Consider the following 229,031-nt stretch of genomic DNA (forward strand, 5'->3'; position numbering starts at 1 on the left):
CGGCTGGCAGCGGCCAACGGCGCGCAGTCGACCGGGTGCGAGGTCGAGCCGGGCGGCCGGGTGCGGGTGACGGTCAGCGTGCCGGTCGCCCTCGGACGGCTCGGTATCTTCCCCGCCACCGGTCGTGCGCGGGCCGGTCCGGTCCCGGTGGGGGCCGACCCGTGAGACAGGGCGGGTCGGAGGACGACAGGTCAGAAGACCAGGTCGTCCACGGCCTCGTCGATCTGCTCGTCGGCCGGGTCGTCCACCGGTTCGTCGGCGGGAGCGGCCGCCCGGTCCCGCAGCGGGTGCCTGCGCCGACCAGCGGGCGTCGGCTCGTCGTGACCGGCGGCGGCCAGCTCGTCGAGGACGACGTCGAGGACGCGGACGGCGCCGGCCTTGTCGAGCGGGTCGTTGCCGTTGCCGCACTTGGGCGACTGGACGCACGAGGGGCAGCCGTTCTCGCACTCGCAGCTGGCCACGGTCGCCCGGGTCGCCTGCAGCCATCGGCGGAGGACGCCGAAGCCGCGCTCGGTGAAGCCGGCCCCGCCGGGATGGCCGTCGTAGACGAAGATCGTGGCCGTCCCGGTGTCGGGGTGCAGCGCGGTCGAGAGCCCGCCGAGGTCCCAGCGGTCGCAGGTGGCCAGCAGCGGCAGGATGCCGATCGCCGCGTGCTCGGCAGCGTGCAGCGAGCCCGGCAGCGCGACGTCGTCGACCTCGGCCCGCTCGACCGCCCGGTCGCTGAGCGTCCACCACACCGCGCGGGTGCGCAGCTGCCGGGCAGGCAGGTCCAGGGGGAACTCCGCGAGCACCTCGCCGCTCCCCAGCCGCCGCCGCTGGTAGGCGACCACCTGGTTCGTCACGTCGACGACGCCGGTGTACGCGGTGACCGTCCCCAGCCGGCGGGTCTGCTCGACCGACACCACGGACAGGTCGGTGACGTCGCGGGCCACCGTCGTCCACTCGGGGTTGTCGGCGTGCACCACCGCGCAGGCGTCGTCCACGTCGAACTCGTCCACGACGAAGGTGTCGCCCCGGTGCACGTACAGGGCACCCTCGTGGACGGTGGCGTGCGCGGCCCCGCCGTCGACGGTGCCGAGGAGCCGGCCGGTGCCCGCTTCGATGATCGACACCGGCTCGCCGCCGCTGCCCCGGATGTCCACGTCCGGCCGCCCGCGCCCGGCCCAGTACCAACCCGCCGGCCGGCGCCGCAGCTGGCCGGCGGCCACGAGCTCCTCGAGCTGGGCCTCCGCCACCGGGCCGCCGAAGTCGGGCAGGTCGTCGGCCGTGAGCGGGAGCTCGGCGGCGGCGCAGCACAGCTGCGGTCCGAGGACGTAGGGGTTGCCGGGATCGGTGACCGTCGCCTCGATGGGCCGGCCGAAGACCGCCCGCGGGTGGTGGGCGAGGTAGTGGTCGAGCGGGTCGTCGCGGGCGACGAAGACGACCAGCGACTCCTTCTGCGCCCGGCCCGCCCGGCCTGCCTGCTGCCACAGCGAGGCCAGCGTGCCGGGATAGCCGGCCAGCACCACCGCGTCGAGGCCGGCGATGTCGATGCCGAGCTCGAGCGCGTTCGTCGTCGCCACACCCAGGAGGTCCCCGCTCGAGAGCGACCGCTCCAGCTCGCGCCGCTCCTCGGGCAGGTAGCCGCCGCGATAGGAGTCCACCCGGCGGACCAGGTCGTCGCGGCCCCGGTCGTGCAGCAGCCGCCGGGCCTGCTCCGCGACGGACTCCGCGCTCCGCCGGGACCGGACGAACGCCAGCGTGCGGGCGCCCCGCTCCACCAGGTCGGCCAGGAGACCCGCGGCGTCCGCGGCTGCCGACCGGCGCAGGGGCGCGCCGTGCTCGCCCAGGCGCTCGGTGAGCGGCGGCTCCCACAGCGCGAACGTGGCTCCGGGGCGCGGCGAGCCGTCGGTGGTGATCGCCTCGACGGGCGCGCCGACCAGCCGGGTCGCGGCAGCGGCCGGATCGGCCACGGTGGCCGAGGCCAGCACGAACACCGGCTCGGCGCCGTAGCGGCGGCAGATGCGCCGCAGCCTGCGCAGCACGTGCCCGACGTGCGAGCCGAAGACGCCCCGGTAGGCGTGGCACTCGTCGATGACGACGTAGGCCACCCGCCGCAGCGTGCTCGACCACTTCTGGTGCGCGGGCAGGATCCCGCGGTGCAGCATGTCGGGGTTCGTGACGATCCACCGCGAGTGGCGGCGCACCCAGTCGCGCTCCTCGCCGGGGGTGTCCCCGTCGTAGGCGGCCGGTCGCACGGACGCGTCGGCGAGGGCCGCCACCGACGCCAGCTGGTCGCGCGCCAGCGCCTTCGTCGGTGCCAGGTAGAGCACGCAGGCGCGGGGGTCCTCGGCCAGGCGCGTCAGGGCGGGCAGCTGGTAGGCCAGCGACTTGCCCGACGCCGTCCCGGTGGCCACCACGACGTGCCTGCCCTCGCGGGCGAGCTGTGCCGCCTCCACCTGGTGCCGCCACGGGGCGTCGACCCCGCGCTCCTCCAGCCGGGACCGCAGGTCCTGGCCGACCCACCCGGGCCACGGCAGGGTGCTGCTCTCCCGCACCGGCACGTGGTGGACGTGGGTGACCGGCTGCTCGTCGTCCTCCGTCCCGGCGAGGACCGACGCGAGGAGGTCGGCGCCCGGGAGCACGGCCACGGTGTGGTCGACCCGCCGGACCGGGTGGAGCGTCGTCACCGGTCCACTGTCACACCTTCTGCCGACGAGCGTCGGCGACGAATGCCATCGCTGTGATGCGGCTTACACAACGTCCACGTTCTCTTCACTCCATGTGATCTCGCTTACACTCCGGCAGCGTTCGGCGCTCCGGGGTCCCCGGTGTGCCGGGCGGAACCTCCGCCGACCCGGGGAGCACCCACGCCTCCCGGCGGCTGCCGACCGCTTTGGAGGAACACATGCCCGACAGTTCGCTGTCCGGCGGGGACCTGGCGCTGGTCGCCATCGTCCTCGTCGTCTCCCTGGCCGCCCTCGGGTTCGCCGCCTACCTGGTTCGTGCCGTCCTGGCCGCGGACCAGGGCACGGTGAAGATGCGCGAGATCGCGGTGGCGGTGCAGGAAGGCGCGGCGGCCTATCTGAGGCGGCAGTTCCGCACGCTCGGCGTCTTCGCCGTCATCGTCTTCCTCCTCCTCCTGGTGCTCCCGGTGGCCGACGGCGGCTGGGAGACCCGCATCGGACGGGCGATCTTCTTCCTGGTCGGTGCCCTCTTCTCCGCGTCGGTCGGCTTCATCGGCATGACGCTGGCGACGCGCGGCAACGTCCGGGTCGCGGCCGCGGCCAACGCCGGGGGCTACCTGCCGTCCTTCCGCATCGCCTACCGCACCGGCGGTGTGGTCGGCATGATCACCGTCGGTCTGGGCCTGTTCGGCGCCGCACTGGCCCTGCTGCTGTTCGACCAGACCGCCCCGATCGTCCTCGAGGGCTTCGGCTTCGGCGGCGCCCTGCTCGCCATGTTCATGCGCGTCGGCGGCGGCATCTTCACCAAGGCCGCCGACGTGGGCGCCGACCTCGTGGGCAAGGTCGAGGCGGGCATCCCCGAGGACGACCCCCGCAACGCGGCGACCATCGCCGACAACGTGGGCGACAACGTCGGCGACTGCGCCGGCATGGCGGCCGACCTCTTCGAGTCCTATGCCGTCACCCTGGTCGCGGCCCTGATCCTGGGGCAGGTCTTCTTCGGCAACGTCGGCATGGTCTTCCCGCTGCTGGTCGCCGGCATCGGCATCATCGCCTCGGTCGTGGGCGTCCTGGCGACCCGGCCGGCCAAGACGGACTCGAGCGGGATGTCTCCGATCAACCGCGGGTTCTTCACCTCGGCCGCAGCCTCCCTCGTGCTCGTCGCCGCGGCGTCGTTCATCTACCTGCCGAGCATCTCCGACGGCGTCGACATGGCCGTCAGCCCGCAGGTCCTCGGCTTCGTCTCGGTGCTCATCGGCGTCGTCCTCGCCGCGACCATCCAGCAGCTCACCGGCTACTTCACCGAGACCAGCCGCAAGCCGGTCAAGGACATCGGGCGCAGCTCGCTCACCGGCCCGGCGACGGTGATCCTGTCCGGCATCTCGCTGGGCCTGGAGTCCGCGGTGTACGCCGCGGTCCTCATCGGCGGCGCCGTCTACGGGGCCTTCCTCATCGGTGGCGGTGCCGCGCTGTACGCGGTCGCGCTGGCCGGCTGCGGCCTGCTCACGACGGCCGGCGTCATCGTCGCGATGGACACCTTCGGACCGGTCAGCGACAACGCGCAGGGGATCGCCGAGATGTCCGGCGACATCGACGAGGAGGGCGCTCGCGTCCTGACCGACCTCGACGCCGTCGGAAACACCACCAAGGCCATCACCAAGGGGATCGCGATCGCGACGGCGGTGCTGGCCGCCACGGCGCTCTTCGGTTCCTACAACGCGCAGATCGCCGTCGCCCTCGACGAGGCCGGCGACACCCTCGGCGACGCCTTCAGCCTGGTGAACCCGAACAACGTCGTCGGCGCGGTCCTCGGTGCGGCCGTGGTGTTCTTCTTCTCCGGTCTGGCCATCAGCGCCGTGTCGCGTGCCGCCGGGCGCGTGGTCTTCGAGGTCCGGGAGCAGTTCCGCACCCGGCCCGGGATCATGGACTACAGCGAGCGGCCCGACTACAGCGCCGTCGTCGACATCTGCACGAAGGACTCGCTGCGCGAGCTCGCCACCCCCGGGCTGCTCGCCGTCCTCGCGCCGGTCGCCGTAGGCTTCGGGCTCGGCTTCGGCCCGCTCGCGGCCTACCTCGTGGGTGCGATCGCGGCGGGCACGCTGATGGCGGTCTTCCTCTCCAACTCCGGTGGCGCGTGGGACAACGCCAAGAAGATGGTCGAGGACGGCGCCTACGGCGGGAAGGGCAGCGAGGCGCACGCGGCGACCGTCATCGGGGACACCGTGGGCGACCCGTTCAAGGACACCGCCGGGCCGGCGATCAACCCGCTGATCAAGGTGATGAACCTGGTCGCGCTGATCATCGCCCCCGCCGTCGTGGGCCTGTCGGTCGGCGAGGACGCCAACACCACCCTCCGGGTGCTCATCGCGCTGGCGGCAGTCGTCGTCATCGTCGTGTCCGTGGTGATCTCCAAGCGCCGGTCGGTCGTCGTCGGTGGCGCGCCGTCCGCGACGTCCGACAGGGGCCTCACCGCCTCGGCTCCCTGATCACCGCCTGATCACAGCGCCCGAGCACACCGCACGGGTCCTCCGGCCGGCGACCGTCGGCCGGAGGACCCGTGCGCCGGGTGTGGAGGGCGCAGGTGGCTGTGGACGACGGCGCACGCGGCGGCTCTCCGGCTCCTACCGTCCGTGCCCTACCGCCCGGACCCACCAGGAGCCGCCATGTCCTCGCCCAGCCCCGCCGACGCCTTGCTCCTCAGACCGGACGCGGTGGTGGCCCTCGCCGACGAGCTGACCGTTCTCGCCGCGGAACTGTCCGACGACGCCGACAGCTGCCGCGGTGCGGCCGGTTCCGTCGCCCGGGCCCTCGACGGCGACGACGGGTGGACGGCCGGTGCGGCGGCGACCGCGTGGGCGGGCCTCGGGGAGGTCCTCGCCGAGCGGGCCGCGGCGCTGGCCCGGACGATGACCGGCGCGGTCCAGGCATCGCTCGACCACGACGCGGGGCTCGCCGGGGGCATGGGTGCGGAGCCGCGGGGTCCCCGGTGACGGCGCCCCTCGTGGAGGTGCCCGTCCGGGTGCGGGAGGCCGCGAGCTATGACCTGCCGCTGCTCCGCGGCGCGGTCGGCACGCTGACGGGGGTCGCCGAGCGCCTGCCCTCATGGCGGGCGCGTCTGGAGGGCGTGGCCCGTTCCGTGGACGCGGGGGACGCCTGGGCGGGCCCGGCGGCGGTCAGTGCAGCCGCCGCGCTCCGGGAGCTCTCCGCCGCCGGCTGGGCGGTGGAGGGTGCCCTCGCGGACTCGTCCGCCGCCTTCGAACGGCTGTCCACCGAGGCGGACCGGGCGCAGGACCTCGCCCGCGAGGCGCTGCTCCGGCTGGAGGCCGCGACGTCGTCGACGACGGAGGTCGCCCTGCCGCTCGCCACGCTCGAGGCCGCGCTCGACCGCGCGGCGGCCGTCGCCGCGGCTACGGAGGAGGCGGGGCAGACCCTGGCCGGCGTCGGGGTCCGCGACGCCTTCGCCCCCGCCGACTTCTCCGGGCTCACGCGGTGGGTGCCGGTGGCCGCGCCGGTCTGCGCGCCACCCGGTCCCGCGGGGCCGCCCGATGCCGTCGCGGCGTGGTGGGCGGCCCTCCCGCTGACGGCACAGCTGTCCGCGCTCCAGGCCGACCCGGCCGGGCTCGGGGGACGCGACGGGCTCCCGGCCTGGGCGCGGGACAGGGCCAACCGTCTCCTCCTGGACGAGGCCCTCGCGGATCCGGGGACCGATCCCTACACGGCATTCACCGCGGGTGTCGTGGCACGCCGCATCCAGGCGGAGGAAACGGCGGGACGGCACGTCCAGCTCCACCTCCTCGACCTGGCCGGTGACCGGGTGGCCCTCGGCCTCGGCGACCTCGACACCGCCGACGCGGTGGCGCTGGTGGTGCCGGGCATCCACAACACCCCCGGCGACGACCTGGGCGGGCTGGTCGGCAGTGCGCGGGCCGTCGCCGGAGCCGCGCAGGACGCGGCTCCGGCCATGACCCTCGCCACGATGGTGTGGCTCGGCTACGACAGCCCCAGTGGTGCCGGTCAGATCCTCGGTCGCCGGAACGCGATCGAAGGTGGCGCCGCCCTCGCCACGACCCTGTCCGGGCTCCTGGCGGGCAGGGCGGCCGTCGCCTCCCCGGACGCGCGCACGTCGGTGCTCGCGCACAGCTACGGCACCGTCGTCGTCGACGAGGCCGCCGACGTCCCGGGGCGGCTGGCTGCCGACGCCGTGGTCCTCCTGGGCAGCCCCGGCATGGAGGAGGACGCCGACAGCCTCGAGGTCCCGGAGGTGTACGACGCCGCCTCCCCGGACGATTTCGTGGTCGCCTCCCGGTGGTTCGGCCGGTCGACGGCGTCCGAGCGGTTCGACTCGGCCGGGCTGCCGGTCGACCCGGACACCGGACACTCCGACTACTACGACCCCGACCTGCCCACGCTGGCCGCGATCGGGCGGGTGGTGGCGGGGGTGCCGGACCCCCGCTGACCGGGACGCGAGCCCGCGGCACGGGTGACGGGGAACACGTGGGCGCCGGCGACGTTGACGAGGGTGACGGCACGCCCACGGTGGGTCGCCCCCGGCGCCTGGTCCGGTGCGTGGCTTACCGTGGCCCGCCGGAGGGGATTTCCGCGGCGACGCCCGCCGGAGCTCGGGGAGGCCGCCCGTTCGCACGGGCGACGCGCCCCGGCACCGGTCAGCCGTCCGCACCCGTCCTCGACACGAAGCACCACGGAAGCACCACCGCAGCACCACCGCAGCACCACCGACAGGAGCACCGTGCCCACGAAGACCAGCCAGACCGGGAGCGAGAGCGTCCCCGCGACCGACGGCGGGAAGAAGACGCCCGCCCGCCGGCGTGCGGCCGCGCCCGCAGGGAAGCCGCTGGTCATCGTGGAGTCGCCGACCAAGGCGAACAAGATCGCCGGGTACCTGGGCAGCGGTTACGTCGTCGAGGCGAGCGTCGGGCACATCCGCGACCTGCCGCGCAACGCCGCCGACGTCCCCGCCGAGCACAAGGGGGCCTCGTGGGCCCGGCTCGGCGTCGACGTCGACAACTCCTTCGAGCCGCTCTACGTCGTCAGCCCCGACCGCAAGCAGCAGGTCAGCCGGCTCAAGCAGCTGATGAAGGACGCCAGCGAGGTCTACCTCGCGACGGACGAGGACCGCGAGGGCGAGGCGATCGCCTGGCACCTGGTCGACACGCTCAAGCCCCGCGTCCCCGTGCACCGGATGGTCTTCCACGAGATCACCCCCGAGGCCATCGCGCGCGCCGTCGCCAACCCGCGCGAACTCGACACCGCGCTGGTCGACGCCCAGGAGACCCGCCGCATCCTCGACCGCCTCTACGGCTACGAGGTCTCCCCGGTGCTGTGGAAGAAGGTGCTGCCCAAGCTCTCGGCCGGCCGGGTGCAGTCCGTCGCCACCCGCATCGTCGTCGAGCGCGAGCGGGAGCGGATGGCCTTCCACGCCGCCGACTACTGGTCCCTGGAGGGCACCTTCGCCGTGCCGCGCGCCGCCACGGCGACCGACGAGGGCGAGCCCACCACCGTCCGGGCCAAGCTGGTCAGCGTCGACGGCAGCCGCGTCGCCACGGGCAAGGACTTCGACCCGGCGACGGGCCGGGTGAGCGGCGACGTCGTCCACCTCGACGAGGCCGGCGCCCGCGGGCTCGCCGCCCGCCTCGAGGGGCGCCAGGTGGGCGTCACCCGGGTCGACGAGAAGCCCTACCGGCGCCGTCCCTACGCGCCGTTCACCACCTCCACGCTCCAGATGGACGCCGGTCGCAAGCTCGGCTGGTCGTCGGCGCAGACGATGCGGGTCGCGCAGCGGCTGTACGAGAACGGCCACATCACCTACATGCGCACCGACTCGACGAACCTGTCGCAGGAGGCGATCAACGCCGCCCGCTCGCAGGCCCGCGAGCTCTACGGCGACGCCTACGTGCCCGCCGAGGCGCGCCGCTACAAGAGCAAGGCCAAGGGCGCGCAGGAGGCCCACGAGGCGATCCGCCCCGCCGGTGACAACTTCCGGACGCCCGGACAGCTCGCCCCGCAGCTGGCCCGTGACGAGTTCCGGCTCTACGAGCTGATCTGGCAGCGCACGGTCGCGTCCCAGATGGCCGACGCCGTCGGGCAGACCGTGAGCATCCGGCTGGCCGGGCGCAGCGCCACCGACGAGGCGGTCGAGTTCACCGCGAGCGGCCGCACCATCACCTTCCCGGGCTTCCTCAAGGCGTACGTGGAGTCCCGCGAGGAGACCACCACGACCGGCGACGACGACAGCGCCAGCGACGACGCCGAGCGCCGGCTGCCCCGCCTCGAGCGCGGTCAGCAGCTGGACACCCGCCAGCTCGACGCCAAGGGCCACACGACGAGCCCGCCGGCCCGCTACACCGAGCCGAGCCTGGTCGCCCGTCTCGAGGAGCTGGGCATCGGCCGCCCGTCCACCTTCGCCTCGATCATGCAGACGATCCAGGACCGCGGGTACGTGTGGAAGAAGGGCAACTCGCTGGTCCCCTCGTTCATCGCCTTCGCGGTGGTGAACCTGCTGGAGCAGCACTTCGCGCAGCTGGTCGACTACGACTTCACCGCCTCCCTGGAGGAGGAGCTCGACGAGATCGCGGGCGGCACGCTGCAGCGGGTCGACTGGCTCACCGAGTTCTACTTCGGCGGCGAGGGCCGGCACACCGGCGGCATCGCGGAGTCCGGGGGGCTCAAGCAGATCGTCGGCCAGCGCCTGGAGGAGATCGACGCCCGCGGGGTGAACTCGATCCCGCTCCAGGCCACCAGCCCCGAGGGCAAGCCGGTCATCGCCCGCGTCGGCCGCTACGGCCCCTACCTGCAGGCCGGCGGTGACGACGGCGCCCGCGTCAGCATCCCCGAGGACCTCGCGCCCGACGAGCTCACCACGGAGAAGGTGCGGGAGCTCCTGGAGGCGCCGTCCAGCGACCGCGAGCTCGGCACCGACCCCGTTTCCGGGCACCCCGTGGTCGTCAAGGCCGGCCGGTACGGCCCGTACGTGACCACCGTCGTGCCGGAAGGCAGCAAGGACGCCCCGCGGACGGCGAGCCTGTTCGCGTCGATGACGCCGGAGACGCTGACGCTGGAGCAGGCGCTGACGCTCCTGACGCTGCCGCGCACCGTGGGGGCGGCGCCCGACGGCGAGGAGATCCAGGCGCTCAACGGCCGCTACGGGCCCTACATCAAGAAGGGCACCGACTCCCGGTCGCTGGACAGCGAGGACAAGCTGTTCAGCATCACCCTCGAGGAGGCGCTGGCGATCTTCGCCCAGCCCAAGCAGCGCGGTCGCGCCGCCGCGAAGGCACCGCTGAAGGAGCTCGGCGCCGACCCGGTCACCGAGGGGCAGGTCACCGTCCGCGAGGGCCGGTTCGGCCCCTACGTCACCGACGGCGAGACCAACGCGAGCCTGCGCAAGGGCGACGACGTCGAGACCATCACCATCGAGCGCGCGGCGGAACTGCTGGCCGACCGCCGGGCCGCGGGCCCGTCGAAGAAGAAGAAGGCAGCCAAGAAGGCGCCGGCGAAGAAGACGGCCGCCAAGAAAGCGCCGGCCAAGAAGGCAGCAGCGAAGAAGGCCGCCGACCCGGTCACCGCGGGCTGACCCCGGTGGCCGGCCCGGGCGGGAGCCGACCGCCGTCGCGCGGGCGGTCGTTCGGGACGGTCGCCGCCGGCTACGCGACCCTGCGCCCGAGCTACCCGGACGACGCCGTCGCCCACCTCCTCGGCCGCGGCGGGCGGCAGCAGGTGCTCGACGTGGGCGCGGGGACCGGGCTGCTGACCGAGGTCGTCCTGGGCGGCGGGCACGACGTGGTGGCGGTCGACCCGTCGCCGGAGATGCTGGCCGAGTTGACCGCCCGGCTGCCCGGCGTGCGCACCGCCGCGGGGACCGCCGAGGCGCTCCCGCTCGGCGACGCCGCGGTCGACGCCGTCGTCGCCGGTCAGGCGGCCCACTGGTTCGACGTCGGACCGGCCGCCCGAGAGTTCCGTCGCGTGCTGCGCCCCGGCGGGGCCCTCGGGCTGGTCTGGAACACCCGCGACGAACGCGTCCCGTGGGTCGCCGCGCTCGGGAGGGCCCTCGCCGACGAGGCCCGGGGGCACGACGCCGACCAGGGGGTGGTGGACGGTTTCGCGGCCGAGCTCGGTGCCGACGTGGCCGTTGCCGAGTCCGGCACCGTGCAGCGCCTGACCCCCGACGAGGTGGTGAGCGGCATCGCCACGCGCAGCTACGTGGCCGTCATGGACGAGGCGGGCCGGGCGTCGTTCCTCGGCGGCCTGCGCGACCTGCTGGCCACCCACCCCGACACGCGGGGTCGCGCGGTCCTCGACCTGCCCTACGTGACCCGCGCGTTCCGGCTCAGTCCTCGCTGATCGGTTCCAGCAGCTCCAGGCGGTTGCCGACCGGATCGGCGACGTACAGCCGCCGGTGCCCGGGGAAGTGTGGATCCCACTCGACGGGGTGGCCGGCGCTCTCCGGATCAGGCAGGGCGGTTGCCGACGGCGAACACGCGGCGGAACGGCAGCAGGGTCGAGCCGTCGGGACGCGGGGGATAGGCCGCGCGCAGGGCGGCGGCGTACTCGGCCGTGAAGCGCGCGCCGTCGTCCTCGGGGAGCAGGGCCAGGACCGGCCGGAGGACGGTGCTGCGCACCCACGCCAGCACGGGGTCCGGTCCGGTCAGCACGTGCACGTAGGTGGTCTCCCACACGTCGGCCGCCAACCCCGCGGCCGTCAGCACGTCGAAGTACCCCGACGGGTCCAGCACCGTGTCCGGCCGTGGTGCCGCGGCGGCGACCCGGTCGGCCCACCGGGGGGACCGGCAGAGCTCGGCCAGCAGCGCGTGGGTGGGGGCACGGAAGTTGCCGGGCACCTGCACCGCCAGCCAGCCGCCGGGCGCGAGCCGGCCGGCCCATCGGGTGAGCAGGCGGTCGTGCCCCGGCACCCAGTGCAGGACGGCGTTGCTGACGAGGACGTCCACCGGGCCCGGAGGCTCCCACTCGCGGACGTCGCCGAGGGCGAACTCGACGCGTTCCGCGCTCGCGGACGCGGACGCTGCGGCGAGCATCTCGGGGGAGGAGTCCACCCCGGTCACCCGGGCCCCCGGCCAGCGCCGGGCCAGGCCCGCCGTCAGGCTGCCCTCACCGCACCCGAGGTCCACGACGGTCGTGGGGGCGTCGGTGGCGATCCGGGCCACCAGCTCGGCGAAGGGCCGGGCCCGTTCCCCGGCGAAGCGCAGGTAGCCGACCGGGTCCCAGGTGCCCTCGCGCATCGCGTCTCCGGTCGTCCGCCTCGTGTCCGTTCCCCGTTCCGACCGTAGTCACCTCGTGGACGCCTCGCGTCGCGTCGGGCCCGGATCCGTTCCCTCCTCCGGGCGGAAACCTGCCGATTCCGTCCCTCCGCCCCGGTAACGTGAGCCTCCCCAGGGAAAGCTCGCCGCCCCTCCTCCGACCCCGGGAGCCCCCATTCCGTCCGACCCGACGTCCCCGGTACCGCCGCCCGACGAGGCGACACCGGCCGAGCGGACGACCCCCGCGGCCGACGGCCTGCCCTCCGCGGGCACGCCGGTGCCGCCGGATGCCGCCGCGCCGCTGACGGAGCTGGATCCGGGCGCGCCGGCGGGCAGCGACCGGGAGCCGGCGGACCAGGGGCACGCGGACGAGGGCGCGCACCCCGACGTGCTCGGCTCCGTGGGCCTGGTGGCCAAGCTCCGGGCGGTGCTGCGGGTGCGGGACTTCCGCAAGCTGTGGCTGTCGATGTCCCTGTCGAGCTTCGGCGACTGGCTCGGCCTGCTGGCGATCACGGCGATGGCCACGACGCTGGTCGACGGGTTCGCCGCCAGCAACTTCGCGCTGGGCGGCGTGCTGCTGTTCCGCCTGCTGCCCGCGATCGTCCTCGGCCCGCTGGCCGGCGCCTTCGCCGACCGGTTCGACCGGCGCAAGACGATGGTGATCACCGACGTCATCCGGTTCGGGCTGTTCGCGTCCATCCCGATCGTCGACAACCTCGTCTGGCTGTTCATCGCCCAGTTCCTCATCGAGGCCTTCAGCCTGTTCTGGATCCCGGCGAAGGACGCCGCCGTCCCGAACATGCTCCGCAAGGACCAGCTGGAGCCGGCCAACCAGCTGTCCCTGGTCACCACCTACGGGCTGACCCCGGTGCTCGCGGCCATCGTCTTCGCCGTCCTCGCCACGATCGGCGGCCAGGCGCAGAAGGTGTGGCCGTCGGTCGACGAGGTCGACCTGGCGCTGTACCTCAACGCTCTGACCTTCCTGGTCGCCGCGTTCGTCATCTGGAACCTGCCGTCGATCAGCGGGCGCCGCTCGGGCGGCGCGGTGACCACGCAGGAGAGCTTCCTCCGCTCGCTCGTCCACGGGTTCTCGTTCGCCGGGCACACGCCCCTGGTGCGGGGCCTCGTGGTCGGCATCACCGGTGCGATGGCGGCGGCGGGCGTGATCATCGCGACCGGGCAGGCCTTCGCGAACGCGCTCGGCGGCGGTCAGGCGGCCTACGGGCTGCTGTTCGGCGCCGTCTTCATCGGTCTCGGCCTCGGCATCGCGCTGGGCCCGAGCATCGCCCGTGACCTGGCCCGCGAGCGCATCTTCGGGCTCGCGGTGGCCGTGGCGGGCGTGATGGTGCTGCTGATGGCCTGGACGTTCACCCTGTGGATCGCCCTGCTGCTGGTGGTCCTCATGGGCTTCTTCGCGGGCATCGCCTACCTCGCCGGCTTCACCCTGCTCGGCACGGAGGTGGAGGACGAGATCCGGGGCCGCACGTTCGCCATCGTGCAGTCGCTGGTCCGGGCGGCCCTGATCCTGTCCCTCGCGGTCGTGCCCTTCGGCGTCGGGCTCATCGGCCGGCACTCGCTCGACCTCGGCCTGCTGACCGTCCCGGTGACGGGGGAGCGGATCATGCTCTTCGTGGCCGGCCTGCTCGCGCTGGGCGTCGGCATCATCGCCTACCGGCAGATGGACGACGGCCGTCCGGTACCCCTGCTCGCCGACGTCGTCACCGCGCTGCGCCGGGACACCACCGCCCGGCGTCGTCTCGCCGGCGGTGGCGTCCTCATCGCCTTCGAGGGCGGGGAGGGCGCGGGGAAGTCCACCCAGGTCCGCAAGCTGCAGGAGTGGCTGACCAACGAGGGCCTGGTCGCGCGGGCCACCTTCGAGCCCGGGGCGACGCCGTCCGGGGCGGGCATCCGGGCGATCGTCCTGGACAAGGCGCACGCCGGGATCTCCTCCCGCTCCGAGGCGCTGCTCTACGCCGCCGACCGCGCCCAGCACGTGCACGACGTGCTGCGCCCCGCCCTCGACGCGGGCGAGGTCGTGATCACCGACCGGTTCGTCGACAGCTCGCTGGCCTACCAGGGCGCCGGCCGGACGATCCCGCTGGACGACGTCCGCATGCTGTCGCGCTGGGCGACGGAGGGCGTCCAGCCCGACCTCACGATCCTGCTCGACCTGCCGCCGGAGGTCGGGCTGGCCCGCGCCCGCGGCCGCGCCGCCGCCGACCGGCTGGAGTCCGAGTCGCTGGACTTCCACCAGCGCGTCCGGCGCACGTTCCGGGCACTCGCGGAGGCGGAGCCCGACCGCTACCTGGTCCTCGACGCCCGCGAGTCACCCGACCAGATCGCGGCGGCCATCCGGGTCCGCATCGCCGAACTGCTGTCCGGCCTGCCGCTCCAGCAGCTGACCCCTGCCGTGCCCGCGCAGTCGAACGGCACCCGGGTCCAGGACGGGGAGCTGGCCGCGTCCGGCCCGCACCGGCCGCACGTCCAGACCGGCACGACCCCCCAGCTGCACCCGTGACCGAGGGCGTCTGGTCGCAGGTCATCGGCCAGGAGGCGGTCGTCGCGGAGCTGCGCGCGGCGGTGGCCGACCCCGCCGCCATGACCCATGCCTGGCTGTTCACGGGTCCGCCCGGCTCGGGGCGGTCGGTGGCCGCCCGGGCGTTCGCAGCCGCGCTGCAGTGCCCGGACGGCGGCGACGGCACCTGCCATGCGTGCCGGACGGTCCTGGCCGGGACGCACGCCGACGTGCAGACCGTCGTCCCGGAGGGGCTGTCGATCGGCGTGGCCGAGGTCCGCCAGATCGTGCGGATCGCGGGGCGCGCCCCCTCGCAGGGCCGGTGGCAGGTCGTCCTGGTCGAGGACGCCGACCGGATGACGGAGCAGGCGTCCAACACCGTCCTCAAGATGCTGGAGGAGCCGCCGTCGCGGACGGTGTTCCTGCTGTGCGCCCCGAGCCTGCACCCCGACGACGTGCCGGTGACGATCCGCTCCCGGTGCCGCGTGGTCGGCCTCCGGACGCCTCCGGTCGAGGCCGTCGCCGAGGAGCTCGTCCGCCGGGACGGCGTGGACCCGGCCCTGGCCGCGTGGTCGGCCGCTGCGGCAGCCGGTCACGTCGGCCGGGCCCGCCGGCTCGCGCGCGACGAGTCGGCCCGGATGGCGCGCAAGGCCGTCCTCGACGTCCCGCTCAAGCTGGTGTCGCTGGCCGCCTGCCTCGACGCCGCCGACGATCTCGTCGGTGCCGCGCAGGAGGAGGCCGACGAGGCCTCGGCCGCGCTCGACGGTGCCGAGACCGAGGCGGTCAAGGCCAGCCTGGGGGTGGGCGCCCGCGGGCCGGGGGTGGCGGCCGCCAGCCGGGGTGCCGGGCAGCTCAAGGAGCTGGAGAAGCGGCAGAAGTCGCGGGCCACCCGCCTGGGCCGCGACTCCCTGGACCGGGCACTCGTCGACCTCGCCGGGCTGTACCGCGACGCCCTCGTCCTCGACGCCCTGTCCGCGGCCCCGCCCGAGCCTGATCCGCCTCAGCTGCTGCACCCCGACCGTCGCGCCGACGCCGCAGAACTGGGTCGCCGGATCGGGGCCGAGGGTGCGCTCCGCCGCATCGACGCCGTCCTGGCCTGCCGGCTCGCGCTGGAGCAGAACGTGAAACCGCGGATCGCCCTGGAGGCGCTCACCGTCGCCCTGCGACTGCCCGCCTGAGGGCGGGCGACCCTGCGCAGGAGCGAGGCGGCGGTGTCGTAGGCTGTCCGGGCAGTCCGCCGCCTTAGCTCAGTCGGTAGAGCATCTCACTCGTAATGAGAAGGTCGTCGGTTCGATTCCGACAGGCGGCTCCGCTCCACAGCAGAGCCACCATCAGCGGGTTCGTCCAGCCGGACGGGCCCGCTGACCCGTTTCCCGAGCAGGCACCCCTCCGCTGCCTGCCCGTCGCGGTCCCGTCGTCACCGGTTGTTACGGTCCGTCGGTGCGCATCCGACTCGCCCTCGCCCTGGCCCTCGCCGCCCCCCTGCTCGGCGCCTGCGGCGCCTCGGAGGACGAGCAGCGGAAGGCCGCCTTCTGCGACGACGTCCCCACGCTGATGCAGGAGGTCACCGCCGACCTGAACGAGGTCCCGTCGGACCCGATGTCGGCGAACGAGGCGCTCGACGACGCCGTCGCCCAGCTGGAAGAGGTCGAGCCGCCCGAGGACGTCGCCGACGAGTGGAGCCGCCTCGAGACGGCGTGGAGCGACATGCGCGACCTCATCGGCCGGGCCGACCTGAGCGACCCGGCGGCCAACGCCGAGCTCGCACCGGAGCTGCAGCGGCTCCAGCCCGAGCTGGTCGAGGCCGGCACCGCCATCGACGACTGGGGCAAGGAGAACTGCTGAGGCCGGTCAGCCGGACCGTTCGGCGTCGCTGCGCTCGACGCAGAACTCGTTGCCCTCGGGGTCGCGCAGGGGTGACCCAGCCGGGCCCCTCGGGCGTGCGGTGGTCCTCGTGCAGCACGGCGCCGAGGGCGAGCAGCCGCTCGACCTCGGCGTCGCGGGTCCGGTCGGTGGGTGCCCAGTCGAGGTGCACCCGGTTCTTGACCGTCCTCGGCTCGGGCACCCGGATGAAGAGCAGCCCGGGGAGGGGTGGCGGCGCCTCGACCAGCACCTCGTCGTCGCCCGGCTGGTCCTCCGCGGAAACCGGCCACCCGGTGACGGCGCTCCAGAACCTCCCCAGCTCGTAGGGATCGGCGCAGTCGACGGTCACGTGGCGCGGCATCATCGGCGGGACGCTAGCGCCGGTGCCTCCGTGCGGCACGTGGGTTCCGACCGGAACGGCAGACGGCGGCACACCTCACAGGAGGTGTGCCGCCGTCGATGCGTTCGGCGACCCGGAGGGCCGGGCGGATGGGTTAGTGGTGCGGCGTCTCGGTCTTGGCGCGCTCGATCGAAGCGAGGATCTCCGCCTCGGCCTCTTCGCGACCGACCCAGTTGGCGCCCTCGACCGACTTTCCCGGCTCGAGGTCCTTGTAGGTCTCGAAGAAGTGCTGGATCTCCAGGCGGTCGAACTCCGACACGTCGGTGAGGTCCCGCAGGTGCGACTGGCGCGGGTCCGTCGCCGGCACGGTGAGGACCTTGTCGTCGCCGCCGGCTTCGTCGGTCATCCGGAACATGCCGATGGCCCGGACGGTGATCAGGCACCCGGGGAACGTCGGCTCCTCGAGGAGGACCAGGGCGTCGAGCGGGTCGCCGTCCTGTCCCAGGGTGTTCTCGATGTAGCCGTAGTCGGCCGGATATCGGGTGGAGGTGAAGAGCATCCGGTCCAAACGGATGCGGCCGGTGGCGTGGTCCAGCTCGTACTTGTTCCGCTGGCCCTTCGGGATTTCTACCGTCACGTCGAACTGCACCCGCCTAGTCTGGCCCACGGTGGCCCCGCGCGTTTCGCGGAGGTCACCTTTTGGGGGGTGGGCGACATCGCGTCGAACGGTTCGACGATGGTCACAGCGAAGACCGGACGCTTCCGTCGGCGCCTCGCGATGGGGGTCATCGGGCTCGTCCTGCTCCTCATCGGCGGCGTCGTTGGTGTCGGCGTGCTCCTCACCCGCGGGGGAGGGGACGACCCGACCGAGGCCGTCGCCGTCCCGGATGCCGAGCTCCCCGACCTGGGCGATGCCGCGCCGGTCCTCGCCTCGCTGGGCAGCGACGCCCCGGCCCCCGACCCGGGCGTCCTCAGCAGCCGGCTGACCCCGCTGCTCGCCACCGCCGGCCTCGGCACCGGTGTCTCCGCGGAAGTGGTCGACGTCGCCACCGGCGACGTGCTGCTGGACCTGGACGCCGAGGACCCCGCCGTCCCGGCATCGACGACGAAGCTCCTGACCGCCGCGGCCGCCCTGGTCACGCTCGATCCCGCCGACACGCTGACCACGACCGTGGTCGCCGGGTCCACCCCGGGCGAGGTCGTCCTGGTCGGCGGCGGCGACCCGACCCTGTCGCGCACCGCGCCGTCGCAGACCTACCCCGGTGCCCCGACGGTGGCCGACCTCGCCACCCAGGTGGTCGCGGCCCTGCCGGCCGGCACCCCGGTCACCCGGATCGTCGTCGACAACTCGCTGTTCAGCGGCGCCCTGACCGCGCCGGGCTGGGGCGCGGGCGACGCCCCGTCCACGTACGCGGCGCCGGTCACGGCGACCGCCGTCGACGGCGCCCGCGTCAGCCCCGGCTCGCTCGCCCGCAGCGGTCAGCCCGGCATCGACGCCGGATCCGCGCTCGCCGACGCGCTGGGCGCGCCCGGCGCGGCGGTCGTCCTCGGCGAGGCGCCTCCCGGTGCGGAGACGCTCGCCACTGTCGAGTCCGCGCCGATCGCCCGGTTGGTCGAGCAGGCGCTCTCGATGTCGGACAACATGCTCGCCGAGGCCCTGCTCCGGCAGGTCGCGATCGCGCGGGACCGGCCGGCCACCTTCGAGGGCGGGGCCCAGGCGGTCATCGAGTCGCTGAGCGAGGCGGGCATCGACATGACCGGTGTGGTGCTCTCGGACGGCAGCGGCCTGTCGCAGGCCGACCGCATCCCCGCCGGCGTGCTCACCGCCGTCGTCGCCGGTGCCGCCGACGGCAGCCTGCCCGGTGCCTCGGCGCTGCTGTCCGGACTCCCGGTCGCCGGCTACGACGGCACGCTCTTCGACCGGGGCGACGCGGGCGCCGCACCCGGCACGGTCCGCGCCAAGACCGGCACGCTGCTCGGGGTCCACGCCCTCGCGGGAACGGTGGTCACCAGCGACGGACGGCTGCTGGCCTTCGCGGTCGTCGCCGACGGCTCGGGCAACGAGGCCGCCGCGGAGAACGCCCTGGACGACGTCGCCGCGGCGCTCGCCGGCTGCGGCTGCCGCTAGCGCTGCCGACCGGGCGGCGCGCCCTCGCCGCCGCGTACGGTGAGGCGATGAGCAGCGCCTCCTCGATGGTCGACTGGGAGCTCGCCGGACGCACGGCCCGCCGGCTGATCAGCGCGGGACCCGCGACGACGCGGGAGGAGGCCGCCGGCGTCGTCCGGGACCTGCACGAGGCCGCCGCCGTCGCCGTCGCGCACGTCGAGAAGCTGACCGGCCTCTCGCCGGTTCCCGGGGGGCCGGTTCCCGAGGTCGCGGTCGTCGACCGCCCGGGCTGGGTGGACGCCAACACCCACGGCATGGCGGCCCTCCTCGACCCGCTGGTCGAGGCGCTGGCCGCCAAGCAGGACAGCCGCCCCGGCGCCATCGCCACGGCGATCGGCTCGCGGGTCACCGGCGCGCAGGCCGGCGGCATCCTCGCCTTCCTGTCCTCCCGCGTCCTCGGCCAGTACGAGATCTTCGGGACCGGCGGCCGGCTGCTGCTCGTCGCCCCCAACATCGTGGCCACCGAGCGGAAGCTCGGTGTCGACCCGGCCGACTTCCGGCTCTGGGTCTGCCTGCACGAGGCCACCCACCAGCTGCAGTTCACCGCGGTGCCCTGGCTGAAGGGGCACCTCGAGGGCGAGATGGCGAAGTTCATCGAGGCCACCGACCTCACCACCGACGTCCTCCGCGAGCGGCTGCAGGACGTCCTGCGCAGCCTCACCGACGCCGTCCGCGGCGGCGAGGGGGAGTCGGAGGGCCTGATGGCGCTCGTGCGCGACCCCGAGCAGCGGGCCGTGCTCGACCGGGTCACCGCCGTGATGAGCCTCGTCGAGGGGCACGCCGAGTACGTCATGGACGGTGTGGGCCCGGACGTCGTCCCGACCGTGACGACGCTGCGCAAGCGCTTCGCCCAGCGGCGCAAGGGCCGCGGGCCGCTGGACCGCGTCCTCCGCCGCCTGCTCGGGCTGGAGCAGAAGATGAAGCAGTACGCGGAGGGCCGGGTCTTCGTGGGCGGCGTCATCGACCTGGTGGGCATGGAGGGCTTCAACCGCGTCTGGGAGGGCCCGGAGAACCTGCCGCGCATCGACGAGCTGACCGCTCCGGAGCGCTGGGTCGAGCGGGTGCACGGCCGCCCGGCCATCCCCGCCTGACCCGGGGCCGCACGACATGGCCGGCCCTCCCCGGGCGGTGGCGGTCCTCCGGCACGCCGTCCGGAACGGCCTGCGCAGCTCGGGCCGGCCGGTCCTGGTGGCCTGCAGCGGCGGTGCCGACTCGCTGGCGATGGCGGCCGCGCTCGCCTTCGAGGCACGGGACGCCGGGGTGCGGGTCGGCGGCGTGACCGTCGACCACGGGCTGCAGCAGGGGTCGGCCGAGCGGGCGGCCCGCACGGCGGAGCTGCTGCGCACCCTCGGCCTGGATCCCGTCCTGGTCCGGACGGCCGACGTCGGTGTCGACGGCGGACCCGAGGCGGCCGCCCGGATCGCGCGGTACGCCGTCCTCACGCGCGCGGCGCAGGAGCACGGTGCCCGCATCGCCCTCGGGCACACGCTCGACGACCAGGCGGAGACCGTGCTGCTGGGCCTCGGTCGGGGCTCCGGTCCCCGCTCGGTGGCCGGGATGGCGGAGGTCCGCGAGACGGGTGGCGTGTGCTGGTGGCGGCCGCTCCTGGGCGTCCGCCGCGCGACGGCTCGCCAGGCATGCGCCGACCAGGAGCTCCCGGTCTGGGACGACCCGTGGAACGTGGACCCGGCCTACACGCGGGTCCGGCTGCGGACCGAGGTCCTGCCCATCCTCGAGGAGGTGCTGGGCGGCGGCGTCGCCCCCGCGCTGGCCCGCACGGCAACGATGCTCCGCGAGGACCTCGAGGCGCTCGACGCGCTGGCCGCCGCGCAGCTCGAGCGCCTGAGCGGTGCGCACGACCTCCCCGCGGCCGGGACCGCAGCCCTGCCGACGGCGCTCCGCACCCGGGTGCTGCGCGGCTGGCTGCGGGCCGCGGGCGTCCCCGACCTGCAGGCGGTGCACCTGGCCGCCGTCGACGCCTTGCTGGTCCGCTGGCGGGGGCAGGGGAGGGTCGACCTACCGGGCGGCGCGGGCGTCGTCCGGACGTCTGGCAGGCTGGTCATGCAGCGCCCGGAGGACCGGGTCGCGCCACCCCCGCACTCCGAGGAGCCCTCAGCGTGAGCGAGTCTGCGACCACTCCCGGGGCCCTCGGCCCCGACCACGGGTACGGCCCGGACATCGACCACGTCCTCCTGAGCGAGGAGCAGATCCAGGAGAAGATCGGCGAGCTCGCGGCGCAGATCGCCGCCGACTACGCCGGCAAGGAGGTCCTGCTCGTCGGCGTCCTCAAGGGCGCGGTGCTGTTCATGAGCGATTTCGCGCGGGCGCTCCAGCTGCCCACGCAGATGGAGTTCATGGCCGTCTCGTCCTACGGTTCGGCCACCAGCTCCTCCGGCGTGGTGCGCATCCTCAAGGACCTCGACCGGGACATCACCGACAAGCACGTGCTGGTGCTCGAGGACATCATCGACTCCGGCCTGACCCTGTCCTGGCTGCTCAAGAACCTCGGCGGCCGCCAGCCCGCCTCGCTCGAGGTGTGCGCCCTGCTGCGCAAGCCGGACGCGGTGAAGGTCGAGGTGCCGGTGAAGTACATCGGGTTCGACATCCCCAACGAGTTCGTCATCGGCTACGGCCTGGACTACGCCGAGCGCTACCGCGACCTGCCCTACATCGCCACGCTGAAGCCCGAGGTCTATGCCTAGTTGTTGTCCTGTCGTGGCGAGTGGGGCCCGGAGGGTCCCGCGCAGCCGCGACGCAGCGGCTCAACCGTGGTGGGGGACGGCACCTGGCCGCGGTGTCGGCCGGTAGGCCGACGATGGACATGGTCCCCACTCCTCCGGGCCAACCCTGCTCGTGGCCAGGGATTCCACAGGTGCCCCGGTGTACCGTCGATTCCGACGACGCTGCTCCCGGCGCCGGGGTCCCCGCCCGGATCGCACGTGGCGTCCCCGGACGATCAGGAGGGTCGACGGGCAGTCCGGTTCTCCCGGCGCCCGGCATCGGTGTATGGAACGTAAGAAGATCTTCCGCTCGGTGTGGTTCTGGGTCGTCCTCGTCGTCCTGGTGGCCCTGACGTTCTCGTCCTTCTTCAGTGGGAACGGGGGCTTCAAAGAGGTCTCGACCTCCGTGGCGCTCGCCCAGTTCCAGGACGGCAACGTCGAGTCCGCGACGATCAACGACAAGGAGCAGACGCTCGACCTCGAGGTCGGCGACGAGGTCCAGGGCAGCGACAAGATCACCGCGTCCTACCCCCTCGGCGCCTCCGAGGACGTCTACGACCTGGTCACCGGCCAGGGTGACGTCGACGCCGTCGACTTCGACACCAACGTCACCCAGCAGAGCCTCCTGGTCAGCCTGCTGGTCAGCTTCCTGCCGTTCCTGATCCTCCTGCTCCTGCTGTTCTGGCTCTTCAACTCCATGCAGGGCGGCGGCCGCGGCGTCATGCAGTTCGGCAAGTCCAAGGCCAAGCAGGTCACCAAGGACACCCCGAAGACGACGTTCTCCGACGTCGCCGGCGCCGACGAGGCCATCGAGGAACTCCACGAGATCAAGGAGTTCCTGCAGAACCCGGTCAAGTTCCAGGCCGTGGGCGCGAAGATCCCCAAGGGCGTGCTGCTCTTCGGTCCTCCCGGGACCGGCAAGACGCTGCTGGCCCGGGCCGTGGCCGGCGAGGCCGGGGTGCCGTTCTTCTCGATCTCGGGCTCGGACTTCGTCGAGATGTTCGTCGGCGTCGGCGCCAGCCGCGTCCGCGACCTGTTCGAGCAGGCCAAGACCAACGCCCCCGCGATCATCTTCGTCGACGAGATCGACGCCGTCGGCCGCCACCGCGGCGCCGGCATGGGCGGCGGCCACGACGAGCGCGAGCAGACCCTCAACCAGATGCTCGTCGAGATGGACGGCTTCGACGTCAAGGGCGGCGTGATCATGATCGCCGCCACGAACCGCCCGGACATCCTCGACCCCGCGCTGCTTCGTCCCGGCCGCTTCGACCGGCAGATCGCCGTCGACCGGCCCGACCTGCTCGGCCGCAAGGCAATCCTCTCGGTGCACGCCAAGGGCAAGCCGCTCGCGCCGGACGTCGACCTGGAGACCGTGGCCCGCCGGACCCCGGGCTTCACCGGGGCCGACCTGGCCAACGTCCTCAACGAGGCCGCGCTGCTCACCGCCCGGAACAACGGGTCGCTGATCACGGACGAGTACCTCGAGGAGGCGATCGACCGGGTCATCGCCGGCCCCGAGCGCAAGACGCGGGCGATGAGCGAGAAGGAGAAGAAGGTGACCGCCTACCACGAGGGCGGGCACGCTCTCGTGGCGCACGCGCTGCCGAACCTCGACCCGGTGCACAAGGTCACGATCCTGCCGCGCGGCCGCTCGCTCGGGCACACCCTGGTGCTGCCGACCGAGGACAAGTACACGCAGACCCGCTCGGAGATGATCGACACCCTGGCCTACGCCCTGGGCGGGCGGGCGGCCGAGGAGCTGGTCTTCCACGAGCCGACGACCGGTGCGGGCAACGACATCGAGAAGGCCACCTCGATGGCCCGCGCGATGGTCACCCAGTACGGGATGAGCGCCAAGCTCGGCGCGGTCAAGTACGGCAGCACCGACGCCGAGCCCTTCCTCGGCCGCGACATGGGCTCCCGGCCCGACTACTCCGAGGCCGTGGCCGCCGACATCGACGCGGAGATCCGCGCGCTGATCGAGGCCGCGCACGACGAGGCCTGGGAGATCCTGGTGGAGCACCGGCACGTGCTCGACCAGCTCGTCCTCGAGCTCATGGAGAAGGAGACGCTCTCCAAGGAGGACATGGACCGCATCTGCGCCCCGGTCACCAAGCGTCCCTCCCTCGCGCCCTACAACGGGTTCGGCAAGCGGACGCCGTCCGACCAGCCGCCGGTGCTCACCCCCGCCGAGGTGGCCGCGCAGAACGGCGGCGCGGTCAACGGCCACACGAGCGGGGCCACCCCCGTGGGCGACGTCGGGGCGCCCGCTCAGAGATGAGCGACCCGAGTCCGTCCGGTCAGGTGGACCAGGAACGGGCGGCCGCTGCCGTCCGCGAGCTGCTCCTGGCGATCGGGGAGGATCCCGACCGGCCCGGCCTGGCGGAGACGCCCGCCCGGGTGGCCCGGGCGTACGCCGAGACGTTCTCGGGCCTCTGGCAGGACCCGTACGAGATCCTCGGGACGACGTTCGACGAGGACCACGACGAGATGGTTTTGGTCAAGGACATCCCGATGTACTCGACCTGCGAGCACCACCTGGTCCCGTTCCACGGCCGCGCGCACGTCGGGTACATCCCGGCCGAGGACGGCCGGGTGACCGGCCTGTCCAAGCTGGCCCGGCTGGTCGAGGTGTTCGCGCGCCGCCCGCAGGTGCAGGAACGGATGACCCGCCAGATCGCGGACGCGCTGAACGACGTCCTCAAGCCGCGAGGCGTCATCGTCGTCATCGAGGCCGAGCACCTGTGCATGGCGATGCGGGGCATCCGCAAGCCCGGGTCGACGACGGTCACCTCCGCGGTGCGGGGCCTGTTCCGGGACAACCCGGCCACCCGGAGCGAGGCGATGAGCCTGGTGATGCGCGGGTGACGGTCGAGTGAGCCGGGACTACGGCCGGTGATCGCCCTCCCGCGACCCGGGCGGTGCGTCGTGATGGGCGTCCTGAACGTCACGCCGGACTCCTTCTCCGACGGCGGGTGCTTCGCCGACACCGCCTCGGCGGTAGCGCACGGTCTGGACATGCACGCCGCGGGGGCGGACTACGTGGACGTCGGCGGGGAGTCCACCCGGCCCGGCGCCGACCGCGTGGACGCCGACGAGGAGCGTGCCCGGGTGCTGCCGGTCATCCGCGAGCTGACGGCGGCGGGCGTGCGGACCAGCGTCGACACGACCCGGGCCGAGGTGGCCGAGGCGGCGATCGGGGCCGGCGCGAGCCTGGTCAACGACGTCAGCGGCGGCCTCGCCGACAAGAACATGGCCGAGCTGGTCGCCGAAGCGGGAGTGCCCTGGGTGCTCATGCACTGGCGCGGGCACAGCCGCGAGATGTACGCCGCCGCCCAGTACGGCGACGTGGTCACCGAGGTCTGCGCCGAGCTGACCGCGCGCGTCGAGGACGTCGTCGCTGCCGGTGTCGCGCCCGAGCAGCTGGTCCTCGACCCGGGGCTCGGCTTCGCCAAGCGCGCCGAGCACAACTGGTCCCTCCTGGCCGGGCTCGACCGGCTCGTCGGTCTCGGACTGCCCGTCCTGGTCGGGTCGTCCCGCAAGACGTTCCTCGGCCGGCTGCTCGCCGCACCGGACGGCGCGGTGCGGCCGGCCGAGCTGCGCGACGACGCCACGCTGGCCACAACCGTGCTGGCGGCCGAAGCCGGCGTGTGGGGCGTCCGCGTCCACGACGCGGCCGCCTCCGCCGACGCCGTGCGCACCGTGGCGGCCGTCCGTGCGGCACGGGGTACCGGTCGTGGCTGAGTCCTCCACCCGCCCCGACACCTCGGGCCCAGCTCCGGACCGGATCGCGCTGCGGGGCGTCCGCGGCCATGCGCACCACGGTGTCTACGCCTTCGAGCGCGAGCGCGGTCAGATGTTCCGCGTCGACGCCGTCCTGGAGCTGGACACGCGGGCCGCGGCGGCAGGCGACGACCTCGACAAGACCGTCAACTACGCCGAGCTCGCCCAGCAGCTGTACGCGGTGCTCACCGGTGAGCCGGTCAGCCTGCTGGAGACGCTGGCCGAGCGCCTCGCGCGGGTCTGCCTGGCCAACGCGCTCGTCGACGCCGTCGAGATCACCGTGCACAAGCCGCAGGCCGAGCTCGGTGTCCCCTTCGACGACGTCTCGGTCACGATCCGCCGGGCGCGCGCATGACCCGCGCGGTGCTCTCCCTCGGCGCGAACCTCGGTGACCGGGCCGGCGCGATCCGGGCCGCCATCACGGCGCTGAAGGACGACGGCCTCGTGGCCCGGTCGACGCTGTACGAGACCCCGCCCTGGGGCCCGGTCGAGCAGCCGCCGTACCTGAACGCCGTCGTCGTGGTCCGGGGCCCGCGGGACGCCGCGGGATGGCTCGCCCGCGCGCAGGAACTGGAGCAGGCCGCCGGTCGCACCCGCGAGGTGCGCTGGGGGCCCCGCACCCTCGACGTCGACGTCGTCACGGTGACCGAGGACGACGGCACGCCCGTGACCTCCGACGATCCACAGCTCACCCTGCCGCACCCGCGGGCCCACGAGCGCGCGTTCGTCCTGCTGCCGTGGTCGAGCCTGGACCCGGGGGCGGTGCTGCCGGGCAAGGGGCGGGTCGCCGACCTGCTGGCCGCCCTGCCGGCCGACGAGAAGCTGGCCGTCACGCGCTGGGACCACCTGCATTGACACCCGTCCGCCGCCGTGACCTGCTGGTCCTCGCTGCCGGCCTCGCCGTCGCCACCTGGCTGCTCGTCCGCACCTGGTACGGCGAGCTCCCTGCGCTGCAGTGGTGGCAGCCGCTGCCGCTGGCCGTGCTGGCGCTGGCGGAGGCGCTCGGGGCGCGCACCCTCAAGGCACGGCTCACCGCCCTCCGCGAGGCGCGCACCCGGTCGGGGACACCCGCCGCTGTGTCGCGCGACGTCCCCGTCCGGCCGGTCGAGCCGATGCTCGTCGCCCGCCTGGCCGTCCTCGCCCAGGCCAGCGCCTACGTGGGTGCGGTCTTCCTCGGCGTCTGGGCGGGTGTGCTGCTGCACGTCGGCCCCGCGGTGGGACGGCTGCAGGCGGCGTCGGGGGACACCGTCGCAGCGCTGATCGGCATCGTCGGGTCAGGGGCCCTCGTCGCCGCGGCGCTGTGGCTGGAATCGGTCTGCCGGGTCCCACCCCAGGAACAGGACCCCTCGGAGGGCGTCAGCGCCTAGCGCTACAGCTGGGCGGCCCCGGCGGTCTCGGGGACGCGTCCCTCCACCGACCGGCGCAGGGCGGCGTGCAGCGACTCGGGGGTCAGCACCCCGAGGAAGCGGTCCCCGTCGAGCACCGCCACCCAGCCGGCCTCGTGCTGCAGCATCGTGCTGAACGCCGCCTTGAGCGAGGCGTCCTGGGACACCCAGGCCTCCATGCGGCGGGCCGTCGTCGCCACCGTCCCCGCGCCCCGCGACCGCTCCGCCGACAGCCATCCGTGCAGGCGTCCGGCGTCGTCGAGGACGACGGCCCACCGCGCGCCGGTCCGCTCCATCGCGGCGCGCGCGTCGGCGAGACCGTCGGCGACGTGCACGACGGGCGGCTGCTCCAGATCCGCGGCGTCGATCCCGGTGACGGCGAGGCGCTTGAGCCCGCGGTCGGCGCCGACGAAATCGGCCACGAACGCGTTCGCCGGCCGGCCGAGCAGCTCGGCCGGGGTGGCGTACTGCTCCACGTGCCCACCCTGGCTCATCACGGCGATCCGGTCACCGATCCGCACGGCCTCCTCGATGTCGTGGGTGACGAACACGATCGTCTTGCGGACGGTCTGCTGGAGCCTCAGGAACTCCGACTGGAGCCGCTCGCGGACGACCGGGTCGACGGCGGAGAAGGGCTCGTCCACCAGCAGCACCGGAGGGTCGGCCGCCAGTGCCCGGGCCACCCCGGCTCGTTGGCGCTGGCCACCGGAGAGCTGCGCGGGATAGCGGTCGCCGTGCACGGCCGGGTCCAGACCGACGGTGGACAGCAGCTCGTCGACGCGCGCCCGGGTGCGGGCCCGGTCCCAGCCGAGCAGGCGGCAGACCGTGCCGACGTTGGTGCGCACCGTCTGGTGCGGGAACAGCCCGATGCTCTGGACGACGTAGCCGATCCGCCGCCGCAGTTCGTCGGGCCGGGCCCGGGTCACGTCCTCGCCGGCGATGAGGATGCGGCCGGTCGTCGGCTCGATCAGGCGGTTGATCATCTTCATCGTCGTCGTCTTGCCGCACCCCGACGGTCCGACGAGGACGGTGAGCTCGCCGGCGGCGAAGGTGAGGTCGAGCTCGGCCACCCCCACCGTGCCGTCGGCGAAGACCTTGCTGACGCCCTCCAGCCGGATCTCGGCGGCGCGGGTGCTCCCGTCCGGAGTCCTCGCGGAGTCCAGGGCCTGGGCAGTAGCGTCCACGACGTGGCCTTCCTGGACGGCGCCCGGTGAGCGCGGCTGGGGGCTCGGTGCTCGCACTCGACGAGGCGCCCAACCCGTGGTTCGACGGTGGCTACGTGACCGACAACTGGGACACCATCATGGGGTACCTGGGCGAGCACGTGCGGCTGACCGTCGGCGCGGTCCTGATCGGCGCCGCGATCGCGCTCCCGCTGGCGGTGGTGGCGCGCCGCAGCCGGTTCCTGGCCGGACCGGTGCTGGCGCTGTCCACGATCGTCTACACGATCCCGTCGCTGGCGATGTTCGCCTTCGTCTTCCCGTTCACGGGGCTGTCGGCGGAAACCGTGCTGATCGGCCTGGCCGCGTACTCCCTGGTCATCCTCGTCCGGAACTTCCTGACCGGCCTGCAGGGCGTCCCGGACGACGTCCGGGAGGCGGCGCGGGGCATGGGCTACGGGCCGCTGGGCCTGTTCTGGCGGATCGAGCTGCCGCTCGCCCTGCCGGCGTTCATGGCCGGGCTGCGGATCGCCACCGTGTCCACGGTCGCGCTGACCACCGTCGGGGTGCTGGTCGGGCACGGCGGGCTCGGCCAGCTCATCACCGGCGGCTTCAACGCCAACTTCTACCGGGCGGAGATCGTCACCGGGGCGGTGGGCTGCGTGCTGCTGGCGCTCGTCGCCGACGTGCTGCTGGCCGGCGTGGAGCGCCTGGTCACGCCGTGGGCCCGGGCGCGGACGTGAACGGCCTCGGCGACGCGGTCGTCTACCTCAACGACCCGTTCAACTGGACGCGGCCGAACGGCATCCTCGAACTGCTCGGCGAGCACCTGCGGATCTCGGTCATCGCCGTCCTGGCCGGGATCGTCGTCGCCGTCCCCGTGGGGATCGCCCTGGGCAGCGCCGGTCGCGGCCGCGGCGCGGTCGTGGTGCTGTCCAACGTCAGCCGGGCGGTCCCGACCCTCGCGCTGCTCACGTTGTTCGCGGTGAGCCCCATCGGCTTCGGGGCGACGGCGACCACGATCGCCCTCGCGGTCTTCGCGGTGCCGCCGATCCTGACCAACACGTACGTCGGCTTCCGCGGCGTCGACGCCGACGTCCGCGAGGCCGCCCGCGGCATGGGCATGAGCCGTGGGCAGATCGTGCGGCGGGTGGAGCTCCCGCTGGCGCTCCCGCTGGTGATGACGGGCGTGCGGACGGCGGCGGTGCAGGTCGTCGCCACCGCGTCCCTGGCGGCGCTGGTCGCGGGCGGCGGGCTCGGCCGCATCGTGGCGCTCGGCTTCGGCCAGCAGGACTACGGGCAGATCATCGCGGGGGCGTTCCTCATCGCAGTCCTCGCACTGCTCACCGAACTGCTGCTGGTCCTCCTCTCCCGGGCGGTCACCCCGGGCCGCCGCACGTCGCCGTTCTCGTCCGGCCGCCGGCACCCCGCTGCCGGACCGGAACCCACCGCGGCCGGTATGCCGCTCTGAGCGGTCCGCCGGGTCACCGTGCAGCAATGATGCGCGAACTCGATTGCGTTGTGCGCAATCGACGGTGTTCGATGGAGCCGCGGGAATCCTCTCGCCAGACACGCGTGACGGCCGGTCCGTCACGGGACACAGAAGGCGGGGCGTCCAACCATGCGCGCACGCACTCGGATCATCGCTCCTCTCGCTCTCGCGGTCGCCCTGACCGCGGCGTGCGGGGAGTCCGGTTCCTCCGGCAACGGGGGAGATGAGGACACCGGGGGCAGCGCGGCCGCCGGTGAGACCTGCGCTCCCGTCCCGGGCGACCAGCTCGTCGCACTCGAGGACGACAAGAACCTCCAGCTGGCCGACAACGTCCTCCCCGCGGTCAACGCGCAGACGGCGCAGTCGCAGCCGGCGCTGCTGCCGGCCCTGAACGCCGTCTCGGCGGCGCTGACCACCGAGGACCTGGTGGAGATGAACGCTGCCGTCGACGTCGAGCGGCAGAGCGCGGAGGAGGTCGCCGCGGCCTGGGTCGAGGAGAACGGCGTCACCGAGGGGCTGGAGCAGGGGAGCGGGGCGGTCGCGGTCGGCGGCGCCGGCTTCACCGAGTCCACGATCCTGGCCAACATCTACGCCGAGGTCCTCGGGGCCGCCGGCTTCGACGCCTCCGTCCGCGAGGTGGGCAGCCGGGAGCTGTACCTGCAGGCCCTGATCGACGGCGCCGAGATCCAGGTCTTCCCCGAGTACCTCGCCACCGTCACGGAGTTCCTGGAGGGCGACGAGGCGAACCAGGTGGCCAGCCCCGACGCCGACGAGACCCTGGCGGCCCTCCAGCCGCTGGCCGAGACGAACGGCCTGGCCTTCGGCACGCCGTCCGAGGCGGTCGACCAGAACGCGTTCGCCGTGACCCAGGCGTTCGCCGACGAGCTGGGTGTCACCACCCTGTCCGAGCTGGCCGAGGCCTGCGGTGACGGTTCCCTGATCCTCGGCGGCCCGGCCGAGTGCCCGGAGCGCCCGTTCTGCCAGCTGGGTCTCGAGGAGACCTACGGCCTGGAGTTCGCCGAGTTCCAGGAGTACGGCGACACCGGCGGTCCGCTGACCAAGGCCGCCATCCAGCAGGGCGAGGTCTCGATCGGACTGATCTTCAGCTCCGACGGCGCCCTCGCCCAGGGCTAGTACCAGCCGCCGGGGGGCAACTGCTCCCCGGCGGCGACCGGGGTCGGCACCCGGTTGCCCTCGGGGGCCAGGGGGCACGACCAGCCCGGGTCGTAGGTGCAGGACGGGTGGTAGGCGAAGTTGAGGTCGACCACCAGCCGGGAGCCGTCGCCGCCCAGGTCGGCACCCTTGATCGTGTCGAGCAGGTAGCGGCCGCCGCCGTACGTGGTGGTCCCGGCGGTGCCGTCGCGAAGGGGCAGGAAGACCCCGCCGCCGTACCCGCCCAGCCACCACACGTCCAGCCGGCCCACGTGGTCGTGTCCCTGCCCGCCCAGCGTCACGGTGCCGATCCGGTCGAGGGGCACCGTCCCGTCGTCGGCGGTGGGCACCTCCAGCCGACGGGGCCCGGCGGGCTCGAGGACCGCCTCGAACCGGAGCGCGGGGTCGTAGCCGGCGTAGGGCAGCCCGGTGAACGCGGCGCGCGCCGACTCCCCGAGCGGGGAGTCGGGATGACCGGCGAACAGCTCGTCCCGGCCGTCGCGCCACGTCCGCCAGCCCGTCTCCGGATCGCCCGCGGCGCGGGCCGCGGCGTACAGGGCGGCCACGTCCCGGCGCCACCCGAGCAGGGTGAGGGTCACAGCGCCACTCTGGCAGCAGCGTCCGGCGACAGCTCGGTCACGACCGAAAAGTCCTCCCGGAGGACGGTCGCTTCCGCCGCTACGCTGGGCCCATGCCCCTGCGCGAGGACGACGTCGCTCCTCGCAGTGGTGCCCTCGACCGCCGCACGATGGTCCAGGCCGGCGGTTTCGCGCTCGCCATCGCGGCCACGCTCGCGGTCTTCCTCACCGACAACGCGCAGGTCCTCCGGCTCGCCGTCGTGGGTGTGGCCTGGGCGTTCGTCCTGGCCACGTTCGCGGCCGGCGCCCGGTCCACCGACCGGGCGGCCGCGCGGGCCCGCGAGACCGAGCTGCGCCGGGCCTACCAGGCCGAGCTGGAGCGCGAGGTCGCCGCGCGCCGCGAGTACGAACTGGAGCTCGAGGCCGACCTGCGCCGCGAGGCCGAGGACTCGATGCGCGCCGAGCTCGACGCGCTGCGCGAGGACCTGGCGGGGTTGAGCGACCTGCGCGACGAGGTCGCCCGTGTCGCCGAGCTGCGGACCGACCTCGCGGCCCTCCCCGCACTGCGCGAGGAGGTGGCGCGTGTCGCCGCCCTCCGCGACGACGTCGCGGCGCTGACCGGCCTGCGGCAGGACCTGGGCCAGCTGGCGGAGCTGCGGGCCGACATGGGCAGGTTCCGGCAGGAGCTGACCGAACAGCTGTCGAGCGAGATGCTCATCGAGCGCATCGTAATGCGCACCCAGGCCGGCCGGCCGGGCGCCGACCTGCACGACGCGCCGGGACGGACGATCGACGCGGCGATGCGGTGGGCCGACGACGCCCCGCCGCGGGAGCTGACCGGCGGCTGGCCGGCCGTCCGGCTCGACGAGCCGCGGGAGACCCGCCACGCCGAGCAGGTGCGGACCGAGCGGGCCGCCCGGCCGCCGGTGCCTCCGCCGCCCACACCGCAGTCCCGGCCCGTGCCGTCGCCGTCCTGGCGGCCCAGCTGGGAGTCCGACCCGGAGCCCCGGCGATCCCGGCAGGCACCGGCGACGGCGTCGTGGGAGAGCCTCGCGCCGTCCTCCTGGGAGACCCCGTCGACCGCCTCGTGGGAATCCGTGGGCCCGGAGCCGTGGGCCCATCCCGCGCCGCCCCGGGAGCAGGACCGGTGGTCGCCGATGCCGGAGGACCGGCGGGCACCGGTGAGCCGGGGCCGCGACGCCCTCGACGACGACACCCCGCTGTGGTCGCTCACCGGGCACGCCGACGCGGGCGCCTCCGCCCGCCACGACGCCGCACCGCTCCCACCGACCACCTCGTTCCCGATGACGCCCCGGTCGGACGACGTCCCGCGGACGACGTCGTCGCCCGCCGTCGCACCGCCGGTGGCTGCCCCTGAGCCGTTGCCGTCGCCGATGGAGTGGCTGGCCGCGCGCTCGCTGCTCGACGCGGAGCCGACGTCCTTCCGTCCGGAGGTGCCTCCGCATCGGCGCCGTGGGGACGACGTGCCGGCAGATCCGATGGTGGCCACGACCATGCAGCGCCCGGCCGTCCCGGCGAACCCGGGAGTGCGCGTCGACGACCGCGGTGGCTACCGCGTCCGCGTTCCGGAGCCGCCGGCCGAACCGTCCCGACCGCCGTCCCAGGAGAAGCGGCTGTCCGACATCCTGGCCGAGAACGGGGTGACCCCCAGTTCCGGCGGGCGGCGCCGTCGTCGCTACCGGGACGAGGACGAGCCGGACGACGTGCTCGCCCGGGTGCTCCGCACCGACTGACTCTCAGCGGCCGCGCGAGAGCCGGCCGCCGTCCAGCACGAGCGTCTGCCCGGTCACCCAGCCGGCCCCGTCGCCGAGCAGGTAGGCGGCGGCCTCGCCGACGTCCTCCGGCACACCGAGCCGCCCGACCGGGTACTCGGCGGCCACCGCCTCCTCCCGCCCCTCGTACAGGGCGCCGGCGAACCGGGTCTTCACCACGGCCGGGGCCACGGCGTTGACCCGGACCGTCGGCCCCAGTTCGACGGCGAGCTGCGTCGTCAGGTTGATGACGGCGGCCTTGCTCACGCCGTAGGCCCCGATGTTCTCCGACGACCGGAGGCCGGCCACCGAGGCGACGAAGAGGACCGAGCCGCCGTGCTCGGACATCCAGGCCTGCCACGCCTCCTGCACCAGACCGAGGGAGGACACCACGTTGGTGTCGAGGATCTTGCGGAAGGCGTCGAGATCCAGGTCGGTCAGGGGCCCGTAGACCGGGTTCACCCCGACGTTGCCGACCAGCATGTCGAGACTGCCGAAGGTCTCCACCGCCGTGCGCACCGCCTGTGCGCGGTGCGCGGCATCGCCGGCGTGGCCGGCCACCGCCACGGCGACCTCCGGCCCGCCCAGGCTCTCCACCGCCTCGGCGAGGGCGTCGGGCTTGCGCGCGGTGACGACGACGCGCGCCCCCCGGTCCACCAGGCTCCGCGCGATCGCCAGCCCGATCCCCCGGCTGCCACCCGTCACCAGCGCCGTCCGGCCGTCCATCTCGCCCACGTGGTGCTCCCGTCGTCCGTCTCCCGAGTCGCCCCACGCTAGGGCCGGTCCGTCCCACCCGTCCGGGTGGGCCCGAGCGTTGCGTGAGGCACGACACAGTCGCCAGACGTTGCGGCCCGCCGGAACCGGTCACACACTCGCCATCGGCGGTCGACCTGCGCGACACATCCGGTTGCAGCGGGACGGCGCCACCAGCACGGCCGCACCACCGCACGACCCAGGCGGTCCCCGACGACGAGGGCCGCGACCGACGTCCGGTACCCGCGAGGGACTGGAACGAGAGGTGCACCGATGCCTGCACGCCGCAGGAACGTTCGTGCTGCCGGCCTGGAACCGGCCGCTCACGCGCCCGCCCGCCTCCGCGTGGGCGTCATCGGCGCCGGCCGGGTGGGTGCCGTGCTCGGCGCCGCTCTCGCCGCCGCCGGCCACGAGGTGGTCGCCGCCTCCGGGCTCTCCGCCGCCTCCGCCGAGCGCGCTGCCCGGCTGCTCCCCGGCACGCCGCTGGTCCCCGCCGACGAGGTCGTCGCCGCCTCCGACCTGGTGGTCCTCGCCGTTCCCGACGACACGCTCGCCGGCCTGGTCTCCGGGCTCGCCGGGACCGGCGCCTGGCGGGCCGGCCAGCTCGCGTTCCACACGTCCGGCGCCCACGGCCTGGCCGTCCTGGCCCCGGCCGAGCAGGCCGGTGTCCTGCCCCTGGCGCTCCACCCGGCGATGACCTTCTCCGGCGCCCCGGAGGACGCCGACCGGCTCACCGGCGCCCCGTTCGGCGTCACCAGCCGCCCCGAGTTCCGCCCGGTGGCCGAGACACTCGTCCTCGAGATGGGCGGCGAGCCGTTCTTCGTCGCCGAGGAGGACCGGCGGCTCTACCACGCGGCCCTGGTCACCGGCGCCAACCACCTCGTCACCCTCGTCGCCGAGGCGGCCGACCTGCTCCGCGCGGCCGGCGTTCCCGACCCGGCCCAGGTACTGGCGCCGCTGCTCACCGCCGCCCTGGACAACGGCCTGCGCCGCGGCGACCGCGGGCTGACCGGCCCGGTCAGCCGGGGGGACGTCGGCACGGTGCGGGACCACCTGGAGACCCTCGCCGACCGTGCGCCCGACTCCGTGGCGTCCTACGTCGCCATGGCGAGGCGGACGACCGAGCGGGCGCTCGCTGCCGGCCGGCTCAAGCGGCACGAGGGCGCGCCCCTGCTCGACCTCCTGGCGCGCGACGAGACCCCCCTCCGGTGACCGCCGTGGTCACCACGCCCGCTGTCGCCGAGACCGTCGACGAGCTGCGCGCCCTGCTGGCCGGGCTCCCCGGGCCGGTCGCGCTGGTGCCGACGATGGGCGCGCTGCACGAGGGGCACCGGACACTGGTCCGCGCCGCTCGCGAGCAGGCGGCCACCGTCGTCGTCTCGGTGTTCGTCAACCCGACGCAGTTCGGTCCCGGCGAGGACTTCGACCGCTACCCGCGCACCTGGGACGCCGACCTCGCCGCGCTGGCCGAGGAGCGCGCCGACGTGGTGTTCCACCCGCCGGTCGACGAGGTCTACCCGCCCGGTGCGGTCGGGGTGACCGTCGATCCGGGGCCGCTGGCGGCGGTGCTCGAGGGCGCTGTGCGGCCGGGCCACTTCGCCGGCGTGCTCACCGTCGTCGCCAAGCTGTTCGGCCTCGTCCGCCCCGACCTCGCCCTCTTCGGCGAGAAGGACTACCAGCAGCTCACGCTCATCCGGGCGATGGCCCGCGAGCTGGCGCTCCCGGTCGGGGTCGTGGGCGTCCCCACCGTCCGCGAGGAGGACGGGCTGGCCCTGTCCAGTCGCAACCGCTACCTCGATCCGGCCCAGCGGTCGGCCGCCGCGACGATCTCCGCCGCCCTGCGCGCGGGTGCCGCCGCGGGTCCCGGCGGTGCCGACGCCGTCCTGGCCGCCGCCCGTGCAGTCCTCGACGCAGAGCCGGCGCTGCTCCAGGACTACCTCGAACTCACCGATACCGATCTGGGACCGGCTCCGGCCGCCGGCCCCGCCCGCCTGCTGGTCGCCGTCCGCGCCGGCAGCACCCGACTCCTCGACAACGCAGCCGTAGACCTGGGAGAGCCCCGATGATGCGCACGATGCTCAAGTCCAAGATCCACCGGGCGACGGTCACCCAGGCCGATCTGCACTACGTGGGCTCGGTGACGATCGACGAGGACCTCCTGGACGCCGCCGACCTGCTCCCCGGTGAGCAGGTCGCGATCGTCGACATCACCAACGGCGCCCGCCTGGAGACCTACGTGATCCCCGGCGAGCGCGGCAGCGGCGTCATCGGGATCAACGGGGCCGCCGCCCACCTGGTCCACCCGGGCGACATGGTGATCATGATCAGCTACGGCGTCATGGACGAGACCGAGGCGAAGAGCTACATCCCCAAGGTCGTGCACGTCGACGGCGCCAACCGCATCGTCGAGCTCGGGGGCGACCCGTCGGCTCCGGTACCGGGAGCGGCCGACCAGCAGCGCAGCGACCTCGGCGTCCCCGTCCGGTGACCCGCAGGGCCACAATGGCCATTTCGGCCCTCCGAACGGTGGACTGAGCCGTGCTGCTCACCGTTGACGTCGGCAACAGCCAGACTGTCCTCGCCACGTTCGACGGCGAGGAGCGGGTCGACTGCTGGCGGGTGACCACCGCGCCGCGGGCCACCGCGGACGAGCTGCGGATGCTGTGGCGCGGGCTCATGCGCGACAGCGAGATCACCGGCGTCGCCGCCTGCTCCACCGTGCCCGCGCTGCTGCCGTCACTGCGCCAGCTGCTGGACTCGCTGGAGGTGCCGGTCGTCCTGATCGGGCCGGGCGTGCGGACCGGCGTCCCGCTGCACGTGGACAACCCGCGTGAGGTCGGATCGGACCGGGTCGTGACGGCGCTGGCCGCCCACGAGCTGTTCGGCCGCTGGCCCGACGGCCGCGGCCGGCCGGTCGTCGTCGTGGACTTCGGCACCTCCACCAACGTCGACGCCATCGGCCCGGACGGACAGTTCCTGGGCGGGGCGCTCGCGCCGGGCGTGGAGGTCAGCCTGGATGCGCTGGCCACCCGGGCCGCGCAGCTGCGATCGGTGGAGCTCACCGTCCCGGCCCAGGCCATCGGGAAGAACACCGTCGCGGCCCTCCAGTCGGGTCTCGTGCTCGGTTTCGCCGGCCTGGTCGACGGGCTGGTCGCCCGGATCGCGGCGGAGATCGTCGCCCAGTTCGGAGCGGCGCCGGTCGTCGTGGCCACGGGCGGGCTCGCGCCGCTCGTCGTCGACAGCTGCCGCTCCATAGGCGAGCGGGAGCCCGACCTGACCGTCCACGGCCTGCGACTGGCCTTCCAGCGCCACCAGGCCAGGTAGTTCCGCGCGGAGCGGGGCGATCCGCTGCCCGTAGGCTCTGCCCCCGTGAGTGAAGGCCCCGCCGTACCGGACACCGACGAGTCAGCTCCTGAAGAGCTTCCCGAGCAGATGCGGGTCCGGCGGGCGAAGCTGGACCGCCTCCGCTCGAGCGGCACCGACCCCTACCCGGTGGCCGTCGCCCGCACGACGACCCTCGCCGCCGTCCGGGCCGCGCACCCCGACCTCGAGCCGGACACGATGACGGGTGAGACGGCCGGTGTCACGGGCCGGGTCATCTTCTTCCGGAACACCGGCAAGCTCTGCTTCGCCACGCTCCGGGAGGGCGACGCCGAACTGCAGGTCATGCTCTCGCGAGACCGCGTGGGGGAGGAGTCCCTGGCCGCGTGGAAGGCCGACATCGACCTCGGTGACCACGTCCTGGTCACCGGCGAGGTCGGGACGTCGCGCCGCGGCGAGCTCTCGGTGTTCGCCGACTCCTGGCAGCTGACCTCGAAGTCGCTGCGGCCGCTCCCGGTGGCACACAAGCCGATGAGCGAGGAGTTGCGGGTCCGCCGTCGCTACGTGGACCTCATCGTCCGCGACGAGGCCCGCCGCACGGTCCGTCAGCGGGCCACGGTCATGTCGACGCTTCGGGCGGGGCTCTCCTCGCGCGGCTTCCTCGAGGTCGAGACCCCCATGCTGCAGACGGTGCACGGCGGGGCGGCGGCCCGGCCGTTCCGCACGCACATGAATGCATTCGACCTCGACCTGTTCCTGCGCATCGCGCCCGAGCTGTTCCTCAAGCGCTGCATCGTGGGCGGGCTGGACCGGGTCTTCGAGATCAACCGGAACTTCCGCAACGAGGGCGCCGACAGCTCGCACTCCCCGGAGTTCGCGATGCTCGAGACCTACCAGGCGTACGCGGACTACCAGGTGATGGCGACCCTCACTCGCGAGCTCATCCAGGAGTGCTGTCTGGCCCTCTTCGGTGACCACGTGGCCCGGCACCACGACGGCACGGAGGTCGACCTGTCGGGGGAGTGGCCGCAGGTGCCGCTGTACTCCGTCGTGTCCGACGCCGTCGGCGAACCGGTGACCCCCGAGACGCCGATCGAGCAGCTCCGCGCGATCGCCGAGGCGCACGACGTCGGTGTCGACCCGGCGTGGTTGCCGGGCAAGGTCGTGGAGGAGCTCTTCGAGGCCCTGGTCCAGGACACCCTGCAGGCGCCGACCTTCGTCATCGACTACCCGGTGGACACCTCGCCTTTGACGCGGGCGCACCGCTCGACGCCCGGGGTGGCGGAGAAGTGGGATCTCTACATCGGCGGGATCGAGCGGGCCACCGCCTACTCGGAGCTGGTCGACCCGGTCGTGCAGCGGGAACGGTTCACCGCGCAGGCGGCGCTCGCCGCGGCCGGCGATCCCGAGGCCATGGCACTGGACGAGGACTTCCTCGAGGCATTGGAGTACGGAATGCCGCCGACCGGCGGTATGGGTATGGGTATGGACCGGTTGATGATGACCCTCACCGGTCTCGGAATTCGGGAGACCATCCTCTTCCCACTGGTACGCCCTATCGCCCAGCAGTGACGAAAAACAGTGGAACCGGGATGAGTCGTTTCACACCAAGGAGCAGCATCGCGCACAGTGCGCCCTGAATGGCGCCGCACTGTGATGTAATGGCTTCTGTCGCCCGCCGGGCGTCACTTTGAGTTCGACTCCCGGGTCGCTGTGAAATGAGGAATGGCATATGGCACGCAAGGTTCAGGTCATCTTGAGCGACGACCTCGACGAGAACCTCCCGGCCGACGAGACGGTGAGCTTCTCCCTCGACGGCACCTCGTACGAGATCGACCTGGCGGACAAGAATGCCAAGGAGATGCGCGACGCGTTCTCCCGCTATGTCTCCGCCGCCCGCAAGGTGGGTCGCGGTACCCGCGCGTCCGGTGGCGGACGCAGCCGGGCCACCGGTGGCCGCATGGACCGCGAGCAGGCCGGTGCCATCCGGGACTGGGCCCGCAAGAACGGCCACAACGTGAGCGACCGCGGTCGCATCCCGGCCAGCGTCGTCGACGCCTACGAGGCCGCGCACTAAGGCTTCGTGCGGAGGCCTGGCCCGAGCTGCGAGGGCTGAGAGGCACGAGGTCCTTCCGGTCACCACTGTGACGTCTGGGGTGCCCGCGCGTGTCTGCGCGCCGATCGGCCCGGTTCCCTGTATGGGGGGACCGGGCCGTCGTCGTTCCCGGTGGTCGGTGGTCGCCGCAGCCACCCCACCTGCACGGATCAGGGCGTCCGCTGACGGCGTAACCGCACCGGAACAGGCGTCGGCCACCATCAGTTGGACCGGACAGCCACCCACCGTCCCGTGCACTCACGACAGGACGGCGTGGTCCGCGACTACAGTGGAATGACCGGTGCCCCCAGCGCCGACGGATGTCGGGTGCGCCTTCCCCAGCACAGGGAAGGACAGTGCCGGACCAGCCGGTCGAAGGAGAAGCAGCAGATGTTCGAACGGTTCACCGACCGAGCCCGCCGCGTTGTTGTCCTGGCCCAAGAAGAGGCCCGGATGCTCAACCACAACTACATCGGCACCGAGCACATCCTCCTGGGCCTGATCCACGAGGGTGAAGGCGTCGCTGCCAAGGCACTGGAGTCCCTGGGCATCTCGCTCGAGGGCGTCCGCCAGCAGGTCGAGGAGATCATCGGCCAGGGCCAGCAGGCCCCGTCCGGCCACATCCCCTTCACCCCGCGGGCGAAGAAGGTGCTGGAGCTCTCGCTGCGCGAGGCTCTGCAGCTGGGCCACAACTACATCGGCACCGAGCACATCCTGCTCGGCCTGATCCGCGAGGGCGAGGGCGTCGCCGCCCAGGTCCTCGTGAAGCTCGGCGCCGACCTCAACCGCGTCCGCCAGCAGGTCATCCAGCTGCTCTCGGGTTACCAGGGCAAGGAGCCGGCCGCGGCCGGCGGCCCCGCCGAGGGCACGCCGTCGACCTCGCTGGTCCTCGACCAGTTCGGCCGCAACCTGACCCAGGCCGCGCGCGACTCCAAGCTCGACCCGGTCATCGGGCGGGCCAAGGAGATCGAGCGGGTCATGCAGGTCCTGTCGCGGCGGACCAAGAACAACCCGGTCCTCATCGGCGAGCCCGGCGTCGGCAAGACCGCCGTCGTCGAGGGTCTCGCGCAGGCGATCGTCAAGGGCGAGGTGCCCGAGACGCTGAAGGACAAGCAGCTCTACACGCTGGACCTCGGCGCGCTCGTCGCCGGTTCCCGCTACCGCGGTGACTTCGAGGAGCGCCTCAAGAAGGTCCTCAAGGAGATCCGCACCCGCGGCGACATCATCCTGTTCATCGACGAGATCCACACCCTCGTCGGTGCGGGTGCCGCCGAGGGCGCGATCGACGCCGCCAGCATCCTCAAGCCGATGCTGGCCCGCGGTGAGCTGCAGACCATCGGCGCCACGACGCTCGACGAGTACCGCAAGCACCTGGAGAAGGACGCCGCTCTCGAGCGCCGCTTCCAGCCCATCCAGGTGGGCGAGCCGACGCTGCAGCACACCATCGAGATCCTCAAGGGTCTGCGCGACCGCTACGAGGCGCACCACCGGATCAGCATCACCGACGCCGCCCTGGTGGCCGCCGCGACGCTGGCCGACCGGTACATCTCCGACCGCTTCCTGCCCGACAAGGCGATCGACCTGATCGACGAGGCCGGCGCCCGGATGCGGATCAAGCGGATGACCGCCCCGCCGGACCTGCGCGAGTTCGACGACCGGATCGCCGGCATCCGCCGCGAGAAGGAGTCGGCGATCGACGCCCAGGACTTCGAGAAGGCCGCGTCCCTCCGCGACAAGGAGAAGACGCTGCTGTCGGAGAAGGCCGAGCGCGAGAAGCAGTGGAAGGCCGGCGACATGGATGTCGTCGCCGAGGTCGACGACGAGCAGATCGCCGAGGTCCTCGCCAACTGGACGGGCATCCCGGTCTTCAAGCTGACCGAGGAGGAGACCACGCGTCTGCTCCGCATGGAGGACGAGCTCCACAAGCGGATCATCGGCCAGGAAGAGGCCATCAAGAGCGTCAGCCAGGCGATCCGGCGCACGCGTGCAGGTCTCAAGGACCCGCGCCGTCCCGGTGGTTCCTTCATCTTCGCCGGCCCCTCGGGTGTCGGTAAGACGGAGCTGGCGAAGGCTCTGGCGCAGTTCCTGTTCGGCGAGGACGACGCGCTCATCCAGATCGACATGGGTGAGTTCCACGACCGATTCACCGTCTCGCGACTGGTCGGTGCCCCTCCCGGTTACGTCGGTTACGACGAGGGTGGGCAGCTGACCGAGAAGGTGCGGCGCAAGCCGTTCTCGGTGGTCCTCTTCGACGAGATCGAGAAGGCGCACGCAGATGTGTTCAACACGCTGCTGCAGGTTCTCGAGGACGGCCGGCTCACGGATGGTCAGGGCCGGATCGTGGACTTCAAGAACACGATCCTGATCCTCACGACCAACCTCGGTACCCGCGACATCTCGAAGGCCGTGGGTCTCGGATTCCAGGTCGGGAATGACACCCAGAGCAACTACGAGCGGATGAAGCTCAAGGTCAACGAAGAGCTCAAGCAGCACTTCCGGCCGGAGTTCCTCAACCGCATCGACGACATCGTCGTGTTCCACCAGCTGACCGAGAACGAGATCATCGAGATCGTCGACCTCATGGTCGCTCGCGTCGAGGGCCAGCTGGCGAACAAGGACATGGCGCTGGAGATCACCCCGGCCGCGAAGAAGCTGCTGGCGCACCGGGGCTTCGACCCGGTCCTGGGTGCCCGGCCGCTGCGCCGGACCATCCAGCGGGAGATCGAGGACGCGCTGTCGGAGAAGATCCTCTACGGCGAGCTGACCGCTGGTCAGATCATCGTGGTGGACGTCGACGACGCCGAGGGTGCCGCGCAGAAGTTCACCTTCCGCGGCGAGCCCAAGCCGATCGCCGTCCCCGACACCCCGCCGGTGGCCCTCACGGGCGCCGAGGGTGACGAGGAAGGCCCGGCGGCAGCCGCCGAGTAACTCCCCGGCACGACCGACGAGGGCCGTCCCCACCGCGAGGTGGGGGCGGCCCTCCGTCGTCCCCGGGGCCCCTCCGCCTCCGAGGGTCAGGGGCCGAAGTGGCCACTATGGCCCCTAGGCCGGCAGGCGGAAGAGGCCGTCGGCGGTCTGCTCGACCAGGCCGTCGGTGAGCAACGAGTCCAGGCAGCGGCTCCGCTGGATCGCGTCGTCCCACGCCGGCTCGAGGGTTGCCGCGTCCACCGGCTCGTGCGCGGCCCGGAGGACGTCGAGCAGCCGCCCCCGCACCTGGCGGTCGGTGCCAGCGAATTTTTGCACCCGCTTGGCCGGGCCGTCGTGTACCGGGGAGCCGGCGAGCCGCCAGGCGCACCGGTCCCGCACCGGACAGGCACCGCAGCGCGGCGTGCGGGCGACGCACACCAGTGCCCCGAGCTCCATGACGGCGACCGAGAACCGGGTCGCCCGCGCGGTGTCCGTGGGTGCCAGCGCTCCGATGTCGGTGAGATCCGCAGCGCGGGCGTTCCCTGCCTCCGCCCAGCCGTGCACGAGGCGGGCCACCACCCGGCGGACGTTGGTGTCCACCACCGGCTGGGGCTGCCCGTAGCCGAAGCACGCCACCGCCCGGGCGGTGTAGGTCCCGATGCCCGGCAGGGCCTCCAGCGCCGCTACGTCGTCCGGGACGACCCCTCCGTGCCGCTCCACCACGGCGACCGCCGTCTCGCGCAGCCGCAGGGCCCGGCGGGGATAGCCGAGCTTGCCCCAGGCCCGGATGACGTCCGCCGGCGCGACAGCCGCGAGATGGCCCGGCGTCGGCCACCGGTCCATCCACTCCCGCCAGACCGGTTCGACGCGGGCGACGGGGGTCTGCTGCAGCATCACCTCGCTGACCAGGACGGCCCACGCGTCGACGCCGGGCCGGCGCCAGGGCAGGTCGCGGGCGGCGCCGGCGTACCAGTCGACGATCGTGTCGCCGACCATCGCACCCCGGGGCGGGAGGCTGGTCACGGAGGACCAGTCTGCCGTCCGGGGGGAGCGGCGTGCCGACCCGACCCCGCCCGGCGGTGCCCACTACGGTTCCTCGCGTGTGGCACCCGGTCGGCGAGCTCCCGGCGCGCGTCTACTGGCGACGGCGGCTGGTCGTCCTGATCGTGCTGCTGGGCGTGCTCGGCGGTGCAGGATGGTTGGGGTTCACGCTCCTGGCGGGTCGGGACGACGACGCGGCGGCCTCGGATGCCTCCCGGCCGCTGCCCGAGCCGGCGCTGGCGCGCGTGGTGCCCTCGCTGAGCGCCGTCGCCACCCCGGACCCACCGCCGGTGACGCCGGCCGCTGCCGCGGCGCAGGCGGCCGCCCCGGCCCCGACCGCCGGCGGGTCGTGCACCGACGCCATGCTCGCCCTCGAGGTGCGCACGCCGCGCACGGCCGCCGTCGGCAGCAAGCCGACGTTCGAGCTGGCGGTCGGGAACGTCTCGGCGGTGCCCTGCGTCCGCCCGCTGGACAAGAACCTGCAGGAGATCGTCATGTTCGACGCCGCCGGCACGCGCGTCTGGGGGAGCAACGACTGCTTCCCCGAGGCCACGGTCGACGCCCGAACCCTCGCACCCGGTGAGGTGGTGACCGTCCCGCTCGTGTGGAGCGGACTCACCAGCGAGCCGACCTGCACCGCCGAGCGGGTCGCGCCGGCCCCCGGGACCTACGTGCTGCGCGCCCGGCTGGACACGAAGGTCTCCCCGGACGCCACCCTCGCCCTCGAATGACGCCCCCCGTCAGGAGACCGCTCCGAGCGCGCGGGGAGTGGAGCGACGGAGGACGTCAGCTGTAGCGGTCGAGGATCGAGGTCTCGGCCAGGCGCGACAGGCCCTCGCGGATGCCGCGGGCGCGCGCCTCGCCGACGCCCTCGACGGCCAGCAGGTCCTCGATGGTGGCGGCCAGCAGCTTCTGGAGGCCGCCGAAGTGGTCGACCAGCCGGTCGATGATCCCCGAGGGCAGTCGGGGCACCCGGTTGAGCAGGCGGTAGCCCCGTGGGCTGACGGGGGAGTCGAGCGCGTCCGGCGACGTCGGGAGGCCGTAGCAGCGCGCCACGGCCGAGAGGTCGAGCAGCTCGGTCGCGGTGAGCGCCCGCAGGTCGACGAGCACCTGGTCGATGGTCCGGGGACGTCGGCCACCGTTGGGCAGGTAGTCGCGGACGAGCAGCCCGCGGTCCTCCTCCACGCCGGCCAGCATCTCGTCGAGCTGCAGCGCCAGCAGGCGGCCGTCGGTGCCGAGCTCGACGACGAAGCCCTCGATCTCGTCGGCGATCCGCCGCACCATCTCCAGCCGCTGGCTCACGCTCATCGCGTCCCTGACGGTGACGAGATCCTCGATCTCCAGCGCCGACAGGGTGCTGGCCACCTCGTCCAGGCGGAGCTTGTAGCGCTCCAGGGCAGCGAGGGCCTGGTTGGCCCGCGCCAGGATCGTCGTCGGGTGCTCGAGCGTGTACCGCCGGCCCGCGACGTAGACGCTGATGATGTGCATCGACTGGCTGACCGAGATGACCGGGAAGCCGGTCTGCAGGGCCACCCGCTCCGCCGTCCGGTGCCGGGTGCCCGACTCCTCGGTGGGGATCGTCGGGTCGGGCATGAGGTGGACGCCGGCGCGGACGATCCGGGTGCCGTCGTAGGAGACGATCACCGCGCCGTCCATCTTGGCCAGCTCCCGCAGCCGGGTCGCCGACAGGGCCACGTCGAGGGCGAACCCACCGGTGCAGAGCGACTCGACGACGCGGTCGTAGCCGAGGACGATGAGAGCGCCGGTGCGGCCGGCCAGGATGCGCTCCAGCCCGTCGCGGAGCGCGGTCCCCGGGGCGATGCGGCCGAGGAGCTCGCGCAACGCGACCTCGGGATCCACCTCGGTGGGCACGAGCGCTCCTGACGGTCGAGTGGTGCGGTGGCCGAGTCTACGTGTCCCGCCTCACCAGGGCTTCGGGTCGGGTCCCGCTCGCCGGCGGGCCTAACGAGACTCTAGAGAGCTAGAACAAGCGGTGGAAGGCCGCGCCGAGGTCGGGCACCTCGATCAACCGCATCCCGGGGGGTGCAGCCCCGGCGTCCACCGGGACCAGCGCGGCCGTGTAGCCCTGCCGGGCCGCCTCCGCCAGCCGGCGTCCGGCGCCCCCCACCCGCCGGATCTCCCCGGAGAGGCCGACCTCGCCGAGCGCGACCATGCCCTCCGGCAGGGCGCGGTCCTTCGCGGCCGAGGCGATCGCGAGCGCGAGTGCGAGGTCGGCCGCCGGCTCCGCGATGCGCACACCGCCCACCGAGGCGGCGAAGACGTCGGCGTCGGCGAGCTTCACCCCGCCACGGCGCTCGACCACCGCATTCACCATGGCCACCCGCTGCGCGTCCAGTCCGCTCACGGCCCGCCGGGGGGAGCCGCCCCCGCCGGTACCCGCCACGAGCGCCTGCACCTCGGCCAGCAGCGGCCTGCTGCCCTCCATGGTCACCGTGACGCAGCTGCCGGGGACGGGCGCCGTCCGCCGGGAGACGAACAGCGCCGACGGGTCGGGGACCCCGACGACGCCGGCATCGCCGATCTCGAAGCAGCCGATCTCGTCGGCCGGGCCGAACCGGTTCTTGACCGCACGGACCAGGCGCAGGGTGGAGTGCCGCTCGCCGTCGAAGGAGATGACGACGTCGACCAGGTGCTCCAGTGTGCGCGGGCCGGCGATCGCGCCGTCCTTGGTGACGTGGCCGACGAGGATCGTCGTCATCCCTCGGCTCTTCGACATGGCGGTGAGCGCGCTCGCGACCGCGCGTACCTGCGTCGCCCCGCCGTCGGTGCCGTCGCCCGGCGACCGGACGGTCTGGACGCTGTCGAGGATCAGGAGCGTGGGGTTCACCTGCTCGATGTGGCTCATGACGGCGGACAGCTCGGTCTCCGCGGCGAGGTACAGCCGCTCGTGCAGGGCACCGATCCGCTCGGCCCGCAGCCGCACCTGACCGGCGGACTCCTCACCCGACACCACCAGCGCCGGACCGTTGCGCTCGGCGACCCGGTGGGCGACCTCGAGCAGGAGGGTGGACTTCCCGACGCCGGGCTCACCGGCGACCAGCAGGACGGCGCCGGGCACCAGGCCGCCGCCGAGGACGCGGTCGAACTCCGCGATCCCGGTGGGGACCGCTCGGGCGCCGGCGAGCTCGACCTCGGCGATCGGGCGGGCCGGTGCCGTGACCGGCCCCGCGGTCACGGCGCGCAGAGGGGCGGTGGCGGAGCCGAACTCCTGGATGGTGCCCCAGGCCTGGCACTCGGGACAGCGGCCGACCCACTTCGCCGAGGCGTAGCCGCACTCGGTGCAGCGGTGGGCAGGGCGGGCGGACTTCACTCCAGCGGGCGGCACGCGGCGACGCTAACCCCGGGGGGCGACAGTTCCGGGGAGGGCGGGACGGGCGGGACCGCTACTCGTTGTCGGTCTCGTCCGTGCCGCCGGAGTCCTCGGCGGACTGACGGCCGGACTCGCGCTCGCGGGCGGTGTCCTCGGTGCCCTCTTCCTCGCCGCCCTCCTCGTGGTGGAAGTCGAACGCCTCACCGCGCTCGACCTCCTCGTCGGGGTTGGCGACGCTGACCGGCAGGGTCAGCTCCCCGGCGCTCTCGAAGGTGAGGGTGATGTCCAGGTACTGCCCGACGGTGAGCGGCTCGTCGAGGTCGGTCAGCGTGACGGTGATCTCGTCGCCGTCGATGAAGACGATCGTGTCGACGGGGATCTCGATCTCGTCGGAGCCCCGGGCGGCACCACTGGCGGTCCCCACGGTCGTGGCCGCGCCGGCGTTCCGGATCTCGGCGTCGCCGAAGCCGTCGCCGTCGATCGACACCAGGGTGTCGACCTCCTCGCCCCCGTTGACGATGGCCATGCGCAGCTCGGCGTCGTCGCCGGCCTCGTAGCTGCCCTGGCGGGGGCTCGCGAACTCGGCCGCGCGCACGGTGATGTCACCGACCTGCGCCATCGCGCCGACCTTGTCGCGCTCCTGCGTGGCGGTCTGGGTGACCTGCCCCGCGCTGCACGCGGACAGCACGGCGGGGGACAGGAGCAGCACGCCCACAGAGGCGGCGCGCAGCGCGCGGTTCACAGCCGTCGACCTCCACACAACTACCGGCCGGCCACCGGGATCGGTGGCGCGGGTCGACCGGAGCCTAACGGGCACCCGGGGGTCCCCGCCCGGAGGGAAGGCGCGACGCCCGCGCGTCGCCCCTCCGGGGGAGGCACGTCGCGTCCGGTCGCCCGGCTGCCGATCAGGGAGGGAGGAGCGGACGGCGACGGGAAGGGGCGACGATGAGCACGGGCCTGCCCTTCGACGACGTGCTGGCCGCCGCGCAGGCAGGGGCGGCGTGGGCCTTCGAGACCCTCTACCGGGACCTGTCGCCATCCGTGACCGGCTACCTCCGTCTGCACGGCGCCGCCGAACCCGACGACGTCGCCAGCGAGACCTTCCTCGGGGTGTTCACCGGGCTGGCCGGCTTCCGCGGGGACGAGGGCGCCCTTCGTGCCTGGGTGTTCACCATCGCCCATCGACGCCTGGTCGACGACTGGCGGCGTCGGAGCCGTCGCCCCCTGGTCGCCGACGACGAGGTGGACCTGGCCGGGCACCTGGGGGGCGACGTCGAGGACGACGCCTTCACCCGGCTGGGTGCCCAGGACGTGCACCGGCTCTGCGCACTGCTGCCGGACGACCAGCGGGCCGTGGTGCTGCTCCGGGTGCTGGGCGACCTCACCGTGGAGCAGGTCGCCCAGGTCATGGGCCGGTCGACGGCCTCCGTGAAGGCCCTGCAGCGCCGCGGGCTGCGCGCCCTCCGCGACGAGCTCGAGAACGTCCCCGGGCCGATGGGATCGGGGGCGAACCCTTTTGCGGTCGCCCGGCGATGACGGAGGTGAGATGACCACAGCAGCCGACGACCGTGCCGTCGAGGACGCCTTCGAGGCGTACCTCGCCGGCCGGCCCGTCCCCGCCGGGGGAACCGTCCTGGCGTCCTTCGGCGAGGCGGTACGGACGACGGCGACCCCGCAGGGCCGCCCGAGCGCCGCTCTCGCCGAGCTGCTGGCCACCGGTTGTCTCGCCGACCAGTCCAGCCCGTCCGCCCGGACGGCACGATCGGCCGGGGGTCAGCCGTCGCGGCGGACCTCCCGGACCCGGAACCGGAGACGCTCCGCCATGATCTTCCCCGCTCTGCTCGCCAAGTTCCTGTCCGCCGGTGCGATCGCGCAGGCCGCCGCGGGCGCCGGCGTCGCGCTGGTCGCCGTGACCGGCGCCGGCGCCGCCGGCGTCCTCCCCGACCCCATGCAGGACACGGTGGCCGCCGCGGTCGAGACCGTGACCCCGTTCGAGCTGTCCGAGGACGAGGAGACGGCGCCCGTCGAGGAGCCCACCCCCGGGGAGCCCGTCGACGACGACCCCACCGCGGACGAGGAGGTCCCGGCGACCGTCCCGGCCGAGGAGGCCGTCTTCGACGCGCTCGTCTGGCAGGCGGGGCCGGACGCCTACCCGTCCTTCGGCGCGTGGGTCAGCGAGGGGGCGCACAACAAGGCCGCGCTCGAGGCCGCGGCCGCGCTGAGAGGCGACGAGGAGTTCCGGTTCGGGCAGCTGGTCCGGACCTGGGCGCAGAGCAAGCACGTCGCCATCGAGGACGTCGAGGTCGACGGCGTCGCCATCGAGGAGCTGATCGGCACCACCCCGACGACGGCGCCGGAGGTCGCCACCGAGAGCCCGGCTCCCGCTCCGGCGACCGCCACCCAGCCGGGCGGTGGCCGCGGCAACAGCGGCACGACCGGGGGCGGCTCGCCCTACGGCAGCGCCGGCAACGGCAACGGCAACGGGAACGGGAACGGGAACGTCGCGAAGGGCAACGGCCGGAACTGACGGGACGGCGGGGGCGGCCGCTTCCGGCCCCGCCCGGCCGAGTCGCGCGCGACGCATCGGTCACCGCACGATGTCCGCCGGGAGGTGGGTCCGGTGACCGAGCGCGCGAACGGTGGGACGGACGGCGACGCTGCCGACCCGGCCCTCGCCGACTTCCCCGAGCGCGCCCCGGAGACGCGGCGCTGGTGCTTCGCCGACCAGCTCGGCCCCCACTTCCTCGACGGGGCGCAGCAGCCGGTGCTGCTGATCGAGTCGCGGGCGGTGTTCGCCCGCCGCCGGTTCCATCGGCAGAAGGCGCACCTGATCCTCTCGGCCCTCCGCCACCGTGCGGCCGAGCTGGGCGAGCAGGCGGAGTTCCACCGGGTCGGCACCTACGGGGAGGCGCTGGACCGGGTGCGCGAGCCGTTGAGCGTCTGCGCGCCCACGTCGTGGGGCAGCCGCGACCTCGTCCTCCGCCGTCCGGGCGTGCTGGTGCTCGGGGCGCGCGGCTTCGTGAGCAGCCGGGGCGACTTCACCGCCTGGGCAGCCGGTCGCGGGCGGCAGCGGCTGCTCATGGAGGACTTCTACCGGGACGCCCGTCGGCGGCACGGCGTCCTCCTCGACGGCGGTGGCCCGGTCGGTGGGCGGTGGAATTTCGACGAGGAGAACCGGCAGCCCCCGCCTGCCGACGGCCGCTCGCCCGCCCCGGCCCCGTGGTGGCCGGAGGAGGACGAGATCGACCAGGAGGTGCGGGCGGACCTCGACCGCTGGGCGGCCGACGGCGACGTCTCGTTCGTGGGCGACGACGGTCCGAGGCTGTTCCCGGTGACCCGGCAGGAGGCGCTGCACCGGCTGCGCGACTTCCTGGACTCCCGCCTCGGGGTCTTCGGTCCGTACGAGGACGCGATGCTGCGCGACGAGCGGTGGCTGGCCCACTCGCTGCTGTCGCCGTCGCTCAACCTCGGCCTGCTCGACCCGCTCGAGGTCGTCAACCGGGCCGAGGAGCGGTACCGCGACTCCGCCGCCCAGGGGGACCCGCTGCCGCTGAACAGCGTCGAGGGCTTCGTCCGGCAGGTCATGGGCTGGCGCGACTACATCTGGCACATGTACTGGCACCTGGGCCGCGACTTCCGGCACCGGAACCACCTGGCGGCTCACGCCGGGGTGCCGGGGTGGATGGCCGGCCTGGAGGACACCGCGGTGGACGCCGCCTGCCTCTCCGACGTGCTCGGCGACCTGCGCCGCGACGGCTGGGTGCACCACATCCCGCGGCTCATGGTGCTCGGCAACTACGCGCTGCAGCGCGGCATCGACCCCTCGGCGATGACCGACTGGTTCCACGAGAGCTTCGTCGACGGCTACGAGTGGGTGATGGTCGCCAACGTCGTCGGGATGAGCCAGCACGCCGACGGCGGCGTGCTCGCGACCAAGCCCTACGCGTCGGGCGGTGCCTACATCGACCGGATGAGCGACTACTGCGGTGGCTGCCGGTACGACCCGAGGAAGCGGCTGGGGGAGGACGCCTGCCCGTTCACCGCGGGCTACTGGGCCTTCCTCGACCGCACGCGGGAGCGGCTGGCCGGCAACCACCGCATGCGGCGGCCGCTGCAGGGCCTCGACCGGCTGGCCGACCTGCCCGCGGTGGTGCAGCAGGAGCGGCTGCGGGGCACCGAACCGCCGTAGTCAGCCAACCGGGTGGTCAGGTGACACCGGCGCCGCCGGCGAGCAGCAGGGCGACGTCCAGCACGGTCAGCAGCATCACGGCCGGGAAGGCCAGCCGCCGGAAGCGCGGGGTGCCCGCGAGGGCGGCGACGGCCACGGCGGGGACGGCGAGGACGAGGCAGGCCCAGCCGGCCGCGGTCGGAGCACTCTCGGGCCCGAGCACGAGCACCAGGGAGGCGCCGCCGAGCACGAGCGCGCCGGTGGCGGCCGAGACGCGCGCCCCGAGGCGGTGGGGGAGGCCGCGCACCCCGGTGGCGAGGTCGTCCTCCAGGTCGGGCGCGACGTTGGCCAGGTGGGCGGTGGCCCCGAGCGCCGCTCCGGCGGTAACCAGCCACCAGGGCGCGGCAGGCGTTCCCGGGGCCGCGGCCACCACGCCGGCCGGGAGGGCGCCGAACCCGGTCATGTACGGGACGACGGACAGCGCGGTGCGCTTCAGCCCCGCGTTGTAGGCCCACCCGCTGGCGACGAGGACGAGGAGCAGGAGCCCCGGCACGATCCCCAGGAGGAGGGACAGCACGACGGCCAGGACGACTGCCACGAGCGCCGCGGAGCGCAGCCGCGACGGCGCCACGGCACCCTGGACGACGGGTTTGTCGGCCCGTGCGACGGCGCGGTCCCGGTCCGCGTCGAGCCAGTCGTTGCTCCACCCGATGGACGCCTGACCTGCGAGGACGGCCGTGCACACCAGCACCACCCGCCCCGCCGGCATGCCCGTCGCGACCGCCAGGAGGGTGGCGACGGTGGTCACGGCGACGGCCGGCCCGGGGTGGGTGGCGAGCACCAGCGCCCGCACCGCGGACGCCGTTCCGGGGTGCCCCAGAGGCACATCGGCCACGCTCTGTCAACCCCTCCCGCACACCTGACCAGGCCCCTGACCTGCAGATTTACTCTCCGACTCCGATCCGCCGGTCAGTCTGCCGTGGTAACCTGGGGACAGCGAAAGGGGTCACATCCACATGGGCTTCACTGTCGGCGAGACCGTCGTCTATCCGCATCACGGTGCCGCGCTGATCGAGGCGATCGAGCAGCGGACCATCAAGGGCGTCGAGAAGGCCTACCTCGTGCTGAAGGTCGCCCAGGGCGACCTGACCGTGCGTGTGCCGGCTGACAACGCAGAGATCGTCGGCGTGCGCGACGTCGTCGGCCAGGAGGGCCTGGACAAGGTCTTCGAGGTCCTGCGCGCGCCGCACACCGAGGAGCCGACCAACTGGTCGCGCCGCTACAAGGCCAACCTCGAGAAGCTGGCCTCGGGTGACGTGAACAAGGTGGCCGAGGTCGTCCGCGACCTCTGGCGTCGTGACAAGGACCGTGGACTGTCCGCCGGCGAGAAGCGCATGCTCTCGAAGGCCCGCCAGATCCTGGTCAGCGAGCTCGCGCTCGCCGAGGGCACCAACGAGGACAAGGCCGAGATCCTCCTCGACGAGGTCCTCGCCAGCTGAGCTCGGTTCCTGAGCTCCTGCTCCACAGAGACACCCGGACCACTCCCGTGCACGCTGTCGGCATCGTCGCAGCGGCCGGGAGTGGTCTGCGTCTGGGGGCCGATCTGCCGAAGGCCCTGGTGCCGCTGGCCGGCCGTCCGCTGGTCGCCTGGTCGGTCGACGCCCTCCTCGCAGGCGGGGTGGCCGAGGTGGTCGTCGCCGTCCCGGCCGAGCAGCGGGCCGCCTTCGAGACCGCGCTGCCCGGCGTCCGGCTCGTCGACGGCGGGGCCACGCGCACCGCCTCGGTCCGGGCCGCCCTCTCCGCCGCGCACGACCTCGGGGACGCCGTCCTCGTGCACGACGCCGCCCGCCCGCTCACCCCGCCCGAGGTGGTCGCCCGCGTGCTGGCCGCGCTCGACGGTGGTGCCCGCGCCGTCGTCCCGGTCCTGCCGGTCGTGGACACCACCGTCGCCGTGGACGCCGACGGCGTCATCACCGGCGCCCTGCCCCGTGAGCAGCTGCGCCGCGTGCAGACCCCGCAGGGCTTCGACCGGGCGACGCTGGTCGAGGCCTACGGCCGGCTGCCCGCCGGCGCGGAGCTCACCGACGACGCCGCGGTCGTGCACTCCATCGGCGTCCCGGTGCGGACGGTGGCGGGCGACGAGCGGGCCGCCAAGATCACCGTCGCGCACGACCTCGCGCTGGCCGAGAAGCAGGTGCGCGGGTGACCGCTCTGCCCCGCGTCGGCGTCGGCACCGACGTGCACCCCGTCGAACCGGGCCGGGTTTGCCGGCTGGCCGGGCTCGACTGGCCGGACACCGACGGCTGCGCCGGCCACTCCGACGGCGACGTCGTCGCGCACGCGCTCACCGACGCGGTGCTGTCCGCCGCCGGCCTCGGCGACATCGGCGGCCTGCTCGGCACCGACGACCCACGCTGGGCCGGGGCCGCGGGGGTCGCCGTCCTGGAGCACGTGCGCGAGGTGCTCGCGGCGGAGGGCTGGACCATCGGCAACGCGTCCGTGCAGCTGGTCGCGAACACCCCCCGGATGGGTGCGCGCCGGGCGGAGGCGGAGGCCGCGCTGTCGGCCGCCCTCGGTGCGCCGGTGAGCGTGTCGGCCACCACCACCGACGGCCTGGGGCTGACCGGCCGCGGCGAGGGCAGGGCGGCGGTCGCCACCGCGCTGGTCGTCCGGACGGGGGAGGGCGGCTCTCCGCGGGCGGAGGCGCCGGCCGGCACTCCGTAGACTCCCGTCAGTGAGCCTCCGCCTGTACGACACGGCCGCCCGTGCGGTCCGCGACTTCACGCCCCTGCGTGCCGGTCAGGCGTCGCTCTACGTCTGCGGCCTCACCGTGCAGGGCCCGCCGCACATCGGACACGTCCGCGCGGCCCTCGTCTTCGACGTGCTGCGCCGCTGGCTGGCCGCCGGCGGGTCCGAGGTCACCTTCGTCCGCAACGTGACCGACATCGACGACAAGATCCTGGCCAAGGCCGCGGCCCACGGGGTCCCGTGGTGGGCCTGGGCCTACGAGAACGAGCTCGCCTGCACCCGCGCCTACGACGTCCTCGGGGTCCTGCCGCCGACCTACGAGCCGCGCGCCACCGGGCACGTCCCCGACATGGTCGCGCTCATCGAGCGGCTGATCGAGCGCGGGCACGCGTACGCCGTCGACGGCGACGTGTACTTCGACGTCCGGTCGTTCCCGGACTACGGCGCGCTGACCGGGCAGAAGCTGGACGCCCTCGAGCCGGCCGCCGACACCGACACCGACGAGCGCAAGAAGGACCCGCGCGACTTCGCCCTCTGGAAGGGCGCCAAGGACGACGAGCCGGAGACGGCGTCCTGGTCGACGCCGTGGGGCCGCGGGCGCCCGGGCTGGCACCTCGAGTGCTCGGCCATGGCCGAGCGCTACCTGGGGCCGGAGTTCGACATCCACGGCGGCGGTCTGGACCTGCGTTTCCCCCACCACGAGAACGAGCAGGCGCAGTCGCGGGCGGCCGGCGACGGCTTCGCGCAGTACTGGATGCACAACGGCTGGGTCACCCTCGGCGGCGAGAAGATGAGCAAGTCGCTGGGCAACACGGCGCTGGTCGACGAGGTCGTCCAGCGGGTCCGCCCGGTCGAGCTCCGCTACTACCTCGTCGCGCCGCACTACCGCTCGACGATCGAGTTCACCGACGAGGCACTGGCCGAGGCGGGGGTGGCCTACCGGCGGATCGAGTCGTTCGTGAAGCGGGCCGCCGAGCGGGTCGGTGCCGATGCGGGTGCCGCCGTGCTCTGCGCGGACTTCACCAACGCCATGGACGACGACCTGGGCACTCCCGCCGCCGTCGCCGCGATCCACGAGACGGTGCGCGAAGGCAACACCGCGCTGGCGGACGGGCACGACCGCGCCGTCGCCGGCACGCTCGGCTCGGTGCGCGCCATGCTCGGCGTGCTCGGCCTCGACCCGCTGGATCCCCGGTGGTCGACCGCGGGCGGCGACGAGCGACTCACCCAGGTCACCGACGGTCTCGTCTCGCTGGCGCTGGAGCAGCGGCAGGCCGCGCGGTCCCGCAAGGACTTCGCCGCCGCCGACGCGATCCGCGACCAGCTCACCACCCTCGGCGTCTCCGTCGAGGACACCCCCGATGGACCCCGATGGGAGCTGAGCCGCTGATGGCCGGCAACAGCCAACGCCGAGGCCGCAGCGACGGCGCCGGCAAGAAGCGGGCGACCGCCGGCACCGGCGGCAAGAACCGCCGGTCGCTCGCCGGTCGCGGCGCGACTCCGCCGGCCGAGGCGCGGCCCGGCCACCCGGCACAGCGCCGGGCGGCGGCCGACCAGCGGCAGCGGGCCGACCGCGCCCGGGCGCGCGCGAAGTCCGAGGAGCAGCCGGAGCTGCTGCTCGGGCGCAACCCGGTCGTCGAGGCGCTGCGGGCGAGGATCCCGGCCACCTCGCTGTACGTCGTCACCGGCGACAACCTCCGCAGCACCGACGAGCGGATCGCCGAGGCGCTGGCGCTGGCCGCCGACCGCGGCCTGCCGCTGCTCGAGGTCGGCAAGGCCGAGTTCGACCGGATGTCGCAGGGTGCGCTGCACCAGGGCATCGGCCTGCAGGTGCCGCCGTACGACTACGCGCACCCGGAGGACCTGCTCGACCTGGCCCGCAACTCCGGTCGCCCGCCCCTGATCGTCGCCCTCGACGGGGTCACCGACCCGCGCAACCTCGGCGCCGTCGTCCGGTCCGCCGCCGCCTTCGACGCGCACGGCGTCGTCGTCCCGCAGCGTCGCGCCGTGGGCATGACCGCGTCCGCCTGGCGGACGAGTGCCGGTGCCGCCGCCCGCATCCCGGTGGCCCGGGCGGTCAACCTGGCCCGCGCCCTCGGGACGTACCAGGACGAGGGCCTGGTGACCGTGGGCCTGGCCGGTGACGGCGACGTCGACCTGCACGAGTTCGACGGTTTCGCCGACCCCGCGTGCCTGGTGGTCGGCGCCGAGGGCACCGGGCTCTCCCGCCTCGTGCGGGAGCGCTGCGAGGTCGTCGTCCGGATCCCGATCGACCGGGACACCGAGTCGCTCAACGTCAGCGTCGCCGCCGGCATCGCCCTCTACGCCGCGGCGGCCGCTCGCCGGTGAGCCGGCCGCCGACCGCTGAGCGCCTGGACCTCCGGCCGCACCCCGAGGGCGGCTGGTTCCGGCGCACCTGGACGTCGTCGGCCGTCGTGGACGGTGGGCGCCCGGCCGCGTCGGCGATCCACTTCCTGCTGACGCCGGGCGAGCGGTCGGCTCCGCACGTCGTCGACGCCGACGAGCTCTGGTTCTGGCACGGCCCGGGGGAGCTCACCCTGCTCGTCGGGGAGGAGCGGAACCTCCTGGGGCCCGGACGCCCGCAGGTGCTGGTCCCGGCCGGCGTCCGGCAGGCCACCGAGCCGGTGACCGCGGAGGTGCTGGTCAGCTGCGTGGTCTCACCGGGCTTCGAGTGGAGCGGCTTCCGGCTCGACTGAGCGGACGCGCGGCTCAGCCGAGGAGCTGGGCGACGGTGTAGATGACCAGACCGGCGAGGCCGCCGACGACGGTGCCGTTGACCCGGATCCACTGCAGGTCCCGGCCCACCTGCAGCTCGATCCGCCGGCTGGTCTCCTCGGTGTCCCAGCGGGCGACCGTGCTGCTGACCAGGTCCGCCAGGTCCCCGGCGAAGCGCTCGACCACGGAGCCGGCGATCCGGTGGGTGTGCCGCTGCACCAGCTCCCGGACCGTGGGGTCGGTCTGCAGCAGCCGCGCCCCGTCGGAGATCAGCCCGGCGACGCGGGAGCGCAGCTCGGAGTCCGGATCGGCCGCGGCGGCGAGGACGGCGTTCTTGGCGTTGGACCACAGCGAGCCCGACCAGGCGCGGACGGCGGGGTGCTCCAGCAGTTCCTTCTTCAGGTCCTCGACGCGCGCGGCGGTGTCGGGGTCGGTCCGCAGCGCGTGCACGTAGACCCGCAGCCGGGCGTCGTAGGAGCGGCGCAGCTCGTGCCGCGGGTCGTTGCCCACCTCGTCGAAGAAGCCCTGCAGGCCGGCGAACACCTTGTCGAACACCCGGTCGTCGACCCAGTCGGGCACCCAGGACGGCGAGGCGTCGCCCAGCTGCGCCCGGAAGACCAGGCGGTTCTCCTGGAGGAAGCGGGCCATGAGCCGCAGCGCGGCCGACAGCACCTCCTGGTGCCGGTCGCCCTCGACGACGAGCTCCAGGACCCGGGCGAGCACCGGTGCGGCCGGCGTCTCGTGCAGCTTGCGGTCGACGAGCGCGGCGACGGCCGGCTCGAGGTCCTCGTCGCGCAGCAGCGACGTGAGGGAGGTGAGCACCGCGGAGGCGTCGCCGGCCAGGCGCTCGGCCCGGCCGGGGGCGGCCAGGAACCCGCCCAGGCGGCCGGGGACGTCGATCGTGGTGAGCTTCTCCTCGACCACGGCGCGGGTCAGGAAGTTCTCCTGGACGAAGGCGCCGAGGCTCTCGCCGATCTGGTCCTTCTTGCGCGGGATGATCGCGGTGTGCGGGATGGGCAGCCGCAGGGGGTGCCGGAACAGCGCGGTGACGGCGAACCAGTCGGCCAGCGCACCGACCATCGAGGCCTCGGCGGTGGCCCGGACGTACCCCACCCATGCGCCGGTCTCCTCGCCCAGCAGGACGCAGGCGAGGAAGACGACGGCGGCGGCCAGGAACAACCCGGTCGCCAGCCGCTTCATCCGCGCGAGGTCGCGGGCCCGCGCCGGATCGTCCAGCGAGCTGGCGAGCGGAGCGATCGGGGAGGCCGGCACGGTCCGAGCCTAGAGAAAGGACCCCCCTGCCCCCCGCGCCGCTCGCGAGCTCGCGGCGCGGGCCCTGCAGGGGGGCCGTCCGGCTCAGCTGGTGGAGCCGAGGGTGACCTCGGCCGTGCGGGTCTGGTCGCCCCGGCGGACGGTCAGCTCGACGGTCTCGCCCGGAGCCTGGCTGCGCACCGCCGCCGTCAGCTCGGTCGACGTGGTCACCGGCCGGTCCCCGACGGCCGTGACGACGTCGCCCTCCTGCAGCCCGGCGCCGGCGGCGGCGCTGTCGGGCTCGACGGAGACGATCTCCGCTCCGGTGCCGACCTCGCTGTTCGCGTCGTCGGCCGCGGTCTGCGCGGTGACGCCCAGGAAGGCGCGGGTGGCCGAGCCGGTCTCGACGATCTCCTGCGCGATCCGCTGCGCCGTGTTGGACGGGATGGCGAAGCCGACGCCGATGTTGCCGCTCTGCGACTGCGAGCCCGGGACGCCGGAGGCGACGGTGGCGATGGCGGTGTTGATGCCGATCACCTCGCCGGCGCCGTTCACCAGCGCTCCGCCGGAGTTGCCGGGGTTGATCGCGGCATCGGTCTGGAGCGCGTCGATGACGGTCGCGTCGTCCTGGGTCGAACCGGTCTGCACGGCCCGGTCGGTGGCGCTGATGATCCCGTCGGTGACGGTGTTGGACAGGCCGAGCGGCGCACCGATGGCGACCGCGACATCCCCGACCTGCACGTCCTCGGAGTCGGCGAAGGTCGCGGGGGTGAGGTCCTCGGCGCCCTCGAGGCGCAGGACGGCCAGGTCGGACGCGGGGTCGGTACCGACGACGGTGGCGCCGTACAGCGTGCCGTCGGAGGTCCGCACCTGCACGGAGCCGCCGCTGCCGCCCCCGGCGACGACGTGGTTGTTGGTGAGCACGTAGCCGTCGTCGGTGAGGACGACGCCCGAGCCGCTGCCGGAGCTGGACGCGCTGGACACGTAGATGGTCACCACGCTGGGCGCCGCCTTCGCGGCGGCCGCGGTGGCGGTGGTGGCGGACTCCGGGTTCTGGATGACGACGCTCTGGGCGGCGGCGGGCGTGCCCGAGGTGCCGGCCGGGTCGTCGACGAGCGCCACGACGCCGGCGCCGGCTCCACCGCCGATGAGCGCACCGGCCACCAGACCGGCCAGGCCGATCCGCAGCCGCCCGGCCCTGCGGGACTCCGGTGCGGCCGCCGGCGCGGGGCCGGCCGGCGGTGTCGGATGGCCGCCGTAGCCGGGGTAGCTGGTGGGCTGCGGCGCCGTGGCGAAGGGCGGTGACCAGGGGGAGGATCCGCCGGGGGCCGCGTACGACGGTGTGCCGTCGGGGGTGCGCAGCGGTTCGGGGCCCTGGCCGCCGGGGGTGGTCCCGGGGACCGTGGGCTGTCCGGATTCAGTCACGTCGGTTCCTCCTTGCGTGCAGCCCTGCCGGCCGCGGATGACTCCACTGTCGGGCCGCGCTCTCGTACAGCGCTGTGGGGGCCCTGTGAGATTCCTGGACGTGAGATTCCTGGACGCGTCACTCCGGGACGTCGTCGAGCACCGCTCCCCGGGCGATCAGCTCGGTGACCGCCCAGACGGCCAGCATCTCCGCCGCGAGGAGGCCGAGGAGGACGAGCAGTTGGGCCGCGCCCGCCTCGAGGGGGTCGCCGCCGCCGAGCAGCACGCCGACGAAGGCGCCGGGCAGGGTCACGAGGCCCACCGTCCGCGTCTGGTCCAGTGGTGGCACCAGGGCCGTCGCCCCCACCGGCCGGGCGATCAGGAGTACGGCGTCGCGCCGGAGGAGGCCGAGGGCCAGGGCGGCCTCCACCTCGCCGCGGCGATCGGTGAGCTCGTCGCGCAGCCGCCGTCCGGCCAGGGACGTCGCGGTCATCGCGCCGCCGATCAGGATCCCGGCCACGGGGATGACGGCCACGCCGCGCAGCGGAACGGTGCCGCTGGCGAGGACGAGCCCCACGACCGGGACGCTGCCCGCGAGGATCGGCAGGGCCACCGGCAGGAGCCGGGCAGCGCGCCGTCCGTCGCGGAGCCCCCTGCCGGTGACGCGGGCGCTCGCCGTCACCGTCGCCACGCCGACCATCAGGAGGACGAACGCCGTCGACAGCCACAGCGAGCGGACGACGGCGAGCAGCAGCGCGGAGACGACGGCCAGCTGCACGGTCGCCCGGACGGCGGCGACGACGACGGGCCGGTCCTGCCCCAGCCCCGACAGGCGACCGGCGAGGGCGGCCAGCGCGGTGAGCACCACCAGGACGATCGCCAGGCGGGGTCCCACGTCGACGACCGAGGCACCCACGAGGAGCCATCCTGCCGGTCGGCCCCCACGGAGTACGTCGGCCCCCGCGGAGTACTCAGCCGAGCGCGATGATCTCCTCCCGCGGCTCCTGGTCCCGCCGGTGGACGGGCGGCACCAGGGCCATGGGTGACGTGCAGTGCCGGAGGAGCCACCGGTGCGGGCCGTCGAGGTGGCGGTGCAGCAGCGTGCCACTGCCGGCGCTGATCACCAGCAGGGGCGCCGGACAGGACGCCCCGAGCAGCTGGTCGGCCCGGGCGGCCGGCAGTTCAGTGCGCGTGGCCGAGAGGCCCGGGTGACGGCGGGCCCACTCATCGGCGTCGTCCACCCAGCTGTCGGGCACGCTGCGCCGAGGCGGCCGGGTCTGCAGCACCGTCAGGCCGGTTCCCGTCCGCTCGGCGGCGTCCGCGGCGAAGGAGGCCACCGCCTCGTCGTCCGACCGGTCGCCCACCCCCAGCACGGCGACGACGGGCCGGTCCGGGGCCTCGCCGGACCGGCGTCGGGGGACCACGACGACGGGCTGGGGGGAGCGGGCGGGGACCCGGACGGCGACGGAGGCGAGGACGAGCTCGTCGGCCGCACCGGTGGCCGAGCTGCCGAGGACGACCAGCTGGCCGGTCGTCGCGGCATGCAGCAGCACCCCCGTGGGATGCCCCGGCACGACCTGCGTCGTCGTCGGGACGCGAGGGTCGGTGTGGCGGGCCACGGTGTACGCCTGCGCGGTGATGTGCCGGGCGCGGACCAGCCCGGGCGGGGATGCGCCGGCACCGCCGTGGGAGCCGAGGTAGGGGGCCGCGTGGACGATCCGCAACGGGGCGTCTCGTCGAGCGGCCTCGCGGGCCGCCCAGCGCACGGCTCCCAGGCCGCACTCGGAGCCGTCCACCCCGACCAGGACCTCGCGCCCGGGCCGGTCCTCGGCGGACTCCGGTCCGGGGCGGCCGAGGGGAGCGGTGGGGGTCGAGGTCGTCACGGGACACCTCCGGGCGTCGGCTGCTTCCGTCCCGAGGTCGAGGGTCCTCGCGTCCGTCGCCGGAGGGAAGAGTTCGGCGCGCCGTGTGCATCGCGGCGGCGTCCGGGGTAGGGGATGGCTCCGTCCGGTGTCGCCCCTGGAGGCCGCTCGTGCCCGTCCGCGGACCTCTGTTCCGCCTGCTGTCGTGGGTCGGCGCGCTGGGCGCCGGTGCCCTGGCCGTCGTCGGTGGCCTCGGACTCCAGGGCCCCGGCCTGGTGGCCGTGGGTATCGCGGGGACGCTCGCGGCCTGCACCGCCGCTGGCATCGCCCGCGACCTCCCGCGGCACGACCGCCGCACGGTGGCGGAGTCGGCCGTCCAGGCAGGCGGGTGGACCATCGGGCTCCTGCTGGTGCTGGCCGGACTGGCGACCGTTGCCGGCGGATTCGTGGCGCTGCTGGCGCTCGTCGTCGGGGTCACCGTCTGGCTCGGGCTGCGGGCGATGCGTTCCGCGGCCGGAACGGCCGGGCCCGCCCCCGCTCCGGGCAGCCGGCCGGGACCCGCCGCAGGCGCCGAGGTGTTCCGCCTGCCGGTCCCGCCGTCCGGAACCAGTCCGGCGCCCGGCTCCTCGCCGATCGCGGAACTCTCGACGCCGGCGCTGGGCCGTGAGTGGCTGCGGTCCACGAGGGCGCTCTCCGGCCGGCTGGCGCCGGTCGAGCGGCAGGCGCTGGTCCGGCGACGCCAGGAGACCCTCGACGAGCTCGAGCGCCGGGACCCGGCGGGCTTCGCCCGCTGGCTGGCCGAGGGACCGGTACCGGGGAGCGACCCGGCCGCGTACGTGCACGCACGGTCGGTCCACGGCGACCCGGCGGCGGACACCGACGCCGCCTGACCGGCCGACCTGGCATCCTCCCCGGCCGTGACGGGCGACGAGGTGCTGCTCCGGCCCGCCGTCGCCTCCGACTCCGGAGGTGTCGCGGACGTGTGGCTGCGCTCCTTCGGGGCCGCGCTGCCGACCGTCAGCCGGGCCCACTCCGACGACGAGGTCCGCAGCTGGGTCCGTGACGTGCTCGTGCCCCGGCACGACACCTGGGTGGCAGAGGTGGGCGGTGCGGTCGTGGGCGTGCTGGCGCTGTCGGAGGGATGGCTGGACCAGCTGTACCTCGACCCCGCCTGGCGGGGGCGGGGGATCGGCGACCGGTTCATGGCGCTGGCCCGTCGTCGTCAGCCGGCCGGGCTCCAGCTGTGGACGTTCCAGGTCAACGAATCCGCGCAGCGCTTCTACGAGCGGCACGGTTTCGTCGCCGTCGAACGGACCGACGGGGCCGGCAACGAGGAACGCGAACCGGACGTCCGCTACGTCTGGCGGCCCTGACGCGAGGTTCAGCGTCCACCGGCCGGAGACGGAACCGGGCAGTCGTCGCCTCGGGAGGTCCCTATCCTTGTCCCGGGACTGGTTCCCGTGTTCCGCCGACGTGGCGCAATTGGTAGCGCACCCGACTTGTAATCGGGCGGTTAGGGGTTCAAGTCCCCTCGTCGGCTCCAGATCGATGTGTTGTTCCGCCCGATCCGTCGCCGTCCCGGTCATTGGCCGGGTGGATATCGGGACGTAGGGTCTCCGCAGCGTCGCGTGCCGATGACGGGCTGCGTCAGGCATGGAGGCGCCGGAGCACGAAGGGTGGCTTCCGCCATCTCCGCACGTCCGACGTCCCCTGCGCTACCCGATCGGCGGTCCCGCCCCGCTCAGATGAGCGCCCGATGAGCGCAGAGCGCCTGCGGGCCTGGGGCGAGGAGATGCGCGAGGTCCACCGGCGGCTGCGCGACGCGCTCGTTCTCGCCCGGGAGTCGGTGGACGACGCCGACCCGCTCGTCGGGAACCCGCTGCTGTACTGCTGGGGGTTCTGCGCCGCGCTCAGCGGCCACCACCGCAGCGAGGACACGGTCCTCTTCCCGCGGCTGGCCGAGGACCCCGAGCTCGCTCCGGTGATCGCCCGGCTGGTCCAGGACCACTCCATGATCGAGCACCTGATCGGCGGCCTGCAGCGCGCTCTCGACCGCGGGCTCCCGGTCGAGGAGAAGCTCCGCCACCTCGACGGGATCGAGGCGGTGATGGAGAGCCACTTCCGCTACGAGGAACGCGCACTGCTCGACGTCCTCGACGGGATCCGCGACGAGACGGTCACGCCGAGCGAGCTCTTCGGCCCGCTCGCCTGACCGGCCGTCGTCACGGTCGTAAGAGCCTGGACGCCACCGGAGCGCGAAGGCAGGATGACCCGGTGATCGGGGTGGAGGTCCCCTACATCGGGCGGGCGCACCATCGGGCGACCGTCGCCGAGGCGTTCGCCGAGCCCGGGCACATCGTGGTGATCTGCGGCGAGGCCGGCGTCGGCAAGTCCTCCCTCGTCGCCGCGGAGCGGGCCGGCGCGGTCACCGAGGTCGTCGAGGGCGCCTGCCTGCAGCTGGCCGGGCAGCCGCTGCCACTGGCGGCGCTGGAGATGATCTTCGATGCCCGCGGCGGGTGGCCCGGGTCGCCCGACGACGCCGAGCAGTCGGCGGAGGAGCGCCTGCGCGCGATCCGCCGCTGGGCCGACGCGCTGGCCCCGGCCGGTGCCGCGACCGCCACGACCCTGGTGATCGACGACCTGCAGTGGGCCGACGAGACGACCTGCGACTTCCTCGTCTACCTGGCCTCCACGGCACGGCGCCGCAGGCTGAGCCTGGTCCTGACGCTGCGCGACGACGAGAGCCCGCGCGAGGGCCGGGTGCAGGACGCGGTCGCCGAGCTCACCCGCCTCCCCGGCGCCAGCTGCATGGAGCTCCAGCGGCTCGACCGCGAGGAGACCCGGCAGCTGGTCGCGGCGCTGACCGGCAGCGACGACGTCGACGTCGACACCTGGTACGAGCAGACGCAGGGACACCCCTACCTGCTCGGCGAGCTGGTCAAGGATCCCGGTTCCCGCCGGGTCACCGACATGCTGCTCGCGCGGGTGCGCCGGCTCGGCCCGGACGCGGCGGTCCTCGTCCGCGAGGCCGCCGTCTTCGGTCTCTGGGTCTCCGACGACCACCTGTTCCGCGCGTCGGGGTTCGCCCCGGAGCGCTACGCGGCGGCGGTCCGGGAAGCCGTCGGTACCGGCGTCCTGGTCGTCCAGGGGGCCGACTACGCGTTCCGGCACAGCCTGATGTGCGAGGCGGTCCTCTCGCAGCTGCTGCCCTTCGAGCGGCGCGAGCTGCACGAGCGGGCGGCCCGGTCGCTGACGGCGGGACGGGCGGACGACGTCGTCTCGGCCGCGGCGGTCAGCGTCCACTGGGAAGCCGCCGGTTCCCTCGGGGAGGCGGCGGTGTGGAGCCTGCGTGCCGCCCGCGCGACCCGGGCGCTCAACGCGTACGCCGAGTCGTGGGCGCACTACCGGCGCGCACTGGAGTTCGGGGACGCACCGGGGGACCCGTCCGCCGGACTGGACCTGGCCCTCGAGGCCGCAGGTGTCGCCCGGCTGGCCGGGGACCCTGCGGCCGCCGTCGCGCTGCTGGAGAAGGCGCTCGAGGAGCGGGACATCCCGGCGTCCGACCGCGCCGTCGCCCTGGAGCGGCTGGGTTGCTTCCTCTGGGAGGCCGGTCAGACCGGACGCAGCCAGGCCGCCTACGCCGAGGCCGCGGCGACGCTCGGCCCCGAGGAGAACGCCTGCCACGCGCAGGTCTGGGGGGCCATGGGGCGCGGGGCCTTCATCATGGCCGAGTTCGACGACGCCGTCCGGCTCGCCGACCGTGCGGTCGCAGCCGCGCGCAGGCACGGCAGCTCCGCGGTGCTCGCGGACGCCCTCACCACCCGGGGTGCCGCCGGCACCTTCCTCGGTGACGCAGCGTCCCTCGAGTACCTGCGCGAGGCGGTCCGGCTGGCCCGCGACGTCGAGGACCGCGTGGTCCTGTGCCGCGGCTACGCCAACCTGATGATCTCCTACGAGTTCTCGGGGATGCCCGAGGAGGCGTGCACGGCGGCCCTGGAGGGGCTCCGTCTCCTGCCGGAGTACGGGCTGGAGCTCGCCGTCGGGGCAGCCCTCGCCTGCAACGCCGCCAACATGCTCCGGCGGCGCGGTCGGTACGCCCGCTGCGAAGAGGTGCTGGCCGGTCTGCTCGACGGCCACGTCGTCCAGGGGCAGGGGCTGCACCTGCACCTCGAGCGCGCCGAGCTGCGGCTGGCCACGGGCGACACGGCCGGGGCGCGCGCCAGCCTGGAGGCGGCCGGCGCGCTGCGCGAGATCGACGAACCGACGGTCGTCGCGGCGCTCGCCACCGTCACCGCGGCGCTGCTCGCCCGCGAGGGCGACCACGCCGGTTGCCACCGCACCGTCGTCGAGGCCCTGGAGCGCCTCGCGCACACGCAGGACAAGGCGTTCCGGACCGAGCTGCTGGTCATCGGCTGTCGCAACGAGGCCGACCGGCGTGGCCCGGTGCCGGGTCGGAAGGACGCTGCAGCGGACGCGCGGTCGCAGTGGCTCGACGCGCAGCTCCAGCTCGTCGCGCCGACGACGGAAGACGACCCGGGGCACGCCGCCGACCACCGCGCGGCCCGCGCGGAGCTGGACCGGGCGATGGGTGAGGCCACCGCGGAGGGCTGGGCGGCGGCGGGAGCGCTGTGGCGGGCGGTCGACCGGCCGCTGGAGGAGGCCTACTGCCTGTTCCGCCAGGCCGAGTGCCACCTGGCGGAGAAGCGACGCGACCGTGCCGCCGCCGCGGCGTCGGCTGCGCGCGAGATCTCCGAGCGGCTGGGTGCCGCACCGCTGACCGCCGACATCGACGCCCTGGTGGGTCGCTCGCGGCTCACCGCGACGCCGGCGCCGCGCGCGCCGGCCGAGGAGCGGCCGTACGGGCTCACGGAGCGGGAGCACGAGGTCCTCGCGTTGCTCGGCACCGGCGCGACCAACCGCCAGATCGCGCGCAGCCTGTTCATCAGCGAGCGCACGGTCGGGGTCCACGTGTCCCGCGTCCTGGCCAAGCTCCAGGTCAGCAACCGTGGACAAGCAGCGGTGCTTGCCGCCAAGGTGGCCCCGAAGTCCCCGGTCGCTCTGGTGGAAGGACGCTGATGTCGCCCGTCAAGTTCTCGCTGTTCAACCGTGACGACGACGACGAGGAGACCGTCGAGATCGACGACCAGCTCGCCGACGACCTGCGCCAGGTGGTCGCGGACACCCCGGACCTCACGCTGGAGGGGGCGCTGCGCGAGGGCCTGCAGCACGTCGTCGCGAAGCGGCGGCCCGGCGGCGGCCAGCAGTAGCGGTCAGCGCAGGCTCGGCTCGAGCTGGGCCCGCAGGGCCTTCACGGCGCGCCCCCGGAGCGGGCCGAGGCTGCCCCGGGGGATGCCCAGCTCCTGGCTCAGGGCGTCGTAGGACTCCGGCTCGCGGAGCAGGGCGCGCACGATGCGGCGCTGGGTCTCGGGCAGGGTCTCCACCGCCCGGTCCAGGGCCCGGCGCAGCTCCTCGTCCATGAGCGCCGTAGCCATGTCCCGGTCGTCCGGGGCGACGCGGTCCGCGACGTCCTCGCTGGGCACGGCCCGCTGCTGCGCCCGCAGGATGGCGAGCGCCTCGCGGCGGGCGGTGGTGGAGAGCCAGCCCGGCAGGCACCGGGGGTCGTTGATGCGCCCGGCGTTGCGGAGCAGCAGCACCCAGGTGCGCTGCACCGCCTCGTCGACGTCGGAGTCGCTGCGCAGCACCACGCGGGCCGCGGAGCGGAGCACGCCCTCGTACCGGCGGACCGTCGCCTGCCACGTGGCGTCGTCGCCCGCGGCCAGGAGCAGCAGGTGCCGCCGGTCGACGGCCGGGACGTCGGCCCGGTCGCCCCGGCGAGGGGTGGGGACGGCGGGGGCGTCGGCGTAGGCGAGAGCGGTCATCGGGGGCTCCTTCGAGGTCGTCCGGGAACGACTCGAAGACTCGTGACACGCCGGCCCCGCCGGATCTGTCGTACGACGTATTCCGGACCCCGGGATGTACGTACGTAGCCCGCCGAGGGGCGTGCCGTGACAGGGTCGGGGCTCCCGTCCGACGTACGTAGGAGGCACCGTGAGCGACCACGTGTACAGGCTCAGCGAGATCGTGGGCAGCAGCCCGGTCAGCGTCGACGAGGCGATCCGGAACGCCGTCGCCAAGGCGTCGCAGACGGTGCGCAACATCGAGTGGTTCGAGGCCCAGGAGATCCGCGGCCAGGTGGTCGACGGCGCCGTCGCCTACTTCCAGGTCGCCGTGAAGATCGGCTTCCGCGTGGATTGAGGTTCTTCCCCGAGGCCCCCTCCCGAGGCTCGCCCCGAGCGTGCGAGGGGGGAGGAGGAAGGGGGTCCTTTCAGTCGAAGCTGCCCGCGCCGTCGCGGCGGTAGCGGGCACGCTTCTCCACGCGGGCCCGTTCCGCCCGCTCCGCCCGCATGCGCGCCGCCGTCCCGGGCGGGTACCCCGCCTTCGCCACGCGGTGCTCGATCGTCTCGGTCATGAAGGCGAAGGAGAAGAGCAGCCCGAGCAGCAGGCCACCCGCTGCGGCCGAGAGCCGGTAGGCGAACGGGACCGGGACGACGGCGAGGCACAGCACGACGAGCGGGACCATCTGCACGACCGCCCGCGCCACGTGCCGCCAGATCCACGTCCGCCCCGTCGTGTCCGCGAGCACCCAGGAGGACAGCTCCCGGGGGAGCCCGCCGCCGAGGGCGTACCAGACCCACTGCGCGGGGTTGGGACGACGGGTGGGCACGGCTCGACGGTAGGCCCGATCGGCGAGGCGTTGCTCCGCGGAGACGCCGGGTGGACACTCCCCGCACCCAACTCCCGAGGAGGCTCCGTGCAGATCAGCCAGCTGCTCAGGCACAAGGGCCGCGAGGTCGCCACCATCGACGGCACGGAGAGCGTCCGGACCGCGCTCGCCGTCCTGGCGGACAAGGGCATCGGTGCGCTCGTGGTGTCCTCCGACGGGAGACGCATCGACGGCATCGTGTCCGAGCGGGACGTCGCCCGCGGTCTGCACGACCGCGGGGCCGGGCTCCTGACCGAACCGGTGTCCAGCGTGATGACGGCGCAGGTGCACACCTGCCCACCCGATGCGAGCGTGCACGACCTCGCGCGGACGATGACCGACAAGCGGGTCCGGCACGTCCCGGTCGTCGCCGACGGCGAGCTGCTCGGGATCGTGTCGATCGGCGACGTCGTCAAGGCCCGGCTCGACGAGCTGGAGGAGGAACGCCGGCAGCTGGTGGACTACATCCAGAGCCCCTGAACGCCGACGGTCGTGAGCCGGCCTCACGACCGCCGGCGGGCGGGGGAGCCGACCGGCGTACGGTGCCCGCGTGGACGAGCGGCGCCTGGGGGTGGTCTCCGGGCTGGCCGCCTACTCGCTGTGGGGCCTCTTCCCTCTGTACTTCCCCCTGCTGGAGCCGGCCGGAGGGCTGGAGATCGTCGCCCACCGGGTGCTCTGGTCGCTGCTGTTCGTCGGGATCCTGCTGACTGCGCTCCGGCGGTGGGGGCAGGTCCGCGCCCTGGTCACCGACCGTCGGCGGCTGCTGGTCCTCCTCGGCGCGGCCGTGCTCATCGCCGGCAACTGGCTGGTCTTCGTCTACGGCGTCAACTCCGGGCACGTGGTGGAGACCTCGCTCGGCTACTTCATCAACCCTCTGGTCAGCGTGCTGCTCGGCGTCGTGGTCTTCAGCGAGCGGCTGCGTCCTCTCCAGTGGGCCGCGGTGGCGGTCGCCGCGATCGCCGTGCTCGTCCTGACCATCGACTACGGGCGGCCACCGTGGATCGCCCTGGCGCTCGCCTTCACCTTCGGTCTCTACGGGCTGATGAAGAAGCTGGTGCGCACCGAGGCCGCCCCGGGCCTGTTCGTCGAGACCGCGCTGGTGGCCGTGCCGGCGGCGGTCGTCCTGGCGGTCCTGCACTCCTCGGGCGACGGCGCGTTCGGCAACGCCGGCACCGGTCACGCCCTGCTCCTGGTCAGCTCCGGCGTGGCCACCGCGGTGCCGCTGCTGCTCTTCGCCGCCGCGGCCCGTCGGATCCCGCTGTCGACGGTCGGCCTGCTGCAGTACCTCACCCCGACGATGCAGCTGGCCATCGGCGTGTTCGTCTACGGCGAGGAGATGCCGCCGGCGCGGCTGGTCGGATTCGCGATCGTCTGGGTGGCTCTGGCGGTGTTCACCGTCGATCTCCTGCGACACGCCCGGGCGAGCAGTCGGCGGGCGGCCGACGAGGCCGTCCACGCCCATCCCTGACGAGCCCCCCAACCCCGCTCCGGAAGGCTCGTCCGGGCTGCGCGGAAGTGTCGGACCCCAGCGCTACCGTCGTCCCCACGGCACCACCGAGCACCGGTGACGCCGGACGGACAGGAGCACGACGAGCCATGACCGACGACCCGACCCCGGTGATCTCCCCGCCCCGGACCGAGGGTCCCTTGGACGCGTCGCTGCAGGTCGCGGGCGTGGGGCTGTCCCGCCGCGAGCACGAGATGCTCACGTTCGAGCGGCAGTGGTGGCGTCGGCCGGGGGCCAAGGAGACGGCGATCCGCGACCGGTTCGGCGTGACGCCGACGCGCTACTACCAGGTGCTCAACGCACTGGTCGACCGTCCCGACGCCCTGGCGTCCGACCCACTCCTGGTGCAGCGCCTCCGGCGGCTGCGACTCGCGCGGCAACGAACACGTTCGTCCCAAGGTCCTGGGCAATGAGAGTTACACCGGTTAGATTCGCTCACTGTGGGCAGGCACGCCGAATCAGGCAGTGACGGACGAGAGCAGGGGCGCGCCCCGGTGGCGCCCGGTCGTCGGCGTACGGACGGCCCCGACGGGCTCTGGCGCGGCGCTGCCGCGGAGCTGAACGATCCGCCGTCCCGGCCCGGTGCCGAGCGGGTGGACGGCGCTCGCCGCCCCGCGCCCGGAGCCGCCGCCCGCACGCCTGAAGCACCCCGCCAGCTGTCGCGTTCGCGTCTCCCGCTCCCGCCGGTCCCGGCCGCGTCGCGCGCCGCCGCTCCCGTCGCTGCGCGCTCCGCCGCCCCGAGCCCGGCGACCCCGCAGCGCCCCGTGCCCGCGCCGTCCACCTCGGTCGCGCCGTTCCAGGCCGTGCCCGCACCGGAGCCGCGCCTCGACCTGTCGGCCGACGACGCGTTCCTCCCGGCCTCTCCCGCCGCCGCGCGCGGCGATCTGCTGGAGCGGCCCGCCCGCGTGCAGCCCGCCCCGGTCCGGCCGTCCCGCAGTCGCCCCGACGTCGAGCCCTCCTTCGCCTCCACCGGTCCGGCCGGGCGGCGCCCGTCCGGTCCGGCGCCGCGGGTGCCGTCGCAGACGACGGCCGCCGGCTCGTCGTCGTCCGCCTACGGCGACTGGACCCGGCCGTCCCGCGACGGCGAGGGCGCGTTCGGCACCGACCCCGAGCTGCTCGCGGACGTTCCGTCGGCCCCTGTCGCGGCCCCGGGCACCACCGCCATCCCCGAGCGTTCCGTCCGCCGTCGCCGCTCCGCCGACGTCGTCGTCGAGGACGCTCCCGTGCCCGTCGCAGGCCCGGGCACCGGCCCGGTCGGTGGCCGTGCGGCCATGCGGGCCGAGCGGCAGGCCGCTGATGCGGTCCGCCGCAAGGCCGAGGGCCACAAGGGGTCCGCCGTCGCCGTCCTCGAGGAGGACGAGCCGCGCAGGCCGCGGCGAGTGCTCAAGGGCCTGGTCGCCATGACCGTGGTGGCCCTGGGCGTCCTCGGCGTCTACTCCTACGTGTCGCCCGAGACCAAGGAGACGGCGGCCCAGTCGCCGTCCGGTGTCAGCACGACGGCTCCCGAGGTCCCCGACGTCGCGTCGCTGCCGGAGCTCCCGGCGGACCCGATCGCGGCCGAGCCGGTCGCCGCGTCCCCGATCCGGGTGCCCGTGACCGTCCTGAACTCCACCGACATCACCGGCCTGGCCGCCAAGGTCGCCGGCGCCGTCGCCGCCGGAGGGTGGGAGACGCCGGCTGTCGGTGGCTACACCGCGGGGGACGTCGCCGCCAGCACGGTGTTCTTCACCGAGGGCGACGAGAACCAGCGGCAGGCGGCCGTCCAGCTGATCGAGATGTACCCGCAGCTCCAGGGCCCGACGCCGCGGTTCTTCGAGCTCCCGGCCGACGTCCAGGCGCCCGGCCTGGTCCTCGTGACCACGGGCGACTGGCAGCCCTGATCCCGACGCCGGGGAAGGGCTGACCGCCCGTTCCGGAATTGCTCGACCGCGCGCGGAACACGGGGCGTTCACCGTCCGTTGGCCGCTTCGTGCGCCCCCTCCGCGGGCTGGTGCGTCCCCGCCCGCGCTCCGGCGCCCGCGTGACGTCCGCAGCCCTGGTCCCCCTGTTGCTCGCCCCGGTCCTGCTGTTCCTCGCGCCCGCCGCCTCGGCCGCCGAGGACGTCCGGACCGAGGAGGCGCGGGTGTCGTCGGGCAGCGGCGCCGACGAGGTCGAGCTGGACACCACCCTCTACCTCCCGCCCGACGGCGGGCCCGCTCCCGCGGTCGTGCTCGCGCACGGTTTCGGCGGCAGCAAGCAGTCGGTCGCCGCGGACGCGGAGGATCTCGCCGCGCGCGGCTACGTCGTCCTCACGTACTCCGCCCGCGGGTTCGGGGAGAGCACGGGGCAGATCGGCCTCAACGACCCGCGCTACGAGATCGCCGACCTCTCCACGCTGATCGACCTCCTGGCCGAGCGGGACGACGTCGAGCTCGATGCCGACGGCGACCCACGCGTGGGTGTCGCGGGCGGCTCCTACGGCGGCGGCGTGGCACTCCTCGGCGCGGCGTACGACGACCGGGTCGACGCCATCGCTCCGCAGATCACCTGGAACTCCCTCACCGCCGCCCTCTTCCCCTCCCAGACCGGGACCCCGGACGGCGAGACGATCGCGTCGACACCGCAGACCCCGGACGCCGGCGTCTACAAGCGGCTCTGGGCCGGGCTGCTGTTCGGGGTCGGCTCGGCCCCGACCGGCGGACTGATCGGCGGCCTGGGAGGTGGCGACGACGACGAGGGGGGAGCCGCCCCGTCGGCGGCCGGCCAGGCCCTGCCCGATCTCTCGTCGCTGGATCCGGCCGCGGTGGAGGAAGCCCTCACCTGCGGCCGCTTCCGTGCCGACATCTGCGCCGCCTACCAGACCGCGGGGTCGACCGGCACGCTGACGCCGGAGATCGCCGCCGTCCTCGACCGGTCCAGCCCGGCCGCCGTGCTGGACCGCATCGAGGCGCCCACGCTGCTGATCCAGGGCACCCAGGACTCCCTGTTCGGACTCGGTCAGGCCGACGCCAACGCCCGCGGCATCGCCGCCAACGGCACACCGGTCAAGGTGGCCTGGTACGAGGGCGGTCACGACGGATCGGCCTCGGACCGGGTCACGGAGGACCTGCGCGAGCAGGTCGCCGGCTGGTTCGACTTCCACCTGCGCGGCGAGGGCGCCGATCCGGGGACCGGGTTCGAGTACCCCGCCCCGACCGGCCTCGGGTCGGGCCTCGGCCAGGTCCAGGGCGGCAGCCAGACCGTCGTCGCCGACGCGTACCCGGGCCTGGAGGGCGGTGAGCCGGCCGACCGCCGCGACGTCCCGCTCACGGGTCCGACGCAGCCCGTCGTCACTCCTCCCGGTGGCACGCCGGGCGCGCTCACGACCGTCCCGGGGCTGGGCGCCCTGACCTCGGCGCTGGGCGGGAGCACGCTGGAGATCCCCGGGCAGTTCGCCGCCTTCGAGAGCGAGCCGCTCGACGCCGCCGTCGAGGTGGTCGGGGCGCCCACCGTCCAGCTCGCCGTCGCCGCGCCCGGGGGCACGGCCACGCTCTTCGCCAAGCTGTACGACGTCGGCCCCGGTGGTGCGACGACGCTGCCGGCCGGGCTCGTGGCCCCGCTGGCGCTCACCGGGCTGTCGGCGGACCCGACCCGGCCGACACCGGTCGAGGTGACGCTGCCCGGGATCGTGCACCGGTTCGAGGCCGGCCACACCATGCGGGTGGTGGTCTCGTCGACCGACCAGGGCTTCGCCCTTCCGGCCGAGTCGACGGTCTACTCGGTCGCCCTCGGCGGAGGGGACCTGGCGGCCGGTAGCGCCACGCTCGCCGTGCCCCAGGTCGACGGCGCCACGCAGGCCGACACCGGCTCCTCGCGGTGGTGGGTCCTGCTGGCCGCGGTCGCCGCGCTCGGACTCCTCGGCTGGGTCCTCGCCCTGCTGTGGGGCAGGCGCCGTCGTCGGCAGGTCTCGCACGTGGAGCCCGACGGCGAGGACGTCCCGCTGCGCTTCGAGGGCGTGACCAAGGCATACAAGGACGGTTTCGTCGCCGTCCGCGACCTCTCCTTCGAGGTCCGCCGCGGCCAGGTCCTCGGCCTGCTGGGACCGAACGGGGCCGGCAAGACGACGTCGCTGCGCATGCTGATGGGCCTCATCCGGCCGACCGAGGGCCGGATCAGCATCTTCGGGCACGCTGCGGGGCCGGGCGCCCCCGTCCTCTCCCGTCTCGGGTCGTTCGTCGAGGGCACCGGGCTGCAGCCGCACCTGTCGGGGCGCGACAACCTGCGCCTCTACTGGGCGGCGACCGGCCGCCCGGCGGAGGACGCCCACATGGACGAGGCCATCGAGGTGGCCGGCCTCGGTGCCGCCCTGGACCGGCCGGTACGCCGCTACAGCCAGGGCATGCGTCAGCGGGTGGCCATCGCGCAGGCGATGCTCGGCCTGCCCGACCTGCTGGTCCTCGACGAGCCGACGAACGGGCTGGACCCGCCGCAGATCCACGCCATGCGCGACGTCCTGCGCTCCTACGCCGCCACCGGCCGCACGGTCATCGTCTCCAGCCACCTGCTGAGCGAGATCGAGCAGACGTGCAGCCACGTGGTCGTCATGGCCAAGGGGCAGAAGATCGCGCAGGGCACCGTCGAGGAGATCGTCGGTGCCGGCGGTGCGGTGCTCGTCGGCCTGGCCGACGAGGCCGAGACCGACCGGGCGATCGCCGTCCTGGAGGGCCTGCCCGGGGTCAGTGCCGGGCGGACCGACGACGGCCTGGTCGCCGACCTGGACGGCTACAGCCGGGCCGCGGCGCTGCAGGCGCTCGTGGCGGCCGGGATCGACGTCGACGAGTTCACGCCGCGCCGCCGTCTCGAGGACGCGTTCCTGGCACTGGTGGGGGAGTCATGACCACGACCGACGAAGGGGCCGACATGGCCATTTCGGCCCCGCACGTGCAGCCGACGGGGGCCGTGGCCGGCTACCGGCCGGAACGGACCCTGCGGTTGTCGGTGGAACTGCGCCGCCAGTTCAAGCGACGGCGCACCATCGGCGTCTTCGCGCTGATGGTCGCGCTCCCGCTGATCCTCATCGCGGCCCTGAAGCTGGGTGCCAGCGAGGAGGCGGCGGAGAACTCCCGGATCAACCTGGTCGACGTCGCCACGTCCAGCGGGCTGAACTTCACGCTGTTCGTGCTGTTCGCGACCACCGGGTTCTTCCTCGTCGTGGTCTATGCGCTCTGCTTCGGCGACAGCGTGGCCAGCGAGGCGCAGTGGGGGTCGCTCCGGTACACGCTGGCGACCCCGGTGCCGCGGATGCGGCTGCTCCGGCAGAAGTGGCTCGCCGCCTTCGTGCAGTCGGTGGGGGCGCTGCTCGTGCTGGCGGCGGTCGCCGTGGTGGCCGGTGGCATCGCGTTCGGCTTCGGCGACATCCAGACCCCGGTCGGGGTGACGCTCGGCCAGGGCGAGGGGATGCTCCGGCTGGCCGGCATGCTCGGCTACCTCGCCGTGCACCTGCTCGTCGTCGGCACGCTGGCGTTCTGGTTCTCCACGATCACCGACGCGCCGCTGGCAGCGGTGGGCGGCGCGGTCTTCACCATGTTCGTGTTCGCGATCCTCGACCAGGTCGAGCAGCTCGGCGCCATCCGCGACTGGTTCCCGACCGCGGAGGAGTTCGCCTGGACCGATCTGCTCCAGACGCCGGTCGACTCCGCGGACATGTTCCGGGGCGTCATCCAGTCGCTGGTGTACGCCTCGATCTTCACCGCGCTGGCGTTCCGCCACTTCGCCCGGCGCGACGTCACCAGCTGAGAGGGCTGCTTGCGGGCAGGACGCCCGGAGGCGGTCCGGGCATGCGGACAAGCGGCCGGGCGTGCCGAGGCATGGCATCGGCTATGGACGTGGCCACAAGGCGGCCCAGGGGTGCACGTCGATGTGGGCGCTAGCTGCCCAGCACCGGCGGCAGCCCCATGACGCCAGGTCCGGTGCGCTTGCCGCAGAAGCGACAGATCTTGGCGTCGGGCCCCTGTGGCCGCTCGTCATGCGGGTGCTCCACGACGAAGCCATGTAGCCCGACTCGACATCGAATCGGCTTCCCGGTCATGTGGAGCAGGCTAGGAGTCAGCCGGGCGGGGCCCCAGTGCCGTTGGGCCCGGCCCGGTCGGTCGAAGGTGTCAGAGGCTCGCCAGGACCGCCTGGGCCCAGCCCTCGCCCATCGCGGCATCGGTCACGGTGACGTTCGGGACCGCCTCGATGAGCCCGGTCATGCCGTCGACGGATGCCCCGTTGGCCGTGATGAAGAGCCGGCCGACGGCGGGCGCCATGTCGAGGTCGCTGACGCTGTCGCCGATGGCGACGGCGTCGTCGGGGGAGAGTCCACGCCGTTCGAGGTCCCAGGCGATGGCCGCACCCTTGGAGATCCCGCGCGGCATGAGGTGGAAGACCCGCGGGGGCAGCGGGTCGTCGTCCAGGCCGAACCGCGACGTCGCCGGGATCGCGCCGTTGTCCTTGAGGGTCAGCCAGCCCGCGCCCTGCTCGGCCAGCCAGGCGTCGACGGCGACCGGATCCACCCGGCCACGCAGCAGGGCGTCGGTCGAGTGCGTCGCGTGCCAGGGGGCGTGCCACTCCAGCTGCCCGGGGTGCTCGCCGATCAGCTTCTCCACCACGCCGAGCTCGGCCATGACGTCCATGGGGGTGCGGCCCGCGTACTCGGCGGGGAGGGCCCCGGTCAGCTGATGGGTGCCGCGGCCCGCGTCCCACGAGATCGTGGCGCCCAGCTCGGCGATGGCGCCGTCGGCGGCGAAGATGCGTGCGGCCTCGACCACCTGCTCGAACGTCCGGCCGCTGACCAGGACCAGCGCGACCCCGGCGCGGTGCAGGTCGAGCAGCGCGGCCGCGGGATCCGCGGTCAGCTCCCGGCCGGCGGTGTGCCAGAACGAGCCGCGCGGGCCGACCATCGTGCCGTCGAGATCGGTGTAGACGATGGCGGCCACGACGCACATCCTGACGCCGTCCCGCCGCGCGCGGACGGCGGGGTGGTGCTCACTCGGTGCGGGCGCGGCACGTCTCGACGGCGAAGGTCTCCAGCCGTGCCCGGTCGGCGGGCTCGGGGGTGAGCACGAACGGGCGCGGTCCGTCGTCGCCGACCGCGAGGACGAGCCCGATGAGACCGGTCCGGTAGCTCTCGCCCAGGGCGTGCACGTCGCAGCGAGCCGGCAGCAGGCGCAGGTCGAGGTCGACGGCTTCCTGCCGGTCGAGCGTGGGCAGCGGGCCCCGCGCGGTGACGCTGTAGACCGTGTTCGACCCCAGGCCGGTGACGCGGACCGGCGTCGTGCCACCGATGCGGCTCAGCCGCACGACGACCTCGAGGGCCGGTCCGTCGTCGGTCGGCACGGCGTCGATCGCGGTGACCTCGATGGTCACCAACGAGCGGAGCGACTGCTCGGCGCAGTCGTCGCGGTGCAGCCGATGGACGAGGCCGCCGTCCTGGAGCAGCACGGTGACCTCCCGCCGGGCACCGGTGCCGTCGCGCAGCCGCACCCTGGCCGTGGGAGCACCGGGCTCGACGGCGCAGTCGCCTGCCCCGGCAGGTACCGGGAAGTCCAGCGGCATGCCCGGTCGGAGTGCGACCCCGGTCGCGGTGGACTCGGCCGTGGGCAGCCCGCGCGCGACCAGCTCGACGGTCTCGACGACCAGACCGTCGACGCCGGTGGTCAACCGGACCTGCAGCCGTCGCGCGGGGACGTCCCGGCGGAACTGCAGGAGCTCGCCCAGGAGGACCTCGTCCCGCGCGACCGGGCCGGGACCTGTCGACGACGCCTCCGCGGGAGCGGCCGGCCCCGTCGTCGTACCACCGGTGCACGCCGTCGTCCCGAGCACGAGGACGGTCGCCATCGCCAGGGGTACCGCCCGTCGGCCGGACCGCGACATGCCCTGCACGTGAACTCCTCGTCGGAGTGGTCAGCGGATCGTCGGTCGCGGTGCCGGACCGGTCAACCCCGTCGCGGTGCGCGCCCGTCGCGGAGGACGCCTCCGGCGGTCGGTACAGTTCGAGGCGTTCCACTCATCCAGAGGGGCAGAGGGACACGGCCCGATGAAGCCCCGGCAACCGCCGCCTGTGCGCATGCGCGCAGGCGGAAGGTGCCAATTCCGTCCCGCACGGCTCGACGGCCCGGTGCGGGGAAGATGAGGAGGTAGTCGTCGGATGACCCTGACCGCACCCGGATCGACCCAGGCGGATTCTTCAGCCGGTGGTCCCGTGTCCCCCTGTCCCGCCCGCGGCCTGGTGTGCCGCAACTGCGGGGCCACGTTCGGCCTGATCGCCGAGCACGCCTGCGCCGAGTGCTTCGGCCCGTTGGAGGTCGACTACGACCCCGAGCTCATGCGGGCGGTGACCCGGGAGCAGATCGAAGCGGGCCCGCAGAACATCTGGCGCTACGCCGGCCTCCTGCCGGTCGGCCAGGACCCGGCCTCCCGCGTCAGCCTCGACCCCGGCCTGACCCCGCTGGTGCGCGCCGACCGGCTGGCCGCCGAGCTCGGCCTGACCGGCGGGCTGTGGGTGAAGGACGACTCGGCGAACCCGACCCACTCCTTCAAGGACCGCGTGGTGTCGCTCGCCGCGACGGCGGCGAAGGGCCTCGGCTACCGCAAGATCGCCGCCGCCTCGACGGGCAACCTGGCCAACTCCGTCGCCGCGCACGCCGCCCGCGTCGGCATCCCCTCCTTCGTCTTCATCCCGAGCGACCTCGAGCCCGGCAAGGTCGTGCAGTCGGCGGTCTACGGCCAGACGCTCGTCGCCGTCGACGGCTCGTACGACGACGTCAACCGGCTGACCAGCGAGCTCGCCGAGACCGACGAGTTCGAGGACACCGCCTTCGTCAACCAGAACGTCCGGCCCTACTACGCCGAGGGCTCCAAGACGATGGGCTACGAGATCGCCGAGCAGCTCGGCTGGCGGATCCCGGCCCAGGTCGTCATCCCGATGGCGTCGGGCTCGCTGCTCACCAAGGTCGACAAGGCGTTCCGCGAGCTGACCGCCGCCGGCATCGTCGAGGCGACCGAGTGGACGATCTTCGGTGCCCAGTCGGCCGGCTGCGACCCGATCGCCACGGCCTTCGACAACGGCTGGGACGTCGTCAAGCCGGTGAAGCCGACCGGCATCGCCAAGTCGCTCAACATCGGCAACCCCGCCGACGGCCCCTACGCCCTCGACGCCATCCGGCGCACCGGGGGCTCGGTCGGCCGGGTGGGCGACGACGAGATCGTGCAGGGCATCCGCGACCTCGCCCGCACCACCGGTGTCTTCGCCGAGACCGCCGGCGGGGTCACCATCGCGGTGCTCCGCCAGCTGGTCGAGAACGGCCGGCTCGACCCGGCCAAGGAGACCGTCGTCCTCAACACGGGGGAGGGCCTCAAGACCCTCGATCCGCTCGAGCCGGTCGTCGGTCCGACCCACCGGGTGGAGCCCTCCCTGAAGTCCGTGCGGGCGTCGGGTCTGATCGCCTGAGCTGGGGTTTCCCGGTCCGGTATCGGTCCTGCATCGAACTACCGCCACCAGGCCGTTCCTGATGTACGTTCCGCGCGGTTCCGGTTCCATGTTCGTGATCGACGGGCGGAAGAGCTAGACCCGGTTCCCCGATCAGAGGAACCGTCCGTCCGCACGAACGTGGGAGCACACGTGGCACAGGGCACCGTGAAGTGGTTCAACGCCGAGAAGGGCTTCGGCTTCATCGCCGTCGACGGCGGCCAGGACGTCTTCGTCCACTACTCGGCCATCCAGATGGACGGGTACAAGAGCCTCGAAGAGGGCCAGCGGGTCAACTTCGAGGTCGTCCAGGGCGCCAAGGGCCCGCAGGCGGACGGCGTCACCGCCGCCTGAGACACCGGCGCTGCCCGAGGCCCGGTCCCCGTCGAGGGGGCCGGGCCTCGGTCGTTTCCCGACCCCGGAACAAGGGCCCCGGCACCCCCCGTTCTTGCACTCGCAGGGGTCGAGTGCCAGACTCGTTTCTGGCACTCGGGGCTCCTGAGTGCCAATTCGGTCGGAACGGTGAGGCACCGGCGCGTGGACGCAAGGGAGTCCATGGCATCCGGTGTCGTCCGTCGCGGGCACCCACCCGGCCGCGCAGCGATCCACGCTCGGAGGACATCACCACATGGCCAAGATGATCGCGTTCAACGAAGAGGCGCGCCGCGGCCTCGAGCGAGGGATGAACACCCTCGCCGACGCCGTCAAGGTGACCCTCGGCCCCCGTGGCCGGAACGTCGTGCTTGAGAAGAAGTGGGGCGCGCCCACCATCACCAACGATGGTGTGAGCATCGCCAAGGAGATCGAGCTCGAGGACCCGTGGGAGAAGATCGGGGCCGAGCTCGTCAAGGAGGTCGCCAAGAAGACCGACGACGTCGCGGGTGACGGCACCACCACCGCCACCGTGCTGGCCCAGGCGCTCGTGCGCGAGGGTCTGCGCAACGTCGCCGCCGGCGCCAACCCGATGGCCCTGAAGAAGGGCATCGAGGCGGCCGTCGCGTCGGTCTCGGAGTACCTCCTCTCGACCGCCAAGGACGTCGAGACCAAGGAGCAGATCGCGGCCACCGCCTCGATCTCCGCCGCTGACCCCGCCATCGGTGAGCTCATCGCCGAGGCCATGGACAAGGTCGGCAAGGAAGGTGTCATCACCGTCGAGGAGAGCAACACCTTCGGCCTCGAGCTCGAGCTCACCGAGGGCATGCGCTTCGACAAGGGTCACCTGTCGGCGTACTTCGTCACCGACTCCGAGCGCATGGAGACGGTGCTCGACGACCCGTACATCCTGGTCGTCAACGGCAAGATCAGCTCCGTCAAGGACCTGCTGCCGCTGCTCGAGAAGGTCATGCAGTCGGGCAAGCCCCTGGCCATCATCGCCGAGGACGTCGAGGGCGAGGCCCTCGCGACCCTGGTCGTGAACAAGATTCGTGGCACCTTCAAGTCCGTTGCCGTCAAGGCTCCGGGCTTCGGTGACCGCCGCAAGGCCATGCTGGCCGACATCGCCATCCTCACCGGTGGCCAGGTCATCAGCGAGGAGGTCGGCCTCAAGCTCGACAACGCCGACATCTCCCTGCTGGGCCGCGCCCGCAAGTTCGTCACCACCAAGGACGAGACGACGATCATCGAGGGCGCTGGTGACGCCGACCAGATCCAGGGTCGCGTCAACCAGATCCGCGCCGAGATCGAGAAGTCGGACTCCGACTACGACCGCGAGAAGCTCCAGGAGCGCCTGGCCAAGCTCGCCGGTGGCGTCGCCGTCATCAAGGCCGGTGCCGCGACCGAGGTCGAGCTCAAGGAGCGCAAGCACCGCATCGAGGACGCGGTGCGCAACGCCAAGGCCGCCGTCGAGGAGGGCATCGTCGCCGGTGGTGGCGTCGCTCTCGCGCAGGCCACGGCCGTCGCGTTCGAGAAGCTCGAGCTGACGGGTGACGAGGCGACCGGTGCCAACATCGTGCGTGTCGCGCTCGAGGCCCCGCTGAAGCAGATCGCGATCAACGCCGGCCTCGAGGGTGGCGTCGTCGCGGAGAAGGTCCGCAACTCCGACACCGGCTGGGGCCTCAACGCCGCCACCGGCGAGTACGTGGACCTGGTCGCGGCCGGCATCATCGACCCGGCCAAGGTCACCCGCTCGGCGCTGCAGAACGCCGCTTCCATCGCGGCGCTCTTCCTCACCACCGAGGCCGTCATCGCCGACAAGCCGGAGAAGAACGCTCCGGCCATGCCCGGCGGCGACGGCGGCATGGGCGGCATGGACTTCTGATGAAGGACCCCGTCCTCCCCACCCCTCGCTAGCTCGGGGCGGGGCCCGGGACGGGGCCGTTCCATCGCCTCACCTCCGGCAGGGGCGGTCCGCTTCGGCGGGCCGCCCCTGTCGGCGTTCCGGGGCCACCCTGGGCCGCGACCGTGATCAGCACTGCTCCAGCGGGGTCTCCGCGGCGGCGAGGCCCCGATGGAGCAGTGCTGATCTCCAGGACGGCGCTGTGCAGGACGCGCTGGCGGTCAGTCCTCCGGGGCGAAGACGCAGAACTCGTTGCCCTCCGGATCGGCGAGGACGTCCCACTCGATCTCGTCGTCCTGCGCCCGCACCATCGTGGCGCCGGCCGACAGCAGCGGCCACGTCTCACCGACGACGTCGAAGTGCATGCGGTTCTTGACGATCTTCGGCTCGATCACCGGCACGATCCAGATGAGCGGCCCCTCACCGGTGGGGTCGACGATCGGCACCGGCCAGTCGCGCGGACGCGGCTCGTCCTCCTCCGGCGTCGCGGCGTCCTCGAGCTCGTCACGGCGGACGTAGCCGAGCGCGGCGCACCACCAGTCGGCCAGGGCCTGGTGGTCGCGGGCGTCGAGGCAGAGGTCCTTGAACCGCACGGGTGCGTCAGCCATGACTGCGCAGGGTAGGCGGCACCCCGTGACCGTGATCATCGGGACCTCGGGCTGGCAGTACCGCGACTGGCGCGGGCTCTTCTATCCGCAGAAGCTGCCTCAGCGCCTGTGGCTGGAGCACCACGCCGAGTTCTTCGCGACGGTCGAGAGCAACAACGCCTTCTACCGGCTCCCCGAGCGCGAGACGTTCGTGAAGTGGCGCGAGCGCACCCCGCCGGACTACCGGTGGGCGGTGAAGGCCAGCCGCTTCCTCACCCACATCAAGCGGCTGCGTGAACCCGAGGAGCCCGTCGCCCGGCTGATGGGCCGCGCCGAGGGGCTCGAGCAGCGGCTCGACACGATCCTGCTGCAGCTGCCACCGACCCTCAAGGCCGACGCCGACCTGCTCCGCGACTGCCTCGCCCAGTTCCCCGGCGGCACCCGCGTCGCCGTCGAACCGCGGCACGACAGCTGGTGGACCGACGACATCCGCGCCCTGCTGGAGCGCTACGGCGCCGCCCTGTGCTGGGCCGACCGCGACGAGCAGCCCGTCGCCCCGCTCTGGCGGACCGCCGACTGGGGCTACCTGCGCTTCCACCACGGCTTCGAGGCGTGGCGCTACCGGCCGGAGACGCTGCAGCTCTGGGCCGACCGGCTGGCAACGACCTACGGCGACGAGGACGTCCTCGTGTACTTCAACAACGACCCCGGGTGCGCGGCGATCATCGACGCCGTCCACTTCGCCGACGCCGTCCGCCGGACCGGGGGGACGCCGACCCGCGTCCCGACCGCCGCCCAGGCGCTCGGCGAGGCGTGGGCGGAGGGGCAGAAGACGCCCGGGGTGCCGGTCTAGCCGACCTCCGGCGCCTCCGCGTGCCGGACGCCGAGCTGCTCGGCGGCCTCCCCGAGGAGCGTCTGGACGGCGAGGGTGTCGGCCAGCGGCATGACCGCGCTCTCGCCGCGGCCCGCCCGCACGCCCTCGGTCACCTCGATCAGCTCGTGCGAGTACCCGGCGCCCAGCGGCGGGCGGGTGATCGTCTCCGGCTCCGCCCCGGCGCGGTGCAGCACGATCGCGTGCGGGTGGTGGAAGCGCGGCGGGACGTCGATCCAGCCCGTCGTCCCGAAGATGCGCGCTTGACCGGGCAGTGCGTTGCGCAGCGACGTCATCAGGGTCGCCGTGCGCCCGTCGCCGTGGTCGAGCAGCAGCGAGGCCTCCGCGTCGGCGCCCGAGGGGAACAGCGACCCGGCGGCGACCAGGCGCTCGGGCGTCCCGAGCAGCATCTGGGCGAAGGACACGACGTAGACGCCGAGGTCGAGCAGCGCGCCACCCCCGAGCGCGAGGTCGAAGAGCCGGTCGGCCGGGTCGTACTCGCGGGCCACCCCGAGGTCGGCCTGCACCGACCGGACCTCACCGATCGCGCCGTCGGCGATCAGCTCGCGGGCGGCGACGACGGCCGGCTGGAAGCGGGTCCACATCGCCTCCATGACGAAGGAGCCGGTCTCGCGCGCCAGGTCGACGACCTCGGTCGCGCCCGCGGTGGTCGCGGTGAAGGACTTCTCGACCAGCAGCGCCTTGCCGGCCCGCAGTGCCGCCAGCGCGATCGCGTGGTGCTGGGGGTGCGGGGTGGCGATGTAGAGGACGTCGACGTCGGGGTCGGCGACGATCTCCGCGTAGGACCCGTGCGCCCGGTCGATGCCGTGCCGGTCGGCGAAGGCCTGCGCGCGGTCCTGCGAGCGGGACGCGACGGCGACGACGCGGGCGCCGTCGACCAGCGGGAAGTCCTGGACGACGCTCTCGGCGATGCGCCCCGGCCCGACGATGCCCCAGCGGATGTCAGCAGTCACGTCCCAGACGCTAGCGGTGAGCCGAACCGGAGCAGGTTGCCGTCCGGATCGACGTGCGCGCCCTCCCGGAGGCCGTAGTCGGTGTCCACGGGCGCGCCGGTGCTCGGGACGCCGGCCCACCGGGCCGCGAGGGCGTCGGCGTCGGGCACGTGCAGGTAGGCGGCAGCGGCGGTGCGCAGCGGGTCGTGATCAGCGGTCACCACCAGGTGCAGCTCGACGCCGGCCATGGCCGCGAAGCCATAGCCCTCGTCGTGCCGGCTCACCACGCAGCCGAGGGCGGCGTAGTGCTCCAGGGCACGGTCCAGGTCGGTCACTGGGAAGATCGGCGAGACGCGGACGTCCGGGTGGTTGGAGCACATGCGGGGCAGACTGCCACCGTGACGGTCCTGATCGACACCCCCGTGTGGCCCTGGCGGGGGCGGCGCTGGTCGCACCTGGTCAGCGACGTCTCCTACGAGGAGCTGCACGCCTTCGTCGAGGCCGAGCTGGGCATCCCGCGGCGGGCGTTCCAGGGCGACCACTACGACATCCCCGAGGACCTCTACGACGTCGCCGTCGCGGCAGGCGCCCAGCCGGTCGGGGCGCGGGAGCTGCTCAGCCGGCTGATGGGCGCCGGGCTGCGGCTCAGGAAGATCCGGCGCGGCGTCTGAGCAGCACCAGCTCGGCGCTCATGTTCGCCCGGGCGGTCGGCGTCCACGGCTGCGCAGCGGCCGTCCGGTACAGCGTCGGCAGCGCGAGCAGGTGCTCGAGGACGGCGATCCGACCGGTGGTGAACTCCTCGTCGGAGAGGTGCCCGTACTCCTCCCGGACGGCCGAGGCGTACGCGGCGTAGGCCTCCGGGGGGCCGGCCAGGACGGCGAGGTCGGCGTCGCAGAGCACCGCGCCGTTCTCGTCGTCCGCGGCGGCGTCGTGCCCGGCCGTGAGCAGCACGAGGCGCTCCACCTCGGCCAGCAGCTCGTCCGGGACCAGCCCGCGGAGTCCGGCCCGGGCGCGCTGGGCGCTGACGTCCTCGTTGTCGGTGCGCTCGGGGTCGTAGACGACGTCGTGGTACCAGGCGGCCAGCCGGACGGCGGCCAGGTCCCCGGAGCCCAGCTGGCCGACCAGCCCGAGGACGGCGGCCAGGTGCGCGAGGTCGTGGTAGCGCCGGTGCGGCTCGCTCCACGCCGCCACGACGGCCGCCCACTCCGTCCGCGACGTGGGGGAGTCGCCGGCGAGCTCCGCCCACGCCTCGAAGCTCACCAGCCCGGTCATCGCACGCCGCAGGTGCGCAGGGTCAGCAGTGCGAACGCGCGCGCCGCCGTCACCACCTCGTCCACCGGCACCTTCTCGAGCGGGCCGTGGGCGAGGTGGAGATCGCCTGGGCCGTAGTGCAGCGTCGGGATCCCGGCGGCGGCGTACAGGCGCAGGTCGCTGCCCGCGGCGATGGCCCGCTCCTCCGCCGTCCCGCCCCCCGCGTCGGCGACGGCCGCCCGGACGGCGGGCAGCAGCGCGTGGCCGGCCGGCAGCTGACCGCTGGCGAAGGCGCCACCGATCCAGCTGAGCCGCACCGGGTGGCTTGCCAGCCAGGCGTCGCCGGCGCAGATGTCGGCCAGCCGGGTCTCGAACGCCGCCCGCGCGACGGCCACGGGCTCGCCGACGCGGACGCCGTACCGGCCCTCGGCGACGAGCCGGTCGGGCACCGAGCTGGCCCAGTCCCCGGCCTGCACCCGGCCGATGGAGAGCCCGTACGGGAAGCGGGCGTCGCCGAAGCGGGGATCGGTGTCCCGCTGCCGCTCGGCCTCGAACGCCTGCAGGCCGGCGTGCACCAGCGCGAACTTCTCCACGGCACTGACACCCCGGTCGCGCATCGCGGCGTGCGCGGCGTGGCCCTCGACCTCGAGCCGGAAGGTGAGCGCGCCGGCGTTGGCGGTGACGACGGCGCGGGCGGTCGGCTCGGGGATGACGCAGACGTCGCCGCCGTGCCCGCGCCGCAGCGTCGCCCAGGCGCCGAGCCCGCCGTCCTCCTCGCCGACGACGCCGTGCAGGGCGACCGGCCGGACCAGCCGCACCCCCGCCGTCCGGACGGCGGCGAGCGCGGCCAGGGCGGACACGACGCCGGCCTTCATGTCGCACGCCCCGCGGCCGTGCAGGTGCCCGCCGACGATGCGCGGCACGAACGGGTCGCCGTCCCACAGGCTCAGGTCGCCGGGCGGGACGACGTCGGTGTGCCCGGAGAGCACCAGCGCCGGCCGGCCGGTCTCGGCGGCGGGCAGCGTGCCCACGACGCCCCAGGCCTCGGTTCGCTGGACCTCCTGGCCGGGAGCGTCGGGGTCCGCGGCGGCCTCGGCCAGGTCGATCTGCCAGGTGTCGACGTCGCAGCCCAGCTCGTCGAGCCAGCCGGCCAGCTGGTGCTGCACCTCGGACTCCGCCGGTGAGCCGCCGACCGACGGGACCGCCACCATCGCCGACAGCCGGTCGACCACCCAGGTCTCGTCCACGGCCTCGAGGACCCGCGCCTCCAGGTCGGTCAGATGGGTGACGTCGGCCCCGCCGGGGACCATGGCCGCGGACATGGGCGGAGTCTGGCACGCGCCGTCGCCCGGTCCGTCCCGCCCCCGGCCGGGTGCGGGCGCTAGCTTGACCGCCGTGACGCAGCCTCCTCCGCCGCCCGGTTGGTACCCCGATCCCGCCGGGAGCGGCGGGAGCCGCTGGTGGGACGGGCAGGGCTGGACCGAGCACCTCCAGCAGGCGGCCCCGCCACCCCCGCCCGTGCCCCCGTCCCCGCCGATGCCCCCGGCCCCGTCGGTTCCGCCTCCGCCCCCGCAGGGACAGGGCCCCTCGCTGTACGAGCAGCCGGTGCTCGTCGTCAGCCAGAAGACCAAGCTGATCGAGCTCACCAACGAGTACGCGGTGATGGACGGCGAGGGCCGGCAGATCGGCGCCGTCGTCCAGGTCGGGCAGAGCGGCCTGAAGAAGGCGGTGCGCTTCGTCTCCAACCTCGACCAGTTCCTGACCCACCACCTGGAGGTCCGGGACGCCCGCGGGCCGGTCCTGGTGCTCACCCGCCCGGCGAAGCTGATGAAGTCCCGGATCATCGTGCAGCGCCCCGACGGCGCGCCGATCGGCGAGATCGTCCAGGCCAACGTGTTCGGGAAGATCCGGTTCGACCTCGTGGCGAACGGCACCGTGGTCGGCGCGATCCAGGCGGAGAACTGGCGGGCCTGGGACTTCGCGGTCGTCGACGCGGCCGGTGTCGAGGTGGCCCGCATCACGAAGAAGTGGGAGGGGCTGGCCCGGACGCTGTTCACCACGGCGGACCGCTACGTGGTCCTGGTGCACTACCGGCTGCCGGAACCGCTGGCCAGCATGGTGATCGCATCGGCGCTGACCGTGGACACCGCCCTGAAGCAGGACGACCGCGGCTTCAATTAGATCGCGGTCCTCCGGACCGCACCGCGGCCAATTGCCGTCCCCTCTGTGCGGAGCCGCTGAGTCGTGCCTGCGCGGACCCTCCGGGCCCACTCGGCGCGACAAGACGGCCTCTCGCCTGACGCGTAGGCTGGGCGCTGTCCGGACCGGGTGCCACGTGCCCCCGGGTGCCATTTGGTTACGCCTTCACGGACTACCGCCCCGACCTCGGTCGGGGGCTGGAGCCGCGTTGTGCATCTCGCCGCGAGGCGGCCGTCACCCGGTCCGGACCCTGTCGTCCCCAGAGCCCTCGCCCGTCGTGGTGGGGGCTCTGGCGCATCCTCCAAGGTCGACATGCCGTGGGCCGCGAGGGCGCTTAGCGTGGCGCGCGTCATACCCACCAGGCGTCGGGGGAAGACCATGGCAGGCACCGTCCAGCACGGCCCGGGCACACCGGCCGTCGACGAGAAGCACAAGCTCCCGGTCAAGACCCTGGTCTCGGCCAGCATCGGCAACGCCGTCGAATGGTTCGACTGGACGGTCTACGCGACGTTCGTCGTCTTCTTCGCCGGCCAGTTCTTCCCCTCGGAGAACGAGGCGCTGGCCCTCATCGGGGCGACGTCCACCTACGCGCTGGCGTTCTTCTTCCGCCCGCTGGGCGGCCTGCTGCTGGGCCGCTTCGCCGATCTCCGCGGCCGCAAGGCCGGGATGCTGCTCACCATCCTGCTGATGGCCGGCGGGTCGATGGTGATCGCGCTCCTGCCCACCTACGACCAGGTCGGCTGGTTCGCCCCGATCCTCCTGCTGCTGGCCCGCATCGCGCAGGGCATGTCGCTGGGCGGCGAGGTCTCCAACGCCTCGGCCTACCTCGGCGAGATCGCCCCGCCGGCCCATCGCGGGCGGTACTCGTCGTTCTTCTACATCTCGACGGGCTCGGCCCTGCTGGCGGCGTCGCTCATGGGCGTGCTGCTCACCACCGTCCTGAGCGACGACCAGCTGGAGTCCTACGGCTGGCGGATCGCCTTCTTCATCGGTGGCCTGCTCGGCTTCATCGGCATGTGGCTGCGCCGCTCGCTGGTGGAGACCGAGCAGTTCGAGGAGAACGCGGAGAAGGCCCGGGCGACCAAGAACCCGCTGCTGCAGACGATCAAGCACCACCCGAAGGCCGTCGTCCAGCTGTGCGCCTTCACGCTGCTCTCGACGCTCTCGTACTACACGTTCTTCAGCGCGCTGACGCCGTTCGCGATCAGCTTCCGCGACGCCGACAAGACGGACGTCTTCATCGCGCTCTCCATCGGGACCGCGCTGTTCGTCGCGCTCTGCTACCCGTTCGGGAACCTGTCGGACCGCATCGGCCGCAAACCCCAGCTGCTGTTCTGGTCCGCGGCGATGGCGGTGCTGATCGTGCCGTTGTCCTTCCTCGTGCAGGACAACCTGTTCTCGCTGATCGTCGTCTTCTGCGTCGGTCTCGGGCTGTACGCGCTCATGGCGTCGATCGCCCCCGCGGTCATGAGCGAGCTGTTCCCGACGGAGCTGCGCGCCACCGGCATCGGGGCTTGGTACAACCTGACCGTCGCGGTCTTCGGCGGGACGGCGCCCCTGGTCATCACCGCGCTGTCGGACGCCGGGCACCCGCTCTGGTTCTTCTGGTACGTCGCGATCGCGGCGGCGGTGGCGTTCGCCGTCATCCTCACGCTCAAGGAGACCAAGGGCACCGAACTGCGCTGAGACCGGCGAAGGGCCCCCGTCGACGCTGACGAGGGCCCTTCACCGTGCTGAGCGGATGTGCTCAGTAGGTCTCTTCGGTGGTGCTCCGGCGCACCGGCGCGGCGCCGGGCTCCGCGTAGGCGGCGGTGTGCGTCACCCGGCGCTGGCGGGGCCCCCAGACGGCGAGCTCCAGCACGATGCCGAGAGCACCGGCGATCATCAGGATCCAGCCGACCACCTGCAGGTCGACGCCGCTGACGTCCAGGCGCAGGGCGAAGGTCAGGATGGCGCCCAGGGCGAGCAGGACGATGGCAGTACCGAGTCGCATCGCGAACTCCCTTCCTCACGGTCCGGCACGCTCGGGCACGCCGGGACCTGCGGCGGTCGCCGCGGCCCGGGAGCGTGCCCCCCGAGACCGCGGCGAACCCCCTCAGGGGCCCGACATCCCCCGAACGAGTGGGTCTGAGGCCCCTTAGGACCCGTCCGGCGCCCAGGACGGCGTGGTCGCCCGATGCCGCGGGCGTCCCCTCAGCACGAACGTCGTCGTCAGCACCGGGGAGCTCGTTCCCCGGGACGGCGGAAGGGCACGACGATGACGCTCCACTACAGCAACCCGGCGCTGGACTCCGAGCTCGCCTACCGGCGGGAGGTCCTCATGGCGGCCGGTCGCGGCACCCGCACCAAGCGCGGCGCCTGGTTCCGCAACCGCCGTCGTCCGCGCTGACCGGCACCTCCGGGTGACAAACGGCTCGGTCCTGTCACAGGCCCGTGCCACGATCGACCACGTGCCACGCTGGGACGACGCGCCGATGGTGGGACGGGCCGACGAGCTCGCCCACCTGCTGGCGCACGTCGACCGTGCGGCGGCCGGCCGGGCGAGCACCGTCCTCCTGTCCGGTGATGCCGGCGTGGGCAAGACCCGGCTGCTCGACGAGCTCACCGCGCGGGCGGCGGAGCGGGGCGTGCGGGTGCTCACCGGCCACTGCGTCGACCTGGGTGACGTCGGCCTGCCGTACCTGCCCTTCGTCGACCTGCTGCGCCCGGTCGCCGCCGATCCGCAGCTGGCCCCGGCGGCCGCCGCGAACCCGGTGCTGGCCGGGCTGCTCGCGGGGCGACCGGGCGGGGCTCCGCCGGTCCAGACGGCGACGGAGAGCCGCGACCTGAGCCGTCCGCTGCCCAACCGCGCGGCGCCCCAGCCGGTCGACGACGGGCGACTCCCGCTGTTCGAGTCGGTGGCCGCGCTGATCTGCGAGCTCTCCTCGGCCGGCCCGCTGCTCGTGGTGCTGGAGGACGTGCACTGGGCCGACCGGTCCAGCCGCGACCTGCTGCGCTACCTGCTCGCCCGCCTGGTCGACGAGCCGGTGGCCGTCGTCGCCTCCTACCGCGCGGACGACCTGCATCGCCGGCACCCGCTGCGTCCCCTGCTGGCCGAGCTGGTGCGCCTGCCGGGCGTGGAACGCCTCGAGCTCAGCCCGTTGGGCGACGCCGAGGTTGGCGCGCTGGTGCGGCGCCTGGCCGCCGCGGCCGGCTCGCTGCCCGACTCGACGGTCGAGGACGTCGTCGCGCGGGCCGAGGGCAACGCCTTCTACGCCGAGGAGCTGCTCGCGGCAGGCCTGCACGGCGAGGCGCTGCCCATGGGGCTGACCGACGTCCTGCTGGCCCGGGTCGAGCAGCGCTCCCCGGCGGCGCAGCAGGTGCTCCGGGTCGCCGCCGTCGCCGGTCGACGGGTGCGGCACGAGCTGGTGGCCGCCGTCGGGGGTCTGGACGACGCCGACCTGGAGACGGCCCTCGCCGAGGCCGTGCACCACCACCTCCTCGTGGTCTCCGACGACGGGCGCTACCGCTTCCGGCACGCGCTGCTGCGCGAGGCGGTGCTCGCCGATTTGTTGCCGGGTGAGCGGGTGCGGCTGCACGGGTCCATCGCGGCCTACCTGGCCGGAGCGCCGGGCGCGGAGAACGCGGCGGAACGGGCGCACCACGCCCGCGAGAGCAACGACCTGCCGGGCGCGTTCAGCGCATCCCTGGAGGCGGCCGCCGCGGCGAGCGGCGTCGGCGCCCCCGCCGAGCAGCTGCAGCACCTGGAAGCCGCCCTCGCGCTGTGGTCGGCCGTGCCCGACGCGGCGGAGCGCGCGGGCCGCGACCAGGCAGCGCTGCTCATGGAGACCGCGGCGGCGGCGCGGACGGTGGGGGAGCTGCACCGGGCGGTCGCCCTGCTGCGGTCGGCGCTGCAGGTCCTCGGCCCCGACGGCGATCCGGTCGAGCGGGCGCGGGTCCACTACACGCTGTCCCAGGCGATGGTGCGGGTCGAGGACGTCACCGGTGCCTACCGGGAGAGCGCGGCGGCCATGGCGCTGGTCCCGGCCGACCCGCCGTCGAAGGCGCGCACGTGGGCGGCGGCCACGCACGCCCGGATGAGCTACTCCGTGGGCGCGCTGGAGGAGGCGGAGGCCGCCGCCGACGAGGCGCTCGCCGCGGCCGACGCCCTGGGTTTCGACGGGGCGTGGTCGGACATCGCGGTCACGCAGGTGCGCGCCCGTCCGGGCGCCGACCCGGTGGCCGTGCGGGCGCGGCTGGACGAGGCACTGGTGCGGGCCCGCCGGTCGGGCAACGTCGACGTCGAGATGCGGGTGCTCTACAACCTGGCGACCGTCGCCTTCGAGGCCGGGCAGATAGCGGAGGCGCTCGAGTGGACCCGGCGCGGCACGCGGCGGGCCCGCCAGATCGGTGCCGAGTGGTCCTACTACCCGGCGGAGCTCCGGCACCTGCAGGTGACGGCGCTGTACATGACCGGCGACTGGGACGAGAGCCTGGCCGAGGCCGACCTGCTCGCGCGGGTGCCCGAGATGTCGGCGCACGTCCGGGCCGACGGGCTGCTGGTCCTCGTCGGCCGCGGCGACCCCTCCGCCCGCGAGCGGATCGACTGGGCGCGCGGGCTGATCCCGCGGCTGAGCGCGCACATCCTGCTGGACCTGGTCACCGCCGGTTCGGAGATCGACCTCGCCGCGTGGGAGGGCGAACCGCAGAAGGCGGTGGACGCCGCGCTCGCGGCCTACCGGCGGCTGCGGCAGGAGTGGGACGACGACCACCTCGGAGTGCTCCGCCTGGCCGGCACCGCGCTGGCCCCGGTGGGCGACGCCGCGGTGACTGCCCGCCGGACCGGCGACGAGGCCGCCGTCGAGAACTGGACCCGGGCGGGGCAGGAGCTGCTGGAGGTCGCCCTGGCGGCGGTCGAGGTCTACGAGCGGAACTACGGCGCCACGATGGGGGTCGAGGCCCTCGCGTGGCAGGCGCGGGTGGTGGCCGAGGCAGCCCGCGTGCGCGGAGAGCCGGCGGTGGAGCTGTGGCGCGAGGCCGTCGAGGCGTTCGGCTTCGGGCACGTGTACGAGGAGGCACGCTCGCGGTGGCGGCTGGCGGAGGCGCTGCTGGCGACCGGTGACCGGGCCGGTGCGGCGACGGAGGCCGGGGCGGCGCACGCGGTGGCCGTGCGGCTGGGTGCGACGCCGCTGCGGACCGCGCTGGAGGGGCTGATCCGCCGCGGCCGGCTGGACGTCGGGGGAGTGCGGGTGGTCGATGTCTCCGCCGTGATGACCCCGCGGGAGGCCGAGGTGCTGCGGCTGCTCGCGCAGGGCCGGACCAACCGGCAGATCGGCGCGGAGCTCTACATCAGCGAGAAGACGGCGAGCGTGCACGTCAGCAACATCCTGGCCAAGCTCGGCGCCAACGGCCGTACCGAGGCCGTGGCCATCGCCGCCCAGCGAGGCCTGCTTCCCGTCTGAGCCGCTTGTCAGAGCATCGTGCGGAGGCGTTCCCGGCGGGCGCGGAGGATGTCGACCGAGGCGGACGCCGAGGGCGGGCCGGGCACCGACTGGCGAAGCTGGGTGTGCACGACGGCCTGCGGCTGAGCGGTCTTCGCCGCCACCCGGTTGACCAGCCGGTTGATCTCCCGGCGCAGCTCCGCGGCGTCGCGCCACGAGCGGCCCGCGTCGTCCTCGTCCGGGTGGTCCTCGACGAGCATGAAGTCGCCGTCGTCGGCCCGGTGGCTGGCCGCGATCCGCAACCGCAGCTCGTCGTCCCGCTTGGAGAGCAACTCGGCCGTCTGGGCGGGGGTGAGCAGGCCGGGGATGCCGAGGAACTCCTCGTCCTCCTCGCCGACGACCACCGTCGGGCCGGAGCCCTCACCGGTGTGCGCGGTCCCGCTGTGCAGGACGTGGGCGAAGCGGGCGTCGGCCTCCAGGGCCTCCCACTGCTTCAGCCCTTCCTCGTCCTTCTCCTTGGGCGGGAGCGGCTCGAGGTCCAGCTCGTCGCCCTGCACCGTCTTCGGCGGCGGCATGACGTGGTTGCGCTCCTCCTCCATCGACGCCGCCAGCGACAGCAGCGGGCGGACGGCGGGGAGGAAGACGGTGGCCGACTCGTGGGTGGCGCGAGAGCGCACGACGCGGCCGACGGCCTGGGCGAAGAAGAGCGGGGTCCGGTAGGAGGTCATCCAGGCGAGGACGGCGGCCCGCGGGACGTCGACGCCCTCGGAGATCATCCGCACGCAGACCGCGATGCGGGCGGAGCCGGTCGCGAAGCGCTCGATCTTCTTCGACGCCTTCGGGTCGTCGGAGAGGATCAGCTCGGCCGCCTTGCCGGTCACCCGGCGGACGATCTTGGCGTAGGCGCGGGCGTCGTCCTGGTCGCTGGCGAGGATCAGGCCGGCGGCGTCGGGCATCCCGCCCTCCTCGCGCAGGTGGGTGATCCGGTCGTCCATCGCGGCGATGACGTGCGGCACCCACTGGCCCTTGGGGTCCAGCGCGGTCCGCCACGCCTGCATCTCCACCGACTTGGTGCCGGCGTCGGACAGCGACGCCGCGACGACCTCGCCGGCGGAGTTCCGCCAGCGCGACGTGCCCGTGTAGGCGGCGAAGACGACCGGCCTGACGACGCTGTCGGCCAGCGCCTCCTTGTAGCCGTAGGTGTAGTCGGCGCGGCTGACCAGACCGACCCCGCGCTCCCCGTTGTCGCCCTCGAACGTGTCCTCCTCGTACCGGACGAAGGGGATGCGCTCGTCGGGCTTGGTGCGGAACGGCGTCCCGGTGAGGCAGAGGCGGCGGGCGGCGAAGGAGTACGCCTCCTCGACTGCCTCACCCCAGGAGAGGCCGTCGCCGGCGTGGTGGACCTCGTCGAGGATGACCAGGCTCTTGACGGCGGTGGAACGGGCGGCGTGCAGCATCGGCTTGCCGGCGACCTGCGCGTAGGTGGTCACGTAGCCCTGGGTGCCGGCGCGCACCGGTCCGACGGCGTTGGTGAGGCCTGGATCCAGGATGATGCCCATCGCGTCCGCGGCATCGGCCCACTGCATGCGCAGGTGGTCGGTCGGGCAGACCACCACGACGCGGCCGATCTCGCGGCGGGCGAGCAGTCGCGCGGCCAGCGTCAGGGCGAAGGTGGTCTTGCCGGCGCCGGGGGTCGCGGTGACCAGGAAGTCCTTCGGCGACTGCTCCTCGTACGTCCGGAGAGCGGACTGCTGCCACGCTCGGAGCGGTCGGCTGGTCGTCTGCGGGCTCAAGGCCTCCGCTCGTGCTGCGCTCCCCATATCGGGGTCCATCTTGGTCGGCGCGGAGGCAACACGCCCAACCGGATACCTCCCGCGCGCCCTGCCGACGGCGACGTATAGGGCTCCCGGCTGAGCCGCTGACCTGCGTAAACGCCTGTCAAGCCCTCCCGGATGTGGTGATCCTCATCCTGGGAGGGACCGTCACGTCACGCACCGCCGGTCCCGGTGTCCCCAGGGGCCTCCGACCTCCGCCGCGTGGGGTCACGGAGAGGTCGTCACGCCCTCGCCCGGAGTCCCGACGGGTCCGGCGTGGTGTGCTTCACTCGCCCGCATGGCCGACGAGCTGACGGTGTCCGTCGCCCAGCTCCGGAGGGTGCTCGATCGCGTCCTCGACGAGATCGCGCGACGCAACGGCGACGTCCTCGCGCTGACCGCCGACTACTACCGGGTCCTCCCGCCCGACGCGGCCTACGACTTCGAGGGCGTACCGGACGTGCAGGCCCTGCCCGTCGCCCAGCTGTCGGACGACGTCGACGAGCTCGGCACCATGATCGACGTCGGGCGGACGGTGGTCCCGTGGCACGACCTCGGCCACCTGATCGGCATCCTCCAGCGGATCGCCGCCCAGGACCGTCCCTGACCGAGCAGGTCCCAGCGCGCGACCGTGCACTCGTCGGCCTCTCGACGCTCGTGAGAGGCCGATGAGCGCACAGTCGCGGCGGGGGCGCCGTCAGTCGGCGGGCTCGTCCACCCAGTCGGGGCCGTTGACCTCGCCCGGCCCGGCGAGGTCGGCAGCGTCGACGATCGTGTACGCGTAGCCCTGCTCGGCGAGGAAGCGCTGCCGGTGCGCGGCGTACTCGCTGTCGAGGGTGTCGCGGCTGACCACCGTGTAGAAGTGCGCCTGCCGGCCGTCGGCCTTCGGGCGCAGCACCCGGCCGAGCCGCTGGGCCTCCTCCTGGCGGGAGCCGAACGTCCCCGACACCTGGACGGCGACGGCGGCCTCCGGCAGGTCGATGGAGAAGTTCGCGACCTTCGACACGACCAGCACGCGGATCTCCCCGGTGCGGAACAGGTCGAAGAGCCGCTCGCGCTCCTTGTTCGTCGTCGACCCCTGGATGACCGGGGCGTCGAGCGCGGCACCGAGCTCCTCGAGCTGGTCGAGGTAGGCGCCGATCACCAGCGACGGCTCGTCCGGGTGCCGCTCCAGGACCCGCCGGATCACCGGGAGCTTCGACTGCGCGGTCGCCGCGATCCGGTACCGCTCCTCGGGCTCGGCGACGGCGTAGGTCATCCGCTCCTCGTCGTCGAGGGAGACCCGCACCTCGATGCACTCGGCCGGCGCGATGTACCCCTGGGCCTCGATGTCGCGCCACGGGGCGTCGTACCGCTTCGGCCCGATCAGGGAGAAGACGTCGTCCTCGCGGCCGTCCTCGCGCACCAGCGTGGCGGTGAGCCCGAGCCGGCGGCGGGACTGCAGGTCCGCGGTGAGCCGGAAGATCGGCGCCGGCAGCAGGTGCACCTCGTCGTAGACGATCAGGCCCCAGTCCTGGGCGTCGAACAGGTCCAGGTGCCGGTACTCGCCGTTCCGGCGGGTGGTGATCACCTGGTACGTCGCGATGGTGACCGGGCGGATCTCCTTGCGCTCACCGGAGTACTCGCCGATCTCCTCCTCGGTGAGCGAGGTGCGCGCGATCAGCTCGCGCTTCCACTGCCGCCCGGCGACGGTGTTGGTCACCAGGATCAGCGTTGTCGCCTTCGCCTCGGCCATGGCGGCCGCGCCCACCAGGGTCTTGCCGGCGCCACAGGGGAGGACGACGACGCCCGAGCCACCGGCCCAGAAGCCCTCGACGGCCTCCTGCTGGTAGTCGCGCAGGTGCCACTCCGACTGGTCGAGCTCGATCGGGTGGGCCTGGCCGTCGACGTAGCCGGCGAGGTCCTCGGCCGGCCAGCCGACCTTGAGCAGCGCCTGCTTGAGCCGGCCGCGCTCCGAGGGGTGCACGACGACGGAGTCCCCGTCGATGCGGGCGCCCAGCATGGGGGCGACCCGCTTGGAGCGGATCACCTCCTCCAGGACCGCGCGGTCGGACGACGTGAGCGTCAGCCCGTGCACCGGGTGGTTGGCCAGCGTGAGCCGGCCGAAGCGGTCCATGGTGTCGGCGACGTCGACCAGCAGCGCGTGCGGCACCGGGTAGCGGGAGTAGCGCACCAGCGCGTCCACGACCTGCTCGGCGTCGTGACCGGCCGCGCGGGCGTTCCACAGCGCGAGCGGCGTCACCCGGTAGGTGTGCACGTGCTCGGGGGAGCGCTCCAGCTCCGCGAACGGCGCGATGGACGCGCGGCACTCACGGGCCAGCGGGTGGTCGACCTCGAGGAGCAGGGTCTTGTCCGACTGGACGATCAGGGGGCCGTCACTCACGAAGCGTGGTTCCTCTTCCGGAGATGGGGGTCCGACGCGGCGGCGCGCAGGCGGCGCCGAGGGGCACCGGGGACTCTCCACCGTAACCGCGCCGCGCGACCGGTACTTCCCGGTCGGACCGTCAGACCCAGTCGCGCCGCAGTGGTGGCGGTGCGCCGCCCGGCCGCTGCAGCAGGACCTGGTTCACGCCCAGCTTGCCCACCTCGAACGCCAGCGCGCTGGCCACCATGTAGAGCCGCCAGACGCGGGCGCGCCCCACACCGGCCGCGGCCACGGCCCCGGCCCAGTTCGCCTCGAGGTTGGCGACCCACGCCCGCAGGGTGAGGGCGTAGTGCCGGCGCAGCGGCTCGACGTCGGTCACCTCGAGTCCGCTGGACGCCAGCGCGTCGATCATGTCGCCGAGACCCACCAGATCCCCGTCGGGGAACACGTACCGGGTGATGAAGGTGTCGTCGTTCCGGCGGGTCCGGGGCCCCACCCAGGCGATCGCGTGGTTGAGCAGCCGGCCGCCCGGGCGCAGCAGGTCGTGGAGGGTGGTGGCGTAGCCGGGCAGCTGCGACCGCCCGACGTGCTCGGCCATCCCGACCGAGCTGATGGCGTCGAAGGGCCCGTCCTCCACCTCCCGGTAGTCCTCGACCCGGATCTCGACGGACCCGGCCAGCCCCGCCTCGGCCACGCGCTTGCGGGCGAGCGCGGCCTGTTCCTCGGAGAGGGTGACTCCGACGACGGTTGCGCCGTACTCCCGGGCGGCGTGCAGGGCGAGGCTGCCCCAGCCGCAGCCGACGTCCAGCAACCGCGATCCCGAGCGCAGTGCGAGCTTCCGGCAGATCAGGTCGAGCTTGGCCTCCTGGGCCGCCTCGAGGCCGACGCCGGGGTCGTCCCAGACGGCGCAGGAGTAGACCATCGACGGGCCGAGGACCAGGCGGTAGAACTCGTTGCCCAGGTCGTAGTGGTGCGAGACGGCGACGGCGTCGCGGCGGCGGCTGTGCAGCCGGCCGTACCGGCGGAGGCGGACCTCCTCGGGCGGCGGTGCCGGTTCGCGGCCGAGGAGGCCGAGCGCCAGGCCCGTGCGCAGCAGCCCCAGCCGCTCGCCGAGGGAGGGAGCCGGGGACTCGCCCGGCGCGAGGCGGCCCGTGGACGTGAGGGCGGCGAACGGCGCGTACAGGTCGCCCTCGACGTCGATCTCACCGGCGACGTAGGCGCGGGCGAGCCCGAGCTCGTCCCGGGTCCACACGATCCGGCGGATCGCCTGGGGGGACCTGAGGACGACCAGCGGGGCGTCGTCCGGGCCGGCCACGGTGCCGTCCCACGCCTGCAGGCGCACGGGCAACCGCTCGACCCCCAGGATCGGGGCCAGCGCCGTCGCCAACTGCTCGGCGACGGTCCTCTTCCCATCCATCACGGCCTCCCGCGAGGGAAGTTACTGCGCGGCCCCGGACGACGTCGACGGCTTTTGATCTTCTTCGACCAGCGCGACCGAGGTGATGCGGTGCACCGCGAAGGTGCTGTTCTCGCCGCGGCGCTCGTCGTACCCCTGGAGGAAACCACCGACCAGGGACACCGGGCGCACCACGCGCTGGCTGCCGCTGCCCTGGGCGTCGACGTAGCCCAGCCACACGGCGGATCCCTCGCGGACCGCGCGGGACAGCAGTTCCAGCGTGGTCGCCGTCGTCACCCCGGGCACCTGCCGCACGGCCTCACCGCGACGCGCGGACAGGGCGGCGTCCCCGGCGCGCATCTGACGGACGGTCGACTGGAGCTCGTCGGCGCCGAGCGCCCGCGGCGCGGGGGAGGAGTCGCTGCCGGTCTTGCGGCCGAGTGCGCGGGGACGGGCCGGCGGCCGCGTGAGGACGGCGCCGCCCGCCTGCTCGCCGGCCGGGGCGTAGCCCGCCTCGCGGAGCACGGTGAGCACCTCGTCGGCGCCCAGCCCGCTGACGAGGACGCCCGGGGCCAGGCGGCGCAGCTCCGCCGGAGCGGTCCGCCGGTCGTTGAGCACCTGGGAGAGCAGCCCGTGGTCGTCGGAGCGCACGTAGGACTCGATCGAGCCCACGCGCAGCCGGCCGTGCTGGCGGGCGACGTCGTCGACCAGGTAGTCGAGCGCCTGGGGGACCGGCGTGCGCGAGGACCGGGTGAAGAAGTCGTGCAGGTCCGACGCCGACCAGCCGGCGTCCAGCGCGCGCCGGACGCTGGACTCCGACACCCGGAACACCGTCGCCCCACCGGAGGACTCGACGTCGGCGACGACGGCGAGGGTGTCGGCCAGCTCGGCGACCAGCGGCCCGGGTGCGATCAGCGAGAGGTCGGGCTGGGCGAGGACGTGGTCGACCGGCTCGGGCAGGAGGCCGCGCATGCCGTCGGCGGCGCCGTCCTCTCCATGGGTCAGCAGGCCGCGACCTGCCGTCGACAGGACGCCACCGACGAGCACCCCCAGGCGGGCCGCCTCGTCGAGCATGCCGGGGACGGGTGCGAGCCGGTCGGCCCGCCGGGGCGTGCGCCAGCGCAGCAGCGCGACCAGGTCGGTTGCGGCCAGCCCGGAGCCGGGCGGGTACTCGGCCAGCACGGTGAGCGCGGAGCGGCGGATGGCCGGAGCGGTGTGCCGGGTGAGGTCGGGGGAGAGCGGGTTCACGGCCTTTCCCGCGACGTCGCGCTGCCCGACCAGCGACGGCAGCCGCACCCCGCCGAGCCAGCCTGCGGCGAGAACCGCCCAGCGGTCGGCCAGGTCCTGCTCCCGCCAGATGTCGTAGGCGCGGGTGGGGAGCCACTCGTCGCGGTGCGGTCCGCCTACGTCGAGCAGCCCGGCGGCATAGGCGAGCTCCAGCAGCCAGGCGCTCTCGGGCTCGCCCAGGTGCAGCACCCGGGCCAGCCGCTTCTGGTCGCGCACGCCGACCCCGCCACTGCGCAGCAGGCCGGCCGGCTCCTCCTCGAGCAGGGCCAGCAGCTCGCCGATCTTGCCGACGCTCTCCAGCGCCGCGCCGGCCGCGCGGCGGTCCGCCGACGCCCGCTCGTGGGAGGCGGCCGGGGGCTCGGGGCGCAGCCGCGGTGGCCCGTACGGACGGTCGCCGCGCAGGTGCAGGCCGATCTCGCGGGGCAGCTCCACGTTCAGGGCGTCGATCCGGGCCAGCAGCCCACGCTGCAGCAGCCGGCGGGCGGGGGTGGAGCCGCCGTTCGGTGAATCGGGGAGGTGGCCCACCGGCCGCTCGCCGGCCAGGCGCTCGAGCACCTCCCGCTCCTCCGGGTCCAGCTCGCCGATCGTCGCCGCCAGGTCGGTGGGCAGCTGCACGCGCAGCTCCGTCGCCCGGCGGCCCAGGCCGGCCGGGTGGCGGACGGCCCGCCGCACCGGGTCGGGGGCGTGCAGGACGTCGTCGCCCCAGAGCAGCGCCCTGTCGGTGAGCCGCTCCAGGCCCGAGGCCAGGACGTCGGAGGGGACATCGGGCAGCGCAGCGGCCAGCGCGTCCGGGGCCAGGCCGTCGCCGGGCGCGAGCAGCACCACGTCGAGGACCTGGAGCGTCGCGGCGTCCAGCTCGTCCAGCGCGCGGTCGACCGACACCGGGACGGCGAGCCGGCTGGCGAGGGCGACCAGGTCCGAGGGCGCGGGGCGGGCCACGTCGGGGCGGGCCACCAGCAACGCGCGCAACTGCTCGTCGCTGCGGGTGCGCAGCCAGCCGGCGAGCGTCGCAGGGGGTTCCGTGGGCATCCGGTCCACGCTACGTCGCCCGTGCAACCTGCTGACAGCATGGCCGGGTGATCCCGGCCGCCGACGACCCGCACACCCGCACGGCCCTGGCCGCCCACCAGGCCGGCGCCATCCGGTGGCTGGGCGGTGGGGCCATCGCGGTCGTCCTGGGTGTGCTGCTGGGCGCCGCCGCGGTCACCCTGGCCGACAGCGGCCGGCGGGTGCCGGGCCTGGGGCTCGCCGTCATCGCCCTGGTCCTGCTGGGGCTCGTCGGGATCGCGGCCGGCGCCGGCGCCCTGCTCCGCACCCGGCGCTGGCAGCGTGCCCTGGCCGCCGCCCCGTGGCGGACCGGACGGCTGCGCATCGCCGGCCCGGCGATCATCGCGTTCGAGCCGGAGGGCTTCGACGAGCTCGACCCGCTGCAGGAGCCCGTGCGCCTCCAGCTGCTGAGCACGGCCGTGTGGCGGACCCGTGCCGTCCAGGAGCTCGACGGCGGCGAGGTGCGCGCCGCGCCCGTGGGGGACGGCCAGTGGGTGCTCACCGCGGAGGGCCTGCCCACGCTGTACGGCGCCAAGGCCGCGCGCCGCTGACCCGACCGGCCCGGGAGAGGGAGCGTGCGTGCGCGCGCGTGCCGATCGCTGCGAAGATGACCCGGACGTGCGCCGCAGGGCGCACCTGGACACGGAGGCGACATGGCCAAGCGCAACGAGAAGCACGCGCACCTGGTGGAGCCCACCTGGGGGCAGTCCGACGACGGCGGCCCGCCGCTGACCGAGCTGACGAGCGAGTCCGCCGGTCCGCTCTCCCCCTTCGGCGAGGACCACAGCTTCCCGCTGCCGGTCGAGAGCCTCCGGTACGCGCACCCGACGGACAAGCCGAACCGGGCCGGCGTCCAGACGGCCGAGGGACGTCGGCGGTGACCTCCCCCGCGCTGCCGTCCTACAGCAGCGGGACCTCGACGGTCCCCCTGCTGGGCGACACGATCGGGGCGAACCTGGATCGGACGGCAGCGCGGGTGGGCGACTCCGAGGCGCTGGTGGAGTGCGCCACGGGCCGCCGGTTCAGCTACCCCGAGCTGGTGGCCGAGGTCGACGCGACCGCCCTGGGCCTGGAGGCCCTCGGCGTCCGCAAGGGCGACCGGGTCGGCATCTGGGCGCCCAACTGCGCGGAGTGGGTCTTCGTCCAGTACGGGACGGCGAAGCTCGGCGCGATCCTGGTGAACATCAACCCGGCCTACCGGACGCACGAGCTGGCCTACGTGCTGGAGCAGGCCGGCATCTCGGTGCTGGTCGCCGCGCCGGAGTTCAAGACCAGCGACTACCGGTCGATGGTCGCCGACGTGCGGGGCGACTGCCCCGAGCTGCGCGAGGTCCTCTTCCTCGGCGATCCCGAGTGGGAGCAGCTGCTCACCACCGGCCGGGCCGCCGACCGCGAGCTGCTGGCGCGCCGGGAGGCCGAGCTCTCCGCCGACGACCCGATCAACATCCAGTACACGTCGGGGACCACGGGCTTCCCGAAGGGCGCCACGCTCACCCACCACAACCTGCTCAACAACGGGTTCTTCGTCGGCGAGGGCTGCGGCTACACCGAGGCCGACCGCGTCTGCATCCCGGTGCCCTACTACCACTGCTTCGGCATGGGCATGGGCAACCTCGGCGCCACCTCGCACGGCGCGACCATGGTCATCCCCGCCCCCGGGTTCGACCCGGCGCTCACGCTCAAGGCCGTCCAGGACGAGCGCTGCACCTCGCTGTACGGCGTCCCGACGATGTTCATCGCCGAGCTGGCGCTGCCCGACTTCGCCGACTACGACCTCTCGACTCTGCGCACCGGGATCATGGCCGGCTCGCCGTGCCCGGTGGAGGTGATGAAGCGGGTGGTCAGCGAGATGGGCATGACCGAGGTGACCATCTGCTACGGGATGACCGAGACGTCACCGGTCTCCACCCAGACCGGTGCCGACGACGACCTCGACCGCCGCACCTCCACCGTCGGTCGGGTGCACCCGCACCTCGAGGTGAAGGTCGTCGACCCCGCCACCGGCCTGACCGTGCCGCGCGGGACGCCCGGGGAGTTCTGCACCCGCGGCTACTCGGTGATGCTCGGCTACTGGAACGAGCCGGAGAGGACCGCGGAGGTGATCGACCGCGCCCGCTGGATGCACACCGGCGACCTGGCCGTGATGGACGACGCGGGGTACCTCAACATCGTCGGCCGGATCAAGGACATGGTCATCCGCGGCGGCGAGAACGTGTACCCGCGCGAGATCGAGGAGTTCCTCTACAGCCATCCGGACGTCGTCGACGCGCAGGTGATCGGCGTGCCCGACGAGCGGTACGGCGAGGAGCTGATGGCCTGGGTGCGGCTGCGCGAGGGCGCCGAGCCGCTGACGGCCGAGGCCCTGCGCGAGTTCTGCACCGGCCGGCTCGCCCACTACAAGATCCCGCGCTACGTCAAGGTCGTCGACGAGTTCCCGATGACGGTGACCGGCAAGATCCGCAAGGTGGAGATGCGGCAGGTCTCGGTCGAGGAGCTCGGCCTGGAGTCCGCGGCCGCCGTCCGGAACGCCTGACTCAGGCCTTCGCCTTCGAGGCCGGGGTCAGCCGCACGATCAGCTTCGACAGCAGGCTGCCCACCACCACCCAGATCAGCGCCGCGAGACCGTCGTTGATCGCCTCGGCGATCTTCGGGTCCGACGGCGTGAACAGGTCCTTGGTGAACCAGCCGAACGTGTCCCGCCAGCCGGCGGTGAACTCGACCAGCCCGTTGGCGGGGTTGGCCTCGAACAGCACGAACACCGCGTGGATCACGATGATCGCGGCGATCACCGAGCACACGACCCGCACGATCGTGGCGACGAGTGAGAAGACGCGGGCTGCACCGTTGCTGGCCATGCGGAGCATCGTGGCGCAGCGGCGCGCGGTTCGCGAGTCGTCGGGTAACAGTCAGGCGGGTCCGCAGGGGACGACGAGCGCGCGGTGGTCGGACAGGGCCAGCCGCGGTGACTCGACCGGACCGGTGGCCCGCAGCCCACCCCTGACCAGCACGTGGTCGAGCTGCCGCGTCGGGCGGTGCACGGGGAACGTCGGAACCGAGGCGAGAGGCTGGAGACCGCTGACCCGCACCGCGGGGCGGGCCGTCATGTTGAGGTCTCCGAGCAGCACCAGGGGCCCGGGAGCCCCCTCGAGCGTGCTCATCACCTGCCGCAGCTGCCGGCGGTTCCAGCCCGGCACGAAGGACAGGTGCGTGGTGCACACGGTGAACCGGCCGGACGGGCCGTCGATCACCGCTGTCACCGCCACCCGCGGCTCGTCCCGGACCAGGATCGGCCGGTGCGTCCCCGGCAACCACATGGGCAGGCCGGCGCGTGCCCCGCGCAGCCGGACGACGTCCCACGTGACCACCGGGTAGCGGGAGACCAGCGCGACGCCGTACCCGGGGGAGTCCTGCTGCTCCTGGCCCGTGGCCACCGTCCACGTGCCGCCGGGGGTCCCGATCACGGCGGGGACGAAGCACGCGTCCACCGCTCCCATGGCCTCGGCCGCCAGCGCCGTGAGGTCGGCACCGTGCGACCGGGCCTGGTTGCGGTCGACCTCCTGCAGCGCGAGGACGTCGGCGTCGAGCGCCGCCACCGCCTGGGAGAGCCGGCCGGGCTCGACCCGACCGTCGTCCACGGAGCGGCCGTGCAGCAGGTTGAAGGTGGCGATGCGCACGGGCGGTCCTGTGCCCGGGTCAGTCGACCGGAACCGTGACGGCCACGGCGGCGGCCAGGCAGATCGCGATCACGGCGGCGGTGACGGCAGCGACGGAGCGCCGTGCCGCGACGTCCCCGTCCTCTAGTCGCCGGCGCTGGACGAACCGGGCACGGGCGGGGGCGAGCCCACCGAGGACGCCGAGGCCGAACAGTGCGGTGACACCTGCCGCCACGAGCAGGGCCGGCCGGTCCGAATCCACGGCACGGTGCCCGATCAGCCCGGCGACGGCGAGGATGCCGAGGCCGGTGCGCTGCCACGCGAGGTCGGTGCGCTCCGCAGCGACGCCCGGCGGTCCCGCGCGTGTCACAGCACCTCCAGCCCGACGAGGACGCCGACGACCACGACGACGGCGGCCACGGCGGCGGTCAGCGCGGGCACCATCCAGCCCTCCGGCAGCGGCCGGCCGGCGCGGATGGCGGCCTCGTTGCCGCGCCAGCGGGAGTAGCCGGCCAGCGCCGTCCCGAGCCCGATGAGGACCAGCGCCAGAGCGATCGCCGCGCTGCCCCAGGACACCCCGAGATCGGGGGCGTAGGTCGCCACGGCGACCCCGCCGGCGACCAGCGCCAGCCCGGTGCGCAGCCAGGCGAGCAGGGTGCGCTCGTTGGCCAGGGTGAAGCGGTAGTCCGGGTGTGTGCCGGAGCCGGGGGACGGGTCCACCCGCTCAGGCTAGGGCGGCGGCCCGGCCGCTGCGGAAAGCCAGGTCCGGGGGAGGGCGGGGGGCGGCTAACCTGTCGGGGGAGCGGCTCCGTGCCGCCGTCGTCGCCCGGCCAGCGTGCCGGACCCGGAAGCGAGCAAGAGGGATCCAACGTGCCCACCGGCAAGGTCAAGTGGTTCAACCCGGAGAAGGGTTTCGGCTTCCTCGCGCGCGAGGACGGCCCGGACGTCTTCGTGCACAAGGACGCCCTCCCGGCCGGGACGGCGGAGCTGAAGCCGGGCCAGCGGGTGGAGTTCGGCATCGTCGCCGGCAAGCGTGGCGACCAGGCGCTGCAGGTGCGCATCCTCGACCCGCTGCCGTCGGTCGCGGCCACCGTCGCCGCGAAGAGCCGGAAGAAGCCGGACGAGCTGGTGCCGATCATCGAGGACCTGATCAAGCTGCTCGACGACGTCGGCGAGGGCCTGCGCCACGGCCGGCACCCCGACCGCGCGGAGTCCCGCAAGATCGGCTCCGTGCTGCGCGCCGTCGCGATGGACCTGGAGAGCTAGCTCCCCGGCACCGCGGTGGGCGGGGACGCGGGCGACGGCGTCCCGCTCAGGTCGCCGCCGGCGCGCAGGAAGCCGATCGGCCAGGCGCCGGAGAACTCGTCGCAGTCGCCGCCCTTGTCCTCGACGACCACCAGGTAGAACGCCGGCGGGACGACGTCGTCGGTGGTGATCTCGTCGAAGGAGCGCTCCCCGGCCGGGACGTCCACCTCGCCGATGAGCTCCTCGAGCTGCTCGTCGAAGACCTGCACCGCCCAGCCGCGCTCGGCGACCGACTGCGGCACCGTCAGGCTGATCGTGGCGCCGGGGGAGACCTCGAGGACCGGCGGGGTGTTGTCGTAGCGCTGCCCCTCCCCGTCGAGGCAGAACTGCACCGGCCGCACGGCGAGCTGCTGCGGCCCGACCTCGACCTCGACGTCCGGGGGGCCGGCGGGCTCGCCCGACCCGCACCCGGCGACGAGGAGCAGGAGCAGGGCGGCGACGGACCTGCTCACGACCACGAGGGTCCCACGGGCGTGGTGGGCGCCTCGGGGGAGACCCCCGACGGGCCGACCGGCCGCCGTCCCCGGTACAGGCTCCAGACGACGAGACCGACGGCGAGGCCCAGCAGCGCGGCGGCGACGGTGAAGCCCAGCCAGCCGGTCGGGGGCAGGGCGATCCCGAGCGCGCCGCCGACCACCCAGGCCATCTGCAGCCAGGTCTCCGAACGCGCGAACGCCGAGGCGCGCAGGCTCTCGGGCACCTCCCGCTGGATGATCGCGTCGAGCGACACCTTGCCCAGCGCGTTGGTCACCGCGGCGACACCGGCGACGACGGCGGCCATGGTGAAGCTGTAGAAGACCGCGGCCAGCAGCGTGATCGCGGCCGCGGTGGCCGCCGAGATCAGGACGAGACGGTCCGGGGCGGCGGCGTGCATCCGCGAGCCGATCGCGGTCCCGGCGAAGCTGCCGAGGCCCGCAGCCGCCGCGATCACGCCGAGCGCGAGGGTCGCCGACCAGCCGTCGTCGAAGTTCGCCTGCACCAGGAACGCGCTGAAGATGGTGAGGAAGCCCCCGAGCCCGCGCAGCGCCGCGTTGGCGCGCAGGGCCAGCACCACGTGCGGGCTGACCCGGCGGCGGCCGCTGCCGACCGGGATCTCCGCGGTGGTGAGCACGTCCGCCGGGAGCTCGCCGGTGGGGACGTCGACGTGCGGGGGGAGCCGGACCGCCAGCACGCCGGCGATCGCGAAGACGACCGCCGTCGCCCCCAGCTCCCAGTCGAACCCGAGCACGGCGGCGATCCCCGCGGCGACGCCGCCGGCGACCCCCGCCGTCGCCAGCCCGAAGACCGAGAGGCGGGCGTTGGCCGAGGTCAGCGACATGGCGTCGGGCAGGACACGGGGGACGACGGCGGCGCGCAGCACGTTGTGCGCCTTGGACAGCACGAGCACGCCCAGCGCCGCCGGGTAGAGCCAGAAGTCGTCGAAGTGCCGCATCATCACCAGCGCGAGCACCGCCCGGCCCAGATGGCTGCCCGCGATGGCCCACCGCCGGCCGCGCTGCAGCCGGTCCAGGGCGGGGCCGATGACGGGCGCGAGGACGGCGAACGGGGCCATCGTGACGAGCAGGTAGAGCGCGACGTTCCCGCGCTGCGCGTCGGCGGCCGCGGCGAAGAAGAGGGTGCCGGCGAGGCTGACCGCGATCATCGCGTCGCCGGCCATGTGCAGGGCGTTGACCCACAGCAGCTGGGTCAGGCCGCTCTCCCCGGCGCCGTCGGCGCGGCTCGCGGCCCGGACCCGGCGGGCCGCGGCGGCCGTGAGCTCCCGCGACCGCGCGGCGGCCACCCGGGTGACGGTCACCTTCTGCGGCCCGCCCGGTGGCGGATCCGGCGCAGCGGGCCGGTCGGGCCCGGGGAGGACCGTCGTCGGCTGCTCGTCGACCGGGGTGGGCCCCGTCGCCGACGGCATCGGGCGGGTGGCCGGACGCGGCGTGCCGAACGGTGTCGTGTCGGCCCGGTCGGGGCGCGCGGGCCCCGTGCGGCTCGCCCGGCGCAGGCGGCGGCCGGCACCGGGCGGACGACGGGACGCGGGCACGCCACCATCGTGCCGCACGGAGTCGGGCGGGTGGCCCTCCGCGGAGGTGGACGCGTCAGGGACAATGGGCGGGTGACCGACTCCTCCGCCTCCGCCGACGTCCTGGCCGCCGCGGTCGAGCAGGCCCGCGCCGCCGCCGTCGAGACCGCCGGCGACCCCTCCCTGGTGGGCGACCACCTGGGCGCCGCGCGCGAGCCGGTCGCCCCCGCCACCGACGAGGTGCCGGTGGAGGCCCTCGGCGACGTGCTGACCCACACCTTCGCCAGCCGCCTGCCCGGGTACGTCGGCTGGCACTGGGCGGTCACCGTGGCCCATGCCCCGGGCGACGACGGCGTGACCGTCGACGAGGTCGTGCTGCTGCCGGGCGACTCCGCGCTCCTGGCCCCGGCCTGGGTGCCGTGGCAGGAGCGGCTGCGCCCCGGCGATCTCTCCGTCGGTGATGTGCTTCCCTCGACCGAGGACGACCCGCGCCTCGCGCCCGCCTACCTGGTCGACGACGACTCGGCCGAGGACCCGGAGGGCCGGGTCGTGGCCCAGGAGCTGGGCGTGGGGCGCGAGCGCGTCATGTCCGCCGACGGACGCGGCCAGGCTGTGGGGCGCTGGACCGCGGGCGAGTTCGGGCCGACGTCGCCCATGGCGCGTCAGGCCCCGGGTCCCTGCGCCACCTGCGGGTTCTACCTGCCCCTGGCCGGCTCGCTGCGCCAGATGGTCGGCGCCTGCGGCAACGCCTACGCCCCGGCCGACGGCCGCGTCGTCACCGCCGACTACGGCTGCGGTGCGCACAGCCAGGCGACCCTGGTCGCCGACGAGGCCACCGAGGTCGTGCGCACCGCGCGCTACGACACCGGGACGTACGACGTCCTCACCGACTGAGGGCCCCCTTCCAGGGGCCCGCCCTGAGCCTGCGAAGGGTGGGGAGGAAGGGGGTCCTTCCAGTCACCTGCGGCGGGACTGGCCCTGCAGCTTCATGATCCACAGGCCCATCAGGGCCAGGCCGATGGCGGCCAGGCACGTCCAGGTCCACATCCGGTCCACCCGGTCGCCCAGGACCAGCAGCACGACGAGCGCCACCGCCCAGATGCCGATGCCGACGAGGACGACGCGGGCGGTGTCCACCTGCAGCGGGGGCGGGGCCTGCTTCGTCACGGTGCGACCTTAGGCCCGCGGCAGGTCACGATCGCAGAACCCCTCGGGCCGGGCGGGACGGGGCACGCGTCCTGCCGGACGGTCGTGTGGCACGCTGTCGCCGCTCGTCGCCAGCCACCGCCGTCCCGGGGGAGTCCGCATGCCCGAGAAGTCCCGTCCCACCACGGGTTCCACCACCGCAGGTGCTGACGGCGGGACGCCGGCGGACGTGCTCGCCGGCGGGACCGGTGCCCGCCGCAGCGACGGACCGCAGGTGCGCCCGAAGAACGGCCTCGACCGCTACTTCGAGATCAGTGCCCGGCGCTCGACCCTCACCCGTGAGCTGCGCGGCGGCCTGACGACCTTCTTCACGATGGCCTACATCGTGGTCCTCAACCCGATCATCCTGTCGGGCGCCGACGTCAGCGGGAACGAGCTGCCGTTCGCGTCCGTGGCCGCCGTCACGGCGCTCATCGCGGGCGTCATGACGGTGCTCATGGGCGTCGTCGGCCGGTACCCGTTCGCGCTCGCCACCGGACTGGGCATCAACGCCATCGTCGCGGTCTTCGCCGCCACCCAGCTCTCCTGGCCGGAGATCATGGGCCTGGTCGTGCTGGAGGGCCTGCTGATCACGGTCCTGGTGCTCACCGGGTTCCGTCGCGCCGTCTTCGAGGCCATCCCGCCGCAGCTGAAGACGGCCATCGCCGTCGGCATCGGCTTCTTCCTCACGATCATCGGTCTCGCCGACGCCGGCATCATCCGGCCGGGCAACCCGCTGATCAGCTTCGGTGTCGGGGGTCAGCTGGCCGGCTGGCCGATCCTGGTCTTCGTCGTCGGGCTGCTGCTGACCGCCGTGCTCGTGGTCCGCCGGGTCAAGGGTGCGCTGCTCATCGGCATCGTCATCTCGACCGTGCTGGCGATCATCATCGAGGCCGTCGCCGACATCGGCCCGCGGTTCGGCGCCGACGGTGCGGAGAACCCACGCGGTTGGGCGCTGCAGGTCCCGACCCTGCCCGACGACGTCGTGGGCACCCCGGACCTCTCGCTGATCGGCAACTTCTCGCTCTTCGGGGGCTTCGAGCGGATCGGTGTCATCGCCGCGCTGCTCATCGTCTTCTCGATCATGATCGCGGACTTCTTCGACACCGTCGGCACCGTCACGGCGGTCGGCGCCGAGGCCGACCTCCTCGACGAGAAGCGCAACCTGCCCAAGTCGCAGCCGGTCCTCCTCGTCGACTCCCTCGCCGCCGCCGCGGGTGGTGCCGGCAGCGTCTCGTCGAACACGACCTACATCGAGAGCACGGCCGGCGTCGCCGACGGCGCGCGCACCGGCCTGGCCAGCGTGGTGACGGGTCTGCTCTTCCTGGTGGCCACCCTCTTCAGCCCGCTCGTCCAGGTCGTGCCGTCGGAGGCCGCGGCCCCGGTGCTGGTGATCGTCGGCGCCATGCTGATCAGCCAGATCAAGAACCTGGCCTGGGACGACATGTCGCTGGTCATCCCGGCCTTCCTGACGATCGCCCTCATGCCCTTCACCTACTCGATCACCAACGGCATCGGGGCCGGTGTCGTCAGCTACGTGCTGCTGCGGACCGCCGTCGGCCGGAGTCGCGACGTCCACCCGCTCATGTGGGTCATCGCGCTGCTGTTCCTCGTCTACTTCCTGCTGGAGCCCCTGCAGCAGCTGTTCTGAGCAGTTGCTGAGCGTCGCTAATCACACGGGGATAAGCTGGGGAACGTGAGCCGGACGACGCTGGACACCGCGGCACTGGCTCACGACCTGCGGCTGGCGGTGATGCGCTTCTCCCGCCGGCTGCGCAACCAGCGGGTCGACAGCTCGGTCACCCTCACCCACCTCGCGGCGCTGTCCACGCTCAAGCGCGTGGGGCCGATCAGCCCGGGGGAGCTGGCCGCCCACGAGCGGGTGCAGCCACCCTCGATGACCCGGGTCGTCGTCGCGCTCGAGGGGATGGGTCTGGTCACCCGGACCCCGCACCCGACCGACGGCAGGCAGGTCATCATCGGCCTCACCCCCGCCGCGGAGGACCTCCTCACCGAGGAGGCCCGCGCGCGCGAGGCGTGGCTGAGCGGCCGGCTGCAGGAGCTGACGCCGGAGGAGCGCGCCGTGCTCCGCGAGGCGGCCGAGATCATGGAGAAGCTCGCCGGTGGGTGACCTGGACGAGTACTGACCAGGCGGCCGTGCAGGACCCCGGCACGGGATCGTTCCGTGCGCTGCGGGTCCGGAACTTCCGCATCTATGCATCGGCCAACCTGGTCAGCCTCACCGGCACCTGGATGCAGCGCATCGGCCAGGACTGGCTGGTCCTCCAGCTGTCCGGCGACAGCGGGGTCGCGCTCGGGCTGATCACCGCGCTGCAGTTCGGCCCCAGCCTGCTGCTCAGCATGTACGGCGGGGTCCTCGCCGACCGCTACGAGAAGCGCCGGACGTTGCTGATCTGCCAGGCGCTGATGGGCCTGCTCGCGCTGGTGCTGGCGATCCTCGTGGCCACCGACGCGGTGGCCCTGTGGCACGTCTTCGCGCTGGCCGCGGGGCTGGGCTCGGTCGCCGCGATCGACCTGCCGGTGCGGCAGGCGTTCGTGTCCGAGATGGTCGGCTCGGCCCTGCTGACGAACGCGGTGAGCCTGAACTCCACGATCTTCAACGGGGCCCGGCTGGTCGGGCCCGCGGTGGCCGGCCTGCTGATCGGCGCCTCCTCGGGGAACACCGCCCCGGCTTTCTTCGTCAACGCCGCCAGCTTCGCGTTCACGATCGCCGCGCTCGCCGGCATGCGGGCCTCCGAGCTGAGGCCCAGCACGCCGGTGGCGCGCGCCAAGGGCCAGCTCCGCGAGGGCCTCCGCTACACCCGGGCGCACCCGGACCTGCTCCTGGCGATGGGCCTCGCGTTCGTGATCGGCACCTTCGGCTTCAACTACCAGGTGACGATCGCGCTGATGGCCCGCGAGCAGTTCGGGCTGGGCGCGGAGGCCTTCGGGCTGCTGTCCACCACGTTCGCCGTCGGATCCCTGACCGGCGCCCTGCTGTCCACCCGCCGCAGCGTGCGGCCGCGCCAGCGATTCCTGGTGATTTCCGCGGTCGTCTTCGGGCTGTTCACCGTGGTCGCCGGCCTGATGCCGGGCTACGCCTCCTTCGCCCTGCTGCTCGTGCCCACCGGCGCCGCGGCGCTGGTGTTCAGCGTGGCCAACAACAGCTTCGTCCAGCTCGGCGTCGACCCGCAGATGCGCGGCCGCGTCATGGCGCTGTACTTCATGTCCTTCATGGGCGGCACGCCGGTCGGGGCACCGCTGATCGGCTGGATCTCCGAGCACCTCGGTGCGCCGTGGGGGCTGATCCTGGGCGGAGCCGTCTGCGTGGTCGCCGGCCTCGGCGCGGCCGCGTGGCTCGCCCGGGGACGGCGGGTGCGGCTGGAGGGCGCCCTGCGCCCGCCGCGCCTGCGGCTGCGGGTCGGCGCCCCGGGGACGCGCGTGCCGTCGGCCCGGCTGCGCGCCGCGGCGGAGGCCGCCGAGGAACAGACCACCGGGCCCCAGAACCTGGGGCGCTGAGGGCCCGCGGGCACCGCACCCGGAGTACCGTCCCCGGCATCCCCGTGCGGGCACCGGAGGCGACGATGTACGTCCCACTGCTCCAGATCGGCGGCACGGTCGCCGTCATCGCCGCTCTCATCGCGTGGACCGGGCCCGCCGTCCGATGGGTCCGCCGGAGGATGGAACGCCGCCGCGCCGTCCGCTGTCCCGCGCCGGACCGGCGTCCGCTGCAGGTCGTCGCGGCCGACCTCCGCCGGCTCGCCCGCTCCCTCTCGCTCGTCCCGGCCGGCGCACCGATGGCCCGCCGGCGGGCGTTGGTGGCTGCCTACGACGACGTCCTCGTGGAGGCGGCGGCCCTGCTCGAGGTGCCGCACGAGCTGCGGACCGGGCCGGACGGCCCCGTGCGCGACGCCGAGCGGCTCCGGCTCGTGGCCCAGCTGGAGGCCGCCGGGCTGGCGGTGCAGGGCTGAGTCCGGCCGGACGGCGGCTGTTCCTCGCCGTCGACCCCCCGGAGTGGGCCCGGTCGGACCTGGCGGCGGCCGTCGCGCCGCTGACCTCGGCGGCCGGGGCGCCGCGCTGGACCGTCCCGGAGCGGTGGCACCTCACGCTGCTCTTCCTCGGCGCGGTGCCGGCCGGGTGCGTGGAGCCGCTGGTGTCGGCGGCGGGACCGGCCGTGGCGGGCACACCGGCGATGCGGCTGCGGCTGGCGGGAGGTGGGCGGTTCGGCTCCCTCCGCCGTCCGCAGGTCGCGTGGGCCGGCCTGGACGGGGACGTCGCGGCACTCGTCGCGCTCGCGGAGCGGCTGGCCGACGCGGCGCGCGCGGTCGGACTGCCGGTCGAGGACCGGCCGTTCCGTCCGCACCTCACCCTGGGCCGCTGGCGTCCCCGGCAGCCGGCGGACGGGTCGCTGACCGACCGGCTCGCGGACTACCGCGGTCCGGTGTGGCCGGTGGAGGAGGTGCGCCTCTGGGAGAGCCACCTCGGGCGGGAGCCGACCTACGACGTGGTCGCGAGCTGGCCGATCCCGGTCGAGTGAGCAGTTCCGGTCGCCTCGCCCGGCGTGCCCGCGCACGTCGGCGACGGGAACTGCACAGTCGGCGTCACCAGGCGTACTCCATGGGGGCGGCGCGGTAGCCCGGGAAGATCTCGTCCAGGCGCTCCAGCGCGGCGTCGTCCAGCTCGACGTCGAGCGCGGCCAGGGAGCCCTCGAACTGCGCCATCGTGCGCGGGCCCACGATCGGGGCGGTCACCGCCGGCTGGTGCAGCAGCCAGGCGAGCCCCACGCCGGCGGGTGCGTGCCCGAGGTCGCGGCAGAACGCCTCGTAGGCCTCCAGGGCCGGCCGGTGCTCCTCGATCCGCTTCTGCTGGCGCTCCTCGTTGCGGCGGCCGCCTTCCGTCTTCTCGAGCACGCCTCCCAGCAGGCCCCCGGCGAGCGGGCTCCACGGGATGATGCCGACGCCGTAGTGGGTGGCGGCCGGGAGCACCTCGAGCTCCACGTGCCGGGTGAGCAGGTTGTAGTGCGACTGCTCGCTGACCAGGCCCTGGAAGTTCCGGCGGGCGGCGGCCTCGTTCGCGGCCGCGATCTGCCACGCCGCGTGGTTCGACGATCCGACGTAGAGGACCTTGCCCTGGGCGACGAGCGTCTCGCAGGCCTGCCAGATCTCCTCCCACGGCGTCCGCAGGTCGACGTGGTGGAACTGGTAGAGGTCGATCCAGTCCGTCTGCAGCCGGCGCAGCGAGGCCTCGCAGGCCCGGACGATGTTGCGGGCCGACAGGAAGGTGTCGTTGGGCCAGTCGGTCATCGAGCCGTAGACCTTGGTGGCGAGGACCGTCTTCTCCCGCCGCTCCGCCCCGTGGGCGAACCAGGTGCCGAGGACCTCCTCGGTGCGGCCCTTGCCGACCTCGAAGCCGTAGACGTTGGCGGTGTCGAAGAAGTTGATCCCCTCGGCATGCGCGCGGTCCATGATCTCGTGCGAGTCGGCCTCCTCGGTCTTCCAGCCGAAGTTCATGGTGCCCAGGCACAGGCGGGAGACGGTGAGGCCGCTGCGGCCGAGGTGCGTGTACTCCATGGGGAACGACCCTGGCACCCTGTGCGCCGTGCCGCAGGACGATGCAACCACCGCTGCAACCACTGCTTTCGACGCCGCCACCGCCGTCCGACGGACCGACGGCGGCGGCCTGGTCGCCGAGCTCGACCCGGGGTGGGACGTCGGGGGAGGCATCCTCAACGGCGGGTACCTGCTGTCGGTGGCCGGCCGGGCCGCGGTGCTGGAGAGCCCGCACGCGCACCCGGTCGCACTGTCGGCCAGCTACCTGCGGGCGCCCGCGGCAGGGCCGGCGACCCTCACGGTGGAGCCCGGCCCGGCGGGCCGCACGCTGGCGCACTCGCTGGTCACGCTGTCCGACGGCGGGGGACCGGCGCTCACCGTCCAGGCGACGACGGCCACGCTGACGTCGGCGCCGTCGGAGTACGGCCGTCCGATGCCCGACGTCCCGCCGGTCGAGGAGTGCTTCTCCGTCTCCGAGCACCGCGACCTGGCGCCCCCCGGGGTGCAGGTGCCGGGACTCTCGCTGCAGGTGGACACGCGGCTCGACATGGCGACGGCGGGGTGGGCCTTCGGTCAGCCTTCGGGTGAGCCGGTCCTCCGTGCCTGGCTGCGGTTCGCCGACGGGCGCGAACCCGATCCGCTGGCGCTGCTCACGTTTGCCGACGCCCTGCCGCCCACCAGCTTCTCGATGGGCAACATGGGGTGGGCGCCGACGGTGCAGCTGCAGGTGCTCGTGCGGGCGCTGCCCGCGCCCGGGTGGTGCCTGGTCGAGGCCCGGTCGAGCGAGATCTCCGGTGGCTGGGTCGACGAGGACTACCGCATCTGGGACTCCACCGGCCGGCTGGTCGCGCAGAGCCGTCAGCTCGCCCGGGCGCCCCGATGACCGGCGGCGCGCGGGAGGACCGGCACGCCGAGGACGGTGACCACCTCGCCGGGTTCGGGTACCGGCAGCAACTGGACCGGAGCATCGGGCGGTTCGCCAGCTTCGCCGCAGGCGTCAGCTACATCTCGATCCTCACCGGGACGTTCCAGCTCTTCTACTTCGGCTTCGGCGCGGGCGGGCCGGCCTACGTCTGGTCCTGGCCGCTGGTGTTCGTCGGCCAGCTCATGGTCGCCCTGTGCTTCGCCGAGCTGGCCGCGCGGTTCCCCGTCGCCGGGTCGCTCTACAACTGGACCAAGCGCCTGGGGAACCGGACCACGGCCTGGATGGCCGGCTGGATGATGCTCACCGCCTCGATCGTGACGCTGGCGGCCACCGTCCTCGCCTACCAGATCACGCTGCCCCAGCTCTGGTCGGGCTTCCAGCTGGTCGGCGACGGCACGGGCACCTACGACTACGCGGTCAACGCCGTGATCCTGGGCAGCGCGCTCATCGTCTTCACCACGCTGGTCAACGTCTTCGGCGTCAAGCTGATGTCCCGCATCAACAGCGCGGGGGTCTTCGTCGAACTCGTCGCCGCCGTGCTGATCATCGTGCTGCTGGCGGCGAACATCACCCGCGGGCCCGACGTCGTCCTCGACACGGCAGGGACGGGGGAGGGGCAGGACCTCGGCTACCTGGGTGCCTTCCTGGTGGCCGCGCTGGCCTCGGGCTACGTGATGTACGGGTTCGACACGGCGAGCTCCATGGGTGAGGAGACCGTCGACCCGCGGCGCACCGCGCCCCGGGCCATCCTGCGGGCCGTCACCGCCTCCTTCGTGCTCGGCGGCCTGATCCTGCTCTTCGGCCTCATGGCCGTCGAGGACATCCGCGACCCGCAGCTGTCCTCCAGCACCGGTGGCCTGCAGTACGTGCTCCTCCAGGCCTCGGGCAGCGGGATCGGGCGGGTCTTCCTGCTCGCGATCGTCGTCGCGATCACCGTCTGCTGCCTCGCGGTGCACACGGCGACGATCCGGATGATGTTCGGCATGGCCCGGGACAACAACCTCCCGGGCGCCGCCCGGCTGGCCCGGGTGCACCCCCGCTTCAAGACCCCCGTCGTCCCCGCCGTGGTCATCGGGCTGCTCTCCATCGCCATCCTGCTGATCAACATCCGCCAGCCGCAGATCTTCACGGTGATCACCAGCATCGCCGTCGTGATGATCTACCTCGCGTACCTGCTGGTGACGGTGCCGATGCTCCTCAGCCGCCTCCGTGGCCGGTGGCCGCTGCCCGCCGAGGGCGGCAGCCGCGGGCACTTCTCCCTGGGGCGCTGGGGCCTGCCGGTGAACGTGCTGGCGGTCCTGTGGGGCGCCGGCATGGCGATCAACCTCGGCTGGCCGCGGCGGGAGGTCTACAACGCCGCGGAGCCGTACCACTGGTACCTGCAGTGGGGTGCGGCCGTCTTCATCGGCGCGATCGCCCTGGCCGGCCTGGCGTACTACCGGCTCCGTCAGCGGCACCGCACCGGGGTGCTGCCCGACCACGCGGCGGAGCGTCCCGTGCCCGGCGGACCGCAGGTCGCCGTCGGCGAGGCCTGATCCCGACGGGGCGATGAGTTCGGGGCGCCCCTGCGGTCTGCACGACCGTGACCACCACGACGCTCGACACCCCCGAGGCCGCGCTCGTCTACGACGTCCGCGGTCCGCTGCCGACGGCGGACGGCCGCCCGCCGCTGTTCCTCGTCGGCGCACCGATGGACGCCAGCGGCTTCGGCACGCTCGCCGGGCACTTTCCCGACCGCACGGTGGTCACCTACGACCCGCGTGGCCTCGGCCGCAGCACGCGCACCGACGGGCGGACGACGCACACGCCCGAGCAGCACGCCGAGGACATCCACCGGGTCATCGAGGCCGTCGGCGGCCCCGTCGACCTGTTCGGCAGCAGCGGCGGTGCCATCAGCGGGCTGGCCCTGGTCGCCGCCCACCCCGGTGACGTGCGCAGACTCGTCGCCCACGAGCCGCCGCTCCTGCCGGTCCTCCCGGACGCGGAGCGCGCCGTCGCGGCCACCCGCGCGGTGCAGGCGGTCTACCGGGCGAAGGGCTGGGGCCACGGGATGGCCGCGTTCATCGCCCTGACCTCGTGGCAGGGCGAGTTCACCGACGACTTCGCGGCCACCGCCACGCCGGACCCCGCGGCGTTCGGCTTCCCCACCGAGGACGACGGCTCCCGCGACGACCCGTTGCTGTCGGACGCCTCCGACGCGATCACGGCCTTCCGGCTCGACGTCGCCGCGCTGACGGCGGCGCCGACCCGGATCGTCGTCGCCGCCGGCATCGAGTCGAAGGACACCCTCACCTGGCGCACCGCGGTCTCGACGGCCGAGGCCCTGGGGCAGGAGATCGTCGTCTTCCCCAGCCACCACGGCGGATTCCTCGGCGGCGAGTTCGGCCAGCACGGGCAGCCGGAGGCCTTCGCCGCCCGGCTGCGCGAGGTCCTGGGGGCGGGCTGAGTCAGGAGTCCGGCAGCTCGATGGGCCCGGTGAGGTAGCGCTGCAGGTTCGGCCCGATCGTCGTGGCCAGCCACTCCGGGGACGCCGTCGCCAGCGGTTCCAGCTTCAGCACGTACCGGCCGACGACCAGCCCGATCAGCTGCGAGGCCGCCAGGGCGCCGCGGATCTCCCGCTCCCGGGCGGGCATGTCGAGCGTCCCGACCACACGGCGGAGCACCTGGGTGACCAGGAACTCGCGCAGGAACTTCGCCGTCCGCTCGCTGCCGATGGCCGACCGCACCAGGGCGAGGGCCGCCGGCTGCATGGGGCCGTCCCAGACCCGCAGCAGCAGCCGGACGACGTTGCGCCCGAGGTCGTCCCGGCCGCCGGCCAGCACCTCGGGCAGCAGGTCCGCCGGATCGGCCGGAGCCTCGATGGCGGCGAGGAAGAGCTTGTCCTTGTTGCCGAAGTAGTGGTGCACCAGGGCCGGATCCACGCCCGCCCCCGCAGCGATGCCGCGGATGGTGGCGCCGTCGAAACCCCGCTCGGCGAACGCCTGCCGTGCAGCGGTCAGGACGGCGTCCCGGGTGTCGGGGTTCCCGGGGCGCCGTCCCGACCGTCGTGCGGGTCCTGCTGTGCTCAGCTGGTCCTCCTCCGCAGGGTCGCCGCCGCGAGCGCGAGGGCGAGCAGGGCGACGCCGGCCACGATCCCGACGTCGACCCACATGGTGCCCGTCGCCTCGGTGGAGCTGCCGACCTCCTGGAGCGCCTCGACCGCGTAGGTCAGGGGGAGGACGTCGCTGATGGCCTGCAGCCAGCCGGCCATCTGCTCGCGGGGGACCAGCAGGCCGCACAGGAAGAACTGCGGCAGCACGATCACCGGCATGAACTGCACCGCCTGGAACTCGCTGCGGGCGAAGGCGCTGGCCAGGAGTCCGAGGGCCACCCCCAGGACGGCGTCGACGACGGCGATGAGGACCACCAGCCCCACCGACCCGGTGACGTCCAGGTCGTAGACGGTGGTCGCGACCGAAACCGTCACCACCGCCTGCAGGGCCGCGGCCAGGCCGAACGCCAGGCCGTACCCGAGCAGCAGGTCCAGGCGGGCGAGCGGAGTGGTGAGCAGCCGCTCGAGCGTGCCGGACGTGCGCTCCCGCAGCATCGCGATGCTGGTCACGAGGAACATGACGACGAACGGGAAGATCCCGAGCATCGTCAGCCCGACCCGGTCGAACGTGCTCGGCTGGCCGGGCATGGTCGGCAGGTCCTTCCAGAGCAGGTACAGCAGGCCGAGCAGCAGGCTCGGCAGCACCAACAACATCGCGATGGTCCGGTGGTCGTGCCGCAGCTGTCGCAGGATACGGCCGGCGGTCGAGACCGTCAGGCGCGGGCTCAGGTGGGTGGGGGCCGGACGGTCCAGGGTCGCGGTCATGCCGCCACCTCCTCACGGGCGCGGACCACGGTGAGGAAGGCTTCCTCGAGGTCCTCGGAGTGGCCGTCGGCGCGCAGCTGCGCCGGCGTGGAGTCGGCGATCAGCTCGCCGTCGCGGAGCAGCAGCAGGCGGTCGCAGCGCCCGGCCTCGTCCATCACGTGGCTGGAGACGATCAGCGTCGTCCCGGCCGCGGCCAGGCCGTGGAACCTCTCCCACAGCTCGACCCGCAGCACCGGGTCGAGCCCGACCGTCGGCTCGTCGAGGACCAGCACCTCCGGGCTGCCGACCAGCGCGCAGGCCAGGGAGGCCCGGCCCCGCTGCCCGCCGGAGAGATCCGCGACGAGCTGACCGGCGGCACCGGCGAGGCCGACGTCGGCGATCGCGGCGTCGGCCTCCCGGGCGCCCATGCCGTACAGCGAGGCGAAGTAGCGGGCGTTCTCCCGCACGGTGAGGTCGGCGTAGACGCTCGGCGCCTGGGTCACGTAGCCGACCCGGCGGCGCAGGTCGGGGGAGCCGGCCGGCCGGCCGAGCACGGTGACCCGGCCCGAGCGCACCTGCTGGACCCCGACCAGGGCGCGCATGAGCGTCGTCTTCCCGCTCCCGCTGGGCCCGAGCAGGCCGGTGACCTGCCCGGCGGGGACGGTGAACGACAGGCCGGGGAGCACGCGACGGCGTCCCCTGTCGACGACGAGATCGGTGACGGTGACGGCATCCATGCCGGCCTCCTGAAACTCAACGGGTGATGAACTCAACGCTAGATGAGTTGCTGTGGACCCGTCAACGGAGTCGTTGGTCCCGGCTGCCTCAGGCGCGCGCCGTGACCGCGGCGGGCAGCCGGCCGGCGAGCCAGTCGGTCATCTCCGCGGCGCCCATCGGCGCGGCGTAGAGGTACCCCTGCCCGACGTCGCACCCGAGCTCCGCCAGGGCGGCGGCGGTCGCGGGGTCCTCGACGCCCTCCGCCACGACGGTCAGACCCAGCTCGTGGCCCAGGTCGACCACCGACCGGACCAGGGCGGCGTCCTCCGTCGTCGTCGCCATCTCGGCGATGAAGCTGCGGTCGATCTTCACCTCGCTGACCGGCAGGTTCTTGACGCGCCCCATCGAGGAGTAACCGGTGCCGAAGTCGTCGATCGACAGGCTCACCCCCGCGGAGTGCAGTCGACCGAGGACGTCGCGGGCGCGGGCGGGCTCGGCGACCAGCGCGCTCTCGGTCAGCTCCAGCCGGAGCATGCCGGCCGGGATCCCGTGGCTCGCGAGCGCGGACAGCACGCGGGCCGGCAGGTCCGGGCGGTGCACCGACCGGGCCGACAGGTTCACCGCCACCGGCACCGCCACCCCCTGCTCCGTCCACGCGCGCACCTGGGCCAGGGCCAGATCCAGGACGCAGTCGGTCAGCGGTTCGATGAGCCCGGTCTGCTCGACGGCGGGGAGGAAGTCGCCGGGCAGCAGCAGCCCTCGGGTCGGGTGCTCCCAGCGCACCAGTGCCTCCAGGCCCACGACGGCACCGGTGCGGAGCGAGACCTTCGGCTGGTAGTGCAGGACGAGGTGGCCTTCGGCCATCCCGCGCCGGAACTCCGAGAGGAGGACGAGGCGACCGCGGTCATGACCGTCGGCGGCGGCGTCGTACACCTCGACGCCGCTCTGCCGCTCCTTCGCGGTGTACATCGCGATGTCGGCCTGGCGCAGCAGGGAGTCGATGTCCAGCGGGCCCGCTCCGGACACGGCCACCCCGATGCTGACGTCGACGTCCAGGGCCAGTCCGTCGACCAGGAAGGGCTCGATCAACGCCGCCCGTGCGCGCTCCGCGACGGCGCGGGCGGCCTCGGTGGAGACGTCGGGGAGCAGGAGGAGGAACTCGTCGCCCCCCAGCCGGGCGACGACGTCGACCTCGCGCAGGTGCGGGCGCAGCCTGGGTCCGATCTGGGCGAGCAGCCGGTCGCCGTAGCCGTGGCCGAGGGTGTCGTTCACCTCCTTGAAGCGGTCCAGGTCGAGCAGCGCGACCGCGACGTGGCCTCCGCCCTGCCTGGCCGCGAGCAGTTCGGCGCCGCGGGCCAGGACCGCCGCCCGGTTCGGCAGGGCGGTCAGCTCGTCGTGCGTCGCCTGGTGGGCCAGCCGCTCCTGCAGCTCGATCCGCTCCGTGACGTCCCGGGCGGTGAGCAGCAGTGCGCCGATGACCGGGTCGGTCCGGCGGTCGGAGGACGTGACCTCCAGGTGACGCCAGTTCCCGTCGCCGTGGCGCACGCGGACGACGAGGACGTCGGGCAGATCGGCGGCACCGGCCCGGAACTCGGCGCCGGTGGGGAGTCCGAGGAGCGCCGGGTCGTCGGGGTGGACGAGGTCGTGCGGGCGCTGCCCCAGGAGCTCCTGCGGTGAACGGCCGAGCAGGTCGGTCACCGAGTCGGAGACGAAGGAGATCCGGCCGGTGAGGTCGATCAGCATGATGACGTCGCTGGTGGCCTGCACCACCGAACGGAAGCGCCGTTCCCGGTCGAGCGCCGCCAGCATCGCGTTGAACGCCGCAGCCGTCCGTCCCAGGTCGTCCGCCGCGCCCACGGGGAGGGTCAGCTCCGCCCGCGCGATGCCGGACGAGCCGGAACGGCTGCCCACGGTGTCGGCCACATCGGTCAACCGCGTCGCGAGGAGCTGCAGCCGGCGGCCGATGACCCGGCGCGCCAGCAGCCAGTTCGCCGCGCCGAGGCCGACGCCCGCAGCCAGGCAGGCCATGCGGAACGTCGAGGCGCGGGAGTACTGCGTCGGGACGTCGAGGAACTCCGCGAAGTAGGGGAAGACCGCACCGATGCAGATACCCAGTGCCGCCATGCCCAGGGCCAGTCGGGTGAAGACCCCCACCGGGGGCCGCCGGTCCCCGGATGCGGGCGGCGTCGTCGCCGTCGTGAGTGCCACCCCAGCAGCATCGGCAGGGCGGCAGCAGGGCCTGAGCGCCGCGTGAGCGGGCTCCCTCAGCAGGGTGGCGCGCAGCGTCCGGGCAGAATCGGCTCGTGCCCAGCCCCGTCGTCATCACCGACCCGCAGGACCCCCGGGTCGCCGACTTCCGCGATCTCAAGGCCGGGGACCGCCCGGAGGGGACGCCGCGCTGGGGCGGCCCGGTGATCGTGGAGGGCGTGTCCGCGGTCGAGCGGCTACTGGACTCGCCCTACCGGGTGCGGGCGGTGTTCGGGGTGCCGGGCCGGGTTGCGGCCCTCGACCTGCCGGACGACGTCGCGGCCTACGAGGCGGACAAGTGGGTGCTGTCGGAGGTCATCGGGTTCCGGCTCACCCGCGGGGTGATCGCGTCGGCCGATCGCATGCCGCCGGCCGACCTCGGCGAGCTGCTCGCCGGCCCCGATCCGGCGGCACCGCGGCGGCTCGCCGTGCTGGAGGGCCTCAACGACGCGGAGAACCTCGGCTCGATCGCCCGCTCGGCGCTCGCGCTGGGGATCGACGGGCTGCTGCTGGACCCGCGCTGCGCGGACCCGTTCTACCGGCGCTCGGTGCGGGTCTCGATGGGGCACATCCTCGCCCTCCCGTTCGCCGTCCTGCCCGACTGGCCGGCCGACCTCGGCCAGGTGCACGACGCCGGGTACACGACGGTGGCGCTCACGCCCGCCCCCGACGCGGTCGACCTGCGCGACCTGGACCCGGTCGCCCATCCGCGCACGGCGGTGCTCCTCGGCGCGGAAGGCCCGGGCCTCACCCCCGAGGCGCAGCAGGCGGCCACCGTGCGGGCGCGGATCCCGATGCGACCGGGGGTGGACTCCCTCGGCGTCGCGGCGGCCGCCGCGATCGCCTTCGCCACCCTGCGGTGAGGCCCCGGGGCACTCAGCCCCGCAGGGAGAAGCGCGCCAGGTGGGCGCGGGCCTCCTCGGCGGACGCCGGGGCGCACATGACGTCGTAGCGGCCGGCCACGATGGCGCTGGTGCTGGTGAAGTCACGGCGCCCGCCCATGGCGGAGTAGCCGATGGCGCCGAAGATCGCACCGAAGACAAGACCGACCAGCAGCCCGCTGAGGACCGATCCGACCCAGCCGCCGCCGTCGGTCGAGAAGATCCCGAGCAGCAGCCCGACGAACAGACCCCACCAGGCGCCGCCCGCAGCCCCGGCCGCGGTCGCGCGCCCCAGGGTCAGCCGGCCGGTGACCTTCTCGACCTGGCGGAGGTCCGACCCGATGATCGTCACGTTCTCGACCGCGAACTTCTGGTCCGACAGGTAGTCGACCGCGGCCTGCGCCTGCTCGTAGCTGTCGTAGGAACCCACCTGGACGCCGCCGAGCGGCATCGACACCGAAGCTGACATGTCCGCTCCAACCTCCGCGACCGGTGATCCGTTCCCAGCGTCGCCGTCGGTGGTCGCGCGGACAAGGCCAACGGCCCTGGTCGGTACGGCTAACGGTGGCGGCGGACCCCGAAGACGATGTCCTCCCACGCGGGGATGCGGGCCCGCGGGTCCTCGTCCTCGCCGCCACTGCGGCCGAGGACGACGGTGTCGTGGTCGGCGACCTCGTCGAGGAGCGCGTCGATCGTCCGGTCGTCCGCCGGGGACCCACTGGCGGGGTGCACGTCCCGCACCAGCTCGTCGTCGTCGCGCGTGAGCAGGTCCGCCGGGAGCACGTCGGGAGTGACCGTGTCGTGGACGACGGGCCCGTCGTCGTCGCGCACGACGCTGACCGACCGGGGGCGGTGTGCCGTCACGGTGGCACCGGCGGGCACCTCGGGGACGACGCGGACGAGCCGGGTCCCCTCGGCGAAGTCCATCGTCGCCGCGTCGGCGGGCGTCACCGTGCGCGAGGGCAGGTCGAACGTCCAGCGGGTCAGCCCCGACTTGTCGCCGGCCCGCCACGCACCGGTGACCTGCCAGCTGCCGTCGTGGGTGCGGTGGGCGTCCCAGGTGACCGCGCCGATGTCGGAGTCGATGAGGCGCAGTCGCTCGTCCATGAACCGGTGCAGCTCGCCGCCGGGAGCCCCCTCGCTCAGCCGCACGCGGGCCTCGCGGGCCTGCTCGGCGACGCGCTCGCGCTCCTGCAGCACCGGGGAGGCGAACCGCATGATCCGCTCCACGCGGGTCCCGGAGGCCGCGGCCACCTGCTCCGGGGTCTCCCCGGCGCGGATGCGGGCCTGGATGACGCGCGGCGGCAGTTCGACGCCGGCGTCGACGTCGATCTGGGTGAGCCGACGGGCGTCCCCGCGGGCCGCGGCGCGCACGCGGTCGTCGACGGGGAGCTCGAACCGCTCGCCCTCGGCGCCATCGATGCCCTCGGTGGCCAGCACGAGGCTCTTCCCGTCGTCGGAGAGTGCCACGAGACGCAGCGTGCGCATGGCGGACCTCCTGACTCGCGACCGGGCCGTCGGAAGGGACGGACCGGAGCCCGAGGCTATCGGCGTCGTGCGAACCCGGCGCGCAGGCGACGCGGCGCGGCGCGTCCCCCGGACGGTAGAACCTTCCCCGCACGGGTGCAGACAGCCGTTCATCCCGCCGATACGAGCCATGTCACGTGTTCGCAACACGCGGCCGCAACAGTGGGGCTCCTGGTGGGAGCCCCGCGAGCACATGAGGAGGTGCCCCATGGTCAGTCCGCTGACCGATCTCCGGCCGGGCACGTCCGCCCGCCGGCCCAGGATCCCCGTCGGCGCCCCCAGCCGGGGGATGCCGGACCTCCTGCCTGCCGACGTCCGACGCGCCGTCACCGAGATCGCCGCGGCGCCCGGGGCGTGGTGTCCCGCGCTCTCGCCGGACGGCACGTCGGTCGCCTACGTCACCGACCGGTCCGGCATCCCCCGGCTGGAGATGGCGACGCTCGAGGGCGCCGATCCGGTCGTCCTGTCCGGGCCGGCCGAGGAGGTCGTCTCCGTCGCCTGGTCGCCGGACGGCGCATGGCTGGCCTACCTGGTGAGTCCCGGCGGCTCCATCTGCGCCCAGTTGCACGTCGTCCGTCCTGACGGGACCGGCGCGCGGCTGGTGGCGGGGGAGGACCCGCGCGCCACGGTCTTCGCCGGCGGCTGGACCGGTCCTGGTTCCTACGTGTGCTCGATCGCTCCCGGCGACGGGCCCGACGCCGACGTCGTGCTGGTCGACGTCATGACCGGCGCCCACCGGACGCTCGCCCGCGGCGGCTTCCTGTCGGTCACGTCCGTGTCCGCGGACGGGCGCTTCGTGCTGGCCCGGCGGGGTCCGCGCGCCTACCGCCACATCGTGCTCGTCGACGTCGCCTCCGGCGAGCAGCGTCCGCTGATCAGCCCTGACGCCCCCGGCGGCATCGCGTCCGAGGACGGCCGGTTCGGCCCTGACGGCCGATCGGTCTTCGTCCGGGCATCGCTGCCCGGTGCCCCGTTCACCGACCGGGCGGGCCTGGTGCAGGTCGCCCTCTCCGACGACGGCGTCCCCGGGGAGAACCGCGTCGTCCTCGCCCGGCCCGACGCCGATCTCGACGGCTACGCCCTGCGCACCGACGGCACCGCCCTCGCCGTCTGGAACCACGGCGGGATCACCGAGCTGCGGGTGCACGCGGTCTCCGACGGGTCGCTGGTCCGGGAGATCCCGCTCCCCGAGCCGGTCATGCCCGGCTGGTCGCTGTCGGCCGACGGCGCCACCATGGTCGCCGAGCTCACCGGGCCCCGCGCCCCCCGCGGCCTCTTCCGGATCCCCCTGGACGGCGGCACGCCCGCGTTCCTGCCCTGCACGCCTCGTCGGCCGGACCAGCGGACCCTGGTGACGCCGGTCCGGCACGACTACGTCGCACCGGACGGACTGCCGCTGTCCGGGTGGCTGTACACCCCGCCCGGGATGGAGGGCCCGAACCGGACGGTGGTGAGCTTCCACGGTGGCCCGGAGGGGCACGAGCGGCCGGACTACAACCCGCTCGCCCAGTCGCTGGTCGCCGCCGGGCTCACCGTCTTCGCACCCAACGTGCGCGGCTCCGGCGGCTTCGGCCGCGCCTTCCTCCTCGCGGACGACGGCCCGGCCCGCGAGACGTCCTTCGCCGACGTCCGGACGACGGTGGACGAGCTCGTCACCGCCGGCATCGCCGAGCCGGGGCGCATCGGCGCGCACGGTTGGTCCTACGGCGGGTACCTGACGCTGGTCGCGCTCACCCGCTGGCCCGACCTGTTCGCCGCCGGGGTCACCGGTGCGGGGATGAGCGACCTGCGCACCTTCTTCGCCGGGACCGAGCCGTGGATGGCGGCGGCGTCGGTCACGGAGTACGGCGACCCGGTCGCCGACCGGGAGCTGCTCACCGCGCTGTCCCCGATCACCGACCTCGAGCGGCTCACCTCGCCCGTGCTGTTCGTGCACGGGGACCGCGACACCAACGTGCCGGTCGCCGAGTCGGTACAGGCCCACCAGGCCCTGCTGGCGCTCGGTGCGCCGAGCGACCTGCTGCTGCTACCGGGTGAGGGCCACACCATCGTGGGCCGCGACCACCTCGTGGAACTCAGCGAGCGGGTCGCCACCTGGTTCGATCGCTGGCTGTGAGCAACCCCGACCCCTTCGCCGCCTATCCCGCTCCAGCCGCCGACGAGGCGGTCGCCGCGGACGGCCGGGTGCGGGAGGCCTACGTCGCGGTCGCGTCGGTGATCCGGCAGTGGGGGACGACCGGCCTGTCCGCCGCGACGGCGGCGCTGGCCGCCGAGCGGGCAGCACGTGGCGTGACGGTAGGGGCGTGGGCCGACGGCCGCCAGACGGTCCGGCCGTTCCCCATGGACCCGGTGCCGCGCATCCTGAGCGGCACGGAGTGGGCGCTCATCGCCGCTGGGGTGGAGCAGCGTCACCGCGCGCTCAACGCCTTCCTGGCCGACGCCTACCGGGCCGCCGGACGCCGGCGGGGGGACGTCGACCGCGCGCCGCAGGTGGTGCGGGCCGGGGTCATCCCCGAGTGGGCCGTCGCGCACAGCCCGGGACGCGACCCCGACGCCGTGGCGCAGGCGTGGCCCGGGCAGCCGCGGGCCACGCTCGCCGGCACCGATCTGGTGCGCACCGCCTCCGGTGCGTGGGTGGTGACCGCCGACCACCTCCGGGTGCCGGCCGGGCTCGGCTACGCCCTGGCCGGCCGGGACGCACTGCGGGCCGCCGCGGCGGAGTTGATGGCCGCGGGTGCCGGGACCCTCGACCCGCACGACGCCGTCCCGCTGCTCCGCGCCGGGCTGGCGACCGCGGCCCCGCGGGCATGCACCGGCACGCCGCGGATCGCCGTCCTCAGTGCCGGGGAGAGCGACAACGCCTGGTTCGAGCACCGGCTGCTGGCCGAGGTGCTCGGAGTGCCGCTGGTGCGGGCCGGTGACCTCTGGCCGCGCATCGACGGCGGGGTCGAGGCGGCGGTGGACGGGGAGCGGTTCCCGATCGACGTCCTGTACCGGCGGTTCGACGACGGGCTGCTCGCCGCGTTCCGCACCCCGACGGGGCAGTCGCTGGACATGCTGCTGACCGAGGCGGTCCGCGCGGGCCGGCTCGGGCTGGCCAACGTGCCGGGCAACGAGCTCGCCGACGACGTGTCGACCTACGCGTGGGTGCCGGCGCTGATCCGCTTCCACCTCGGCGAGGAGCCGCTCCTGGGCACCGTGCCCACCTGGGTGCTGGCCGACGAGGAGCAGTGGGCGCAGGTCCGGGACCGGCTGCACGAGCTAGTGGTCCGGCCGGTCGCCGGGTACGGCGGCCGAGGCGCCGTGGTCGGGCCGTCGTGCTCCGCGGACGAGCTCGCCTTCCTCCAGGCGGAGGTCTCCTCGGCGCCCTACCGGTTCGTCGCCCAGGAGCCGGTGGTGCCGACGACGCTGCCCACCGTCGTGGACGGTGCGCTGCGACCCAGGCCGGTGGACCTGCGGGTGCTGTCGGTCGCCGGCGCCGGCGACACGGCGACCGCGCTGCCGGCACCGCTCACCCGGGTGGCGGACCGTCCGGAGAACGGCGGCTGGTGGTCCGGCGGCAGCAAGGACACCTGGATCGTCGGCTAGGGGAGCGGTTCGGCGTCCCGCGCGACGGCGAGGGGGCTGCTGATCACCACGGTGGTCCCCTCGGGGCTCGGCGTGGCGGTGATCTCGCCGAATGCGCTCATCAGCGTGGAACCCCGTCCCCGGTCCATGCTCGGCACCCGCTCGCGCCACTGACCGTGGTCGCGGACCGAGATGAGCACCCGGCCGTCCTCGACCGAGGCGCTGACGTCGACGAACGGCTCGGTGGGCTCCTGCGCGTGCTCGACGGCGTTGGTCGCCGCTTCGCAGGCGGCGAGCAGCAGGTCGTAGGCCTGGTCCTCCTCGACGCCGGACTCGGCCAGCCAGCTGCGCAGCGACCGGCGCAGGACCGGGATGGCTGCCGGCTCCGAGCGCACCCGCCACCGGGACGCCGAGCCGCCGGGCAGGTCCGCGGGGGTGCGCGGTGCGGGCGGCACGGGGAGGACCGTGGGGGACGGCGTCGGCCGGGATACCTCCGCGATCTGCAGGGGCACGGTCGCGGGCGCCCGCTCGGGCGCCGGTGCGGCCGCGGCCCGCCCGGCTGCCCGCTCCAGCGCCACGCGGACGCGGGCGATGAGCTCGTCGGCGCGGAACGGTTTGGCCAGGTAGTCGTCGGCACCGGCCTCGAGCCCCTCGACCGACGCCTCCTGCCCTGCGCGCGCGGTGAGCATGATGACCGGGATGTGCCGGGTGGCCGGGTCCGCCCGCAGGGCGCGCAGCAGCTCGAACCCGTCGACGCGCGGCATCATCACGTCGGTCAGGACGACGTCGGGCTGCCGCTCGGCGACGGCCGCCAGCGCCTCCTCGCCGTTCGCCGTCGTCCGCACGGTCCAGTGCGGCCCCAGCAGTCGGGTCAGGTAGGCGCGCATGTCGGCGTTGTCGTCGACGACCAGCACGCCGCCCCCCGCGGGTGGCGTCGCAGGCGACTCGCCGGGCCGGGAGGTGTCCTCCTCCCAGCTCGCCGCCTCGCCGCGGGCGGCGTCGGACGGGTGGGCCGCCGGCCGGGGCGCGTCCTCGACGACGTCGGGAGCGCCGTAGGGCAGGGCCACCGTGAACGTGCTGCCGACCCCGGGCTCGCTCGTCACCGACGCCGTGCCGCCGTGCAGCGCGACGAGCTCGTGGACCAGCGCGAGGCCGATGCCGGTGCCCTCTCGGGTGCGCGCGGTGGCCCCGGGGACGCGGTGGAAGCGCTCGAAGAGCTGCGGCAACTGGTCGGCGACGATCCCGACGCCGGTGTCGGTGACGGTGAGCAGGAAGCCGTCGTCACCGGAACGCAGGCCGACGTCGATGCCACCGACGAAGGTGTACTTGACGGCGTTCGCCAGCAGGTTGACGACGACCTTCTCCCACATGCGCGGGTCGACGTAGGCCGGCCGGTCCAGCGCCGGGCAGTCGACGGTCAGCCGCAGCCCCGCCCGCTCGGCGGCCGCCCGGAAGATGCCGGCGAGCTCGGCGGTGAAGGTGGCCACGTCGGTCTCGACCCGCACCGGGTTGGCCCGCCCGGCCTCGATGCTGGCGAAGTCGAGCAGGTCGTTCACCAGCCGCTGCAGCCGCTGGCCGTTGCGCAGGGCGAGGTCGAGCTGCTCCCGGGCACCGGCGGGCAGCGGTTCCTCGGTGTTCTCCAGGACGTCCTGGATGGGGCCCAGCAGCAGCGTCAGCGGGGTGCGCAGCTCGTGGCTGACGTCGGAGAAGAAGGTCGTCTTCGCGCGGTCGAGCTCGGCCAGGGACTCCGCGCGCAGCCGCTCGGTCTCGAAGGCGCGGATGTTCACCACGACGCCGGCCAGTTGACCGGCCACGAGCTCGTAGAAGGACCGGTACTCGTCGTCGAACGCGAGATTGGGGCTCCGTCCCGCCAGCAGCAGTCCCAGCGGCTCGCCGTCGCGGGTGGCGGTGAGCGGGAGGACGACGGCGTCGGTGATCCGGTCGCCGAAGGGGCCGCCGGTGACGCCGAGCCCGTCCACGACGCCCGCCAGGTCGGCCTCTCCGGCGGCCGTCTCCGGCAGCAGCGCGTCGTCGCACCCGACCGCCGCGACCCGGCGGAACCCCGGCTCGCCGGGGACGGAGAGGTAGACAGCGGCGAACGGGACGTCGACGGAGGTGCTGGCCAGCGCGCGGCACATGTTCGCGACGGTCTCCTCCTCGTCGCCGAGCCGGTTGCCCGCGGTCGCCAGCTCGTGGAGCAGACGCTGTCGGCGGGCGGAGACGAGCTCGCCCGTCACCTCGGTGCAGATCGCGTGGATGCCGGCGACCCGACCTGCGTCGTCGAACGCGGGGGCGTGGGAGACGGTGAAGTAGGTCTCCTCCCGGTAGCCGTGGCGCTCCAGCTGCAGCAGCAGACCGGGCAACCACGATGCCTCCAACGTCCGCATCGCGTGGTCGATCGGCGGCTGCAGCGCGCCCCAGGTCTCGGGCTGTGTGAGGCGGATGTCCTTCCCGATGGCCGGGTGCTTCGCGCCAATCACGGGGGCGTACGCGTCGTTGTAGAACTGCAGGAGGTCGGGACCCCACAGCACGATGGTCGGAAAACGTGAGAAGAGCACGGTGCGGACGGCGAAGCGCAGGCTGTCCGGCCAGGATTCGACGGGGCCGACCGAAGTGGTCGCCCAGTCGATCTCCGCCATGAGGCGGCCGCACTCCCCACCGCCGGCGAAAAGATCGCCGACCCCGGGTCCCGACGGGGGATCGGGAACCACGATCACCTCCAGCCGCGTACGGCCATCGACACCACGATCCGGTCGGGACTACAGGCGCTCGACGACGTGGTCGATGCAGGCGGTCAGGGCCGAGACGTCGTCGGGCTCGACCGCCGGGAACATGCCGACGCGCAGCTGGTTGCGGCCCAGCTTGCGGTAGGGCTCCACGTCGACGACGCCGTTGGCCCGCAGCGTCCTTGCGATCGCGGCGGCGTCGACCGAGTCGGCGAAGTCGATGGTGCCGACCACGAGGGAGCGGTGCGCCGGGTCGGTGACGAACGGGGTGGCGTACTCCGACTTCTCCGCCCAGCGGTACAGCCGGTTCGACGAGTCCGTGGTCCGCGCGACGGCGCCCGACAGCCCGCCGAGGGAGAGCAGCCAGCGGATCTGGTCGGCCAGCAGGAAGAGCGTGGCCACGGCGGGGGTGTTGTAGGTCTGGTCCTTGCCCGAGTTGTCGACGGCGATCGACAGGTCGAGGAAGCCCGGGATCCAGCGACCGGAGCCCTTGATCTCCGCCACCCGGGCCAGCGCGTCGCCCGACATGAGCGCGACCCAGAGCCCGCCGTCGGCGGCGAAGGACTTCTGCGGGGCGAAGTAGTAGACGTCGGTCTGGTCGATGTCGACCGGCAGGCCACCGGCGCCGCTCGTCGCGTCGACGAGCACGAGGGCGTCGAGGTCGGCGCCGTGCGGGCGCTGGATGGGAGCCATCACCCCGGTCGACGTCTCGTTGTGCGCCCAGCCGTAGACGTCGATGCCGTCCTGGCCGCTGGGGAGCGCGAGGGAGCCGGGCTCGCCCGTGGCGATCACGGGCTCGCCCAGGAACGGCGTCTCCTTGACCCCCGACGCGAACTTGGCGGAGAACTCCCCGTACGTGCCGAACGCCGCCCGGTCGCGGATGAGGCCGAAGGCGGCCGCGTCCCAGAACGCCGTCGTCCCGCCGTTGCCCAGGACCACCTCGTAGCCGTCCGGCAGGTCGAACAGCTGGGTGAGGCCCTCGCGGATCTCCCGGACCAGGTTCTTCACCGGCGCCTGGCGGTGCGAGGTGCCCATGATCGCGGCGCCCTCGCCCGCGAGGGCGCGCAGCGCCTCCGGGCGCACCTTGGACGGGCCACAGCCGAAGCGACCGTCGGACGGCAGGAGCTCAGCGGGGATGGTGATGGTCATCCAGGAAATGCCTCTCAGCGGTGCAGTCGGCGGGCCCCGTCACCGGGACCCGCCGCGAACGTGCGAGCAGGGCCGTGGCTCAGGAGGGTGCGACCTCGGTCGTCGCCTTCGTCTGGATGGTGTCCCAGCCCTCGACGGCCTCGGGCTTGCGCGGGTCGGGGCCGATGTAGCGCGCCGACGGGCGTACGAGGCGGCCGGTCCGCTTCTGCTCGAGGATGTGCGCGCACCAGCCGGCGGTGCGGGCGCAGGTGAACATGGAGGTGAACATGTGGCTGGGCACCTCGGCGAAGTCGAGGACGATCGCCGCCCAGAACTCCACGTTGGTCTCGACCGGCCGGTCGGGACGCCGCTCGCGCAGCTCCTTGAGCGCGGCGTTCTCCAGCGCCAGGGCCGCCTCGAAGCGGGGCGCAGCCAGTTCCTCGGCGGCGCGGCGCAGCACGCGGGCGCGGGGGTCCTCGGCGCGGTAGACGCGGTGGCCGAAGCCCATCAACCGCTCCTTGCGGTCGAGCAGGTCCTTCACGTACTTCTCGGCGTCGCCGGTCTTCTCCACCTCGTCGAGCATGTGGAGCACCCGGGAGGGGGCGCCGCCGTGCAGCGGACCCGACATCGCGCCGATGGCGCCGGACAGCGAGGCGGCGACGTCGGCGCCGGTCGAGGCGATGACGCGGGCGGTGAAGGTGGACGCGTTCATGCCGTGCTCGGCGGCCGACGTCCAGTACGCGTCGACGGCGGCGACGTGGCGGGGGTCGGGCTCGCCGCGCCAGCGGACCATGAAGCGCTCGACGATCGTCGACGCCTGGTCGACCCGCTTCTGCGGGACGGCGGGGGTGCCGATGCCGCGCGCGGACTGCGCGACGTAGGACAGCGCCATGACGGCGGCCCGGGCGAGCTCCTCGCGGGCCTCCTCGTCGTCGATGTCCAGCAGCGGGCGGTAGCCCCAGATGGGGGTCAGCATCGCCAGTGCCGCCTGGACGTCGACGCGGACGTCCCCGGTGTGCACCGGGATCGGGAAGGGCTCCGCCGGGGGGAGACCCGGGCCGAACTTCCCGTCGACCAGGAGGGCCCAGACGTTGCCGAAGGTCACCTTGCCGACGAGGTCCTCGATGTCGACGCCGCGATAGCGCAGAGCGCCGCCGTCCTTGTCGGGTTCGGCGATCTCGGTCTCGAAGGCGATGATGCCTTCCAGGCCGGGTACGAAGTCGTCGGCCATCTCGCATGCTCCTCTGCGCGCGGACCCCTGCGCGCCGGGGAGGTGGCACGCAGATTGCCAGCCGACCCTAGGCGTTGCGGACCCACCTGGGCACACGGGGGGCGGTCCTGGCCGGCGCGGGGGTGGTCTCGCGCGCCGAGCCGGCGGGACGGTGCCAGCATGGCGGCGTGCCCGACCTCACCCGCATGCGCAACGACTACACCGCCGGCCGGCTCACCGAGGAGGACCTCGCGCCCACCTGGGTCGAGCAGTTCGACCGCTGGTTCGGCGACGTGGTCGCCGCGGAACTGCCCGAGCCCAACGCGGTCGTGGTCGCCACCGCCGACGCCGACGGGGCTCCCGACGCCCGGGTCGTCCTGATAAAGGGCTACGACGAGGCCGGGTTCATCTTCGGCACCAGCTACGCCTCGGCCAAGGGCGCCCAGCTCGCGGTCAACCCGAGGGCGGCACTGGTCTTCCCCTGGCACGCGCTGCAGCGCCAGGTCCGGGTGACCGGCCGGGTCGAGAAGATCGGGGAGACCGCGTCCGACGGGCTGTGGGACCCACGTCCGCGGGGATCGCAGCTGGCCGCGGTGGCCTCGGTCCAGTCGACGGTCGTGGACTCCCGGGAGGAGCTGGCCGAGCGGGTGCGGCTGCTCGACGAGCAGACACCCGAGGAGAAGGTGCCGCGCCCGGCGGTCTGGGGCGGCTACCGCGTGCTCCCGGAGCGGGTGGAGTTCTGGCAGGGCGGCAAGGACCGGCTGCACGACCGGCTGCGGTTCGAGCGCGACGACGAAGAGGGGGGCGGCTGGCTGGTGCGGCGCCTGGCCCCGTGAAGAAGGATCCTGCTTCCCCCCAGACCTCGCACGGTCGGCCCGGGCCCCTGGAGCAGGGCCAGCGGCGCCGCGGCTGGGCGATCGACACGACGCCGCTGCGCAACCCGCACTACCGGCGGCTGTTCTGGGGCGTCGCCGCCACGATGCTCGGCCAGCAGATGACGCTGGTCGCCGTCCCCTTCCAGGTCTACGCACTCACCGGGTCCTCCCTGCTGGTCGGCGTCACGTCGATCGTGGCGCTGGTCCCGCTGGTGGTCTTCGGCCTGCTCGGCGGGGCGATCGCGGACGCCATGGACCGCAGGCGGCTCATCCTGATCACGTCGGTCGGCGCGGCCGTGACCAGCGCCCTGCTCGCGGTGCAGTCACTGCTGCCGGGCGGCGGCAACCTGGTGGTGCTGTGGATCCTGACCGCCTGCGTGTCCGGCTTCGCCGCGGTCAACCAGCCCACCCGCAGCGCCGTCATCCCCGCGATCGTCGGCCCCGCCGGGGTTCCGGCGGCCAACGCCCTGGCCATGACGGTCCGGCAGGCAGGCGTGATCGTCGGGCCGCTGCTGGCCGGCGTCCTGATCGGGATGGGCGAGCTCTTCCTGACCTACCTGGTGGACGCGCTCGGCTTCCTGCTGGCCGCCCTGCTGCTGCGCGGCCTGCCGTCGCTGCCCCCGCACGGCGTCGTGGGTCCGCTCCGGCTGCGCTCGGCGGTGCGCGGGGTGGGGGAGGGCTTCGTCTTCCTCCGCACCCAGCCGGTGCTGCTGATGACGTTCGTCGTCGACATCATCGCGATGATGTTCGCCTGGCCGCAGGCGGTCTTCCCCGAGCTCTCGGAGACCCGGTACGCGGACTCGCCCAACAGCCTCGGGTGGTTGTTCGCCGGGGTGTCGATCGGCGCGCTGGTGATGGGGCTGACGTCGGGCTGGGTGTCGCGGGTGGACCGGCAGGGCGCGGTGGTGCTCGCCGCGATCGCGGTCTGGGGCGTGGCGATCATCGGCTTCGGCCTGGCGCCGACGTTGTGGCTGGCGGTCCTGTGCCTGGCGGTGGCGGGCGCCGGCGACATGGTCAGCGCGGTGCTGCGCTCCTCGATGCTCCAACTGGCGGCGCCCGACGACATGCGCGGACGGATGCAGGGCGTGTTCATCGTGGTGGTCGCCGGCGGGCCGCGGCTCGGTGACCTGCGGGCCGGCGCGATCGCGAGCGCGGCGTCGGTCAGCGTCGCGATGGTGTCCGGCGGCGTGATCGTCGTGGTGGCGATGGCCGTCGTCGCGCTGGTCGTCCCGTCGTTCTGGCTCTTCCGGGCGTCCCGGTCGACGGTGGAGACGGGCACGGGGACGGAGGCCCGGCCGGGCTCGCCCGCCCCCGAGAGTGGCGAGGACCGGCCGGGCAGCGCGTAACGATGCCACAGAACCTGGACGATGCCGTATCGATACAGGGGCGACGTCCGGTCGGTGAGGTGAGCACTGCTCCGGTGGGCGCTCGATCGCAGCGAGGCCCGCTGGACCAGTGCTCACCGGCCCCTCAGGCGAGGGCGTGGGCGACCACCGTCAGGTCGGCGACCAGGGCGGCATAGGCGGCGTCGCGCGCCTCGTCGGGCGTGCGCAGGATCGCGGACGGGTGCGTGGTCGCGAGCATCCAGGTCTGCGCCGGGGCACCCTCGTCCGGCTCGTCGTCGTCGGCCTCCTGGTGCCCGTCGTCGAGGTGCCCGTCGTCGACAGGGAGGGCGGCTCCGGGCGGGGTCCACGGGAGCAGCTGCCCACGGTCCCGGGTGATCCGGAACGACGGCGAGATCAGCGCCTTGGCCGCCGTCGCCCCCAGGCAGACCACGACCTCGGGCCGCAGGACGGCGAACTCCGCCTCCAGCCACGGCCGGCACGCGCGCAGGTGCTCGGGCCCCGGGGTCTGGTGGATGCGCCGCTTGCCCTTCGCCGTGAACCGGAAGTGCTTGACCGCGTTGGAGATGTAGGCGTCGCGCCGGTCGATGCCGGCGTCGCCGAGCGCCTTGTCCAGCAGTCGCCCTGCGGGCCCGACGAAGGGTTCGCCCGTGCGGTCCTCCCGATCCCCGGGCTGCTCGCCGACGAACACGATCCGGGCGGTCTCCGGGCCCTCGCCGAAGACCGTCTGCGTCGCCGGCTCCCACAGCTCGCAGGCGCGGCAGCCGGCGGCCGCTGCCCGGAGCCCGTCCAGGCCCACACCGTCCGGCGGCTGGGCGCGACCCTGTTCACCAGTCATTCGCCGATGACACCGCAGCGCCGCCCTGGACGCGAGGTGAGCGGCCGATACGGTGCGGCAACCAACAATCTCGGGAGGACACGTGCTCGAGTTCGACGGGCTCCACAAGAGCTTCGGCGACAACCGCGTGCTCGACGGGGTCGGCTTCACCGTCGCGCCCGGGTCGATGTTCGGCTTCTGCGGCTCCAACGGCGCCGGCAAGACGACGACGATGCGCATCGCCATGGGCCTGGTCCGGCCCGATGCCGGTGAGGTCCGGTGGCGGGGCAGCGCGCTCGACCAGGGGCTGCGCCGCCGGATCGGCTACATGCCGGAGGAGCGCGGGCTCTACCCGAAGATGAAGGTCGGCGAGCAGGTCGCCTACTTCGCCAAGCTGCACGGGCTCGACGCCGCCGCCGCCGCGAAGGCCGCCGCCGAGTGGGTGGAGCAGCTCGGGCTGGGCGCACGCCGCAACGACGCCGTCGAGAAGCTGTCGCTGGGCAACCAGCAGCGCGTCCAGCTCGCCGCGGCGCTGGTCAGCCGCCCCGAGGTGCTCATCCTCGACGAGCCGTTCTCCGGCCTGGACCCGATCGGCGTCGACTCCCTCGCCGAGGCCCTCCTCGGCCAGGCGCGGGCCGGCGTCCCGGTCGTCTTCTCCAGCCACCAGCTCGACCTCGTCGAGCGGCTCTGCGACTCCGTCGGCATCCTTGCCCGCGGCCGGATGGTCGCCACGGGCACTGTCGAGGAGCTGCGCCGCCGCGAGGCCGGCCGGCTCCTGCGGGTGGTCGTCCCCGACGCCGCGCCCGACTGGGCCACGGCCCTGCCGGGCGTCCGGGTCGTGTCCGAGCAGGCAGGGGACACCGTGCTCGAGCTCTCCGACGGCGGGAACGACCAGGAGGTGCTCGCCGCGGCCCTGCGGACCGGCCGCGTCACCCACTTCGCCTGGCAGCAACCCACGCTCGTCGAACTGTTCCGCGGCGCCGTCGCCGCCCCGACCGCCGAGGAGGTGGCCGCGTGAGCGAGCCCCGCAGCCTGAGCAGTGCGTCGCTGGTCGGTCTGGTCGCGAGGCGGGAGATCTCGGCGCGCATCCGCGACAAGAACTTCATCATCAGCTCGATCGTCATCCTGGTGCTGCTTCTGGGCAGCCTGGCGTTGCAGGTGGCCCTCGACTCGGGCACGGAGGAGTCGCGGATCGGCCTCGTCGGCGATGCCCCCGGCCTGGAGCAGGCGCTGCAGGCGCAGGGGGAGGCCCTCGAGGTCGACGTCACCGTCGTCGAGCTGCCCGACGAGGCGGCCGCGTCGGCGGCCGTCGAGGACGAGGAGGTCGACAGCGCTCTCGTCGTCCAGGGCAGGGAGTACGAGCTGCTCGTCCAGGAGTCGGCGGGCGGATCGCTGGAGGCGATCGTCCAGGGGGCGGTGTCGCAGCTGTCGGTCGCCGAGCAGCTCGCCGAGGCGGGCATCAGCGGCCTCGACGTCCCCGAGGTGCCGGTGACCGCGCTGGACCCCGACGCCGACCAGGACAGCCAGCGCGTCGTCGCCGCGATCATCGGCGCGGGTCTCCTCTACGGCCTGCTGATCCTCTTCGGTCAGTTCATCGCGCAGGGCGTCGTGGAGGAGAAGTCGAGCCGGGTGGTCGAGCTGCTGCTGGCGACGATGAAGCCGTGGCAGCTCCTCGCCGGGAAGATCCTGGGGCTCGGGGTGCTGGGCCTGGCCCAGATCGTGGTCATCGCCGTCGTCGGCGTGGCCGGTGCCATCGCCTTCGACGTCGTCGACATCCCCGGCGACCTCATCGGGACGGCGATCTCGGTGGTCCTGTGGTTCGTGCTGGCCTACGCCTTCTACGCCGCCATCTTCGCCGTCGCGGCGTCCCTGGTGAGCCGGCAGGAGGACCTCGGCACGGTCCTCATGCCCACGACGCTGGTCCTCGTGGCCGCGTTCGTCGTCGGCATCCAGGCGTCGGCCGACCCCGACGGCACCCTCGCCCGCGTCACCTCGCTGGTCCCCGGGCTCTCGCCGCTGGTGATGCCGGTGCGGCAGGCGGCGGGCGACGTCCCGGTCTGGGAGGTCGGCCTGGCCGTCGTCCTCATGCTCGTCGCCATCGCCCTGATCGTGCGGCTCGGCGGGCGGATCTACGCGGGGGCGCTGCTGCGCACGAGCGGCAAGCTGAAGATGCGGGAGGCGCTGAAGGCCGAGCGCGCGTAGCGGGTTGCGCGCGATCGGGTGGGGGTAGCCGGGCCGCATGGCGATGCAGCTGGGCTACACGATGATGACCGAGCAGGCCGGGCCGAAGGACCTCGTCAGCCACGTGGTGGGTGCCGAGGAGGTCGGCTTCGACTTCTCGGTGAGCAGCGACCACTACTTCCCCTGGCTCGACGAGATGGGCCACTCGCCACACGCGTGGACGGTGCTCGGTGCCGCCGCCCAGGCGACCAGCCGCATCCCGCTGACCACCTACGTGACCTGCCCGAGCTTCCGGTACCACCCGGCGGTCGTGGCGCAGAAGGCCGCGACCCTGCAGATCCTCTCCGACGGCCGCTTCACGCTGGGTCTCGGTTCCGGCGAGAACCTCAACGAGCACGTCGTGGGCGCGGGCTGGCCACCCGCCGACGTCCGCCAGGAGATGCTGGAGGAGGCCCTCCACATCATCCGCGACCTGTTCGACGGCGACGGCTACACGAACTTCCGCGGCGAGCACTTCGACGTCGAGTCCGCCAAGCTCTGGGACCTCCCCGACAAGCGGGTGCCGATCGGCGTCGCCGCCGGGGGGAAGCAGGCCTGCACGATCGCCGGTGAGCTGGCCGACGCGCTGATCGCCACCGAGCCGAAGGCCCAGTACGGGGAGTGGTTCGACGCGGCGGGCGGGACGGGCAAGCCCCGCATCGCGCAGATGCCGATCAGCTACGGCACCGACAAGGCCGCCGCCGTCACCCGGGCGCACACGCTCTTCCGCTGGTTCGGCCTCGGCTGGAAGGTCAACGCCGAGCTGCCCGGGCCTCCGGCCTTCGACTCGGCGAGCCAGTTCGTGCGGAAGGACGACGTCGAGAGCAGCATCCCGTGCGGGGACGACGTCGACGCCGTGATCGAGGCCGCGAAGGAGTACGCCGACGCCGGCTTCACGCACCTGGCGCTGGTCCAGATCGGCGGCGACCAGCAGAAGCCGTACCTGGAGTGGACCGAGAAGACGCTGCTGCCCGCCTGGCGGGAGGCTTTCAGCAGCTGACCTGCACGCACACCTTGGGGTGAGGTCATCCCGCCGGGGGGCGCGGTGGACACGGTTCCGCCCTGATCATCAGCGGCATGACCGAGGACCTCGACGCCCGCCTCCAGGCGCTGCAGTCCTCCGACGACGTCTACGCGCTGATCGACCTCGGCTGCGACCTGGCCGACGTCGGGAGACAGACCGACGCCGAGTGGTGCTTCCGTCGCGCCGCCGACCTGGGTGACTCCGTCGCGTCCTTCAACCTCGGCAACGCCCTCGCGGCGCAGCGGCGGTTCCCGGAGGCCGTGGAGGCGTACGAGGTCGCGCTGGCCGCGGGGGAGCCCGACGCCTGGCGGAACCTGGGCAAGGTCCTGGAGGACCTCGGCGACCTGGCCGGTGCGATGCGCGCCTACCGCGGCGCCGTCGAGGCCGGCGACCTGGAGGGTGGCCTGCAGCTGGCCTTCCTGCTCCGCGAGCAGGGAGAGCGGCACGCGGCCATGGACGTGGCCATGGAGATCGCCGCCATGGGCGACCAGGAGGCTGCGGCCGTCGTGGCCTGCTGGCGCTGGTGCGCCACCCTCGACCCGACGCTGGAGCCCGACCTCCGTGCCGGGGCCGACCACTTCCCGGCCGCGCGCGCCGACCTGGCGCACCTGCTGCGCGAGACGGGGCGCCATGACGAGGCCCGCTTCGTGCTGGAGAGGGGCGCGAAGCTCGGCGAGGCCGTGGCCTGGCTGCCGCTGGGCAACTTCTACGCCGACGTGATGCAGGACGACGAGGCGGCGGAGGAGGCCTACCGCGGCGGGATCGCCGCCGGGGAGGCGTACTGCCACCACAACCTGGCCGTCCTCCTCGCCGAGCGGGGCGACTTCGACGGCGCCGTCGAGCAGTTCCGGCTGGGCGCCGCGGCGGGCGACCAGCTGGCCGCCGAGGCCCTCCGGGAGCTCGAGCACGGCTGACGAGGAACGGGGCGGTAGCTCGCCGTAACACCGGAGCCGGATACTGCCCGCGTGTCCGAAGCCACTGTCGACGTCGCCGACCTCCGTTCCTCCGGTTCAGGGGAGGGAGTCGATCGTGCCGACGACGCCCCGCTCCGGGACGACATCCGCCTGCTGGGGCGCGTCCTCGGCGAGGTGATCGGCTCCCAGGCAGGGCAGGACGTGCTGGACCTGGTGGAGTCCACCCGGGTCGAGGCGTTCAAGATCCGCCGGTCGGAGGTCGACCGGGCGGACCTGGCCGAGCGGCTGTCGGGCCTGGACATCCGCTCGTCGAACCACGTCATCCGGGCGTTCAGCCACTTCTCCGTGCTGGCCAACCTGGCCGAGGACATCCACCACGAGCGCCGCCGCCGGTTCCACCGGCGAGAGGGCTCGCCACCGCAGGCGGGCAGCCTGGCGGCGACGATCGCCCTGCTCGACGACGCCGACCTCGACGCCGACGTGGTGGCCCGCGAGCTCGCCGGCGCGCTGGTGTGCCCCGTCGTCACCGCGCACCCCACCGAGGTGCGCCGCCGGACCATCTCGCAGGTCCAGCGGCACATCACCGACCTCATCCGGCAGCGGGACCGCGCCGCCGGTGGCGAGGTCGACGACGCCCGGTGGTCGGCGGAGCTGTGGCGCTCGGTCCTCACGCTCTGGCAGACGGCGCTGCTGCGGCTCTCCCGCCTCCGCCTGCAGGACGAGATCGACGAGGCGCTGCGGTACTACGACCTGTCGCTGTTCGAGGTCGTCCCGGCGATCAACGCCGAGCTGCGGAAGGCCCTCGACGCGCGGTGGCCCGACGCCGGCCTGCTGCGCCGGCCGATGCTGCTGCCCGGCTCCTGGATCGGCGGCGACCGCGACGGCAACCCGTTCGTCACCGCCGACGCGCTGCGCCGGGCGACGAACCGGCAGGCGGAGACGGCGCTGGGCCACCACCTCGACGAGCTGGAGGCGCTGCGCAGCGAGCTGTCCATGTCCGACCGGCTGGTCACCCCGACGCCGGAGCTCTACTCCCTCGCCGAGGCCTCGCGCGACGACTCGCCGTTCCGTGCCGACGAGCCCTACCGGCGGGCGCTGAACGGCATCTCCGCCCGGCTGGCGGCGACCGCGCACGCCGTCCTCGGCCGGGTGCCCGGGCCGGCGCCGCAGACTCCGCTGCCGCCGTACGACTCACCGGACGACCTGCGGGCCGACCTCGACGTCGTCGACGCCTCGCTGCGCAGCCACGGCGCCGGTCCGCTCGCCGACGACCGGCTGCTGCGGCTCCGGGAGGCCGTGGAGGTGTTCGGCTTCCACCTCTGCGGCCTGGACATGCGGCAGAACTCCTCCGTCCACGAGGAGGTCGTCGGGGAGTTGCTCGCCTGGGCCGGGGTCTGCGACGACTACGCGGCCCTCGACGAGGCGGCCCGGGTGGAGCTGCTGGCCCGCGAGCTGACGATGCGCCGTCCGCTGGTGCGGCCCGGTGCCGAGCTCTCCGACACCGCCCGCGGGGAGCTCGACGTGCTGCTCGCCGCTGCCGACCAGGTGACCATCCTCGGCCCGCGCGCGATCCCCAACTACGTGATCAGCATGTGCGAGTCGGTCAGCGACGTCCTCGAGGTCGCCGTCCTGCTGAAGGAGGTCGGCCTGCTCGACCCGGGTGCCGAAGGCGGCCCGACGTCCACAGTCGGCATCTCGCCCCTGTTCGAGACGATCGACGACCTCAAGGCGGCCGGGACGACGCTGTCGGCGATGCTCGACCAGCCCTTGTACCGCTCCCTGGTGGCCTCCCGCGGGGACGCGCAGGAAGTGATGCTCGGCTACTCCGACAGCAACAAGGACGGCGGATACCTCGCCGCGAACTGGGCGCTCTACCGCGCCGAGCTGGAGCTGGTGGAGGTCGCCCGCGCCGAGGGCATCCGCCTGCGGCTGTTCCACGGTCGCGGCGGGACCGTCGGCCGGGGCGGCGGGCCCAGCTACGAGGCCGTCCGGGCGCAGCCGCCCGGTGCGGTCGCCGGGGCGCTGCGGATCACCGAGCAGGGCGAGGTGATCGCCGCCAAGTACGGCGACCCCGATCGCGCGCGGCGCAACCTCGAGGCCCTGGTCGCCGCGACGCTCGAGTCCACCCTGCTCGACCTCGAGGGGCTCGGGAGCGACGCGGAGTCCACGTACGCGCTGCTCGACGACCTCGCGGCGCGGGCGCAGCAGGCCTACCGGGCGCTCGTGCACGAGACGCCGGGCTTCGTCGAGTGGTTCCGGGCGGCCACTCCCATCCGCGAGTTGGGCGAGCTGAACATCGGCAGCCGGCCGCCGTCGCGCAAGGCGGGGGACAAGATCTCCGACCTGCGGGCGATCCCGTGGGTGTTCAGCTGGTCGCAGACGCGGATCATGCTGCCCGGCTGGTTCGGCACCGGGTCCGCGCTGGAGAGCTGGGTGGGTGGGGACGACGAGAAGCTGGCCCGCCTCCAGGAGCTGCACCGCACCTGGCCGTTCTTCCGCACCGTGCTCTCCAACATGGGCATGGTGCTGGCCAAGACGGACCTGGGGCTGGCGGCCCGCTACGCGCAGCTCGTGCCGGACGAGGACCTGCGGGCGCGCGTCTTCGACCAGATCACGGCCGAGCACGAGCGCACCTGCCGGATGCTGCTGGCCGTCACCGGCGACGACGAGCTCCTCGCCGACAACCCCTCGCTGGCCCGGTCCATCAGGAACCGGTTCCCCTACCTCGAGCCGCTGCACCACCTGCAGGTGGAGATGCTGCGCCGGCGACGGGGCGGGGACGACGACGAGCTCACCCGCCGCAACATCCAGCTGACCATCAACGGCATCGCCACCGCGCTGCGCAACAGCGGCTGACAGGATCAGGCGCGGGCGGCAGCCGCGCGGACGGCGGCCATCAGCGCCTCCCGCTCGTGCAGCGTGGTGCGCGCCCGTCCCTTGGTCGCGCCCAGCGCGGTCTCGGCCGCGTCGATCGCCCGCCAGTCGTCCAGCAGCACCGGCTCGGCGCCCCGGGCGACCAGTTCGTCGACCAGGTCGCCCACCGGCCCCGCGGCGCGCAGCTCCCCGGCCGCGACGTCGGCGAGGAGCGAGGCGACCGTCTCCCGGGCGTCGTGCTTGTTGTGCCCCACGACCCCGCTGGGCCCGCGCTTGATCCACCCGGCCACGTACTCGCCCGCCGACGGCGACCCGTCGCGGAGCACCCGGCCCGCGTCGTTCGGCACGGTGCCGCTCCGCTCGTCGACCGGCAGGCCGGGGAGGGGGATGCCGCGGTAGCCGACCGACCGCACCACCAGGTCGGCGGGGAGCACCTCCAGCTCGCCGGTGCCCATGGCTCGGCCGTCCCCGTCGACGGCGGTGCGCTCCACCTCCACGCCGGCCACCCGGTCGGTGCCCAGCAGCCGCACCGGGCGGCGGAAGAACCGCAGCCGCAACCGGACCCGGCCGGCGGTGGCGGCGTGATCGGCCCAGCCACGCAGGACCGCCAGGTTGCGGCTGACGACCCGGTCGGCGGCGGCGCGCTCCTCGCTGCCCGGGTCGAGCTCGAGCTCCGCCGGGTCGACCAGCACGGTGGCGTCGGCCAGCCCGTCGAGCTCGCGGAGCTCCTGGGTGGTGAAGGTGGCCTGCGCCGGTCCGCGGCGGCCGAGGACCGTGACCTCCTCGACCGGCGCGGCCGCCAGCACGTCGAGCACGTGCTGGGGCATGTCGGTCGGGTCGAGCTCCTCCGGCGTCCGGGACAGCACCCGCGCGACGTCCAGGGCCACGTTCCCGACGCCCACGACGACGACCGACCGCACGCCGGTCAGCGCCGCCTCGACGCGGGCGCGGTCGGCGTCGGGGTGGCCGGTGTACCAGGCGACGAGGTCGGTGGCGGCGAGGCTGCCGGGGAGGTCCTCGCCCTCGATGCCGAGCTGGCGGTCGAGCGAGGCGCCGTAGGTGTAGATGACCGCGTCGACGTGCCGCCGCAGCTCGTCGAGGGGGATGTCGACACCGACGTCCACGTTCCCCACGAAGCGCACCAGCGGGTGCTCCAGGCTGTGGTGGAGGGTGTCGCGGATCGCCCGCATCTTGGGGTGGTCGGGCGCGATGCCGTGACGCACGAGGCCGAACGGCGTCGGCAGCCGGTCGATCAGGTCGACGGCGACGGGGACGGCGTCCTGCCGGGTCAGGGCGTCCGCGGCGTAGATGCCGGCGGGACCCGCGCCGACGACGGCGACCCGCAGCGGGTGCCGTGCCGACGGGGGAGGCGCCGACGGGGGAGGAGGCGAACCGTCGACGGACACGACTGGCATCCTGACCCCGCCCGGGCCGTCAGCACCAGAGCAACGGCCCGATCACCGTCCCGGAGGTCCGCGTGTCCGTCGTCGTCGTCGCCACCATCATCCCGAAGCCCGACCAGGTCGACGCCGTCCGGGACGCGATCCTGGCCGCCGTCCCGAAGGTGCACGCCGAGCCGGGCTGCGAGCTGTACGCGCTGCACGAGGGCGACGGGCGGTTCGTCATGGTCGAGCGCTGGGAGAGCGTCGAGGCCCTGAAGGTGCACGGGCGGGCGGAGGCGCTCACCACGCTCGGCGGAGAGCTCGCCGACAAGCTGGCCGGCCCGCTGGACGTGCAGCGGCTCACCGCCGTGCCGGCGGGTGACCCCGACAAGGGCGCGCTCTAGCCGGTCACCGGCAGGACGCGTTCCGGTCCCACTCGTCGCGGACGTACTGGCTGAGCACCACGTCGCCGTCGGGCACGAGAGGCTCCTCGTCGCAGGCATCCTCGGCCTGGTCGGCGGTCACCGAGCCGGCCAGCCAGCTGTCCAGGCCCGCGAGGACGCTGTCCTCGTCGACGCTGCCGACGATCTGCGCCCACTGCTGCCCGGTGGAGTAGACCCCCACCTCGGCGTCCCGGGAGTGCAGGTACTCGGTCATGCCCTCGACCGTCGCGCGGTTGCGCGCCAGTGCGTCGACGGAGCCGGACTGCCAGGTGTTCATGGTCTCGACGTCCAGCCACCACATGTAGCGGGACGGCTGGCTGTCCACCCGGGCGGCGCGGGCCGCGGGTGTGAAGAAGGACAGGACGCTGTTCTGGGCACGCTCCCAGCCGTACTGCCACGAGCAGGCGGTCGAGTTCGTGCCGTCGCACACGCCGTACGGGGTGGCACCGCTCTCGGGCCACGTCGTGACCTCGCCCAGCAGGTGTCCGGGGTTGGCGGTGTTCAGGTAGACCTGGGCGCGCGGCTGGTCGTCCACCTCGCCGGAGGACTCCCACGCCCAGGTCAGCTGCTCCTGCAGGCAGGGGTTGGCCCGGGTGGACAGGCCACCGTTGACCCCGACGACGGCGAAGGCGCGGTCGCGGGGGAGGTCGGTGCCGCACTGCGGGTGGCTGACGTCGTAGCCGACGGTGGTGTCCGCCGAGGCGACGCCGGGCACGGCGACGGCCGCCACCGCCCCCACGGCGATGACGGCGATCCTCCACGCTGACGATGCCATCCGCGGCAACGTACACGGGCTCCCTGGGCGGTGCCGAGTCCTACCGGGTGCCGGTTGCCACCTGCGGGTGGGATCGGAACGCGCGCTGGTGGGGGCTCGTCCGGGGTCATACCGCCTGGCAGACGGGGCACCAGTAGAGGTTGCGCCCCACCATCACCTCGGTGCGGATCCCGGTGCCGCAGACCCGGCAGGGCAGGCCGGTTCGCCGGTACACGTAGTGGGCGTCGTCGCGCTGCACGGCGCCCCGCTTGCGCGCCCGGTCCTCCGGCCGGGTGGTGACGATCCGGCCCATCCGGACGCCGGAGCGCATCAGGGTGACCAGGTCGGCCCACATGGCCTGCCAGAGCGCCGCATCGACGTCCCGGCCGGGGCGGAACGGTGAGACCCCGTGCCGGAACAGCAGCTCGGCCCGGTAGACGTTGCCGACGCCGGCCAGCACCGACTGGTCCATGAGCAGGGCGCCGATCGCCGTCCGGCTGCCGGAGATCCGGCGGTGCGCGACGGCGCCGTCGGCCCGGGGCCGCAGCGGGTCGGGACCCAGCCGGTCGAGGATCGCCTGCACCTCGGGCTCGGCCAGCACCTCGCACGCGGTCGGGCCCCGCAGGTCCGTCCAGACGACGGCGCCGTCGGACCCCTCGGCGGTCCAGCGCATCCGCAGCGCGCCCTTGACCGGCGGCGGGTCGCCCGTGCCGCCCACGAAGGTGCCGTAGAGCCCCAGGTGCACGTGCAGGGTGTCCCCGCCGAAGTCGGCGAACAGGTGCTTGCCGTAGGAGAAGACCTCCCGGAGCACCCGTCCGTCGAGCAGGGCCGCACCGGCGGCGAACCGGCCCTGCGGGCTCGTGACGTGGACCGGGCGCCCGGCGAAGGTCTGCTGCTGCTCACGGGCCAGGCGGTACAGCGTGTGCCCCTCAGGCACGGGGGCCCCTCCGGATCCCGGTCACGCGGACCGCACCTGCTGGTAGCGGGCGAGCGCGACCTCGCGCTCGGCGGCGTGGTCGACGACGGGCTCCGGGTAGCCGGCGGGGACGCCGCCGGGCGCCAGCCACGGCTCGTGCACGAAGGCTCCGGGGACGTCGCGCAGCTCGGGCACCCAGCGGCGCACGTACTCGCCCTCGGGGTCGAACTGCTTGCCCTGCCGGGTCGGGTTGAAGACGCGGTAGTAGGGCGAGGCGTCGGTCCCGGTGCCGGCCACCCACTGCCAGCCGTGGTTGTTGCTCGCCAGGTCGCCGTCGACCAGGTGCTGGAGGAAGTGCCGCGCGCCTCGTCGCCAGTCCAGGTGCAGGTCCTTGACCAGGAAGGAGGCGACGATCATCCGCACCCTGTTGTGCACGTAGGCCTCGCCGAGCAACTGGCGCATCCCCGCGTCGACGATCGGGTAGCCGGTGCGGCCCTCCGCCCACGCGTCGTACAGGGCGTCGGCCTCGGGCCCGCTGTCGTACTCGATGGACCCGGTGCGGCCGTCGAGCGGCTCGCGCGCCGACTCGGGGCGGTGCCACACGACGTCGGCGTAGAACTCGCGCCAGGCCAGCTCGTCGGTGAAGCGGCGCACCGCCTCCTCGCCGTCGTCGCTGCCTGCGAGGTCGGCCAGCAGGGTGCGCGGGTGGACGCAGCCGTACTTCAGGTAGGCCGACAGCCGGCTGGTGCCGGCGGTGGCCGGGCGGTTGCGGTCCTCCGGGTACGCGGAGAGCAGCTCGTCGCGGAAGTGCGCCCAGGCGGCGAGCGCCGCCTCCTCTCCCGCAGGGGGGAGCTGCACGCCGTCGAGGTCCTGGGCCGGCGGCAGGCCGTCCGAGGGGGCTCCGCGGTGCCACGGAACCGCGTCCGGCCGGGGCGCGGGGGAGCGCCAGCCGTGCTCGCGCCAGGCGCGGGCGAAGGGGGAGAAGACCTTGAACGGCTCGCCGTCGGCCTTCGTCACCCGGCCCGGCGTGACCGCGTACGGGGACCCGGTGCGGACGAGCTCCACCTCGCCCAGGGCCCGGTCGACGGCCTCGTCCCGACGGCGGCCGTAGGGGCCCGCGTCGGCGGACACGTGCACCGAGTCCGCGCCGACCTCGGCGGCCAGCGCCGGGACGACCTCGGCGGGGTCGCCCGTCCGGATCACCAGCGGCGCCCCGTCGAGCGACTCCTGCAGGGAGGCCAGGCAGTCGCGCAGGAACTGGCGGCGCGGGGCGCCGGCCGGCCCGAACAGCCGCGGATCGACCACGAAGACCGGCAGGACCGAACCGTGCGACCCGGCGGCGTCGACGGCCGCGAGGAGTGCGGGATGGTCGGCCAGTCGCAGGTCGCGGCGGAACCACAGCAGCGACGTCGGCACCTGCGGAGCGTAGGCAGGTCCCGGACCTGCCGCAGATCAGCGGTCGGCGGTGGCCAGACCGAAGTGGGGTCGGTCGTCGTCGGCGACGAGGTCGACCAGCTCGGGATGCTGCTGGATGTAGCGGCGGATGAAGGAGCAGTACGGGAGGACGGTGAGCCCGCGCTCGCGGGCGGCGTCGAGGACGCCGGCGACCAGCGTCGTGCCGATGCCCTGGCCTCCGACACCGGGGTCGACCTCGGTGTGCGGGAGGGTCATCGTCGTGCCGTCGACGTGGTAGCTGGCCAGACCGACGACCCGGCCGTCGAGCCGGATCTCGAAGCGTCCCCTCTCCGGGACGTCCACCACCTGCGTGTCCATCGTCCTCGCCCCCTCCGTCTCCCGGCGCCGTTGCCGGAGCCCGACGTGTACCCGGAACGGTAGCCCCGCGATGCGTCGGTTCGTCTCACGTGTGGTGACGAGTCGGGTGTGACGCGTGTTCCCGGAGGCACCCGATAGCCTCTCCGCATCGGCGCGGCGGCCACGGGCCGTCGCGTGCTGAGCCCCCGTAGCTCAGGGGATAGAGCATCGGTTTCCTAAACCGTGTGCCGCAGGTTCGAATCCTGCCGGGGGCACCACACATCCGACGGCGCGCGCGGTCGCGCGGCGTGCCACCGATGAGTCCGCCCACGTCGGCCGGTCTGCTCCTGGACAGGGACGACCGACTCATCGGGAGCAGGGCATGGGGCTCATCCACATCGAGATGTTCGCGACGCTCGACCTCGTCGGGCAGGCGCCCGGCGGCCCCGAGGAGGACCCGGAGGGCGGGTTCCCGTTCGGCGGCTGGCAGGCGCCGCTCTTCGACGACGTCGCCGGGGCGCAGGTCCTCGCCGCGTACGAGGGCACCGACGCCCTGCTGCTCGGCCGCCGGACCTACGACATCTTCGCCGCGTACTGGCCGCACCAGGAGGGTGGTGACGACGACGACATCGCCACGCTCTTCAACCGCGTCCCGAAGTACGTGGCGTCCCGTGGCAGGCCCGACCTCTCCTGGGCCGGGTCGCAGCAGCTCGGCCCGGACCTGCCCGCCGCGGTCCGGGAGGTCCGGGACCGGCACGAGCACGTGAAGGTCGTCGGGAGTCTGGACCTGGTGCAGACCCTCCTGCGCGAGAAGCTCTTCGACCGGCTGGACCTGTGGGTGCACCCGGTCGTGCTCGGCGTCGGCAAGAAGGTGTTCGACGGGGGCGCGGTGCCCACGAACATCACGCTCCTCGAACCGCCGACGGCCGGCCCGAAGGGCACCGTCTACCTGCGCTACGGGCTGGCCGAGGGCGTGCCGGGCACCGGGGACATGGCGGCACCCGACCGCGGGGTCGGTATCACCACGTGATCCCCGCCGTGCCAGTCTTGCCGCCGACCGGACCTGGAGGAGCGACCGTGACCGACCCGCAGTCCTGGGTGGCGTCGACCTACGACGGCCTCGCCGACCTGCTCGCCTCCGCGCCCGAGGACACCTGGGACGCGCCGACGCTGTGCGAGGGCTGGCAGGTACGCCACGTGGTCGCGCACGTGGCGATGCCGGTGCGGCTGACCCCGGAGCAGTTCGGGGCCGAGATGGCGGCGGCCGGAGGCGACTTCGGCGTGCTGTCCGACACCGTGGCCGCGCGCGACGCCGCCCTGCCGGTGACCGACCAGTTGGCCGCGCTGCGTTCCCCGCGACTGCACGCGTGGGAGCCGCCCGGCGGTGGCGCTGCGGGTGCGCTCAGCCACGCCGTCATCCACTCCCTCGACGTCACCGTCGGGCTCGGCCGGCCGTCGGTCGCGCCGCCCGACGCCGTGGTCGCCGTCCTCGACCAGCTCACCGCCGTCGACGGGGCGTTCTTCGGCATCGAACTGAGCGGTGTCCGCCTCGAGGCGGCCGACGCCGACTGGAGCTGGGGGAGCGGCGACGTCGTGCGCGCCGACGCCGGATCCCTGGTGGCACTCCTGGGCGGCCGCACCCTGCCCGACGGCCGTTCCCTGCCGCGCGGCTGAGCCGCGGTCACGTCCGCCGGACGGCGCGCACGACGACGTCGTGCAGGGTGACCTCCCGGCTCCCCGGGCCGGTCAGCGTGCGCTGCGCCTCCTCGGCGGTGGCGACGTCCCACTCGGCCCGGTCCAGACGCGCCGTGACGGCTGCGGCGGTGACCGACGCCTCGGCCGGCGGGTGGTCACCGTGCTCGTGGCCTCCGGCACCGTGCCCGTGCAGGTGGCCGACGATCAGCAGCGTGCCGCCGGGAGCCACCCACCCGGCGATGCGGTCGTAGAAGTCCAGTTGCGGCATGGCCGGGTGGGCGTAGTGGGTGGTGACCAGGTCGAACCGCTCGCCCGGTTCCCAGACGCCCAGGTCCGCCTCCACCCAGCGCACCCGCTCGGCAGTTCCGCTCGCCGCGGCCCGCTCGGCGGCGCGGGCGAGGGCCTCGCCCGAGATGTCCGCTGCGGTCACCTCCCAGCCGTGCGTGGCGAGCCAGATCGCCTCGGCCCCGGCGCCGCATCCGGCGTCGAGGGCCGTGCCCGGGACCAGGTCGCCGACCTCCCGTGCCAGGTACGGGCTGGGCGGGTTGCCGCTCATGGCGCCGGCCTCGTCCCGGTGCCAGTGCTGTTCCCAGTAGTCCTGGTCGAACGCGTGCGTCATCCGTGCATCTCCTTGTCGCGGGCCGGCCCCGATCGTGCGGGCGGCTGTGCGATATCGGCAACCACGTTTGCCGAAATGGAGAATGGTCGTACGGCTCCGCCTCAGGCGGACACCGTCTCGCGCGGCGCCGGGGCGGCACGGCGGGCGGCGCGACGCTCCGCCATGCGCTTGGAGAGAGCCACGCCGTAGAGGCGCAGGGGCTCCTCGAACCAGCGGTGCACGATCCAGGAGGCGTACACCGCGAGGCCGAGCGCCAGGGCCGCCGACAGCAGCGAACCGGGGCGGCCCCAGTCCTCCGGGACGGCCATCTCGACGGCGTTCACGAAGAACCCGTGGATCAGGTAGAAGGTGTACGAGATCGCGGCGAGGAAGGCCATGGGCCGGCTGCTCAGCCAGGCGACGTGTCGGGAGTGGGTCGTCACGAGGCCGGCCAGCACCAGCGCGATGACCAGGCCGTGCAGCCCGTACAGGTCCCCGTAGATGTAGACCGCGGTGCCGGTGGCGAGCTGCAGGACGACGGCGACCACGGCGACCGCGAGCAGGTTCCGCGGTCGCGCCAGGGTCGCCACGATCGCGTACGTGCGCTCGCGGTGCAGCAGGACCGCGACGATCGCGCCGAACGCCAGGTTCTGGTAGGGCGCCAGGTAGACCAGGTCGTCGGAGAACCCGGTGACCGACGACGCGACGGCGATCACCGCGAGCACCGGGATGCGGGCCCGTTTCCATGCCGCCAGGAGCAGGAAGCCCAGGACCGGCCAGACGAGGTAGAACTTCTCCTCGATCCCGATGGACCAGGCACCGCTGAACGCCGGGTAGGCGTCGGTCGTCCGGAAGTACGGCAGGTGCTCGGGGAACCAGACGACGTAGGGCAGGTTGTCCACCCAGAGGTCACGCCGCTCGGCGTCCATGCCGAGGCCGAGGATCAGCACGCAGTAGAGCGCGATGACCCCCAGGAACATCGGATAGATCCGGAAGGTCCGGCGCACGTAGAACGACGCGAAGTCCACCGCGCCGGTCCGGTCCTCCTCGCGCAGCAGGAGGGTCGTGATCAGGTAGCCGCTGAGGACGAAGAACAGCGTGACGCCGGTGGCGCCGTGGAGGACGGCGAAGAGGTCGCCGCGCAGATGGGCGGTGAAGACGAGCAGGATCGCGATCGCGCGGAGTCCGTCGAGCACGCCGAACCGGCGGATCAAGAGGTACTCGGCATGGGTCATCGGACCCGACAGTCCAGGCACATGCACCCCCCGCAGCAGCAACCCTCCGTGCGCCGGAGATTACGGTCAGCCACGAGGCCGTCAGGGGTGCGACCCGCCGGGGCTGGGACGCGTGGTGCGGAAGTGGCCGTGCGCCGTGTCGGATGGGACGGACCGGCCCCGTGCGAGCCCTCGGGCCGGTCCTCTCCAGGGTCCTCAGGGCGTCCCGGGAACTACCGTCGGGGAATGGTCCTCGCGCTGATCGAGCTGGCCCTGGTGCTGGCCGTGCTCGGTGCCCTGGGGGTCGTGGGGTGGTCGCTGTGGAACGCCCTCCGCAGCGGCGGCGGAGCAGTGCCGCCGCCCCGTCAGCGCGCCGAGCTGGCAGCGGCCATCGCGCAGGCGCGGTGGGTGCCGGCGCACGACGAGGTGGACGGCACGACCCGCGTGCTCGTCCGCCGCACCTACACGGGGCTGGACGGCCGACCCGAGGTGCTCGACGAGCGGGTGCTGGAGACCTTCCCGGCACAGGACCCGGCCTGGGAGGCCCGGTTCACCGAGGCGATGTCTACCGCCCGGTTCCGGTGCGCCTACCTGAACGCCGAAGAGGCGCAGTAGCCACCGCCGGCTCGTCGACCGAGGCCTCCGACGGCAGGGTGCCGGCGGCGTCGGCCTCCCGGGCCTGTGCCGCCGTCCGCTCCACCATCTCGACGATGGTGCGCGGTCGGTCGGACTGGGGCGCGTGCCCGGCGGCGAGCAGCGGACGGAAGCGCGACCGCGGGACCAGAGGCAGGTAGCGGACGGTCTGCCCCATCGCGATCCAGTCGGCCGTGCCCTGCACCAGCAGGACCGGGCAGTCGATGTGGCCGAGCCCCCGGGGGACGTCGAGCAGCAGGGACCACAGGAGCATGCGCCAGTAGTCGCGGGAGTCCGCGAAACCCTCGCGCAGACCGATGCCCTCCTCCTCGCCGGTCGCCCAGGGACGGGTCTTCAGGGGCAGCATCAGTGCGGTCCGGCCGACCGCCGAGCGGGACAGCGGGCCGATGAGCGGGGAGATCGTGCGGGCCACCAGCCGGGCGGCGGCCAGACCGGTGCCCTGGAAGACCCGCTCCGGCAGGATGTTCAGGCCCGATGGGGCGATGGACACCACCGAGAGCGCGCGGCCGCGGCGGGCCAGCTCGATCGCGACCCGGGCGCCGAGCGAGTTCCCCAGCACGTGCACCCGGCCCACGCCCTCGCCGTCCAGCGTGCGCTCCACCGCGTCGGTGATCGCCGCGACGGTGGGCCGTTCCAGCAGGTGCGGGGAGCGTCCCGCGCCGGGCAGGTCCATGTTCACGACGTCGAACCGCTCGGTCAGAGCCGGGAGGACGGCGGCGAAGTCGCGGCGGGAACTGCCCCAGCCGTGCAGGAGCAGGAGGGGCTCACCGGCGCCGGAACGGGTGAAGGACAGCGGAGAACTCATCCACCCCGGGTACCCACACGGGGCGCCGGGGCCTCCGTGACGTCCCCCACCCCTGGGTCGTCCCGGTCCGTCCGGGGCCGGACCGGGACGACGCGCGGGTCAGCCGGCGACGGCGGACCGGGGACGACCGGCGGACAGGCGGGACAGGCCCATGGACAGGGCGACCGCGACGAGGATGCCGATGACCGGCGGGATCCCGATCTCGAGCTCCCCGCTGAGCCACGCCAGGAACGCCGCGACGGCGTAGGCGAGCACGTTGGGCCACCGCACGGCCGGGGGGACGTGGTCCTCCGGGATGCCCCGCCGCCACCGGGCGAGGAAGTCGCCGATGATGACGCCGCCCAGCGGGGGGATGAACGTCCCGAGCAGGACCAGGTAGTCGACCAGGTGGTTCTGCACGCCGGTCAGCGCCAGCACGGTGGCGATCACCGACCCCCCGATGACGAAGGGCGCCTTGCTGGGCCGGTTGAACAGCTCCGCCCCGGCCACCCCGAAGGCGTAGGCGGTGTCGGCGTTGCTCTTCCAGAGGTTGCCGAACAACAGCACCAGACCCCAGCCCACCAGGCCGAGCTGGTAGAGGACCAGCACGAAGTCGCCCTCGCCGAAGGTCAGGGCCCCCACCGCACCGAAGAAGACCATCAGGCCGTTGCCGATGAAGAAGCCGATGACGCAGGCCCAGACGGCGTGCGAGCCGCGCTTGGCGAAGCGGGTCCAGTTCGGTGCCTGGGTCCCGGCCGACACGAAGGTGCCCACCACGGTGGTCACCGCCACGGCGAGAGCCATGGACGTCGTCGGCTGCACGTCGGCCAGGCCGGCGAATCCGCCCACCTCCTGGAGCGACCGGGCGAGCACCCAGAACGCGAGGATGAGGATCAGCGGGGTGGACACCAGCGACACCCAGTACATGCCGCCGTAGCCCCAGTAGGCGGTGGCGCACATCAGCGCGCTGGTCACCACCATGACCGCGGCCCTGGCGCCGTAGGACTCCCAGCCCAGCGCCTCCGCGGTGAGGTCGCCGATCGTCCCGACGACGACGGCGTACCAGCCGACCTGCGTGCCGCCGAGCAGCACCGAGGACAGCTTGGCGCCGCGGGTGCCGAGCGTGTACCGGGCCATGACGACGGTGGTGAGCCCGGTGCGGGCGCCGATCCACCCCATGACGGCGACGTAGGTCCCGAGGACGAGGGATCCGATGGCGATGACCAGCAGCAGGCCGCTGAAGTCGAACGCCGGGCCGAGCGCGGCCCCGGCGAGCATCGTCGGGGTGAACACCGTGAAGCCCAGCAGGACGACGGCGACCGAGAAGAACGACTTCCGCGCGTGCGCGGGGACCGGCGTGACCGGGTAGTCCGGGTCGATGGCGGCGGCCTCGTCGGCGTCCAGGACCGGACCGGCGCCCGACGTGCTGCTCATGACTCCTCCCCGATGTCTTCGTTCCAGATCTCGGGGCGCTCGGTCATCATGCGGCGCATGAGCTCGATGCACTCGGCATCGTCGACGACGGTGAGCTCGACGCCTTTCGAGCGCAGCAGCGCTTCCGACGCCTGGAAGCTGCGGTTCTCGCCGATGACGATGCGCGGGATGTCGTAGAGCAGCGCGGTGCCGGCGCACATGTAGCAGGGCGAGAGCGTCGTGTAGAGCACGCTGGCCCGGTACACCGATGCCGGCTGCCGCCCGGCCTGGTCGATGCAGTCGGTCTCCCCGTGACGGATCGGGCTGCCGAGCTGCACGCGCCGGTTGCGGCCGACGGCCAGCACCTCGTCGCGGTGGACGAGTGCGGCACCGATCGGCACGCCTCCCTCGTCCCACCCGATGCGGGCCTGCTCGACGGCCAGGCCGAGGTAGAAGCGGTCGCGTTCCTCGGGGGAGAGGTCCGGTGGCGCGGTGGGCAGGGGAGCGGCGGTCACGGGGTTCTCCTCCGGTGCGGCGGGCGGTGGTGCTGCACCCGCAGCGAAGCGCTCCGTAGCCCTGCGGGACAAGGGACATGGTGTCCGCTCCAGACCGGCAGCTGCTTGACACGGCGTCCAGCCGCCGCGAGCCTTCCCCGGTGCTGCCCACCGTCACCGAGGTCCTCCGCCTGCCCGCCCTCCGTGCAGCCGCGCCCGAGGTGCTCGCGGGCGACCCCGACAGCGCCATCGTCCGCTGGGTGCACTCCTCCGAGGTCTACGAGATGGGCGGGCTGCTGGCGGGCGGCGAGCTGCTGCTGACCACCGGGCTGGGTCTGCACGGGCGGACCGCCCAGCAGGTGGCGGGCTACGTCGAGCAGCTGGCCGACGCCGGCTGTTCCGCGCTGGCCCTGGAGGTCGGACGCTCCTTCGCCGTGGTCCCGCATGAGCTGGTGCAGACGGCGCGGCGGCGCGGGATGGTGCTGTTGGCGCTGCACGAGGTCGTCCCGTTCGTCCGGATGGTCGAGGACTTCCACGACCTGCTGCTGCGCCGCAAGCTCTCCTGGCGCCGGGCGGGTGAGCCGATCTGGCAGGAGCTGCTCGGGCTGGTGGTCTCCGGCCAGGGGCTCGCCGCCGTCCTGCACGCCACCGCCCGGATGGCCGACTGCCCGGTCGAGCTGGTCGACGTCGACGGGCGGGTCGTCGAGCGCAGCCACACCCCGGGTCTGCTCGACTCCACGGCACGCACCGTCGCCGAGGTGCGCGGGCCGCACGGCCCGGTCGGCCGGCTCGTGCTGCACGGCCGCCCGACCGCCGGCCGCACCGGCGTGGCGGGCCGCGCGGCCGTCGCCGTCGCGCTGGAACTGGGCCGCCACCCCGACCTGGGCTCGCGGCCGTCGCTCGCGCAGGCGGTCGTCACCGACATGGTGGCCGGGGTGCTCGTCTCGCAGGGCGACCTGCAGGCCCGGATGTCCGCGGCGGGCTGGGCGCCGGCTCCCGGCGCGGCGGTGCTCGTCCTCGCCGTCGAGGTGGACCGGCGCACGCCCGCGAGCGAGGCCGTGCCCGCGGTGCGGGAGGCGGCGGAGAGCGTGCTCGGGCGATGCCTGGTCGGCGCGGCCGGCAGCGCGGTGGTCGTCCTGGCCCGCGGGTGGCCCCGCTCGGCGCAGCGCAGGCAGCGGGACGCCGCCGAGGACCTCCTGCGGCAGCTGCGTGCGGGCGCCCTGGGTGCCGCGGTGCGCACCATCGGCGTCGCCGACCCGGTCGGGGAACTGGCCGCGGTCCCTGGTGCGGTGGCCCGCGCGCGCGAGGTGGTCACCCTCAGCCGGCGCATCGGCAGCCGCGAGCCGGTGGTGCTCGCGCAGGACGTGGCCGTGCACCGGCTGCTGGCCGGCGGGCTGGACGCGTCGGAGATCGCCGCCTTCGTCACCGGGCAGCTCGGGCCGCTCGTCGACCACGACGCCGCCCACGGGACGGATCTGCTGCGGACGCTGGACGCCCATGTCGCGACGGGGCTGAGCAAGACCCGGACCGCCGACGTGCTGGGGATCCGCAGGCAGACGCTCTACGCCCGTCTCGAGCGCATCGAGCACCTGCTCGGCGCCCCGGTCGACGACCCGGGCCAGCGGACCTGCCTGGGGCTGGCGCTGAGCGCGTGGCGCATGCGCACCGGGCTGGATCCCCAGACGGTGCCGGCCGCCACCCGCGGCGGGGTGGCGGGGCCGGTGCCGGTCCTGGCCGGCGGAGCAGGAGGATAGGCGGCATGAGTCAGGTCGTCGCCACCGCCGAACGAGTCGTCCGAGCGCCCGCCGAGCAGGTCCGCGCCGCGCTGGCCGACTACGAGGGCACCCGTCGCCGCGTGCTGGGGGAGCAGTTCAGCGACTACCGCGTGGAGGCCGGTGGACAGGGCGCCGGTACGCGGGTGCACTGGCTGTTCGCCGCGACGCAGAAGCGGGTGCGCGACCAGCTCCTGGACGTCACCGAGCCCGCCGGCACCCTCGTGGAGTCCGATGCCAACTCCTCGATGGTGACCACCTGGACGGTGGTCCCGGCCGACGCCGGCACCTCGACGGTCCGGGTGCGCACCACCTGGAACGGCGCGGGGGGCATCGGCGGGTTCTTCGAGCGCACCTTCGCGCCGAAGGGCCTGCGCCGCGTGTACGAGCAGATCCTCGAGCGGCTGGACACGGAGCTCGCCGCCCGCTGAGCACCTCCTCGGGAGGGCTGCGGCGCGCCACTACGGTGCACGCGTGATCATGGTCGCCGCCTGGGTCGCGGTCGCAGTTCTCGGCTGCCTCGCCGTCTTCCAGCTCCTCCTCGTCGCCGGCGCGCCGCTGGGGCGGTTCGCCTGGGGAGGGCAGCACGCCGTCCTGCCGACGGGCCTGCGCATCGGCAGCGTGGTGTCCCTCGCGATCTACGCCGTCGTCGCCCTGCTGGTGCTCCAGGCGGCCGGCGTGCTCGACGTGCTGCCCGAAGGCATGGTGGGCGTGGCCATGTGGGTGCTCACCGGCTACTTCGTGCTGGGCGTGGCGCTCAACCTCGCCTCGCGCAGCCGGCCGGAGCGGATGGTGATGACCCCCGTGGCCCTGGTCCTCGCGATCTGCTGCCTGGTGCTGGCCCTGCACTGATCCCGGCACGGGTCGCCGCGAGAGGGGACGATGGCCGGGTGACGACCGCCGCGCCGCCCGCCGACCCCCGGCACCACACGGCGCTCGACGCGCTGGCCGACCTCGTCGTCGACGGGGACGTCGTCGTCCTCTCCGGGGCCGGGCTCTCCACGGACTCCGGCATCCCCGACTACCGGGGCGCGACCGGCAGCCTGCGCCGGCACACGCCCATGACCTACCAGACCTTCACCCGCGACCCGCGCGGACGGCACCGCTACTGGGCCCGGAGCTTCGTCGGCTGGCGGCAGATCCGCGAGGCGCGGCCCAACGACGGCCACCGCGCCGTCGGTCAGCTGCAGACCGCGGGCCTCGTCGGGGGCGTCATCACGCAGAACGTCGACGGGCTGCACCAGGCCGGCGGCGCGACCGACGTCGTCGAGCTGCACGGCGGGCTGGACCGCACGGTCTGCCTGGGCTGCGGCGACGTCGCCTCCCGGGCGGCGCTGGACGAGCGGCTGCAGGCGGCCAACCCGCACTTCGGGGCGCGCACCGACGAGATCAACCCCGACGGCGACGCCGAGCTGCCCGACGAGGTGCTCGACGGCTTCGTGATGGTCGGCTGCCTCGCCTGCGGGGACGGTCCGCTGAAGCCCGACGTCGTCTTCTTCGGCGAGACCGTGCCGCGCGACCGCGTCGACCACTGCTTCGGGCTGGTGGAGGCCGCGGGCAGCCTGCTCGTCCTGGGCTCGTCCTTGACGGTGATGAGCGGCTACCGGTTCGTGCTGCGGGCGGCGAAGCTCGGCATCCCGGTGGGGATCGTGAACGTCGGGCCCACCCGCGGCGACGCCAAGGCCGACGTCCGGGTCGATGCCCCGCTCGGGACGGTGCTGCCGGCGCTGGCCGCCCGCCTCACCGCGTGAGCCGGGACGTCGAGCGCACCGACGACGGCCGGTGGATCGTCGTCGACGGTCGGCGGTGGCGGACGGCGGACCCCGCGCTGCCCGACGACGTCCGGGAGCGGCTGCTGCACCACCTGGGCGTCGGCCGTTCCGGGGTGCGGACGGCCAAGGCATCGGGTGACGACGCCGCGGTGGCCGCGGCCCGCGCCCGGGTGCAGCTGGCCAAGACCGGGCTGGGGGAGCGGGGCCCTGCCTGGTGGGACCAGGACGACGACGCCCGCCGGGACCGCTGGGAGACCGCGCTGCGCGACCTCGACGGCTGAAGAAGGACCTCCCTGCCCCCCACCCCTCGCCCGCTCGCGGTGGGCCCCTGCACGGAGGCCGCCGCTGATCCGGCGGGCATCTCCACCCTGGGTGAGGATGGAGAGCGATGCAGACCTTCCTCCCGGTCGCCGACTTCACCGAGTCCGCCCGTCTCCTGGACAACCCTCGGCTCGGCAAGCAGCGGGTGGAGTGCCTGCAGGTGCTGCGCGCGCTCGAGCTGCCGGACTACGGCTGGGCCAACCACCCGGTGGTCACCATGTGGCGCGGGCACACCGCCGGGCTGGTCGTCTACTCGCTGGCGATGGTGCGCGTCTGGCGGGAGCGCGGCTTCGCCGACACCACGGAGACGCTCATCGCGGAGTTCGCCCCCGACGCCGCCGCGATGACGCAGGAGCAGGCCGCGGCCGCCGGGCTGCTGCCCAGATGGGTGGGCGACGAGGAGCTGCACCTCTCGCACCGGTCCAACCTGGTCGCCAAGGACCCGGGGTTCTACCGCCCGCGGTTCCCCGGCGACCCCGACGACCTGCCGTACAAGTGGCCCGGGTCCGACGGCGTGCCCACGGCGCCGGCGCCCGAGGGCGCCGGCGTGTGGGTCGTGCGGCCGCGCTCCCACAACGAGCTGGGCGCGTGCCTGGCCGCCGGGGTGGTCGGGCTCGGCGTCCAGTCCGGCATCGACGTCGACGCGACCGGACTGACGCCGACGGAGCTCCGCGTCCTGTCCAAGGAGCTGTCCGGACGGCGTCCGGCCAAGGACCTCCGCCAGCTGTCGGCCTTCCTCGACGAGATGGCTCCCGGCGACCGCGTCGCGCTGCCGATCGAGCACGGTGCGGGACTGCTGCTGGGAAAGGTCGTGGGCGGCTATCTCTTCCAGGGGCGCGAACTCCTGCCGCACCGGCGGGCGGCCCGCTGGGAGCGGGTGGTGCCGCGATCGGCCGCGCTGCCGCCGGCCACGCTGCAGGACCCCCGGGCGCTGTTCCGCGTCGTCCTCGACCCGGCGGCCGTCTCCTAGCTCCCCGGGAGGGGCACGTTCTGCAGCCGCACCTGACCGCGCGCCACGAGCTTCCCGTCGTCGGCCCGCGTCAGGTGCACCTGCCACAACTGGAGGGTGCGGCCCTGCTGGACCGGCTCTGCCACGACGTCGACCCTGCCGGCGGTCATCGGGCGGAGGAAGTCGGTGTTGTTGTTGACGCCGACGGCGAACTGGCCACGCTCCTGGACGGCGAGGCTGGCGCCGACGGAGGCGGCCGACTCCACGACCGAGCAGTACACGCCGCCGTGCACGACGCCCCACGGCGTGTGCTGGTCGGGGCCCAGCTCGACGTGCCCGGTCACCCGCGTGCCGGTGGCCTCCTCGATCTGGAACCCGAACGCCGCCACGAAGGCGCTCGCGGCGGTGAGGTCGACGGCGGGCCGGTCGCTCACGCGTCCCAGACCAGGCAGAAGGGGTGGCCGACCGGATCGGCGTAGACGCGGAAGTCCCCGCCTCCGCCGGGCAACCGGCGGGCGCCGAGCGCGAGCAGCTTCGGCTCGGCCTCGTCGACGTCGGCGACCCGGATGTCGAGGTGGAACTGCTGCGGACGGTCCGGGTCGGGCCAGTCCGGTGGCTGCAGGTCCGGCGCCTGCTGGAAGGCGATCCGGTAGCCGGCCCCGGTGACGACCACCCAGTCGTCACCCGGCGATCCCTTCACCTCCATGCCGAGCACCTCGGCGTAGAAGCCGGCGAGCGCGTGGGCGTCGGGCGCGTCGATGACGACGGAGTGGAGCTGTCCGATCATGGGCTCATCCTGACCCGCTCCGTCGGACGGCGACAGGCGGGATGCGGCCGCGCTCCGTCGTCTTCCGGCCAACCGGGCGGTGTGGTCGGCTCGGGAGCCGTACCGGAGGATCGAGGCGTGACCTCCCCGTCTGCTCCCGTGCTCGGGTCCCTGACCTGGCTGCCCGCCGTCGAGCGGCCCGACCTCCTCGCGGCCCCGGTCGCCGCGGCGTTGGCCGGGCTGACCGTGCCGGCGTGGGTCGCCGAGATCGACGAGGACCTCGCCGACACCGCGGCGTTCAGCGACGCCTACGGCGTGCCCCTCGAGGCGTCGGCGAACTGCGTGGTCGTCGCAGCGCGGCGGGCCGGGCAGACCAGCCTCGCCGCCTGCGTCGTGCTCGCCACCACCCGGGCCGACGTCAACGGCGTCGTCCGGCGGCACCTCGACGCGCGCAAGGCATCCTTCGCCCCTCAGGACGTGGCGGTGGCCGAGTCCGGGATGGCCTTCGGCGGGATCACGCCGGTGGGACTGCCGGCGTCCTGGCCGGTGCTCGTGGACCCTGCAGTGGCCGCCGCGGACCTCGTCGTCATCGGCTCCGGGACGCGGGGCGGCAAGCTCGCGGTGCCGGGCTCGGCCCTGGCGGCACTGCCGGGCGCGCACGTGCTCGAGGGTCTCGGCCGTGCCGTTCCGGCCGCTCCTCCCGCTCCTGCTCCGGGGACCGAGCGGCCGGTCCGCGCCCCCGACGACAGCGACGTCGGCTGGGGCGAGCGCCCCTCCGACGTGCCCGACCCCGACCGCAGGTACCTGGAGGACCGCCCCCCGCACTGGGGGAGCGACTGAACTCAGAGCCGGTCAGGGAGGACCGTCGTGCCGGGGCCCGACGGGCCGGGGCCGGGGCCTTGGCCCTGCTGCGCGCGGAGCAGGTCGCGGATCTCCACCAGCAGCTCGATCTGGGTCGGTGCGGCGGGTCCGGCCTCCTCGCCCCGCCGGCGGCGCTCGATCAGCGTCTTCATGGGCAGCACGACGACGACGTAGACGACCGCGGCGGTCAGCACGAACGTGATCACGGCATTGACGAACGCCGCCCAGTCGAAGACCTGGCCGTCGACGGTGAAGGTCCCTCCGTCCAGGCCCCCGCCGCCGACGAGGGCGATCAGCGGCTCCAGGAACGACGCGGTGAACTGCCCGACGACCGCGGTGAACGCGGCACCGATGACGACTGCCACGGCCAGGTCGACGACGTTCCCGCGCAGCAGGAAGTCCTTGAATCCCTTGATCATGGGTTCATCCACGCACAGGGGCAGGCCGGGGACCAGCACCGCGGAGCGTGTCACGGCGGCGGAAGGCTGAGGGTCAGCGTCGCGGCGGCGGCCATGGCGGCGAGCCGCGCGGCGGTCGCCGGATCGACGGCGAGCAGCAGCAGCCCCCCGGCGCCCTCCGGTCCCGCCGCGGGGGCGGCCAGGACGAGCGCGGAGGCGGCGACGACCTCGGCGGCGGCCGCGTCCGGGGCCGTGGCGAGGACGTCGACGCGGTCACCGGCCCGCACGAGAGCCGCCACCGCGAGGTCGGCGAGCCGGACGGGCGCGGCCACCTGCCCCTCGGGCAGCCGGGCGGTGAGGCCGGCGCCCACCAGCCGGACATCGGTCAGCGGCTCACCGGCGCGCACCGGCCCGGCGAGCACCCGACCGGCCAGGTCGGCAGCGTCCGCGGTCGTCCCGGTGGGTGCCAGGTCGTCCGGGAACCGGACGAGGCGGACGTCCTGCGAGGTCAGCGGCGCACCGGGGAGGAGGTCCGTCGCCGCCACCGCCACGGGAGTGGTGGCCGGGACGTCGGCAGCCGCGGGCCGGGGGGCCGGCCGCAGGGCGAGCACGAGGGCGAGGGCGGCGAGCAGCACCGCGAGCACCCGGCGGGCGGTGTGCAGCAGCGACCGGGGACGGCGGAGACGCATCCGCCGAGCGTGCCGTCGCCGTCAGCCCGGGGGAGGGAGGCGGCCGAACCTGTGGACGACCCCGCCGGCTGTGGAGGACGCCGTCAGTCGGCGGCCTTCGACCCACCCGAGGACGAGGAGGAGGTGCTGGCGGCCGGGGTCGACGAGGTGGAGCTCTCCTTCTTCGGAGCCGACGTGCTGCCGGCGGTCTCCGACGCGGAGGAGGACTTGCGGCTGTCGGTCCGGTAGAAGCCGGACCCCTTGAACACCACGCCGACCGAGCCGTAGACCTTGCGCACGGGGGCGCCGCACTCCGGGCACTCGCTCACCGGGGCGTCGCTGAACGACTGCACGACCTCGAACTCGTGCTTGCCCTCGGGGTTGGTGCAGGCGTACTGGTACGTGGGCACGGCGGTACTCCCTGGTGGTGCGGAAGGGTCTGCGCCGGGTTGGCACTCGCCCCCGGCGACTGCCAATGATGCGCCATCCCGGCACCGTGCGTCCACGCGTGTAGCCCGGTGTGAGCAAACCGGCCGCCGGTCGCGCGCCGGCCCGGCCGCGTCCCCGGGCGCTAGGGTCCCGACGTGATCGAGGACGTTGTCGCGCGGTGGCACCGGTACATGCAGGGCGACCTGCCGGGCGGTCTGGAGGAGCTCCTCGCCGACGACGTCGTCTTCTACTCGCCCGTGGTCTACACACCGCAGCGCGGCAAGGAGATCACCACGCGGTACCTGGAGGCGGCCGCCGCCTCGCTGGCCGGCGACGCGGCGGGCGACCCCGACCGGGCGTTCCGCTACACGAAGCAGGTGCTCGGCGGCGACACCGCGGTGCTCGAGTTCGAGACCAGCCTCGACGGGAAGGACGTCAACGGCGTCGACATCGTCCGTTGCGACGACGCCGGGAGGATCGTCGAGTTCCGCGTCATGATGCGTCCGCTGCAGGCGATCCAGGCCGTGCACGAGGCGATGGGCCGGCGCCTGACCGCCTGAGCCCGGCGGCAGGAAGTACGGTCGCCGGCGTGGCGGATCGGTGGCTCGACGACGAGCAGCAGCGGACCTGGCGGGCGTGGCTCACGGTGTCCGAGCTGGTTCCCCGGGTTCTCGACGCCCAGCTCCAGCGCGACGCAGGGCTCAGCCACGCCGCGTACGTCGTCCTGGCCATGCTCTCGGAGTCGCCCAGCCGCAGCCGCCGGATGAGCGATCTCGCCCGCCGGGCCAACCAGTCGCAGAGCCGGCTGTCGCACACCGTCGCCCGGCTCGAGGAGCGTGGCTGGGTGCGCCGCGAGCGCGCCACCGACGACGGCCGCGGCAACCTCGCCGTGCTCACCGACGCGGGCTACGACGTGGTCGTGGCGGTGGCGCCCGGGCACGTCGACGCCGTCCGGGAGTCGGTGTTCGGCCCGCTCACCGGCGAGCAGACGAGCGTCCTGCGCGAGGCGCTGGAGGCCATCGCCGAGAAGCTCGATCCCGACCGGAGCCTGCGGGTGCGCGACGGGAACGACCTGCCCGACTGACTGGGCGTGGCTCGGGCCATCCCTAGGTCAGGTGGCGCAGGAACGACTGCGGGTCGCCGAGGAACTGCCGCCAGCTCGCGGTGAGCTCCAGGTCCGCCCACTCCGCCTCCCGCAGGCCCCAGGGGCCGACCTCCAGCAGTCGCGCGCCCGGGAGCGCCGCCAGCACCGGCGAGTGGGTGGCGACGACGACCTGCGCGCCGCTCCGGACGAGGTCGCCGAGGGTGGCGACCAGCGAGAGCGTGCCCGTGAACGAGAGCGCCGCATCGGGCTCGTCGAGCAGGTAGAAGCCGCCGCCATGTGCCCGGCTGCCGAGCAGCGCGAGGAAGCCCTCCCCGTGCGACATCTCGTGGAAGAGCGGGTCGGGCCCGTTGGTGGATTCCAGGTAGCTGTAGAGGCCGTGCAGCGTCTCGTCGCGCAGGAAGTACGCCCACCGGTCCGCGCCCGGTGAGCGTTCCACGATCAGGTCGAGGGAGCCCGGCTCGCTCGGCCGCGTGACCATGCGGGTGTTGCGCGAGCCGCCCTCGGCGTTGATGCCGAGGGCCGACGCGAGCACCTCCAGGACCGTCGACTTCCCGGACCCGTTCTCGCCGACGAGCACGGTCGCCCCCGGACCCAGCGACAGCCCCTCGCGGAGGATCTGCGCGATCGACGGGACGACGGCCGGCCAGGCCCCGGGGTCCGGGGGAGGGGCGCCGGGATCCGGCCGGAACCGGCGCACGGTCTGACGATCCATGCGCCGATCCTGGCCGACGGCTGTGACGGTTGGCCGACGGCTGTGACGGTTGGCCGACGGCTAGGACGGCTGGCGGCCCAGGTGGCGGTAGCGGTGCAGCCGGCTGCGGAAGCGCTCGGTGTCGTCGCGGCCCAGCAGCCCGGCCAGCTCCTCGCCCAGCACCCGGCCCAGCCGCTGGCAGAACTCGTTCGGCTCGTCCGCGGCGTCCGGTCGCTCGGGCACCACCCGGTCGACGATCCCGGCCCGCCAGAGGTCGGTCGCCCGGACGCCCTGCGCCGCCGCCATCTCCCCGGCGTGCTCGACGTCGCGGTGCACGATCGCGCTCGCGCCCTCCGGCGGCAGCGGTCCGAGCCAGCCGTTGGCCGCGGCCAGCACGCGGTCGGCCGGCACCAGCGCCAGCGCCCCGCCGCCGGTGCCCTGACCGAGCAGCACCGCCAGCGTCGGCGCCTTCAGGACGACCAGGTCGTGCAGGCAGCGGGCGATCTCCCCGGCCAGCCCGCCCTCCTCCGCCTCCCGGGACAGCGCCGCCCCGGGGGTGTCGATGAGCGTGACCAGCGGCAGGCGCAGCTCCTCGGCCAGGTGCATGCCGCGCCGGGCCTCGCGCAACGCGGCCGGGCCGAGCGGCGCGGACATGCTCTGACCCCGCCGGTCCTGGCCCAGCACCACGCAGGGCGCGCCGCCGAACCGGGCGAGCGCGAGCAGCAGGCCCGGGTCCTTCTCCCCGGCCCCCGTCCCCGACAGGCCGACCACGTCGGTGGCCGCCGTCCGCAGCAGCCGGCGCACACCCGGCCGGTCCTCGCGCCGGGACGCCGTCACGACGTCCCAGGCGCTGCGGTGGTCCTCGGGGTCGTCGGCGTCCGTGCCGTCCTCGGGGGTCGGGCGCTCGGCGCCCCGGACGTCGGTGTGCCAGGTCTGCCGGGCGGCGAGCACGCGCAGCGCCCGGTCGGCGAGGTCGGCGACCTCGTCGTGCGGGACGACGGCGTCGATGAGCCCGCGCTCGGCGAGGTGCTCGGCGGTCTGCACGCCCTCGGGGAACGGCTCGCCGTACAGCGCCTGGTAGACCCGAGGACCGAGGAAGCCGATGGAGGCCCCGGGCTCGGCGATGGTGACGTGCCCGAGCGACCCCCACGAGGCGAGCACGCCGCCGAAGGTGGGGTTCCGCAGGTAGACCAGGTAGGGGAGCCCGGCCTCCTTGTGCCGCGCGATGGCCGCGGTGATGCCGATCATCTGCAGGAAGGCGACGGTCCCCTCCTGCATGCGGGTCCCGCCGGAGACCGGCGCGGCCAGCAGGGGCAGGCCCTCGTCCGTGGCCCGCTCGACGGCGGCGATGAGCCGCTCGGCCGCCGCGACGCCGATGGAACCGGCGAGGAAGCCGAACTCGCCGGCGACGACGGCCACCCGCCGGCCGCGCAGCCGGCCCTCGCCGGTGATGATCGACTCGTCCTGCCGCGACTTCTCCGCCGCGGCCGCCAGCTCGCGGGCGTACTCCGCCGACACCGACGGGCGGACCACGGGCGCGTCCCAGGACACCCAGGAGCCGGCGTCGAGGACGAGGTCCCGCAGCGACCGCGCGTCGAGGCGGGCCGGCCGGTCGGTCACGACCGGAGCCAGGCGCGGATCGCGTCGCCGTCGGCGCCGAGGACCGGGGGAGCGGTGTGGTCGCGGCGGGTCGTCTCGGTCTCGCCGTCGGGACCGGGGGTGAAGAACCGCAGCGGAGGTCCGGGCAGCTGCAGCGAGCCCAGGGTGGCGTGCTCGACGTCGACCAGCAGGCCCTGGGAGAGCGTCTGGTCCCACCCGTAGACCTCGTCGACGGAGCGCACCTTGCCCGCCGGGATGCCCGCGGCGGCGAGCCGGGCGAGCAGGTCCTCCGGGGCGATCCCGGCGAACGCCTCCTCGAGCAGGGCGATCACCTGCTGCCGGTTGTCCACCCGCTCGCCGTTGGTCGCCATGCCCGGCGCCTCCGGGTCGAAGCCGAACTCGGCGCAGAGCTTGCGCCACAGCCCCTCGGAGCCGCAGGAGAGCTGGACGCTGCCGCCCTGGCAGTGGAACAGGCCGTACGGGGCGATCGAGGGGTGGTGGTTGCCCTGCGCGTGCCCGACCTTCCCGGCCACCGTCCACGCCGTCCCCTGGAAGGCGTGCACGCCGACGATCGCGGCCAGCAGCGAGGTGCGCACGACCTGGCCACGGCCGGTGCGCTCGCGTTCCATGAGCGCGGCCAGCACGCCGTAGGCGCCGTACATGCCGGCCAGCAGGTCGCCGATGGGCACGCCGACGCGCTGCGGGTCCTCCGGCCCGGAGCCGGTCAAGGACATGAGGCCGCCCTCGCCCTGCGCGATCTGGTCGTAGCCGGCGCGGCCGCCCTCGGGGCCGTCGTGGCCGAAGCCGCTGATGGCCAGCGTCACCAGGCGCGGGTTGAGCTCGGCCAGGACGTCGGTGCCGAACCCGAGCCGGGCGAGCGTGCCCGGGCGGAAGTTCTCCATCAGCACGTCGGCCCGGCGGAGGAGCTCGGTGAGCACCTTCTTGTCGTCCTCGGCCTTGAGGTCGAGGGTGATCGACTCCTTGTTCTTGTTCGTCGACAGGAAGTACGTCGACTCCCGGTCGCCCTGCTCGGGCTGGACGAACGGTGGGCCCCAGCCGCGGGTGTCGTCACCGCTGCCGGGGCTCTCGACCTTGATCACCCGGGCGCCGAGGTCCCCGAGCATCATCGCCGCATGGGGCCCGGCGAGCGCCCGCGTCAGGTCGACGACGAGCACGCCGTCGAGAGGTCCGGACATCGCAGTCTCCCTCGCTCCACGCCGCCGGGTCGGGCGGCGGACCGGCAAAGTGTCTCAGCGCTGAACTATCTGTGGCCAGCGCCCCTCACAGCCAGCCGGGGACGGCGAACACCAGCCAGGCGAGAAGCGGTCCTATGGCCACGACGATCCCCGAGTAGGCCAGGATCTGCTTGTAGAAGCGGTCGCGGTCGACGTCCTGCGCGTTGGCCAGCACCAGGGCGCCGTTGGTCGAGAACGGGCTCACGTCGACGATCGTCGAGGACACCGACAGGGCCACGATCACCCCCACGGCGCTGATGTCCCCGGACTCCAGGAACGGCACCGCGAGCAGGATGGCGACCCCGATGATCGCGGTCGACGACGCGAAGGCCGACACCACGCCTCCGATGTAGCAGAGCAGCAGGGCGATCAGCAGCGGCACACCGAGCCCGATCACCGCATCGCCGACGTAGTCGATCGTGCCCGCCTCCTGCAGCACGAAGACGAAGGTCAGCACGCCGGCGATGAGCAGGATCGTGCTCCAGCTGATCTGGGTGACGGCTCCCTTGTGCTTCTGCGCGGAGAACAGGGCCAGGACGACGGCGACGGTGATGGAGACGAAGCCGATGTCGAGGTCGAAGGCCAGTGCCAAGACCGCGACGACGACCAGACCGACGAGCGTGAGGATCTGCTCGAACGTCACCGGCCGGGCGACGTCGGGGTGCATGTGCTCGTCGTCGTCCCCGCCGACGGCCGGCCCGGGAGCCGCGCCGTGCCCGCGGACGACGGTGCCGTGCGCGTGCTCGGTGTGCGGCACCGGCTCGGCCGCCACCTTGCGCCCGATGAGCCGGCGGCCGCCGAGGGCGAAGAAGAGCACCACCGCGATCGCCAGGTTGAAGAGCAGGGCACCCAGGAAGACGGCGAGGGGGCTGCTCGGCAGGCCCTCGTCCTCCACGATCGTGTTGACGGTGACGCCGTAGACGCTGATCGGGGAGAAGCCGCCACCCTGCGCGCCGTGGATGACCATCATGCCCATGAGCAGCGGGCTGATCCCGTGCCGCGCGGCGAACGTGAGCGCGATCGGCGCGATGATCGCGACCGCCGCCGGTGACAGCGCCCCGATGCCGGTCAGGAGGCCGGTGACGAAGAACATGATCCAGGGGATGGCCGCGACATGGCCGCCGACGAGCCGCACCGCGCCGCGGACGAGCAGGTCCACGGTCCCGTTGTTCTGCGCGATCGCGAACAGGTACGTGACCCCGATCAGCGTCAGCACCAGTTCCGCGGGGAAGCCGGCGATGATGTCGTCGGTGCTCAGCCCGACCGACAGCGTCCCCACGAGGAAGGCCGCGACGAACGCGAGCGCGCCCATGTTGATCGGCAGGAACGTCGCGATCGCGAAGATGACGACGAGCGCGAGGATCGAGACGATCTCAGGGGACACGGTCCCTCCTCCGACGTGCGGGGATGCGTGTCGCCCAGTGGATCAACTACCGGCGGGTAGCGCCTGCCAGCCGCCGGACGGGGTGACCACCGCCGAGACCGCGCGGTCGTGCGGCTCGACGGGCAGTGCGTCGACCAGTTCGTCGTCGAAGACGACCGCGACCAGGACGGCGTCCTCGCGGACGTACCGCAGCGCCCGGTCGTAGTAGCCGCCACCGCGGCCCAGCCGGGTGCCGTTCCGCCCTACGGCCAGCGCCGGGACGACCACGACGTCGGCCGTGCCGATGGCCGTGGGACCCAGCCGGGGACCGAGCGGTTCGAGCACGCCTGACCGCCCCGGGGCCAGGCGGCCGGTGTCCACGGCCCACGCGAGGTCGGTGCCCTCCACCGGCACCACCGGGAGGAGGACCCGTGCGCCCAGCTGGGTGAACGCCGCGGGGACCCGGCCGTGGCCGGGCTCCTCGGGCTCGGGCACGTAGGCGGCGAAGGTGCGGCAGCCGGCGAGCCCGCGCAGCAGTGCCGCGGCAACGGCCGCTGCGGCCCGGTCCCGCTCGACGGCCGGCCGGGCCCGCCGGCGGGCGAGCACGTCGGCGCGCAGCGCCGACTTCGCGGCGCCCACATCAGGCAGGAGGGTCACTCCTGGAGGCTAGCTAGGCTGCCGACATGTCCAGCCCCGCTGCCCGCCCGGCGCGCAAGGCCGTCATCCCCGTCGCAGGGATGGGCACGCGCTTCCTGCCCGCCACCAAGGCGGTGCCCAAGGAGCTGCTGCCCGTCGTCGACCGCCCGGCACTCGAGTACATCGTCGAGGAGGCTGCCCGTGCCGGGCTGCCCGAGGTGCTGATGGTCACCGGCCGCAACAAGGCCGCGATCGAGGACTTCTTCGACCGCACCCCCGAGCTCGAGGCGGCCCTGGAGAAGAAGGGCGATGCCGACCGGCTGGCGGCGGTGCACGCCTCCACCGAGCTCGCGCACGTGCACTTCGTCCGCCAGGGCGAGGCGAAGGGGCTGGGGCACGCGGTGCTGCAGGCGTCGGCGTTCGTCGGTGACGAGCCGTTCGCGGTGCTGCTCGGTGACGACCTCATCGACGCCCGCGACCACCTGCTCGAGCACATGCTCGCCGTCCAGGCCGAGCACGGCGGATCGGTGATCGCACTGCTCGACGTGGGCCGGGAGAACATCGACAAGTACGGCGCCGTCGCGATCGAGCCCGGCGACCACCCGGTCGTCGACGGCGACGAGGTGGTCCGCGTGACCGGCCTCGTCGAGAAGCCCCCGGTCGACGAGGCCCCGAGCAGCCTCGCGATCATCGGCCGGTACGTGCTCTCGCCCACCGTCTTCGACGTGCTGCGGGACACCCCGCCCGGCCGCGGCGGAGAGATCCAGCTGACCGACGCCCTGGCCACCCTCGTCGAGCGCGGCGAGCCCGTGCACGGTGTCGTGTTCAGCGGCCGCCGCTACGACACCGGGGACCGGCTGGACTACCTGAAGGCGGTCATCCGGCTGGCCAGCGAGCGCGACGACCTGGGTCCGCCGCTGCGTTCCTGGCTGCACGAGTTCGTCGCCGACCTGCCCGCGGAGGGCGCGTCGCCGTCCTGACTGGCCGGGACAAGGGCACCATCGGGGGAATGAGTGGTCTGGACGACGGCGGGAACGGCACGGGCGGGGCGTACGGGGGGTACCGGGACACCGCCCAGGTCGACATGCCGATGGCGCCGCCGCGCGCGAGCGCCCCGGTCGCGATGCCGGGTGCCCGGGTCGTGACCCCCTCCCCGAGCCGGCCCGTGCCCACGCCGCGAACCGTCGTCGACGGCCCGATCCCGCTGCCGGCCACCGAGTCCGTCCCGCTGGACCGGATCTGCACGGTGGAGCGGCACCTCGACGAGATCCTCGCCGCGGTGCCGCAGCCGCACCCGATCGAGCTCGCCGTCCTCGACGCCCAGGGGCTCCTCTGCGCCGAGGAGGTCACCAGCCAGCGTGCCCTGCCGGCCTTCGACCAGGCGGCCCTGGACGGCTACGCCGCCCGCGCCGAGGACGTCGAGGCCGCGCTCCCGCAGGCGCCGGTCGAACTCGCCGTCGTGGGTGAGAGCGTCGCGGGGGCCGGTGCGCCGTCCTCGATCGGCCCGGGCCTCGCGCTCAAGGTGGCCGCCGGAGCGATGCTGCCGACCGGGGCCGACGTCGTCGTCCCGGCCGTCTGGACCGACCAGGGGACGGTGCGCGTCGCCGTGCACGCCGGACCGCCGGCGGGCGGCTACGTCCGCCGCGCCGGGGACGACGTCGCACCCGGCGACCCGGCGGTGCAGGTGGGCACACCCATCGGGCCCGCCCAGATCAGCCTCCTCGCCGCCGTCGGGCGCGAGCGCGTCCTGGTCCGCCCGCGTCCCCGCATCGCGGTGCTCTGCGCAGGCACCGAGCTCGTCGACGTCGGCACCGTCCCGGCGCCCGGGCAGGTCGTCGACGTCAACAGCTACGCGCTGGCCGCGGCCGCCCGCGACGCCGGGGCGGAGGCCTACCGGTCGGGGATCCTGCCGTCGGACCCGCGCCGGTTGCGCGAGGTGCTGGAGAGCCAGTTGCTGCGCAGCGACCTGGTGCTCATCGCCGGGACCTTCGCCAGCGGCGGCTTCGACCTGGTGCAGGAGGCGCTCGCCGAGCTCGGCGACATGCGCACCCGTCAGGTGACGATGCACCCCGGTCCCGCCCAGGCCTTCGGCCGGCTGGGGCGCGACGAGATCCCGGTCATCTGCATCCCCGGTGAGCCGGTGGCCGCCCTGGTGGCCTTCGAGGTGTTCGTCCGGCCGGCCATCCGCCTGATGCTCGGCAAGCGGCAGCTCTTCCGCCGCACCGTGCAGGCCGTCGCCGGCCAGCAGCTGGTCTCCCCGCTGGGCTACCGCCAGTACCTGCACGGCACCGTCATGCGTCACCCCGACGGCGGGTACGTCGTCGAGCCGGTGGGCGACGGCACCGAGGCGCTGCTCGCGCGCATGGCACGGGCGAACTGCCTGATCGTGGTGGACGAGGACGTCACGGAGGTCGCCGAGGGCGGGCTGGTCACCGTCATGCCGCTGCTCCTCGGGGGCTGAGCTGGACCCCCAGATGCACCCCGGCTGGCCGGCGCGGCTGGCCTCGGGCCCGGTCGAGCTGCACCCGCTGCGGCGCCGGGACGCGGGGGAGTGGAGCCGGCTCCGGCTGGCCAACCAGGACTGGCTCAGCCCCTGGGAGCCCTCGGGCGGCATGCCGTGGGGCGAGCGCCACACGCCGGCCGCGTACCGGGCCATGCGCGGGGCCGTCGCCCGCCGGGCCCGGCAGGGCACGTCGCTCCCGTTCGCCATCCGGGTCGACGGCCGCCTGGCCGGGCAGGTGACGCTGGACAACATCGTCCGGGGAGCGCTGCGGTCGGGGTACCTCGGCTACTGGATCGACCGGTCGGTCGCCGGGCGCGGGATGGCGTCGCTGGCCGTCGCCCTCGTCTGCGACCACGCCTTCGGGCAGGTCGGCCTGCACCGCGTGGAGGCCGACATCCGGCCGGAGAACCTGCCCAGCCAGCGGCTCGTGGCACGGCTGGGGTTCCAGCGCGAGGGGCTGCTGCGCCGCTATCTCGACATCGACGGCGACTGGCGCGACCACCTCGCCTACGCGCTGCTGGCCGAGGATCTGCCGGGCGGCGTGCTCGCCCACTGGCGCAGTCGCATACCAGGCTGAGCGTGCCGGTCGACGGAACGCGGGGGAGACACGCCCCAGTCGTCACACCGGCCACAGAACTCGATCGGCGACACACCGCGCGCCTCCCTCGTCGGGGCGTCCGGCCTGCTTAACCTCGCCACCGCGAGTGACTCATGTGACAGGTGGTGTTCTGATGGGATCGGGCGTGCTCTTGGCCGCTCTGGTCGTGCTGTGGTTCGTCGTACTGGTGCCCATGGTGGTGACCCGTGGCGACGCATCCACCGGCCAGGTGGGGCTGGCTGACTCCGGTCGGACGCTTCAGCGCCGCCGGACCGTGGACCCCGTCGTCCACGCCGACACCGAGCGAGTGGCGATCGACCGCGACCTGCTGCGCACCAGCGGTGAGCTGCAGGTGGACGTGCACGCCCTCCGGCGTCGCACCCTCGGGGGTCTGGTGGCCCTCGCCGCCGTGACCCTGGTGGCTGCCCTCGTCGTCAGCCCGTGGCTGTGGGTGGCGCAGGGTCTGTTCGACGCCGCCGTCGTCGGCTACGTGCTGGTGCTGCGCAAGGTGGCCCGTCGCGAGCGGCTCGCCGCCCGCCGCGCCTCCCGTGCGGCGGCCCGTGCCGCGATGCGCACCCAGGCGTCGAAGCCGGTGCCGGTGCCGGTGCAGCGCGACGTCGAGCACCACGAGGCCCCGCACCTCGACACGATGGCCCAGCAGGACCTGCCGCACCCGAGCGTGCCGCTGGCGCCGGTGCACTCCTTCCCGATGGGTCGGCGCGTGGTGGCCCGTACCCCGGCCCCGGCCGGGTGGCAGCACAGCGCGGTGGTCGGGCTGGACGACGACGACATCGGTTTCGCCGACATCGACGAGTACCAGCCGCGCCGCGTGGCGAACGCGTAAGGCTTTACCGCCTCGGCTCACCGGTGCCGCCCCGGTGGTGGCGCCGGAGGGCCGGGACGGTAAAGTCGCTCGCGAAGGGGCTGTGGCGCAGTCCGGTAGCGCACCTCGTTCGCATCGAGGGGGTCAGGGGTTCAACTCCCCTCAGCTCCACACCTTCACAGCACGAACCAGCCGACGCCGTCGGGGCCCACCGCCCCGGCGGCGTTCGCCGTCCGGAGGAGAGACGACGTGACCGAGCCCGCCCCCGACGACGCGCGTGCGGTGCGGTTGCGCTGGATCGCCCGGGCCGTCGTCGCGGCCATCGGGCTGTGGTTCCTCGCCGAGGGGATCGCGGGCGTCTGGGGCGGCGCCGGACTCGTCGTCCTCGCGGTCGTCGTGGTCGCCCTCGCCGTGGGCGCGCTCTCCCTCACGCGCCGCGGGCGCTGACCCCACCGGGCGCCGACCCTCACCTCGCGTTGCGGAAGTCCGGCGCCCGCTTCTCGACGAACGCCCGCACGCCCTCGCGACCCTCGGGGTCGGCCGCCGACTCCGCGACCAGCTGGGCCTCGTCGTCCAGCTGCTCCTCGAGCGTGCGGGTGGCCGCGCGGCGGACCAGGGCACGCGTGCGGACCATGGCGCGGATCGGCCCGTCCGCGATCTCCCGGGCGACCTGCTCGGTGGTGCGCCGCAGGTCCTCGTCCTCGACCAGTCGCGCCACCAGCCCGGTGAGGTGCGCCTCGGCGGCGGTCAGCGAACCGTTGGTGAGCATGAGGTCCAGCGCGCGCGGGGCGCCGAGCGAGCGGGTGAGCGCCCAGGAGGTGCCGCCGTCCGGGGAGAACCCGATCGCGCCGTACGCGGGCCGGATCTTCGTCGTCCGGGCGCAGATGACGACGTCGCAGGCGCCGACCAGCCCGACCCCCGCCCCGGCGACCGCCCCGTGGACGCCGGCGACCACGGGCACCGGGCAGTAGAGCACCGCCCGGATGACCTCGTGCCAGTCGTGGGCGAGCCGGCCGACGAAGGTGCCCGGGTCCGCTGCGTCCGCGAACGACCGCACGTCACCGCCCACGCAGAACCGGGGGCCGTTGGCCGTGAGGAGGACGACGCGGGTGCCGTCCGGCCGGCCGGCGAAGGCGGCGGCGAGCTCCGACGCCAGCTGCGGGGTCAGCGCGTTGCCGGTGTCCGGGTTGTCGAGGGTGATCCGCCAGACGTCACCGTCGACCTCGGTGAGCACGGCGGGGCGGTCCTGTGCGGCGGTCATCGTCGTCCCTCCGTGGCGGCTGGTCAGGTCACCGTAGGGCCGGGAGGTCAGAACCAGGAGGGGAACCACATCCGCAGCAGCCACTCGCTGTGCGAGAGCGGGCTGCCGGTGAGCACCGGGTGGAAGAAGACGAACGTGGCCGCCACCAGCGCCACGTACAGGCACACGGCGCCCAGGCCGATCTGCCGGCGCAGCGGGTCCGGGTGGCGGCGGCCCAGGACGTCCTGCAGGGCCAGCACGACGGCCAGGACGAAGAAGGGCAGCGCCGGCGCCATGTAGAAGATGAACATGGTGCGCTCGGGGTTGAGGAACCAGGTCAGCCAGCCCGCCGCGATGCCGACCGCGACCGGCACCGACGAGGGGTCCCGGCGGGCGACCAGCCGCCAGCCGAGCCACAGGAGCGCCGGCGCGAAGGCGAACCACAGCGTCGGCGTGCCGACCATCAGGATGTAGCGGATCACCTGGTCGCCCGCCGAGTCCGTCAGCCCCTGCGGGTTCCAGAGCAGGATGGGCCGCCCGTTCACCAGCCACGACCACGGCCCCGACTCCCAGGGGTGCGGCGAGGACAGGCCGTTGTGGAACTCCAGCCACTGGGCGTGCTCGTGCCAGAGCGAGCGGAGGGCGTCGGGGATCCAGGGGAACGCGGTGTCGGCGTTCTGCTGGGCCCACGCCTTTCCCTGCGAGGTCTCGCCCAGGAACCAGCCGGTGAACGAGGCCAGGTAGGTGAGCACCGGGACCGCTCCCAGCGCCCACACCGCGCCGGGGAGCCCGCGGCGGATCGTCGTCCGGGTGGGACTGGGGACGTCGTGCTCCCGCCAGGCTGCGCGGTCCCAGAACAGGCTCAGGATCGCGAAGAAGGCGAGGAACCAGACGCCGCTCCACTTGACCGCGCAGGCGCAGCCGAACAGGAACCCGGCTGCGATCCGCCAGCCCCGTGGGCCGATCCGCGCCGGGACGCCCATCGCGCGGACCCGCGCCCGCACCCGGTCGCGGTCGACCACGAGGCACGCGACGGCAGAGAGGACGAAGACCTGCACGAAGACGTCGAGCAGGCCGATCCGCGAGAGCGTGAAGGAGAGGCCGTCGAGCGCGAGCAGGAGGCCGGCGACGAGGCCGAGGAACGTCGATCCGGTGAGCCGCCGCGCCAGCCGGACGAGGACGACGACCGCGACGGTCCCGGCGACCGCCGACGGGAACCGCCAGCCGAAGGAGTCGTAGCCGAACAGCTGCTCCCCGGCGGCGATCAGCCACTTGCCGAGGGGCGGGTGGACGATGAAGGAGTACCCGCGGTTGTACTCGAAGCCCCAGGTCAGCAGCTCGTGCGCCTCCGGCGGGTAGTACGCCTCGTCGAAGAGCCGGTCCTTCGGGTAGTTGATGCCCCAGAGCCGCACGGCGAGGGTGGCCACGCCCAGGACCGCGGTGAGGATCCAGGACAGCCGCGCGTCGCCGGGCAGGGGCGGGGTGGTGTCCCTCCGCCGGCGGGGCGGCGCCCAGCGGCGGGCCGGGGGACGGGGACCCGGTGCTGCGTCCGCACGCTCCGGGGCCAGTACCGCCATGCCTGCAGGTTAGTGACAGGCTCGTCCCGTGAGCGGGCGGTTGGTGCTGGGCGGGGCGCCCCTCGGGCAGCCGGGCGACGTGGGGCCACGCCTGCGCGAGGTCATGGGCACCGCGGACGTGCTCGCCGTCGAGGACACCCGCCGGCTGCACCGGCTCGCCTCCGACCTCGGCGTCACGTTCACCGGTCGGGTGGTGACGTTCCACGAGTCGGTGGAGAAGGCGCGGCTGCCGGGGCTGATGACGGCGCTGGCCGAGGGCGCGACCGTGCTGCTGCTCACCGACGCCGGCATGCCGTCGGTGTCGGACCCCGGCTACACGCTGGTGCGGGCGGCGATCGAGGCGGGCGTGCCGATCACCTCGGTGCCCGGCCCGTCCGCGGTGACGACGGCGCTGGCGGTGTCGGGGCTGCCCGTCGACCGGTTCTGCTTCGAGGGGTTCCTGCCGCGCAAGGGTGGGGAACGCCGCTCGGCCCTGGCCGCCCTGGCCGACGAGCGCCGCACGATGGTGTTCTTCGAGTCCCCGCACCGGCTGGCCGATGCCTTGGCCGACGCCGCCGCCGCGTTCGGTGCCTCCCGCGAGGCGGCGGTGTGCCGGGAGCTGACCAAGACCTACGAGGAGATCCGCCGGGGTCCGCTGGCAGAGCTCGCGGAGTGGGCGGCCGAGGGCGTGAAGGGCGAGATCACTCTGGTGGTCGCCGGCGCCGTCGCCGCCCCGGTGCACCTGGACGCGACCCAGCTCGCGGCGGCGGTGGCGGAGGAGGAGGCGGCCGGCGCCACCCGCAAGGACGCCATCCGCGCCGTCGTCGTCCGCACCGGGCTGCCCCGGCGGACCGTGTACGACGCCGTCGTCGCCGCCAAGGGTTCGTAGCTCCCGGCCTGGGTGGTCCGCGAGAGTGCACGTCGCGGGCTCACCGGGCCGACGACGGCCCGGAAGGTGCACTTTCGCGCGGAGGCTGTGGACGGGCGGCGCGCCGCCCGCCCGTGCCCGGCACGGTGTCCGGATGCCGCGCACGCCTGTCCAGCCCGCCGAGCTGCTGACTCGGGAGCCGTTCCTCGGGTGGTGGGCCGTCGACGAGGGGCTCCTCACCGTCGACAACCTGCGGAGCAGCGCGTGGCGTCGGGTCGTCCGCGGTGTCTACGTGCACCGGGACGTCGAGGTGGACCACGCACTCCGGGCCACGGCCGCGTCCGTCCTGCTGCCTCTGGCGGTGGTGACCGGACGGAGTGCGGCGGTCCTCTGGGGCTGCGACATCGCCGGGGTGGACGACGACGTGGAGGTCACCGTCCCGCCGGGATCGCACCCGGCCCGCATACCCGGGCTGACCGTGCGCAGGGCAGCGATCCCGCGCGGCCACAGGAGGCGGCGTCGTGGCGTTCCCCTGACCTCCCCCGAGGCGACGGCGGTGCGCCTCGCCGGCCTGCTCCCGGATGACGACGCCGTGATCGCCGTCGACCGGATGGTCCACGTGGCCGGTGCGGACCTGGGGCGCATCCGCGCACTCGCCGCGGAGGCCCGTGGCCGGGGTTCGGCTCGCGCGCGGGCGGCCTGCCGGCAGGCCGATGGGCTCGCCCAGTCACCGCAGGAGACCCGGGTACGGCTCCTGCTGCAGCGGAGCGGCCTGCCGGATCCCACCGCCCAGTACCGCGTCACCGCCGATGGCGGGCAGTTCGTGGCGTTCGTGGATTTCGCCTGGCCGGGACATCGGGTGGCGCTGGAGTACGACGGCCTGTGGCACGCCGAACCCGGGCAGTTCGGCAAGGACCGCGCCCGGCTCAACCGGCTCACGGCCGCCGGTTGGCGGGTCGTCTTCGTCACTGCCGAGGACTTGCGCGACCCGAGCCGGTTCCTTCGACGGGTCGCGGCAGAGCTCGCTCGATGAGTGTGCAGAACAAGGGCTCTCACCCGGCGCGTGAGCCCGGGAAGTGCACTCTCGCCCGGCCGGGCGCCGGAGAGAGGGTCAGAGCCAGCCGTTGCGCTTGAAGCCGCGGTACAGCAGCACGCAGGCGGTGATGATGACGAGCAGTACCAGCGGGTAGCCGAACCGCCACTCCAGCTCGGGCATGTACTCGAAGTTCATCCCGTAGATCCCGGCGATGGCGGTGGGGACGGCGATGATGCCGGCGTAGGCCGAGATCTTCCGCATGTCCTGGTTGTCGGCCATCGTCGAGCGGGCCAGCGACGCCTGGAGGATCGAGGACAGCAGCTCGTCGAGCCCACCCACCTGGTCGCGCACCCGGATCGCGTGGTCCTGCACGTCGCGGAAGTAGGAGCGCATCGCGTCGGGGACGACGTCGATCTGCCGCTCGGCCAGCTTCTGCAGCGGCACCTCCAGCGGTGCGACCGCCTTCCGGAGCGACATCAGCTCCCGCTTGAGCTGGTAGAGCCGGCCGATGTCGTCGGTCCGGTCCGGGCTGAACACCGACGTCTCGAGCTCGTCCACGTCGTCGGTGACCGCCCCGGCGACCTCGACGAAGGTGTCGACGACGAGGTCTGCGACGGCGTAGAGGACGGCGGACGGGCCGAGGCACAGCAGGTCGCGCTGTTCCTCCAGCCGCGACCGCAGGCCGGTGAGGCCCGAGTGGGACCCGTGCCGCACGGTGATCACGTAGTTGGCGCCGAGGAAGACCATCACCTCGCCGGTGTCCACGATCTCGCTGGTCGCCGTCAGCTGCTCGTGCTCCACGTAGGTCGCGGTCTTGAGCACCATGAAGAGGGCGTCGTCGTAGTGCTCGAGCTTGGGCCGCTGGTGGGCGTACACGGCGTCCTCGACGGCCAGCGGGTGCAGCCCGTACCGCCCGCTGATCGACGTCAGCTCGTCCTCGGTGGGCTCGTACAGCCCCAGCCAGACGAAGCCGCCCTGGGCGACGGCGCTCTCCAGCGCCTCCTCGGCCGGAACCGGTGCCTGGCGCCGGCCGTCGACGTAGACGGCGCAGTCCACGACGACGGGTTCGCCCTCGCGGCGGGCCGGCGTCGACTTCGGTGCGCCGGCCGGTCGCGGGCGCAGGGTCGGGACGCGGGCGGGAGGCGGGCCCACCGGGAGGTCCGGGGGCGTGTCGGTGTCGCTCATCGCCCACCTTCCTGGGATCGGGCCCGGGGTGCTCCCGGGCGGGTAGAGCGTAGGCATGCAGGTCCCGCGGACCCGTGCGACGCTGCCGGGACACCAGCGGAGCCGGCGGGCGCCGGCGCGGAGGAGGTACCCCGTGGCGGCAGGAACGCGCCGGATCAAGTCCGTCGAGGACTCCATCCGCGACACCGACGAGCCCGGCCACCGGCTCAAGCGGCACCTCTCGGGCCTCGACCTGACCGTCTTCGGGGTCGGCGTCATCATCGGGACCGGCATCTTCGTGCTGACCGGCGTGGTCGCGCGGGACCAGTCGGGGCCTGCCGTCGCCATCTCCTTCGTGATCGCCGGCGTCGTCTGCGGGCTGGCCGCCCTCTGCTACGCCGAGTTCGCCTCCACGGTGCCGGTCGCGGGCTCGGCCTACACGTTCTCCTACGCGACGTTCGGCGAGCTGATCGCCTGGATCATCGGGTGGGACCTCGTGCTCGAGCTGGCGCTGGGCGCGGCCACGGTCGCGGTGGGCTGGTCGGGCTACCTCAACCAGCTGCTCGACGACCTGGGCATCCCGCTGCCCACGTCGATCGCGGGCGAGGAGGCGACCTTCAACATCCCCGCGGTGGTCATCGTCGCGCTGATGACCACCGTGCTCGTCCTCGGCATCAAGCTCTCCTCGCAGGTCACCTCGGTCATCGTGGCGATCAAGGTGGCGATCGTGCTGCTCGTCATCGCCGTCGGCATCTTCTACGTCAAGGCCGCCAACTACACCCCCTTCGTGCCGCCGGCCCAGCCGGCCGAGGCGGGTGCCAGCGGCTGGGACGCCCCGCTGATCCAGACCCTGTTCGGCTTCGACCAGGGGACCTTCGGCTGGGGCGGGGTCATCGCGGGCGCGGCGGTCGTCTTCTTCGCCTTCATCGGCTTCGACATCGTCGCCACCGCCGCCGAGGAGACCAAGGACCCCGGCAAGGACCTGCCGCGCGGCATCATCGGCTCACTGGCCATCTGCACCCTGCTCTACGTCGCCGTGTCGCTGGTCGTCGTCGGCATGCAGAACTACGCGGACCTCAGCGCCGAGGCGCCCCTGGCCGAGGCCTTCTCAGCGGAGGGGCTCTCGTTCTTCTCGACCGTCATCTCCGTCGGCGCCCTGGCCGGTCTGACGTCGGTCGTGATGATCCTGATGCTCGGACAGTCCCGGGTGCTCTTCGCGATGAGCCGCGACCACCTGCTCCCACCGTCGTTCGCCTCGGTGCACCCGAAGTACGGCACCCCCTACAAGATCACCATCGCCACCGGTGTCTTCGTGGCCGTCCTGGCCGCGGTCGTCCCGCTGGAGGAGCTGGCGAACCTGGTCAACATCGGCACGCTCTTCGCCTTCGTCCTCGTGTCGATCGGCGTCATCGTGCTGCGCCGCACCAGGCCGGACCTGCCGCGCGCTTTCCGGGTGCCGCTGATGCCGGTGCTGCCGATCGTCTCCACGCTGGCCTGCCTCTACCTGATGCTGAACCTGCCCGGCGAGACCTGGCTCCGGTTCCTGGTCTGGATGGCCCTCGGCATCGCCGTCTACTACCTCTACGGGCGTCGCAAGAGCCGGTTCACCACCCCCGGGGGCCGGGAGGACGCCGCGGCGGCGAACGCCGCACGCAAGGCCTGAGGCGCCCTCACCCGGTCGGGTGAGATCCACCGCGAGCACCTTCAGCGGCCGCCGGGAGGCGCCGAGCTGACCGTATGGCGATCAGCGTCCTCGAGGGCCGCGACGGGTTCGCGCCGCAGCACGTCCGCGTGCCCGCGGCGACGACCGTCGCGACGTCGACCGCCGTCCGCCGGATCCCGGTCGCCGTCGTGGGCGCCGCCGTCGTCGGTGTCGTCGAGGCGGTGGCCCTGCTGGCCATGGCCCTCGGCGGTCTGGACGGCGTCCTGACGTCGGGCGCGACCTCCGGCTGGCTCGTCGCCGGCGGGCTCGTCGTCCTGGCCGCCTGGATCGTGCTCTGCGCCGGGAGCGCCGCCGCCCTCGTCGACGGATCGGGGCGCTCCCTGCTCTCCGCCGTCGCCTACGCCGAGATGGCGCTCGTCGCCCTCCTCCTGGTCCTCGCGACCGTGACCCCGTTCGCGAACCCCACCTCGCTGCCGGTGCCGGCGCTGGGCCTGCTGGCCCTCGCCGTCCCGGTGGGCAAGCTGCTCCTGGCCGGCGCCCCGTCGGCGCGTGCGTGGATCGCCCAGGGCCCCCGGGCCCGGGTGCGGCGCCCCGACCCGGTCCAGGCCCACCGCGGGCTGGCCACGGTCACCCTCGGCGTCATCGGGTTCGCGCTGTTCTCCGTCGCGGTGCTCGCCCCGGTGCCGCCCGGCGACGTCCACGACCCCGCGTCCGCCGTCTTCACGCAGGACTGACGCGAACGAGGGTGGACCACCCTCACTACTCTCGGGCCGTGACAGATCGGCACATCCTCACCGCAGTCGCATGGCCCTACGCGAACGGGCCGCGGCACATCGGCCACGTCTCCGGGTTCGGCGTTCCCTCCGACGTCTTCAGCCGGTACCACCGCATGGCCGGCGACCAGGTACTCATGGTCAGCGGGACCGACGAGCACGGCACCCCGATCACGGTCGCCGCCGACGCCGAGGGCATCACGCCCCGGGAGATCGCCGACCGGAACAACCGGATCATCGTGGGCGACCTGCAGTCCCTCGGGCTCAGCTACGACCTGTTCACCCGGACGACGACGGCCAACCACGCCGCCGTCAGCCAGGAGATCTTCCTCGGCCTGCTGAAGAACGGGTACGTCTTCCCGAAGACGACGCTCGGCGCGATCAGCCCCTCGACCGGCCGCACCCTGCCCGACCGCTACATCGAGGGCACCTGCCCCATCTGCGGCTACGACGGGGCCCGCGGCGACCAGTGCGACAACTGCGGCAACCAGCTCGACCCCACCGACCTGATCAACCCGGTCAGCAAGATCAACGGTGAGACGCCGAAGTTCGTCGAGAGCGAGCACTACTTCCTCGACCTGCCGGCCTTCACCCGGTCGCTCGGCGACTGGCTGGCCACCCGCAAGGGCTGGCGCCCCAACGTCCTGAACTTCGCGACGAACCTGCTCGAGGACCTCAAGCCGCGCAGCTACAGCCGCGACATCGACTGGGGCGTGCCGATCCCGCTGGACGGCTGGCGCGACCGGCCGGACAAGCGCATCTACGTCTGGTTCGACGCCGTCGTCGGCTACCTCTCGGCCTCGATCGAGTGGGCCCGCCGGTCCGGCGACCCCGAGGCGTGGCGCCAGTGGTGGCAGTCGCCGGAGTCCGACGCCTACTACTTCATGGGCAAGGACAACATCGTCTTCCACGCCGAGATCTGGCCCGCCCAGCTGCAGGGCTACAACGGCGACGGCGACAAGGGCGGGACTCCGGGCGACCTGGGCCGGCTCAACCTGCCCACCGAGGTGGTGTCCAGCGAGTTCCTCACCATGGAGGGGCGCAAGTTCTCCTCCTCCCGCCAGGTGGTCATCTACGTGCGGGACTTCCTGGCGCGGTACGACGCCGACGCGCTGCGCTACTTCATCGCCGTCGCCGGGCCGGAGAACCAGGACACCGACTTCACCTGGTCGGAGTTCCGCCGCCGCAACAACGACGAGCTGGTCGCGGGGTGGGGCAACCTGGTGAACCGGTCGGTGTCCATGGCGGCGAAGAACGTCGGTGCCGTCCCGACGCCGGGCGACCTGACCGACGACGACCGCGCGCTGCTGGCCACCACCTCCGGCGCCTTCTCCGCAGTCGGCGACCTGCTCTCGCGCAACCGGCAGAAGGCCGCCATCGGCGAGGCGATGCGGGTGGTCTCCGAGGCGAACAAGTACCTGTCGGACCAGGCGCCGTGGAAGCTCAAGGAGGACCCGGCCCGCCGCGACACCGTCCTGCACACCGCGCTGCAGGCGATCAAGGACTGCAACGCCCTGCTGACGCCGTTCCTCCCGCACTCCGCGCAGCAGGTGCACGAGCTGCTCGGCGGCACCGGGGTCTGGTCGGTCGCGCCGGAGATCCACGAGGTCACCGACCTCGACGACGGGTCGCCGTACCCGATCATCACCGGGCCCTACGACCAGGGGCAGGCGGTCTGGGCGTCCACGCCGCTGGCCGCGCCCGGCACGCCGCTCGCGCCGCCGAAGCCGATCTTCACCAAGCTGGACGAGTCCGTCGTCGAGGAGGAGATCCGCCGCCTGGAGGAGGGCGGCACCTCGGGGAACGGGGCGTGAGCCGGTCGGCGAGCGCCCGCGCCAACCGCCGGGGCGAACCCCCGCCGTCCCCCGAACCGCTGCCGTCTCCGGCGCTGGACAGCCACACCCACCTGGACATCGTGCTGGGGGAGCGGCCGGCGGGGGACGAGCACGGGGAGTGGGCCTCCGACGACGACGTCGACGCCGAGGTGGCCGCGGCGGCGGCGGTCAACGTGACCCGCCTGGTGCAGGTCGGGGTGGACGTCCCGTCGTCCCGCTGGTCGGCGCGGCTGGCCGAGCGCCATCCGAACGTCCTCGCCGCCGTCGCGCTGCACCCCAACGAGGCGGGCGCCGGTGCCGCCGACGACACGGCCCTCGCCGAGATCGACCGGCTGGCGGCGCTGCCCCGGGTGCGCGCGGTGGGGGAGACGGGGCTGGATCGCTACCGCACCGGCCCCGAGGGATGGGCCGCGCAGGAGTCGTCGTTCCGGGCGCACATCGAGATCGCGAAGCGGCACGGCATCGCGCTGATCATCCACGACCGGGACGCGCACGAGGAGATCCTGCGGGTCCTCGACGATGCGGGTGCACCCGACCGCACCGTCTTCCACTGCTTCTCCGGGGACGCGGACTTCGCGAGGGCCTGCGTCGAGCGGGGCTTCGTCCTCTCGTTCGCCGGCACCCTCACGTTCGGCAACGCCGGCTACCTGCGGGAGGCGGCCGCTCTCACCCCGGTCGACCAGCTGCTCGTCGAGACCGACTCGCCCTTCCTCACACCGATGCCGCACCGGGGCCGGCCCAACGCCTCCCGGCTGGTGCCGCACACGGTGCGGGCGCTGGCGGAGGTCACGGGCGCGGACCTCGAGGAGCTCTGCCGCCGGCTGACCGCCACCGGGGAGCGCGTCTTCGGTTCCTGGGGCTAGCCAGGACGGTCCCGGAGCGGGTGGGCCCCCCCACGCCGCCGGAACCGGGGGACACTGGTCGCGTGGGCCGCCTCATCGCCGTACTCCTCTTCATCGCCGTGCTCGTCCCGGGCGTCCTCCTGGCCCGGGCCTGGTGGCTGGCGGCCGGCCGCCGCGCCGTCGCCGCGGGTGGCGTCGAGCTGGCCGAGCCGACCGCGGAAGGCGCTCGCACGCTGCTCCGTCAGGCGCAGTACGGCCGGCGCGTCCGCCTGCTCGGGCTCCTCGTCGGCCTGGCGGGGATCGTCGGCAGCGTCGTCGTCCTGGCCGAGGCGTCGGTCTTCCTCTGGGTGCCGATCCTCCTGGTCGGGCTCGTCGCCGGGGTGCTCGTCGCCGAGGCCACCCGGCCGCGACCCCGCTGGAAGATGTCGTCGCCGCCGCGGCGGCCCCGCCTGGGCGAGCTGATCTCGCACTGGCTGGTGTGGACCATGCGGGTCACCGTCGCCGCCCAGGTCGTCGCGACGGTGCCGCAGTGGCGGGCCGGGGAGCTGTCCGACGCGGTGGGCTGGGCCGCACTGGTGGTCCCCGTTGCCGCCTGGCTGCTCGCGGAGGCGGCCCTCCTGCGGGCGGTCGTCCGCCCGCTGCCGGAGCAGGGGGCCGACGTGCCCGTGGACGAGGCGCTCCGCACCTGGACCGCGCACCTCGTCACGGCGGCCACGACGGTGCTCGCCCTGCTCCCGCTGGGCACGCTGCTGCTGCGCGAGGGCATCGATCCCGACCGGGTGAGCAAGGGGTACGACTTCCTTCCGGTGGCCTTCGTCGCGGGTGGCTTCTCCGCGCTGGCCGCGGGCATCGCGGTGGCGGGCTTCCTGCTGACCTGGCTGCGGCCGGTGCGCTCGAGCACCCCGGCCCTCACCCGCTGAGCCCGCGCTCAACCCTGCCCGGGCCGTTTTCCGGCTGTGGGCTTGCTCACCGGTCACCCGTAGGTCACCCGCAGGTCACGCGGGCTGCTCACCTGCACCTTCCGTCCCGGCCGTCACGGAGCGTATCGGCGAGCCCACCCGCTGCACCTGAATTCCTCTGCTGTACTTCCCGTGCAGCATTGCCACACGCACCGTGTTCGTTATCGTGTCGTGACCGACAGCCGGGGTGGAGTTCGACCCGGGCGGCAACCACCGGCAGGGCGCACCCGCTCCCGACCGGCTGCCGGCCCGAACTCCTGCCCGGGTTCCTGGAACCCCCGTGGAAGTGTTCGTGCGCCGCTCTCTCCAGCTCAGCCTGTTCGCCGTCATCCTCCTGGGACTGATCGGCGGCACGCTGGCCTATGTCGCCGCCCAGAAGTCCGTGACGCTCACCGTCGACGGGCAGGCCCGCACCGTCGGCACCTACGCCGGCACGGTGGCCGAGGTCCTGGACGAGGAGGGCCTCGAGCCCGCGGCGCACGACGTGCTGCTCCCCGCTGCGGCACAGGAGATCGCCGACGGCGACACCGTGGTCCTCAACCGGGCGCGGCCCCTCGAGCTCACCGTCGACGGCGTCTCCCGCGAGCTCTACGTCACCGCGCTGTCGGTGGACGAGGCCCTGGCACAGCTCGGCTACCGCGCGGACGGCCTGGTGCTGTCCGCCAGCCGCAGCGAGCGCCTCCCGCTGGACGGCATGCAGCTGACGATCACCACCCCCAAGGACATCGTCCTGGTCAGCGACGGCCAGGAGCGCGTCGTGACGACGACGGCCGCCACCGCCGGTGACCTGCTGGCCGAGCAGGGCATCGCGCTGAGCGAGAGCGACCGCACGAGCCTCTACCTGGGCCAGGGGCTGCTGAACCGCATGCGCCTGCAGGTCTTCCGCGTGCAGGTCTCCGAGGTCACCGAGACCACCGAGGTGCCCCACGAGACCGTGGAGACCCAGGACCCGAACGCCCTCGAGGGCGAGAAGACGGTGACCCAGCCGGGTGTGGCCGGCGAGCAGGTGGCCACGGTGCGCGTCACCGTCGTCGACGGCGTCGAGACCGCCCGCGAGACCCTGAGCACCACCGTCAGCCGCGAGCCGGTCCCGGAGCTGGTCACGGTGGGTACCAAGCCCCGGCCGGCCAACTCCCCGGCGGCGGACGGCCTGAACTGGGCGGCACTCGCCCAGTGCGAGTCCGGCGGGCGGCCGACCGCGGTGAGCGGCACCGGCCGGTACCACGGGCTGTACCAGTTCTCCGTCTCCACCTGGCAGGCGGTCGGCGGTACCGGTCTGCCCTCCGAGGCCTCGCCCGACGAGCAGACCTACCGCGCCCAGCTGCTCTACAACCGGGCCGGCGCCGGGCAGTGGCCGCACTGCGGCCGTCTCCTCTGATCGGCTCCTGCTGAGCACTCCTCCCGAGACGCCGGACGGGCTGCTGGGCCCCGCGGTCATCCGCGAGCTGGCCCAGCAGCTCGACCTGCGCCCCACGAAGACGCTCGGGCAGAACTTCCTGCACGACGCGAACACCATCCGCCGGATCGTGCGGACCGCCGGTGTACGCCCGGACGACGTCGTCCTCGAGGTCGGGCCCGGTCTCGGCTCCCTGACCCTGGGGCTGCTGCCGGCCGCCGCGTCGGTCGTCGCCGTCGAGATCGACACCCGCCTGGCCGACCTGCTGCCGCGCACGGTCGCCGAGCGCCGGCCCGACCTGGCCCACCGCCTGACGGTCGTGACCGCGGACGCCCTGCGCGTCCAGGAGCTCCCGGGACCGCCGCCCACCGCCCTGGTCGCCAACCTGCCGTACAACGTCGCCGTGCCGGTGCTGCTGAACCTGCTGGAGCTGCTGCCCTCGCTCGACCGGGCCCTGATCCTGGTCCAGGCGGAGGTCGCCGAGCGGCTGGCGGCGCCCCCGGGCGGCTCCGCGTACGGCGTGCCGTCGGTGAAGGCCGCCTGGTACGGCGAGGTGCGGCGCGCCGGCTCCGTCGGCCGCAAGGTCTTCTGGCCAGAGCCGAACGTCGACTCCGGGCTCGTGGCGCTGGTCCGGCGCCCTCCGCCGCCCGGCGACCGGCAGGCCACCTTCGCCGCGGTCGACGCCGCCTTCGCCATGCGCCGCAAGAGCCTGCGGGCCGCGCTCGCCCGCTGGGCCGGGAGCCCCGCGGCGGCGGAGACCCGGCTGCGTGCGGCCGGCATCGATCCCGCGCTCCGCGGGGAGCAGCTCTCGGTCACCGACTTCGCCCGGCTGGCCGCGACCGACCCGGTGGACGCGTGACGACGGTCGTCGCCCAGGCGCCCGCGAAGGTGAACGTGCACCTGGGCGTCGGTCCGCTCCGCGAGGACGGCTTCCACGAGCTGCGGACGGTCTACCTCGCCGTCTCGCTGCTCGACACCGTCACGGTCCGCCCGGGCGAGGGGCTCTCGCTGACCGTCACCGGCGAGGGGGCGGGCGGGGCGGTACCTACTGACCGGTCCAACCTCGTGTGGCGGGCCGCCGAGCTCCTCGCGGGGTCCGCCGGGGTCGCCGCGGACGCGACCATGGAGATCGCCAAGTCCATCCCCGCCGCGGCCGGCCTGGCCGGCGGCAGCGCCGATGCCGCGGCTGCCCTGGTCGCCCTCGACAGGCTCTGGGGAACCGGGGCGAGCCGCGCCGACCTGCTGGACCTGGCTGCGCAGCTGGGCAGCGACGTGCCGTTCAGCCTGGTGGGGGGCGTGGCCCTCGGCGCCGGCCGGGGTGAGCAGGTGACGCCGGTGCTGTCCCGCACGCGCTGGGACTGGGTCCTCGGCATCGCGGGGGAGGGGCTCTCCACCCCCGCCGTCTACCGCGAGCTGGACCGGCTACGGGCGGCCGACCGGGTGCCGGACGGTGCCGAGCTGGTGGCCGCCGAGCCGGTCCTCGCCGCGCTGCGCAGCGGCCCTCCGGCCGTGCTGGCCGGAGTGGTGGCCAACGACCTGCAGGCGCCGGCGGTGGCGCTGCGGCCCGATCTCGGCCGGGCCCTCCGGACCGCCACGGAGGCGGGGGCGGCAGCGGTCCTCGTCAGCGGCTCCGGCCCCACCGTGGCGGCGCTGGCCGTCGACGAGCACCACGCTCTCCGGCTGGCCGGCGAGCTGGCCGGCGCCGGGGTGTTCCGGACCGTCCGGGCGGTGCACGGCCCCGTGCCCGGCGCCCGCCTCGTGGGCTAGCTCCTCAGCCCGCGGTCGGCGGCGCCTCGCGGCCGAGGTGCGGGTGCTGCTCGAGGTGGGCCAGGCCGTTGTAGGACAGGTTGACCAGGTGCGCGGCGACCCGGCGCTTGTCGATCGTCCGGTTGTCCAGCCACCACTGCCCGACGAGGGCGACCATGCCGACCAGCGCCTGGCTGTACAGCTGCGCCAGCCGGGAGTCGAACCCGCGGTCGCCGAACTCGCGGCCGAGGATGTGCTCGACCTTCCGGGCCACCTCCCCGATCAGGGAGGAGAACGACGCGCCGCCGCCGCTGCCGGGCGCGTCGCGGGTCAGCACCCGGAAGCCGTCCGTCTCCTCCTCGATGTAGTCCAGGAGGACCAGCGCAGCGCTCTCCAGCATCTCGCGCGGCGGCCCGGGCGTCGCCAGGGCGGACGTGAAGCGGTCGAGGAGCGCCTGCATCTCGCGGTCGACGACCGCTTGGTAGAGCCCCTCCTTGCCGCCGAAGTGCTCGTAGACGACCGGCTTGCTCACGTCGGCGCGGGCGGCGAGTTCCTCCACCGACGTCGCCTCGAAGCCGCGCTGGGCGAACAGCTCCCGCCCGATGTCGAGCAGCTGCCGGCGACGCTGCTCCCCGGTCATGCGGACCCGGGGGCGCGGGGGGCTGCTGGTCATGGGCGCCATAGTGCCCGGGGCGCCCTCCCGCGCAGTGCCCCCGGCGCGCGAGGGGCTCAGGCCGACGCCGGCGCGGGCGCCGCGGCCCGCGTCTCCACGGCGTCACGGCGCTTGGCGGCGAGGCGGACCGGGTCGGGCCACTTGACGCCGCTCGCCCAGCCGAGCTTCTCGAACACCCAGATGACCCGGGCGCTGATGTCGATCTGCCCGCGGAGCACGCCGTGGCGGGCGCAGGTCGGGTCGGCGTGGTGCAGGTTGTGCCACGACTCGCCGGCGCTCAGGATCGCCAGCGGCCAGAAGTTCGTCGCCCGGTCGCGGCCGGGGGAGACGAAGGGCCGGTTGCCGACGACGTGGCAGACGGAGTTGATCGACCACGTCACGTGGTGCAGCAGGGCGACGCGGACCAGCCCGGCCCAGAAGAACGCCGACCAGGCACCGGCCCAGGAGCCGGTCACCAGGCCGCCGATGAGCGCGGGGGCGGCGAGGCTGACGAAGGCCCACACCACGAACAGCTTGCTGGTGGTGACCAGGGCGCCGTCCTTGAGCAGGTCGGGGGCGTAGCGCTCCTGGTTGGTCTTGCGCCGGTCGAACAGCCAGCCCAGGTGCGCGTGGAACATGCCCTTGAGCAGCGACCGCAGGTCGGTGCCGTAGCGCCACGGCGAGTGGGGGTCCCCGGCGCGGTCGGAGAAGGCGTGGTGGCGCCGGTGGTCGGCCACCCACTGGATGACCGGTCCCTGGATGGCCATCGACCCGGCGGCCGCCAGCGCCAGCCGCAGCGGCCGCTTCGCCTTGAACGACCCGTGCGTGAAGTGCCGGTGGTAGCCGACGGTCACGCCGAGGAGGGTCAGGTAGTAGAAGCCCACGGCCAGACCGACGTCGAGCCAGGACAGGCCCCATCCCCAGACGGCGGGGACGATGGCGCCGAGGGCGAGGAACGGGACCAGCACGATCACGTAGAGCGTGATGATCTCGAGCGTGCTCTTCCGCCTGCCGATGGCGTTGGCGGGCAACCCGGCGTGGGGATCGGCGAGGGGAGGTGCCGTGGGCCGGGTGAGAACGGGAGCGGACAAATGAACTCCTGAGCGGTGTCTGGGCCTCGCGCGGGGTCGAGGACCATCCAGCGCCATGGCTACGTGCCCGTAACCTACGGCAGCGTAGGGAGCCCGGCGACTCGACCTCCGCGACCGGTGGGTGCCCGCAGAGCCGGGCGGCCCTAGGCTCGCCCCGGGTGCCCCGGCGGCACCCCCGTGGCCGGGCGGGACCGCGCCGCGGGTGGGGGATGGGGTAATCGGCAGCCCGCCGGCCTTTGGAGCCGTGCAGTCTCGGTTCGAGTCCGAGTCCCCCAGCGCACATGCCGTCCGTCTGAGGAGATCCGTGATCGCGCAGGAGACGTCCGTCGATGCAGCACCGGCGGTCGCCGCCGTCGTCGTCCTCGCCGCGGGGCAGGGGACCCGGATGCGGTCGTCGACCCCCAAGGTCCTGCACGCGCTGGGCGGGCGCAGCCTCCTGGGCCATGTCCTCGCCGCGGCGGAACCGCTCGGGGCGGCGACGACGGTCGTCGTCGTCGGCTCGGGGCGGGACCAGGTCGAGGCCCACCTCGCCGACGTCGCCCCCGACGCGCTGGCGGTGGTGCAGGAGCAGCAGCTCGGCTCCGGGCACGCGGCCGGCGTCGCGCTCGCGGCGGTGCCCGAGCTCGAGGGCGCCGTCCTGGTCGTCAACGGGGACTCGCCCCTGCTGACCACCCGGACGCTCGGCACGCTGGTGGCCGCCCACGCCGCCGCCGGCAGCGTCTTCACCGTCCTCACCGCCGAGGTCGACGACCCGACCGGCCTGGGCCGCATCATCCGGGACGAGCGGGGTGCCCCCGTGGCCATCGTCGAGGAGCGGGACGCCAGCGACGCGCAGCGCGCCATCCGCGAGGTCAACGCCGGCGTCTACGTCGCGAACGCGGCCACGCTGCGCCGGGTCCTGGCCGGCCTCGGGACGTCGAACGCGCAGGGCGAGCAGTACCTCACCGACGCGCTCGCACCGCTCGTCGCCGGTGGCGCTCCGACGGCCGCGGTCCGGGCAGACGACCCCGACGACGTCCTCGGCTGCAACGACCGCGCGGAACTCGCCGCCCGCCGGCGCACCCTCAACGACCGGGTCCTCGACGAGCTCATGCGCGGCGGGGTCACCGTGGTCGACCCGCAGACCACCTGGGTCGACGTCACCTGCACGGTCGGCGAGGACGCCCTCCTCGAGCCCGGTACCCAGCTGCGGGGGACGACCACGGTGGGCCCCGCCGCGGTCGTGGGCCCCGACAGCACCCTCGTCGACTGCTCGGTCGCAGCCGGCGCGTCGGTGGTCCGGTCGCACTGCCTGGGCGCCGAGGTCGGCCCGGAGGCCACGGTAGGGCCGTTCAGCTACCTCCGCCCGGGCACGCGGCTGGCGCGGGGCGCCAAGGTGGGCGCCTTCGTCGAGACGAAGAACGTCGAGGTCGGTGAGGACTCGAAGGTGCCGCACCTGTCCTACGTGGGTGACGCCACCATCGGCCGCGGCGCCAACATCGGTGCGGCGACCGTCTTCGTCAACTACGACGGGGTGGCCAAGCACCACACCACCGTCGGCGACCAGGTCCGCATCGGCTCGGACACCATGCTCGTGGCGCCCGTCACCGTCGGGGACGGCGCCTACACGGCGGCCGGTTCGGTCATCACCTCCGACGTCCCCCCGGGGGCCATGGCCGTCGCGCGGGCCCCCCAGCGGAATGTGGGAGGCTGGGTGCGCCGCCGCCGCCCAGGAACGCCCGCGGCCGACGCCGCGGAAGCGGCGGAGAGCCGGGCGGAGGCGCTTTCCGGAGGCCGGGCCGACGCCTCCGGGGCGGACACCGACCAGTAGGGACTTACACGCCGATGAGCGCGATCCGGCAGGCGAACAGCAAGAGCCTGATGCTCTTCTCCGGGCGGGCCTACCCCGAGCTGACGACGGAGATCGCCGGGCACCTGGGTGTGACCCCGACGCCCACGGCGTCGTACGAGTTCGCGAACGGCGAGCTCTTCGTCCGGTTCGAGGAGTCCGTCCGGGGCTGCGACGCCTTCGTCGTCCAGAGCCACACGGCACCGATCAACACCTGGCTCATGGAGCAGCTGATCATGGTCGACGCGCTCAAGCGCGCCTCGGCCAAGCGGATCACCGTCGTGGCGCCGTTCTTCCCCTACGCGCGTCAGGACAAGAAGCACCGCGGCCGCGAGCCGATCTCCGCCCGCCTGGTCGCCGACATGTTCAAGACCGCCGGCGCCGACCGGCTGATGACCGTCGACCTGCACACCGCCCAGATCCAGGGCTTCTTCGACGGCCCGGTCGACCACCTCTTCGCCCTGGACCTCTTGGTCGCGCACGTCTGCGAGCGCTGGGGCGACCGCGACATCACCGTCGTCTCGCCCGACTCGGGCCGGGTCCGCGTGGCCGAGCGCTGGACCGACAAGCTCGGCGGCGTCCCGCTGGCGTTCATCCACAAGACCCGCGACCCGCTGAAGCCCAACGAGGTCAAGGCCAACCGCGTCGTCGGCGACGTCGCCGGGCGCGTCTGCATCCTCGTCGACGACATGATCGACACCGGCGGCACGATCGTGAAGGCCGCCGAGACCCTGTTCGAGGCCGGTGCCGCCGACGTGATCGTCACCGCCACCCACGGCGTCCTCTCCGGACCGGCCGTCGACCGGCTGAAGAACAGCAAGGTCAGCGAGGTCATCGTGACCAACACGCTGCCCATCGAGCCCGAGCGGCACTTCGACAAGCTCACCGTCCTCTCGATCGCCCCGCTGCTCGCGCGGGCCATCAAGGAGGTCTTCGAGGACGGCTCGGTCACGAGCCTCTTCGACGGCGCCAGTTGATCTGTCGTCCTCCGGACGACACCGCCACCAAGTGCCGTCCCGGCCTGCCTTGAGCCCTTCTCGTCCTGACTCGGGGGACCCTCCGGGCTCCCGCTCCTCAGGACCGCTTCGCCGGGTTGCTTGCCCGTCGTCCTTCGGGGGACCCTCCGGGCCCCCGCTCAGGACGACCCTCGGTCCGGTCGCGTAGTCTTGCTCGCGTTGCCCGGCGAGGGAGCTTCTGCTCCGTGATCGACGTGCATGCCCCGGTGGTCGAAGCCCCTGACGGTGTGCCCGCGCTCGTGCGCCGGCCCGCAGACCCGATCCACCTCCTGAGGAGCACATCACCGTGGCTGACTTCCGCCTCGAAGCCGAGATCCGCACCGAGTTCGGCAAGGGCAGTGCTCGTCGCACCCGCCGCGCCGGTCGCGTCCCCGCCGTCCTGTACGGGCACGGCCAGGACGTCGTCCACCTGTCGCTGCCCGCCCGCGAGTTCGCCGCGGCCCTGCGCAACGGCGGCTCGAACGCCCTCCTGACCGTCGTCATCGACGGCAAGGACCAGCTGGCCCTGACCAAGGCCGTGCAGCGCGACCCGATCCGGCGCATCCACGAGCACGTGGATCTGGTCATCGTGCGCCGCGGCGAGAAGGTCACCGTCGACGTGCCGATCGTCGTCATCGGTGACACCACCCCCGACGTCCTGGTCAGCATCGAGCTGAACACCGTCTCGGTGCAGGTGGCTGCCACGAACATCCCCGAGTCGATCGAGGTCGACGTCACCGGCCGTGGGGTCGGGGAGGGCTTCACCGTCGCCGACCTGCCCCTGCCGAGTGGCGCCACGCTGCTCACCGACGCCGAGGCGCTCGTCGTCAACCTCATGGGCGCCCCGTCCGCCGAGGCCCTCGAGGCCGAGCTGGAGGAAGCCGAAGCCGAGGCCGGCATCGAGCGCGAGGAGTCCGACGAGGCTGCCGAGGGCGCCGGCGAGGGCGACGTCGTCCCGGAGCCGCAGGACCAGGGCAGCGGCGAGTCGATCGAGTCCACCGAGAACAGCTGAGGGACGCGCTGACCGAGAGCACGACCCGCGGGGGCGCCGGCACTGCCGGCGCCCCCGTCTCGCGCGTCTCCGAAGGGCCCTTCCTCGTCGTCGGCCTGGGGAACCCCGGTCCCGGCTACGCGGGCAACCGGCACAACGTCGGCGTCATGGTGCTGGAGGAGCTGGCCGCGCGTGCCGGCATCCGGCTCTCGGCCGGCAAGGGGGCCCGCGCGCGTGCCGTGGCGGGGGAGGGGCGCCTGGCCGGCCGGCGGGTCGTCCTGGCCCGGCCGCTGACCTACATGAACGAGTCGGGCAGCCCCGTCCGCGGCCTGCTGGACTACCACCACCTCCCTGTCGAGGACCTCGTCGTCGTGCACGACGAACTCGACCTCCCGTTCGCGACCGTCCGGCTCAAGCGTGGCGGCGGCGAGGGCGGGCACAACGGCCTGCGCTCCATCTCCCGCTCGACCGGCACCAAGGACTATCTCCGGGTGCGGGTCGGGATCGGCCGTCCGCCCGGCCGGCAGGACCCGGCGGACTTCGTCCTCAAGGACTTCTCCGCCGTCGAGCGCAAGGAGCTGGACCTCCTCGTCGCCGAGGCCGCGGACGCCGCCGAGGAGCTCCTCGTGCGGGGGCTCGAGGCCGCGCAGAACGTGGTCCACCCGCGTACCTGAGCGCACCCGGCGCGACCGCCGCCCGCCCCCTCCCCAAAGGGTGATAACCCGGTCCTGCCGTTGACGCTGTCTGTGACGCACTGTGATGGTGTGTCGGACGTCGACCAGTCTCGTCGGGCGAAAGCCGCAGATCCAGGCGGGAAATCCCGCCGAGTTGCCGCTGGTCGATTACACAGCGTCAACGGGGGGCATCGTGCTGCTGGACTCTGCCGGGCTGCAGGGCGGTCTGGAGCGCCTGCCGATCCCTCGGTCGGGCTCGGGCGAGCCCCCCACCGGGTTGCTGCCGCGGCCCGCTCGCTCCGTGGGCCGGCGCACCGCGCCGTGGGTCCGCCGCTACGCCGTCGGTCTCGCCGTCTTCGAGACCGTCGCCGCTGCGGCCGCGGGAGCCGGCGTCCTCCTCACCCGGACCGAGGAGGTCCACCTCGCCAGCTCCTCGTTCTGGGGCTCGGTCGGCCTCGTCGCCGCGTGGCCCCTGGTGCTGCTCGCCGTCGGCGCGTACTCGGAGCGGGTGTTCGGCACCGGCAGCGACGAGTACCGCCGGGTCGGGCGAGCCGGCTTCCTCCTCCTGGCCTTCGCCGGGTTCATCTCCTACGCCGCGGCGCTCGACCTGAGCCGCGCGCTGGTCGTCGTCGCCGTGCCCACCCTGGCGATCGTGACCCTGCTCGGCCGGTACGCCGCACGGTGCCAGCTCCGGCGGTTGCGGGCTCGGGGCCACTGCACCCGGAAGGTCGTCGTCGTCGGCCGGGGCGGTGCGGTTCTCGAGTTGGCTGCCCGCGTGCGCCGTGAGCACTACGCAGGACTCGACGTCGTCGGCTTCTGCGTCACCCCTGCCGACCGGACCCGCGTGACCGATGTGGCCGGGGTGCCCGTCGGCGGCCTCGACGACGTGGTGGACATGGCCGCCCGGCTGGGCGCCGACACGATCGCCGTCACCTCGGCCAGCGAGACCGCGGCGCAGTACCTGCGGCAGCTGTCCTGGCAGCTCGAGGGCACCGGTGTCGAGCTGCTCGTCGCCCCCGGCCTGATCGAGGTCGCCGGACCACGGCTGCACATCCGGCCCTTCGAAGGCCTCCCGCTCCTCTCCGTCGAGCAGCCCCGCTTCGAGGGCTGGCGCCGCCTGGTGAAGGGCGGGATGGACCGCCTCGTCGCCGCGGCGGGGCTGCTCGCCCTGTCGCCGGCGCTGCTCGCCATCGGCCTCGCCGTCGCCGCCACCAGCCCGGGGCCGGTGCTCTACCGGCAGGAGCGCGTCGGCCTGAACGGGCGCTCGTTCACGATGCTCAAGTTCCGCAGCATGGTCGTGGACGCCGACCAGCAGGTCGACTCGCTGCAAGGCGCGAACATCTCCGACGGGCTCCTGTTCAAGATGCGGGAGGACCCTCGCGTCACCACGGTCGGCCGGTGGCTGCGCCGCCTCTCCCTCGACGAGCTCCCGCAGCTGCTCAACGTCCTCGGCGGCTCGATGTCCCTGGTCGGTCCGCGTCCGCCGCTGCCGGTCGAGGTCGCCCGCTACGACTCCTCGGTGAGCCGACGCCTCCTCGTCAAGCCCGGGCTCACCGGGCTGTGGCAGGTCTCCGGCCGCAGCGACCTCCCGTGGGAGGAGGCCGTGCGCCTCGACCTCCGGTACGTCGAGAACTGGTCCCTGGCCACCGACCTGCTCATCATCGCCAAGACCGCTCGAGCCGTCCTGAGCCGTTCCGGCGCCTACTGACGCTGAGTCCCCGCGTCACCCCGCAGGGTTAGAGGGGGCAGCGGTGCGGTGATCTTCCGTCCTACCGTCAGCCGATGGGTTGACATCGCAGGAAGGCCGTGCCTGGCCCTCCTCCTGAATCGAACGGACCTCACGTGGACGCGCTGAGCATCGCGATGATCGGGACACGCGGTGTCCCCGCGCGCTACGGCGGCTTCGAGACCGCCGTCGAGGAGGTCGGCAAGCGCCTGGCCGACCGCGGTCACCGCGTGGTCGTCTACTGCCGCACCACCCCCGGAGACGAGGCCCGGCCGGAGACCTACCTCGGCATGGAGCTGGTCCACCTCCCGGCGGCCCGCAAACGGTCGCTGGAGACCCTCAGCCACTCGGCGCTCTCCGTCGGGCACCTGCTCCGGCACCGCACCGACGCCGCCTTCGTCTTCAACGCCGCCAACGCGCCCCTCCTGCCGGCCGTCCGCGCCATGGGCGTGCCCGTCGCCACGCACGTCGACGGCCTGGAGTGGAAGCGCGCCAAGTGGGGGAAGGCCGGACGCCGGTACTACCGGATGGCGGAGTCGCTGGCCGTCCGCTGGTCGGACGTGCTGATCGCCGACGCCCAGGGGATCGCCGACTACTACCGCTCGGAGTTCGACGCGCCCACCTCCCTGCTGACCTACGGGGCGCCGCTCATCGCACCCGGGGAGGACCGGCTCGCCGAGCTCGGGCTCGACAGCCGCGGCTACCACCTCGTGGTGGCCCGGTTCGAGCCGGAGAACCACGTGGACGTCATCGTCGACGGCTACCGGCGCAGCGGCGCGACCCTGCCCCTCGTCGTGGTGGGCTCGGCCCCGTACTCCGACGCCTACACCGCCCGGGTGCACGAGCTGGCCGACGACCGGGTCCGGTTCCTCGGCGGGGTGTGGGACCAGACGCAGCTCGATCAGCTCTACGCCCACTCGTACTCCTACCTGCACGGCCACTCGGTCGGCGGGACCAACCCGTCGCTGCTGCGGGCGATCGGTGCGGGCACCGCCGTGATCGCGTACGACGTCGACTTCAACCGCGAGGTCCTGCGCGACGCGGGGCGGTACTTCTCGTCCGCGGACGAGGTGCGCGGTGCTGTCGAAGCGGCCGAGGCCGATCCCGTCCGCACCGCCGCCGCCGCCGCGCGGTCCCGCCAGCTGGCCACGCGCTACGACTGGGACGTCGTCGCCGTCGGCTACGAGGAGCTCGCGCGATGCCTCGCCGAGCGACGGTTCTCGCCCGTCCGCCCCTCCGGCAGGAGGTCGCCGGCCCGCGAGCAGAGCGCTCCCGACGAGAGCCCGCTGCAGCTCGCGCTGCCGTCCCAGCAGGACCGCAGTCCCCAGTTCCTCGTCCGCCCGACCCACGCATGGACGCCGAAGGTGCCGCAATGACAACGACATCCGACCACTCCTCCCGGCCGGCCGAGCCGGTCGACGGCCCCGCGGTCGTCCCCTCCCGACGGCGGAGACTGGTCCTCGCAGTCGTCGCGGCGGTCGTCGCCGTGGCACTCGTGGTGCTGGTCGTCGTCCTGAGCGGGCGGGACGACGCGGCCGGCGACGGTGCCGCCTCGTCGACGCCGTCGGCGACCACGTCGTCCGGCGCCTCCTCGCCCTCGGCGAGCGCGCCGACGACGCCCGGCGCGGAGCCGTCGGCGCCCGCCGGCTCCGCCCAGGCGGTGCCGGTCGACGGCAACGAGCCCCCGCCGCAGCGTCCGCCCGTCGCGCTGGACGCCGGGGACGACGTCGACGGCGTCACCGGCTCGCTCGCCCTCGTCGAGGAGATCGACGGGTCGGCGCAGGGGCCGGGCAACATCAACGGGCCGGCTCTGCGCATCACCGTCCGGCTGGTCAACGGCACCGACGCCGATCTCGCGCTCTCCGGCGTCGCCGTCAGCGTCTTCCACGGCGCGGACCGCACCCCGGCGTCGCCCCTGGAGGACCGGTCCCAGTCGCCGTTCGCCGGGGACCTCCCGCCGGGGGACGCGGCCGAGGGCGTCTACGTCCTCCGGGTCCCGGCCGACGACCGGGACGACATCCGGGTCGAGGTCGGGGTGCGCCCCGGCGCCGCCGTCATGGTCTTCACCGGAGCTGTGTGACATGCCGTCGAGCCGTCCCCAGGCCGCCCGCCCGCGCCGGCCGCTCCCCGAACAGCGAGGGTCCGAGATGACAGGCGTCGTCGGCTACACCACCGGTGTCTACGACATGTTCCACATCGGGCACCTCAACGTGCTCCGCCGTGCCCGGCTGGCCTGCGATCACCTCGTCGTGGGCGTGACGACCGACGAGCTGTCCCTGGCCGCCAAGGGCAAGACGCCGGTCGTCCCGTTCGAGGAGCGCATGGACATCGTCCGCGCCATCCGCTACGTCGACGACGTCGTCCCCCAGACGAGCATGGACAAGCTCGAGGCGTGGGAGAAGATCGGTTTCGACGCGGTCTTCGTGGGCGACGACTGGAAGGGCACCGACAAGTGGAACGCCCTCGAGGCCGAGTTCGCGGCTCGCGGCGTCACTGTCCGCTACTTCGCGTACACCCAGCACACCTCGAGCACGCTGCTGCGCGCCGCCCTGACCCGCATGACCGAGAGCGGGTCGGCCGCCGGCTGATCGGGACGTCCGGAGGCGCGACAGCCGCCTCGACGTACGGCCGGGACCACACGGCCGAGACCTCACGGGGGAGACCCGCCACGATGGACCAGTCCCTCGACCTGCCCGCCACGCCGGCCGCTGCCGGCTACACGGGTGCACCGGTGCCCGCGGCCCGTGATCCCCGCGCCCGGTTGCGGCAGTGGGTCATGGACCGGGCGACCCGGCTGCGCGGGCGGCCGCTCGACATCGACGAGGGCATCGCGGCCGGCTATCTGGCCTCCGTCGTCCTCGAGCGCGGCGTGATGGCCGCCCGCGGCGTCGTCCGCTTCCCCCTGCGATCGCCCAGGCCCTTCGTCGGCCGCGGCGTGCGCCTGCGGTCGAAGCGTCAGCTCGCCATGGGCTCCGGCGTGACCCTCGGGCACGGCTCGCTCGTCGACGCGACGTCCCGGGACGGCGTCCGGCTGGGCGACGGGGTCTCGGTCGGGAGGAACACCCGGATCGAGTGCACGGGGAGCCTCGCCACCCTGGGCGTCGGGCTCGTCGTGGGGCCCGGGACGGGCCTGGGGACCGACAACCTCTACGGCTGCGCCGGCGGGGTCCGCATCGGGGCCGACACGATCGTCGGCAACTACGTCTCCTTCCACTCGGAGGACCACGTCTTCAGCCGGCGGGACGTCCCGATCCGCGACCAGGGCGTCACGCACCAGGGCATCGAGGTCGGCGACGGGTGCTGGATCGGCTCCCGCGTGACGGTCCTCGACGGCGCCCGCATCGGCGACGGCTGCGTCATCGCCGCCGGCGCCGTCGTCGTGGCGGGGGAGTACGCGCCGTACGGCGTGTACGGGGGCGTGCCGGCCCGCCTGATCAGCCGCCGCCCCGAGGGCTGAGCGAGCGGAAGGCGACGTCGCCGCCCGGTACGAGCCGCGGCACGGACCGGTCCCCGGGACGGAAAACGATCAGGGGGCCCGCGCCGTCGGCGCGGGCCCCCTGACGAGTCAGCGGTCGGGCGTGCTCAGGCGGTCGCGGCGAGCCGCTGGGCGTCCAGCGCGGCCAGCTGCCCGCGCCACCGCACGAGCCCACCGGCGAGGTAGGCCACGTTGCCGAGCAGGAGCACGGCGTAGACGCCGAGGAAGAGGCTCTGGAAGCCGAACAGCGCGAAGGCCACGCACAGCAGGCCGTAGTCGGCGGGCGCCACGAGGACCGAGCGGACGACGGAGCGCCCCGGCTTCTCCGTCCGCCCCTTGAGCGGGCCCCCGCGGAGCTGCTCGGTGAGGATGTTGCCGAAGAACAGGACCGTCACGACCACCTGGAAGGCCGCGGGCAGCAGCAGGAGAGCCGGCTCCACGTCCCCGCCGAAGCGGTACAGCGAGACGAGGACGGCGAGGTGGATGGACGAGTTCTTGGCGCAGTCGATCATGTGGTCGAGCCACTCGCCGGTGAGCGTCCCGCCCCCGCGCAGCCGGGCGAGCTGACCGTCGGAGGAGTCGAGGGCATAGCCCAGCGCGAGCAGGAGGGCGACGCCGAGTCCCATGGCCAGGCCCGGGGGCACCAGGGCGACGGTGACGATGGCCGTGAACGTGAGCAGGGCGCTGATCGCCGTCACCTGGTTCGGCGTCATGCCGGCCACGTGCGCCAGGGCGGCGAACTGACGGCCGAGCGGCCGGTTGACCAGACGCGAGTACAGCGGGATGCCGTAGTCGGACTTGCCGACGGTGCGCAGCCGGGCCACGGATGCCGAGAAGGTCGGTCGCACCGGTGGGGCGGTGGTCGTGGCGGTCATGCGGTACTCCTCGGGCGTCGGCACGGCATCGACGGCGGGCGCGCGGACGGCCGTCGGTCGAGCGGGGCCCGGTGGCGGTCGCCGACGGGCCGTCGCGGAGTTCCATCTTGCCCGGATCGGCCCCCGGGACGGCCGGGAGCGGGAGGGCGCCTGCCCCGAACTGATGACTTCGGGCCGACGCGGTCGTGGGGCGGTCGTCCGCCCCCGTCCTCGCGCGCGCGTTCCTCTTGACCTCCAGGACGGGCCTCAGGGGTCGAAAACCCGCAAAATCTGATCCGAGCGCGATTGCGCCACTACGCGGAGTGATCGGCACAATGGTTGCTCGGCGCAACTCCGCAGGTCATGACCGGATCGTGTGACGTCCGCGCCCTGGTGACTTCATGATCGTCACGCTTAGTCTCCATCCGCTGCTTCTCGGCGAGTGCCCGGGGATCTGAGCGAGTGGGGGAAAGAATGACGGCTCGACCTGCCATGGCGTCGAAGCGGATCACAGCGGGGTTCGTGGCCCTTCTGCTGACCGCCGGCACGCTGGCTCTCCTGGCACCCGCGTCGGCTCGCGCCGACTCGGCCCCCGCGGATCCCGCGAACCCCGCCACGCCCGTGACGGTCACCGCCGACGGTCTCCCGACCACGCAGATCAACGGCGTGGCCTGGTCGCAGGTGGTCGTCGGCAACAAGGTCTACGTCGCCGGCAGCTTCTCCACCGCCCGCCCGGCCGGGGCGGCAGCCGGGACGAACGAGGTCCCGCGCAACAACCTCCTGGCCTACGACATCCGGACCGGTGAGCTCGACACCACGTTCCAGCCGAACCTCAACGCGCAGGCCCTGGTCGTCGCCGCCTCGCCCGACGGTTCGCGCATCTACGTGGGTGGCGACTTCACGCAGGCGAACGGCCAGGCGCGCAACCGCGTCGCGGCCTACAGCACCGCCACCGGTCAGCTCGTCGACACCTTCCGTCCCAGCGTCGCGGGCCAGGTCCGCGCCATCGCCGCGACCGACAGCACCGTGTACCTCGGTGGTGGCTTCTCCGCCGTCGGGTCCGTGGCCCGCACCCGCCTGGCGGCGGTCTCGGCCGCCAACGGCGCCCTGCTGCCCTGGGCGCCGGTCACCGGCGTGGGGCCGACCGACGGCAACGACGACGGCAACAAGAACACCAGCGACCACGTGATGGCCCTGGTGCTCACCGGCGGGGGGTCGCAGGTCGTGGCCGCCGGCCGCTTCTGGACCCTGAACGGCCAGCGGGCCACGGGCATCGGCGCACTGGACGCGACGACCGGCGCCACCCGGCCGTTCGCGATCAGCCAGCTGGTCACCAACCACGGCATCAACTCGGCCATCTACAGCCTGTCCACGGACGGCCAGTACGTGTACGGGACGGGCTACGACTTCTACGGGCCGGGCAACGTCGAGGGCTCCTTCAAGGTCACCGCCGACGGCGGGAACCTCGAGTGGATGAACGACTGCCACGGCGACACGTACTCCAACTTCGCCATGAACGGCGCCCTGTACATCGCCGGGCACCCGCACGTGTGCAGCAACATCGACGGGTACCCCGAGCACAACCCCCGGATCCACCGCTACGCCACCGCGACCAGCCTGGTCGCGACGGGCAGGGTCGGGCACGAGACGGTGGCCAACAACAACTTCACCGGGAAGCCGGCGCCCTCGCTGCTGCCCTGGTTCCCGACGATGACCCCCGGGACCGTGACCGGTGCGGCGCAGGCCGGATGGTCGGTGAGCGGCAACTCCCAGTACGTCGTCTACGGCGGCGAGTTCCCCCGCGTCAACGGCAAGCCCCAGCAGGGTCTCGTGCGGTACGCGCTGCCGAGCATCGCGCCGAACAAGATCGCCCCGAGCGCTGACGGGTTCACCGCCTCGGCCGTGGCGATCGCGCCGGGGGCCGTGCGCGTGAGCTGGCCGTCGGCGACCGACCAGGACAACCAGAACCTGACCTACCGCGTGTACCGCGACGGGGCCACCGGCACGGCGATCCACACCGTCACCAAGCCGTCGGTGTTCTGGGACCGGCCGTCGCTGGCCTTCGTCGACACCACGGCCGGCCCGGGCACGCACACCTACCGGGTCAGCGCCTCCGACCCGGCCGGGAACCGCATCAACACGGCCTGGGTGACGGTCGAGGTGACCGCCGGCACGACGGCGCCGCGCGCCTACGCCGAGGCCGTCCGTTCGGACGGGGCGGAGTCCCTGTGGCCGCTGTCGGACACCACCGGTGGGAGCCGCGACTGGATCGGCGGGAACGACCTGACCCTCGGCAGCGGGGTCAACCGCGGCCGGCCGGGTGCGATCACGGGTGACCCGAACAGCAGCTTCGAGTTCACCGGCCGGTCCTCCTCCTTCGCGGCGAGCTCGAAGACCGGTGTGTGGGCGCCGAACACCTTCAGCGTCGAGGCGTGGTTCCAGACGACCTCGACCAAGGGCGGCAAGATCATCGGCTTCGGCAACCGCACCTCCGGCACGAGCACCAGCTACGACCGGCACGTCTACATGGACCTGCAGGGGCGCGTGATCTTCGGGGTCTACCCCGGCGCCGAGCGCACGGTGTCCGGCGCGCCGGGCTACAACGACGGCCGCTGGCACCACGTGGTCGCCTCGCTGGGCAAGGGCGGCATGGCCCTGTACATCGACGGGAAGCTGGTCGGCTCCCGCGCCGACACCTGGTACGGGGAGAACAACCTCGGCTACTGGCGCATCGGCGGTGACAGCGCCTGGGGCAACATCCAGCCCTGGTTCGACGGTCGCATCGACGAGCCCGCCGTGTACCCCGAGCCCCTCTCGGCCGACCGCGTGCTGAACCACTACTCGCTGGGCACGACGGGGCAGGGGACGAACCTGTCGCCGACCGCGGCCTTCACGTCCACGGCGACCTACCTCACCGCTGCCTTCGACGCCGCCGGGTCCACCGACGCCGACGGCACCGTGAGCGCCTACGCCTGGGACTTCGGTGACGGGACGACCGGTACCGGCCGGCAGACCGGGCACGCCTACACCGCGGCCGGCACCTTCGCCGTGAAGCTCACGGTGACCGACGACAAGGGCGCCACGGCGACGCGGACCCAGAACGTCACCGTGACGGCGCCGCCGCCGAACCAGGCGCCGGAGGCGGCGTTCACCGCGGCGATGAACGGGCTGAAGGGCTCGTTCGACGCGACGTCCTCCACCGACGCCGACGGCACCGTCGCCACCTACGCGTGGGACTTCGGTGACGGCCGGACCGCCACCGGCGCCACGGCGGCCCACACCTACGCGACCGACGGCACCTACCTGGTGAAGCTCAGGGTGACCGACGACGACGGGGCGACCGACACCACCGAGCAGTCGGTGCAGGCGGTCACCGCGACGGTGCTGGCGTCCGACAGCTTCCAGCGCACCGTGTCCGGCGGCCTGGGGGCGGCCGAGGTCGGCGGCCCCTGGACCGTCTCCTTCGGCCCGACGCGCCAGTCGGTCTCCCCGGGCACGGCGACGCTGCAGCTGGCCGCGCCGGGGAACAACACCGGTTCCTACCTGGGCGACGTGTCGCAGACCAGCGCCGACGTGCGCACGACCTTCTCCCTGTCGGCCGCGCCGACCGGGGCCGGGACGTACGTCTACGTGCGGGGTCGCGTGGTCGGCACCTACCAGGAGTACCGGGCCCGGCTGCGCATGCTGGCAACCGGTGCGGTGGCGCTCTCCTTCACCCGCCAGACGGGGACCGCGACGGAGACGCTGATCGGCGGCGAGGTCGTCGTCCCCGGCCTGACCTACGTGCCCGGCACCCCGCTGAACGTGCGGGTGCAGGTCTCCGGCACCGGGACCGCCGAGCTGGCGGCCACGGTGTGGGCGGACGGGACCAGCGAGCCGGCGACGCCGACCGTGACCCGTACCGACTCGACCGCGTCGCTCCAGGCGCCCGGCGGGGTGGGCATCTCCGCCTACCTGTCCGGCAGCGCGACCGCGCCGCTGGCCGTCCGGGTCACCGGGCTGACGGCCGTGCCGGTCGGTGCCCCGGCCCCGACGCCGAACGTCGCGCCGACGGCGGCGTTCGTGTCGACGACCAGCGGGCTCACCGGATCGTTCGACGGGACGGGCTCGACGGACCCGGACGGCACGGTCGCCGGCCACGTGTGGGACTTCGGTGACGGCACGACCGGCACCGGTGCCACGACGACGCACCCCTACGCCGCGGCCGGGACGTACACCGTCCGCCTGACCGTCACCGACGACGACGGCGCCACCGGTTCCGTCGAGCGCCCGGTCACGGTCACCGCGCCGAACCAGCCCGAGGAGCCCGAGGAGCCGGGTGTCACGCCCTTCGCCTCGGACGCCTTCGACCGCACGGTCACCGGGGGCCTGGGCACGGCGGACGTCGGGGGCCCGTGGACGGTGACGTTCGGCGGCACCCGCCAGTCGGTGGCGCCCGGAGCGGCCACGCTGGCGCTCCAGGCCCCGGGCAACAACACCGGGTCCTACCTGGGCGGTGTCTCGGAGACGAGCACCGACCTGCGGACGAGCTTCTCGCTGTCAGCGGCGCCCACGGGTGCCGGCACGTACGTGTACGTCCGCGGCCGGGTCGTCGGCACCAACCAGGAGTACCGCGCACGGCTGCGCATGCTGGCCAACGGCTCGGTCGCCCTGGCGTTCACCCGGCAGGAGGGAACGGCAACCGACGTCCTCATCGGGACCGAGGTCGTCGTCCCGGGTCTCACCTACGTTCCGGGCGCGACGCTGAACGTACGGGTCCAGGTCTCCGGGACGGGTACGACGCAGCTGGCCGCCACGGTCTGGTCCGCCGACGCCCAGGAGCCGGCCGCTCCGCAGCTGACGCGTACGGACCAGACCGCCTCGCTCCAGGCCCCGGGCGGTGTGGGCATCTCCGCGTACCTGTCGGGGAGCGCCACCACGCCGGTGTCCGTGCGGGTTACCCGCTTCAGCGCGGCACCCGTCGCAGACTGACACGTCGTCCGGGTCCGGGGGCCGTCGCAACCGCGGCGGCCCCCGGACCCGGCGCCGTGATCGTCGTGGTGGGACCGGGGGAGGGGGAGCGGTGAAGTCGGTGCTGGGCGTTCTCCGGCGGCCCGTCACGGCCGCGGTCGCGGGGCAGGTCACCCAGGCCGCGGCGGGGCTCGTCCTGCAGGTCGCGGCCGCACGGTCGCTGGGCGCGTCCGGATTCGGTGCGTTCGCCGTCGCCTACGGGGCCATCGTCCTGGCCACCGCCGTCTGCAGCGGCCTGGTCGGTGACTCCCTGACGGTGCTGGACCGCCGCGAGCCCGGGGTCAGGGCCGCCCTGCACGGCTGGACCGTGGTGGTGTCGGCGGGCGCAGGTGTCCTCGGGGTCCTGGCGACCGTCCTCACCGATCTGGGCGGCACCGGCACCGGGCTGCTGCTCGGCCTGGCCACGGCCGCGTTCATCGTCGAGGACACGCTGCGCCGGCTCCTCATGGCGACCGGCCGGTTCTGGTCGTTGTCGGCGGTCGACGGAACCAGCCTGGTGCTCGCGCTCTCCACCCTCGCCGGCCTGGCCTCGCTCGGCGAGCTCACGTTCCCGTCCTTCGTCGTCGCCCTCCTGGTCGGTCAGGTGGGGGCGTCGGTGACGGCGTACGTGCTGCTCCCGGCCTCCGAGCGGCCGCACGGGCCCTGGCGGCGACCCGCCTGGGCGGAGGTCTTCGCGTTCGGCAGCTGGCGGGCGGCGACCCAGACCATCCGGCCGGCCCTCATGACCGCGCTGCGCCTCCTGGTCGTCGCCACGGCGGGGGTGGCCGCCTACGGGCCGATCGAGGCCGCGCGGGTCTACACGGCGCCCACCCTGGTGCTCGTCGGCGGTTTGGGTTCCTTCCTGCTCCCGCACTTCGTGGCGTTGAGGGGCCGCCCCGTCGCCCACAGCCTGCGGGTCGCCGACCGGGCGGCGCTGGGCCTGGCCGTGGCCGTCGCGCTCATCGGCGCGGCGGCGCTGCTGGTGCTGCCCTTCCTCGGCCCGGTGATCACCGGCGGCGACTACGGCGTCCCGGCCGCCGCCGTCGCCGGGTGGTCGGCGTACGCGGTCGCCAGTGCCCTGCTGCTGCCCTACGGGGCGATGGCCTCGGCTCACCGGGAGCAGGCACGGGTGCTGGGCCTGCGGACGCTGGAGCTCCTGTCCCTCGCCGCTGTGCTCGTGCTGGTGCTCACCCACCCGTCGCACGCCGCCTGGGCCCCGCTGGCGTTGGCGATCGGGCCCCTGCTCGCCGCGGCGGCCGTCCGGCGGCGCGTGCTGCGCCCGCTGGTCGACCGGCCCCGGCAGGCCGAGGTCGTCGCCGTCGGCTGACGGCCCGGCTCAGTGCCGGACGGTCGCCGCGACCGCCGAGGCGATCTCGTCCTGGTACCGCTCCGGGGAGAAGCGGCGGAGGGCGGAGGACCGGCCGCTCGTGGCCAGCCGGGCGGCCAGCTCGGCGTCGTCGAGCACCGAGGTGATGGCGTCGGCCAGTGCCGGTGCGTCGTCCGGTGGCACCAGCAGCCCGTTCTCCCCGGACGTGATGATCTCGCGCAGACCCTGCACCGCGGAGGCGACGACGGGGCGCCCGGCGAGCTGTCCCTCGACGGCCGCGTTGCCGAAGGGCTCGGCACGGGACGGCACCAGCACGACCTCCGCCCGCTCCAGCGCGGGCCACGTGGGCGACGTGTACCCCGCGAAGGTGACCCGGCCGGCGAGGTCGGGGAGCGCGGCGCGGTCGCGCAGCTCCTGCTCGTACCACTCGTAGCCGGGGAAGACCGACCCGCACAGCTCGAGCCGGGTGTCGTGGCCCCTCGCGGCCAGCAGGGCGACGGCCTCGAGGGCGACGTCGATGCCCTTGCGCGGCGACAGCCGCCCGACGAGTGCGATCCGCCGAGGTCCACCGGTCCGCGCGGCCGTGCCCGGCTCCGTGGCGACCGCCGTGCCCGGCCCGGGGACGCCGTTGTGCACGACCTGCATGCGCCGCTCCAGGCGGGGGAGCGCCGACAGGATCGTGTCGGCGGCCGCCCGGCTGTTGACGACGACGGACCGCGCCAGGAAGAGCGGGAGGTTGAGCACCAGGCGGACGGCCGCGCGGGCCTCCTCCGCCTCGTGCACGTGGCACAGCGCGGGACGGCGGGCCAGGCGGGCGGCGACCAGCCACAACGGCACGGTCACCGTGTTGACGTAGACCACGTCGGGTCGCTCCCGGCGCAGCTGCCGGAGCATCGGGCCCAGCGCACGGAGACTGGCCCACAGCAGTGCGAGCAGACCGGCCGGCGACAGCAGGGACTTGCGCAGGACGGGGACGGCGAGGAAGCCGACCTCGGCGCCGCACGCGCGCAGGCGTGGGGTGAGCGGGCCCTCGTGGGGCAGGGTCACCACCACCCGCCACCCCCGGGACACCAGCCCGGCGATGCTCTCGAGCAGTTGCAGGTCCGAGCCGTACAGGTCCGCCGACGGATGGGCGACCAGGACGGTGCCGGCGGAATCGTCGGCCACCACGTCCCCTCTCCGGGTCATGGTCCCGCTCGGGACCACGATCAGACTGTCAGATCACCGTACGATCCTCCTCTGGTGCGGCTGGCGTGCCGTCTCGTGCCCGAGGAGTTGCGGTGCCGGTCCCGTCCCTGAAGGTGGCGGTCGTCAGCCTGCTGATGATCGCCAGCACGGTCGTCTGGCGCCGCGGTGACATCTTCTCCGGCGGCCTGGACGCCGTCGTGGTCGGCAAGGGCGTCCTGAGCGTGCTGGCGCTGGTGCTGGCCTTCCTCGCCGTCCCCCCGCGGGAGCGCGCCCCCCGCCTCGGCACGGGGTCCCTGTGGTTCCTCGGCACGATGCTCGTGGCCGGCCTCCTGGGCGCGCTGGCCTTCGGGACGCTCCTGCCGACCGCGGTCATCGCCGTCCGGATCGTGATCCTCGCGGCGACGGTCTTCCTGCTCCTGCGCTCGGTGCCCGCCATCGAGGTCCTGGGCGGCATCGTGTGGGCCTGCGCCGTCGTGGTGGCGGTCGCGACGGTCACCGGCGTGTCGACGCTGACCTCCGGGCGGCTCGAGGGCGGGCTGCCGCCGTTGAACCCGAACGAGATGGCCGCTCTGGCGGCCGTCGTGGTGCTGTGGTGCGTCTGGCGGATCGTGGCCGGTGAGGTCCGGGTGCTGGGCCTGCTGCTCGCGGCCGCCTACCTCGGGGTGATCTGGGCGACCGGCTCACGCACCGCGCTCGCGATGCTGCTCCTCGCCGTCGCCGTGATGGCCCTCCACCTGCGCCGACCTGCTGTCGGGCTGGTCGTGGGCGGCCTCCTGCTGGCCGGCGTCGGCTCCCTCGTGGCGGTGGGCACCGGGGTCGTCGGCGATTTCGCGGAGCGCGACGGAGCGGGTGCGAGCACCCTGGAGTCGCGGTTCATCGCCTGGCGGGCGGCGGGATCGTGGGCGGAGACCCTGTGGCAGTCCGCCTTCGGCGGTGGGCTGTCGGTGAAGCTCATCCCCATCGAGGGCCAGTGGTGGGACGAGCAGCTGCTGGACAGCACCTGGGTCTCCGCGCTCGTCCAGGCCGGGACGCTCGGGCTGGTCACCGCCGTCGTCTGGGTGCTGTGGATCGTGCGGTCGGTGCTGCGGACGCCGCGCCGCTTCCGCATCCTCTTCCTCGGCCTGGTGGTCTTCCTCGTCGGCCGGAGCCTCCTGGAGAGCGGGCTGTTCGACGCCACGCCGATGTTCCTGGTGCTCTTCGCCGTCTCGCTCCTCGCCGAAGGCGGCTCGCGTGCGCGCCTGCGGGACGAGGAGGAGGACGGCGCGGGACTGCCGGTCGCGCCCGCCGGGCGGCCGCTCGGGCAGCCGGCCTGACGGGACGGTCGCGGCCCGTCGGGAGCGACGGGGAGCGCCCCGCGGTCAGGCGCGAGCGGTCACCGGCTCCTCGAGCGCGGGGCGGTCGCCGGTGAGGCGCTCGAGCGGGACGTCGCCGGGACCGCGCGGGGTCTGCCGGACGCCGAGCGCCCGGCGGCCCCGTGCCGGGAGCAGCACGACCGACAGCGGCTCGATGCCGAGGGCGTCCAGCATGCGCCGGATCTCGGGCAGCTCCGCGGCGTGCATGTGGCCGGCCCGCACGACGATCACGACCGCCGCGTCCCGGCCTGCGTACAGGCGCAGGTCGCTCAGCGGGGCCAGCGCCGTGCGGGTGCTCAGGCGGACGCGGTCCAGACGCTCACCGAGAGGAGCCTGACCCGCCGGGGCCGAGGGCTGGGCATCCGGCTGCGCCGCCACCACGACCGCCGACGTCCCGGCCTCGCGCAGCTCGTTGGCGACGTCGGTGGCCAGGCGGCGGGGTCCGGCGTCGGCCCCGCCCGCGGAGAGGAGCAGCACGCGCACGGGCTGCCGCTCGGCGAGCAGCTGGAGATGCCGGGCGAGCAGCGCGGCCGGCCGGCCGATCAGCCGGCTGTGCCGGGCGGAGCCCGAGGCGGGCGCCAGCACCGTCAGGTCGCTGCCGCCCGGCCCCCACGCGCGGCGGATCTGCTCCTCGGTGTGCAGGGTGGAGTCAGTGTGGTCGCGCAGGATCGCGACGGCGGCGCCCACGCAGAGGCCGAACACCACGCCGAGCGCCAGCAACAGGTGCGGGACGGGGGAGACCGGGGAGGTGGGAACCGTGGCCGGGGACGTGACGGTCAGGGTGACGGGGCTGACCTCGCTCGCCCCCTTCTCGAGGTCCACGACGGTCTCGGCGAACCGCTCCGCCACCGAGTTGCTGACGGCGGCCGCCTGCTCCGGATCCTCGGACGTCACCGCGATCTCGACGCGCGTGGTGTCGACCGGATTGCTGGCCGAGACGCTCCGGCGGATCTCCTCGAACGACTGCTCGAGACCGAGGGCGTCGATGACGGGTCGCAGGACGGCGGGGCTCTCGGCGATGTCGGGGTAGCTCTTGACCCGCTGGGCGACGAACTGGAAGCCGGACGTGCTCTCCGACGTCGTCCCCACGAAGATCTGCGCGGTGGCCTGGTAGGACCGCGGCAGGGTCTGGATGGCGACGAGCGCGGTCCCGACGCTGACCGCGAAGATCACGGCCCAGGTCAGCCAACGCCGCCGCAGCGCGGCGAGGTAGTCCCTCAGTTCCATGGGTCGACTCCCAGCCGGGTGCTCGGACGGCGGCGGGCGCACGTGCCCCCGCCTGCTCGTCCACGTGCTCTCGAGGGTCGATGCTACGGACGGCACGGCCTCCGATCAGGCCTCTGAGCACCGCACTCATCCCTCCGGGGGGGACGGCGCGAGCCCCTCGTGGAGGGCCTCCCCGGGCCGCCGGTCCTGCTCGGGCCCACCGGTGTCGGCACCGCGGACTAGCCTGGGAATCCGGCCTCCACCGCGTCCGGCGGTGCACGTGCGGCCGTGATCCCCGGGAGTGGACCACCGTGACCCTGCGCGGCGTGCTCGACGTCGTCCTCACCGACCCCGGCGTGGCCCGCGTGGTGGCCTCCGCCGGGCGCGCCTCCCTCGCCGTGACCGCCCCGCCGCCGGTGCAGCCCCTGGTGGCCGCGGCGCTGGCCGCGGAGCAGCCGGGCGCCGCCGTGCCGGTCCTGGTGGTCACCGCCGGCGAGCGGGACGCCGACCAGGTGGCCGACGTGCTCCGGTGCTTCGTCCCCGGTCGCCGGATCGAGACCTTCCCCGCCTGGGAGACGCTGCCGCACGAGCGCCTCAGCCCGCGCGCGGACACCGTCGGCCGCCGGCTGGCGGTGCTGCGCGACCTCACCCACCCCGGCGAGCACGGCAGGATCGACGTGCTGGTCGCCCCGGTGCGCAGCGTTCTCCAGCCCCTCGCGCCGGGCCTGGGCGACCTGGTCCCGGTGGAGCTGAAGCCGGGCGACACCGCCGAGCTCGACGCGATCGTCCGCGCCCTGGTCGACGCCGCGTACACCCGGGTGGAGCTGGTCGAGAAGCGGGGCGAGTTCGCCGTCCGCGGTGGGCTCCTCGACGTCTTCCCGCCCACGGAGCCGCACCCGGTGCGGGTGGAGTTCTGGGGCGACGAGGTCGACGAGCTGCGCTACTTCTCCGCGGCCGACCAGCGCTCCCTCGACGAGCGTCCCGAGCGGCTCTGGGCACCGCCCTGCCGCGAGCTGCTGCTCTCCCCGGAGGTGCGCGAGCGCGCCGCTGCCCTCGCCGTGGAGCACCCGGAGCTCACCGAGATCCTGGGCAAGCTCGCCGAGGGCATCGCGGTCGAGGGGATGGAGTCGCTCATCCCCGCCTTCATCGGTGGGCAGGAGATGCAGCTCCTCACCGACCTGGTGCCCCGCGGCACGCACGTGCTGGTGTGCGACCCCGAGCGGGTGCGCACCCGCGCCGCCGACCTGGTGACCACCGCCGAGGAGTTCCTGGCCGCGTCCTGGTCGACCGCGGCCGTGGCCGGCCAGGCGCCGATCGATCTCGGCGCGTCGTCGTTCCGCGACCTCGCCGAGGTGGAGACCGCGGCCCGGCTCCGCGGTCTGCCGTGGTGGACCACCGGGGCGTTCACGCTCCAGGCCGAGGACGACGACGACCAGGTCACCCTGGACGCCACCTCCGTCGAGCGCTTCCACGGTGACCAGGCCAAGGCCGCCCAGCAGTTGCGCTCCTGGCATCGCGACCGCTGGCGGGTCGTCCTCACCTTCGCCGGGCCCGGCCCCGCCCAGCGCGCCGCCGACCAGTTCGCCGACGCCGACCTCGGTGTCCGGCTGGTGCCCGACATCGCCGGCGCTCCCGCCGCCGGCATCACCCAGGTCACCCAGGGCAACCTGGAGGCCGGCTTCGCGTTCCGCAACATCGGCCTGGCGCTGCTCACCGAGCACGACCTGACCGGCCAGCGCGGCACCTCCATGCGGGACGCGACGAAGATGCCCACGCGGCGGCGCAACGCCGTCGACCTGGTGCAGCTGCAGCCCGGCGACCTCGTCGTCCACGAGCAGCACGGCATCGGCCGCTACATCGAGATGATCAGTCGCACCGTCAACGGCGGGCAGCGCGACTACCTGATCGTCGAGTACGCGCCGTCGCGGCGGAACCAGCCGCCGGACCGGCTGTTCGTGCCGACCGACTCCCTGGACCAGCTGACCCGCTACGTCGGCGGCGAGGCGCCCACGCTGTCGAAGCTGGGCGGCGCCGACTGGAAGAACACCAAGAGCAAGGCGCGCAAGGCGGTCAAGCAGATCGCTGCCGAGCTGATCCGGCTGTACTCGGCGCGCATGGCGACCAAGGGCCACGCGTTCGGCCCCGACACCGTGTGGCAGCGCGAGCTCGAGGACGCCTTCCCGTTCCAGGAGACGCCCGACCAGCTCGGCGCGATCGACGAGGTCAAGGCCGACATGATGCAGCCGGTCCCGATGGACCGGATCATCTGCGGCGACGTCGGCTACGGGAAGACCGAGATCGCGGTGCGCGCGGCCTTCAAGGCGGTGCAGGACGGCAAGCAGGTCGCCGTCCTGGTGCCGACGACGCTGCTCGCCAACCAGCACTTCAAGACCTTCGCCGAGCGGTTCGCCCAGTTCCCGGTGACCGTCGCCGTCCTCTCCCGGTTCCAGTCGAAGACCGAGAGCGACGAGATCATCCGGAAGCTGGCCGCCGGCGAGATCGACGTCCTGGTGGGCACGCACCGGCTGCTGCAGCCCAGCACCCGGTTCAAGGACCTCGGGCTGGTCATCGTCGACGAGGAGCAGCGCTTCGGCGTCGAGCACAAGGAGTACCTGAAGTCGGTGCGGACGGCCGTCGACGTGCTGTCGATGTCGGCGACGCCCATCCCGCGCACGCTGGAGATGTCGCTGACCGGCATCCGCGAGATGTCGACCATCCTCACCCCGCCCGAGGAGCGGCACCCCGTGCTGACCTACGTCGGCGCCTGGGAGGACAAGCAGATGGCCGCCGCGATCCGGCGCGAGCTGCTGCGCGACGGCCAGGTCTTCGTCATCCACAACCGCGTGCAGTCCATCGACAAGGCCGCGGCCAAGATCCGGAACCTGGTGCCCGAGGCCCGGGTGGCGGTCGGCCACGGGCAGATGAAGGAGCACGAGCTCGAGCGGATCATGGTCGGCTTCTGGGAGAAGGAGTACGACGTCCTGGTCGCGACGACGATCGTCGAGTCCGGCCTGGACATCCCGAACGCGAACACCCTGATCGTCGACCGAGCCGACACCTTCGGACTCTCCCAGCTGCACCAGATCCGGGGGCGCGTGGGCCGTGGCCGCGAGCGCGCCTACGCCTACTTCACCTACGACCCGACCCGGCCGTTGACCGAGACCTCGGTCGACCGGCTGACGACGATCGCGCACAACACCGACCTGGGCGCCGGCATGGCCGTGGCGATGAAGGACCTGGAGATCCGCGGGTCGGGCAACCTGCTCGGTGGCGAGCAGTCCGGTCACATCGCGGGCGTGGGGTTCGACCTCTACGTCCGGCTGGTCGGGGAGGCGGTGGCCGACTACCGCTCGCAGGTCACCGGCGAGTCCGCGCCGGTCGAGCCGCTCGAGGTGCGGGTGGACCTCCCGGTCGACGCCCACCTCCCGCACGACTACGTGCCCGGCGAGCGGCTGCGCATGGAGGCCTACCGCAAGGTCGCCTCGGTGCAGACCGACGAGCAGGCGCAGGCGGTGCTCGACGAGCTCACCGACCGGTACGGCGCCCCGCCGGCCCCGGTGCTCAACCTGCTGGCCGTCGCCCGGTTCCGGACGGCGATGCGCGCCCTCGGCATCACCGAGGTGTCGCTGCAGGGTCGCGCCATCCGGGTGAGCCCCGTGCCGCTCCGCGAGTCGCAGCAGATGCGGCTGGCCAGGCTGGCCGACGGCGCCTCGTACAAGGCCGCCGTCGAGACGATCTCGCTCAAGGTGCCGGTCGGCCCCGACCGGCGGACCCCGCTGCGCGACGTCGCCCTGCTGGAGAACGTGCACTCGGTCCTCAAGGCCGTCGTCGAGCAACCGGTGGCCGCCGCGTCCTGAGGCGGCGGGACCGGAGCCGCCTGCGACGGAGGTCACTCCCCATGTGGCAACCTGCGGACGTGCTGAAGCGTCGCGTCCCCCGGGTGCTGGTGTCCGGGTTCGTCCTGGCCGTCGCGGTCTCGGGCCTGTCCGCGTGCCGGACCTCGCCCAACGTGGCCGCCTACGTGGGCGACACCCGGATATCGGTCAGCGAGCTGCAGTCGGCCGTCGAGGACCGGCTGGCCGACCCGGAGGTGGCCGCCTACGCCGACGCGCAGGGCGACGAGTTCACCCGCCGGGTGCTCGGGCTCCTGGTGCAGGAAGAGGTCTTCGCCGCCGCGGCGGAGCGCTTCGACGTGCAGGTGAGCGATCGCGACGTGCGGACGCGCATCGACGAGCTGCTCGGGAACGACGACCCCGAGGAGGTCTTCGGCCAGCTGGCCCAGCAGGGCATCGGCCGGGCGGACGTCGTCGAGAACGTCCGCCAGCAGCTGGTGCGCCGGGGCATCGCGGAGGCGGAGGGCGCGGCCGACGCGCTGGGCGAGGAGGCGCTGCGGGCCCGGTACGCCGAGGTGCGGCAGAGCCTCGCCCAGGTGTCCTTCGGCTACATCACCGTCCCGGACGAGGCGACCGCGCAGTCCGTGATCACGCAGCTCGCCCCGGGAGCGACGGCGTACCCGGCCGTCGCGGCGCAGTTCCCCGGGGCGACGACGCTCCCGGCGCTGGAGTCCCGGGCGCCCGACGAGCTGCCCGGGATCCTCGCCGAGGGGATCGGGTCGGCGGCGCCCAACACGGCGTTCGCCACTCCGGTGCCCGAGGCCGGCGGTGTCGTCGTGACCTTCGTCCAGGGGACGGTCTACCCGCCGTTCGAGGAGGTCCGGCCCCAGCTGGAGGACGAGGCCGCCCAGGCGGCCGAGGCCGCGGGGGAGGAGGCGATCCAGGAGGTCCGGGACGACCTCGGCGTGACCGTCAACCCGCGTTACGGCGTCCTGGAGGAGGGGCGGCTCGTGCCCGGCGACGGCGGTGTCGTGGACATCCTCGGCGACGAGGCCGCGGCCGATCCCGCCACTGCTCCGGCCCCCGCTCCGGCCCCCGCCGAGTAGCCCGCCGGCACCGGTCCCCGACACTGGACGGGTGCCCTGGAGCTCCCCCCCGAAGCCGGCCGCGATCACCGTCGACCCCCACATCCGTGCGCGGGTGCTCGACCTCGCTCGGGACGACCGCGTCCGGGCCGTCCGGCTGCTCCGCGAGGAGACCGGCCTGCCCCTGCGGTTCTCGGTCGTGCTCGTCGACTCCTGGCTCGCCGAACCGGCCCCGCCGCCGGAGCCGGCCTCGCCGTCGGAGCCGGCCCCGCCGTCGGAGCCGACCCCTGGCGCGGTCGGGGAGCGGCTGCTCGACGTCGTCCGGGTGATGGACCGGCTCCGCTCGCCGGGCGGCTGCCCGTGGGACGCCGAGCAGACGCACGCCTCGCTGCGCGGCTACCTGCTGGAGGAGGCGCACGAGGCCTACGACGCGATCGTCGACGACGACCCCGTGGCGATGCGCGAGGAACTGGGCGACGTGCTCCTCCAGGTGGTCTTCCACGCCCGCGTGGCCGCCGAGGCCGATCCGGACCGCCGCTTCGACATCGACGACGTCGCCGGTGACCTGGTCGACAAGCTCGTCCGTCGGCACCCGCACGTGTTCGGGGACGCGGGGCCGCGCGACGTGGCGCAGGTCGAGGCCGGCTGGGACGAGATCAAGAAGGCGGAGAAGCAGCGCCTCTCACCGACCGAGGGCGTCTCCCGGTCGCAGCCCGCGGCTGCGTGGGGGGCCGCCCTGGTGCGGCGGGCGGCGCGGGCGGGGCTGAGCACGCCGGAGCCGGCCGAGCTGGCCGACGCGAGTCCCGAGGCGCTGGGGGAGCGGCTGCTCGCCGTCGTCACCGCCGCCGAGCAGCGCGGCTGGGACGTCGAGGACGCCCTGCGGGAGGCCGTGCGGCGCTACGCCGGGGAGTTGGACGCCGAGGCTGCGGCGGCATCGGCGGACCGACCGGCGTAGCCCCCGTTCCCCCGTCCGTCCACCGGTCAGGGGTCCGTCCACAGGGCAGCTTTTCGCTGGTCAGGACGTCGTCCCATCGGTATCATCGAACACATGTTCGAACAATTAGTTGGCGGGACAGACACGCGCCCGTCCTCGTTCGAACGCGCGCTCTCCACGGCGTTGCTCGACCACCCCCGGCCCCTCGTGGTCGAGGTCGTCCACCCCGACCCGGCGGTGGGTTGGGAGTACGTCCCGGTCCGTGGTGGCGGCACGGGGCACCGGCCGGCCGGGCAGGACTCCGCACCGGACGATCTCGCCGACCTGAGGGATGTGCTCGACGCCGGCATCGACCACCTGCAGCGGGCCGCTGCCGCGACCCGGGCGATCGCTCGCCTGTCGGCCGTGGTCGCGACGTCGTTGGCCGAGTTCGCCCGGTGCCGGCCGTCGGAGTCGTTCGACCGGCAGCCGGGGGAGCAGGGGGCCATGTCGGCCGCGACCCGGAACGCTCGACCCGCTGCGCTGTCCGAGGTGAGCGAGTGGGCGGTCGACGAGGTGGCTCCGTCGCTCCGCGTGACCTCGACAGCGGCTGGGGTCCAGCTCGCGGAATCGGTCGTGCTGGTCGACCGACTGCCCGGAACGCTCGCCCTGCTGGCGCGTGGGGAGCTGACCCCCGCGCATGCGCGGCAGATGGTGAACGTGGTCGGTCCGGTGGAGGACGACGGGCTCCGCGCCGACATCGAGGCGCACGTGCTCGGCCTGCTCGACCGCAAGACGCCCCCTCAGCTGGGCGACTGCGCCCGGCGCATCGTGCTCCGCAAGGACGCCGACGCCGCGGCCCGCAAGCTCGTGACGGCCGTCCGTGAGCGCGGCGTGCGGCTGCACGACCGCCGCGACGGGACCGCCACGGTGTCCCTCGACCTCCCGCTGCCGTCCGCCGCGGCGATCTACCGGGCGCTGGAGACGTACGCGGAGGATGCGCGGGCCGACGGCGACGAGCGCACCAAGCAGCAGCGCATGGCCGACTGCGTGCAGGACCTGATCCTGCGGCCCGGGGAGAACGGCATGCCGCCGGTCACCGTGGCCCTGACCCTGGTCGCAACTCTCGAGACGATGCTCGGCGGTGCGGAGCCCGGTCAGGTCGAGGGGATGCTGGTTCCGGCCGAGATGGTGCGCGAGCTGGGCTACACGTTCGGGCTGATGCCCCGCCCGGCTCCGGACGTCGCGGGTCTGTCCGATGGCGGTGATGGTGACGGGGCGCCGGCGGGGCCGGAGTGCGAGACATCCAGCGATCCCGACCCAGCACCACCTCCGCGCTCCGGACCCGCGCCGGCGCCCGCTCCCGTGCAGGACCGGGCGCTCGACGAGTGGCTGGCGCTCGCGCGGGCGCGGAACGAAGCCGCGGTCCAGGAAGGGCTTGCCGGGGCGGAGCAGGCGATCCTCGACGGCACCTGGGTGGATGGCGAGCTGCGTGCCCTACTCGACGTGGGCGCGCTGATCGGTGTCCGCGATCTCGCCGGGACGGGACTCGCGCATCGGCCGCGCATCGCCGTCGTCGACAGGTTGCGGGGCAGCCTGATCGCGCTGACCGACGCCGCGGGGATCCGCCGCGGTGCGGGCCTCGGTCCGCCACCGGCCACCGACGGCTACACGCCGGGAGCCGAGCTGGAGCGATTCGTCCGGATGCGCGACCGGCGGTGCCGGTTCCCGGGCTGCCGCGCCCGCGCTCGTTCGTGCGACCTGGACCACCGGCGGGAGTGGCCCGACGGCCCGACCGCGCACGACAACCTCTGGTGCCTCTGCGAGCACCACCATCGGCTGAAGCACCAGGCCCCGGGCTGGCGCTTCGAGGAAGCCGACGACGGCGGTTTGGCGATCACCACGCCCAGCGGCGAGGTGCTGGTCAGCCACCCACCACGATTCGGCACCGACCTCGACATCCCGCCCTTCTAGCTCCGACCGGCATCCCGCCGGCGGCCGAAGCGCAGGCTGCTGTCCGCCGGCAGGTGTCTCTGAGCGGCCCACTCAGGGACAGTCTCTAGAACCCGCGCCAGTCACCCTGGAGGGGTGCCGGACGTTCCGTTGCCGGGCTCGGATGGTTAGGGAAGTGCCGCCCGAAGTGGGCGTGTGCTTGCCCTTCGAGTCCATCCCCACCGAGGGTCACGCTGCCTACCTCTGTGGCTGTCCAGGCCGCCCCTACTGCCTGCCAGTAGTCGTCGTCCTCTAGCTCAAGGTTGCCCAGGATGGGCTGACCTGTTTCGGCAATCGACAACCTCACGTGTCCAGCGCCGAAGTGGACCACCTTGCGTCCATGAAGGCTCTCGCCGGTCGGGACTGTCGGTTCGCACCAGTCCATAAGTCCCATGATCACGAAGGTGCGACCCGGTAGGAGGCAGAGGACCCGGCCGCAGGCGTACCAGCCGCCACGGCGTAAGGGGATAGCCCAGAAGTCGCCGGCTCTGATGTGGGTGGTCGACTTCGGGATGAACGGATAGCCGGGATGCTTCGGCACGGTTGGAGTATCGGCTCGTCGGAGCTGTCCCTGAAGCCGCCCTTTGTCCCCAGAGCGGTCCGGGACCCTTCGCCACAACGTAGGGCGGCTGACCAGCCCGCTTCGATGCTGGCGTTAACCTCCGGCGGTGGAACGGAACCTGGCGCGACTCTCGGTCGCCGCTGACCGCGTTCAGGCAGACCTTCGCCAGACCACATCCCAGCCGTGGACCTGCTCGGTCGACTCGGACTACGTCCTCTCGGTCACGAATGGCGTGGTCACTGAACGCCTGCAGCTGGAGTCCGAAGTCGAGGATGAGGACTGGTTCGCGCCGGCCGAGGCGTCCACGGACGAACTAGGCGCTGGACTCGACGCTGACGCAGACGAACTCCTAGCGACCGAGGTGGTTGAAGCACTCAGGGGCCTCGGCGTCACTTGGCCGATCTGCGCTCAACATCGCCGCGTCATGGGAGCGTGCGGTGGCTGGTGGTACTGCGAAGGCGAGCCGTACCACGACGTCGCCGAGGTCGGTTCTCTGCCGGGCCAGCAGGTGGCGTCCTCGACCTGAGGATCTTCCGTCGAGGCGCCCAGCGTCCTCAAGCGGCCCACTCGGTGACACCGGCGCGCTCTGGGCGTTTCAGCCGGGTACCGCTCCCGAGGCCCTCGACCCAGGCCCCGTTGCCCGTGCGCGAGAGTGCTCGCCATGGAGACGTTCACTGCCGCGATGCAGGCGGCGCTCAGCGAAGGCGGCGTCCTCCGTGAGGGCGCCATGTGGCGGCTCGACCGAACGGTGCTGCCCCTTGTGATTTATGAGGACAAGAACCCGCATGGCCCCTACTTCGGTGTCGGCATACACGTCGGGGGGCCAGGGAAGCGACTCGCCCGGGAGGACGGTGGTGTGGTGACCGTTAGCCAGTGCACATCGGCAGGTGGTCGGGACTTCTTCTACGACTTCAGCAAGCCAGACGCTCAACATCTCTGCGAGCAAGACTTCTTTGCCGCCACGTTGCCGCTCATCGGGCTCGCTGATCCGACGCAGCTTGGCCAGGCCCTGCTACGCGGCGACTATCTGACCGTGCATTACGGGAGTCGCCCATGGGGAGGCGTCTTCGCAGCTCTGGCGATTGGTGACGCCTACGGCCTGGAGTCCCTCATGCCCGAGATTGCCCAGCGACTGCACGACGTCACACGGGATCCCGCTGCCTACGAGGAGATCCACACCGTGGCGCGAGACTGGCCGGACCGCGTTCCTGGGCTTGGAAGCATGATCGCGACAATCCCACCGCCGCCGTCTCAGCCGCCTCGGGCCCGAGGGTGGTCCGATCGGCTGCGGCGCCAGCGCTGACACCAGATCCGACATGACCCGCAGCGGTGTCCCAAAGGCCGCCCTGTGGCACAGCCGGCGTCACGTCCCTGAACGCCCACTATGAGACACCGCAGTGAGCTCGTAGGCGACGGATCGGACGGCCTCAGTGATGCCAGGTGAGGACCAGCAGGGCTTGTCCGTCCAGTGACTCCCAGCACCCGACAGTGACCACGGCGCCGCGATGAGGCGGATGGGGAGTCTCGCTGGTGACGTCGGCTCGGGCGTCCGCCCACGCGCCTCGTGCGTCTTCTCCGTCGTGCCAGACGACCCGGGTCATCTCCGGGAGCCCACCGGGCCAGTAGGTGACGACGGAACAGCCCGACGCCACCAGTGAGTCGGCATCCCTGCGCTTCATTCGAGTCGTCCGCCGGCCGTAGACGGTGCCTGTAGGTGCGACCAGCTCGCCTTCTTCGACGGCTTTCCACTCCTCACCAGAGAGGTCCTGCTTCACGGGCGGGACGGTAGCGCTCTTCCGTGTGCCGACTGTCCTGAGCGGCCCATTGAGGGACACGTGGATGGTGGCCGGGGTAGGCGTTGGGTGGTTGTGGCACGCCTACCCCGGTTGCCTGCACGGGCCCGACTCGGACGGGCTGCTCCCCTCCACAACGGACGCATGAGCCAGGCGGGGCAACCCATGCGCCGAGGCCGCGGCCAAGGCCGACGGCCACCGACTCCGCCAGCATCTTCGATGCTGACAGGTCGGAGGGGCCAGCCGCGTCATCAATCGGTGTGTGTCCTAGCGACCCACTGCTGTAGACGTCCGCTGTCATGCCGGCCGCCATACTCGGGGCGTGGACGAGGCGGACGCTCGACGGCGTATCGAGCTATTGGAGGAGTCGTTGGCCGAACTCCTCCAGTGGGTCAGAGAGCAGGATGTCTACGACGACCAGTTCGACGAGCAGACCGCTTGGGCCCCACGGCTTGAGCCGTTGGTGCGCTCAGACGGCCTCGCGCCTCTCGCACCTCTGTACGAGGACCAGTTCGTCCGAGTGGCCGACCTCCAGCGGGAGTTGGAGAAGGTCTCGCAAATGGTGGTGCGAGCGGAGGGCTTGCTCGGCGGAGGCAAATTCGAGGCCGCGCTCGGACGTGCGGGATCGCGTCACCGGCTTGCCCAAGGGCGCTCGGTGCAGTCCTCAGACGGCTGAGCCGTCTGTCCCATAGGCCGCCTTCAGGGGCACAGCCGATAGTCGCGCTTCAGGACGCCTGGTGGAGCCATCGGGTGGATCCGGCCGGCCAAGACCGTCCTGCCTGGCCTCCATGCGGCCGTCTGGAGACGGTCGGCGGCGCGCGGCTGTCGGGCGGGACCGGACAGGCTGGTTAGGCTGCCCCCGTGCCGAGCATCGATGCCGTAGGCGCGCGAGAGATCCTGGACTCGCGCGGAAACCCCACCGTTGAGGTCGAGGTCGCCCTCGACGACGGGACGATCGCGCGCGCCGCTGTGCCCAGCGGCGCCTCCACGGGTGCCTTCGAGGCCGTGGAGCTGCGGGATGGCGGTGACCGCTACGGCGGCAAGGGCGTCACCAAGGCAGTCGACGGCGTCCTCGACGTGATCGGCCCGGAGCTGGTCGGCTTCGAGGCCAGCGAGCAGCGGCTGATCGACCAGCGGCTCATCGACCTGGACGGGACCCCGGACAAGTCGCGCCTGGGCGCCAACGCCATCCTCGGCGTCAGCCTCGCCGTCGCCCGCGCCGCGGCCGACTCCGCCGGGCTGCCGCTCTTCCGCTACGTGGGCGGACCGTCGGCCCACCTGCTGCCCGTGCCGATGCTGAACATCCTCAACGGTGGGGCCCACGCCGACAGCAACGTCGACGTGCAGGAGTTCATGATCGCCCCGATCGGGGCGGCGACCTTCGCCGAGGCCCTGGCGATGGGCGCCGAGACCTACCACGCGCTCAAGGCCGTGCTCAAGAAGGACGGGCTGTCCACCGGGCTGGGCGACGAGGGCGGCTTCGCCCCGAACCTCTCCAGCAACCGGGCGGCTCTCGACCTGATCGTGCGCGCCGTCGAGTCGGCCGGCTACAGCGTCGGCACCGACATCGCCTTCGCTCTCGACGTCGCCGCCACCGAGTTCCACAGCGCCGACGGGTACGCCTTCGAGGGCAAGACCCTCACCGCCGGCGACCTCACCGACTACTACACCGAGCTGGTCTCCTCCTACCCGATCGTCTCGATCGAGGACCCGCTGTCCGAGGAGGACTGGGAGGGCTGGGTCGCGCTCACCGACGCCCTCGGGGACCGGGTGCAGATCGTCGGCGACGACCTGTTCGTCACCAACCCCGCCCGACTGGCCGACGGCATCGCCCAGGGCGCGGCCAACGCGCTGCTGGTGAAGGTGAACCAGATCGGCACGCTCACCGAGACCCTCGACGCGGTCAACCTCGCTCACCGCAGCGGCTACCGCTCGATGATGAGCCACCGCTCCGGCGAGACCGAGGACACCACGATCGCCGACCTGGCCGTCGCCACCGACTGCGGGCAGATCAAGACCGGTGCCCCGGCCCGGAGCGAGCGCGTCGCCAAGTACAACCAGCTGCTGCGCATCGAGGAGGAGCTCGACGACGCCGCGCGGTACGCCGGTGCCGCCGCCTTCCCGCGGCTGGCGGTCTGAGCACGACCCGATGACCACCCCCTGATGAGCAGCACCCGATGAGCAACGTGCGCGGCCGGCGGAGCGGTGGGGACGCCCAGCGCTCCGGTGGCCGCGTGTCGCGCAGCACCGGCCGGGCTCCCCGCGTGCACTCGACGCGACCGGTGGCGGCGAACCTCCGCAGCAGTGCCACCAGCCGGCCCGGAGCCCGCCGCTCGCTGCGCCGCGCCGTCCGCCCGACGGCGACGACGCCACGCCGGCGTCCGCTGGTCACCGGCCCCGCCGTGCTCCTCGGGGCCCTGGTGCTCCTGCTCGCGCTGACCCTCGCCGGCCCCATCCGGCAGTACCTGGCCGGCCAGGCCGAGCTCGAGCAGCTGGCCGCCGAGGGGCGCGCGCTGGACGAGCGGGCGGCCGACCTGCGCCGGCAGCTCGAGCGGCAGTCCGACCCGGCCTACGCGGAGCGGCAGGCGCGCGAGCGGCTCACCTACGTGCTGCCGGGCGACCGGCTGGTCGTCGTCGTGGACGGCGAAGCGGTGGAGGGGGACGCCGGCACGCTGGCCTCCACCGCCCGCGACGAGCAGCTGCCCTGGCACGAGGGGCTGATGCGGTCCCTCGCCGATGCAGACGGCGGCCCCGCGCAGTGACCGATCCCGTCACCGACGCCGAGCGCGAGATCATCGCCCGGCAGCTCGGCCGGCCGCCGCGCGCCCTCGTCGCGGTCGCCCACCGCTGCCCGTGCGGGCAGCCCGACGTCGTGGAGACCTCCCCGCGCCTGGAGGACGGCACCCCGTTCCCGACGCTGTACTACCTCACCTGCCCGCGGGCGACGGCGGCCGCCAGCCGGCTGGAGTCGGCCGGCCGCATGCGCGAGTGGCAGGACGAGCTCGGCACGGACCCGGAGCTGGCCGCCGGCTACCAGCGGGCCCACGAGGCCTACCTGGCGACCCGCGACGCCCGCGACGTGCTGCCCACCCGCATGACGGCCGGCGGCATGCCGGACCGGGTCAAGTGCCTGCACGCGCTCGCCGGTCACGCCCTCGCGGCAGGTCCCGGGGTCAACCCGATCGGCGACCGCGCGGTCGAGGAGATGGGGGAGTGGTGGGCGGCCGGACCGTGCGCCCGCCCGGCCGGGGAGGGCACGTGACCCGCGTGGCGGCGATCGACTGCGGCACCAACTCCATCCGGCTGCTCGTCGCCGACGTGCCGGAGCGAGGCGCGCACACCGACCTCGTCCGCCGCATGGAGGTGGTGCGGCTGGGCCAGGGCGTGGACGCCACCGGACGACTGGCCCCGGAGGCCATCGAGCGCACGCGCCTCGCCCTGGCCGGGTACGCGGCCACGCTCCGGGAGCTCGGTGCCACCGAGGTCCGGATGGCCGCGACCAGCGCCAGCCGGGACGCCGCGAACCGGGCGGACTTCGAGCAGATGGTGACCGCCACGCTCGGTCGCCTCCCCGACGTGATCACCGGCCGCGAGGAGGCCGAGCTGTCCTTCCTCGGCGCCACCGCGTCCCTCGTGGCCGCAGCCGGCGCCCACGGCAGCCCGGCTCCGCAGCCGCCGTTCCTCGTGGTCGACATCGGGGGCGGCTCCACCGAGTTCGTCCTGGGCGACGCCGACGGCGTGCGGGCCGCCCGGTCGGTCGACATCGGCTGCGTCCGGCTGACCGAGCGCCACCTGCGCTCGGACCCGCCGACCGCCGAGGAGATCCGCCGGGCCGAGGCCGACATCCGGGCCGCCCTGGCCGAGGTCGCCGCGGAGGTGCCCGTGGCCGAGGCCGCCACCCTCGTGGGCGTCGCGGGATCGGTGACGACGGTCGCGGCCATCGCCCTCGACCTCCCGGAGTACGACCCGGACGCCATCCACGGGTCCCGCATCGCGGTCGACGACGTCCGGGCGGTGAGCGCCGACCTGCTCGCGGCGACCCGGGAGCGCCGGGCGGCCATGCCCGTCATGCATCCCGGCCGGGTCGACGTCATCGGCGCCGGCGCGCTCATCCTGCGGGTGCTCATGGACGAGTTCGACCTGCCCGAGGTCGTCGTCAGCGAGCACGACATCCTCGACGGCATCGCCCTCCGCCTCGCCCGCAGATGAAGGACTCCGATGCCCCCCGCGGCCCGCAGGCTCGCCACGGGCCCCTGCATCGGGGCCGCGACGCCGGCGGCTTCCCCGCCACCCGGACCCCCGCCGGGGTGGTCCGGTCAGCCGCCTCGACGCGGGACCTCGCCGTCCTCGACGCCCGCATCTCCGCGTGCTACGCCTGCCCGCGGCTGGTCGCCTGGCGCGAGGAGGTCGCCCGCGTCAAGCGGGCCTCCTTCCGCGAGGAGGACTACTGGGGCCGGCCGGTGCCTGGCCTCGGGCCGGCCGACGCACGGATCGCCGTCGTGGGGCTCGCGCCGGCCGCGCACGGCGGGAACCGCACCGGCCGGGTGTTCACCGGCGATCGCAGCGGCGACTGGATCTTCGCCGCGCTCTGGCGGGCGGGACTGGCCAACCAGCCCACCTCCACGCACATCGGCGACGGGCTCGAGCTGACCGGCGTCCGGGTCGCCGCGGCGGTGCGCTGCGCCCCGCCGGACAACGCGCCCACGCCGCAGGAGCGCGACACCTGCAACCCGTGGCTGGCCCGGGAGCTGGCGCTGCTGCCTGACCTGCGCGCGATCGTCGTCCTGGGCGGCTTCGGCTGGACCGCGCTGTGGCCGGTGCTCGCCGCCGCTGGCTACCCGCTGCCCCGTCCCCGGCCCGCGTTCGGGCACGGGGTGGAGGTCGGCCTGGAGGGGCCGCGCGGCCCGCTGACGCTGCTGGGCAGCTACCACGTCAGCCAGCAGAACACCTTCACCGGCCGGCTCACCGAGCCGATGCTGGACGCCGTCCTGAACCGGGCGACCGAGGTGGCCGGGATCGCAGCCCGGGAGTGACGCCCGAGCGGTCGGCACGTCCTCCCGGGCCTACGCTCGCCTCATGTCTGAGGCGATGGCTCGCGACCTGACGCACCGACCGGTGATCCTCGTGGTGGGCGGTGGGTACGTCGGCCTCTACACCGCGCTGCGGCTGCAGAAGAAGCTGTCGCGCGGCCGTGCGGAGATCGTCGTCGTCGACCCGCAACCGCACATGACCTACCAGCCGTTCCTCCCGGAGGCCGCCGCCGGCTCGGTGGAGCCCCGGCACGTCGTCGTCCCGCTGCGGCGCACCCTGAACCGCTGCCGGGTGATCACCGGCGCACTGATCGGCCTCACCCACGCGGAGAAGCGGGCCCGCATCGCCCCGGTCGAGGGCACCAGCTTCGACCTCTCCTACGACGTCCTGGTGATGGCCGCGGGCTCCGTGGCGCGCACGCTGCCGATCCCGGGCCTGGCCGAGCACGGCATCGGCTTCAAGAACGTCGGCGAGGCGATCTACCTGCGCAACCACGTCCTGGCCCGCCTCGACGCGGCCAGCTCCACCGACGACCCGGCAGTGCGCACGCGGGCGCTGACCTTCACGTTCGTCGGCGGCGGCTACGCCGGCATCGAGGCCTTCGCGGAGCTAGAGGACATGGCCCGCTACGCCGTCGAGCACTACTACCCCCGGTTGTCGCCGGCCGACATGCGCTGGGTGCTGGTGGAGGCCACCGGACGGATCCTCCCCGAGGTCGACCTCGACATGGGCGCGTGGACGGTGCGGCAGCTGACGGCGCGGGGCATGGACATCCGCCTCAACACCCGACTGGAGTCGGTGTCCGACGACGGGGTCGTCCGGCTGAGCGACGGCGAGGAGTTCCCGAGCGAGACCCTGGTCTGGACCGCCGGGACCAAGCCCAACCCGGTGCTCGCCCAGACGGACCTGCCGGTGGACGGACGGGGCCGGGTCGAGTGCGAGACCACGCTGCAGGTGCGCGGGATGCCGGACGCCTGGGCGGCGGGGGACCTGGCCGCGGTCCCCGATGTCACCAAGGACGAGCCCGGTGCCACGACCGCGCCGAACGCGCAGCACGCCGTCCGGCAGGCCAAGCAACTGGCGGACAACATCGTGGCCGTGCTCGCCGGGCAGGAGCCGGCGCCCTACCGGCACAAGTACGTGGGTTCGGTGGCCAGCCTGGGGCTGCACAAGGGCGTGGCCCAGGTCTACGGCGTGAAGCTGAAGGGCTGGCCGGCCTGGTTCATGCACCGCAGCTACCACGTCAGCCGGGTGCCCACCTTCAACCGCAAGGCCCGGGTCGTCGCGGACTGGACCCTGGCCTCGCTGTTCCGCCGCGAGGTGGTCTCCCTCGGGCAGCTGCAGGACCCGCGCCGGGAGTTCGTGTTCGCTGCCAACACCGGCCGCACCGGGCAGCTGCCGCCGCCGCGCCCGGAGGCGCCGGGGACGGCCGACACCCCGGAGCGCTCGCAGGCTGGGTGACAGGCGGGGTGTTTCGCGCGTCTCAGGAGGCGGGGAGCGAGCCGTCCGCCGCGAGGCGGGCCCCGAGCGCACCGCCCAGGGCGTTGACCGCGGCGGTCGAGGCGGTCACCAGCCCGGCCGAGGCGTGCGCGACGTGCCAGAGACCGTCCAGCCGGCGCAGGTCCACCGGCACCCCGGCCGCGCGGGCCCGCTGAGCCAGCGTGACGGCGTCCTCGAGCAGGATCTCCTCGCTCCCGACGTGCACCGTCATCGGCGGCAGACCGGCGAGATCGGCGTCCAGGGGAGCCAGCTCGGGCGCCCCCGGGTCGGTGCCGCCGCCGAAGTCGCGCGCGCACCGGCGCAGCCAGGCCGGCCGCAGCATCGCGTCGGTCCGGTCGTCGGGCAGGGTGCGGCTGGTGAGGTCCAGCCAGGGGGAGATGAGGCCCAGCGCGCCCGGCGCCGGGTCACCGCTGTCCCGCAGCCACAGCGCCGCGGTGAGGGCCAGCCAGCCGCCGGCGGAGTCGCCCGCCAGCGCCGTGCGGGCCGGGGTGGCGCCGCGGTCGAGCAGCTCCCAGAAGGCGGCCAGGACGTCCTCGAGCGCGGCCGGGAACGGGTGCTCCGGGGCCAGTCGGTAGTCCAGGACGTGGACGGTCGCCCCACTGGCGGCCGCCAGGTGGCTGGCCAGGGCGCGGTGGGTCGCCGGCGAGCCGGTGGTGAACCCGCCGCCGTGCAGGTACAGGATCGTCGACCCCTCGTGCCCGCCTGCCGGCGTCAGCGTCTCGGCCGGGCGACGGCCCAGCCGCCCGGTGCGGAGGGCGACGTCCTCGGCCGGCGGCGTCGGCCGCGTGACCAGGCCCAGCCAGCGTCGCTGCAGGCCGACGGGCATGCGGGGGCCGAGCACCGGGCGGACGAGACCGCGCACGCCGGCACGCATGACCCGGACGGGGACCTGGGGGGTGCGCCTCACGACCGTCACCGTACGGGTGGACCCTCCGGCGGCCCGCTAGCGTGCCCGGGAAGCCCCCGTAGCCCAATCGGCAGAGGCAGGCCCCTTAAAAGGGTCCGAGTGTCGGTTCGATCCCGACCGGGGGCACGCCGAACGGCCCCCGGGGGGACCCTGTCGGGGGAAACCGCGACACGCCGGAACGATCACGAGGGGTCGGGCGTTGACCTGGACGAGTGGAGTGCAGCACCGTGGACTCCACGGACCGACCAGTCACCTCAGGGAGATGACGATGCCCAGCAGTAACCCGGCGTTCAGGGGCCTCAGCGGCACCGGTAACGGCCAGCAGTACGCCGGCTGGGGCGCCCAGCCCCAGCAGCAGTACGGCGCGCCTGCCACCGCCGACCCGTACGCCGCTCCGTCGCCGTACGCGGCGACCACCACGCGCTACCTGACGATGGACGACGTCGTCGCCAAGACGGGCATCACGTTCCTGGTGACCGTGGCCACCGCCGCCGCCACCTGGGCGCTGCCCGGTCAGGCGGCCTGGGGCTTCGCGATCCCGGCCGTGCTCATCGCCTTCGTCCTGGGCCTGGTGATCTCGTTCAAGCAGATCGCCAACCCGGTGGCGACGCTGGCCTACGGCGCCCTGTACGGCGTCGCGCTCGGCGCCATCAGCGAGGCCTTCAACGACATCTACCCCGGCATCGTCATGCAGGCGCTGATCGGCACCTTCGGTGTCTTCGCCGGCATGCTGGTGGTCTACAAGACCGGTGCCATCCGCGTCACCCCGAAGTTGACCCGCTGGGTCATGGCCGCCGGTATCGGTGCGCTCGTGCTGATGCTGGCCAACATCGTGGCGGCCTGGATCGGTGGCGGCGACGGCCTCGGCCTGCGCTCCGGCGGCCCGCTGGCGATCGTGTTCAGCCTCGCCGTCATCGGCATCGCGGCGTTCTTCCTGCTGCTCGACTTCGACCTGGCCGACGAGGCCATCCGTCGTGGAGCCCCGGCGAAGTTCGCCTGGTACATCGCCTTCGGTCTGCTCGTGACCGTCATCTGGCTGTACGTCGAGATCCTGCGGCTGCTCAGCTACTTCCGCGAGTGAGCTAGCACCAGCACCTCCCCACGACGAAGGCCCGGTCCCCGCGAGGGGGCCGGGCCTTCGTCATTCTGGGCCGTGCCGCTGTCGGGCGCGGCGGGCTCTCAGCTGAG

217 protein-coding genes, 6 tRNA genes, 1 pseudogene and 1 riboswitch (2 of these 225 running past the window's edge) are annotated in these 229,031 nt (G+C 73.8%); of the genes and pseudogenes, 145 read left to right on the forward strand and 79 right to left on the reverse strand.

All coding sequences use genetic code 11. From position 1 onward, the window contains the following. Positions 1–165, forward strand: partial view of an Rv3654c family TadE-like protein gene (locus CRP30_RS13315; protein ID WP_097184444.1) — the end only. The gene continues 210 nt to the left of window position 1, outside the view; the window shows 165 of its 375 coding nt (coding positions 211–375); its start codon lies beyond the left edge, outside the window; the stop codon is at positions 163–165. 26 nt (positions 166–191) lie between these two features. On the opposite strand, the gene CRP30_RS13320 is transcribed toward CRP30_RS13315, so the two are convergent. Continuing rightward, positions 192–2,669: a DEAD/DEAH box helicase gene (locus CRP30_RS13320; RefSeq protein WP_235003381.1), complete on the reverse strand. Its 2,478-nt coding sequence runs from the start codon at positions 2,667–2,669 to the stop codon at positions 192–194. Positions 2,670–2,887: 218 nt separating this feature from the next. On the opposite strand from CRP30_RS13320, the gene CRP30_RS13325 reads away from it, so the two are divergent. The 5 genes from CRP30_RS13325 to CRP30_RS13345 all read left to right on the forward strand — a co-directional run bounded on the left by CRP30_RS13325 (position 2,888) and on the right by CRP30_RS13345 (position 11,024). Continuing rightward, positions 2,888–5,152: a sodium-translocating pyrophosphatase gene (locus CRP30_RS13325; RefSeq protein WP_097184445.1), complete on the forward strand. Its 2,265-nt coding sequence runs from the start codon at positions 2,888–2,890 to the stop codon at positions 5,150–5,152. A gap of 177 nt (positions 5,153–5,329) precedes the next feature. After that, the gene (locus CRP30_RS13330; protein ID WP_097184446.1) at positions 5,330–5,656 is read left to right on the forward strand and encodes a hypothetical protein; all 327 of its coding nucleotides are present in this window, start codon (positions 5,330–5,332) and stop codon (positions 5,654–5,656) included. Continuing rightward, entirely contained in the window at positions 5,653–7,122 is a 1,470-nt protein-coding gene (locus CRP30_RS23285; RefSeq protein WP_097184447.1) for an alpha/beta hydrolase, read from the forward strand. Before CRP30_RS13330 ends, CRP30_RS23285 begins: the two co-directional genes overlap by 4 nt. A gap of 291 nt (positions 7,123–7,413) precedes the next feature. Further along, positions 7,414–10,257, forward strand: a complete 2,844-nt coding sequence (topA, locus tag CRP30_RS13340) for a type I DNA topoisomerase (RefSeq protein WP_097184448.1) — start codon at positions 7,414–7,416, stop codon at positions 10,255–10,257. 5 nt (positions 10,258–10,262) lie between these two features. Continuing rightward, positions 10,263–11,024, forward strand: a complete 762-nt coding sequence (locus CRP30_RS13345; protein ID WP_097184449.1) for a class I SAM-dependent methyltransferase — start codon at positions 10,263–10,265, stop codon at positions 11,022–11,024. A gap of 107 nt (positions 11,025–11,131) precedes the next feature. Here the strand turns inward: CRP30_RS13345 and CRP30_RS13355 are convergent, their stop codons facing one another. After that, positions 11,132–11,920 carry a trans-aconitate 2-methyltransferase gene (locus CRP30_RS13355; protein ID WP_097184450.1) on the reverse strand — a complete coding sequence of 263 codons (789 nt, stop codon included), beginning with the start codon at positions 11,918–11,920 and terminating at the stop codon, positions 11,132–11,134. Positions 11,921–12,215: 295 nt separating this feature from the next. Here CRP30_RS13355 and tmk point away from each other — a divergent pair, with 295 nt between their 5' ends. The 4 genes from tmk to CRP30_RS13375 all read left to right on the forward strand — a co-directional run bounded on the left by tmk (position 12,216) and on the right by CRP30_RS13375 (position 16,298). Further along, positions 12,216–14,456 carry a dTMP kinase gene (gene tmk, locus CRP30_RS13360; RefSeq protein ID WP_235003382.1) on the forward strand — a complete coding sequence of 747 codons (2,241 nt, stop codon included), beginning with the start codon at positions 12,216–12,218 and terminating at the stop codon, positions 14,454–14,456. Beyond that, positions 14,453–15,631, forward strand: a complete 1,179-nt coding sequence (locus tag CRP30_RS13365; protein ID WP_097184452.1) for a DNA polymerase III subunit delta' — start codon at positions 14,453–14,455, stop codon at positions 15,629–15,631. Before tmk ends, CRP30_RS13365 begins: the two co-directional genes overlap by 4 nt. Positions 15,632–15,689: 58 nt before the next feature. Next, positions 15,690–15,762 (forward strand) — tRNA-Thr (locus tag CRP30_RS13370). 131 nt (positions 15,763–15,893) lie between these two features. Then, positions 15,894–16,298: a hypothetical protein gene (locus CRP30_RS13375; protein ID WP_097184453.1), complete on the forward strand. Its 405-nt coding sequence runs from the start codon at positions 15,894–15,896 to the stop codon at positions 16,296–16,298. A gap of 109 nt (positions 16,299–16,407) precedes the next feature. Here CRP30_RS13375 and CRP30_RS13380 read toward each other — a convergent pair. Both CRP30_RS13380 and CRP30_RS13385 read right to left on the reverse strand, forming a co-directional pair. Beyond that, a pseudogene (locus CRP30_RS13380) lies at positions 16,408–16,680 on the reverse strand (VOC family protein); the annotation flags it as partial. A 130-nt stretch (positions 16,681–16,810) separates the two neighbouring features. Further along, positions 16,811–17,305, reverse strand: coding sequence for an inorganic diphosphatase (locus CRP30_RS13385; RefSeq protein WP_097184454.1), 495 nt, complete (start codon positions 17,303–17,305; stop codon positions 16,811–16,813). 87 nt (positions 17,306–17,392) lie between these two features. Between CRP30_RS13385 and dacB the strand changes: the two genes are divergently transcribed. The 10 genes from dacB (at position 17,393) to CRP30_RS13435 (ending at position 26,693) form a co-directional block, all read left to right on the forward strand. Next, positions 17,393–18,784, forward strand: coding sequence for a D-alanyl-D-alanine carboxypeptidase/D-alanyl-D-alanine endopeptidase (dacB, locus tag CRP30_RS13390; RefSeq protein ID WP_235003383.1), 1,392 nt, complete (start codon positions 17,393–17,395; stop codon positions 18,782–18,784). A 47-nt stretch (positions 18,785–18,831) separates the two neighbouring features. After that, a complete protein-coding gene (locus tag CRP30_RS13395) occupies positions 18,832–19,914 on the forward strand; it encodes a zinc-dependent metalloprotease (protein ID WP_097184456.1) in 1,083 nt (360 codons plus the stop codon). 16 nt (positions 19,915–19,930) lie between these two features. Further along, positions 19,931–20,944, forward strand: a complete 1,014-nt coding sequence (gene tilS / locus CRP30_RS13400; RefSeq protein ID WP_097184457.1) for a tRNA lysidine(34) synthetase TilS — start codon at positions 19,931–19,933, stop codon at positions 20,942–20,944. Next, positions 20,941–21,525: a hypoxanthine phosphoribosyltransferase gene (gene hpt / locus CRP30_RS13405; protein ID WP_097184458.1), complete on the forward strand. Its 585-nt coding sequence runs from the start codon at positions 20,941–20,943 to the stop codon at positions 21,523–21,525. Before tilS ends, hpt begins: the two co-directional genes overlap by 4 nt. A gap of 304 nt (positions 21,526–21,829) precedes the next feature. Further along, positions 21,830–23,824: an ATP-dependent zinc metalloprotease FtsH gene (gene ftsH / locus CRP30_RS13410; protein ID WP_097184459.1), complete on the forward strand. Its 1,995-nt coding sequence runs from the start codon at positions 21,830–21,832 to the stop codon at positions 23,822–23,824. Beyond that, positions 23,821–24,411 (forward strand): GTP cyclohydrolase I FolE, encoded by a 591-nt coding sequence (gene folE, locus CRP30_RS13415; RefSeq protein WP_097184460.1) that lies wholly within the window; start codon positions 23,821–23,823, stop codon positions 24,409–24,411. Before ftsH ends, folE begins: the two co-directional genes overlap by 4 nt. A gap of 63 nt (positions 24,412–24,474) precedes the next feature. After that, positions 24,475–25,287, forward strand: coding sequence for a dihydropteroate synthase (gene folP / locus CRP30_RS13420; protein ID WP_097184461.1), 813 nt, complete (start codon positions 24,475–24,477; stop codon positions 25,285–25,287). Continuing rightward, on the forward strand, positions 25,280–25,681 hold the full coding sequence (gene folB / locus CRP30_RS13425) for a dihydroneopterin aldolase (protein WP_097184964.1): 402 nt from the start codon (positions 25,280–25,282) through the stop codon (positions 25,679–25,681). The genes folP and folB overlap by 8 nt, the downstream gene beginning before the upstream one ends. Next, positions 25,678–26,181 carry a 2-amino-4-hydroxy-6-hydroxymethyldihydropteridine diphosphokinase gene (gene folK, locus CRP30_RS13430; protein WP_097184462.1) on the forward strand — a complete coding sequence of 168 codons (504 nt, stop codon included), beginning with the start codon at positions 25,678–25,680 and terminating at the stop codon, positions 26,179–26,181. Before folB ends, folK begins: the two co-directional genes overlap by 4 nt. Next, a complete protein-coding gene (locus CRP30_RS13435) occupies positions 26,178–26,693 on the forward strand; it encodes a DUF3180 domain-containing protein (protein ID WP_097184463.1) in 516 nt (171 codons plus the stop codon). Before folK ends, CRP30_RS13435 begins: the two co-directional genes overlap by 4 nt. A 2-nt stretch (positions 26,694–26,695) precedes the next feature. Here the strand turns inward: CRP30_RS13435 and CRP30_RS13440 are convergent, their stop codons facing one another. Further along, positions 26,696–27,895, reverse strand: a complete 1,200-nt coding sequence (locus CRP30_RS13440) for an ABC transporter ATP-binding protein (RefSeq protein WP_235003384.1) — start codon at positions 27,893–27,895, stop codon at positions 26,696–26,698. 26 nt (positions 27,896–27,921) lie between these two features. On the opposite strand from CRP30_RS13440, the gene CRP30_RS13445 reads away from it, so the two are divergent. The 3 genes from CRP30_RS13445 to CRP30_RS13455 all read left to right on the forward strand — a co-directional run bounded on the left by CRP30_RS13445 (position 27,922) and on the right by CRP30_RS13455 (position 30,497). Then, entirely contained in the window at positions 27,922–28,614 is a 693-nt protein-coding gene (locus CRP30_RS13445; RefSeq protein ID WP_200814740.1) for an ABC transporter permease, read from the forward strand. Further along, entirely contained in the window at positions 28,593–29,342 is a 750-nt protein-coding gene (locus CRP30_RS13450) for an ABC transporter permease (RefSeq protein ID WP_235003385.1), read from the forward strand. Before CRP30_RS13445 ends, CRP30_RS13450 begins: the two co-directional genes overlap by 22 nt. A gap of 150 nt (positions 29,343–29,492) precedes the next feature. Beyond that, the gene (locus CRP30_RS13455) at positions 29,493–30,497 is read left to right on the forward strand and encodes a glycine betaine ABC transporter substrate-binding protein (RefSeq protein ID WP_097184464.1); all 1,005 of its coding nucleotides are present in this window, start codon (positions 29,493–29,495) and stop codon (positions 30,495–30,497) included. Here the strand turns inward: CRP30_RS13455 and CRP30_RS13460 are convergent. Continuing rightward, positions 30,494–31,114 (reverse strand): DUF1684 domain-containing protein, encoded by a 621-nt coding sequence (locus tag CRP30_RS13460; RefSeq protein ID WP_097184465.1) that lies wholly within the window; start codon positions 31,112–31,114, stop codon positions 30,494–30,496. The genes CRP30_RS13455 and CRP30_RS13460 overlap by 4 nt on opposite strands. A gap of 92 nt (positions 31,115–31,206) precedes the next feature. Here CRP30_RS13460 and CRP30_RS13465 point away from each other — a divergent pair, with 92 nt between their 5' ends. Then, positions 31,207–32,847: a DUF6779 domain-containing protein gene (locus tag CRP30_RS13465; RefSeq protein ID WP_097184466.1), complete on the forward strand. Its 1,641-nt coding sequence runs from the start codon at positions 31,207–31,209 to the stop codon at positions 32,845–32,847. A gap of 3 nt (positions 32,848–32,850) precedes the next feature. Here CRP30_RS13465 and CRP30_RS13470 read toward each other — a convergent pair whose 3' ends face one another. Next, on the reverse strand, positions 32,851–33,591 hold the full coding sequence (locus CRP30_RS13470) for an SDR family oxidoreductase (RefSeq protein ID WP_097184968.1): 741 nt from the start codon (positions 33,589–33,591) through the stop codon (positions 32,851–32,853). A 300-nt stretch (positions 33,592–33,891) separates the two neighbouring features. On the opposite strand from CRP30_RS13470, the gene CRP30_RS13475 reads away from it, so the two are divergent. The 7 genes from CRP30_RS13475 to CRP30_RS13505 all read left to right on the forward strand — a co-directional run bounded on the left by CRP30_RS13475 (position 33,892) and on the right by CRP30_RS13505 (position 41,962). Then, complete coding sequence (locus CRP30_RS13475; RefSeq protein ID WP_097184467.1) at positions 33,892–34,830, forward strand: Rossmann-like and DUF2520 domain-containing protein; 939 nt, start codon at positions 33,892–33,894, stop codon at positions 34,828–34,830. Beyond that, positions 34,827–35,684: a pantoate--beta-alanine ligase gene (panC, locus tag CRP30_RS13480; protein WP_097184468.1), complete on the forward strand. Its 858-nt coding sequence runs from the start codon at positions 34,827–34,829 to the stop codon at positions 35,682–35,684. Before CRP30_RS13475 ends, panC begins: the two co-directional genes overlap by 4 nt. 8 nt (positions 35,685–35,692) lie before the next feature. Beyond that, positions 35,693–36,106 carry an aspartate 1-decarboxylase gene (panD, locus tag CRP30_RS13485; protein ID WP_304528903.1) on the forward strand — a complete coding sequence of 138 codons (414 nt, stop codon included), beginning with the start codon at positions 35,693–35,695 and terminating at the stop codon, positions 36,104–36,106. Between the two features lie 50 nt (positions 36,107–36,156). Further along, positions 36,157–36,942 carry a type III pantothenate kinase gene (locus CRP30_RS13490; RefSeq protein ID WP_097184470.1) on the forward strand — a complete coding sequence of 262 codons (786 nt, stop codon included), beginning with the start codon at positions 36,157–36,159 and terminating at the stop codon, positions 36,940–36,942. Positions 36,943–36,987: 45 nt separating this feature from the next. Then, a complete protein-coding gene (gene lysS, locus CRP30_RS13495) occupies positions 36,988–38,511 on the forward strand; it encodes a lysine--tRNA ligase (RefSeq protein WP_097184471.1) in 1,524 nt (507 codons plus the stop codon). 160 nt (positions 38,512–38,671) lie between these two features. After that, on the forward strand, positions 38,672–39,016 hold the full coding sequence (locus tag CRP30_RS13500; RefSeq protein WP_097184472.1) for a histone-like nucleoid-structuring protein Lsr2: 345 nt from the start codon (positions 38,672–38,674) through the stop codon (positions 39,014–39,016). Positions 39,017–39,424: 408 nt separating this feature from the next. Continuing rightward, complete coding sequence (locus CRP30_RS13505; protein WP_097184473.1) at positions 39,425–41,962, forward strand: ATP-dependent Clp protease ATP-binding subunit; 2,538 nt, start codon at positions 39,425–39,427, stop codon at positions 41,960–41,962. 114 nt (positions 41,963–42,076) lie between these two features. Here the strand turns inward: CRP30_RS13505 and CRP30_RS13510 are convergent, their stop codons facing one another. After that, complete coding sequence (locus CRP30_RS13510) at positions 42,077–42,964, reverse strand: iron-sulfur binding domain-containing protein (protein ID WP_304528904.1); 888 nt, start codon at positions 42,962–42,964, stop codon at positions 42,077–42,079. Positions 42,965–43,041: 77 nt separating this feature from the next. Between CRP30_RS13510 and CRP30_RS13515 the strand changes: the two genes are divergently transcribed. Beyond that, the gene (locus CRP30_RS13515) at positions 43,042–43,713 is read left to right on the forward strand and encodes a MucR family transcriptional regulator (protein ID WP_097184474.1); all 672 of its coding nucleotides are present in this window, start codon (positions 43,042–43,044) and stop codon (positions 43,711–43,713) included. Between the two features lie 55 nt (positions 43,714–43,768). Here the strand turns inward: CRP30_RS13515 and disA are convergent, their stop codons facing one another. The 3 genes from disA to CRP30_RS13530 form a co-directional block, all read right to left on the reverse strand. Then, entirely contained in the window at positions 43,769–44,854 is a 1,086-nt protein-coding gene (gene disA / locus CRP30_RS13520; RefSeq protein WP_097184475.1) for a DNA integrity scanning diadenylate cyclase DisA, read from the reverse strand. A gap of 109 nt (positions 44,855–44,963) precedes the next feature. Beyond that, entirely contained in the window at positions 44,964–46,328 is a 1,365-nt protein-coding gene (gene radA / locus CRP30_RS13525; RefSeq protein ID WP_097184476.1) for a DNA repair protein RadA, read from the reverse strand. Between the two features lie 58 nt (positions 46,329–46,386). Further along, positions 46,387–47,055, reverse strand: coding sequence for a copper chaperone PCu(A)C domain-containing protein (locus CRP30_RS13530; RefSeq protein ID WP_159961736.1), 669 nt, complete (start codon positions 47,053–47,055; stop codon positions 46,387–46,389). A gap of 203 nt (positions 47,056–47,258) precedes the next feature. Between CRP30_RS13530 and CRP30_RS13535 the strand changes: the two genes are divergently transcribed. From CRP30_RS13535 to CRP30_RS13545, 3 genes are all read left to right on the forward strand, one after another. Further along, positions 47,259–47,849, forward strand: coding sequence for an RNA polymerase sigma factor (locus CRP30_RS13535; protein WP_097184478.1), 591 nt, complete (start codon positions 47,259–47,261; stop codon positions 47,847–47,849). Between the two features lie 10 nt (positions 47,850–47,859). Next, a complete protein-coding gene (locus CRP30_RS13540; protein WP_097184479.1) occupies positions 47,860–48,840 on the forward strand; it encodes a hypothetical protein in 981 nt (326 codons plus the stop codon). Positions 48,841–48,933: 93 nt separating this feature from the next. Next, entirely contained in the window at positions 48,934–50,502 is a 1,569-nt protein-coding gene (locus CRP30_RS13545; protein WP_235003386.1) for a cryptochrome/photolyase family protein, read from the forward strand. A gap of 16 nt (positions 50,503–50,518) precedes the next feature. On the opposite strand, the gene CRP30_RS13550 is transcribed toward CRP30_RS13545, so the two are convergent. Beyond that, positions 50,519–51,376, reverse strand: a complete 858-nt coding sequence (locus tag CRP30_RS13550; RefSeq protein WP_235003387.1) for a UbiA family prenyltransferase — start codon at positions 51,374–51,376, stop codon at positions 50,519–50,521. A gap of 121 nt (positions 51,377–51,497) precedes the next feature. Here CRP30_RS13550 and CRP30_RS13555 point away from each other — a divergent pair, with 121 nt between their 5' ends. Genes CRP30_RS13555 through CRP30_RS13580 form a run of 6 tightly spaced genes read left to right on the forward strand, consistent with a single transcriptional unit; the run spans position 51,498 to position 55,946 of the window. Further along, positions 51,498–51,980, forward strand: coding sequence for a CarD family transcriptional regulator (locus tag CRP30_RS13555; protein WP_029431001.1), 483 nt, complete (start codon positions 51,498–51,500; stop codon positions 51,978–51,980). A 47-nt stretch (positions 51,981–52,027) separates the two neighbouring features. Further along, a complete protein-coding gene (ispD, locus tag CRP30_RS13560; protein WP_097184481.1) occupies positions 52,028–52,687 on the forward strand; it encodes a 2-C-methyl-D-erythritol 4-phosphate cytidylyltransferase in 660 nt (219 codons plus the stop codon). After that, positions 52,684–53,205: a 2-C-methyl-D-erythritol 2,4-cyclodiphosphate synthase gene (gene ispF / locus CRP30_RS13565; protein ID WP_097184482.1), complete on the forward strand. Its 522-nt coding sequence runs from the start codon at positions 52,684–52,686 to the stop codon at positions 53,203–53,205. Before ispD ends, ispF begins: the two co-directional genes overlap by 4 nt. Before the next feature lie 10 nt (positions 53,206–53,215). Continuing rightward, positions 53,216–54,619: a cysteine--tRNA ligase gene (gene cysS, locus CRP30_RS13570; RefSeq protein WP_097184483.1), complete on the forward strand. Its 1,404-nt coding sequence runs from the start codon at positions 53,216–53,218 to the stop codon at positions 54,617–54,619. Beyond that, complete coding sequence (gene rlmB, locus CRP30_RS13575) at positions 54,601–55,578, forward strand: 23S rRNA (guanosine(2251)-2'-O)-methyltransferase RlmB (protein WP_235003388.1); 978 nt, start codon at positions 54,601–54,603, stop codon at positions 55,576–55,578. Before cysS ends, rlmB begins: the two co-directional genes overlap by 19 nt. Continuing rightward, positions 55,575–55,946: a cupin domain-containing protein gene (locus CRP30_RS13580; protein WP_097184485.1), complete on the forward strand. Its 372-nt coding sequence runs from the start codon at positions 55,575–55,577 to the stop codon at positions 55,944–55,946. The genes rlmB and CRP30_RS13580 overlap by 4 nt, the downstream gene beginning before the upstream one ends. A gap of 13 nt (positions 55,947–55,959) precedes the next feature. Here CRP30_RS13580 and CRP30_RS13585 read toward each other — a convergent pair whose 3' ends face one another. The 4 genes from CRP30_RS13585 to CRP30_RS13600 all read right to left on the reverse strand — a co-directional run bounded on the left by CRP30_RS13585 (position 55,960) and on the right by CRP30_RS13600 (position 60,503). Continuing rightward, positions 55,960–57,237, reverse strand: coding sequence for a DUF445 domain-containing protein (locus CRP30_RS13585; RefSeq protein WP_097184486.1), 1,278 nt, complete (start codon positions 57,235–57,237; stop codon positions 55,960–55,962). Positions 57,238–57,321: 84 nt separating this feature from the next. Then, a complete protein-coding gene (locus CRP30_RS13590; RefSeq protein ID WP_235003389.1) occupies positions 57,322–58,641 on the reverse strand; it encodes a S1C family serine protease in 1,320 nt (439 codons plus the stop codon). Positions 58,642–58,759: 118 nt separating this feature from the next. Beyond that, the gene (locus CRP30_RS13595) at positions 58,760–59,536 is read right to left on the reverse strand and encodes an ABC transporter permease (RefSeq protein ID WP_200814742.1); all 777 of its coding nucleotides are present in this window, start codon (positions 59,534–59,536) and stop codon (positions 58,760–58,762) included. A gap of 55 nt (positions 59,537–59,591) precedes the next feature. Continuing rightward, positions 59,592–60,503, reverse strand: coding sequence for a universal stress protein (locus CRP30_RS13600; RefSeq protein ID WP_097184487.1), 912 nt, complete (start codon positions 60,501–60,503; stop codon positions 59,592–59,594). Between the two features lie 149 nt (positions 60,504–60,652). Between CRP30_RS13600 and CRP30_RS13605 the strand changes: the two genes are divergently transcribed. The 6 genes from CRP30_RS13605 to CRP30_RS13630 all read left to right on the forward strand — a co-directional run bounded on the left by CRP30_RS13605 (position 60,653) and on the right by CRP30_RS13630 (position 65,749). Further along, complete coding sequence (locus CRP30_RS13605; RefSeq protein WP_097184488.1) at positions 60,653–61,372, forward strand: hypothetical protein; 720 nt, start codon at positions 60,653–60,655, stop codon at positions 61,370–61,372. A gap of 27 nt (positions 61,373–61,399) precedes the next feature. Beyond that, the gene (locus CRP30_RS13610; RefSeq protein WP_097184489.1) at positions 61,400–61,855 is read left to right on the forward strand and encodes a GNAT family N-acetyltransferase; all 456 of its coding nucleotides are present in this window, start codon (positions 61,400–61,402) and stop codon (positions 61,853–61,855) included. A gap of 94 nt (positions 61,856–61,949) precedes the next feature. After that, positions 61,950–62,025 (forward strand) — tRNA-Thr (locus tag CRP30_RS13615). 213 nt (positions 62,026–62,238) lie between these two features. Continuing rightward, positions 62,239–62,694 carry a hemerythrin domain-containing protein gene (locus CRP30_RS13620; protein WP_097184490.1) on the forward strand — a complete coding sequence of 152 codons (456 nt, stop codon included), beginning with the start codon at positions 62,239–62,241 and terminating at the stop codon, positions 62,692–62,694. 62 nt (positions 62,695–62,756) lie between these two features. Next, complete coding sequence (locus CRP30_RS13625) at positions 62,757–65,558, forward strand: helix-turn-helix transcriptional regulator (protein WP_097184491.1); 2,802 nt, start codon at positions 62,757–62,759, stop codon at positions 65,556–65,558. After that, positions 65,558–65,749, forward strand: coding sequence for a hypothetical protein (locus tag CRP30_RS13630; RefSeq protein WP_097184492.1), 192 nt, complete (start codon positions 65,558–65,560; stop codon positions 65,747–65,749). The genes CRP30_RS13625 and CRP30_RS13630 overlap by 1 nt, the downstream gene beginning before the upstream one ends. Positions 65,750–65,752: 3 nt before the next feature. Here CRP30_RS13630 and CRP30_RS13635 read toward each other — a convergent pair whose 3' ends face one another. Next, complete coding sequence (locus CRP30_RS13635; RefSeq protein ID WP_097184493.1) at positions 65,753–66,361, reverse strand: RNA polymerase sigma factor; 609 nt, start codon at positions 66,359–66,361, stop codon at positions 65,753–65,755. Between the two features lie 169 nt (positions 66,362–66,530). On the opposite strand from CRP30_RS13635, the gene CRP30_RS13640 reads away from it, so the two are divergent. Beyond that, positions 66,531–66,737 (forward strand): dodecin, encoded by a 207-nt coding sequence (locus CRP30_RS13640; RefSeq protein WP_097184494.1) that lies wholly within the window; start codon positions 66,531–66,533, stop codon positions 66,735–66,737. Between the two features lie 70 nt (positions 66,738–66,807). Here the strand turns inward: CRP30_RS13640 and CRP30_RS13645 are convergent, their stop codons facing one another. Then, positions 66,808–67,206, reverse strand: coding sequence for a DUF5313 family protein (locus CRP30_RS13645; protein ID WP_097184495.1), 399 nt, complete (start codon positions 67,204–67,206; stop codon positions 66,808–66,810). 87 nt (positions 67,207–67,293) lie between these two features. Here CRP30_RS13645 and CRP30_RS13650 point away from each other — a divergent pair, with 87 nt between their 5' ends. From CRP30_RS13650 to CRP30_RS13675, 6 genes are all read left to right on the forward strand, one after another. Continuing rightward, on the forward strand, positions 67,294–67,725 hold the full coding sequence (locus CRP30_RS13650) for a CBS domain-containing protein (protein WP_097184496.1): 432 nt from the start codon (positions 67,294–67,296) through the stop codon (positions 67,723–67,725). A 70-nt stretch (positions 67,726–67,795) separates the two neighbouring features. Beyond that, positions 67,796–68,713 (forward strand): EamA family transporter RarD, encoded by a 918-nt coding sequence (rarD, locus tag CRP30_RS13655; protein WP_097184497.1) that lies wholly within the window; start codon positions 67,796–67,798, stop codon positions 68,711–68,713. Positions 68,714–68,841: 128 nt separating this feature from the next. Beyond that, complete coding sequence (locus CRP30_RS13660) at positions 68,842–69,165, forward strand: DUF3263 domain-containing protein (protein ID WP_097184498.1); 324 nt, start codon at positions 68,842–68,844, stop codon at positions 69,163–69,165. 351 nt (positions 69,166–69,516) lie between these two features. Next, on the forward strand, positions 69,517–70,632 hold the full coding sequence (locus CRP30_RS13665) for a LytR C-terminal domain-containing protein (RefSeq protein ID WP_143278466.1): 1,116 nt from the start codon (positions 69,517–69,519) through the stop codon (positions 70,630–70,632). Between the two features lie 140 nt (positions 70,633–70,772). Next, positions 70,773–73,607, forward strand: coding sequence for an alpha/beta fold hydrolase (locus tag CRP30_RS13670; protein ID WP_235003390.1), 2,835 nt, complete (start codon positions 70,773–70,775; stop codon positions 73,605–73,607). After that, a complete protein-coding gene (locus CRP30_RS13675; protein ID WP_235003391.1) occupies positions 73,604–74,506 on the forward strand; it encodes an ABC transporter permease in 903 nt (300 codons plus the stop codon). The genes CRP30_RS13670 and CRP30_RS13675 overlap by 4 nt, the downstream gene beginning before the upstream one ends. A 362-nt stretch (positions 74,507–74,868) precedes the next feature. Here the strand turns inward: CRP30_RS13675 and CRP30_RS13680 are convergent, their stop codons facing one another. Together CRP30_RS13680 and CRP30_RS13685 are read right to left on the reverse strand one after the other, a co-directional pair. Beyond that, the gene (locus CRP30_RS13680) at positions 74,869–75,696 is read right to left on the reverse strand and encodes an HAD family hydrolase (protein ID WP_097184501.1); all 828 of its coding nucleotides are present in this window, start codon (positions 75,694–75,696) and stop codon (positions 74,869–74,871) included. A gap of 40 nt (positions 75,697–75,736) precedes the next feature. Further along, positions 75,737–76,633: a hypothetical protein gene (locus tag CRP30_RS13685; protein ID WP_097184502.1), complete on the reverse strand. Its 897-nt coding sequence runs from the start codon at positions 76,631–76,633 to the stop codon at positions 75,737–75,739. Between the two features lie 121 nt (positions 76,634–76,754). After that, positions 76,755–76,886, forward strand: a riboswitch (SAM riboswitch). A 66-nt stretch (positions 76,887–76,952) separates the two neighbouring features. Between CRP30_RS13685 and thrC the strand changes: the two genes are divergently transcribed. The 3 genes from thrC (at position 76,953) to groL (ending at position 80,475) form a co-directional block, all read left to right on the forward strand. Further along, entirely contained in the window at positions 76,953–78,200 is a 1,248-nt protein-coding gene (thrC, locus tag CRP30_RS13690; protein ID WP_235003392.1) for a threonine synthase, read from the forward strand. 171 nt (positions 78,201–78,371) lie between these two features. Then, a complete protein-coding gene (locus tag CRP30_RS13695) occupies positions 78,372–78,572 on the forward strand; it encodes a cold-shock protein (protein ID WP_029337676.1) in 201 nt (66 codons plus the stop codon). Positions 78,573–78,846: 274 nt separating this feature from the next. Beyond that, positions 78,847–80,475, forward strand: coding sequence for a chaperonin GroEL (groL, locus tag CRP30_RS13700; protein ID WP_097184504.1), 1,629 nt, complete (start codon positions 78,847–78,849; stop codon positions 80,473–80,475). A gap of 239 nt (positions 80,476–80,714) precedes the next feature. Here the strand turns inward: groL and CRP30_RS13705 are convergent, their stop codons facing one another. Further along, positions 80,715–81,101: a VOC family protein gene (locus tag CRP30_RS13705; RefSeq protein WP_097184505.1), complete on the reverse strand. Its 387-nt coding sequence runs from the start codon at positions 81,099–81,101 to the stop codon at positions 80,715–80,717. A gap of 25 nt (positions 81,102–81,126) precedes the next feature. Between CRP30_RS13705 and CRP30_RS13710 the strand changes: the two genes are divergently transcribed. Then, complete coding sequence (locus CRP30_RS13710) at positions 81,127–81,933, forward strand: DUF72 domain-containing protein (protein ID WP_097184506.1); 807 nt, start codon at positions 81,127–81,129, stop codon at positions 81,931–81,933. Here CRP30_RS13710 and CRP30_RS13715 read toward each other — a convergent pair. After that, positions 81,930–82,925 carry a Gfo/Idh/MocA family protein gene (locus tag CRP30_RS13715; protein ID WP_097184507.1) on the reverse strand — a complete coding sequence of 332 codons (996 nt, stop codon included), beginning with the start codon at positions 82,923–82,925 and terminating at the stop codon, positions 81,930–81,932. The two genes, CRP30_RS13710 and CRP30_RS13715, sit on opposite strands and share 4 nt — an antisense overlap. Further along, positions 82,922–83,284, reverse strand: a complete 363-nt coding sequence (locus CRP30_RS13720; RefSeq protein ID WP_097184508.1) for a bleomycin resistance protein — start codon at positions 83,282–83,284, stop codon at positions 82,922–82,924. Before CRP30_RS13720 ends, CRP30_RS13715 begins: the two co-directional genes overlap by 4 nt. Before the next feature lie 18 nt (positions 83,285–83,302). Here CRP30_RS13720 and CRP30_RS13725 point away from each other — a divergent pair, with 18 nt between their 5' ends. Continuing rightward, positions 83,303–83,575, forward strand: coding sequence for a DUF4031 domain-containing protein (locus CRP30_RS13725; protein WP_097184509.1), 273 nt, complete (start codon positions 83,303–83,305; stop codon positions 83,573–83,575). Here CRP30_RS13725 and CRP30_RS13730 read toward each other — a convergent pair. After that, positions 83,550–84,176 (reverse strand): HD domain-containing protein, encoded by a 627-nt coding sequence (locus tag CRP30_RS13730; RefSeq protein ID WP_097184510.1) that lies wholly within the window; start codon positions 84,174–84,176, stop codon positions 83,550–83,552. The genes CRP30_RS13725 and CRP30_RS13730 overlap by 26 nt on opposite strands. Beyond that, positions 84,173–85,477 carry an ArgE/DapE family deacylase gene (locus tag CRP30_RS13735; RefSeq protein ID WP_235003393.1) on the reverse strand — a complete coding sequence of 435 codons (1,305 nt, stop codon included), beginning with the start codon at positions 85,475–85,477 and terminating at the stop codon, positions 84,173–84,175. Before CRP30_RS13735 ends, CRP30_RS13730 begins: the two co-directional genes overlap by 4 nt. Before the next feature lie 73 nt (positions 85,478–85,550). Between CRP30_RS13735 and CRP30_RS13740 the strand changes: the two genes are divergently transcribed. Together CRP30_RS13740 and CRP30_RS13745 are read left to right on the forward strand one after the other, a co-directional pair. After that, positions 85,551–86,336: a phospholipid scramblase-related protein gene (locus CRP30_RS13740; RefSeq protein ID WP_200814743.1), complete on the forward strand. Its 786-nt coding sequence runs from the start codon at positions 85,551–85,553 to the stop codon at positions 86,334–86,336. A 396-nt stretch (positions 86,337–86,732) separates the two neighbouring features. After that, positions 86,733–88,040 (forward strand): MFS transporter, encoded by a 1,308-nt coding sequence (locus CRP30_RS13745; protein WP_097184512.1) that lies wholly within the window; start codon positions 86,733–86,735, stop codon positions 88,038–88,040. Positions 88,041–88,101: 61 nt separating this feature from the next. Here the strand turns inward: CRP30_RS13745 and CRP30_RS13750 are convergent, their stop codons facing one another. Further along, a complete protein-coding gene (locus CRP30_RS13750) occupies positions 88,102–88,347 on the reverse strand; it encodes a DUF6458 family protein (RefSeq protein ID WP_097184513.1) in 246 nt (81 codons plus the stop codon). A 264-nt stretch (positions 88,348–88,611) separates the two neighbouring features. Between CRP30_RS13750 and CRP30_RS23230 the strand changes: the two genes are divergently transcribed. Together CRP30_RS23230 and CRP30_RS23290 are read left to right on the forward strand one after the other, a co-directional pair. Next, positions 88,612–88,743: a hypothetical protein gene (locus tag CRP30_RS23230; protein ID WP_255407346.1), complete on the forward strand. Its 132-nt coding sequence runs from the start codon at positions 88,612–88,614 to the stop codon at positions 88,741–88,743. Positions 88,744–88,804: 61 nt separating this feature from the next. Beyond that, positions 88,805–91,795 (forward strand): helix-turn-helix transcriptional regulator, encoded by a 2,991-nt coding sequence (locus CRP30_RS23290; protein ID WP_097184514.1) that lies wholly within the window; start codon positions 88,805–88,807, stop codon positions 91,793–91,795. 8 nt (positions 91,796–91,803) lie between these two features. Here CRP30_RS23290 and CRP30_RS13760 read toward each other — a convergent pair whose 3' ends face one another. Next, complete coding sequence (locus CRP30_RS13760; protein WP_235003394.1) at positions 91,804–93,567, reverse strand: DEAD/DEAH box helicase; 1,764 nt, start codon at positions 93,565–93,567, stop codon at positions 91,804–91,806. A 319-nt stretch (positions 93,568–93,886) separates the two neighbouring features. Between CRP30_RS13760 and CRP30_RS13765 the strand changes: the two genes are divergently transcribed. Further along, the gene (locus CRP30_RS13765) at positions 93,887–94,195 is read left to right on the forward strand and encodes a hypothetical protein (RefSeq protein WP_097184516.1); all 309 of its coding nucleotides are present in this window, start codon (positions 93,887–93,889) and stop codon (positions 94,193–94,195) included. Positions 94,196–94,285: 90 nt separating this feature from the next. On the opposite strand, the gene CRP30_RS13770 is transcribed toward CRP30_RS13765, so the two are convergent. The 3 genes from CRP30_RS13770 to CRP30_RS13780 form a co-directional block, all read right to left on the reverse strand. Beyond that, positions 94,286–95,971, reverse strand: coding sequence for a DNA repair helicase XPB (locus CRP30_RS13770; protein WP_097184517.1), 1,686 nt, complete (start codon positions 95,969–95,971; stop codon positions 94,286–94,288). Positions 95,972–96,092: 121 nt separating this feature from the next. Then, on the reverse strand, positions 96,093–97,370 hold the full coding sequence (locus CRP30_RS13775; protein WP_097184518.1) for a class I SAM-dependent methyltransferase: 1,278 nt from the start codon (positions 97,368–97,370) through the stop codon (positions 96,093–96,095). 21 nt (positions 97,371–97,391) lie between these two features. Beyond that, on the reverse strand, positions 97,392–99,665 hold the full coding sequence (locus CRP30_RS13780; protein WP_097184975.1) for a helicase C-terminal domain-containing protein: 2,274 nt from the start codon (positions 99,663–99,665) through the stop codon (positions 97,392–97,394). A 47-nt stretch (positions 99,666–99,712) separates the two neighbouring features. On the opposite strand from CRP30_RS13780, the gene CRP30_RS13785 reads away from it, so the two are divergent. The 3 genes from CRP30_RS13785 (at position 99,713) to CRP30_RS13795 (ending at position 102,216) form a co-directional block, all read left to right on the forward strand. Then, positions 99,713–100,234 (forward strand): hypothetical protein, encoded by a 522-nt coding sequence (locus tag CRP30_RS13785; RefSeq protein ID WP_097184519.1) that lies wholly within the window; start codon positions 99,713–99,715, stop codon positions 100,232–100,234. 102 nt (positions 100,235–100,336) lie between these two features. Beyond that, on the forward strand, positions 100,337–100,564 hold the full coding sequence (locus tag CRP30_RS13790; RefSeq protein WP_097184520.1) for a hypothetical protein: 228 nt from the start codon (positions 100,337–100,339) through the stop codon (positions 100,562–100,564). Then, positions 100,561–102,216, forward strand: a complete 1,656-nt coding sequence (locus tag CRP30_RS13795; protein WP_097184521.1) for an AMP-binding protein — start codon at positions 100,561–100,563, stop codon at positions 102,214–102,216. Before CRP30_RS13790 ends, CRP30_RS13795 begins: the two co-directional genes overlap by 4 nt. A gap of 1 nt (position 102,217) precedes the next feature. On the opposite strand, the gene CRP30_RS13800 is transcribed toward CRP30_RS13795, so the two are convergent. Genes CRP30_RS13800 through CRP30_RS13815 form a run of 4 tightly spaced genes read right to left on the reverse strand, consistent with a single transcriptional unit; the run spans position 102,218 to position 104,056 of the window. Next, entirely contained in the window at positions 102,218–102,538 is a 321-nt protein-coding gene (locus CRP30_RS13800; RefSeq protein ID WP_143278467.1) for a hypothetical protein, read from the reverse strand. Between the two features lie 51 nt (positions 102,539–102,589). Continuing rightward, positions 102,590–103,357 (reverse strand): endonuclease/exonuclease/phosphatase family protein, encoded by a 768-nt coding sequence (locus CRP30_RS13805; protein WP_097184523.1) that lies wholly within the window; start codon positions 103,355–103,357, stop codon positions 102,590–102,592. 19 nt (positions 103,358–103,376) lie between these two features. Then, positions 103,377–103,706, reverse strand: coding sequence for a DUF202 domain-containing protein (locus CRP30_RS13810; RefSeq protein WP_097184524.1), 330 nt, complete (start codon positions 103,704–103,706; stop codon positions 103,377–103,379). After that, positions 103,703–104,056 carry a YidH family protein gene (locus CRP30_RS13815; protein ID WP_097184525.1) on the reverse strand — a complete coding sequence of 118 codons (354 nt, stop codon included), beginning with the start codon at positions 104,054–104,056 and terminating at the stop codon, positions 103,703–103,705. Before CRP30_RS13815 ends, CRP30_RS13810 begins: the two co-directional genes overlap by 4 nt. Before the next feature lie 150 nt (positions 104,057–104,206). On the opposite strand from CRP30_RS13815, the gene CRP30_RS23445 reads away from it, so the two are divergent. Further along, positions 104,207–104,602, forward strand: coding sequence for a cold-shock protein (locus CRP30_RS23445; protein WP_097184526.1), 396 nt, complete (start codon positions 104,207–104,209; stop codon positions 104,600–104,602). Here the strand turns inward: CRP30_RS23445 and CRP30_RS13825 are convergent. Beyond that, positions 104,599–105,093: a DUF2771 family protein gene (locus CRP30_RS13825; RefSeq protein WP_235003395.1), complete on the reverse strand. Its 495-nt coding sequence runs from the start codon at positions 105,091–105,093 to the stop codon at positions 104,599–104,601. The genes CRP30_RS23445 and CRP30_RS13825 overlap by 4 nt on opposite strands. Continuing rightward, a complete protein-coding gene (locus CRP30_RS13830; RefSeq protein WP_097184527.1) occupies positions 105,090–106,670 on the reverse strand; it encodes an MFS transporter in 1,581 nt (526 codons plus the stop codon). Before CRP30_RS13830 ends, CRP30_RS13825 begins: the two co-directional genes overlap by 4 nt. Positions 106,671–106,742: 72 nt before the next feature. Between CRP30_RS13830 and CRP30_RS13835 the strand changes: the two genes are divergently transcribed. Further along, the gene (locus CRP30_RS13835; RefSeq protein WP_200814744.1) at positions 106,743–107,543 is read left to right on the forward strand and encodes a DUF3027 domain-containing protein; all 801 of its coding nucleotides are present in this window, start codon (positions 106,743–106,745) and stop codon (positions 107,541–107,543) included. Positions 107,544–107,606: 63 nt separating this feature from the next. Here CRP30_RS13835 and CRP30_RS13840 read toward each other — a convergent pair whose 3' ends face one another. Beyond that, a complete protein-coding gene (locus tag CRP30_RS13840; RefSeq protein WP_097184529.1) occupies positions 107,607–107,816 on the reverse strand; it encodes a DUF2530 domain-containing protein in 210 nt (69 codons plus the stop codon). A gap of 139 nt (positions 107,817–107,955) precedes the next feature. On the opposite strand from CRP30_RS13840, the gene CRP30_RS13845 reads away from it, so the two are divergent. Genes CRP30_RS13845 through thpR form a run of 5 tightly spaced genes read left to right on the forward strand, consistent with a single transcriptional unit; the run spans position 107,956 to position 112,371 of the window. Then, on the forward strand, positions 107,956–109,485 hold the full coding sequence (locus CRP30_RS13845; RefSeq protein WP_097184530.1) for an NCS2 family permease: 1,530 nt from the start codon (positions 107,956–107,958) through the stop codon (positions 109,483–109,485). A 45-nt stretch (positions 109,486–109,530) separates the two neighbouring features. Then, on the forward strand, positions 109,531–109,965 hold the full coding sequence (locus tag CRP30_RS13850; RefSeq protein WP_097184531.1) for a MarR family winged helix-turn-helix transcriptional regulator: 435 nt from the start codon (positions 109,531–109,533) through the stop codon (positions 109,963–109,965). Continuing rightward, entirely contained in the window at positions 109,962–111,353 is a 1,392-nt protein-coding gene (locus tag CRP30_RS13855; protein ID WP_235003396.1) for an MFS transporter, read from the forward strand. Before CRP30_RS13850 ends, CRP30_RS13855 begins: the two co-directional genes overlap by 4 nt. Before the next feature lie 44 nt (positions 111,354–111,397). Beyond that, on the forward strand, positions 111,398–111,805 hold the full coding sequence (locus tag CRP30_RS23055; RefSeq protein WP_235003479.1) for a hypothetical protein: 408 nt from the start codon (positions 111,398–111,400) through the stop codon (positions 111,803–111,805). A gap of 17 nt (positions 111,806–111,822) precedes the next feature. Further along, entirely contained in the window at positions 111,823–112,371 is a 549-nt protein-coding gene (thpR, locus tag CRP30_RS23060; protein WP_255407363.1) for an RNA 2',3'-cyclic phosphodiesterase, read from the forward strand. Between the two features lie 64 nt (positions 112,372–112,435). Here thpR and CRP30_RS13865 read toward each other — a convergent pair whose 3' ends face one another. Beyond that, the gene (locus CRP30_RS13865) at positions 112,436–113,404 is read right to left on the reverse strand and encodes an aldo/keto reductase (protein WP_097184534.1); all 969 of its coding nucleotides are present in this window, start codon (positions 113,402–113,404) and stop codon (positions 112,436–112,438) included. Between the two features lie 28 nt (positions 113,405–113,432). Between CRP30_RS13865 and CRP30_RS13870 the strand changes: the two genes are divergently transcribed. Genes CRP30_RS13870 through CRP30_RS13880 form a run of 3 tightly spaced genes read left to right on the forward strand, consistent with a single transcriptional unit; the run spans position 113,433 to position 116,754 of the window. Beyond that, entirely contained in the window at positions 113,433–114,266 is an 834-nt protein-coding gene (locus CRP30_RS13870) for a thioesterase family protein (RefSeq protein WP_235003397.1), read from the forward strand. After that, positions 114,263–115,843: an APC family permease gene (locus CRP30_RS13875; protein WP_097184536.1), complete on the forward strand. Its 1,581-nt coding sequence runs from the start codon at positions 114,263–114,265 to the stop codon at positions 115,841–115,843. Before CRP30_RS13870 ends, CRP30_RS13875 begins: the two co-directional genes overlap by 4 nt. 47 nt (positions 115,844–115,890) lie before the next feature. Next, positions 115,891–116,754, forward strand: coding sequence for an alpha/beta fold hydrolase (locus tag CRP30_RS13880; RefSeq protein ID WP_097184537.1), 864 nt, complete (start codon positions 115,891–115,893; stop codon positions 116,752–116,754). 1 nt (position 116,755) lies between these two features. Here CRP30_RS13880 and CRP30_RS13885 read toward each other — a convergent pair whose 3' ends face one another. From CRP30_RS13885 to CRP30_RS13900, 4 genes are all read right to left on the reverse strand, one after another. Then, complete coding sequence (locus tag CRP30_RS13885; protein ID WP_200814745.1) at positions 116,756–117,457, reverse strand: TetR/AcrR family transcriptional regulator; 702 nt, start codon at positions 117,455–117,457, stop codon at positions 116,756–116,758. Then, entirely contained in the window at positions 117,373–118,164 is a 792-nt protein-coding gene (locus CRP30_RS13890) for an ABC transporter permease (protein WP_200814746.1), read from the reverse strand. Before CRP30_RS13890 ends, CRP30_RS13885 begins: the two co-directional genes overlap by 85 nt. Then, complete coding sequence (locus tag CRP30_RS13895) at positions 118,161–118,880, reverse strand: ABC transporter ATP-binding protein (protein ID WP_097184538.1); 720 nt, start codon at positions 118,878–118,880, stop codon at positions 118,161–118,163. The genes CRP30_RS13890 and CRP30_RS13895 overlap by 4 nt, the downstream gene beginning before the upstream one ends. 88 nt (positions 118,881–118,968) lie before the next feature. Continuing rightward, on the reverse strand, positions 118,969–121,068 hold the full coding sequence (locus tag CRP30_RS13900; protein ID WP_143278468.1) for a putative bifunctional diguanylate cyclase/phosphodiesterase: 2,100 nt from the start codon (positions 121,066–121,068) through the stop codon (positions 118,969–118,971). A gap of 95 nt (positions 121,069–121,163) precedes the next feature. Here CRP30_RS13900 and CRP30_RS13905 point away from each other — a divergent pair, with 95 nt between their 5' ends. Then, positions 121,164–121,970, forward strand: coding sequence for a TrmH family RNA methyltransferase (locus tag CRP30_RS13905; RefSeq protein ID WP_097184540.1), 807 nt, complete (start codon positions 121,164–121,166; stop codon positions 121,968–121,970). Positions 121,971–121,983: 13 nt separating this feature from the next. On the opposite strand, the gene CRP30_RS22525 is transcribed toward CRP30_RS13905, so the two are convergent. After that, positions 121,984–122,457: a YflT domain-containing protein gene (locus CRP30_RS22525; RefSeq protein WP_097184541.1), complete on the reverse strand. Its 474-nt coding sequence runs from the start codon at positions 122,455–122,457 to the stop codon at positions 121,984–121,986. Positions 122,458–122,546: 89 nt separating this feature from the next. Then, on the reverse strand, positions 122,547–123,476 hold the full coding sequence (gene sepH / locus CRP30_RS13915) for a septation protein SepH (protein WP_097184542.1): 930 nt from the start codon (positions 123,474–123,476) through the stop codon (positions 122,547–122,549). Between the two features lie 247 nt (positions 123,477–123,723). Between sepH and CRP30_RS13920 the strand changes: the two genes are divergently transcribed. Further along, positions 123,724–125,631, forward strand: coding sequence for an alpha/beta hydrolase family protein (locus tag CRP30_RS13920; RefSeq protein ID WP_235003399.1), 1,908 nt, complete (start codon positions 123,724–123,726; stop codon positions 125,629–125,631). Further along, on the forward strand, positions 125,628–127,103 hold the full coding sequence (locus CRP30_RS13925; RefSeq protein WP_097184543.1) for a circularly permuted type 2 ATP-grasp protein: 1,476 nt from the start codon (positions 125,628–125,630) through the stop codon (positions 127,101–127,103). The genes CRP30_RS13920 and CRP30_RS13925 overlap by 4 nt, the downstream gene beginning before the upstream one ends. Here CRP30_RS13925 and CRP30_RS13930 read toward each other — a convergent pair. From CRP30_RS13930 to CRP30_RS13940, 3 genes are all read right to left on the reverse strand, one after another. After that, complete coding sequence (locus tag CRP30_RS13930; RefSeq protein WP_235003400.1) at positions 127,100–129,793, reverse strand: ATP-binding protein; 2,694 nt, start codon at positions 129,791–129,793, stop codon at positions 127,100–127,102. The two genes, CRP30_RS13925 and CRP30_RS13930, sit on opposite strands and share 4 nt — an antisense overlap. A gap of 48 nt (positions 129,794–129,841) precedes the next feature. Then, the gene (gene serC / locus CRP30_RS13935; protein ID WP_097184545.1) at positions 129,842–130,957 is read right to left on the reverse strand and encodes a phosphoserine transaminase; all 1,116 of its coding nucleotides are present in this window, start codon (positions 130,955–130,957) and stop codon (positions 129,842–129,844) included. Between the two features lie 79 nt (positions 130,958–131,036). Beyond that, positions 131,037–132,167 carry a citrate synthase 2 gene (locus CRP30_RS13940; protein ID WP_097184546.1) on the reverse strand — a complete coding sequence of 377 codons (1,131 nt, stop codon included), beginning with the start codon at positions 132,165–132,167 and terminating at the stop codon, positions 131,037–131,039. Positions 132,168–132,334: 167 nt separating this feature from the next. On the opposite strand from CRP30_RS13940, the gene pdxH reads away from it, so the two are divergent. Both pdxH and CRP30_RS13950 read left to right on the forward strand, forming a co-directional pair. Then, entirely contained in the window at positions 132,335–132,982 is a 648-nt protein-coding gene (pdxH, locus tag CRP30_RS13945) for a pyridoxamine 5'-phosphate oxidase (RefSeq protein WP_200814747.1), read from the forward strand. Then, positions 132,979–134,367, forward strand: coding sequence for an MFS transporter (locus CRP30_RS13950; protein ID WP_097184547.1), 1,389 nt, complete (start codon positions 132,979–132,981; stop codon positions 134,365–134,367). The genes pdxH and CRP30_RS13950 overlap by 4 nt, the downstream gene beginning before the upstream one ends. A 124-nt stretch (positions 134,368–134,491) precedes the next feature. Here the strand turns inward: CRP30_RS13950 and CRP30_RS13955 are convergent, their stop codons facing one another. Next, the gene (locus CRP30_RS13955; RefSeq protein WP_304528905.1) at positions 134,492–135,352 is read right to left on the reverse strand and encodes a UdgX family uracil-DNA binding protein; all 861 of its coding nucleotides are present in this window, start codon (positions 135,350–135,352) and stop codon (positions 134,492–134,494) included. Here CRP30_RS13955 and CRP30_RS13960 point away from each other — a divergent pair. The 5 genes from CRP30_RS13960 (at position 135,285) to ppc (ending at position 142,195) form a co-directional block, all read left to right on the forward strand. Further along, entirely contained in the window at positions 135,285–136,199 is a 915-nt protein-coding gene (locus CRP30_RS13960; protein ID WP_097184549.1) for an ABC transporter ATP-binding protein, read from the forward strand. The two genes, CRP30_RS13955 and CRP30_RS13960, sit on opposite strands and share 68 nt — an antisense overlap. Further along, entirely contained in the window at positions 136,196–137,383 is a 1,188-nt protein-coding gene (locus CRP30_RS13965; protein ID WP_097184550.1) for an ABC transporter permease, read from the forward strand. Before CRP30_RS13960 ends, CRP30_RS13965 begins: the two co-directional genes overlap by 4 nt. A 37-nt stretch (positions 137,384–137,420) precedes the next feature. After that, positions 137,421–138,401, forward strand: coding sequence for a TIGR03557 family F420-dependent LLM class oxidoreductase (locus CRP30_RS13970; protein WP_097184551.1), 981 nt, complete (start codon positions 137,421–137,423; stop codon positions 138,399–138,401). Between the two features lie 77 nt (positions 138,402–138,478). Further along, entirely contained in the window at positions 138,479–139,339 is an 861-nt protein-coding gene (locus CRP30_RS13975; protein ID WP_097184552.1) for a tetratricopeptide repeat protein, read from the forward strand. Between the two features lie 51 nt (positions 139,340–139,390). Next, positions 139,391–142,195, forward strand: coding sequence for a phosphoenolpyruvate carboxylase (ppc, locus tag CRP30_RS13980; RefSeq protein ID WP_097184553.1), 2,805 nt, complete (start codon positions 139,391–139,393; stop codon positions 142,193–142,195). Between the two features lie 5 nt (positions 142,196–142,200). On the opposite strand, the gene CRP30_RS13985 is transcribed toward ppc, so the two are convergent. Beyond that, positions 142,201–143,619 carry an FAD-dependent oxidoreductase gene (locus tag CRP30_RS13985; RefSeq protein ID WP_235003401.1) on the reverse strand — a complete coding sequence of 473 codons (1,419 nt, stop codon included), beginning with the start codon at positions 143,617–143,619 and terminating at the stop codon, positions 142,201–142,203. Between the two features lie 71 nt (positions 143,620–143,690). On the opposite strand from CRP30_RS13985, the gene CRP30_RS13990 reads away from it, so the two are divergent. Beyond that, positions 143,691–143,999: a putative quinol monooxygenase gene (locus CRP30_RS13990; protein ID WP_097184555.1), complete on the forward strand. Its 309-nt coding sequence runs from the start codon at positions 143,691–143,693 to the stop codon at positions 143,997–143,999. A gap of 4 nt (positions 144,000–144,003) precedes the next feature. Here CRP30_RS13990 and CRP30_RS13995 read toward each other — a convergent pair whose 3' ends face one another. The 4 genes from CRP30_RS13995 to CRP30_RS14010 form a co-directional block, all read right to left on the reverse strand. Next, positions 144,004–144,813 (reverse strand): glycoside hydrolase family 25 domain-containing protein, encoded by an 810-nt coding sequence (locus CRP30_RS13995; RefSeq protein ID WP_143278469.1) that lies wholly within the window; start codon positions 144,811–144,813, stop codon positions 144,004–144,006. A gap of 106 nt (positions 144,814–144,919) precedes the next feature. Next, positions 144,920–145,729 carry an Fpg/Nei family DNA glycosylase gene (locus CRP30_RS14000; protein ID WP_097184557.1) on the reverse strand — a complete coding sequence of 270 codons (810 nt, stop codon included), beginning with the start codon at positions 145,727–145,729 and terminating at the stop codon, positions 144,920–144,922. Positions 145,730–145,750: 21 nt separating this feature from the next. Then, positions 145,751–147,124 (reverse strand): cryptochrome/photolyase family protein, encoded by a 1,374-nt coding sequence (locus CRP30_RS14005; protein ID WP_097184558.1) that lies wholly within the window; start codon positions 147,122–147,124, stop codon positions 145,751–145,753. A gap of 36 nt (positions 147,125–147,160) precedes the next feature. Beyond that, on the reverse strand, positions 147,161–147,481 hold the full coding sequence (locus CRP30_RS14010; protein ID WP_097184559.1) for a GNAT family N-acetyltransferase: 321 nt from the start codon (positions 147,479–147,481) through the stop codon (positions 147,161–147,163). Between the two features lie 181 nt (positions 147,482–147,662). On the opposite strand from CRP30_RS14010, the gene CRP30_RS14015 reads away from it, so the two are divergent. The 3 genes from CRP30_RS14015 to CRP30_RS14025 all read left to right on the forward strand — a co-directional run bounded on the left by CRP30_RS14015 (position 147,663) and on the right by CRP30_RS14025 (position 149,134). Beyond that, positions 147,663–147,738 (forward strand) — tRNA-Arg (locus tag CRP30_RS14015). Between the two features lie 104 nt (positions 147,739–147,842). Continuing rightward, positions 147,843–148,490: a dihydrofolate reductase family protein gene (locus tag CRP30_RS14020; protein WP_097184560.1), complete on the forward strand. Its 648-nt coding sequence runs from the start codon at positions 147,843–147,845 to the stop codon at positions 148,488–148,490. Positions 148,491–148,537: 47 nt separating this feature from the next. After that, entirely contained in the window at positions 148,538–149,134 is a 597-nt protein-coding gene (locus CRP30_RS14025; RefSeq protein ID WP_097184561.1) for a maleylpyruvate isomerase family mycothiol-dependent enzyme, read from the forward strand. Between the two features lie 7 nt (positions 149,135–149,141). Here CRP30_RS14025 and CRP30_RS14030 read toward each other — a convergent pair whose 3' ends face one another. Next, a complete protein-coding gene (locus CRP30_RS14030; RefSeq protein WP_097184562.1) occupies positions 149,142–149,774 on the reverse strand; it encodes a class I SAM-dependent methyltransferase in 633 nt (210 codons plus the stop codon). Between the two features lie 101 nt (positions 149,775–149,875). Further along, the gene (locus CRP30_RS14035) at positions 149,876–150,988 is read right to left on the reverse strand and encodes an acyltransferase family protein (protein WP_097184563.1); all 1,113 of its coding nucleotides are present in this window, start codon (positions 150,986–150,988) and stop codon (positions 149,876–149,878) included. A gap of 225 nt (positions 150,989–151,213) precedes the next feature. Here CRP30_RS14035 and CRP30_RS14040 point away from each other — a divergent pair, with 225 nt between their 5' ends. Continuing rightward, positions 151,214–151,582: a hypothetical protein gene (locus CRP30_RS14040; protein ID WP_097184564.1), complete on the forward strand. Its 369-nt coding sequence runs from the start codon at positions 151,214–151,216 to the stop codon at positions 151,580–151,582. Here CRP30_RS14040 and CRP30_RS14045 read toward each other — a convergent pair. The 3 genes from CRP30_RS14045 to CRP30_RS14055 all read right to left on the reverse strand — a co-directional run bounded on the left by CRP30_RS14045 (position 151,533) and on the right by CRP30_RS14055 (position 154,333). Next, positions 151,533–152,426 carry an alpha/beta fold hydrolase gene (locus CRP30_RS14045; protein WP_200814748.1) on the reverse strand — a complete coding sequence of 298 codons (894 nt, stop codon included), beginning with the start codon at positions 152,424–152,426 and terminating at the stop codon, positions 151,533–151,535. The two genes, CRP30_RS14040 and CRP30_RS14045, sit on opposite strands and share 50 nt — an antisense overlap. A gap of 99 nt (positions 152,427–152,525) precedes the next feature. Next, on the reverse strand, positions 152,526–153,839 hold the full coding sequence (codB, locus tag CRP30_RS14050; protein WP_097184565.1) for a cytosine permease: 1,314 nt from the start codon (positions 153,837–153,839) through the stop codon (positions 152,526–152,528). Then, entirely contained in the window at positions 153,836–154,333 is a 498-nt protein-coding gene (locus CRP30_RS14055; protein WP_097184566.1) for a nucleoside deaminase, read from the reverse strand. The genes codB and CRP30_RS14055 overlap by 4 nt, the downstream gene beginning before the upstream one ends. 140 nt (positions 154,334–154,473) lie before the next feature. Between CRP30_RS14055 and CRP30_RS14060 the strand changes: the two genes are divergently transcribed. The 6 genes from CRP30_RS14060 (at position 154,474) to CRP30_RS14085 (ending at position 159,147) form a co-directional block, all read left to right on the forward strand. Then, the gene (locus tag CRP30_RS14060) at positions 154,474–156,066 is read left to right on the forward strand and encodes a helix-turn-helix domain-containing protein (protein ID WP_097184567.1); all 1,593 of its coding nucleotides are present in this window, start codon (positions 154,474–154,476) and stop codon (positions 156,064–156,066) included. Positions 156,067–156,071: 5 nt separating this feature from the next. Beyond that, complete coding sequence (locus CRP30_RS14065; protein ID WP_097184568.1) at positions 156,072–156,515, forward strand: SRPBCC family protein; 444 nt, start codon at positions 156,072–156,074, stop codon at positions 156,513–156,515. 49 nt (positions 156,516–156,564) lie between these two features. Further along, on the forward strand, positions 156,565–156,936 hold the full coding sequence (locus CRP30_RS14070; RefSeq protein WP_235003473.1) for a hypothetical protein: 372 nt from the start codon (positions 156,565–156,567) through the stop codon (positions 156,934–156,936). A 38-nt stretch (positions 156,937–156,974) separates the two neighbouring features. Then, positions 156,975–157,835 carry an NAD-dependent protein deacetylase gene (locus CRP30_RS14075; RefSeq protein ID WP_097184570.1) on the forward strand — a complete coding sequence of 287 codons (861 nt, stop codon included), beginning with the start codon at positions 156,975–156,977 and terminating at the stop codon, positions 157,833–157,835. Continuing rightward, positions 157,832–158,137, forward strand: coding sequence for a biopolymer transporter Tol (locus CRP30_RS14080; RefSeq protein WP_097184571.1), 306 nt, complete (start codon positions 157,832–157,834; stop codon positions 158,135–158,137). The genes CRP30_RS14075 and CRP30_RS14080 overlap by 4 nt, the downstream gene beginning before the upstream one ends. Positions 158,138–158,244: 107 nt before the next feature. Beyond that, on the forward strand, positions 158,245–159,147 hold the full coding sequence (locus tag CRP30_RS14085; protein WP_097184572.1) for an MSMEG_6728 family protein: 903 nt from the start codon (positions 158,245–158,247) through the stop codon (positions 159,145–159,147). Here the strand turns inward: CRP30_RS14085 and CRP30_RS14090 are convergent. Together CRP30_RS14090 and CRP30_RS14095 are read right to left on the reverse strand one after the other, a co-directional pair. Then, positions 159,144–159,560 carry a PaaI family thioesterase gene (locus CRP30_RS14090; RefSeq protein WP_097184573.1) on the reverse strand — a complete coding sequence of 139 codons (417 nt, stop codon included), beginning with the start codon at positions 159,558–159,560 and terminating at the stop codon, positions 159,144–159,146. The two genes, CRP30_RS14085 and CRP30_RS14090, sit on opposite strands and share 4 nt — an antisense overlap. Then, the gene (locus CRP30_RS14095) at positions 159,557–159,913 is read right to left on the reverse strand and encodes a VOC family protein (RefSeq protein WP_097184574.1); all 357 of its coding nucleotides are present in this window, start codon (positions 159,911–159,913) and stop codon (positions 159,557–159,559) included. The genes CRP30_RS14090 and CRP30_RS14095 overlap by 4 nt, the downstream gene beginning before the upstream one ends. 117 nt (positions 159,914–160,030) lie before the next feature. Here CRP30_RS14095 and CRP30_RS14100 point away from each other — a divergent pair, with 117 nt between their 5' ends. Next, positions 160,031–160,732, forward strand: a complete 702-nt coding sequence (locus tag CRP30_RS14100; protein WP_097184575.1) for a YbaK/EbsC family protein — start codon at positions 160,031–160,033, stop codon at positions 160,730–160,732. A 2-nt stretch (positions 160,733–160,734) separates the two neighbouring features. Here the strand turns inward: CRP30_RS14100 and mscL are convergent, their stop codons facing one another. The 3 genes from mscL to CRP30_RS14115 form a co-directional block, all read right to left on the reverse strand. After that, positions 160,735–161,172: a large conductance mechanosensitive channel protein MscL gene (gene mscL / locus CRP30_RS14105; RefSeq protein WP_097184576.1), complete on the reverse strand. Its 438-nt coding sequence runs from the start codon at positions 161,170–161,172 to the stop codon at positions 160,735–160,737. 50 nt (positions 161,173–161,222) lie between these two features. Continuing rightward, complete coding sequence (cpaB, locus tag CRP30_RS14110; RefSeq protein WP_097184577.1) at positions 161,223–161,840, reverse strand: Flp pilus assembly protein CpaB; 618 nt, start codon at positions 161,838–161,840, stop codon at positions 161,223–161,225. 83 nt (positions 161,841–161,923) lie between these two features. Continuing rightward, positions 161,924–162,229 (reverse strand): FmdB family zinc ribbon protein, encoded by a 306-nt coding sequence (locus CRP30_RS14115; RefSeq protein ID WP_097184578.1) that lies wholly within the window; start codon positions 162,227–162,229, stop codon positions 161,924–161,926. A 174-nt stretch (positions 162,230–162,403) separates the two neighbouring features. Here CRP30_RS14115 and CRP30_RS14120 point away from each other — a divergent pair, with 174 nt between their 5' ends. Both CRP30_RS14120 and CRP30_RS14125 read left to right on the forward strand, forming a co-directional pair. Beyond that, positions 162,404–162,808 carry a nuclear transport factor 2 family protein gene (locus CRP30_RS14120; RefSeq protein WP_097184579.1) on the forward strand — a complete coding sequence of 135 codons (405 nt, stop codon included), beginning with the start codon at positions 162,404–162,406 and terminating at the stop codon, positions 162,806–162,808. A 29-nt stretch (positions 162,809–162,837) separates the two neighbouring features. Then, a complete protein-coding gene (locus CRP30_RS14125) occupies positions 162,838–163,332 on the forward strand; it encodes a MarR family winged helix-turn-helix transcriptional regulator (RefSeq protein WP_097184580.1) in 495 nt (164 codons plus the stop codon). A 22-nt stretch (positions 163,333–163,354) separates the two neighbouring features. Here the strand turns inward: CRP30_RS14125 and CRP30_RS14130 are convergent, their stop codons facing one another. The 5 genes from CRP30_RS14130 to CRP30_RS14150 form a co-directional block, all read right to left on the reverse strand. Then, entirely contained in the window at positions 163,355–164,065 is a 711-nt protein-coding gene (locus CRP30_RS14130; protein ID WP_097184581.1) for an AAA family ATPase, read from the reverse strand. 60 nt (positions 164,066–164,125) lie between these two features. Next, complete coding sequence (locus CRP30_RS14135; protein ID WP_097184582.1) at positions 164,126–165,664, reverse strand: carboxyl transferase domain-containing protein; 1,539 nt, start codon at positions 165,662–165,664, stop codon at positions 164,126–164,128. Then, positions 165,661–166,839, reverse strand: coding sequence for a CaiB/BaiF CoA transferase family protein (locus CRP30_RS14140; protein ID WP_097184583.1), 1,179 nt, complete (start codon positions 166,837–166,839; stop codon positions 165,661–165,663). The genes CRP30_RS14135 and CRP30_RS14140 overlap by 4 nt, the downstream gene beginning before the upstream one ends. A gap of 85 nt (positions 166,840–166,924) precedes the next feature. Then, on the reverse strand, positions 166,925–168,262 hold the full coding sequence (locus CRP30_RS14145) for an SLC13 family permease (RefSeq protein WP_097184584.1): 1,338 nt from the start codon (positions 168,260–168,262) through the stop codon (positions 166,925–166,927). A 42-nt stretch (positions 168,263–168,304) separates the two neighbouring features. Next, positions 168,305–168,898, reverse strand: a complete 594-nt coding sequence (locus CRP30_RS14150) for a 5-formyltetrahydrofolate cyclo-ligase (RefSeq protein WP_097184585.1) — start codon at positions 168,896–168,898, stop codon at positions 168,305–168,307. Positions 168,899–168,924: 26 nt separating this feature from the next. Between CRP30_RS14150 and CRP30_RS14155 the strand changes: the two genes are divergently transcribed. The 6 genes from CRP30_RS14155 (at position 168,925) to CRP30_RS14180 (ending at position 173,248) form a co-directional block, all read left to right on the forward strand. Further along, positions 168,925–169,857: a UTP--glucose-1-phosphate uridylyltransferase gene (locus tag CRP30_RS14155; RefSeq protein WP_097184586.1), complete on the forward strand. Its 933-nt coding sequence runs from the start codon at positions 168,925–168,927 to the stop codon at positions 169,855–169,857. A 29-nt stretch (positions 169,858–169,886) separates the two neighbouring features. Beyond that, positions 169,887–171,338 (forward strand): molybdotransferase-like divisome protein Glp, encoded by a 1,452-nt coding sequence (glp, locus tag CRP30_RS14160; protein WP_200814749.1) that lies wholly within the window; start codon positions 169,887–169,889, stop codon positions 171,336–171,338. 13 nt (positions 171,339–171,351) lie between these two features. Further along, a complete protein-coding gene (locus CRP30_RS14165; RefSeq protein ID WP_097184587.1) occupies positions 171,352–171,957 on the forward strand; it encodes a GNAT family N-acetyltransferase in 606 nt (201 codons plus the stop codon). A gap of 166 nt (positions 171,958–172,123) precedes the next feature. Next, the gene (locus CRP30_RS14170) at positions 172,124–172,822 is read left to right on the forward strand and encodes a SepX/GlpR family protein (RefSeq protein WP_235003402.1); all 699 of its coding nucleotides are present in this window, start codon (positions 172,124–172,126) and stop codon (positions 172,820–172,822) included. Positions 172,823–172,898: 76 nt separating this feature from the next. Next, positions 172,899–172,972: transfer RNA gene (locus CRP30_RS14175), tRNA-Ala, on the forward strand. A 78-nt stretch (positions 172,973–173,050) separates the two neighbouring features. Continuing rightward, on the forward strand, positions 173,051–173,248 hold the full coding sequence (locus tag CRP30_RS14180) for a hypothetical protein (RefSeq protein ID WP_097184589.1): 198 nt from the start codon (positions 173,051–173,053) through the stop codon (positions 173,246–173,248). Positions 173,249–173,267: 19 nt separating this feature from the next. Here CRP30_RS14180 and CRP30_RS14185 read toward each other — a convergent pair whose 3' ends face one another. Continuing rightward, positions 173,268–174,062, reverse strand: coding sequence for an enoyl-CoA hydratase/isomerase family protein (locus CRP30_RS14185; RefSeq protein ID WP_097184590.1), 795 nt, complete (start codon positions 174,060–174,062; stop codon positions 173,268–173,270). Between the two features lie 47 nt (positions 174,063–174,109). Further along, entirely contained in the window at positions 174,110–175,618 is a 1,509-nt protein-coding gene (locus tag CRP30_RS14190; protein WP_097184591.1) for a dolichyl-phosphate-mannose--protein mannosyltransferase, read from the reverse strand. Between the two features lie 28 nt (positions 175,619–175,646). Between CRP30_RS14190 and rsmI the strand changes: the two genes are divergently transcribed. Then, positions 175,647–176,486, forward strand: coding sequence for a 16S rRNA (cytidine(1402)-2'-O)-methyltransferase (gene rsmI, locus CRP30_RS14195; protein ID WP_097184592.1), 840 nt, complete (start codon positions 175,647–175,649; stop codon positions 176,484–176,486). Positions 176,487–176,619: 133 nt separating this feature from the next. Further along, on the forward strand, positions 176,620–177,498 hold the full coding sequence (locus CRP30_RS14200) for an endonuclease domain-containing protein (RefSeq protein WP_097184593.1): 879 nt from the start codon (positions 176,620–176,622) through the stop codon (positions 177,496–177,498). Between the two features lie 78 nt (positions 177,499–177,576). Here the strand turns inward: CRP30_RS14200 and corA are convergent, their stop codons facing one another. Then, positions 177,577–178,686, reverse strand: coding sequence for a magnesium/cobalt transporter CorA (gene corA / locus CRP30_RS14205; protein ID WP_097184594.1), 1,110 nt, complete (start codon positions 178,684–178,686; stop codon positions 177,577–177,579). Between the two features lie 133 nt (positions 178,687–178,819). On the opposite strand from corA, the gene CRP30_RS14210 reads away from it, so the two are divergent. From CRP30_RS14210 to CRP30_RS14245, 8 genes are all read left to right on the forward strand, one after another. After that, positions 178,820–180,328, forward strand: coding sequence for an amino acid permease (locus CRP30_RS14210; RefSeq protein WP_235003403.1), 1,509 nt, complete (start codon positions 178,820–178,822; stop codon positions 180,326–180,328). A gap of 74 nt (positions 180,329–180,402) precedes the next feature. Further along, a complete protein-coding gene (locus CRP30_RS14215; protein ID WP_097184596.1) occupies positions 180,403–181,062 on the forward strand; it encodes a hypothetical protein in 660 nt (219 codons plus the stop codon). Positions 181,063–181,100: 38 nt separating this feature from the next. Next, positions 181,101–182,915, forward strand: a complete 1,815-nt coding sequence (gene metG / locus CRP30_RS14220; RefSeq protein WP_097184597.1) for a methionine--tRNA ligase — start codon at positions 181,101–181,103, stop codon at positions 182,913–182,915. Continuing rightward, on the forward strand, positions 182,912–183,799 hold the full coding sequence (locus CRP30_RS14225; protein WP_097184598.1) for a TatD family hydrolase: 888 nt from the start codon (positions 182,912–182,914) through the stop codon (positions 183,797–183,799). The genes metG and CRP30_RS14225 overlap by 4 nt, the downstream gene beginning before the upstream one ends. 62 nt (positions 183,800–183,861) lie before the next feature. After that, positions 183,862–184,698, forward strand: coding sequence for a hypothetical protein (locus tag CRP30_RS14230; protein WP_097184599.1), 837 nt, complete (start codon positions 183,862–183,864; stop codon positions 184,696–184,698). 331 nt (positions 184,699–185,029) lie between these two features. After that, positions 185,030–186,115: a resuscitation-promoting factor gene (locus CRP30_RS23065; RefSeq protein ID WP_097184983.1), complete on the forward strand. Its 1,086-nt coding sequence runs from the start codon at positions 185,030–185,032 to the stop codon at positions 186,113–186,115. 148 nt (positions 186,116–186,263) lie between these two features. After that, entirely contained in the window at positions 186,264–186,992 is a 729-nt protein-coding gene (rsmA, locus tag CRP30_RS14240) for a 16S rRNA (adenine(1518)-N(6)/adenine(1519)-N(6))-dimethyltransferase RsmA (protein ID WP_235003404.1), read from the forward strand. Further along, on the forward strand, positions 186,989–187,900 hold the full coding sequence (locus tag CRP30_RS14245; protein ID WP_097184601.1) for a 4-(cytidine 5'-diphospho)-2-C-methyl-D-erythritol kinase: 912 nt from the start codon (positions 186,989–186,991) through the stop codon (positions 187,898–187,900). Before rsmA ends, CRP30_RS14245 begins: the two co-directional genes overlap by 4 nt. Positions 187,901–187,904: 4 nt before the next feature. Here the strand turns inward: CRP30_RS14245 and CRP30_RS14250 are convergent, their stop codons facing one another. Then, the gene (locus tag CRP30_RS14250) at positions 187,905–188,552 is read right to left on the reverse strand and encodes a TetR/AcrR family transcriptional regulator (RefSeq protein WP_235003405.1); all 648 of its coding nucleotides are present in this window, start codon (positions 188,550–188,552) and stop codon (positions 187,905–187,907) included. A gap of 56 nt (positions 188,553–188,608) precedes the next feature. Next, the gene (locus CRP30_RS14255; protein WP_200814750.1) at positions 188,609–189,622 is read right to left on the reverse strand and encodes an acyl-CoA desaturase; all 1,014 of its coding nucleotides are present in this window, start codon (positions 189,620–189,622) and stop codon (positions 188,609–188,611) included. A 203-nt stretch (positions 189,623–189,825) separates the two neighbouring features. Here CRP30_RS14255 and CRP30_RS14260 point away from each other — a divergent pair. The 10 genes from CRP30_RS14260 (at position 189,826) to CRP30_RS14305 (ending at position 199,293) form a co-directional block, all read left to right on the forward strand. Continuing rightward, a tRNA-Gln gene (locus CRP30_RS14260) sits at positions 189,826–189,898 on the forward strand. Between the two features lie 28 nt (positions 189,899–189,926). Next, a complete protein-coding gene (gene glmU / locus CRP30_RS14265) occupies positions 189,927–191,432 on the forward strand; it encodes a bifunctional UDP-N-acetylglucosamine diphosphorylase/glucosamine-1-phosphate N-acetyltransferase GlmU (protein ID WP_235003406.1) in 1,506 nt (501 codons plus the stop codon). A gap of 14 nt (positions 191,433–191,446) precedes the next feature. Continuing rightward, complete coding sequence (locus CRP30_RS14270) at positions 191,447–192,427, forward strand: ribose-phosphate diphosphokinase (RefSeq protein WP_097184604.1); 981 nt, start codon at positions 191,447–191,449, stop codon at positions 192,425–192,427. A 325-nt stretch (positions 192,428–192,752) separates the two neighbouring features. After that, positions 192,753–193,457, forward strand: a complete 705-nt coding sequence (locus tag CRP30_RS14275) for a 50S ribosomal protein L25/general stress protein Ctc (RefSeq protein ID WP_097184605.1) — start codon at positions 192,753–192,755, stop codon at positions 193,455–193,457. 95 nt (positions 193,458–193,552) lie between these two features. Next, positions 193,553–194,110 carry an aminoacyl-tRNA hydrolase gene (pth, locus tag CRP30_RS14280; RefSeq protein ID WP_235003475.1) on the forward strand — a complete coding sequence of 186 codons (558 nt, stop codon included), beginning with the start codon at positions 193,553–193,555 and terminating at the stop codon, positions 194,108–194,110. Positions 194,111–194,303: 193 nt separating this feature from the next. After that, positions 194,304–195,818 carry a sugar transferase gene (locus CRP30_RS14285; RefSeq protein ID WP_235003407.1) on the forward strand — a complete coding sequence of 505 codons (1,515 nt, stop codon included), beginning with the start codon at positions 194,304–194,306 and terminating at the stop codon, positions 195,816–195,818. Between the two features lie 134 nt (positions 195,819–195,952). Beyond that, on the forward strand, positions 195,953–197,212 hold the full coding sequence (locus CRP30_RS14290; protein ID WP_235003408.1) for a DUF1972 domain-containing protein: 1,260 nt from the start codon (positions 195,953–195,955) through the stop codon (positions 197,210–197,212). Next, positions 197,209–197,916: a hypothetical protein gene (locus CRP30_RS14295; RefSeq protein ID WP_097184608.1), complete on the forward strand. Its 708-nt coding sequence runs from the start codon at positions 197,209–197,211 to the stop codon at positions 197,914–197,916. The genes CRP30_RS14290 and CRP30_RS14295 overlap by 4 nt, the downstream gene beginning before the upstream one ends. Positions 197,917–197,983: 67 nt before the next feature. Then, positions 197,984–198,424 carry an FAD synthase family protein gene (locus CRP30_RS14300; RefSeq protein WP_097184986.1) on the forward strand — a complete coding sequence of 147 codons (441 nt, stop codon included), beginning with the start codon at positions 197,984–197,986 and terminating at the stop codon, positions 198,422–198,424. Positions 198,425–198,507: 83 nt separating this feature from the next. Beyond that, a complete protein-coding gene (locus CRP30_RS14305) occupies positions 198,508–199,293 on the forward strand; it encodes an acyltransferase (RefSeq protein WP_200814751.1) in 786 nt (261 codons plus the stop codon). Between the two features lie 125 nt (positions 199,294–199,418). Here the strand turns inward: CRP30_RS14305 and CRP30_RS14310 are convergent, their stop codons facing one another. Beyond that, on the reverse strand, positions 199,419–200,186 hold the full coding sequence (locus CRP30_RS14310) for a CDP-alcohol phosphatidyltransferase family protein (protein WP_097184609.1): 768 nt from the start codon (positions 200,184–200,186) through the stop codon (positions 199,419–199,421). Positions 200,187–200,687: 501 nt separating this feature from the next. On the opposite strand from CRP30_RS14310, the gene CRP30_RS14315 reads away from it, so the two are divergent. Beyond that, positions 200,688–205,136, forward strand: a complete 4,449-nt coding sequence (locus tag CRP30_RS14315) for a PKD domain-containing protein (protein ID WP_235003409.1) — start codon at positions 200,688–200,690, stop codon at positions 205,134–205,136. Between the two features lie 91 nt (positions 205,137–205,227). Beyond that, positions 205,228–206,481, forward strand: coding sequence for an MATE family efflux transporter (locus CRP30_RS14320; RefSeq protein WP_097184611.1), 1,254 nt, complete (start codon positions 205,228–205,230; stop codon positions 206,479–206,481). A gap of 9 nt (positions 206,482–206,490) precedes the next feature. On the opposite strand, the gene CRP30_RS14325 is transcribed toward CRP30_RS14320, so the two are convergent. Beyond that, positions 206,491–207,648, reverse strand: coding sequence for a glycosyltransferase family 4 protein (locus tag CRP30_RS14325; protein WP_200814752.1), 1,158 nt, complete (start codon positions 207,646–207,648; stop codon positions 206,491–206,493). A gap of 113 nt (positions 207,649–207,761) precedes the next feature. On the opposite strand from CRP30_RS14325, the gene CRP30_RS14330 reads away from it, so the two are divergent. Then, entirely contained in the window at positions 207,762–208,982 is a 1,221-nt protein-coding gene (locus CRP30_RS14330; protein WP_097184612.1) for an O-antigen ligase family protein, read from the forward strand. Between the two features lie 45 nt (positions 208,983–209,027). Here CRP30_RS14330 and CRP30_RS14335 read toward each other — a convergent pair whose 3' ends face one another. Beyond that, the gene (locus CRP30_RS14335) at positions 209,028–210,248 is read right to left on the reverse strand and encodes a YveK family protein (RefSeq protein WP_097184613.1); all 1,221 of its coding nucleotides are present in this window, start codon (positions 210,246–210,248) and stop codon (positions 209,028–209,030) included. A 290-nt stretch (positions 210,249–210,538) separates the two neighbouring features. Here CRP30_RS14335 and mfd point away from each other — a divergent pair, with 290 nt between their 5' ends. The 6 genes from mfd (at position 210,539) to CRP30_RS14365 (ending at position 219,915) form a co-directional block, all read left to right on the forward strand. Continuing rightward, positions 210,539–214,084, forward strand: coding sequence for a transcription-repair coupling factor (gene mfd, locus CRP30_RS14340; protein ID WP_097184614.1), 3,546 nt, complete (start codon positions 210,539–210,541; stop codon positions 214,082–214,084). A 59-nt stretch (positions 214,085–214,143) separates the two neighbouring features. Beyond that, the gene (locus tag CRP30_RS14345; protein WP_159961739.1) at positions 214,144–215,166 is read left to right on the forward strand and encodes a peptidylprolyl isomerase; all 1,023 of its coding nucleotides are present in this window, start codon (positions 214,144–214,146) and stop codon (positions 215,164–215,166) included. A 31-nt stretch (positions 215,167–215,197) separates the two neighbouring features. Beyond that, positions 215,198–216,100 (forward strand): nucleoside triphosphate pyrophosphohydrolase, encoded by a 903-nt coding sequence (locus CRP30_RS14350; protein ID WP_235003410.1) that lies wholly within the window; start codon positions 215,198–215,200, stop codon positions 216,098–216,100. A 93-nt stretch (positions 216,101–216,193) separates the two neighbouring features. Next, positions 216,194–218,032, forward strand: coding sequence for an HNH endonuclease signature motif containing protein (locus CRP30_RS14355; protein ID WP_143278470.1), 1,839 nt, complete (start codon positions 216,194–216,196; stop codon positions 218,030–218,032). Positions 218,033–218,718: 686 nt separating this feature from the next. Next, a complete protein-coding gene (locus CRP30_RS14360) occupies positions 218,719–219,138 on the forward strand; it encodes a hypothetical protein (protein ID WP_097184617.1) in 420 nt (139 codons plus the stop codon). A 135-nt stretch (positions 219,139–219,273) separates the two neighbouring features. After that, positions 219,274–219,915 carry a hypothetical protein gene (locus CRP30_RS14365; RefSeq protein WP_143278471.1) on the forward strand — a complete coding sequence of 214 codons (642 nt, stop codon included), beginning with the start codon at positions 219,274–219,276 and terminating at the stop codon, positions 219,913–219,915. Positions 219,916–220,039: 124 nt separating this feature from the next. On the opposite strand, the gene CRP30_RS14370 is transcribed toward CRP30_RS14365, so the two are convergent. Continuing rightward, a complete protein-coding gene (locus tag CRP30_RS14370; RefSeq protein WP_097184619.1) occupies positions 220,040–220,387 on the reverse strand; it encodes a hypothetical protein in 348 nt (115 codons plus the stop codon). Between the two features lie 340 nt (positions 220,388–220,727). Between CRP30_RS14370 and CRP30_RS14375 the strand changes: the two genes are divergently transcribed. From CRP30_RS14375 to CRP30_RS14405, 7 genes are all read left to right on the forward strand, one after another. Then, positions 220,728–221,081 carry a hypothetical protein gene (locus CRP30_RS14375; RefSeq protein WP_097184620.1) on the forward strand — a complete coding sequence of 118 codons (354 nt, stop codon included), beginning with the start codon at positions 220,728–220,730 and terminating at the stop codon, positions 221,079–221,081. Between the two features lie 185 nt (positions 221,082–221,266). Beyond that, positions 221,267–222,544, forward strand: coding sequence for a phosphopyruvate hydratase (gene eno / locus CRP30_RS14380; RefSeq protein WP_097184621.1), 1,278 nt, complete (start codon positions 221,267–221,269; stop codon positions 222,542–222,544). Between the two features lie 38 nt (positions 222,545–222,582). Then, the gene (locus CRP30_RS14385) at positions 222,583–223,167 is read left to right on the forward strand and encodes an FtsB family cell division protein (protein WP_097184622.1); all 585 of its coding nucleotides are present in this window, start codon (positions 222,583–222,585) and stop codon (positions 223,165–223,167) included. Beyond that, positions 223,164–223,667, forward strand: a complete 504-nt coding sequence (locus CRP30_RS14390) for a DUF501 domain-containing protein (RefSeq protein ID WP_097184623.1) — start codon at positions 223,164–223,166, stop codon at positions 223,665–223,667. Before CRP30_RS14385 ends, CRP30_RS14390 begins: the two co-directional genes overlap by 4 nt. Beyond that, positions 223,664–224,614, forward strand: a complete 951-nt coding sequence (locus CRP30_RS14395) for a Ppx/GppA phosphatase family protein (RefSeq protein ID WP_200814753.1) — start codon at positions 223,664–223,666, stop codon at positions 224,612–224,614. Before CRP30_RS14390 ends, CRP30_RS14395 begins: the two co-directional genes overlap by 4 nt. A 98-nt stretch (positions 224,615–224,712) precedes the next feature. After that, positions 224,713–225,438 (forward strand): uracil-DNA glycosylase, encoded by a 726-nt coding sequence (locus tag CRP30_RS14400; RefSeq protein WP_200814754.1) that lies wholly within the window; start codon positions 224,713–224,715, stop codon positions 225,436–225,438. A 43-nt stretch (positions 225,439–225,481) separates the two neighbouring features. Beyond that, a complete protein-coding gene (locus CRP30_RS14405) occupies positions 225,482–226,897 on the forward strand; it encodes an NAD(P)/FAD-dependent oxidoreductase (RefSeq protein WP_235003411.1) in 1,416 nt (471 codons plus the stop codon). Positions 226,898–226,919: 22 nt separating this feature from the next. Here the strand turns inward: CRP30_RS14405 and CRP30_RS14410 are convergent, their stop codons facing one another. After that, positions 226,920–227,843 (reverse strand): alpha/beta hydrolase, encoded by a 924-nt coding sequence (locus CRP30_RS14410; protein ID WP_200814755.1) that lies wholly within the window; start codon positions 227,841–227,843, stop codon positions 226,920–226,922. Positions 227,844–227,895: 52 nt separating this feature from the next. On the opposite strand from CRP30_RS14410, the gene CRP30_RS14415 reads away from it, so the two are divergent. Both CRP30_RS14415 and CRP30_RS14420 read left to right on the forward strand, forming a co-directional pair. After that, positions 227,896–227,969, forward strand: a tRNA-Leu gene (locus tag CRP30_RS14415). 142 nt (positions 227,970–228,111) lie between these two features. Continuing rightward, entirely contained in the window at positions 228,112–228,924 is an 813-nt protein-coding gene (locus CRP30_RS14420) for a Bax inhibitor-1/YccA family protein (RefSeq protein WP_097184993.1), read from the forward strand. A 98-nt stretch (positions 228,925–229,022) separates the two neighbouring features. On the opposite strand, the gene CRP30_RS14425 is transcribed toward CRP30_RS14420, so the two are convergent. Then, positions 229,023–229,031: the final stretch of an acetyl-CoA C-acetyltransferase gene (locus tag CRP30_RS14425; RefSeq protein ID WP_097184625.1), read on the reverse strand. 1,212 nt of this gene lie beyond the right edge of the window; 9 of the gene's 1,221 nt are visible here — the last part of the coding sequence; its start codon lies beyond the right edge, outside the window; the stop codon is at positions 229,023–229,025.

This window comes from Blastococcus haudaquaticus (genome assembly GCF_900230285.1).
Lineage (GTDB): Bacteria > Actinomycetota > Actinomycetes > Mycobacteriales > Geodermatophilaceae > Blastococcus_B > Blastococcus_B haudaquaticus.

Bases quoted from the DNA above. Each gene is read 5' to 3' on its own strand.
- corA (WP_097184594.1), bottom strand. From the start codon at position 178,686: ATGAGCGACACCGACACGCCCCCGGACCTCCCGGTGGGCCCGCCTCCC.
- panD (WP_304528903.1), top strand. From the start codon at position 35,693: ATGCTCAAGTCCAAGATCCACCGGGCGACGGTCACCCAGGCCGATCTG.
- CRP30_RS13325 (WP_097184445.1), top strand. From the start codon at position 2,888: ATGCCCGACAGTTCGCTGTCCGGCGGGGACCTGGCGCTGGTCGCCATC.
- CRP30_RS13475 (WP_097184467.1), top strand. From the start codon at position 33,892: ATGCCTGCACGCCGCAGGAACGTTCGTGCTGCCGGCCTGGAACCGGCC.
- CRP30_RS14045 (WP_200814748.1), bottom strand. From the start codon at position 152,426: ATGAGTTCTCCGCTGTCCTTCACCCGTTCCGGCGCCGGTGAGCCCCTC.
- CRP30_RS13775 (WP_097184518.1), bottom strand. From the start codon at position 97,370: ATGGATGGGAAGAGGACCGTCGCCGAGCAGTTGGCGACGGCGCTGGCC.
- CRP30_RS13500 (WP_097184472.1), top strand. From the start codon at position 38,672: ATGGCACGCAAGGTTCAGGTCATCTTGAGCGACGACCTCGACGAGAAC.
- CRP30_RS13555 (WP_029431001.1), top strand. From the start codon at position 51,498: ATGGGCTTCACTGTCGGCGAGACCGTCGTCTATCCGCATCACGGTGCC.
- CRP30_RS13865 (WP_097184534.1), bottom strand. From the start codon at position 113,404: ATGGAGTACACGCACCTCGGCCGCAGCGGCCTCACCGTCTCCCGCCTG.
- CRP30_RS13970 (WP_097184551.1), top strand. From the start codon at position 137,421: ATGGCGATGCAGCTGGGCTACACGATGATGACCGAGCAGGCCGGGCCG.
- CRP30_RS13920 (WP_235003399.1), top strand. From the start codon at position 123,724: ATGGTCAGTCCGCTGACCGATCTCCGGCCGGGCACGTCCGCCCGCCGG.
- CRP30_RS14385 (WP_097184622.1), top strand. From the start codon at position 222,583: ATGAGCAACGTGCGCGGCCGGCGGAGCGGTGGGGACGCCCAGCGCTCC.
- folP (WP_097184461.1), top strand. From the start codon at position 24,475: ATGGGCGTCCTGAACGTCACGCCGGACTCCTTCTCCGACGGCGGGTGC.
- CRP30_RS14185 (WP_097184590.1), bottom strand. From the start codon at position 174,062: ATGACCGCCGCACAGGACCGCCCCGCCGTGCTCACCGAGGTCGACGGT.
- CRP30_RS13790 (WP_097184520.1), top strand. From the start codon at position 100,337: ATGGCCAAGCGCAACGAGAAGCACGCGCACCTGGTGGAGCCCACCTGG.
- CRP30_RS14335 (WP_097184613.1), bottom strand. From the start codon at position 210,248: ATGGAACTGAGGGACTACCTCGCCGCGCTGCGGCGGCGTTGGCTGACC.
- CRP30_RS13355 (WP_097184450.1), bottom strand. From the start codon at position 11,920: ATGCGCGAGGGCACCTGGGACCCGGTCGGCTACCTGCGCTTCGCCGGG.
- CRP30_RS14190 (WP_097184591.1), bottom strand. From the start codon at position 175,618: ATGGCGGTACTGGCCCCGGAGCGTGCGGACGCAGCACCGGGTCCCCGT.
- CRP30_RS14355 (WP_143278470.1), top strand. From the start codon at position 216,194: ATGTTCGAACAATTAGTTGGCGGGACAGACACGCGCCCGTCCTCGTTC.
- CRP30_RS13895 (WP_097184538.1), bottom strand. From the start codon at position 118,880: ATGGATGCCGTCACCGTCACCGATCTCGTCGTCGACAGGGGACGCCGT.
- CRP30_RS13975 (WP_097184552.1), top strand. From the start codon at position 138,479: ATGACCGAGGACCTCGACGCCCGCCTCCAGGCGCTGCAGTCCTCCGAC.
- CRP30_RS14405 (WP_235003411.1), top strand. From the start codon at position 225,482: ATGTCTGAGGCGATGGCTCGCGACCTGACGCACCGACCGGTGATCCTC.
- CRP30_RS14040 (WP_097184564.1), top strand. From the start codon at position 151,214: ATGGTCCTCGCGCTGATCGAGCTGGCCCTGGTGCTGGCCGTGCTCGGT.
- tilS (WP_097184457.1), top strand. From the start codon at position 19,931: ATGGCCGGCCCTCCCCGGGCGGTGGCGGTCCTCCGGCACGCCGTCCGG.
- CRP30_RS13750 (WP_097184513.1), bottom strand. From the start codon at position 88,347: ATGCGACTCGGTACTGCCATCGTCCTGCTCGCCCTGGGCGCCATCCTG.
- CRP30_RS14420 (WP_097184993.1), top strand. From the start codon at position 228,112: ATGCCCAGCAGTAACCCGGCGTTCAGGGGCCTCAGCGGCACCGGTAAC.
- CRP30_RS14030 (WP_097184562.1), bottom strand. From the start codon at position 149,774: ATGACGCACGCGTTCGACCAGGACTACTGGGAACAGCACTGGCACCGG.
- CRP30_RS14130 (WP_097184581.1), bottom strand. From the start codon at position 164,065: ATGGATCGTCAGACCGTGCGCCGGTTCCGGCCGGATCCCGGCGCCCCT.
- rlmB (WP_235003388.1), top strand. From the start codon at position 54,601: ATGGGAGCTGAGCCGCTGATGGCCGGCAACAGCCAACGCCGAGGCCGC.
- CRP30_RS14065 (WP_097184568.1), top strand. From the start codon at position 156,072: ATGAGTCAGGTCGTCGCCACCGCCGAACGAGTCGTCCGAGCGCCCGCC.
- CRP30_RS14155 (WP_097184586.1), top strand. From the start codon at position 168,925: ATGTCCAGCCCCGCTGCCCGCCCGGCGCGCAAGGCCGTCATCCCCGTC.
- CRP30_RS14250 (WP_235003405.1), bottom strand. From the start codon at position 188,552: ATGACCAGCAGCCCCCCGCGCCCCCGGGTCCGCATGACCGGGGAGCAG.
- cpaB (WP_097184577.1), bottom strand. From the start codon at position 161,840: ATGCGTCTCCGCCGTCCCCGGTCGCTGCTGCACACCGCCCGCCGGGTG.
- CRP30_RS13875 (WP_097184536.1), top strand. From the start codon at position 114,263: ATGACCGGCGGCGCGCGGGAGGACCGGCACGCCGAGGACGGTGACCAC.
- folE (WP_097184460.1), top strand. From the start codon at position 23,821: ATGAGCGACCCGAGTCCGTCCGGTCAGGTGGACCAGGAACGGGCGGCC.
- sepH (WP_097184542.1), bottom strand. From the start codon at position 123,476: ATGCGCACGCTGCGTCTCGTGGCACTCTCCGACGACGGGAAGAGCCTC.
- CRP30_RS14200 (WP_097184593.1), top strand. From the start codon at position 176,620: ATGCCGCGCACGCCTGTCCAGCCCGCCGAGCTGCTGACTCGGGAGCCG.
- CRP30_RS14305 (WP_200814751.1), top strand. From the start codon at position 198,508: ATGGACCAGTCCCTCGACCTGCCCGCCACGCCGGCCGCTGCCGGCTAC.
- CRP30_RS13465 (WP_097184466.1), top strand. From the start codon at position 31,207: ATGCCCCTGCGCGAGGACGACGTCGCTCCTCGCAGTGGTGCCCTCGAC.
- CRP30_RS14020 (WP_097184560.1), top strand. From the start codon at position 147,843: ATGGGGCTCATCCACATCGAGATGTTCGCGACGCTCGACCTCGTCGGG.
- CRP30_RS14310 (WP_097184609.1), bottom strand. From the start codon at position 200,186: ATGACCGCCACGACCACCGCCCCACCGGTGCGACCGACCTTCTCGGCA.
- CRP30_RS13535 (WP_097184478.1), top strand. From the start codon at position 47,259: ATGAGCACGGGCCTGCCCTTCGACGACGTGCTGGCCGCCGCGCAGGCA.
- mscL (WP_097184576.1), bottom strand. From the start codon at position 161,172: ATGATCAAGGGATTCAAGGACTTCCTGCTGCGCGGGAACGTCGTCGAC.
- CRP30_RS13995 (WP_143278469.1), bottom strand. From the start codon at position 144,813: ATGGCATCGTCAGCGTGGAGGATCGCCGTCATCGCCGTGGGGGCGGTG.
- CRP30_RS14010 (WP_097184559.1), bottom strand. From the start codon at position 147,481: ATGGACACGCAGGTGGTGGACGTCCCGGAGAGGGGACGCTTCGAGATC.
- CRP30_RS13735 (WP_235003393.1), bottom strand. From the start codon at position 85,477: ATGTCCGCGGCCATGGTCCCCGGCGGGGCCGACGTCACCCATCTGACC.
- CRP30_RS13505 (WP_097184473.1), top strand. From the start codon at position 39,425: ATGTTCGAACGGTTCACCGACCGAGCCCGCCGCGTTGTTGTCCTGGCC.
- serC (WP_097184545.1), bottom strand. From the start codon at position 130,957: ATGACCATCACCATCCCCGCTGAGCTCCTGCCGTCCGACGGTCGCTTC.
- CRP30_RS14095 (WP_097184574.1), bottom strand. From the start codon at position 159,913: ATGATCGGACAGCTCCACTCCGTCGTCATCGACGCGCCCGACGCCCAC.
- CRP30_RS14070 (WP_235003473.1), top strand. From the start codon at position 156,565: ATGGTCGCCGCCTGGGTCGCGGTCGCAGTTCTCGGCTGCCTCGCCGTC.
- CRP30_RS13800 (WP_143278467.1), bottom strand. From the start codon at position 102,538: ATGGCCAGCAACGGTGCAGCCCGCGTCTTCTCACTCGTCGCCACGATC.
- CRP30_RS14365 (WP_143278471.1), top strand. From the start codon at position 219,274: ATGGAGACGTTCACTGCCGCGATGCAGGCGGCGCTCAGCGAAGGCGGC.
- groL (WP_097184504.1), top strand. From the start codon at position 78,847: ATGGCCAAGATGATCGCGTTCAACGAAGAGGCGCGCCGCGGCCTCGAG.
- CRP30_RS13765 (WP_097184516.1), top strand. From the start codon at position 93,887: ATGGCCGACGAGCTGACGGTGTCCGTCGCCCAGCTCCGGAGGGTGCTC.
- CRP30_RS13705 (WP_097184505.1), bottom strand. From the start codon at position 81,101: ATGGCTGACGCACCCGTGCGGTTCAAGGACCTCTGCCTCGACGCCCGC.
- CRP30_RS13540 (WP_097184479.1), top strand. From the start codon at position 47,860: ATGACCACAGCAGCCGACGACCGTGCCGTCGAGGACGCCTTCGAGGCG.
- CRP30_RS14215 (WP_097184596.1), top strand. From the start codon at position 180,403: ATGGCGATCAGCGTCCTCGAGGGCCGCGACGGGTTCGCGCCGCAGCAC.
- CRP30_RS13330 (WP_097184446.1), top strand. From the start codon at position 5,330: ATGTCCTCGCCCAGCCCCGCCGACGCCTTGCTCCTCAGACCGGACGCG.
- codB (WP_097184565.1), bottom strand. From the start codon at position 153,839: ATGAGCAGCACGTCGGGCGCCGGTCCGGTCCTGGACGCCGACGAGGCC.
- CRP30_RS14270 (WP_097184604.1), top strand. From the start codon at position 191,447: ATGAGCGCGATCCGGCAGGCGAACAGCAAGAGCCTGATGCTCTTCTCC.
- CRP30_RS13730 (WP_097184510.1), bottom strand. From the start codon at position 84,176: ATGACCGGGCTGGTGAGCTTCGAGGCGTGGGCGGAGCTCGCCGGCGAC.
- CRP30_RS13455 (WP_097184464.1), top strand. From the start codon at position 29,493: ATGCGCGCACGCACTCGGATCATCGCTCCTCTCGCTCTCGCGGTCGCC.
- CRP30_RS14140 (WP_097184583.1), bottom strand. From the start codon at position 166,839: ATGTCCGGACCTCTCGACGGCGTGCTCGTCGTCGACCTGACGCGGGCG.
- CRP30_RS14035 (WP_097184563.1), bottom strand. From the start codon at position 150,988: ATGACCCATGCCGAGTACCTCTTGATCCGCCGGTTCGGCGTGCTCGAC.
- ftsH (WP_097184459.1), top strand. From the start codon at position 21,830: ATGGAACGTAAGAAGATCTTCCGCTCGGTGTGGTTCTGGGTCGTCCTC.
- CRP30_RS13630 (WP_097184492.1), top strand. From the start codon at position 65,558: ATGTCGCCCGTCAAGTTCTCGCTGTTCAACCGTGACGACGACGACGAG.
- CRP30_RS13890 (WP_200814746.1), bottom strand. From the start codon at position 118,164: ATGACCGCGACCCTGGACCGTCCGGCCCCCACCCACCTGAGCCCGCGC.
- CRP30_RS22525 (WP_097184541.1), bottom strand. From the start codon at position 122,457: ATGTCAGCTTCGGTGTCGATGCCGCTCGGCGGCGTCCAGGTGGGTTCC.
- CRP30_RS13395 (WP_097184456.1), top strand. From the start codon at position 18,832: ATGAGCAGCGCCTCCTCGATGGTCGACTGGGAGCTCGCCGGACGCACG.
- dacB (WP_235003383.1), top strand. From the start codon at position 17,393: ATGGTCACAGCGAAGACCGGACGCTTCCGTCGGCGCCTCGCGATGGGG.
- CRP30_RS14300 (WP_097184986.1), top strand. From the start codon at position 197,984: ATGACAGGCGTCGTCGGCTACACCACCGGTGTCTACGACATGTTCCAC.
- CRP30_RS13470 (WP_097184968.1), bottom strand. From the start codon at position 33,591: ATGGACGGCCGGACGGCGCTGGTGACGGGTGGCAGCCGGGGGATCGGG.
- glp (WP_200814749.1), top strand. From the start codon at position 169,887: ATGAGTGGTCTGGACGACGGCGGGAACGGCACGGGCGGGGCGTACGGG.
- CRP30_RS13745 (WP_097184512.1), top strand. From the start codon at position 86,733: ATGGCAGGCACCGTCCAGCACGGCCCGGGCACACCGGCCGTCGACGAG.
- CRP30_RS13720 (WP_097184508.1), bottom strand. From the start codon at position 83,284: ATGTGCTCCAACCACCCGGACGTCCGCGTCTCGCCGATCTTCCCAGTG.
- folK (WP_097184462.1), top strand. From the start codon at position 25,678: ATGACCCGCGCGGTGCTCTCCCTCGGCGCGAACCTCGGTGACCGGGCC.
- CRP30_RS14165 (WP_097184587.1), top strand. From the start codon at position 171,352: ATGCACCCCGGCTGGCCGGCGCGGCTGGCCTCGGGCCCGGTCGAGCTG.
- CRP30_RS13680 (WP_097184501.1), bottom strand. From the start codon at position 75,696: ATGTGCGTCGTGGCCGCCATCGTCTACACCGATCTCGACGGCACGATG.
- CRP30_RS14295 (WP_097184608.1), top strand. From the start codon at position 197,209: ATGACAACGACATCCGACCACTCCTCCCGGCCGGCCGAGCCGGTCGAC.
- CRP30_RS13940 (WP_097184546.1), bottom strand. From the start codon at position 132,167: ATGGCCGACGACTTCGTACCCGGCCTGGAAGGCATCATCGCCTTCGAG.
- CRP30_RS23230 (WP_255407346.1), top strand. From the start codon at position 88,612: ATGACGCTCCACTACAGCAACCCGGCGCTGGACTCCGAGCTCGCCTAC.
- CRP30_RS13780 (WP_097184975.1), bottom strand. From the start codon at position 99,665: ATGCCCACGGAACCCCCTGCGACGCTCGCCGGCTGGCTGCGCACCCGC.
- CRP30_RS13660 (WP_097184498.1), top strand. From the start codon at position 68,842: ATGACCGACGACCCGACCCCGGTGATCTCCCCGCCCCGGACCGAGGGT.
- CRP30_RS13675 (WP_235003391.1), top strand. From the start codon at position 73,604: ATGACCACGACCGACGAAGGGGCCGACATGGCCATTTCGGCCCCGCAC.
- CRP30_RS13620 (WP_097184490.1), top strand. From the start codon at position 62,239: ATGAGCGCAGAGCGCCTGCGGGCCTGGGGCGAGGAGATGCGCGAGGTC.
- CRP30_RS13845 (WP_097184530.1), top strand. From the start codon at position 107,956: ATGCCCGAGAAGTCCCGTCCCACCACGGGTTCCACCACCGCAGGTGCT.
- CRP30_RS14085 (WP_097184572.1), top strand. From the start codon at position 158,245: ATGCAGACCTTCCTCCCGGTCGCCGACTTCACCGAGTCCGCCCGTCTC.
- CRP30_RS13635 (WP_097184493.1), bottom strand. From the start codon at position 66,361: ATGACCGCTCTCGCCTACGCCGACGCCCCCGCCGTCCCCACCCCTCGC.